The following is a 230,686-nucleotide window of genomic DNA, read 5'->3' on the forward strand; positions in this document are numbered from 1 at the left end:
TATAAATTAAACAGTAAATCAATAATTTTTTTCAAATAAAACCAATAAAATACAGCTTTATAGCGATTAATCATTGATTTAACAGTATTTTCAAGCTCCAAAATTATAATGGTAAAATTACTACACAATGTTAATTATACAATAAATAACATTCATTAAAATGTATGTTTCCTACAACTTTTATATAAATCCCCATTTTATTATATTTGAGTAGCATCATTTCCTTTTTCTACTTTTCTAACATATGCGCTTACTAATAAACCTTAAATTTTTCAGTTAGTAATATACACTCAATCCATTTTTTAGAATTTAATTTAACTTCATAATATAATAAGAAATAGACAAAGGCGTGCCAATTAATGCTACAATAAGAAACATAATTTGGAAGCGTTTTATAAAATGCATTTCATAATTACGATATTTTTACAACTGGAGTGACATAACCATGCAGAAATCAGCAGATAAGAGCCTAAAAGATAGATATTTAGATTTACTTTCACAACAATTTAATACTAAAGAAGAACTTGCAACAGAAATTATTAATTTAGAGTCTATTTTGGAACTCCCTAAAGGTACTGAACATTTTGTGAGTGATTTACACGGTGAATTTCATGCCTTTCAACACGTATTGCGTAATGGTTCAGGCAACGTTCGTTCAAAAATTAATGATATCTTCCAAGATACTTTGACACGCAAAGAAATTAATGAATTTTCTGCGCTTGTATACTATCCTGAAGAAAAACTTAAATTAATTAAAAACAGCTTTAGCTCAAAATCCGAGCTCAATGAGTGGTACATTACAACGATTAATCGTCTGATAAAACTAATCACCTATGCTTCATCCAAATACACGCGCACAAAGTTACGCAAATCTTTACCAAAAAATTACGTCTTTATTATAGAAGAACTGTTATATAAAAGTAATAAATATAATAATAAACATTCTTATTATGAAACATTAATTAATCAAATCATAGAGCTAGAACAATCAGATGATTTGATCATTGGCTTATCTTTCACAGTTCAGCACCTTGTAGTGGATCACCTTCATGTTGTTGGCGATATCTACGACAGAGGACCAGAACCTGATAAAATTATGGAAACACTGATTGATTATCCTTCAGTAGATATTCAATGGGGAAATCATGATGTCCTTTGGATTGGCGCCTATGCAGGTTCCAAAGTTTGCCTTGCAAACCTACTTCGCATTTGTGCACGTTATGATAACTTAGACATTATTGAGGATGCTTATGGTATCAATTTAAGACCCTTATTAACCCTTGCAGAAAAACATTATGATGGAAAAAACAAAGCATTCAGACCTAAAAATGCTGAAGGCTTAACTGAATTAGAACTTGAGCAAATCACAAAAATTCATCAAGCCATCGCCATCATACAATTTAAATTAGAGGCACCAATCATTAAACGTCGCCCTACTTTTGAAATGGAAGAACGATTGGTATTAGAAAGTATTAACTATGAAAAAAATGAAGCAACACTCTATGGAAAAACATATCCATTAGAAAATACTTGTTTCCAAACGATTGACCCAAATGATCCAAACAAACTCACAGACGAAGAGTCAGAAGTGATGGATAAACTATTATTATCTGTCCAACAATCAGAAAAATTGAAACGACATATGACCTTCCTTATGCAAAAAGGCACGCTTTACCTGCCTTATAACGGTAATTTATTGATTCACGGCTGTATTCCAGTAGATGAAAATGGTGAAATGGAATCAATGGTTATCAACGATGTGAAATGCTATGGCAGAGATTTATTAGACCATTTTGAAGATTACGTCAGAGAAGCTTTTAATCACAAAGATATTCAAGACGATTTAGCCACAGATTTAGTATGGTATCTTTGGACTGGTAAATACTCTTCACTATTTGGCAAACGCGCTATGACGACTTTCGAGCGTTACTTTATTAAAGACAAAACAGCGCATAAAGAAACTAAAAACCCTTATTACCATTTGCGTGAGGATGTTAATATGTGTAAAAAAATGCTCAAAGATTTTGGCTTAGACCCTGAACAAGGGCACATTATCAATGGGCATACACCTGTCAAAGAAATTGATGGTGAAGATCCAATTAAAGCTGAAGGAAAAATGATTGTGATTGATGGTGGCTTTTCGAAAGCTTATCAGTCAACAACAGGTATCGCAGGTTATACATTACTTTATAATTCATTTGGTATGCAACTAGTCGCACACCAACATTTTAATTCCAAAAAACATGTTTTACTGAATGGCGCTGATGAACTTTCTATACGTCGTGTCGTCGATAAGGAATTACAACGACAAAAAATAAGACATACAAACACCGGACAAGATATTCAAGAAAAAATCGATATTTTAAAAGAACTTATGCATGATCGTTATGTTAACTAATCAGTATTCATAAAAAACCCCGTTCACACATGATTTTCAATCTGTATGGACGGGGATTTTTTATATATTCGAATGTAAATAAGCATCTTTTAAATAGCCAATCATACCTTCTTCTGAATTTGTAATATTTTGATTATCACGTTTAAATGTGACTTCGTTATTATCATCAATATGATAGAGGACCATGTCATAAGCCGTTAAATTATCCTTACTCGAAACTGGCATTTCTAAAATATTATGTTCGACGATATAGCGATTAAACCAATGCGACGTAAAATTAGAATCAAATAGTATGTGATTTCTAATTGGTCCATCTAAGTTACTTCGCGCATGTTCATCACTAAAAGAAACTGGCATCATGTTGACATTTTTCAAACCAAACTCAGGCACTAATTCATTAAACGCCAAACTATTGAACACAAAAGATTGAGTCATTAATAAACATTTATTGTAACGTGTCATATCGGCATATATACGATCATTACTAGATAATAAATTGCCTTCAAATACTTCAAAATCTAATTCCTGTGCTCGTTTTGATGTGTTATTAAATAAATTAAAAGTCATAACTGGAATGTGATGTTCCCTCAATTTCGCACCTAAATGAAATGAAAATTCACTTTCTCCAACAATAATGACGCCAGGTGGTTCCGTACTTGAAAGGTGCATCATTTTGCTTAACGGTAGAAAACTAAAGCCATAAATGACCACAGTTATAAATACTAATCCAAATGTAACAGGCGTGATGTATTCTGCCATGGGTGTTCCTTTTTCTACAAATAAGCCTCCAAAGAACTGTGCAACAGTAAGTACGACAATACCTCGTGGTGCCATCATTGAAACCATAGCTCTTTCCCGTTTAGAAATCTCAGTATTCATCGTAGATAACAATATAGAAATAGGTCTGACTAATATAATCATGACTGCACAGAATATAAATAGTTTCCACGATATAATACTTTCTAACACATTTAAAGTTAACGAAGACGTAATTAATATAAAGACGGTAGAAACCATAATAGAAGATGCATTTTCAATAAAATGATCTGATTCTTTAAAGATCAAATCATGACGCTTCATACGTGCCATCATTAACCCAAATATGGTTACCGCAAGTAGCCCTGATTCATGCAATATTTCATCACATATTGCAAAAATAAGTAAAATAAATACCAATTGGATAGGTGGCATTAAATTTTGTGGAATGAGATCTCTTTTAATGAGCAACATAAATAAATAAGATGCGCCAAAACCTATAACAATGGCAATAACAAAACGTAAAGCAAAACTTAAAATAATTTGAATCTCAAAACCTTGCTCTACGATTTGAAAAACATAAAATGCACCTAACGCTAACATTGGTCCAATAGGATCAAGAATAATACTTTCCCACCTTAAGATGGAATCTACACTTTTCCTAACTTTCGCTTGTTTTAATAATGGTTGAATCACGGTAGGACCCGTAATTAAAAATAAGCCACCTAATACAAGTGATATCGTTACTGAGAAACCTAATACAAAATGTAAAGCCATGGATCCTAAAATCCAAGCAATCACTGCCCCCATAGTAATGATTCTTATAACTGCTTTAGAGATACCTTTTAACTCACGAAAATCTAAGTTACTGCTACCTTCAAACAAGATGATTGCAACTGCCAACGAAACGAGTGGGCTAAACACCTCTTGACCCAAACTTTCTTGAGGGTTAATCAATCCAAAAATAGGGCCCACAAGCAACCCTACAATAGCCATAACAACGATGGATGGCCATTTTATTTTATCGGCGAACCATTGGCTAAAAATACCCAACGCTAAAAAGATAACAATGAGTAATGTTAGTGGTAAGTTTAATAAAGTCACTTTGTTCCCTCTCTCTTATACAGATTAAATTTCGTTATCTTCCAAATCACTTTAAACATTTATCACATAATAAAAAAACATACTATCAAATTTTTAAATTTAACGCATCCAAAGAACCTTCATCATTTACCCACTTTGATAAACCATTAATCTAAATACGTTTATGTGCGCACTTTTAAGTTCTCTCTAAAAATACAATTGTTCTTATCAAAAATACTTTTTCTTTTCAATTTATTTTATTTTAAGCTAAAATAATAAATTGTGAGTTTATATATATGAATGACATTTATATTATCTACACCATTGAAAGGATTTATATGACTATGACAAGTTTAAAAGAAATTATTATTGTGGCATTTGCTTTTGTTGGTGTGGTTGTAGGCGCTGGATTTGCTACAGGTCAAGAAATATTCCAATTCTTTACCAGTAATGGCAATTACAGTATCTGGGGCGTGATTATAACGGGTTGTATTGTCACTCTAGGTGGCATTTTTGTACTCCAAACTGGCTATAAATTAAATGCACATAATCACACTGGACCTATAAAGTATTATTTACCCAAGCGTATTGCCACTTTATTTGATATCATCTTAACTTTATTTCTACTTGCACTCGCTATGATTATGACGGCAGGTGGGGTTTCAACGATTCATGAAAGTTTTAATATACCATATGCATTGAGTTCTGTACTTTTAATTTCAATTATTTTAATAACATTATTCTTAAAATTTGAACGCCTCATCGCAATTCTAGGTATGGTCACACCTTTTTTAGTTATTATCGTTACTATTATTGCTATGTATTATTTAATGACCGGTTCACTCAGCTTTAGTGATCCCAATCAATACACGAATACCGGGACTCGTTCTGATCAATGGTGGTGGTTCGATGCAATTAACTATGGGAGCTTACAAATTGCAGCAGCGTTCAGCTTTTTATCTGTAATGGGAGGTCGTTTAAAATTTAAATCTTCCTCTGTTTACGGAGGCATGATAGGTGGCTTAATCATTACTTTCTTATTGCTTATGTTAAACTTAGGCATGGTATCGCAATTCTCTCACATAAAAGATGTCGCACTGCCATCACTATTATTAGCAAAAGAAATTTCTCCTATGATTGGTTTATTTATGTCTATCGTTATGATATTAGTTATTTATAATACTGTCGTGGGTCTTATGTATGCATTTGCTTCTAGATTTACAAGACCTTATAGCAAACATTATTATATTATGATTATTTGGATGGCAGTCCTTACCTTTGCTACGACCTTCATTGGGTTTATTGATTTAATAGGAAAAGTATTTCCTGTTATGGGGATCTTTGGTTTTATATTATTATTTCCAATTTTGATAAAAGGTATTTCACGTAAATAACCCCCATTTAAAAATGCTAAACTATTGCTTATTACAATAAAATATCTCTGTAAATGGCAACATCATTAACTTATACGCTATAAGTTAATGATGTTGCCATTATTTTTCTAAAAGCTAGCTTTACATAAGGTTTTGACAGAACTATAATTATTATGAAAAATCTTATAATAAATTAATATGATGTTAAATTTAGTGTGGTAAGCGCTTTAGTTGCGTCTTCTACGCTAGTTTTCTTAAATACGATTTTAATATCATATACTTGTACTATATTTAGTTTTTTATCAAATAAAAGGACAAGAAAGGTGCATCATAATATGAATAGTGACATCCACTACAGAAAATTTATCTTTCCCATATTGATTGGTATCATTATCTGGCTACTTACCCCAATTAGACCAGAAGGCTTAGATGTTGGCGCATGGCATATGTTTGCAATTTTTGTAGCAACAATTATTGGTTGTATTACACAACCACTTCCAATAGGCGCCGTTGCAATGATTGGTTTTACACTCGCGGTATTAACGCAAACCGTTAAGATAGACACGGCAGTTTCTGGATTTGGAAATAGTAGTATTTGGCTTATAGCAATGGCATTTTTTATTTCAAGAGGATTTGTAAAAACAGGTCTAGGCCGACGCATCGCCTTACAATTTGTTAAATTATTTGGTAAGAAAACTTTAGGCTTGGGCTATTCATTGATTGGTGTAGATTTAATCTTAGCACCTGCCACACCAAGTAATACAGCACGTGCTGGTGGTATTATGTTTCCAATCATTAATGCACTTTCCCGTTCATTTGGATCAAAACCTGAAGATGGTACCCAACGTAAAATGGGTGGATTCCTTATCTTTACAGAATTCCACGGCAACCTTATTACAGCTGCCATGTTTCTTACTGCTATGGCAGGCAACCCTTTGGCTCAATCTTTAGCGAAACATCAAGGCGTAGATATTACCTGGATGCAATGGTTTATTGCAGCACTCATCCCTGGTATCATATCGTTAATCCTTGTGCCATTAATTATTTATAAAATGTATCCTCCAGAAATTAAAGAAACTGCTAATGCGAAATCTTGGGCTCAAAACGAGCTTAAAGATATGGGTAAAATGGCGACCAGTGAAAAATTTATGGTTAGCATCTTTCTCGTTGCACTTGCACTTTGGGTATTAGGTAGCACGTTAAATATCAATGCGACATTAACCGCTTTTATCGCACTATCCTTATTACTCATTACCGGTGTCCTTACTTGGAGTGACGTACTCAAAGAAACTGGTGCTTGGAATACATTAGTATGGTTCTCAATATTAGTAATGATGGCTAATCAACTTAATGAACTGGGCTTTATTCCTTGGCTAAGTAAGTCTATCTCAGGTAGTTTAGGAGGTCTTAGTTGGCCAATCGTGTTAGTACTATTAATCTTATTCTACTTCTATTCTCATTATTTATTTGCTAGTTCAACCGCGCATGTAAGTGCTATGTACTCAGCATTATTAGGCGTCGCTATCGCTACTGGTGCACCACCACTTTTCAGTGCGTTAATGTTAGGTTTCTTCGGTAATTTAATGGCATCTACTACACATTATAGTAGTGGTCCTGCACCTATTTTATATTCAGCAGGCTATGTTTCTCAAAATCGATGGTGGACGATGAATGCCGTACTTGCGATATTTTACTTTATTGTATGGTTAGGTATCGGCTCTTTATGGATGAAACTCATCGGCCTTATGTAACTATAAAGCCCTATGTTATGATTTCAACGACATGATTAATGCTAAAGTCATGTAAATGTTTGAAATATAACATAGGGCCTTTATTTTTATTTTAACTGTTACACCATGCTTCTGCTGTTGTCACATCTGCATAACGCGTTAATATTTTGTCGATTAAAAATTGATGTTTTTCTACATCTTGATCGGCCATTGCATCTGATAATAGCGTTAGCTTATAATCTTTGTCTGCCGCTTCAACTGCTGTAGATAATACGACACCGCTTGTACTCACACCTGTAAGTACAAGATGATCAACTTGCAAACCGCGTAATAACACCTCTAAATTACTACCAGTAAACGCACTTAATCGATGCTTCGTTACAAGGGGTTCCTTTGCTTGGCGATTCAACGCTTCAACAATTTGAGTTGATTCATCTTGTTTATTCATAGGCACGCCTTTTGCTTTCATTTGCGAAAACATTTTATTATTTGGTGAAACTTCCATATATTCCCCTGTAAACGCAACACGTACAAAAATGACTGGCATACTATTACGACGTGCAGTCTCAATTACTTTTTGATTATTAGCTATTATATTTTCTTTTTGCTGCAAACCATTTACAATACCATTTTGCATATCCATCACTATCAACGCTTGATGATTCATTATGATCGCCACCTTTTCTATTATCCATATATTATAGTCTAGATTGACTTCATTTTCTAAAATTGAAATCGCCACAAGCCATCTACACTTTGTATCATGTATAACAAATGGTGACTTATATTGGGAAATTATTTAAAAATATTATTTAATAAGTCTCGACCCGCTACCACACCTGCTTGAGTCATTTCGTGACTATTCACCCAAACTTGCGTGACATTTGCACCACGGTTTTCGAATAAATCAATGACATTTTGACTATCTTTGCTTGTAACAATTGGGTCATGTTCACCCATTGAAAGTAATACATGCATACCACTTAAATCTTTATCATTCGCATCATTCACCGGATAAAGTGGTGCATATAACAGTGCTGTTTGAAATGAAATGTCCTGATGTAAAATCATGCTGATTGCAATATTAGAACCGTTTGAAAAACCTACAGGAATTGCTAGCGATAAATCAAAACCATAGCGTTCAGCAGCTTCTTTTAAAAATGCAATGAGTCTATCTGTTCGAAAGTTTAAATCCTCTATATCGTATTGTCCTTCACCGTGACGTTTGAAGAAACGGTTCATTCCATTCTCAGATACTTCACCTCTTATACTTAACACATTATACTTAGGGTTAAGTAGCTGACTTAATGGTAATAAATCACTTTCATCTCCACCTGTCCCGTGTAGTAAAATCAATGTAGGTGCATTTGCTTCACCTTCTCTAAAAATATGTTCCATATCAAGTGTGCCTCCTCTTATATCTATTTTCTATATACGAATAGGTGGTAGCAATTGAAGTATCGTTTCTCTTCTGTCTTCAAATTGAGGTGGTAATACTAAATGCGTACCTAATGTTTCAAATCGTTCATCCACTGTAAAACCAGGGCCTTCTGTCGCAAATTCAAAGATAATGCCACCCTGCTCTTTCATATAAATAGCTTTGAAATAGTTGCGATCTTTAACGTCAGTCACATGATAACCTTTACCAGTCATTTTAACTAACCATTCTCGTTGTACTTTATCAGTTGGAACTGACCAAGCAATGTGATGAACAACACCAACACCCCAACGAACATTCATTTGAGCGCTTTCTTTTTTGATAATCACATGATGTTGCCAATGGCCTTTTGTTTCAACATGTACCACATTGTCATCTTCGTTCACTTTATGAAGACCCATATCGTTTACTAGTGTATTCAACGTTGCCTTAGGATGACTAGATAATAAAGTCACCCCATGAAATCCAATGATACTCTGTGCGTCAGTTTGGTCGTTATCGTCATCTGCTTCAACTAGTGCTAAAGGTAAGTCATGTGTATCGTTAAATTCTAATGTTTCACGATCAAACAATCTAGTTTCTACTACTTCAATTTGATGTGCTTGTAAATGTGCTTTCCAAATATCCCTTGAGTTTTTAGGTATTCTAAAAGCAATGCGTTCGACTTGCCCATTTCCTTTACGACCTTTATGTGCATTTGGCCAATTGAAAAACGTTAAAATCGTACCATTTTCAATATTTCCATTTGAGAAGTAAAGATGATAAGTGGATGGATCATCATAATTAACCGTTTTTTTAATTAATTTTAGATTTAATACATCTCTGTAAAATCGAATATTTTCTTCTGGATTACCTACAATTGCCGAAATATGATGAATATGTTGAATTGCTTCCATAAAATTACCTCCTTAAATATTTGAATTTAAATTTCCCTTTATATCTTATGCTATGGTGGTTTACTCTAACCAAAAGTCCTTTTATCTGCTTGTATCAAACGGACGTATTTCTGATTCAATATAGGCTCTTTGTGGTTCTAGAAATGGTGGTAAAGCTAGACTTTCACCCAATGTTTCATAAGGCTCATCACCCATAAATCCAGGTCCATCTGTAGAAACTTCAATTAATATATGTCCTATTCGTGCATATAACGCTTCAAAATAAAATCGATCTACTAAACCAGAATTACCGATACCTAATGTTTGATATTTTTCTAACCATTGTACGATTGTTGCATGATCTTTTAGTCTAAATGATACATGATGCACCTCACCATAACCTTGTCTTGCTTCAGGTCCATCTGTATCTTTCCTTAAGATAACTTGACCCCCATTACCCCCTTCACCGACTTCTAAAATGGCTACTCCGTCTTCTTTAGTTAAGACTGTCATGCCAAATACATCTTCAAGTATTTTCATAAAATCTTCAAAATAACTCACGGTAATTTCGATAGGACCTAGACCATAGATTGCTTTATCCATTGGTACTGGACCATTTTTCCATGGTTTACCTGGTGCCACACCTTTATTATGCTCATCAGACACCAGTTGGTAACTTTGACCATCTACCTCTTCAAACGGTAATACCTTTGTACCAAAGAGTGATTGTATACCCTCATGTTTAATATTAAATTCGTCAAATCGTTGCTCATAATATTCCAACGCTTCATCGTTTGGCACTCTAAATGAAGGACGTGTAATTGAATTTGTACCTGCTGCCCCTTTAGGAATATTAGGAAAATCAAAGAATGTCATATCCGTTCCAGGCGAGCCTTCGTCATCCGCAAAAAATGTATGATACGTATAAATATCATCTTGATTTACTGTTTTCTTAACGAGTCTCATACCTAATACTTCTGTGAAAAATTGATAGTTTCTTTCCGCATCATCTGTCATTGCTGTGACATGATGAATACCTAATAATTGGTTATTTGTCATAATAAACGCCTCTCTCTTATAATTATCTCGATTTCGAAGTAATTTTTGATAAAAATTTTAAGTGCCCTTTTATTCAATCGGTTGAGCACTTAATTTTTTTAAAGCTGTTTGTAATACCGTTATTTCTTCATCTGTTAGTACTGAAAAAGTAGATTCTAATGTTGATGCATGATCTGGGAATATTTCATCCATCATACTACGTCCCTTATCGGTTAAAGATGCATTCGTCACACGCTTATCTTTCTCATTACGTTGTCTAACTACACAGCCTTTTTCTTCTAATTTATCTACGACATACGTAATACTACTACTTGCTATTAATACACGATTACCGATGCGTTGAATGGGTTGGTCACCTTTATTGTAAAGCAGCTCCATTACAGCAAATTCTGTTACATTTAATCCATAACGTTGCACATCTGTTTTAACGATTTTCATTAGATGATCTAAGGTTCGATTTAAACCAACAAATGTATTTAAAGATATTTGTGTACGATCCACTTTATTCACCTAATCCCTAAATTTATTTCGAATTCGAGATAAATTATAATGGGCTATTCACTTTCTGTCAACATATAAGTATAAAAAATATATCACCCGCTCCAAATTTAGCATTAGTCCGTTTTAAGCACTTTCAGTTGGACATATAAAATAATATATTGAATGTACGTTTCAATGAAAATCAAGCGTTCGGTTTTTCAACATTACTTAAGTGTTATGTATATATTGTGGAGGTGTCACAATTGAATCAATTATTTATAAACAATGAATTTATAGCAAGTAAATCTACTGACACAATGGATGTTATCAACCCTGCAACAAGAGAAAAAAATAGATACGATTACATTTGCAACGGAAGCCGAAGTCAATGATGCTGTAGAAAAATCCAAACAAGCTCAATTAGAATGGGAAAAAACACCAGAGCCTACACGCGCTGATCATGTTAAATTGCTCATTCCATTATTAGAACAAAACAAAGATACATTAGCTGAACTTTATGTTAAAGAGCAAGGTAAAACCTTAGCTTCAGCAAAAGGTGAAATTGATAGAGCTATTCAATTCATTGACTATATGACTGGATTGAGTATGAATAATAAAGGAGAAGTTTTACAAAATAGTCGTGAAAATGAAACCATTTTACTAACGAAAAACCGATTGGAGTAACTGCAGGCATTGTACCTTGGAATGCGCCAATTATGGTCTTGATGAGAAAAGTGATTCCTGCTGTTATTACTGGTTGCTCTGTTGTCATTAAACCAAGTGAAGCAACTTCTTTAATTACATTAAAAATCGCAGAATTACTACGTGCCTCAACGATACCTGCTGGCCTAGTACAAATATTACCAGGTACAGGTGAAACTGTAGGAACGCAACTAGCACAACATCCTGATATCCAACTCATTTCATTAACCGGTAGTATGCGCGCTGGCAAGTCTGTCTATGCTGAAAGTGCCTCTACAGTCAAAAAAGTGAACTTAGAGCTTGGAGGTAACGCGCCAGTTATCGTTACACCAAATTCTGACTTAGATAAAGCCGTTAATTATATTGTTACAGCAAGAATAAATAATGCTGGTCAAGTTTGCACTTGTCCTGAGCGTATTTTTGTCCACCAAGATGTTCACGATACATTTATCGACAAATTGAAAGCTCAAATGGAACAATTAACAGTCGGCGATCCGTTTGATGAATCTACAGATTATGGTGCCATTATTAATCAACAACAACTTGACAGTATAGATGACAAAGTACAAAATGCTGTATAAAATGGTGCTCAATAAATCACTGGTGTTCATAAAATTAAGCGTTCTGGTTTCTTTTATGCTCCTACTATTTTAGATCATATCAATCCCGAAGACAGTGCGTTCAAAGAAGAAATATTCGGTCCTGTTTTACCAATTGTGACATATTCTGAATTTGAACATGCGCTTAACCAAGCCAATGATACGAATGCAGGCTTATCATCATATATCTTTTCTGAAAACTTAAAAGAAATTATGTTAGCTACTGAAAAACTTAAATTTGTTGAAGTTTCTGCCAATTGTGAAGCCGAAGAAGTAGTTAATGGTTTTCATGCTGGTTGGAGAGAATCTGGCTTAGGTGGCGCTGATGGTATTCATGGCTTAGAAGAGTATTATAATACAACTGTTTCTTATATTAGATATGATTAACTAACTTAGACCATGCCTTTTGTTAATACCGACTATTATTTTTATAATATAAGTTCATTAGATTGATACTGACGGAAAAGTGCTCAAAATAAAAAAGGTGCACATAGCTTATTTATGACAGTTCATAAATGGTTATGCGCGCCTTTTTCTAATTAATGATTTAATGCTTTATCCAATGATTTAATATTTTCTTTCATAAGTGATTGATAGGTTATATCTTTATCATTCATTTCTTTTTTAGATAGTGTAGCCATATTGTGCAAGCTAAGCGGTGTTGTGTTAGATTCTTTCTGAATAACATCTGTTACTTTAGAAGAGATGTTTTGTTCATAAAGCACATATGGTTGTTTTGTATCATCAATGCGCTTAACAATAGCCATTAAATCCCTTTGACTAGGTTCTTCATTATTCATACCACTGACACCTTCTTGCTTAAATCCATAACGATTGGCTAAATAACCAATAGAATCATGCGAAATCACTACTGTATCTCGTTTAGGATTTGAAGTAATATCTTTCATTTCATGATTAATATCATCCAAATCAGCAATAAGTTGTTTATAACGTTTTTCATAATATGCTTTATGGCGTGAATCTTTTTTCACTAAGTCATCCTTAATCGCTTTCACCATCTTTTTGTTTAGAACTGGGTCTAGCCAAATATGTGGATCTTTGCTACCCTCTTCGTGATCATGCCCTTCATGTTCATCGTGTTCTTCATGCGCTTCGTGTCCTTCGTGCTCATGGTCATGTTCATGATTTGATAATAAATCAGCTTGCTTTAAATTCGCTGCTACAGGTAATTTTAGATGCTCATTATTGATTGAGCCCGCAATTTTTTTAGCGACAGGATCCATATCTTGATTAGAATAAATAAATAAATCGCTCTTAGCAATATTCACCATTTCTTTTTGTGTTGGCTCAAAAGAATGCATATCTGCGCCAGGCGGATAAATTGATTCAACATCTACATATTTGCCACCAATTTGCTCCGTAAAACTTTGAAAAGCAAAAGCTGTTGTATATATTTTAAGTTTATTATTTGTACTGACGTCTTTTTTCTCACTTTTATTGATGTTACCACACGCACTTAATGTAATCATCATTACACATGTCAGCATGATTATTATACTTTTCTTCAAAAAACGCCCCTCCAAATCGAAATTATTTCGTTAAAACTATAAACTTATTTTTGCAATATTTCAATGCTTTTAACTCAATCTATTACATTTCTTCTCATTTCATTCAATCACAAATTGTTTAATAGTCGCTAAAATGTGATATTTAATAACTATAGACAAAAATTAAGGAGCGATATTATGGCTGAAATTAAACAAGGTACAAACAAATTTTACATTGGTGATGACGAAAATAATCCACAAGCTCAAATTACTTTTAACCAACAAAATGATAATCAAATCGATATTGACCACACTGGTGTACCAGAAGAAATGGGTGGCCAAGGTATTGGTTCTCAGTTAGTTAAAGCTGTTGTTGATTACGCACGTGACAATAATTTAAAAGTATCTGCTACATGTCCATTTGCTAAAAGCGTTATTGAAAAACATGATGAATATCAAGATGTGTATGTCGGTTAATCAAACATTGGACCTATTAATATAGGCATAGGACATCGAGTTTCACACTCGTCATCCTATGCCTATACTTATATTTAAATTAATTATGATAACAGTTTTATCCATTCTGTAATAAATACATATTATGATAAATACCTTTTTGTGCTATCAATTGTGCATGCGTACCACGTTCAACAATTTCCCCTTTATTTAATACAAATATTTGATCAGCATCTTGAATTGTAGATAATCGGTGGGCAATCGCTAATGTCGTACGGCCTTTTCTCATTTTATTCAAAGATTGTTGGATTTGTTCCTCTGTTTCTGAATCTATATTCGCTGTGGCTTCATCTAAAATTAGGATTTTAGGATTTGTTGCAATTGTTCTTGCAAAAGCAATCAACTGTCTTTCACCACTTGAAAATGCGCTACCTTTCTCAATCACTTTATGTTGATATTGATTTGGCAGTTTTTCAATAAAATGATTTGCATGAACAAACTCTGCTGCTGCTTTCACTTGTTCAAATGTCATTGAAGGATGATAAAGTTTAATATTTGAAGCTATCGTGCCATAGAACATAAAGGCATCTTGTAAAACCAAGCCAATTTTTTCTTTCAATTCTGTTTTTGGTATCTTTTTAATTGAATTGCCGTCTATTTTAATATCACCGCGATTGAATTCATAGAAACGCATGAAGAGATTGATGATAGAACTTTTACCAGAACCTGTATGACCGACAAGTGCAATCATTTCTCCTGGTTTCGCGGTCAAACTAATGTTTTTTAACACGTCTGTTTCTCCGTCATAACTAAAGCTCACATTGTCGAACTCGATTTCACCGGTCTCAATAGCATTGTCATTGTTTGCTTCTTGTTGTGGTTCATACGTATCATCATCGATGAGTGCAAACACTCTACTTGCTGAAACCAGCGCTTGTTGCAGTATATTTAAATTTTGACTTACTTGATTGATAGGTTCAAAAAAACGTTCCATATATTGTACAAAAGCAAACACCACACCTGCAGTGATGCCAGTAGTAAAGCTGATTACTCCAAAGTATCCAAGAATCATTACAACCGCAAAAATTGAAATAGAACTGATTGCAGGGCGAAGTAAAAGACTATCTAATTTAACAGTTTTTAACATATATTGATAATGTTCATCATTAATCTTATTAAATTCTTTATTTAATCGGCGTTCTTGATTAAAGGCTTGGATAATTTTCATGCCTTCTATAGATTCCGCTAACTTCGAATTTAAATCAGATAACCGTTGTCTTGACTTTGAAAATAAAAAAGCAGAATACTTTCTATAACTTGCTAATATTATCATTATGATAGGTAAAAAAATGAGCGCAATTAAAGCTAATTTGACATCTAACACAAACATCATGATGTAACTTGAAATCATCATAAAGAATGCCATTATAAATGTGGAAAAAACACCTACAATCATATCAACAATCGTTTCTGTATCATTTGTAAGTCGAGAAACAATGCTACCACCAGGTACTTTATCAAAGTATCTCATACCTAATTTACCCAGCTTATTAAATGCATCAATCCTTAATTGTTGAATTACTTTAAATGCTAAATATTGAAATAAATATTGGCTAAAGTAAAGGGTGATAGCGCCAATCAACTGTATGCTAATAAAAATAACAATCAACCATACCATTGTCTCTTTAGGAAAATGGCGTGGTGTTAAATAATCATCGATGAAAATTTTCACCATATAAGGTGTCATCATACTAGCAATCGTTGATAATATGAGCGTAATAAAGGCCAAAACAATAATCCATTTATAGGGTAAGGTGTATTTAAATAACCTAATGAGTGCGCTACCTTGATCTTTTGCTGTTAGATTAGCATTTTCAGTCATTTTCACCATCCCCTTTCGTTAGACTATCCAAGTTGCGAGACAGTTGCTCTTGTAATGCTTGAGCCTGGTAAGTATCATAATACCAACCTTTTTTACTCATCAGTGTTGCGTGATTACCACGCTCGATGATACGGCCTTCATTCATTACTATAATTAAATCGGCGTGTTTTACAGCACTCATTCTATGTGCCGTTATAATATTGGTCTTACCGCTTCTCAGATGTTCCAAATTTTCTAATATGGCTTCTTCTGTTTGTGCATCTACTGCTGATAATGAATCATCTAAAATGAGTATTTCTGGATTAACGAGTAGCGCACGTGCAATAGAAACACGTTGCTTTTGACCACCTGATAACGATACACCACGTTCGCCTACTACGGTTTGGTAATCTTTAGAAAATTGCATGATATCATCGTGAATGTGACTAAGCTTGCTAGCTTCAAATATTTTCTCATCGTCAATCGTTTCATTACTAAATGCAATATTATTACGTATGGTTGTTGAAAATAAAAAATGTTCTTGTGGCACATAACCAAATTGAGCTCTTAATAACTCAACATTGTAATCACGAATGGGATGTCCACCAAATTCAATATCTTGAGCGTGTTGTGTATCAAATTCTCGTAATAATAACCTAATTAATGCACTCTTACCTGAACCTGTACGACCAACAATACCAACTGTAGAACCTTCTTTAATTGTAAAATGAATATCATAAATACCTTGATCCTCATTACCCGGGAAATGAAACTGATTTATATTAAACCTTATATCCCCTTGAGGACGTTCATCAATGACATATGAAGTATCGATATCATTAGGTAGTTCGCCAATTTCCTCAATACGTTCATATGATGCTTTAGCTCTTTGGACAATATTAAAAAACAGGCCTAGCGCTAGTAAAGGCCATACCAGCATGCCAAGATATGTATTAAATGTGATTAACTGCCCCAAGCTGATATCATTATGAAAAACCATCTGCGCACCGAATGCAATTGATAAGAAATAACTCATACCTATGACTAAAGTAATCGTCGGATCAAAAAGTGCATCTATTTTTGATACTTTCAAATTTTTCGCAACAACATCATCACTTAAATGCTTAAAATCCGCCTGATCACTTGGTTCATAGCCAAATGTTTTAGTTACTTTGATACCTGCCACACTCTCTTGTGTCTTATCATTTAGTTTACTAAACGCAGCTTGTGCTTTTTTAAATCCTTTACTTAGTAGCGAACCATAAATGCTGGTAAGCAATACCATAAATGGAAGTGGAATCATGGCAATTAACGTTAATTTCCAACTGACTGTTGTTGCCATCGTGATAATGACTGTGCCACCAGTTATCAACGAATCTGCAATCATTAAAATACCTGCACCTGCAGCATTTTGAACAGCTCTGATATCATTCGTAGCATGTGCCATCAGATCACCCGTTCTTCTATTTTGGAAAAAGATAGCACTCATTTCTGTATATTTTTTATATAGATAGGTCCTTAATATCTTACCTAATTTTTGACTTGTTCCAAATATAGATAATCTCCATACATATCTGAGAACATAAGTTAATATTGCAGTAATAACAAGTATGAATAAATAAATGGCTAATAATCGAGGCGTTAATCTATTAGAAGTCATCTCATCAATTGTACGACCAATGATTTGAGGCGGTACAATTTCAATTAATGCGATTAACAATAAGGTGCCTAAGCCTATGAGATAACTCGTTTTTTGTTGTTTAAAAAACCAACCTAATTTCAAGAATACTTTCATAACACCACCTCCATACAATCATGATTTAATACCAAATCTATCAATTATTATGGACATCCATGCTTTATATCAGTCCATACAATACGTGTCTCATATTTTACCACAACTTAACATCTGTAAATAGAATGGATATATTACACACTAACTATCCACAGATTTCCATTGAATTTAAAAAATGAACTTGAGACATTTGCCATATCTCAAGTTCTAGCTTTGTATTATGCTATTGTTAACCTAGTTTGCATTTTTACGTTGTTTTTCCTGAAATTCATAAAACACTTGGAACAATAGTATTAACATAGCCGGATGATATGTTTCCGTTTCTATATACACATCGTGCATGGAAGCAAATTTAAATCGCTCTGATTTTGTTTGCATAATTTCTTGATTACGCTCTGTCACCTTTACACTTCTCGAAAAAAATCCTGACTGAAATTTTATTATACCTCCTTGAGTCTCTTCAAAATACATAGTTGGTTTGAGCCCCATTTTTGAACGAAATAGGCCTATGGGTTGATTATTCTTTTCAACTGTCCAGACTGTCTTAAAAGGTGTTTTAATAGCACCCTCTTGCAACACACGATAGGTATCTTGACCATCTGTAATCTCAAAGTTCTGCTTGTTATTACCTAAATATGCCATTGTTAGTTGTACAGCCGACGTATAAAACAGTTCGATGGTAAACACTACATCTTCTTTATCATTATAAATTTCTATCGCTGATCTAGAAGCATTGAAAAAGTTTTCTTTAAAATAATAGTGTGTCATCTATAACATCCTATTCTTTTGGATTTAAAACATTGTGTTATACCCATTTTACAAAAATGAATATTTTAATGCCACCAAATATATTTTTATACTTTCCAAGCTTTGTGTATTGACTCAGTATATTTTTTATACTAGAATTCAACTTGTAATAATTATAAATACATGCAATGAATAAGGAGCTAAATTATGACTTTCCACGATAAAAATGCAACGCAAGTAACAAATATCACATTAAACGTCTCAGATTTGAAAAATATGATTAAATTCTACACACAAATTTTAGGGTTAACTATTAAACACGAAACAAATCATGCCGTTACCTTTAATGTCGGCGCACATGGACATACGCTAACACTAAATGAAATAGAAAACGGACGTCGTCCCTCTATGAGAGAATCAGGACTATTTCATATGGCGCTCTTATTACCTACGCGTCAAGATCTCGGTAATTTCTTATATCATGCTGCAAGTACAGGTGTTCAAGTTGGCGGTGGCGATCACCTTGTCAGTGAGGCGCTTTATTTTGCAGACCCTGAAGGTAATGGGATTGAAATTTATTATGATAGACCTAAAGCAGGTTGGATTTGGAATGACAATAAAGTGAAGATGGACACGCTCGAAGTCGATGCGAATGACTTAGTTGAACAAAGAAGTGAAAATGGATGGCAAGGTATGCCAGATGATGCAAAAATTGGTCACCTACACTTAAAAGCTGCTGATATAGGTCAATCCCGTCATTATTATCTCGACGAACTCGGCTTAGACCACGTTTCTGATTTACCACAGGCTGTATTTATGTCAACTAATCATTACCACCACCACATTGCTTTTAATACTTGGCAATCCAATATATTACGCCAAAACAATAGCCAAAGTTTAGGCTTAACACATATAGAAATATATAAACCAAATGCACAAGAAACACAATTTATTGGACCAGAAGGTTTCGAAATTTTAGTTCATAGCAATACACAACTCGTTGCTGATAAAGACTAATTGATGCTAGGAAGATGTTATGACATTGATTGCAAAAGCAGTGTTCATTCAAGTTGAATGCGCACTGCTTTTTATTGTTTTCAGAAACGATATCGGCGTTTCTTTTTGACTTATGATAAACATCTACTCTATATTAAATATATAATCATTTTTATTACTAAGTTAATAAATAAGGGATGTTATATTTATTATGAAAATTACTAAAATACTGAATAACAATGTGGTTATTTCAAAGATTAACAATGAAGAACGTATCGTCATGGGAAAAGGGATTCCCTGTGGCAAACAAAATGGTCAAGAGCTAGAAAAAGACAAAAGTGATAAAGTTTTTAGACTCACAAGCGAAGAACAAGAACGTATGCTTACGTTACTTAATGAAATCGATCAAAATGTCTTATTAACGACTCAAGATATTATTATCAAAGCCAATCAGCTTTATGAAAAACCTATGTCAGAATCTATTTACCTATCACTAACGGACCACATAGATTACGCTATTAAAAGAACCAGAGAAGGTCACATTATTAAAAATCCATTATTATACGAAATCAACAGACTCTATCCTAAAGAATATGATTTATCAATAAACGCAGTTGAGACCATTAACCGCCGCTTTGATATTCAGTTACCTAAAGATGAGGCTGGATTTATTGCTATGCATATTGTCAACGCAAGTATGGATGAAAATATCGCAAATATATATGAAATCACAAAGATTACCAAAAGTATTTTAGATATTGTGCGCTATCACTTTAATTTACACATTAATGAAGATGCCCTAAGCTACTCCAGATTTATGACTCACCTCAAATTTTTCAGCCAAAGGTTAATTAACCATGAGTCACTAAACGAAGTGACTGATGAATCATTGCTACAAGTATTGCAACAAAAACATGTGAAATCCGATGCATGTGTAGATAAAATATCCTTACTTAGAAGCATCCCATTGGGGCTGGCAAATCGATCCAATCGGACTCAGAATCGTCTTAAATGAATTGTGGGACCGTTATAATAAACCGTTATTCATTGTTGAAAATGGGTTAGGTGCAAAAGACACTATTGAAGATGGCCAAATTCATGATAATTATCGCATTGATTATTTACAAAAACATATTGCTGAAGCAAAAAGAGCCGTTGAAGATGGCGTTGATTTAATGGGTTACCTTGCATGGGGGCCTATTGATTTAGTATCAATGTCAACGAGTGAAATGACTAAACGCTATGGCTTCATTTATGTAGATCAAGATGATTACGGTCAAGGTACTAAAAAACGTATTAAAAAAGATTCTTTTGACTGGTATAAAGCTTTAATTCAATCGAATGCACGTGATTTATAATATAAAAAGCTTGGTGCAACTGCATAAGTAGTTCAGTTTTGGAGTACAAAAAGTGAAAATGTAAACCTAAATGAGTATCAAATTGCAACTGAATTTGATACTCGTTTTTTATTGTTAAATCAACGTTTGTTGTTAATTTACACCACAAAATGTAAGTTAAAATGTATATAAAAATGCGAACGTGAAATAATTATTGTAGGAATGCAAATTGGTGTGTTAAAATGGTTACAATTTACTAAGCAAAAAGGGGTGCATTTTCCTATGCAATTTCTTGAGCCAAAAAATAAGAACGCTAAGTCTGTGGATTGGGAAATATCAGAGCAAGTAAGGGTGATAGTTAAGCAATACGCTGAATATGCAGAGCGTACTGAAAGCGAAGCAGTGGATGAATTCTTATTGAACATTTTAGACGATAAGAAGTTTATTGAATGGATTGCCAACAAGCGAAGTAATAAGCGGATTGTTGAAAAAATGGGTATCAAAGATAGAGTGGGTTGATAGACAATGACCAAGCTTAAAAGATTAGCCACGAAGGAAGATGAAATTGTAGATGTTAAAATTCCGATTTCAAACGAAGAATTAAAAGATAGGGCTAAACAATATGATTTATTAACTCCAAAACGATTTGCAACAAGGTATAACAAAATGTTGTTCTTGCCAACGTCTTTTAAATGGAACGGTTCTGAATATCCCATTCAATATAATTACTGCATCAATCCGTTTTGTTGTAATTTTGGGAAAGAACAGCACAAATTCAAAGATGTAAAAGGGAAACCAAGTCGATATAAAATGACTGGTAGTTCCAAAGATAAAGGTCATAAAGGTATGTACTGCAATGACAATCCTATTGGCAGAGGTGTATCGCAAAACTGTACAGTAACCCCTTTATCTAATTGGTCTGTTGTTGAAGAAATTAAACGCCTTATAGAAATCAATAGCATCCAAGATGTTGAGCCAGATTATCAATTTCATAAAGAAGGCTGCTCGGAAGAAGAATCAACCCCATTCAATGAGCCGAAGCAATTTTACAAAAGGGGGAAAAGTAGGGGCAAATCTCAACGCTATCAATGTAAGGCGTGTAAGAAGTTCACTAATGTTCTACCAAAAAGAGAAGAAACCACTACTTATCACCAACAAAAGAACACCATTCTTCCAATGTTCGCTAAGATGGTTGTTGGAAGGGTTTCAGTCAGTCGTACTTGTGATATTTTAGGAATTGGAGTTGGAACCTACTATCATAAGCTGGAGTGGCTGTATAGGCGTTGTTTGGAGTTTTTAGAACGATATGAGACACAACCCCTTCAAACAAAGAAATTTAACGAGATGTGGCTTAATACGGACAAGATGCACTACTACCTAAATAACGTCCGTAAGAAAGGACAAGGTTCAAAGAAATATACGGGGTTTGAAGACCTTAATATGCAAACGTATATAGTTGTATCTGCTGAGGTCTTATCAAGATATGTGTTCCGTTCTGATGTTGCCTATGATTGGAATATTTCAATGGATGAATTAAATGAAGATACAAGAAAATTCAAAGAAGACCATCTCAATACTTTTAGTCGTAAAAATGATAGGTTAGATTGGTCTTATTATCCACAAGAACCATCCGCTAACGATAGCGAAAATAGGAATGCTTATCTTCACGAATTAGGGAAAATTACTAATAGGAGTAGATTTGTCGATGGTTTAAATGTTGATGCTCCTTATACTACAACTGCTCACTATTGGTTAATTAAACAAATGGTTAATGCCGACGAATGGCGAATGATTAGTGATGATGACTTCTCTATTAGAAACGCCTTTTATAGAGTATTCACGAAAGAATTAAGGTTGAGCGATGCACATCATTTTATTTGCCAAGTTAACAAGACGAAAAGCAGAAAACAATGCTTAAAAGAATTCGGACAAGCAAAAGCAGAACTGCTCGATTGGGGAGATATCAGAGGATTCAAAACAAAGTTTCTACGGACTTTGGCATCTCATTATCTAACTGAATTACTAACAAGTCATCAATTCCACGAAGAGGCTATTAGTAAAGATGGAGAAAGATATCGCAAATATGCCGATAACCCTATCAAACATCCATTAGCCACTAAGGATAAAGGATTTTATTCAGTTGATTGTAGAACGGATTTATCTGCTCTGGAACCAAACGAAATCGCAAAGATGCTATTAAATGTTAATGACCATTCGACCAATAGCTTTATTCAACAGATAAGACGTTATATATCATCTCTTGAAAGACCATTAACAACAGCTCGTGGTGATAAGAAGAGCTATATTTACGCTAACTTCAATCCGAAGTATGCTCAATTTGCGATTACAATTCTAAGAACTTACTACAACTTTTGTCGCCCTTTTAAATCAGCGGATAAAAAGGTTTTGACACCTGCTCAAAGATTAGGGATTACAGATAAACAATTTGATTGGAAAGATATAATTTATTTCAAATGACAAAAAGAGCTTGGAGTAATCCCAAGCTCTTGTGCTTTATCTTTACTGTTCTTCTTCAATTAACGCACCCGTTAACTCAATAAGTTTTTTCTTTCATATACATGAAAATAGTAGTTATACGGATTTTTATCATTCTTTATCCCTTTTTGGGCAAATACCTCATTCCATTCCTCATAATTCACTTCTGGAAAAAAAGTATCTCCTTCGAATTCATGATGTATTTTTGTGATGTACATTTTCTCAACATAAGGGAAAAACAAATTATAAATCTGTTCTCCTCCGAAAATAAAAATTTCTTCTTCGTTTTTACATAACTCAAAAACATCTTCTATTGAATGAACAATTTCACAACCATTAAAGGTAAACCCCTTATCTCTCGTCAGAATAATATTTCTTCTGTCAGGTAAGGCTCTTCCGATTGATTCAAGGTTCTTCCTACCTAATATTATCGGATGTCCCTTTGTAGTATTTTTAACATATTCCCAGTCCTTGGGAATCCTCCAAGGAATGTCATTCTCTTTGCCAATCACTCTATTCTTATCCATCGCAGCAATCAAAGAAACTTTCATTTATAACACAGCCTTTTTAACTAATTTACCATCTAATTTCTTATTTCTATCAAAAAACCTTTTCTCATTATCCTGCCCGTTAGTTGAATAAGCAATTTTTTCTATAAGTTATATTATCATAATACCACAAAATCACAAATTTTCATTCAATTATCATTTTCAATTGCATTTTATAAATCATTTTGTATGTAATTTGGTATGTAAGTTAAAATGAAAAAAGTAGTCCATTTTGAAGTACATTTTGTCATTTTGTACTCCAAAACTGAACTACTTAGCAACTGCACCAAGCTTTTCTTCATTTATTCTAACCATTCTACGATATCATCTTGTGTTTGGCGTACTTTATCTTTCGGTTCCGTTTCTCTATAACCAAAAGCCACCATAACAGATGGCGCAAAATGCGCTTCGTCTATAATGCCTTCATCAGTTAAAAATTGTGTGACCGCATCTAAATCAAAGCCTTCTATTGGACATGAATCGATATTTAATAATGCTGCACTTGTCATCATGTTACCCAGTGCAATATAAGTCTGTTTTCTCGCCCAATCTAATAAAGATTGGTCATTGTCATTAATGTGAAAGTTAGTTTGAAAATCATCAAATTTCTTTTCTGTAGCTGGAATGCTCGCTTCACTATATTTTTTTACATTTCTTATCATATGTTGTACGTAATCTGATTGTGAAGTTACATTTTTGCGTGCTAAAATTAATACAAAATGACTTGCTGTATCAAGTTGCCCTTGTGCACCCCAACTGATTGCTTTAAGTTTATCTCTAATTTCACGATTTTGAATAACTACAAATCTCCAAGGCTCTAAGCCTAGTGAACTGGGTGAAAGTCTCCCCGTTTCTAAAATTGTATTAAAATCACTCTCTGAAATTTTTTTGTTTGCATCAAAGCGTTTTGTTGCATGTCTAAAATTAAAAGCATCTAAAATCGTTTGTTGCATTTGAGTCATCACTTTTTGAAACCTACCTTTCAAATTAATCATTTATATATGTAGTGTAGCAATTTTGAAATTCGTATTAAAACAATATGTTTTATAACACAATCAAATCGGTTTGTTTAATACTTCGGATTCAATCACGCTTAACACACCTTGCTTATCATTCGAGGGTGCCACATGTTTTGCTGCTTCAAACAACGAATGATCTTCACTATTCTCCATCACATAACTATGCTCGGCTAATAGCAACATATCTAAATCATTATTTGCATCACCAAACGCCATTAATTCTGACGCGTCGAGTTGCCATGTGTTCAATAAACGTTTTAATGCGTTCCCTTTTGTTACACCAGGGATAATGATATCAATACTATCATGTCCACTAGATACAAATTCTAACTTACCATTAAAACGCGCTTTAAGATCCTCATCAAGTGTAGGATGCGTCTCACGGTTTATGTTAAATGCTATCTTCACATACTCATCTTCGGGTAAGTGTTGTAAAGAATGAATTTCTTCTAATTGACGATAATAAAAATGTGCATCTTTTTTAAACGACTCAGGATTTTCCTTTAAAATATAGGCACTACTTAATCCGCATACAATTAAGTTATTGATACCTCTTTCAATATTTAAATAATCTACCACTTGCTGATAAAAGTCTCTATCGAATGTTTGATAATCATATAATTTATCCCCTTCATAAATAACCGCACCATTTTCTGCCACAAAGTACATCGCTCGTTCTCCGAAAATTGATTTCAATTTCGCATATTGGTTACCACTAGCAGCTATAAACTTAATCTGCTGCGTTTTTAATTGCTGAAATATACGTTCAAATCGTTCTTCATCGTATGTTTTTTGCGTATTTAAAAATGTACCATCCATATCAACTGCAATTGCTTTTATCATAGTGTCCCCTCAAATCTTTCAATTTATATGTTTATCTATTATTATATCGATATTGTAGTTTGATTCAAAGTAAATCCCTTACATAATAGCTGAATTCATAAAAAAACAGAGTCAAACAGCAATCTCTTTTAATAAGATTTCGCTTGTTCCACCCTGTAGGTATGAAACCATATTATAAATACCTATACTTTACCGCTTCAATTCAATCATGTTAAATATAACCATAAACGAAAAAATTTGTCTTAGATTATCTTTAATTACTTGTTTAATGATTGAATAAAGTTCAAATAATCTTGCGTATTCTCTTCTAATTGACTAGGCGCAATAGTAAATGCACTGTATAGCTTATGCGCACCAACATAGTTTGCAGATACAAATCGTGTCGTTGCAATCATCGGACTCACTAATTCATCAATTGTAAATTTCACATTACCTTCTGGTGTATAGGCTTCTGCTATTGACCCAATAGAAATCGCCAATCCTATATTCTTTCCTTTTAAGGCGTCTCCTTTAGAACCATATGCCCAACCATGTGTAAAGACTTCATCTAAGTACTGTTTCATTAATGGTGGAGAACTATACCAATATAATGGATATTGAAAAATAATATGATCATGCGCTTCTATCAGTTTTTGTTCTTTTTCGATATCAATTTTGCCATGTGGATATTCTGGATAGATTTCATGTACTGTGACAGACTCACCTATCTTAGAAAGTGCATCTCTCCAATGCTTATTCACAGTTGAATTGCTAATATCTGGATGTGCAATAATGACTAATGTAGACATTTGGTCAGTACCTCACTTTTTTAAATTTAATAAGTATATATTAATCGCATATGACTCAAATTGAAATTTTTTTGCCTAATTTAACTAAATCTTTTTAAAATTATTTATTTTTTCATATTTATTTCAAGAAAAAAGTTCATCTACTGTCACATCAAATAACTTCGCGAGTTTAAATGCTAATGACAATGAAGGGTCATATTTATCATTTTCTATAGCATTGATTGTTTGCCTTGATACTCCCAATTTTTCACTCAAATTTTCTTGAGAAACGCCAGTACGTTTTCTATATATTTTAATTTTATTTTTCATTTAATCAATCCTTAAAAGTGTACTTTGAACGCATAGTTAAATAATTAAATAGTAGTAGAAATAGACCAATAACCAAGAATATAATTTCAGGATATGTCGATATTAATGCTCCATCCATATCAAACCAACCAAAGGTTCTTAGTATAAATATAAACAACAAACAGTACACGAGCCAAATAAAACTTTTAGCTAGTATTTCTACAAACATTTTACTTTGTCTTTCATCATATTTCGATCTACCTTTGTGTTGGTTTAAAGTTTCTTTTGGTAAAAATTTATTGGTAAACCAAGTCCAAATAGTAGAATATTCATATTTAACAATCCTAAATGTCAAAGGTTTTTTACATTTTTAATATAACTATCCTACTAGAAAATGTCAAATTTATTTTACATTTTCTATCTTGAGATTCTTCGCATATTTAATTGCTAATTAAAAAATAAATTACAATAAAAAGCTTACCAGTGTGTACTACACTGATAAGCTTTACTTATCTATTTCTTCACATGTATTTTAGAAACGTAATTTGATTTTTCTTTAATATCAAAAATAGTTAAGCCAACAATATCTTTTTTCTTACCAGGTATTACAATACTGATTAGATAAGAGAAGATAAATGCAACTAGGAATGAAATAATGGATACAAAGAATGGCGAATTGCCACCGCCAATACCATTGAAGATATAAGCGAAGATAATACCTAACGCCAAACCGCATATAACGCCTAGGGTATTTGTTCGTTTCGTAAAGATACCTACAGCAAATACACCCGCGAATGGCACACCTACAAGGCCCGTAATTAATAGGAATAAATCCCATAAGTCATTAGAATCTGAAGCAATTAAGTAGATAGACATACCAAATCCAAATAAACCAGAAAGTATAATCATCCATCTAGCAAAAGTAACTTCGTCTTTCTCTTTACCTTTACCGAAAAATCTATGTTTGATATCGACAGATAAACAAGCTGAAATTGAATTTAAGCTTGATGAAATTGTAGATTGTGCAGCTGCAAATATTGCTGCAATAAGTAATCCGGCAATAAATGGTGGCATTTCTATCAGTATGAAATAAGGTACAATCGATGATGTATTAAAACCTTCTGGCAAAGCACTTTCATGTGTGTAGAAGGAATAAAGCATTGTCCCCATATCATAAAATAATGGGGCTGAAATCAATGCCAAAACACCATTCATCCATAATGATTTCTTCGTTTCAGACATGGATTCAGATGCTTGATAACGTTGTACAACATCTTGACTTGCAGTATATTGATGCAAATTATTAAATATATTCCCTAAGAAAATAATAGGAATTGCTGCCGCGGCAGTATTAAACTTCCAATTATTTGCACTGATTAATTTTTTATGATCTAGCGCGTCCGTCACTACAGTTCCCATACCACCTTTGATATGTACAATACCCAAGATAATGATTGCTGCAACACCACCTAATAGGATGACCCCTTGAATGAAGTCACTCCATACCACACCTTCAAAACCACCAAGGAATGTATAAAGAATACACAATATCCCTACTAGACTCGCTACGACATAAGTATTTAAATCAGAAACCGCAGTAATCGCTAGCGTCGTTAAATAAATCACAATAGCTACCCTTCCTAAATGGAACAATACAAATAGCAACGACCCAATCACACGGACACTCGGCCCAAATCGTGCTTCTAAATATTCATAAGCTGATGTCACCTTTAATTTTTTTAAAGAATGGTACATAAAAATAAATTAACAATGGAATAATAGCTACAATAGTGATATTGCCAGCTATGTAAGACCAATCTGTTAAAAATGCTTTTTCTGGTGTCGACATAAATGTAATCGCACTTAATGTCGTTGCATAGATAGAGAACCCAACTGCCCACGAAGGCAAACGGCCACTAGCTGTAAAGAAACTATCTGTGTTTTGACTTGCTCGTTTTGTAAAATACGCACCCACCAATAACATTAATACGAGATAAACTATTACAGCTACCCAGTTCCACGTCCCAAAACCTACTTGTTGCATTTACTTCATCCCCTTACGCGATGTCTTATAAATTATAGTCTTTAATCAGTTTGTCTAATTTACTTCTGTTTGCTTCGTTAAATGGTTTAAATGGACGTTTAGGTACGCCGCCGTCAATACCACGTGATGCTAAAATCTCTTTTAACGTAGAATAAATCCCCATAGATAATACATTTTCGATAATATTATTGGTTTCGTGTTGAATTTCATAAGCTTCCGCAATATTGCCATTTTGCGCTTTTTCAAATATTTGTCTTGCACGCACACCATTGACATTATAGGTTGAACCAATTGCACCATCTACGCCTGATACTGCTGCTTGAACTAACATTTCATCAAATCCTGATAAGATTAATTTATCTGGAAAAGCTTTACGAATTCTTTCTAATAAGAAGAAGTTTGGCGCTGTATACTTCACACCAATGATTTTTTCATGGTTGAAAAGTTCACCAAATTGTTCAATCGAAATATTTACACCCGTTAAATCTGGAATTGCATAAATAATTAAGTTATTTTGTGTAGCTTCAATAAGTTCAAAATAATAGTCTTTAATTTCTTCAAATGAAAATGGATAATAGAATGGTGTGACTGCAGATATCGCATCATACCCAAGTTCTGTAGCATACTTACCAAGTTCAATCGCTTCATTTAAGTCTAATGAGCCAACTTGCGCAATCATTTTCACATCGTCATTGACCGCTTCTTTTGCGACTTTGAAGACTTGTTTCTTTTGTTCTTTACTGAGCAAGAAATTCTCACCTAAACTACCATTAACATATAAGCCATCTAATTTTTCTGTCTCAATCGCATTTTTGGCAATTTGTGCTAACCCTTCTTCTTTCACTTATCCATTTTCATCAAATGGTACTAATAATGCTGCATATAATCCTTTAAATTTATCTTCCATGAAATAATCCTCCGTTTGCTTTTATGAGTATTCTTCTGTTAAAAACCCTGTGTTCCTTTATCCAAGTTGAAAAATGTTTGTTTAATACTATTTACAGTTCGAATTGTAAACGCTACCATAGAGTGTATCAATAGTATTTTGAAAAAATTCATCATTTATACTAAATTTCAATGAAAATATTTTTCAAAGTTATTATAGCTACACTTTTAAATTTAAAAATGATACATATATATTTGAATACATTACAGGAGGCAATATAAATGACGGATTATAAAGTCGCAATTGATATCGGAGGCACTGATATCAAAGCTGCTGTTTTAGATAACGGCTTAAATTTTGTAGATTATCAAAAAATACCCACACCGAATAATATAAATGAATACATCGTTGACAAAGTTTATGACATTGTTAAACATTTTCAAATGACCTATAAACTTTCACCACTGCATGTAGGCATTTCCAGCGCAGGTGTAATAGATGAAACCAATGGCGTGGTTGATTATACTGGCCCTACCATTCCGAATTTTAGGGGCACAAATTTCCCCAAACTGTTAGCATCACTCAATGCGGATGTCAAAATTTACAATGATGTTAATGCGGCTTTATTAGGAGAACTTTATTTTCATCAATATGATGTAGATAACATTTTTTGTCTTACTTTGGGAACTGGTATTGGTGGTGCTTTTTATAATCAAACTTTAGGTTTATACAATGGCACACGTCATCGTGCGAATGAGATTGGCTACCTATTATATCGCTCTGAAGATCAATTAACATTTGAACAACGCGCTTCTACAACAGCACTTAAATCTTTAATGAAATCCAAATCATTTCCTTATAGCGATGATGTGCCAATGCTATTTAAATTGGCGGATCAAGACAATGAACTCGCCTTAGATATTCTAAATGAATGGAGCTTTAATGTTGCAGAAGGCCTAGCACAAATACAAATCATATATGATCCTGGTTTAATTCTGATTGGTGGAGGGATTTCTGCTCAAGATCAAACTTTACTTAAATATATCGTTCCTAAAATTCAGAATTTCCTTCCACCTGAATATGGTCATGCCGAAATTAAAACGACACACACTAAGAATCATGCTTCACTATTTGGTGCAGTTTCACAATTTTAATAATTTAAAAAAAGTGTCGCTATTTGTGTATTGACAAATCTTGAATCATTGATTCTTGATTGATCCGTAGTAATTAATACCAAGTCTGCACATTCCGTCAATGTACTACCTTCGTAATTTGTTATAGCAACCACATAGGCCCCACGCGCGTGTGCCACTTCAGCTGCTGCAATTAACTCAGCAGTTTCCCCACTATTTGAAATGGCAACAAATGTATCAGAAGTTGTTAATAATGATCCAAATATTTTCATTTGATGCGCATCTGTCGATACACTACCTTTTAATCCCATGCGCATCATTCTGTAATAAAACTCTGTCGCAGATAAACCAGAACTACCTAAACCCGCATAAATAATTTGTCTACTTCTCATGATTTGATTTACAAAACTTTGAATTTTTTCATCAGATATAAATTCACCAGTTTGTTGGATAATATCTTGATGATATTTATGAATACGCTGAATCAACGGACTATTTTCTATCACTTTATCCGTCATTTCTTGCTGTAAATTAAATTTTAAATCTTGGAAATTATCATAGTCTAATTTATTACTAAAGCGCGTAATCGTTGCTGGCGATGTTCCAATCGCATGCGCCAATGAATTGATTGTTGAAAATGAATCATCAAAATGATTACTTTGAATATATTCAACAATTTGTTTGTCTGTCTTTGTAAATAAATGATGATAGCGTTGAATGCGATTCTCAAATTTCATATAATCCCCTGCTTCCAAATTTTGATTTCATTATATTATAAATGAAAATATTTTTCATAACAACGAAATGTATCGATTAATATTTTCTTAGTGTTATATTGAAAATACAAATCTAATACAATATAAATATTCAATTAAATCTACTAAAGTTATGGAGAGTGCAATTATGTTACCACAGGGATTAATCGTATCGTGCCAAGCATTACCAGATGAACCATTACATTCATCTTTTATTATGTCTAAAATGGCCTTAGCAGCATATGAAGGTGGCGCCGTTGGTATCAGAGCGAATTCTAAAGCAGACATTATTGAAATCAAAAAAGAAGTCGACTTACCAGTAATTGGAATAGTAAAACGTGATTATGCGCATTCTGACGTTTTCATCACGGCTACTAGTAAAGAGATCGATGAATTAATTGAAAGTAACTGCGAAGTCATCGCATTAGATGCAACCAAACAAACTCGTCCTAAAGAATCATTATCAGAGCTTGTATCCTATATAAGAAATAAAGCACCAAACGTTGAAATTATGGCGGATATTTCTACACTTGAAGAAGCTAAAAATTCAGACGAACTTGGTTTCGACTATGTCGGCACTACGTTACGTGGGTATACGTCATATACAAAAGGTCATATTTTATATGAAAACAACTATCAGTTTTTAAAAGATGTCTTGGCTCATGTAAATGCTAAAGTCATTGCTGAGGGTAATGTAATTACACCTGAAATGTTTAAAGATGTAACAGATTTAGGTGTTCATTGTACTGTTGTAGGTGGCGCGATAACAAGACCGAAAGAAATCACAAAACGTTTTATCAATGCTTTTGATAAATAATACAATAAAAAAGACCTTATCTTAAGAATGATCTGTATCGTGTCATCATTTCTATGATAAGGTCTTTTATTTAAACTTATACCGCTTCAGCTATAAATATTTTACGATCTTCCCAAGTATTTGTTTGTTCATTATAGTTGTCACAAGTAATTAACGTTAATTGTTTTTTACTAGACTTGTGTTCATCTAAAACTTGCACATCTTCAGGTTTGACATCAAATATTTTTGTGATTTTATAGACATTGTTCTTATTGCCTACTTTAAAGCGCACTTCACTGCCTTTTTTCGCTTCTTTTAAATTAGAAAATTGATAATCAGACGATCCGATATTAGTATGACCAGCAATGGCAATATTCTGATCATCTAGCGACTCATCCGCTTCTGCAAAGCTAACACCTCTATCTAACAGCTCAGGCGTTGCCGGTCCTGGATAAACAGGCGTCTTTATTTCTGCATCTGGGACTGTTAAGTATCCCACCATCTCAGATTTATCTTTTGGAATTTCCTGTTTGTTTTCTTTTTTATTTGCAGCATCTTTATCATACGTTTCTATTTTTTCTTCGCTTTCTTTTTCATGTAAATACTGGTCAATATGCGGTTTAGCGAATAAATAAATCGCTGCTAATATGAATAGCATACCAATTAAGGTAATGAGTCGATTCCCCCATTTTTTCATACACGTGTAACTCCTTTTCCAAATCATCTTTTCTTCAAATATTATAAATAAGTATAGCACAACTTATAATGTATGATGTACCTTAATCTAACTATACCAAAAGAAGTATAATGCTACTAAATGTTAACTTTTATAACATACATTTGCTAAATTTTGCGCTGAGGTGTTTAATGATTTTATTATTTAATTTGAAACATAGTAAAAACAAAGGATGGTCATATAATGATAAGACATGCTACTAAAAGTGATTTGCCAAATATTTTAGATATATATAATGATGCAATTTTAAATACAACTGCAGTATACTCGTATAAGCCACAGACCTTAGCATCACGTGAAATTTGGTTTGAAAATAAATCTCAAAATAATGAACCCATTTTTGTTTTCGAAGAACAAGGTGAAGCTGTTGCATTTGCTACTTATGGGTCTTTCCGTGATTGGCCTGCATACCAATACTCAATTGAACATTCTATATACGTAAATGAACATCATAGAGGTAAAGGCATCGCTTCACAACTACTCAAACAACTTATAAATCATGCTCAGGTTGAAGGTTATAAGACACTCGTTGCAGGTATTGATGCTACAAACGATAATAGTATTTATTTGCATAAAAAATTCGATTTCCAACACTCAGGTACGATACAAAATGTTGGTTATAAGTTCGATAAATGGTTAGATCTTGCATTTTATCAACTTGACTTAAGCAAATAAAACACGTCATTACGACATCAACTCACTTCTCCTATGCGTTTTAAAAATGCATGTTAGTGGTGTATAGTACTGTAATGTCAGTATTATCTAATGAAGAACGCGTGAAAATATTATCAGATATCATTGAAATTCAATCCGTAAATGAAAAAGAGTTAGATGTTGCACATTATTTACAAAAACTATTTAAACAATATGATATTAATTCCGAAATATTAGAATTAGAAGATGAATCTTCACGTGCAAACTTGGTGGCTGAAATTGGAAGTGGCAAACCTGTGGTTGGAGTTTCAGGACATATGGATGTCGTTAAAACAGGTGATACAGAGCAATGGAACTATGATCCATTTAAATTAACAGAAGATGATCAGGGTAGATTACACGGGCGTGGTTCTGCTGATATGAAATCAGGGTTGGCAGCACTCGCTATTAGTTTAGTAGAAATTAAAAAAGCAGGTACATTAAATCAAGGTACCATTCGCTTTATGGCAACTGCTGGTGAAGAAGTAACGAGTAATGGAGCTGCTTTATTGCATGAAAAAGGTTATATGGATGACGTTGAAGCATTATTAATTGCTGAGCCTTCGCAAGATGGTATTGTTTATACTCACAAAGGTACGATGGATATCCAAGTGATTTCAAAAGGGAAATCCGCACATAGTTCAATGCCAGAACTTGGATTTAATGCTATTAATCCACTCGTTGATTTTATTCACTATTTAAATGTTGAATATAATAAAGTAGATGTTCGTAGTAAACTTTTAGGTACACCTACAATGAATTCAACGATTATCAATGGTGGCGATCAAGTGAATTCCATTCCTGAATACGCAGAATCATTATTTAATATGCGTACCATTCCTGCATATGATAATAAAAAATTCGAAAGCTTATTCAACAGTATAAAAGAAAAAGTAGAAAAAGAAGATAACGCCGATATTACTGTTAATCCTTATGTTAATCGTGATCCAGTATATACGACTGGTAACAATGAATTCTTAAAATTAGCAAAATCTTTAGGCGATGAATATTTCAACAGAGATTTAGATGTTACGTCTTCTACAGCAACTACTGATGCGTCTTATTTAATGAAAGATAAAGGTGAAGATTTCTCATTTGTTATGTATGGTCCAGGTGAAACAGGACAAGCGCATCAAGTTGACGAATATGTATATAAAGATACGTACTTAACATTCATTGATCTTTACACACAAATGCTTCCACAATATTTGAATGACTTTAAATAATCTAATATATTGTTTTTAATACAAGATGTACTAAAAGAGCTTGGGACACAAATAAGTGGCTCAAGCTCTTTTTCTATTTGGCAATGGGTATAGAGTTTATTTCTTCTTCAGTCAATATTAAATTCACTTATAACAACTATCAACATAAAGTAATCCAAAATTTTCACTAAACTTCAAAATGTTATTTTATTATTTATTCATTTCTAACCATTTAACTAACTTATTAAGATTGCTCACAGTCATCGTAGGAGATTGGCCATTATAATCGAATTGTACTTTGTCACGATTTATCCAAACGGTATCAAAGCCAAAGTTTGCAGCACCTGTAATATCCCATGAATTTGAGGAAACAAATAAAATCTCTTCTCTAGTCAAATGATAATAATTTAATATTAAAGCATAGCTCGCAAGACTTGGTTTATACTGTTTAATTTCGTCCACACTCATGACAGTGTCAATATATTCACTGATTTTCGAATTATCAACTAAAGGCATTAACATGCTATCATTACCATTCGATAGCACACCTATATCTATATTTTTAGCTTTTAAATCCGAAAATACTCTTGGTATTTCTTTAAAATAGTCTAGATCTAAAAAAGCATCAAACAATTGATTAATATCTTCTCTATTATATTGTACTTTGTGTTCATCTAACGTATATCGCAAAGCATCTTTAGTTAAATCATCAAAAGTGATATAACGTTGCATAATTTGTTTTAAAAACATATGTTGTAATTGTGTTTTTCTCCATAATTGTGAGATAGAAGATGCTTGCGCTTCATCAAATTGGTCCATATGCTTTTCAAGTGAAGATATATCAAAAATAGTGCCATACACATCAAAAATAATCGCTTTATACATCATTAACCTCCCCTTCATCCAAAAATCAAACTCACTTACTATTTATCACCAATTTAATCAATCAAAACCGTTTTTACTCAAATTCTATATATAGCTTACTAAACCTAATTAATTAAATTTTTTAATGTCTTCAATCATTCGATTCATATAAACACTTTAATTATAGTTATCATGCTAAATATTAAGAATTTATAAAATTACACTTATGTAGATTATATAATCTTAAAACGGTTATAGCATAGTAAAAAGGAGGCTGGTTGATATGAAAAAACTTTTTCTGGTAGATTTATTAAACTTGTTCTTCATAGCACTGGGTTATTTAATAATCATTGCAATCCTACTATTTTCATTCGACTTACTTGAAATTAAAACAACCGGTTCTGTTTTTCTAATCGCCCTGAGTCAGATTACTTTTGTTAATATTTTTAGTAATTCAGTATTCAATGGATTATTCACTTTATTTTTAATCATTTCTTCTCTAATCTTCATATATAAATCAATCGATTTATATATATAAAGCAAATAAACGTGCACTTAATGATAATGCGACGTCATCATGAATGACTTTATAGCAGTAATTAGTATTTATCGCAATTAAAATCGTTTTATCTTTAAAATGTTTTTGATTTAATATTGTAAAGATACATTATAAGTTATATAATATCCATATAGAATGTGTGTGTTTATATCGAGGCTTGTGATGTGCCGTTAATTATCATAGTTATATTCCATTCCCAGAATTAAACTTTATGCACCCATTTTAATCTATGATATAAAACTACATTCTTAAAATGTGCGCTTAATTGTGTGTGCATTAAAAAGAGAACTAAAGTCACATTCAGGCTGTGACTTTAGTTCTTCTATTTATAATCAATTTATTCAGGTTTACCATTAGGATAAACCATTACTTTTAATGATCCACTCTTATTCGTTCTCGCCTGTTCCATCGCTTCTTTTGCCTCATTTAAATCATAAGCATCCGTGAACATCGTGTTTAAATCTGCTGATGTGGACGCCAACATTTCTAGACCCATATCATACGTATTTGCGTATCTAAAAATACCTACAATATTGATTTCATGATTTGCTATAAAAGGAATGTTTAACTCAATATTTTCTTGTTGAGGTAAACCAACAATAGCTAATGTACCACCATTGTTTAAAGCAGCTAAAGCATTTTGTAGAGCAATTGGGTTACCCGCTGTCTCAAATGCATAATTAACACCTTTACCTTTTGTAATTTCATTAATTCGTGTAGCCACATCTTCTTCTTTAATATTAATTGCATGTGTTGCACCTAATTTTAATGCTTCGTCTAGACGTATTTTTTCAAGATCAGATACAATAATTTTTGTAGCACCAAATGCCTTGGCTGCCACAACTGCCATGAGCCCTACTGGTCCCATTCCCATAATAACCACTGTTGAGCCTGGTTGAACATTGGCTCTTTTACAAGCTTGCACACCTACAGAAAATGGTTCATTAAGGGTTGCCTCTTCGTATGATAATGCTTCTGGTATATGGAATAAAAAGCCCTCAGGATGGCTGATATATTGACTAAATGCACCGTCAACTGGCGGTGTTGCAAGAAATTCTACATCCGGACATAGATTGTATTTCCCTGATTTACAATACTCGCATTCACCACAAGGCACACCAGGTTCAATCGCTACTCTATCCCCGACTTTAAATCTTGTTACATTACTACCTACATCGGTCACTACACCTGAACACTCATGCCCTAGAATGAGAGGTTTTTCAACTACAAATTCACCTACACGTCCGTGCTCATAATAATGTACGTCTGAGCCACATACCCCTACAGCCATAACTTTTACCAAGACATCTGTTGCGCCTATCTTCGGCACTTTAACTTCTTTCATTTCCATATCAAATGGCTTATTTAATAATGAGATATTCATTGTTTCTGGTATATTTTTTTCCATAATTGTACTCCTCCTATATTATTTAATAGTTAATAATTGTTGCGTTAATGTCTGTGTTTGTTCATAAATTTGTCTATAAACGTTATAATACTGTTCATATTTTTTATGGTTTTCCAAGTTTGGATAATACGTTTTATCATATTCAATAAAAGCATCTACACAGTCTTCCATAGATTTAAACCAACCCAATCCATAAGCTGCCAGCATTGCTGCACCCATACCTCGTCCCTCTTCATATTTCAAAGGTGTGACCTCTGCGTTAAAGACGTCAGCTTGAAGCTGTAACCAAAAATTACTTTTAGATCCTCCACCAATCGAAATAACACGATTACTGTTACTGTTCGCTTGCATCATGTATCGATACGATTCATAAAGCGAGTATGTGATCCCTTCAATTGTTGCTCGTGCAAAATCAGCCTTAACTGTATTAATACTTAAACCAATAAAGCTGCCTCTTATATATGCATCACCATGAGGTGTACGTTCACCTTGTAAATATGGGGCAAATAGTAAACCATTGGCACCAATTTGAGATTCGGCAGCCTGTTGCACAATATCATCAAAGGATTCATCATCAAACATTGCACGTTTTAACCAATTCAAGCTATCTCCTGCACTCAAAGTCACCCCCATTGTATATGTCATTTGAGGCAATGCATGATTAAAATAATGTATATTGTTTCCTAATGATTTTTCATTTTCTTGTGAGCAAGTTAATACAACACCAGACGTTCCTATACTGCATAAAGCCTGTGCTTCATTTATAACCCCTGCTCCTAAGGCGCCACAAGCGTTATCAGCTCCGCCAGCAAATACAGCGACATCATTATCAAGCCCTAATGCTGCTTTTACATCTTCTGTTAAATTACCAACAAAATCATGCGAATTAATTAACTTAGGATATATATCACCTATTGCTAATTGTTCACCTACTCGTGTATCCCATTGCTTTGTATCTGTATTCAATAATAACGTACCTGCAGCATCACTATATTCCATTGAAATATCACCAGTCATTTTGTATCTAACATAATCTTTAGGTAGTAAAAACACATCTAATGCTTGCCAATGTGTTGGTTCATTCTCTTGTAGCCACAATAATTTAGGTAAAGTAAATCCTTCTAGTATTGGATTTTTCAGCAATGTTTCTCCAAACTGATTTTTGATTGATTGGCATTGTTGTGTCGTTCTTGTGTCATTCCATAAGATTGCATTTCTAATTGGTTCTCCTTGGTGATTCAGTGCTACTAATCCATGCATCTGTCCGGAGAACGATGCGCCAGATATTTTTTTATTTTTCAACTCATCTAACTTAAGCAGTTCTTTAATGCTTTTCATAACCGCTTCAACCCACGAATCTGGATTTTGTTCATTATAACCAGGTTCAGTTTGAATTAATGTCAATGGTTCACTCATTTGACCAACTACTTGCCCATCTCTATTAACTGCGATTGTTTTAACTGCACTTGTACCTAAATCGATACCTAGAACGACCTCTTCCACTAAAATCATTCCTTTACTAATTAGTTCGTGTTTGTTTATTCATTTCAGTTACTTTACGATCATCTATACCCGGTTGATGTACTTTTATAAAGTAAGTAATCACTGCACCCACGAAATAACAAATTGCAAATGCCCATACGACACCAACTTCATTAAATATTGGTGAGAACAGTGTTGCAATGGCTGGTGCAGCAAAATTACTCAAACCTGCAGCTAAATTATGTGATGATAACGTTGCACCAATATGTTCAGGTTCTAATGCAGTAAAAATTGCAAAAATTGGAACAAATGCTGACTGCGTAATACCAAATAACACTGCACATAAAATAGCAATAGCAAATATATCTCCACTCAATATTGGTAAATAATAGAAAAGTAACGTTGTAATGCCACATCCTATACAACCAAATAACATGACTTGGCGTTTCCATCCAATCTTATCCGCTACAATACCCCATACGACATCTCCTACAATACAAGTAATATGCATCGTTCCCCATGTCCATAGCCATTGTTGCATTGTAAAACCAATCGTATCTGTAAATAAAACAGGGAAAATAACGACTAATCCAAATAGAGAAAGCTGATTAATAATCCTAACTACAAACACTTTAATAATATCTGGATTTTTATAGACAATCCCCACTTCTTTAAGTACTTTTACATATCTTTCTTTAATAGGCTTATCCACATTAGGTTTAATATTTCTCTTGCCAACGACATAGAATGCAATTAATCCACCTACCCCAATCCAGATGACAGACATCCAAAGTGTGCCCATAAATCCTATATGAGGGATAGTAAAGCTTGGTAAATATGTACCAATCACACCCATACCTACTGAGAACATTGCCCAGAACCAACCTATAGCAGTTGCCAACCGCGCTTTATTCGTAATATATGTTACCCACACTAAAAATCCATATAAGAATAAAGGATAACCTAATCCTCTAATACCGTACATGAGCAACATCATACTGTAATTTTCTAAACCAAGCCCAAAAACTAAAAATAATATGTGAAATACTAACCAAATAACTGTTCCTAGAACCATCACTTTTCTCGGACCATAGACATCTGATAAAACTGCCGCTAACCATGAACCGACGACTACCATGACACCATATAACGTGAATACAAGTGATGCTTGTCCGCTTGAAAAACCTAAATCAACAATGTTTTTTGATAAAAATGCTTGTTCGATGCCATCACCTGTCATGAAAATGAATATTGCAATGAGCGCTGCAAATATGATTCTCGGTACTCCCATCCAAGTCTTTTCTCTCACGCTATTACTTGAAGTATCCAAATTAATTCCCCCCCTTTATGATTAACCATCTTTTAACTTAAACGTTTAAGTTAAATTCAATAAAAACCCATATAGTCATGGATTTTTTAAGTTTTATTAAATGAACACGATTCACGGATAATCAATTTTGTCGATAGTTTGATTGACGTTACATCCTTACCTTTAATCAATTTATAAATCATTTTTGCTGCAACCTGACCCATTTCTTTAACTGGTTGAGATATTACTGTAAGTTTAGGTGTATAAATTTCATTCCAATAACTATCATCAAAACCCACGATAATAACATCTTTTTTAATTTCTTTTTCACTTTCTTTTATGGCTTGTAACGCGCCTAACAGTAATAAATGATTCGTAGCAACAATTCCTTTAATCCCTTTACTTAGCAAAGTCTTCGTAGCTTCGTAACCACTATAGATTTGAGCATTTGTCCCTAATTGTTGATCACTATAATGAATTAATGACGGATTAACATTTAAATCAAACTCGGAAATAGCCTTATTATAGCCATTTTTCCTGCCAATTGTAGTGCTAATATTAGGATTCGCAAGTAGTAAGCCCACTTCTTTACATGTACTTTCTAAAACACGTTTTGTTGCAATATAACCCGCTTCTTCATTATCAACGGTTATAGACGGTAGGCTTGTAGATTCAAGCTCTCTATCCAACGTCATTATCGGTATTTTCAACCACTCACGCTTCATATGAAATTTTGATTTCACTGGCACAAGTATAATAGCGCTTACATTTTGTGATACAAATGTTTCTATTAAATCTTGTTGTTTGTCTTCATTTTCTTCTGAAGATGCAACGGCAACATGTAGATGATGTTTTTGACACTCGTGGCTTATCTCAGTTAACACTTCTGTAAAAAATGGATTTTGGTCTGGGACAATAAATGCAATAATATTGGAACGTCCTGTCTTTAATCCCCTAGCAAATTGATTAGGTTCATAGTTCAATGTTTCTATGGCATTTAGCACCTTATCTTTGGTTTTATCACTTAATTCAGAACTTTTATTGTTCAACACGTTTGATACTGTGGCAATGGATACACCGGCCACACGAGCTACGTCATGCAAAGTAGGTTTATTATTTTTCATCTCTCTCACCTTAAACGTTTAAGTTATACTGTAGACTTTTACAAGTCAATATATACATTATAAGAACTAATCTTTGTTTTTGCAAACGCTACCAAACAAATTTTGAATTTCCTCGCTTCAAGTTTTCTTAGACATCTTTTTATTAATCCAACACCCCAACTTTTTAATACCATCTGTACAAAATCTAAAATATAAATAAATTCACCCCTCATTAATTATTTCAAATAGTCTTTATATTAATAAATTTAGATATTCAACATTTTCAAACAATGAAGTTGTACAATAATAATATTATTATCTAAATCAATCGTTATTTATCTAGGCAAAGGTGATATTTGTGATTAGTTCCTTATCAATTAGAAATCATTACACAACTGAATTAAAAAGATGTATAAACAAAGTTATTATACTACTCCCCTTAAATAAACCTTGTAAAATCAATTTAAATGGATCAACGATTACCATTGAAGACGGGATCATCATTAACAACGCTGATCTATTTCAAATGTTCGATGTACAAGATTTAGTAGAACTAAGTTTGCCTTTACCATTATTTTTTGAAAAAGATACCTGTCTTTCAACCTCTTACTTTGATTTCAATCACATCAAACTTGTAGAACAGTTTAGAAATTTAATACTAGAGAATTTGCACTTACCCTTACAAGATGAAAACACTGCAAGTCTTTATATTTCAAATATCATTGACTTTTTAATTAAAGAAGCTAAAGTAACCTTAAATACAGTCTATATTCCACCACTTAATACCAAACATCCGCTATTGCAGCAAATAACTGAATATATACATCACAATATCTATCATAAAATAAGTACGAAGAATGTATCTAAAGCATTTTATATTTCACAATCATATATCTCAATATTATTTTCCAGTATTCTAAATATGAACTTTAAGCATTACACTACTTCATTAAGAATTGCTTTATCATTATTTGATTTAATACAAAATGATCAAAGTATTTATGATGTGGCTATCAAATATCAATTTACAAATGTAAGTACGTATTCAAAACATTTCAAACATTACATTCAGATGCCACCCAAAAAATATATTTATAATTTTAGGCAAGAATACTATAACGAGCCCAAACAAATTGATATAGATCAAGCTAAAACGATTCACTATTTTGCACAAATTCAAAAGTCAGCTAAACGTGTAGACCACATTGCAAAGACACTCAACTTATCAACATTATCTTTTAGCGATACTTTTAATGAACCTCATACATTCATACAATTAGAAAGACTTGATGACTTAGTACACTTTGATGCTATGATTTCAGAACAAAATGATATCCTTGTATTTCCAAAAGTAAATATATCTATATTAGATACGCAAATCATTCATTTAAATGCCTTTAAATTACAACAAGTATTAACATCTATACACCAACTCATTGATAGAAATTATCACATTACGCTTAAAATTACGTCTAAATTTTTAACAAATCAATCTAGTACTTTTTTGCGTAAATTATTGCTTGAATTAAAAAATAACTTAAATCATATTACATTACAGTTAGATTTAACTTTTAATGAAGCTAAGTCGATGACTGAAACGATTAACAATATCAAACAGTCTTACCCACAAATAAAAATTGGTGTGATAATTGATAAGATTATTGAAAACAGTGCTAATATACTACAAATTCGTCGCTTTATGTCATTGTTAGAAACTGATTTATATTTTATTAACTTAGATTTAATATCTTTAGCAGAGTTAATCACACAAAAAATCTCACCTATACAACAGGACCTTGATTTAAAAGCACGTATCGTATTGTTTATTCACAGTTTAGGTTCTAAGCATGCTAAAAAATTGATATTCAATCACCTTACCCATAGTGCAATAAAAAGTTGCTATCACTACTCTAAACAAGAAACACATGTCGCAATAACTCAATTTCTTATTGAATTTAATCAACTTATTGGAGGATTTGGTTATCCTTACTATTCTGATGATTATGATCGCATCATGTTGTTCAATCAATATCAAAGTGCTATGCCAGTGGTTCATATTTACGGTTTGTTATCACCTTATTATAAGCAACCAATTACAACACTGCCTTATGCTATCGTCACAAAAACCAAAACACACTATCATATATTACTTTTTAATAATCTTAGCGAATCAACGATTTCAGTTAATATCAATCATCATTTCATTAAGTCATTTCCAATATTTTCTAGTTTAATCAATAGTGAATATGGTCTGATTAACAATTTAATACCTCAAAATATAAACCAAACCTATATAGATAAATCACTATTAAAACAAATAAACAGAACGAATTATCCACGTTTAAAATTAACAATGCATTATTTTAAAGATCCTTTGATTTTCAAGCTAACAAAATCTGCTTTACTTAACATTATGATTTCTATCAATTAACTCAAAAAAGAACCTGAGACATCCATTTATGCCTCAGGTTCTTTTGCATGCGCACTAGCCCTAATATTCACTTTATATCCTAGTCGTTCATATGCGCTACTTTATCCATACACTCAATAACTTTATATTTCAAAAAATGATTGTAATTTCCCTAAATTTGCATCATTCATTGTATATTGATCTTTAACGTGCCCATTTTCTAAATGTAAGATTTCATCGGCACATGATAGTAATAGTTCATAGTCATGAGTAATCACTATAATGGTATGCCCATTAGTTGCTAAATCGTCGATGATTCCACTAATTTCTCGCATACGCTGACCATCTAAACCACTTGATGGTTCATCAAAAATAAGTATATCACGGCTTGTTTCTACTGCACTTGCAATAGCCAAACGTTGTTTTTCTCCTCCTGATAATGATAAAGGATGCCGTTCAATGTGCTGAGAAATACCATAATATTGTAACTGTTTTTGAATTGTTTCGTCATCTAAATCAGCATGACTTAAACGTAATTCTTCACCAACACTTTCTGCAAAAAGTTGATTATTTACATCTTGAAACACCAAATAGACATTGTTTAATCTATGTCCCCGCTTCAAAGTAACTTCATCATTATCAACTTTCCCTTTGAATTTACGTTCCACACCTGTTAAGCATCGTGCAAATGTAGATTTTCCCGAACCGTTTTGCCCTATAACTGCTGTCACTTTACCTTTATTTAGTTCAACTTTAGGTATATTAATTGATAAAGGTAATCTAGGTTTATATTTAAAATTAAAATCTTTCAACGTTAACGTACCACATGCGACATTGTGATGAACTTTAGGTTTCATTTTATCTAAATGTGTTGTTCTCAATCCTAACTCTGCCAATGTTTCATGACTCAGTTTATTAAATGTATCCTTGTCATATTGTTTACGCATTGTACCTTGTGCCAATATGATAAAGCGATCAACAACATCCATTAAATAATGTAAACGGTGTTCAGCTATAATAATGGTTTTACCTTCTTGCTTCCATATATTTAACATTTTTCGCAGTTTGCTGATTGTTTTGAAATCTAAATTTGATGAAGGTTCATCTAAAATAATGATATCGTGACCACTAACTTGAATCGTCGTACATGCTATTAACTGTTTTTCTCCACCAGAAAGATTAAATATACCTCTATCCAATAAATGTTCAATATTAAATTCATAGGCGCTGTTAGCAATTTGTGTATTAATTTCGTTTGGCTCCACACCAAAATTCTCAGGCTCAAAAGCAAGTTCACTTGTTGTATTTAAGCAGAAAAATTGTGAGCGTGGATTTTGAAAGACTGAGCCACTTACTTGTGAAACCTCATAAATAGATTGTTTAGTAATGTCTTTACCATTCACAATGATACGACCATCTATCTCTCCATGAAAGAAGTGTGGTATCGTCCCATTCAATAATCGTGTTATGGTGGTTTTACCGCAACCTGATGCACCAGTTAAACAAATAACCTCACCATCATTAATAGTAAGGTTTATATCGTTTAAGATTTTTTCGCTATTGTCATAATTAAATGATACATTTTCAAATTGAATCATATTTTAACCTCACACTATATAGTAAGTTATACATAAAAGCAGTGTGCCAACTATGAATAACCAATCAAGCCAACGTATTTTCAACGTCACAATAGAACTTCTTTTATGTGTCAAATTCAATCCACGAGTAATGGATGCGATAGTCAATTCATTCCCTATTTTAATCACACTATTTAATAAAGGTACAATACGATACTCGATATATTGCATTGGTTTTTTAGACGCAAACCGTAAAGAAATCCCTCTCATTTTCATTGCATCCTTAATAGATGCTGATTCCATTCTTATTGTGGGTATAAATCTAAACATAACAGCAATTGGGATAGTTATTTTTCTAGATAACTTCATGCGTTCTAAACCTAAAATAAGCACTTCTACTTGTGTTGTCTTAAATATATAGTAACCCATGGCTAAAGAAGGCAAAAATCTTGTAATAATTCCAGAAGGTACAAACACGAGTAATGTTGCAACTTGGCTTTGTTCAATAGACACAAATGCTTCACCATACCAAGCAGCTACGGTTAGCACAATACAGGCAACGCCAATCTTATATTTCCCTATCACAATCAATAATAAGACGGGAAGCACCATTATAATCAATCTGATAAATATGCCCTGACCCGTTACGCCACCTGTTAGTGAAATGAGTGAAATAATTAGCATGAGTCCAATTTTTATCCTTGGATCAAAGTTAAATATATGATTTTGACTTAATACTTGATTATACATTTTATATAATACCTGCCCGCTTAAAATGCTTTTTCAAAATGCCTTTAGCAATGTATGCACCTATCCAAGCACCAATAATTGTAGTGATAAGAATAATGGGAATCATACCAATAGAAAACAATCCTTCTACTGTCGCTTCATAATCTGTACCATATTTGTCTTGAATAAAAGCTAAATATGAATTTCTCATAAAATAAAACGGTAGTAAATTACCTATTGGCCAAAATGAAAAAATAATATAACCTATACTATTTAATTTCCAACTTTTATATTGGCCCATCGCCATAACCATATCTGCAATCACAATCACTGGCACGCTTAAAATCAAAGCCATCCAAGGATGCCCCATGATTGCTAATAATAAACTTACGACAACACCACAAATCGTTAATGCACCAAATTTCTGCGTTTTGGTAATAAGTAACATCACAGGTATGCCACCTACTAGCCCTATCATTGCAGGAAGTAACAACATAAAGATAGGTATAATACCTAAAATACCCGGTGGTGCTATAAAAATGAAGTATACTGCCGTAAAGAGTCCTATATTAATTAAATCTTTAACATCTATTTTACTTTTTGTCATCGATAACTCCCTCTTCACATGAATCTAAAAGACAATCTATATATAAATTAATTATTATTAAATTAAGATATAAAAATCATTCATTTCAAACATACTATAATTGAAAATCATTATCAATAACATTCGATTAAAAAAATAGTAAGTCAGCTAATATTTCTTTAACTCACTTACTATTATATACCAACTAGTATTTTAAAACTAAATGGGGCGTTTCAATTTTGAAGTTCTTTTTCAGATCTTTATCTTTCACTTTTTCTCCAACAGACAGATGATAAGTAAGTGTGTCTTTTGTAGTCACAGACGTTAAATAACCATACGTAAACATATGAGGTAAGATGACAGCTGTCATCCCTTCAGATAGAATATAGTTAAATTCTAAGCTGCGTAGTTGTATTGTCTGTTTGTCCTTAATTTCAACAGCTAACATTTCATTTAATTTGTTGCTCGTTATATAAAATGATAAATTATCGAAGTCTTTCGTAAAATATGGTGTAAATCGATAATACTGATTGTTGTATTGGGTAATTGTGCTCGTTTCCTTACTATACGGGTACTTAACACGCTTATTGCCAATACGTTTCTCAATGGTCATATTATCCACACGCATCTCTAGATGTGCATCCCAGACTTTTTCTTTTATGAGATAAGGCATCAAATCATTTAAATCTGCCTTAAACTTAAATCTAGTCTGATCATTCATAGTTAAAGGTATATAAATAAATTCTTTTTTATTACGTGATAATAATTTGAGTTGAATCATTGAAGCAACATGGTTGGGATTAATAATAGAACTAATAAATTCTAACTCCAGTTCAAAACCTTGATCGTTAAATTCGAAATGTGACATTCTAACATCAGGCTTCACTAATTTTTTGAAGACAAAATACGGTTCACCTTCATCAAATTGTATTTTTAACGTTCCTTCTTGAGCACTGTAGCTATGAAACTTCCCATTTTTATAACTTTCTTCTACCATTTGGTAATGCTTCATGTCTTTTAGACGAGCGTAATGTAATAACGGTTTGAATGAATCATTCACTAATTCATCTACAGCTGTTGGTACTTTTTGAATAAAATCTCCTAACGCATCCATCCACGCTTCTTTTTTATCATCTGCAATTTTAAGAGAAAAGTTATTTGTTCTAGAGAATGAGAAATGTCTATCTATAAAATATCCTAGCACTTCATTTTTATTTTCTAATGGGCTGTTTAATATTTCTTCAGTAATTAATGACATCACTTTATAAAAATCTTCGGGTGAGACATACGCAGAACTCATATGTTCTCCCTCACGTTTAGTTGCATAATAGTAAGGCTTATCTGCAAGTACAGCGATTCGTTTCGCATTGACATATGCCTTCATTGTAAATAATTGATCTTCTGCACTTCTTAAGTCCTCTGGAAATTCGATTGCGTGATCACGTAATAATGAGGTTCTATAGAACTTAGTTGGGCTAAGTGTATAAATAATTCTAGAATTGGCTAATGTGACTGCATCACTCGTTTCTTTAAACATGGATTTCGGTACACCACGACCATTCACGCCTTCCATTTTCACCAAGACCACATCTGCATGATTTTGATCAACAAATTTCGACACATCTTTTAATGTATCTTTATTAATGTAATCATCTGAATCTACGAAAAATACATATTCACCTTGCGCTAATTGTAAAGCCGTATTTCTAGGTTTACCTGGTCCGCCTGAATTTGTATCAAGTTGTTTTATTATCAAATTTAATTTATTTTTATAAGCTTCTACCACATTTAAAGTATTATCTGATGAACAATCATCTACCAAAATAACTTCAAAATCTTTTTTATCATAACTTTGATTTTGTAAACTGTTTAAAAGTTCTGCTATATATTTTTCTGAATTGTAACTTGGTACTATAATTGAAAATTTCATTATACTCCACCTTGTAAAAATGAGTTAAGTACAAATCAATATCAGCCGTTCGGCAATCTCAATTACAGGATCCCGTTCTATATCTAACGCTGAATATATATTTTTGTAGTTAACTCATTATGTTTTAATTGGTATTTCTATTCACTTAATTTAGCTGCCAAAAACATTTCTTACTAAACGTTCACTTGAACGTCCATCTTGATATTTAAAATGTTTATCTAAAAATGGCTCAACTTTTTCAACGTCAAAATCTTTTTGATCCAATGCTACAATTAAATCGTTAAACGATTCAACGATTTTACCAGGTACAAATGTTTCATATGGTTCATAAAAATCACGTGATGTGATGTAATCTTCTAAATCAAATGCATAAAATAACATTGGTCGTTTAAATACAGCAAATTCATATACAAGTGATGAATAATCACTAATTAAGATATCCGTAATAAACAAAATATCATTCACTTCTCTAAAATCAGATACATCTACAAAGTATTCTTGATATTCTCTAGGAATATTCAATTTATTTTTAACAAACGGATGCATCTTGAATAGCACAATTGCATTATTCTCACGGCAATAACGTGCAAATCTTGCAAAATCAATTTTGAAAAACGGATAATGCGCAGTATGATGGCCACTCCCTCTAAATGTCGGTGCAAATAATATCACTTGCTTTCCTTTAACAATTGGAAGTGCTTCTTCCATATCTGCAACAATGGCTTTTTCATAGTCTTGATCAAATAATATATCCGTTCTTGGTACGCCAGTTGGAATAATATTTTGTTCTTTTATACCAAACGCCTCACCATAAAATGGAATATCCGTTTCTGATGATACAAATGCTTTGGTGTAATTCCTATGGTTTACTGAGTTAAAAAATGGTCCCCCTTTTTTACCAGTACGGCTATAGCCTACTGTTTTAAATGCGCCTACTGCATGCCATACTTGAATAATTTCCTGACTCTTTCTAAATTTCACAGTATAAAGTAATGGATGGAAATCATCTACAAATATGTAGTCTGCTTTACCTAATAAATACGGAAATTTAAATTTATCAATAAAATTACGTCGTACAGATATATTAGATTTAAACAATGCATGTATTTTATATTTTTCATCTAAATTTTGACGTAACATTTCATTGTAAACATACTCAAAATTACCTGACATTTCCGCTCTAGAATCAGAAGTGAAAAGTACTGTATTCCCCTTTTTCAGATGGAAAAATTTAGTAATCTTGAAAATAGACTGAAAGATGAAGTTACGGACATTAAATGAATATTTATTATATTTTAGTTTAAGGTCTGTAATCCTTTTCTTAACTGGATTCATTTTAGGCATAGGTGCTTTAAATATAATATTCAATACAAATTCGTTCACTTCACTCGAAATCATAGGCTTTACAGTATATTCTGTTTTAGATGATTTACCTCCCTTTTTAAAGGTAAATGTAAAGTGGTCTAATAATAAATTATTTTTGCCATTTTGAGTCATTTCATCGCTATATTGTTCGAGTGCTGTTTCTTCTAATTCATAATTATTGGGATCTAACAATGTTTCATTTATATTGGCAATATAATCAAAATCGCCTTTATAAACAATTAAGTACTCACCTGATGGTAGATAATTACCGTCATCTAATATGGCAACATTAAAACGTGCCTTAAATTGGTTGCCTTCTACTTTCACATCGTTTGCTTTTAGTTCTTTGGTTTCAGTCAAATTTCTCAATACAAAGTTTTTCTTATTAAGCTTTATATCTTCAACATGACCTTCAATAAATAATTGAATTCTTTCCCAATATATATTATCAATTATTATTTTAAATTTACTCAATTTTAAAAAATCCTCTCTTCATTCAAGTTGATAGGTTTTTATTACTAATTAAAAAAGCGAAAATGCCTTACAAATTTACATTGTCCATTTGATAACCGTTTTACCCCATGAAGTGGATAAATCTGTTTCAAATGCATTGACCGCATCGTTGATTGTTTTGACATCAAACTCATTACCTTTAAGGAGCGCTAATTTTTCTACAACATCTGGATTATTTTTATAAAATTCAGCAATTTCTCTAAAGTCTTGTGCGCCACTTCTACTACTACCAAACATCGTCAAACCTTTTTCAAGTACTAAACGTGTATTGACTTCAATTGGATATTCACTGACACCAAGTAAACTAATCGTTCCTTCAGGTGATACTAAGTCAATAATCTGGTTAACTGCGGATTGGCTACCTTTGCCACCCACGCACTCAAAAGCATGATCAAACGTGACATCTGCAGGTACTTCGTCAATATGATAGATGTGCTCCACAAACGAAAAATGACTTAATTTATAATCTGTTTTACCAAACACATAAATTTTAGCTTGAGGATACAATTTACTTAACAAAATAGCTGTAATATAACCTAAATTCCCATCTCCCCATACACCAAAACTATTTTTATTGGAAATTGATTTACGTTCAAATCTTTGTAATGCGTGCCAACTTACACTCACTAACTCTGAATAAGCAATCGTACTTAAATCTTCAATACTGCCGTCTATTTCAACGACGCGATCGTGATCCATAAAAACGTAATCTTGCATAAATCCATCGAAGCCACTAGATCTAAATTTACTACTAGGTAAATAGTTTTCTGCTATAACATCATCTTTTTCAACTGGTGTATTAGGAACCATAATGACCCTTGTACCAATTTCATATTCACCTTTACTGTCATAGACGACTTCGCCAACACCTTCATGAATTAAGGACATAGGTAATTTCTTTTTCAAAACTTTTTCATTTCTACTACCTGTATAATATCTTTGATCAGCAGCACAGATAGACAAATACAACGGTCTGACAATCACTTTGTTACTTTTAATATCTTCATTATTATAGGTTACTTCAAATTGTCTTGGCGCAACGAGTTGATAAACTTGATTAATCACTCAACATCCCACCTTTTATGATTGAGTTTGCCACTTTAAGATCATAAGGTGTCGTTATTTTAATGTTATATAATTCTCCCATTACCAATTTCACTTGTTTACCTGCTACAACTAAAATCTTACATGCATCTGTCATGATTTGTTTATCTTCATCAGATAAATCATTGTAGCTATTTCTCAATAGATTTACATTGAAAGATTGCGGCGTTTGTCCTTGATACATCTCACTTCTCACCGGTATCGATTGAATTGAATCACCATCTGCCGATGTGATAATCGTATCAGTTGCTGTAATAACAGTATCTACTGCGCCATATTTCAGAACACTTTCAATATTTTCTTTAATTATTCTGCGTGTTAAAAATGGTCGTACCGCATCATGCGTTATAATAACATCATCATCAGAAATACCATTTTCTTTTTCTGCTGCACTAATAATATTCATAATTGTTTCATTACGATCAGAACCACCTTGAACAACTTCAACTCTGTCATCTGTAATGTGATGCTTACGTAATGTATCCTTTGTGTGAGAAATCCATTTTTGAGGTGTCGCGATAAATATCTTATCGAATTCACTTGTCAATAAAAACTTCTCAACCGTATGTACTAAGATAGGTTTTCCATCTAAATCTAAAAATTGTTTTGGTAGTGGTACATTGCCCATTCTTGAACCAATGCCACCCGCTAATATACCTGCATAAATCATATACATTCCTCCATTAAAGTTCTAACTCATACTGTTGTTCAACTTCGTTACTATTTATTTTCATGTTTAATTAACGCTATATATATTTCCTGAATTTTGTTATAGATAAAAATATTATTTTATAAGAACAATATTACCAATTATCCCTCACTTTTTCTACTTATTACATTTTTCACAGTGTCCAACCATTTCTCAAATCAATGCTATTTATTAGATACAATATTTTCAGGATTAATTTCATCCACAGAATATTTGTGTCAAATTACACATAATGAGCGTTATTCAATTTTAATTTTTCAGAATATATTTACAATTCTAAATTTTCTTAGTATATTCATACGTATCAACGATTATTTGGGAGATGTCATAATGCATGCACTGTGGCGTATAGTAATCATTTCTATTTAGAAATACACTAGCAATTAATAGAGTGCCAATCACTATTTTCAATCCAAATCTGCATCAATCATGCGCACTATCTTATTTTCAATCATTGGGAGGCACAAATTATGAACAAATCAGAGCAACTTATAAATGAGGACAGTCAATACTTCGCAAAACCAGGACGCATCAAATATTATCCTTTAGCAATTTCTCATGGATATGGTGCGACACTTGTTGATGTTGAGGGCAATACATATATTGATTTATTATCAAGTGCAAGTTCACAGAATGTTGGACATGCACCTGAACAAGTTACTGAAGCAATTAAGGCACAAGTAGACCAGTTCATTCACTATACCCCTGCTTACATGTATCATGAACCCTTAGTTAAATTAGCAAAAAAATTATGTGAAATTTCACCCGGCCAATATGAAAAACGTGTCTTATTTGGACTATCTGGATCAGATGCCAATGATGGTATTATCAAATTAGCACGTGCTTACACCGGCAGACCTTATATCATCAGCTTTGTAAATGCATACCATGGTTCAACCTATGGTTCACTTTCAATGTCTGCTATTAGCTTAAATATGCGTAAACATTATGGTCCAATGTTGCCTGGTTTTTATCATATTCCTTTTCCAGACAATTATCGTGGCATGTTTGGCAGCAACCAGCCCAATACCGTTTCCGAATATCTAGCACCACTTAAAGAAATGTTTGAAAAATATGTACCTGCAGAAGAAGTGGCCTGCATCATGATTGAAACAATACAAGGAGATGGTGGTTTGCTCGAACCAGTAGATGGCTATTTCGAAGCCTTACAAGACTTATGTAAAGAACACGGTATCTTACTTGCTGTTGACGATATTCAACAAGGATTAGGACGCACAGGTAGCTGGAGTTCTGTCTCACATTACAATATTGAACCTGATTTGATTACATTCGGTAAATCATTAGCAGGCGGTTTACCAATGTCTGCAATCGTAGGGCGTTCAGAAATCATGGATTATTTAGAAGCACCTGCACATCTCTTTACCACGGGGGCTAATCCAGTGAGTTGTGAAGCAGCATTAGCAACCATCGCCATGATTGAAGACCAGAATTTATTACAAGCAAGTACAGATAAAGGTAATTATGTGCGCAAACGTATTGATGCTTGGACAGAACAATTCAATACTGTGGGTAACGTTAGAGGAAAAGGATTATCCATTGGTATTGATATCGTTTCTGATAAAATTAATAAAACACGCGCATCAGAAGCAGCACTAAAAATTTGTAACCGTTGCTTTGATAATGGTGTTGTCATTATTGCAGTAGCAGGCAATGTACTACGCTTTCAACCACCACTTGTCATTACCTATGAGCAACTGGACACTGCGCTTAACGTTTTGGAAGCAGCGATATCAGATTTTGAATCGGGTAAACTAGATAACTACGACACTGCAGGTCAGGGTTGGTAATAAATGAGTAAACTATGACAACCTTCTTGAATTTAAATAAACAACAAAAGTTAGATTTTAAAACTACAGTATAATTAAAAAAAACAAGAGTCTGGGACATAAATAGATGTCTCAGACTCTTGTTCATTTGTGAAGTAGATGATTGCGTTGAATAAGGATGGGACTACGAAATCGCAATTGGAAAATTTGATTTCTGTCCCGCTTCCTTGTTTTGAATTATATATTACGTTTCATACCCCTTTGTATGAAGATATATGGATTATCTATTACCAACATCTTGTCCTATTTCTACTGTTTTATCATTTTTATTGTAAAGTGCAGCTTGGACACTACCAAAGTTTGGATCATTGCGTTTTTCTTCAATTTCGAATCCTAAACTTTTGAATATATCTACATCTTGTTTACTAGTTGCATTTTCATAGAATATTTTTCCCCCATCGTTGTAAAAGCGTGGTTTATCTATAGACTCTTGTAACGTGCCATCGCCTCTTAAATAATCTACCAGTACTTCATTCAGTGTTGTTGGTATTTTATTACCACCCGGTGTTCCTATACCCATATAATAATCAGGGCCTACAACAATACTTGGTGCAGTAAATGATCTCGGTTCTTTGTGTTTACCACCATAGTTAGGACTGGCTGGATTCGATGAGAAGTTACTTAAAGAGTTATTCATATAGAATCCCTCTTTCATGAATTTACCAGATCCAAAGAAACTCGCGAGTGTATTGGTAGTACTTGTTAATTTTCCATCTTTATCTATGACAACAAAATGCGTTGTGCTCGTATTATCAACATTATTCGTATTAAAGTTACTATTAAAGTTAACCTCGTTTAGTCTACCGAGTAAATAATCTTGTGATAAATATTCATCATAATCTTCATCTTGTCCATTGATAATATCTCTATTTCTATACATCAATGCTCTAGATTTTAAGATACCTGTTATGTAATCTAGACGATTATCTGGTGCTGCTTGGTTATCAGTAGCTTCATCTATTTCCAATCCTTGAAGCATTAATGTACCACCAAGTGGGTTAGACGCAGAGTAAACTTTATTATTCAAATAATCTGTACCTACAGGTTCTTTCTTCTCTGTTTTATAACTTTCAAAATCTTTCTCATTAATTTCATCATCTACTTGTTTAGAAACACTTTCACCAATTTTATCATAGAAATAATCTGATCCTTTGTCTCTAATCCCTTTGATAGTAGAAGCTAGAGCTGGTTGTTTAACAACATCGCCTTCTCTTTTCGTTTGTTTTCCATCAAAAAACGGTGAATTTCTATCGATGTCTGAACCGTATAATTTTAGACTTCGCTCGAGTTCTGAATCTACTTCAAAACCATCTTCAGCTAAAGGAATAACGTAATTCAGGATTTTCTTTTCATCCATTTTCCCTGCTTCTTTATGTGCATCATGTATGCCTCGAACAAAACCAGGTGTACCGATTTCATCCTTTTGTTTAAAGTTAAATGACGAAATATCTTTATATTGCCATTGTTTTGGTGCAACGTTCTCTTGACCATCATAAGATAACATTGCACCTCCACCACCTAAACCGGATGAATGCGGTTCTGTTATAGCTAAAGCATAAGAAACACCCATGGATGCATCTACGGCGTTACCACCATCTTTTAATATTTTTTCACCAACGCGCGTAGCAATTGGGTTATTTGAAGCGACACCGTAATTTTTATCTGACTTATCTTGGTTATGATCAGCTATTTTATTCTCATATAAATCATCTTTATCGTAATTATCTTTTTTTGTAATCATAAAAAAGATAAACGAAATAATGATTGTTAGGAGTAATATTACGATGAGCGATTTCTTATTGTAAATACTCATACTTAAGCTCCTTTAGACAAATATTGGTGATGAGAAGTCTCCAGTTCATTTTTTTCATATTGATCTAAGCCTTCATTCGCTCTAGCAAATACAATTAAAAGAAAAATAACCAATACGATTGAAATGATTGTAATACTTACCCAATGTTGTTTAATGTTCATAAACGTAGCCTCCATTCTCTTTTTTAAGATCCAAGTTTTTACCTTCTATATTGTTCAATAACTTTCTCTCTTCTACTACATTTGGTGATGACTTCGTCACTTTACCACCTTGCGATTTAATTGGTGTAATCATAAATTTAGATTGTTTACCATTCCAAGTTTGCTGAACTGCTAGACCTTGTTTATTTTTTGATAAGAAATCTTCGGATGTCGTATTGCCTAAGCTGTAAAAAATATCTGTATTTTTATATTTTTCAATTTCTTGAACAACCGAATTATGGCCAATAATCACATCAGCACCAGCTTTAGATAATGAATGTGCATACTCTCGTTGTCTAGTCGTCACTGAACGTTCATCGGTAATCCCCCAATCAACATTCACGACGACATAATCGTTATTCTCTTTTAATTTTTTAATTAATGGCATATAAATACTGGGTTCTAAACTAACTGATGTTGTATTTTTCAATGTATCCGTGTAATTTGACTCAACATCTGTAAATGAAACATTGGCAATTTTTTTACCCTTTATAGTTTGTTGTACCGTCTTACTATTTATCGGATTTGAACCATTTCCAGTTAGATAATTATATCCAGTTTGAGCTTCTACTGATTTCATAAAATCACGCGCCGTAATATTATCGGTAACTTGATTGATCACATTCAAACTTTTTAAATTGAGTCCCTTTAAGAACAATACATTTTCCAAGTTTTTGGATATATTCGTTTTCCTGTCATCTGAGAACTTCGTCATTTCTAAACTCGCAGTAGAATAATCACTTCCCTTTAAGATTTCTTTAATGGATGCAAAAGCATCATTAAGATTGTTCTTTCTGATATGATTATTTAATTCAATGTTTCCTAGATATGTCATACTTATCTCATTTGGTGCTTTTCCTATTGCTTTTACTGGTTCTATTTTTTGTGAAGTCATGGCAAATACTAAAAGTATCAATGCTACAACGAAGATAATACCGGTGTATATTGAATTCCTTTTTTTATGCCGCTTCGTCCACTTTAGTATGCGTTCTTCCATTGAAAATTTTTTAGAATTCTTCATAATCCAAGCTCCTTACTAGTTGATAAAGCTGTAAAAGAATAAGATGACATATGTAATACATGTGAGTAACATACAAGTTGACAAAGTAATTATGACACCTTGTTTTTGAATCGTATTAGCTATGATGCCCGGTATTACAACACCAATGCCTGACATCTCTACCATTTGAAATGGACTTAACGGATAAATTAAATCAAAAACAAATTTCAACACCATACCGGTTAGTATCATCGCCGCAAATTTTCTACGTCCATATAAAATAACGATACGACTAATACCATGGTTAACGATGAAGTATGTAATACAACTAATAATCAGTACGGATAATAACATGATCGGCTGATCAAATATTAAAGCTAAATATCCTGGTACTACTAAACCAGCAGGACTGATACCAAATTTTTCGGCAAATATTAAACTTAATACGATGCCTACAAATAATGAAAAATATAACTCTGAACCTATCATATTATTTGATCCCTTCTATATACTCTGCTATTTGTTTACCTGGTCCGTGAATATTCCCTACACAGAACATCAAGGCATTTTGAGATTCATTATAAACTGCGCGTTCAACCTCTTTTATGTCTTTACCTTCAAAGTTTAAATATTTCTTCTCGGGCAATCCTTTCATTACGTCCGTTACCATCTGTGTACTCTTTCCTGTACATATCAATGTATCGAATTCAACATCCGTAATAAAGTCTTCACAGAACTGTCTCGTTCTATCAATTCTGTCTGAACGACAATTTAATATAAGAACAATTTTATTGTAAGGGTAATTATACGTTTCAACCTTATTTAAAATTGATTTTGTAGACTGCGGTTCATTGGCAGCAAATGCATTTACATAAACATTTGTTGAATTATTCGCATTATAGTATTTCACTTCTACTGCGCCGACATCTGGTGGTGCATTTAACATGCCTTGTAACGCAACGTCTCTGTTGATGCCAAGTGCTTCAGCCACACCCATTGCAATTGCAACATTATCTGGAAACACGATATACCCAAATTTCCTTAAGAATGATTCAGGCACTTCTTCTTTATTAACGACAATTAATTTAGTCTTACGTCTTTTGGCTACTTTAGCAAAAAAGTCGGTGTAATCATCCTTCATTACAATAAGATGACCTTTGTAAGGAATTGTCGCTGTAAATGCTTCAGCTACCTCGTCTAAAGTAGGTCCTAAGACATCCATGTGATCTTCCATGACATTAACGATAACGCCAATATTAGCTTTAACCAATTCTTTTTGAAAGGTTATCTGATAATCAGGATTCACTGCCATACACTCATTTACAAGCGCGTTCGCCTTTTGTTTAACAACCTTCTTTATAATGTCGCGTTGTTCACCAATATTAGCGCCTTGAGGCTTTCTATAAACTGGATACTCTCTCGGTGTAAACCAATACATCATACGAGCGTCTGTACCTGTTGTCTTGCCTATTACACGATATTGATCTTCGCGTAAAATACTATAAATCAATCTTGTAATTGTTGATTTACCTCTAATACCATTTATATTGATGCGTATAGGAATTTTTTCTAATCTATCAGAATGCTGTCTTTTCTCAACAATTCCTAACCATAGAATCAAACCTACACAAATAATGATTAGTAGCAAATTTTGTCCCTCTTTTCACTTCAGACTATTAAATTTTATGTATAAATGCTTAAAGGCAAAGCACATGAGTCAACCACACTATACATACGATGTTTGAGACTATGTATATTCTTCACCATTCAATAAAGCCATCCTAACACGGAGTTATTGATTTAATATAAACACTTTGAACTAAGTGTTAATCAAATGTAAATTCGCATTTACAATACATGTAAAAAAGAATTTTTTTCAATCAACAAATCCTATCACAACAATGTTTTAATTTTTTTAAAAGCAAATATTTTTTTGATTATTTTTTAAAAATATTTTTACTCATCTCAAACAATTTTCAAAAAACAAAAATATAATATTTACTTCAACTTTACATGATATTAAAAATCAAATGTTATCTTGTATGTATTAAGACATATACGAATAAATGATAAGGAGGCAGTTTATGAGTAAGTCAGTTAAATTAGTAGTTTCAATTTATCTTGCAGTAGTTGTAATTATTTGTTGTAGCTATCTAATTATGATTCTAGTTGGTAGTTTTCAAGGAAATGATATGAGAGGTTCTGTGCTAGATACGGATAACACAAAAAATATTGAAAATGTAGACTATATTAACAATACTTTAAAATCATCAGAATCAAATGCATCTCCTTCAGATAGTGTTCCAAAAAATTCACAATCTAGTATCGATACAACTTCAAATAAACTGTCTTCTATACAAGACGCTCATCATACATGGTCTTTAGATAATTCAATTTCTAAAAACCATGTATGATTTTTTTATTTCTATATATAACAATGATTGAAAGCCCTTTTTGATTTAATACGTCATGATATCCAATATTCAAGTTGAACATTCAAATGCAAATACCTTCCCTTTCTGAATTTATGCGATGCCATCTTTAATATATTCGATATAATTAAAATAACTCACATAAATTGTTTATTTATTGAAAAGGGGTTTTTAATTATGAGTAAATTTACAGAAGCTGAAAAAGTTCAAATTCTAGAAGATTTAGTTGCGATTAAATCAGTTAATGACAATGAAATGGAAGTTTGTATGTATTTAAAAGACTTACTATCGCAACATAATATTGATGCTAAGATTGTTAAAATCAATGACACGCGTGCCAATCTAGTTGCTGAAATTGGTGAATCAGGACCAGTCTTAGGTATTTCAGGACATATGGATGTTGTGTCAGAAGGCGATATTAAAAAATGGACATATGATCCATTCAAATTAACTGAAGTTGACGGCAAATTACACGGTCGTGGTGCTGCAGATATGAAATCAGGTTTAGCCGCTTTAGTATTGAGCCTTATTGATATTCATGATCAAGGTTTATTAGAATATGGTAGAATCCGTTTACTCGCCACTGCAGGTGAAGAGATTGTTGGCGAAGGGGCTAAAGCTTTCCAAGAACAAGGTTACATGACAGATGTAGAAGCACTTGTCATCGCTGAACCTTCACAAGACCGCATCATCTATGCACATAAGGGTTCGATGGATATCCGTGTTATTTCCAGAGGTAAAGCATCACATAGTTCAATGCCACAACTTGGTTTCAATGCCATTTCACCACTCGTAAAATTTGTTTACAAAGCGGATGAAGGCTTTAAAAGTTTCAATAAACGTAACGATTTATTAGGTGATGTACTAATGAACGCGACTATTTTCAATGGTGGTAATCAAGTGAATTCAATTCCAGAGCATGCCGAATCTGAATTCAATATACGTACGATTCCAGAACATGATAATGACCAATTCATCACTTATTTTAATGAAATTTTAAAGCAAGTTGAAACCGATAAAACAGATATAGAAATTGACACTTATATGTCTAGACCTCCTGTATATACGACAGGTGAAAATAAATTAGCTTCATTAGCGCATGATTTGGGTAAAAATATTTAAATTCCGATTTACCTCTTGAAGCATCACCTGGCGTAACCGATGCATCCGATTTATTAGTTGATAAAGATGAAGACTTTTCATTCATTATGTATGGACCTGGATTAATACATCAAGCACACCAAGTTGATGAATATGTTGAAAAAGATGTTTATCTTACATTTATAGATTTGTATACAGAATTTTTCCCTACTTATTTAAAAAACATGAAATAATTTATTAACAAGTAATCCAATTACTCAACTTTTATAATACACTTTATAAAAACGACACTTCTGCAAAAGTCGTAACAGCAATATACGCGCTACAAATTTTCACTTATCAGTGTCTATTTTGTAGCGCGTATATTATTTATGTAAATATTTTCTGTTTGCATATTTGATGCGGTTAATTTGTATGATGATATTTTTGGTATTGCTTTGGCGTCATACCGTAGCGTGCTTTAAATACTTTTATAAAATAACTCGTAGTTGAGAATCCACAAGCCATAGCTATTTCTGTAATAGTAGATAAACTATCTTTATCGAGGATAGATTTACTTTGTTCTAGTCTGTATCTCAACAGATATTCAAATGGCGTTTGTTTTACATATTTTTTAAATAATCTTATCGCTTCAGCTTCGCTTAAATAAATATTTTGACTCAGAGGTCCTAGAGTGATTTTATCTTGAAAATGTTTATGTATATAAGACATCATTTGCTTTACTCTATAATCAAAATGGTATGTTAATTCCGTAGGTTGTTGTTTCATATATTGCATGAGCCATTTCACTATCTTATAAAAATAGGTCATGATATCCAGCTGAAAATATGCCTCTTGTTTCTGATATATTGTACCAACGCTTTCAATACATGCTAGTAATGCATGATGACTCAAATTTTTGTGAGATAAATATGTAAGGTACAATTTCAGCTTGTTGTGATATATAACTTAAATATTTATACTCCATATAACTCGAAATATTTGGTATTTCAATATTCCAACAATAAAACTCACTTATATGTTCAAGCCCCTGTATCTCGTGCACAACATTCGAATTAATAAATATGCCATCACCTGTATTTAACACGATGTTTTTGTCACTAATGCGAATAGTCAATTTACCACGTAATACAAATACAAATTGCAATGCACTGTGCCAGCGTATGGGTATCTGTTCCATAAACGCTTGATCTAACCTTGTTTTCAACACAATATGTCACCAATATTCATCAGGGTATTGAATGCGCTCTTCTCCATTATCTTCAATAATTATCCCTTTATACATAGCCTATCACCTCAATATATTGATAATTTTAAACCATTTATTTGTATTATATCAATATTAAGTGCGTTATATTTTAATATATTAATACATCGTAGGTGATAAAATGAAACAACAATCTCGTTTTCTCGGCATTATATTGGCAATATTAGGCGCATCTTTTTGGGGTTTAGGTGGCACAGTTTCTGATTATTTATTTAAACAGCAAAATATCGACATTAACTGGTACGTTACTGCACGACTCTTAATCAGTGGCTTTCTACTGTTAACAATATTTAAAATACTTAACCCTAGGCAGTCCATATTTATAGTATTTCGTAATGTAACCAATACAATACAGTTACTTATATTTTCAACTTTAGGTATGCTACTTGTTCAATATGCTTACATGGCATCAATTAACTATGGTAATGCTGCCATTGCTACCTTATTACAATACATTGCACCTGTTTATATTATTTTGTGGTTTATCATACGCAAAAAAGAAACCTTTAAATTATTTGATGTTATTGCAATATTATTAACACTCACAGGAACATTCTTATTATTAACCAATGGTTCCCTTGACAGTTTAATGGTTTCAAGCTCGAGTATGATTTGGGGTATCATCTCTGGTTTATCGTTAGCCTTCTATACTATTTATGCCAGTAATCTATTATCCAAATTTCCAGCAATACTCGTCGTTGGTTGGGCAATGCTCATTTCTGGTATCTTAATGAATTTCAAAGCACCTATTTGGCAATTCACTATATCTCAAATAGATATAAGTGTGATTTTGTATTTAGCCTTTGGCATTATTTTAGGTACCGCAATGGCATTTTTCTTCTTTATTAAAAGTTTAAATTATTTATCTGCCAAAGAAACTACACTTTTTGGGACAATAGAACCTGTAATGGCAATTGTTGCGAGCGCACTTTGGTTAAAAGTTGTTTTCCTACCATTTCAACTATTAGGTATCGTGCTCATTATTATTCTGATATTAGCACTTTCTTTAAAAAAGGATAAAGAACGATAAATATGTATTGTACATCAATGTAAAACATTAAAACACAACTACTCAATCTTATACTAAAGAGGACTCATCCATCATATACGGACGAGTCCTCTTTAGTTGAGGCAATCATACGATTTTGAAGGTGCATGCTTGCTTAGAACCTAGAGCATAACTTGAGTTGTCAATCTCTTACTCATACTCATACAATGCTCCCTCGGTGACAACAGATTATGAAGTCAGTGACACTACCTCTATCATGTATATTTAATGTTGTTTAATAATTTTGTTGATCTTAGCGATAAATTGTTCTTTTTCTGGTATTGGGAAAATAGGATGTATATGAAATAAATTATATCCTGGCATAAAATCATGTTGAATATTTCGAGCATTCAACATATTTGATAATTTCACTGCGTCTGGATATAACGTTTCTTTCGTCCCTATTGAAATTGTTATATGGCCCAGCCCTTCAATATCACCAAATATAGGAGATACGCGCCAGTCTGTCAAATCAAGGCCATTCGCCCATAATTTTATAAAATATTTACTTCCGTCGATTGCAAGCATTGGGTCTATTTTTTCATAAATTTTTGCTTCCGGATTTGAAAATGTTGCGTCAAGCACTGGAGATATTAAAACGATGTTACTTGGTTGTGCTAAGTTTAACGTTTTAATATATTGTGCAAATGATAAGGCTATTTGGCCTCCTGCAGAGTCACCCATTATTGTGAGTTGATGAGTATTTTCGACTTGTTTCAGTAATTGTGTATATAATGTTTCCAACAATGTGAACGTCTCTTTATAGGTTGCATGTGGTACTTTAGGATATATAGGCATGATTACTTTAGCACCTAGTTCGCCAGCCAGTGAATCTATAAAATCAAAGTGATATTTTAATGGATTTTGGAACCAAGCACCACCATGAATATACAAGACAACTGGTTGTTGTCTATCTTTGTTGTCATTCACAATATATACTGTAGACTCTTGAACTGTAGTCGTTTGGACATTGTGATTGAAATAATAATCCGTACCTTCATATAATGCTTTCGTTTCATCTTTAACCTTCTCTAATGCTTGTTGCGCATTTTCCACATTTAAAAATGAACTTTTCATTTTTGTTGCTCTAATAATGATTTCTTCTAAAAAACTTTTGTAGCTACGTTTTTCTTTAACTTTTGCATATACGTATGATGTGGCAACACCTATACCAACAATAGTGGCTATTTTTCTAATCACGTTAATTATCCTCCTCGCACTTTCTTATACATATATTTTATAACAAATTGAGCAATCATTTTAAATAAAAGGTACTATCTTTATAGTAGATTATAAAGTATATACGCAATTTCCTGTTTATAGAAAATTCTAATGCATCATGCTCAGATTTGTTAAGCGTTAAATTTTAATCTTGGTTTAGCATCATTGCCATATATAATTCATCAAAATAATGTTCTTCCATAAAAACAGATTCATGCTTAATTCCCTCAATTTTAAAACCTAACTTTTCATAAAAGTTAACTGCTGGTTTATTCGAAGTAATCACCGTTAATTCTAGCCTCCTTAATCCTTTGCGTTGTGCCCATTTGATTGTTTCATTAAACATTTGCGTCGCTAAGCCTTGTTGATGTAAGTCATTGATTAAGCCAGTCACAATATATCCAATTTGTCTAACTTTAGCTAACATACTGATATGGACAGATAAATAACCTAATATTTGATTATCGTCCGTTTTAACACCTATGTAAAAATTCCTTTTTATATCTTCACTCAGTTTATCTTTATCAAAACTTCTTTCATCAGGCAAATAAAGCATATATTGCGTTTTTTAATCTATCTTTTTCATACAATTATAAAGTGCTTCTGCTTCATTTGGACAGATACTTTCGATACGCATAAACATCCCCTTTAATGCTATAAATTAACTTTATCATACATTACTTTTTATAATTGAGATATAATTTATCTGATTTTTCTTGTTTCAATTTAACACAACTTTTTTAATTAAAAATAAAAGCATGGAAGTGTGACAGAAATCAAATTTTTTAATAGATATTTCGCAGCCCCAACTATGCAATCAAAGCAAAGATGACGAGGATAAAGGTTTACTTGAGCTAAAGCTCATGCATAAGTCTCACTAGCATTTTTACGTGGCATACATAGGCTTTTGCAAAAGAACAAGTGAGACTTAATATTTTCAATTCAGTCATCTACTGCCTAAACGAAAAAGAGTCTGAGACAACTATTTATGTCCCAGACTCATGCTTCGTTATATCAACGTGATGGTTGTATACATTTTTTATATATAGTTAATACAAATCTTTCTGTTATACCATGCTTTTATACATCAAAGTCAGTTGATGTTCAAATTGTTGCATATCAATAAATCGACCTTGACGATGCATTTCTTTACCATTAAAGTAAATTAAATCTACAGGCACAGTAAAGATAGATAATTCTCCTGCAATCTCCTCTAATTCACTTTGATTAATCACACCTAATGGAACATCAGGAAACTCATTCACTATACCCGCAATTTGAGGTAATACAGCATGACATACGCTACAATGATCTCTCATGATATGAATGACTACAAGCCTATGCTCTGCAATAAATTCATGAAACGCTTCTATCGATGTTAATGTTTTTGGCATTTTGAACACCACCTCTACAACATAAATTGAATATCATTATGTACTGTATTGCTTTGGACAATCAATTATTTTGCTCACTGTAATATCATATTTACACTTTTTCACATATTATGATTAGCTTAAAATCGTTTGAAATACTTCCGGCAATCTCGTTACTTTTTTCTTTTGTAAATCAAAAAATGTCCCACTTTGTTTGCCTATACAATGCACTGCATCCTCTGATTCAATTTCAAACTCAAATTCCCAACGTAGTTTACTTGCTTTTACTAAATAACAACGTCCTACGGGTTTATCATGTATGGTAATGGGTGTTTTGTATTCTGCTTCTGTATTCATTAGAATAGGCGATATTTGTTGATTCATCATATCAGAATATGGCATATATTGATTAATAAAGTCAGTTCGTAAATCTTCAAACCATCTTATATATACAATATTACTTACTATGCCCATCGCATCAATATCATATCCATTTACTTCAAAGTTTCTTTCAGCCACTAATTTTCTTTCAGTCATAATCCTATTCGCTCCTCAAACAACCTTTAATTTATCTATCCTCTATATTATAAGTATATAACTAGCAAATTGCATTTGTTTGAGTTTATTGTTAAAAATGCGATTATTCTTTGTAAAAGTTAAATTTACTTTAATAATGAAAGATCTATTTTATGCAACATCGTTTGCAAACGTAAACGTTTCTCTTGCGTATAGCCTTGTAGTCCACCCGTATGTATAAATAGAATGTTGTCTTGATTATCATACGCACCGGATTTTATTTCATGAACTAAACCTCTAAAAGCTTTTCCAGTATATGTTGGATCTAGTATAATGCCTTCTTTTTGTGCAATATCGATATAAAATTGTAATTCTTCGTCAGTTGCTTTACCATATCCCAGTCCAATATAAGCATCGTTTATCGTAATTGTCTCGTATGATTGAATTGTTTCATCTAATTGCTTTATTATCTCTATCACTTTATTTTTGAATGCATGTGCATTTTGGTCTACTGCATAACCTATAATTTGCGTAGTTTCACAGTTAATCATTTGCCCATACCAAAGACCAGCATACGTACCACCAGAACCAACAGCAACATTGATTAAATCAAAATGTACTTTCAGCTCATCCTGTTGCTTTATGATTTCATTATACGCATTAACGTAACCATGTGTTCCTATCCAATCCGAAGCACCCACTGGAATTAAAAATGGTGTTTTCCCTTGTCCTTCTAATGTCTTATATAGCTTATCCATCGCATCTTCCCGAGAACTTGTTGGTTCGATGATATGTATATGCGCACCTAACATTGCATCTAAAAATAGATTCCCTTCATATTCTGCCATCTCTCCTCTTAGAACAAGATGACATGATACATTACACTTAGCACACAAGGCAGCTGTAGCACGTGCGTGATTCGATGTAATTGCTCCGGTTGTTATAATAGTGTCATATCCATGATCTAATACATATTGCATTGTATACTCGAGTTTACGCACCTTATTACCTGATATTTCTGATCCAGTGTAATCATCTCTCTTAATATAAATATTTTTTCCTAATGCATCACTTAACTGATCTAATTTTTGAATTGGTGTATTTAAATTGGCAATATCTAATTTATTATGTAACATCCTTTAATCTCCTTCATACGTGTCAAATCGCTAACGCTTTATTTTCCGGAAAATATTTTTCATGCTTTTCGTTCCGCTTCGATAATATATTTTTACTTAAGTAATCATCTGTAATTATTATGCATTGATTTTAAAAGAAGTAGTTCTACCTGCGCTTAAAAATCTCTTTTCAACAGTACATAGCGATTCATATCTCTAAAGCGTTCACCATTAAACACATCTTCATAATCTGTTGCAACAAATTTAAAGCCCGCTTTTTCTGCTACTTTACAACTCGCTATATTGTTAACATCCGCCATAATAGTTAATTTATTCAGTGATAATGTTTCAAAAGCGTAATGGCATAACTGTTTAACGCATTTTGTAACAATTTGCTTCCCTGTATAGCCTTCTGCTATCCAATATACAACCTCTGCTTTGTAATTAGCTTGATCAATATGATGTAAATCTATCGTACCAATCATCGTTTCCTCGTAGTAAATCATAAATAACCTAGCCTTATTTTCTGCATGCTGCTGTATCATCATTTTCAAATATGCTTTTTCATCTTCAACGGTTACATCTTCCTTAATAAAATCTAAAAATGGAGATAAATGTGAAAAATTACTTTTAATCAAATCATATAAAGTTTCCGCCATATTTAACTCTGGCGGTATTAGCGAAACATTGGGCATTACATTCATTTCTGGTCTATAATTCATACGTTCACCTGCGATCATTTATTTGTTATCTCTCATGATATTTATATTTTCAGAATATTTCAATACTTTAGACAAAATAAAATAGGAGTAGCTTTGAAATCTATGATGAGATCTCAAAATTCTACTCCTATACTATATGGATGAACTCAAGTGTTTCATCCTAGTTTACAACATTTATTTGTCATCTATCACTTTAATGATTAATTGTTCTGCTGTTACATCTTTGACGTCTTCTACAGATAATTGTCTATCCTCTAAATTAGTAATAATTAATGGCGTAACCGTACTTGGTGCATGGGCTGTTATATAATCTAAATCAATTTGCATCAGTACTTGTCCTTTATGGACTCTATCATCTGTTTCTACAAAACTTTCAAAACCTTCCCCATTCAACTTAACCGTATCTATGCCTATGTGTATTAATAATTCAAGACCTTGATCTGATTCTAATCCAATGGCATGCTTTGTCGGAAAAATGGTTTTCACTGTACCATCGAATGGCGCAACAATTTTACCGTCAGCTGGTATAAACCCAACACCATCGCCCATCATTTTTTGCGCAAAGACTTGGTCTGGCACTTCAGACAACGGTATAACTTGACCATTTCCTGGCGCATAAATGTTTACTTCAGACGCACGTTCGATATGAACTACTTCTTCACTTTCTTCTTCCGTAACTGTCGTCTCTTGAGGTTTTGTAATTTCACCTTTCATTATCAAGGACATGTCGTGTTTAATTTGATCTGATTTAGGACCAAAAATGGCTTGCATATTGTTTCCTACTTCAAGCACACCTGATGCGCCTAATGCATTCAATCCTGCTACATCAACTTTATCTTTTTCTTTTACTTCCACACGTAATCTTGTAATACATGCATCTAAATGCTTAATATTTTCTTCTCCACCCATTGCTTTCAATACATTAAATGGAAGTTCGCTTGCTGATGAATTTGTAAATTGTGCTTGTTTATCTTCGCGTCCCGGTGTTTTATACTTGAATTTTAAAATTAAGAATCGGAAGACAAAGTAATAAATAAAGGCGTACACAATACCTACAGGAATCACTAACCACCATTGTGTCTTGTTTGGTAATACACCTAGTAAGACGTAGTCTATAAATCCTCCTGAGAAGGTATATCCCAAATGTACATTTAATAAATATAAAATTAAGAATGATAAACCATCCAATATTGCATGCACAAAGAATAATACTGGCGCTACAAATAAAAATGAAAATTCTAATGGTTCTGTAATCCCTGTTAAGAAAGAAGTTAATGCAGCTGATCCCATTAAGCCAGCTACGACTTTTTTATTTTCAGGTTTTGCTGTATGATAAATGGCTAAAGCTGCTGCAGGGAGACCAAACATCATCACTGGAAATTCACCTTGCATAAATTTACCTGCAGTTAATTTACTACCTTCACGTATTTGTTCAATGAAGATACGTTGATCCCCATGAATCATTTCTCCAGCTGCATTTTTCCATGCACCAAATTCAAACCAGAATGGTGCGTGGAAGATATGATGTAACCCAAACGGTATCAATAATCGTTTAATAAATCCAAAGAGAAATACGGCTAATCCAGTATTCGAGTCAAGTAAACCTTCACTAAATGCATTTAAGCCTGTTTGAATACTCGGCCATATCCATGCCATTGGAAACGCTAATATGAATGATGTTGTTGCCATCATAATAGGTACAAAACGTTTACCTGCAAAGAAACCTAAGTAAGACGGTAACGAAATATTATAGAATTTGTTATAACACCAGGCTGCTAGTGCACCAATAATAATACCGCCAAATACACCTGTTTGTAATGTTGGGATACCTAACACACTTGCGTAGCCACTCGCTGCATCATTTACATTATCAGGAGATACATGTAAAAATGCACCCATTGTTTTGTTCATTACAAGATAACCTACAAATGCTGCAATAGCTGCAACTCCATCACTACTTGCTAACCCAATTGCGACACCCATCGCAAAAATCATAGGTAAATTATCAAATATAATACCTCCGCCACCGGTCATCATTTCTGCGACACTTTGAACCCCCCCATTTTGAATAAATGGTAAGTAGTGTTGTAACGATTCACCTTGCATCGCAGTACCAATTGCTAATAATAGCCCGGCAGCGGGTAAAATAGCGACTGGTAACATTAATGCTTTACCAATACGCTGTAGCTGTCCAAATAGCTTTTTAAACATATAAAAACATCCCTTCAAAAATTTAAAATTTTATCAAAACCACCAAAAAGCGCACAAAAAAAGACATGAACAAACAGACTATCTCAGATAGTCATTATGTTTGCTCATGCCTGCCTAACCAGTAACACGCAATTTGACGATTATTTTTTTATATTATATAACGCTTTCATTAAAGATACAATAACTAATTGCAAATTTATTTTGTTTTTTTGATCTCAATCTAAATACCCTTGTGATTAGTAACCTACAATTAATGCAATCGACATACCAATACAACAGATAAGTACCCAAGTTAAAATAATCTTCCAAGCAAACTTCAACCATTGTGTATACGTGATTTTACCGACCGCTAAAGCGCCCATTAAAATAGCCGACGTAGGAAATAATACATTACTTATTGCATCACCATATTGAAATGCTAATACAGTGATTTGACGATTAATATCTAATAAATCCGATATCGGTACCATAAGCGGCATGGTCGTCAACGCTTGTCCCGATCCAGATGGAATAAAGAAATTTAACATGAATTGTAAAATGAACATTCCGATGATGACTAATGCTGATGGAACACCATTTAATAATGTCGTCATACCATAGACAATACTGTCTATGACTTGTCCGTTTTCCAAAATAACAATAATCCCCTTAGCAAATCCTACAATCATTGCCCCAAACAAAATATCTTTCATACCATCAATCATTGCATCAAATGTACCATTTAAACCAAGTCCACCAATAAATCCAGCAAGTAAACCTGCCAATATAAAATTCGCACTCATTTCATTGAATGACCAACCATATGAAAAAATACCGTATACATTTAAGATAATTGCTAGAACGATTAAACCTAAACCACATGCTTGTCTTTTGGTAAAGCGAGCTATATGCATGGACGTAACCGTATGTCCTTCAGATTGTTCTAATTCATAAACATAACTTTTTGTTTTATCATGCTTAACTTTACGCGCATATAACATCACTGTAGTGATAGCGGCAATTAAAATGAAAATATAGATGATGGAACGTAGACCCCATCCTGAAAACATCGGTAATTCTGCTACTGTTTGAGCAACACCTACAGTAAACGGATTTAACATACCACCCATAAAACCACTCGCTGCGCCTAATATAACCATAGCAGCACCAGTAAGCGCATCATAACCTAAAGTACGTGCAATGATGATCCCAATAGGTACAAAAATAATTGTTTCTTCTGCTAAACCAATTGAAAAACCTAAGATTGAAAAAATCGTCATCGTCAATGGAATCATCAGCACTTTATATTTTCCTAATGATTGCATTGCTTTATTTACACCATTTTCAAATGCACCCGTTTTATGTACAATGCCAAACGCGCCACCTACAAGAAAGATATAAAATACAATTTCGCCACCACTCATCAATCCTTCTGGAATTGCACGAAAAATATCGAAAAATGAAACACCGTGCTGTTGTACTTGTTCATACGAATCTGGAACGACAAGCGTCTGCCCATCTTTTTTCTCCCTGGCATATTCTCCAGCAGGAATTAAATATGTTAATATGCTAGAAATAATGATGATCATGAGTAACAGTGCATATGTATGTGGTGTTTTTATACGTAAATGCCTAAAGCTATGTTTCCCCATATTTTAACTTCCTCTCCCAACTATAAGTACGCTTTAAAATGTTCATTTATTTAAAATTTGTATAAGTCTTATTTTTATATTATGCCATTTACATATATAATTATCAGAATATTGCGCTTACTCTATTATCCCATAGTCCTAATTTTAATCAATACTAAAGCGACAAAAAACGAAAACAAAATACAAATAGCAGGCCGAGATATTATTAAACATCTTGGCCTGCTATTCTAATAGAAAATCAATAACTAAATTATTAAATTATAGCAACCTAGTTATCCATTTTTAAATATTATTTTAGTCAAATAAACACGTTGCTACGTTCCGTTTTAACTATTAGAAGAAACGTTTAACGGCAGTTGACATTGGAGGGATTTCATCTAAATCTAGTTTTTTATCTTCTGTAATAGATCTGTATGCCCATTTACCATAATTAATTGCTTCATCTTTAACAATTTTACCAGGTAATGGTGCAGCATTTGGATCAACATAAACATTTACTATTGTTGGTTTATCTTGAGACATTGCTTCTTCCACTACTTCGTCAATTCTATTTGGATCTTTCAATGTATAACCAACACCGCCACAGCTTTCAGCAAATTTTGCTAAATCCATATCTGTGAAATTAATTGCATATTCTAATTCGCCCGCTGCTTGTTGTTCATATTTAATGAATGATAATTCTTGGTTATTTAATACAAAAATTGTCATTGGTAAATCATATTGAACGGCAGTTGCAAAATCTTGCATAACCATTTCGAAAGCACCGTCACCAGCAATACCGACAACTTGGCGATTTGGGTAAGCGCGTTTTGCTGCAATAGCACCAGGTAATGCACAACCCATTGTACCTAACCAACTTGAAACGATAAATTTGTTATTTACAGTTAAGTTTAAATAACGCGTAGACCAAACAGTTGAAGTACCAACATCAATAGAGAAGATGGCATCATCTGTTCTAACTTGATTGATAGCATCCATGAGACGTTCAGGGCGGATAGGCGAACTGCTGTCTGCCATATCTTTTGCCATCCATGAATCCCAAGTCGCTTTTCTTTCAAGTGTTTTATTTAAGAAATCACGATTTTTAACGTGTTTTGCTGAATCAGTTAGTTGTTGTAACGCTAATTTACTATCACCAATGATACCAGCATTTACATCGAAACGGTGTCCAATATTTTCAGGATTTGTATCGACTTGAATTGCTTTAATATTTTTCTTAGGTAAATAATCTACATAAGGGTAGTTCGTACCTACCATAATCAATAAGTCTGCATCTTGAATTGTTTGATAAGATACTTTCGTACCAATCTTACCTAAATTACCTAAGTTATAAGGGTGGTCATCTGCAAGAATCCCTTTCGCAGGTAACGTAACAATTGTTGGGATTTTAAATGCTTCGATAAATTCACGTACTTCATCTTTAGCGTGTTTCGCACCTGTACCAAGTAACATCACTGGACGTTTACTTTTATTTATTAATTTAGTTGCTTTTTTAACACTACGAGGTTTTGGCGCAACTCTTGCTGGAGGTGCAGTATCTACACCTTTGCTTGTAGTATCTTTAACTTTATTATTTAATAAGTTGTTTGGAAGAATTAACACCGCAACACCTTTTTTCTCATAAGCTGTGCGAATCGCTTCATTCACGATACCAAATACGTCTTTATCATTTTCAGAAATTTGATGTTTATATACAGCAACATCATCAACCATGTTACTAATATCAGTTTCTTGGAAAGCTTTTGTACCTAAAGCAGTACTATCTGTTTGTCCTGCTAAAATAAGTTGCGGTACGTTATCCATTTTGGCGTCATACATACCATTAAGTAAATGTACAACACCTGGACCACCAATACTTAATGCGACACCAATTTTACCTGTTAGTTTAGTATAACTTGCAGCAGCTAAACTTCCGACTTCTTCATGACGCACATGTACAAACTCAATATTATCTCTTTCCGTTCTTAATCTATCAACTACTGCATCTATTGAGTCACCTGGAATACCATAAATATGATCAATATCCCATGCTTGTAATGCTTTTACTAATGCTTCATTTGCTTTAATCTTGCCCATTATTAAAAACTCCCTTCATTTTTTAAATCGACTTCAATCGAATTTTTAAAGCTAATTTTAAGATAGATGTGGAACAGTAAGCTGATTTTCTAATATCTTTTTTTAAATAAAGGAGTAGTTCTTTAAAATATTTACATTAATTTCATTTAACTCCAGCTCACTGATACCACATCATTACTTAAATGTACAAATTGATTATAACGCATACCTATTTAGTATAAAAATAGTATGAGTATAGGTAAAACAATTGAACTTAGAACTGCTGTTAAAATCATACCAATTGAACTATAAGCACCAGTTTCTGAATCAATATCAAGTGCTTGAGCAGTACCAAAGGCATGTGATGCGTTACCATAAGTCATTCCTTTAGCAATTGAAGATCTAAATCTTCCTAATCTTAATAAATAAGCGCCTAAAATGCTACCAATCAAACCTGTCGTTATAATAAACATAACCGTAATTGTATCAATGCCACCTAGTTGATGTGACACTTCAATACCTACTGCAGCCGTCATTGATCTTGGTAACATCGTTACAATAGTTTCTTTAGAATAGCCAAATAATTTTAATATACTAAATACAAATACAAAATTTAACATGACCGCCATCAATACACTACTAAAAATAACACGCGCATACTTTAAAATTTTATGACGGTTTTGATAAAGTGGGAAAGCTAAACAAACCACCGTACAATTCAATAAATAATTAATCCATTTTCCACCGAGCATGTAAGTCTTGTAATCTAGTCTAAATAATAATAGAACAATAATAATACCAATAGATGCTATAAGTGCAGGATTCAAAAATGGAGTTTGAAATTTTTGTTGTAGCTTTTTCGCGCCAATATACATTGCTATTGTTAAAATAATCATTATTATCGCTTCTAAAATCAACATCTAATTAACTCCATTCCCGTCTTGTTTATTTTTAACCATTTTTTCAGCTATAAAGCCTGAAATTAAAGCTACGCAACATGTACCAAGAAGAATCATTGAGAAGAATAAAATGAAATTCAAATTAATCATTGGTACAACATCCATGATTCCTACTACTGAAGGTACAAAGAAAAATACCATTGTCGTTAGGAAAAAATTTGACCCTTCATTTACCCATTTTGCTGGAATTACTTTAAATTGTAATAATAAGAAAAATAATAATAATCCTACGATACTGCCTGCAATGGGTATATGCATATAACGTTGAATTACATTACCTAAATAAGTAATCCCCATAATCACTAATACTTGAATCAACACTGTTATTATCTTTTTAAATTGTTGCAATAGTATCATTCCTTAATTGCATTTTTTTCTACTTGCTTTCCTGATTACAATTACTAGTATAGAATGATTATTCTTATAATAAAAATATTGAATTTTTATATGACCTATTATGATTATGAATGAAAGCGGTTTGATTAATCATTTCAGATAATAAATCCTCTTATTCTAATGAATTACGCATAAAAACCGAAAAGAAATCTTATTTAATGTAAGATTTCTTTTCGGCTTTTATTAAGTGTATACATGTTTATCTTTATAATCTTTCTTTCATAAAATCAATCCACTGTTTCGTTGCATGACTTAGGTACTTATCTTTTTTCCAAATCACACCTAATTCCCAACGCATACTTGGATCTTCTAATGTTTTGTTACTAAAACTACTATCTAATAAATGTACAATATTTTCGGGTAATATGCTGACTCCTAAATGGGCGTTCAATAAGTTTTCGATAAAATTCCACTGTGAAATTTTAGAAATCGTATTAGGAATAAATCCGGCATTTTTCGCCGCTTCAATAATTTTGTCGTTCAAATAAAAATCTTCATTAAATAAAATGAAGTCTTCATCTTTTAACATACTCATATCAACATGCGCTTCATTCGCTAAATGATGTTCTTTATTTAATACTAATTTTAAATCTTCTTGATATAACGTCACAGAATGAAAAATGGACTGATCAACCGGTAATGTTGTGATGCCTATATCGATTTCATCATTAATTAATTGTGTTTCTATCATTTTCCCGCCATTTTCGACAAGACTATAGGTAACATTAGGATATTTTTGATGAAATTCACCTAAAATATTAATAAATTGGTTCATGTTCATCACAGCAGACAATCCTATACTGATATGCCCGGTTTCCAATCCTAAAAGGCTATTGATTTCTTTCGGCACATCATTATATAACGTTAAGATTTCCTTACATTTTTTATAAAAAATCGAACCCGCATCGGTTAAGACAAGTTGTCGCTTACTGCGATCAAACAATGTCATATCTAATTCTTGTTCTAAATCTTTAATCGCTTTACTTATTGTCGGTTGAGCGATAAATAAATGTTTTGAAGCATTCGTCATACCTTTGTGGTCAACAACTTCAACAAAATATTTCATATGTTTAATGTCCATGTATTCACTCCTTTGCATATATTTATTTAATATTATTCAGTATACGTTGAAATTTCAATAATTCAATAATATCGTAGGACTGAAACCTAAGTTACTATTAGGCTTACATCCCACTTTAGACATTTCAACTAAAAAAATGAATACAGAACATATATTCAATACATTTTATAAACTATCATAACACGTACAAAATAAAATTATTTTCTTTTATTTATTAAATTCGTTTCAGTTTTAAGCATTATTCGCATCATTTGTTTGTGTTAATTTATTTGGTTGATTAGTTATTTCATTATCTTGATTGCTAAGTTTAACAATTTTAAATCCAATATAACCAAATATTATTGAGATGATAGGGACTGTATAATTCAATATCGCATAGGGTGCATATTCTATTACTGAAACACCTAAGGTAGATGCAATAAATACGCCGCATGTATTCCAAGGTACAAATACAGAACTTAATGTACCGCCATCTTCCAGTGCTCTCGAAAGGTTTTTAGGATGCAATTCCTTCTCCTTAAAGGCATTAATATACATGCGAGAAGGTACGATGATTGATATGTATTGCTCTGAACAAGTAATATTTGTGCCGATACATGATACGATGACCGATGCTATTAATGTACCTGTAGACTTTGCAATTTTAAGTATCTGAGTGATTAAAGCCTTTAGCATACCTGAGTACTCTAATACGCCACCAAATGTCATCGCTACTAATGTTAAAGAAATTGTGTAGAACATAGATTCTAATCCACCACGGTTGAATAATTCATCTACAAGTTTATTACCTGAATCAATCGTATACCCTGTTTGTAGCGCGGTTAATGCTTCTGTAATCGTACCACCTTGTACAAAGATTTGTGCAAAAAATCCAAGAACAATCCCCATACAGATGGCTGGAATCGCCGGTACTTTTAATACAACTAGAGCTATGACGATTAAAGGAATTAATAATAACCATGGCGTAATTAAAAAGTGATTTTGCATGGTTTCTAGAATGGCATTAATGTTTTTTGCATCAAAGTTTTTCGTCCCAAAACGGTGACCAATAATAAAGAATGCAACCAGTGAAATGATTAAAGCTGGAATCGTTGTATAGAACATATGTTTAATGTGCTCAAATAAATCAACGCCTGTTAAGCCAGAAGCCAAGTTCGTGGTATCAAAAAGCGGGCTCATTTTATCACCAAAATATGCACCACAAATGACCGCACCAGCAACCATACCAGCTGAAATCCCCATACTGATTCCAATGCCCATTGATGCTACTCCCACCGTTGCCATCGTTGACCAACTACTGCCAATCGCTAACGCAACAATACCGCACAAAATAATAACTACAACCAAGAAATATCTTGGATCTATCAATTGCAACCCATAATAAATCATAGTCGCAACCACACCACTACCAATCCATGAGCCGATTACTAAACCAACTAATATAATGATGACAATCGCTGGTAAAGCATGTCGTATGCCCTTATACATCATTTCTTCTACTTCACTGAATTCATAACCATGTATTAAGGTAACTAAAATAGCCACTGCTGTACCAATTAATAATGGGATGTGTGGTTCTTTTTCAAGCACAGCCACTGTTATAAGCATTGCTACAATCATGGTAATTAAAGTAAATAGCGCTGCACTGAAACCTAAAGTCTTTTTCGCTTTGCGTCTACTGCTATTATTGTTCGTTTTTCTACTAAAAATAATAGCCACCTCCTTTGTTAATAAAATCATACTCGAAAACGGAAACGCTTACAACACTTTACTTATTATTTAATTATATAATTAATTTTTATTTTTTTAATGATAGTTGGACAATTAATGATATTGATTTGTGATATTGACTTTTAAATATGCACTTATTCAGATGTCATATTACAATTGTGTGGCATATATTTCTTCCTTGTTAAAGTTATTTGTAATAATTGTTTATATTATTGTACTTTTTATTTCTCAACCTTATTATAAAAATACAATTTTAAAAATGACTGGAGATATGTATGAATATTAAAAAGAAATTAGTAAATGTATTTATTGCAACTACGCTATTAATGACAGGGACAGTCACTTTTCAAGCGATTAATGAATCACAAACTACAAATGCTGCTGTTAACTATTACTATAAAAACCAATGTACTTGGTATGTATTTAAAAAACGTGCGAGTGTCGGTAAAGCTGTACCAAATGGTTGGGGTAATGCAAAGTACTGGTACAGTAAAGCTAAAAAAGCCGGATATCGTTTAGGAAAAAAACCAGCAAAACGTGCTGTCATGCAATCTACTAGTGGCACATACGGTCATGTAGCATATGTAGAAACCGTTTATAATAATGGTAGTATTAAAGTCTCTGAATATAATTACAATCGACCTTTAGCCTATGGAACAAGAGTGTTAAGCAAATCCTCTGCAGCGAAGTACAATTACATTTATTAGTTTCTATTTAGACTAAATAGATGCAAATCATAATTGCCATAGAAATCTTTCTAGATTAGCCAGCGTTTTATATAACTGTTACAAGTACGCCATAGATGACGTCTTGCTGTTTAATTCAAGCCAAAACGCATACCTAAAAAAGTGGTGGCTCAATGTTTTCAGTCATCTGCTGCCAAATAAGAATAAGCGTCCGAGACATCTATTCATGTCTCGGACGCTTATTTTATATATTAATGAAATTGATAACTTTGATGACCTTTAGCAAATGCTTTAACAGTGTATATCCATGATCCCCCATCATTTTCGATGTCATTTGCACAAATGATAAGTTGGTCTGTACCTGGTATAAACGCTGGATGTGTCGATCTTAACATGTGACCTTGATCGCGCCCTGGCATTAATATCTGACCAATAGGCGAACCTTTTTTATTAAAAACGAGAACTTTTCCTTGACCATACATGGCAACATACAAATTATCATCGCTATCAATACAGCACGAGTCTGGACCCTCATGACCTGTAAAATAATATGGAATGGAAGCACCAAATGGCGCAATTGTCACCCCATCCTCTAATAAATCGATACGGTGTAAACGATTGGCATTCGTTTCTGTTACCCACAATGTTTTTTCATCTGTGCTTAAAGCTACACCGTTAGCAACTGCAAGATTTTGTATGACTGGTGTAATTGATTTAAAATCTGGCGATACATAATAAACGCCACCTTTGAGATTAGTAGAATAACCACGGAAATCAGTAAAATAAAACCCACCTTTACTATCAAAGACAAGATCATCAATACAGTATTCAGTTCCAATATCTGAAACGATATCTTGCGCGTCATTACCGTCAGCATCTACCATGAAGATTCCTCCAGTGCTCTCAAAATCCCCTAAATAGCAGACAAATAGTCTGCCATCTTTATGAATTTTGACGGCTGCTGGGTTTTGTTTATGCGATTTAAATAGTTCAGTGACTTTTTTATCTGATAAATTCACATGAAAAATCGTACCACCAAACACTTCACAAAGTAATAAGTTACCTTGTCTATCAAAGCATAATCCTTCTAACTGTAATCCTTGTTTAGATATTTCTAGCCAAGGTTCGGCAGTGACTGTAGGTAATTGTTGCTCATGTGCAGGTATTGGTGCGACACTATTTTCTCCATCTTTATAAGCTAGTACTGGCAATTCATTTGAATCCATAAAGCTCCACCCCTTTTTTAATTACTCATCTTCTTAATTATATCCAAAGCCTTTCATAAAATAAAATAATTTCATTTCCTGAATCGTGCGTATATATCTAACGCTTATAATAAAAACCCCTTTTAATGAGAAATTAAAAGGGGTTAAATAATTAATAAATGACTCTATTATAATCATTCGTATTGTACTTATTGTTTTTGTAATCTTAATTCGTCTAATAATTGTTGGGCAACAGCTGTATTCGCTCTTGGTTGTGTTTTTAACATATCCGCAATTTGTGCTATTTCCTCACCTTGCGCACCAACAACGATTGCTAAAGATTTATATTGTAAGCTCATATGTCCTTGTTGAATACCCTCAGATACAAGCGCACGACAAGCTGCAAAGTTTTGTGCTAAACCAACTGCCGCAACAACATGACCAAGTTCTTGCGCAGAATCTACTTTCATTAAATCCAGAGATGCTTTTGCAATAGGTAACACTTTCGTGCCTCCACCTACCGTTGCAAGTGTCATTGGTACTTCAATTGTTCCCACTAAAGTTTGTCTTTCTTCATCATATTTCCATGTTGCTAAACCACGATATTGACCATCTTTACTTGCATAAGCATGCGCTGTAGCTTCTGCACCTCTAGTATCATTGCCTGTTGCGAGTACAACTGCATGTATGCCATTCATGACACCTTTATTATGTGTAGCTGCACGATGGATATCAACTTGAGCTAATACAGAAGCCCGTTCCATTCGCTTAGCAACTGCTTCGCCATCTCGATCACCTTTAGATAACGCATCAACTGTAATTTCACCTTGTACCTTTACTACAGAAGCTGTGGCATGATTCGACAAGATACTCATTAATATATCAACATCTTTTAATTCATTTTTAAGATACGCTGTTATACCTTCTAATATGGTATTTAACATATTCGCACCCATTGCATCTTTGGTATCTACGGATACTTTTAATGATAATAACCCTTCATTTGGAAAAGTATCAATATCTATTTTACGATAGCCGCCACCTCTTTCTATAATAGAAGGATACACTTCATCCGCAATTTGTTTAATTTGCGTTTCGAGATTATATATCTGTTGTGATAGTATCTCAGTATCGGATACTCCATCAAAAACGATTTGACCAATCATTAGACGTTCACTAGAAATAACTTTAAATCCACCTGTCTGATTGACAAGTTTTGCACCGTAACTTGCCGCTGCTACTACAGATGGTTCTTCAACCATCATCGGTACCACGTAAGATTTATCATCTACTATAATTTCTGGCAATAAACCGACAGGTAATGTTCCTTGCCCAATGACATTTTCAATTAAACTATTCGCAATTTCTTCAGGGATTAAAGGATTATTTAACAAAGTATTTTTATTTTCCTCATTTAACCAACCTTTTTGAACTAACGTGTTTAACTTGTCTTCAATTGATAAATGACGAAATGATTTGTCTAATGCTTCCATTATTAAACCTCTCTTTCTATAGCAATAGCGATACCTAAACCGCCACCAATACAAGCAGTAGCAATGCCTGTTTGTTTATCTTCTTGTGTTAAAATATTTACAAGTGTTGTAACTAAACGCGTACCACTTGCACCTATAGGGTGTCCCAAGGCAATCGCTCCACCATATAAATTGAGTTGTTCTTCAGCTATACCTAGATTTTTACTTACTGGTATACTCTGCGCCGCAAAAGCTTCTGTCATTTCAACCACATCAAAGTCTTCTATCGCTTTATCAGCTTGGTTTAATAATTTTGTAACTGCATGATATGGTGCATAACCCATTAACTCTGGATCACAGCCTATTTCTGCATGTGCTCCAACAAATGCTAATATTTCAAAACCATTTTCTTTGGCATAAACTTCATCCATCAAGATAATTGTTGATGCCCCATCATTAATGCTTGAAGCATTGCCACCTGTCACAGTACCGTCTTCTTTAAAGATTGTTTTTAGTGTACTTAATTTTTCAACACTACTATTGCCACGAATACCTTCATCTGTCGTCATCCACTCTCCGTTTACATCTTCTAAAGGTACAATTTCATTTTCAAATTTCTTAGCTTGTGTGGCTTGATGTGCTTTCAGTTGTGATTCATTAGCAAATGCATCTTGCGCTTCACGTGTCACATCATATTTTTCAGCAATTTTTTCCGCTGTAATACCCATAGGTACATTCATAAAGGCATCAGTAAGACCATCATGCATAAAGCTATCAACAGGTGTTTCACTGTCATTTAAAATGAGTTGAGGCGCATTCGTCATACTTTCAACACCGCCAACTGCTACGACTTTGGCTTCACCTAATTGTATTAATTGTTTTCCTAAAATAATGGATTTCAATCCTGAACCACAGACTTCATTTATTGTCATAGCTGGTGTTGTATTAGGCACGCCAGCATTAATAGCGATTTGACGTGCTGGATTTTGTCCATTGCCAGCTTGTAGTACATTACCATATATGACTTGCTCAATATTTTGTGAATCTAAATTTATAGCTTTTATAGCAGCTTCCAATGTTTTAGTGCCAAGTTCTACTGCTGAATAATGACTTAACTTTCCTTTAAATCTCCCTATCGGTGTACGCTTAGCACTTACAATTGCGATTTTATTCATGTTCATTCTCCTTTATATCTCTTTTTCAAATCATTGTATTTTATTGTCACGATTTGGTATGATACAATTGCTTATTTATATATAGAAAGGTGTCGATACGCTTTATGACAGTTGGTATTGATCAAATTAATTTTTATGTTCCAAGATTTTATGTAGACATGGCTAAGCTTGCCGAATCCCGTCAAGTAGACCCAAACAAATATTTATTAGGTATTGGCCAAACTGAAATGTCAGTAAGTCCAATGAGCCAAGACATCGTTTCAATGGGTGCAAATGCTGCCAAAGCGATTGTTACAGATGAAGATAAAAAACAAATTAGTATGGTTATTGTTGCAACTGAATCTGCCATTGATTCAGCTAAAGCATCTGCAGTACAAATACATAACTTGCTAGGCATTCAACCATTTGCTCGTTGTATTGAAATGAAAGAAGCTTGCTATGCAGCTACACCTGCCATTCAATTAGCTAAAGATTATTTAGCACAACGTCCAGATGAAAAAGTGCTTGTTATCGCTAGTGATACAGCGCGTTATGGTTTACATTCTGGCGGCGAACCAACACAAGGTGCTGGTGCAGTAGCTATGATGATTTCACAAAATCCACGCATTCTTGAACTAAATGACGATGCCGTTGCATTTACAGAAGATGTCTATGATTTTTGGCGTCCAAGTGGACAAGCTTATCCACTTGTAGATGGTGCTTTATCTAAAGATGCTTATATTCGTTCATTCCAAGAAAGTTGGCAAGAATATGCACGTCGCTACAACAAATCATTAGCTGATTTTAAATCTTTATGTTTCCATGTACCATTTACTAAAATGGGCAAAAAAGCACTTGATTCTATTTTAACAGATGACATTGATGCTGAAACAAAAGAACGTTTAACTTCAGGTTACGATGCAGCCACTTATTATAATCGTTATGTAGGTAATATTTATACTGGCTCACTTTACTTGAGTTTGATTTCTTTACTTGAAACACATGATTTATCTGCAAACGATACGATTGGCTTATTTAGTTATGGTTCAGGATCTGTTGGCGAATTCTTCAGTGGTAAAATCGTAGATGGCTACCAAGATGTACTTGATATTCAAGGACATAAAGATTTATTAAATAACCGCGAAGAAATTTCAGTCGAAACTTATGAATCATTCTTTAACCGTTTCGACAATTTAGAATTTGATCATGAAACTGAGTTAGAAAATGAAAAAAATACTATCTTCTACCTTGAAAGTATTAATGATCATATCCGTAATTATAATACCTTAAATTAGATTTTAAATCACTAAATCTTATCACCTACGAACGACATCCTTTAAATTGTCTTATTTATTGTATACATTTTAATCAAATGTCCGTTGTTCGTTATAAATTCAAGTTCAAAATTATTAATTAATAATGAGCGCTTTCATACTTCAGTTTCACTGATGTAATGAAAAGCGCTTTTTATATTCAATAAACAAATCCACCTCAAAAATTGTTTGAATTCTTTGAGGCGGATATAGGTTTAACCGTAATAACAACAAATGTTATTCGTATCTTTTTCTATTTTCTTCTTCAATCAATTTTGTATATGTTTCACTTCGTTTTTCATTTATTTTTAATGTTAATCCCAAGGCTTTTCTCTCACTATTAGCATCCTTATAGAAGGAAACCATCATTAGAAAAACAACAACACTAAATGGAAGTGCTGAAATAATGGCAGCTGATTGTAAAGCGCTTAGTCCAGTATCTCCACCTGCTAACAATAATACATAGGCAATAGCTGCTAAAGCCAAACCCCAAACAATTTTTATAAAACCTGAAGGATTTAATGTTCCATATGCAGTTTGCATTCCCAGTACATATGTCGCAGAGTCGGCAGAGGTAATAAAGAAAGAAGCTATCAACGCTAATGCTACAATTGATAATATAAATCCAAATGGCAATTCATTAAAGATGCCAAACAGTTGCGTTTCTGGTGGCATTTTTAAAATGCTTGAATGCGATTGGCCCACTGTAATACCTGTAGCACCAAAAGCACTAAACCAAATAATACTTATAACAACTGGAACACCCAAGACTGCAATGATGAATTCTCTAATACTTCTCCCTTTGGAGATTCTAGCAATGAACGTACCAACAAACGGACTCCAGCTCATCCACCAACCCCAATAATAAATAGTCCAAGATTGAAGCCACTTACTTTTCTGTTCGTTCAACGGCGCTACGTCTAAACTATTAAATACAAGTGAGTTTAAATAATCACCTGTACCACTCGTCATCATGTTGAGGATAAGTAATGTTGGACCAACGACAAATATGACAATTAACAATATCGCTGCTAGAACCATATTCAAATTACTTAAGTACTGTATGCCTTTACTTAATCCACTCCATGCGCTGTATAAAAACAATACGGTAACGATTGCAATAATAATACCTTGTACAACTGAATTACTTGGTACACCAAATAAATAATGCAAGCCACCATTAATTTGAATCGCACCGACACCTAAAGAAACAGCAACACCAATCACTGTTGCAAATACAGCGAGTATATCAACGATGTTACCAATTGGCCCATCTACTTTATCACCTAATATAGGTCTCAATGTTCTTGAAATAAGACCATTTTCACCTTTACGAAACTGAGAATAAGCAAGACCTAAGGCAACAATACCGTATACTGCCCATGGATGAAATCCATAGTCAATAAATGACGACTTAAAAGCTTCAGCCATAGCCGCTTTTGTTTCTGGATCTGCTGTTGGCGGTGCCATATAGTGGGATATTGGCTCAGAAGCACCGTAAAATACTAAACCGATACCCATACCAGCACTAAATAGCATAGCAAGCCAGGAAACTGTTTTAAATTCTGGTTTATCTTTTGGTTTTCCTAACTTTAACTTTCCTATTGGACTGAATAATAAGAAAATACAAAATCCTAATATAGCAGTATAAAGTAGCATATAGTACCAACCAAACGTCTCAGAGACCCATGTTGATATATTGCCACTAACTGTTCCGAATTGTTGTGGAAAAATTGCACCCACAATCACTAGCAAGCCAATTACTGCTGTAGAATATAAAAATACACTTGAAAATCCCTTTTTTTCCTTTAACAGAACACTCACCATCCCTAAATAATTAAATAAAGACGGTTATCACGATATCATACTGAGCTAATTAATCAACTCTATTTAGAAAAACTTTACAATCAGTAAATAGAAAGTGCAAAGCTCAATACATGTGGGTGTTCATTAGACTGCATCAAGGTTTCGTACTGTGCTTGGGTCTATAAAATACATTCATGTCTAGACCCTCTAATTTTAACAATTCTATTTTGGTATCTATGCCACCACCATAACCAGTCAAGCTTCCATCTTTTCCTACAACTCTGTGACAAGGAATGATAATAGAAATCGGATTACTACCAACTGCGCCACCAACAGCTTGAGATGACATCTTAGCTTCACCTCTTTTCTCAGCAATTTTTTGAGCAATTTCTCCATAGGTCCATGTTTCACCCTGTGGTATTTCCAAAAGTATTTGCCATACTTGTTCCTTAAATGATGTTCCAGTTGCTTTTAAAGGAAAATCTATTTTAGGATTATTTCCTGAGAAATACGCATCCAACCAACGTTTTGCTTTATCAAAAATTGGCAAATCAGCTGTCATTAATTCATCTTTATACTGTGTTTCAAAGTCTTTATGATTAGGTAGCCATAAACCCGTTATATTTTCCCCATCTGAAGTGAGTGCGATTTGACCAATTGGCGATTGATAATTACTTTTATAATGCATGGTATCCCCTCTTTTCCTTACTCATTTATTGGTTATAATCTTAATGCTTTCATCATTTCGTGTAAACTCGTAAGATGATATATTATAATATTTTCATTACTTACTAAAGGAGGACTGTACATGTCTAAATTCAAACAATCATCTAAACACTTAAATTTAAGTTTCCATCAAATCCAAGCATCTGACCGCATAACAGCCATTTACAAAGCACTTTACCAATTCAATGATGTCGTACTCGGCTTAGTTTTTCTAATTGGTAGTATTCTATTTTTTAATAGTTCAACTGTAACAAATGGTACGATATTATTTGTTATTGGTAGTATTCAAATGACTATAAGACCATTAATTGCCTTCGTACATGATTTACATCTTGCTTTTAAACGAAAGCAATAATGAATCTTGTTAAAGGATTTCCTAAGTTAAAACACAATTCCAAGATAAACCTGGCCAAACCATCTAATTATGCAGCGACCAGGTTTTTTATTTTCATTATCCTTCTGTCACTTGCCCCTTTTCGCCTTGTCTCACTTTTCGCGTTGGAATAACCAGTGCACTTGCACATACGCCGCCTATAACCAAACATGTTCCAACTACAAACCCAATACTAGCAGCTGTATCAACTGTTTGTCCGCTTTGTGAAACTCCAGTAAATATGGGCGTCATAATCGCTATACCAAAGGCTCCACCAAGCGTTGAGCCCATTTTAAAAATACCAGATGCTACCCCAACTTTTTCTGCAGGAGTTGTTGAAACTGCGGTGCTTAAAGCCGGTGTAGCAAACAAGCCAGTACCTCCACCAAAGAAAACCGCAGCAATTAATGCGACTACTACATAAATTGAAGTATTAAAGAAAGTTAAACTAAATAACAATATACCTGTCGCTGTAAAAATAGGTCCAACAACCATTGCGCGTTTTGCACCAAAGCGCTTGATACTTTTTCTCCTAATCGAACTACAAGTAATAATGTAATTAAATAGGGTAGCGTTAACAAACCAGCTTGAAAAGCACTGAATTTCAAGCCACCTTGTGCATATATATTAAATAAAGCAATAACGCCTACACCAGTATTCAACAAAAAGTTAGCAATGACTGCACCAATAAAAGGTTTGTTTTTAAATAACTCTAAATCAATAAACGGTGATTGCTTTGCTTTTTCTACTTTATAAGAAATAAAAATACAGATAATAAATACGGCACTCAATATTAGCGTTGCTGAACTTAACCATCCTAATTTATATCCTTGTGTAATTACAAAACTGATACTAGCAATCATAATTACAAAGATAGTTAGACCAATATAATCAAAATGGTTAGATTGTGCTTTGACTTGTTTGCTTTCTGGCAGGTTTTTTACCAACAGCAATGCAACCAAGGACAAAAGTATAGAGAGTACAAAGATGGATTGCCACGATATAAACGTAGCCATTGCACCTGCAAAGAATGATGATAGGCCGGTCCCTCCAAATGCACCTATAGACCAAAAACTTAATGCTTTTTGTCTATCATCCCCTTCAAAGAAATCATTAACGATAGAAATGGTTGCTGGCATAATAATCGCTGCTGAAAAACCTTGTACAATTCTTCCCAAGAGCAACAAAGTGACATTACCAGAAATAATAAGCATCAATGATCCAATAATACTCAAAATTAGAGCAATACGCGTCATCTTAACCTTCCCAATTCTATCTGAAATGTTACCTGCTACAACCATAAAGACGCCAGTAACAAATGATGTCAAACTTACTGAAATGTTAACAATATCTGTTCTTGCTCCAAAAGTTGCCTGTATCTTAGGTCCAATATTTTAAAAAGATTGTGCAAATAGCCAATAAGTTAAAATAGATAAGACAATTCCTACCAATAACTTATTGTCTGAAATTTTAGTAGTACCTTCTGTCATAAAAAAACATCCCCTATGTTTAAACTAATACGAAAATTCAGCTTAATATTTTTAAAATCATATATCCAACTTACTGCCCAAAACGTCATTTTACACATTATGGCTAAGAGCGGTATATTTAAAAATGATTTACACTTTGAATTTTAGCATTTTTTAACATAAAAAGGATGAATCCACTTATTTTTTGCGAATTTTCTGACAATAGTCGTATTTCTTTTATCTGTCGCTACTTAAAATAATTTATTGATTGCTCTATTAAAATATTTCTTAAAATAATATTGGCGGTGCAGCCCTTTTCTATTTGTATCAAAATAAAATACGGATGTCTGTGATACTAGCAGTTCATTCAAAATATCTACTGCTGCCTCTGTTTGTGGCACCATATATTGGTTTAAGTGATTACTTTGTTTCCCTTCAAGTTGGCCGACATACCAGTAAATATGATGTGTTGAAATAATAATCGGTTGGGATTTCATAAACTTAACAAAGTCAGGGTACCAAACTGAAGGTGAAATTAATATATAATGCCCAAACGTATCTGCGTGTTTAAACAACGCATATAGCGATACGAGCCCACCGAATGAGGCACCTGCAATACCGATGTCTTTTCTATCCTGAGAAATACGGAAACATTTTCTTAAATACGGTATTACCGCATCAGCCACCCAAGTGATATACGCATCCGCTTGACCACCATATTCAATATCACCAACAACACTTTTCCAGGGTGTATAATCTTTTTTTCGATTATTCGGCACGATACCAACAAATATAACGTCTTTTTTTACATCTTTAAATAAGTAGTCTCCATCTTGAACTATAACTAAAGGATAAGACTTACCGTTTGTCTTAAAATAATTCTTCGGTAATTTAATTTTTATTTCTTGGTGATGAAAAGATAGACTGAGTTCTCTTATACTCATAACGATCACCTCTTTCTATAACCAACTTAAAATGAACTGTTTTTATAAGAAATTATAAAGGTTAATATCGTTTTCTTTAGCATACTCTAAAGCTAATATTTCCAATATATTAATCATTGATGGATTGCCTTTAACTTTAATAAATTGAAATTTTAATCCATAATTTTCAGCTTTAATTTCTTTTGTTTCAGCTTCATCTAAGCTATTTTGTTCGGCAAATACTCTTCTGAATCTTGCAGTACCAGAGTCTGATTTCACATTAAATTGGCCTAATTTATCGTTTAAATCTTTTTGTGTTATTTTATAACCCGTCATATAAGCGCCTGCTTGGCCTACAAAGATAGGTTGCTTATTATTAAAAATAACAAAAATCCCTTTTTGACCTTCAACCTTGCTTCTGCTCTCTTTATCAAAAGCACATGCATTTGATTTATCATATTTAAAAAGCTTTTTTAGTGGTTTTTTATAATTATCAAGCAGTTCACTTATTTTTTTGTCACCGTTCATTTTAATCATCCTTTATCATTTTATTATCACTCTTTATATACACTATATCGTACTTTCATAAACTTACGGTAACATATATGTTTTTTGATTAATTTTATACAATACAAATAGAAACAGAATGATGATAAGCTACTTTATATAGCTATCTCATTCTGTTTCTATGTTTACAATAAAAATAAATGAACTTTATCAAAATGAATACTAGCATATATCTCTATTCTTCATAAGGTACAAATGCTTTTCAATCATTGGGCTTATATTTTATTTTAAATAATTCATGACTGTAACACCTACAGCCTCTGCTGAGACACGTAAGGCTTTTTCACTGATATTGAATTTAGGATGGTGATGTGGATAGATGTTACCATCTTCTGGAGCAGCACCCGCATATATAAACGTACTAGGCAGCGCTTTTGCATAATACGCAAAATCTTCTGATGGTGGCTGAGCTTCACATCTTTCTACTTTTTGAACGGCATCCGTATCAGCACTTTGAATTGAGTCGACCACAAATTGCGTAAACTCTGGATCATTGTACAACGCTGGATAATCGTCATGATAATCTAATTCACATGTTACACCAAACGTAGCTTCTAAACCTTCTGTTAAACGTTGTATTTCTTTCTTAATCGTATGTTTCGTGTCATCTGTCAGTGCGCGAACGTCTCCTTCTATTTCGATACTGTCTTTAATAACATTAAATTGTCCTTTACCATCAAATGAGCCGATAGTAACAACACCTGTTTCAAATGGATTTAATCTTCTTGAAACAATTGTTTGAACTGCATTGACGAAATATGCGCCAGCAACAATACTATCATTGGCTGTATGTGGTGAGGAACCATGTCCACCTTGGCCATTCACTTTCAATTTAAAGAAATCCCTACCAGTTTGAACATACCCTTCACGATAATAAATATTACCTGCTGGCATGTGACTCATAACATGTACGCCTAATACATGATCAACGCCATTTAATACACCATCTTGAATCATTGCTTGTGCACCACCAGGTGGTACTTCTTCGGCTGGTTGGTGAATGATGACTACTTTCCCTTTGAATTGTGATTTTAATTCAATTAACGTTTCTGCAAGTATGAGCATATATGCTGTATGCGTATCATGACCACATGCATGCATGACACCATCATTTTTAGATGAAAAAGATAAACCTGTATCTTCTTCGATTGGTAAAGCATCAAAATCTGCACGAATTGCAATTGTTTTACCCGGTTTTCCACTATCAATCGTTACTTTCAAACCATTTGGTCCAACATTTGTCTCAACTTCACAGTCTTTATCTTTATAAAATGCTTCAATATATTTAGGTGTTTCTTCTTCGTGAAATGATAGTTCTGGATGCTCATGTAAATATCTACGTATTTCAATCATACGTGACTCTTTGTTTTTTAATATATCTATTAATTGTTTAACCATTATTATTCCTCCTAATAATCCTTTGTTTAATAACATGATACACTTTCTAGTTTCTCTATATGTGTTAAAACATTTATAATTGTTTTATTTTAACCCTTCGCTTTTGTTTTAGTAGCTGGCACCATAAACATGATAATGATTAAAGATAATAGTGCCATAATGACATTTAACCAAAGACCTGCGAATGCACCAATTTGAACATTTGTTGCACTTGCTATAACACCAAAAAGCGCGCCTGATAATGCAATACCAAATGCACCGCCAAGTGATGATGCCATTTTATATATACCTGAGGCAACGCCCACTTTATCTTCTGGAGAATTAGAAATTGCCATATCTGTAGACGGTGTCGCATAGAATCCTAAGCCTAAACCATATAATAAATAACCAATAATACAAACTACTACATAAATAACACTAGGTAAGAATGTCAGCGATATGAGCATAATACCTACCATATTAAAAAGTGTCCCTAATAGCATCGGCTTTTTAGCGCCCACCTTTTGCAATACTTTCTCACCTACACGGATCATTAATAACACAGTTATTAAGTAAGTAATGGATAACAGTCCTGTTTGAAATGCATTAAATCCTAGTCCTTGTTGTACAAATGTATTAGCAACTAAAAGTGCACCTGCAACACCATTCAATAGGAAATTAGATAATGTGGCACCTGTATATGCTTTATTATTAAATAATTTAAAATCAATTAATGGATTACCCACCCTGTTTTCAATTTTTAAGAATATGATTGTTGCTACTATAAATACAATAATAAGACCTAAAATCAATGGCGACTTGATACCGAATGTTCCACTTTGCGTTATAACAACGTTAATACTCAACATCATAATCACAAATAATATCAGTCCACTATAATCAAAACGTTGCTTCAGTGTGCTTTCTGATTTTGTTTCGGGTGTTCCTTTGATTAAATACATTGCTAATAATGCAATGATAATAGATAAAATATATATCCAGCGCCATCCCACAAAAGTAGCAACCATACCTCCAAATAATGATGCTAGTCCTGAACCTCCCCAAGATCCTATAGACCAGTAACTTAACCCACGTTGTCTCTCTTTTCCTTCAAAATAAGTTTTCATAATTGCTAATGTTGATGGCATAATAGCAGCCGCAGACAATCCTTGAATAACCCTTCCGACAATTAATAATAGTGGTAAATTACTGATAATGATTAATAATGACCCAATAATACTGAGCCATAAACCAATATAAGTAATTCTTACGCGTCCCACTTTATCAGCAAGACTCCCCGCACCTACAACAAACATACCTGAAAACAAAGCTGTAATACTAACTGCAATGCTAATTGTTCCAATATTACTATCAAAAGATTGTTGTAACGTTGGGACCACATTAAGTAAAGATTGTGCAAATAACCAAAACGTAACAACGCCTAACACAATACCTAATATGAGTTTATTATCCCCTTTATAATTTTGTGTATTTCCCTGTTGTGTCATTATACTTCCTCCTCTATCCAATTTAACTAATGACCATTAGGGAAGATAAGCTTTCATTGTAAATGCCCTTCATAGTAACATTTTCAACTCTATTAATTCGCTATCCTCTCTATCTCAAGTGTAGTGATTATCAATTAATAGCAATATATATTATTTGCTATTTTAACTATCTATTTATTGCATATGTATTATTTCTTCGACTGACCACAAAAATAGATGTATCATTTTTGTCTTTTTAACAACATACCTTTCAAATTTTGATAAATAGAAAGAGGCTATTACAACAAAAGGTGCCTCCCCTTCGTTGTAATAGCCAATTCAACATAGATATTTTTTAAACTCTATAATTTGGACAGCATTCGTTAGCAATTTCAAGTGATATGTGATTGTATCATTGACTTTCACTTCACTAATGTCCATTTTCGGATATGAGATGCGATTAACATAAGCAATGGTTTCTTCATCCATACCATATCGCGTATTATAATCTTGCCAAACTGTATATAATGCCCCGTTATTTTTATCTAAGGTCATATGCTTAATTTTGTATGTTCCAGGATGTGCATTGATGATATTAATCTGATATTCCTTATGATTTAAATATTGTGCATGATGATTCAATATATAATATGGATTATAATGTTCTGCATCCCACATGACAATTTGAAAATGGTCAGTCGATCCAACAACCATACAATTTTCACTTTGATATAACACTTGATCGAACAGTTTTCTATAAAAGGCACTTGTAAAAAAGGCCGGCCTTTTTCCATCAAATTGATGATATAACTCAATACCAGTGAGTTGTGCACTTGAATCTTTTAATTTAAATTGTTCATGCAGCTCATAATTCAGCCAATAACCGATCATTTGAATTCTGTCATTCATTTCAATTAACTGTTCAAATATGATACCCGCTCTAAAATACTCTCCATTCGTTAAATGTGTATCTCCAGTCAACGTATTCCAATTTAATAATATAAACGAGATAGAACTTTGCTGAAGCTCTAATGTTTCAACAACCTTATTAAATTGTTCGTAAATATGTCGTTTCGCTAATTCATATTGCTGACTTTCTATAGATTGAAAATCAATCATATCATTCTGATTGGCTGAAAAAGCAATGCGATCAACAATACTGTCTGATTGTTCTAAAATTCGTTTCGCTTTATGAGGCGCTTCTAATTTCCCTATGTCCACATTCAGCACAATTTCCACATTTGTAAAATAATATTTAAAAAGAGCAACCAGCTGATTAAATATTGAATCTTGCTTACAATCAATATAAACTACAAATTTCAATAAATTATTATTTGGTAAGCCATTAAAAATATGTTCTAAAAGGTAAGTCAATTCTTGATAATATTGGGTGAAATTAATCGTACTTCTAGGTGGCGTAAGTTCGATGCCTAAACCAATTTGATGTTTTATTAAAAAATTAATTGATTCATCCACTTGCATGTAAGGATGTATATTGGGAATCATTTCATCACTCTCAATTTCCGAATGATTGATATGTCCCTGTTGAATGGGATCTTTGATAAGTATATGGTCTAATCCTAACATGGTCTTCACTTCAATTAACTGTCTCCTAACGCGATGTGTCAGGATTGTTTCGAGATAACCAACTTGAATAACGTGTTGATAGCGGGAAATGGATTTCCCGTCATTTTGTAATGTGATATCAATTACTTTTTGTGCATCGGGTGATTGAACAATATCTCCTATATTTTGATCAATCAATAAAGATAAATAATATAAATAAGATTGATACGTTGTTGTGGTAGGACAATCATCTACTTTTATATGTTGTTCTTTCATTTGAAATTTAAGTCGGTAGTTCGATGGCGTGTATGTTGTTTCAGCTTTAAAGTACTTTAATAATGCGTTAGAGTTACTAAAGCCATTTTTATAGGCGATTTGTGTAATGGGTTCATTCGTGTAAATTAAATCATTTTTACACTGTTCAAGGCGCACATGATTCACATATTGATTAAATCCAACGCCCTTTTTTTGCTTAAACAATTTAGATAAATAAGCATCGCTAAGTCCAACCATGTCTGCCATTTCAGTAAGTTTAATCGATTCAGTATAATGTTTATCAATATATTCGCAAATATATGCTAACCTGTCATCTGCTACCAATGGCATTTGTGCTTGTATATTGGTAGTTGGTAAATACCGCATCATGATAAATATTAAATCTATGAGTTGTTGTTCGATATATAAACGGTAGAATTCACCTTTTCTAATATAGACAATGCCTATTTTGGCAACTGCATTCACAATTTGTTGGTAAATGACTTCTTGCAAAGTATTTTTATTTAAAATAAATGCTTTATCTTTATAATCATTCATATACTGTTTTAAGTATGATTCCGTTAAATGAATTGAAAGATATAATGTATCTTTATGAGTTGAAAATCGACATGACGCTCTATGATTAATCAGAAATACTTCGCCTTTTTGATAGGTTGTCACAGAGTCTCCATTAATCACTTTCATCATACCGTTTAGTACGAGCACAATGCGTAACCCTTCTTCTAAATCTGTAAGGCTATTAAAATTTTTATTAAATTCCACATTATATAGTTCTCTCATGTTGCACCTCTTATTAACTTATACTTCGTGTACGAGGACTAATTAATACTTTCATTTTAGCAAGATTAGCAAATTTTTGACAGTGACGCTTACGCAATCACGAAACAATTTGGTATATAAAAAAACGTAGGTATCACAGCCTAATGGCTATGTACCTACGCTTAATTCAACAATCGAATCTATTATTTTTTAACAAGTTTTTCTATCAATGCATTTAATTCACTGATATTGTCACTTTGTTTTGATAAGAGTGACATCAATGCTTTATCTTGTAGCTCTGAATCTTCATTTAATTTAGAAGTTGCTTCATGACATCTATCAGCATCATTATCTGCCTTACCTTGATAAGCTTTTAATGCTTCATATAAGAAATGTTGATTCGTAGACTGTTGAGCAATTTGATTATATAAAGCTTTTGTTTGTGCGTCAGTAGTAATCACATTTTTGTTGTCACGGTTATCATTTGAAGTTGCAATACTAAATGAACGATCATACTGTTCTTTCGATGCATTTTGATTTTGTTTCGCTTCTGGTTTTGAAGGCATTTTATCTTGTAATGCATGTCCTTCAATATCAACATGCGGTAAGATTCTATTTAACCAACCAGGAATGTACCAAGATGCTTTACCAAACAATTGTGTTAATGCTGGTATTAATAATAAACGGACGACAAATGCATCAAATAATACACCAAATCCAAGTGCAATACCCATGGATTTAATCATCACGTCATCTTGGAATACAAAGGCGATAAACACACTGAACATAATTAATGCGGCAGCGACAACAACTGGGCCACTTTCTTTAATACCAACTTTAATTGAGTGTTCATTATTGCGTGTCTTACTGTATTCTTCATGGATACGTGACATTAAGAACACTTCATAGTCCATTGCTAAACCAAATAACAGACCTATAGTTATAACAGGTAAGAATGCAAGTAATGGTCCAGTCGTATCCACACCGAATAAGCCTGACATAAATCCTTCTTGCATAATTAAAGTTGTAAAGCCTAGTGTTGCAACTAATGAAAGTACAAAGCCTAATACCGCTTTAAGTGGAATAATAATTGAACGGAATACAATCATTAACAAGATAAACGCTAATGCTACGATAACACCTGCAAATAACGGAATCGCTTCATTTAATTTTTGAGACATGTCTATATTGATGACACTTTGTCCTGACACTTCTGTCTTGAAACCATATTTATCTTTAGCATCATCATTATAATCTCTTAAATCATGAACTAAATCATTTGTAGATTCTGCGTTAGGTCCTTTTTCTGGAATTACCGCAATTAAGGCATAATCTTTGTTTTTACTCAATTGTGGTGGTGTCACCATATCAACATTATCTTTTTTATCGATATCTTTCGTCATATCTTGTAAATCTTTTTGTAATGCTTGTGGGTTATCATTCTCATCTTTAACATTCACAAGCATGGCAATTTGACCGTTATAGCCTTCGCCAAATTTATCAGATACAATATCATACGCTTTCTTCTGCGTACTATCTGCTGGTTTCATACCATCATCTGGAATACCCAATCTCATGTTACTAATTGGTATTGCAGCTACGACTAATATAATAAGTCCTATAAGTACAGCAGCTAATGGTTTACCGACGACAAATTTAGACCATTTTGTGTCTACATCGTTGTCAAATTCTGATTTCGTTTTTTTCGGTTTGATTTGTTTATGGAAAATACTGATTAAAGCTGGTAACAATGTCAACGCACTAATAACCGCTACAAGCACACTGATTGAGGAGGCATAACCCATGATAGCTAGGAAATCAATGCCAACTAACGATAAACCACAAACAGCTATAATTACAGTTACCCCAGCAAAGATAACGGCACTTCCTGCAGTACCTACTGCTAAACCAACTGCTTTAATATGATTCGATTCCGTCTTAACAATCTGACGGTATCTAAATAATATAAATAAAGCGTAATCTATACCTACAGCTAAGCCAATCATTACCGCTAATGTTAATGTTACATTAGGGATATCGAAAGCATATGTAAGTAACGAAATAATACCTACACCTGTACCTAAGCCAAGTAATGCACTAATAATTGGCATACCAGCCGCAATAAATGACCCAAATGTAATGAGAAGCACAACAAACGCTACGATAATTCCGATTAATTCAGAAGAACCGCCAATTTCTGTGTTTTCCATACCTGTACCCATCAATTCAACTTGCACATTATGGTCATCTTCTAATTTATCGACTTTATCTTGCACATTATCCTTGCCATCTTGTGTCATAGACGTCGCAGAGATATCATAATTAATATCTGCAAATGCTGTCGTTTTATCTTTACTTATTTGTCTATTTTCGTATGGATCGGTAATGTTTTTAATATCTTTGTCATCATCTTTGATGTCTTTCAATGTATCCTTGATATCTTTTGTCATATCTTGTTTAACGATGCCATTATCGGCATCGCTTTTAAATACAACCCTTATTTGAGCCTTCTCGCTGTCTTGATTAAATTCATCTTCAATTTTATCGTTAGTATCAAGTGATTGCAAACCATTCATTGTGATATCATTATCAAATTTAGGTGCACTTACTGTAAGCGGGATAATAATTGCAGCAAGTATAATAACCCACGCAACGATACTCCACCATTTATGTTTGGCCACAAATGATCCTAACTTGTATAAAAACTTTGCCAATCTATTGCCTCCTCAGATAATCAACGTTATAGTTTAATTGTATAGTGTAGATTATTTATATTAACACAATAAACGCTGTGTACAATTAATAAAAGAATTAAAAACTGTAATATGCCTATTTAAACTACAGATTAGGAGAAATGTAGAATGAATGAAAAAGATTTACGAGTCATTAAAACCAAACGCGCTTTATCCACAAGCCTATATGTCTTGCTTGAGAAACATGCATTTTCAAACATCACGGTAAACCAAATTTGTAATGAAGCACTCACACATCGAACGACATTCTATAAACACTTCTATGATAAATACGATTTGCTTATTTATTTAATTACAGAAATCACAAAAGATTATTTTTCTATGGATATTAAAGATCGTATCAATAATCCCTTTAGTGTTATGGAAAGAACTTTAAATGATATTAACGAGTTGAAACGTGTTGGTGATAAACAATGCGATGATAAAGAATTCGAGCGTACAATCAGTAATTATTTCATCAAAATATTGCAAAATGATATTAAGGAAAATGAACATGGCATTTCAGTAGACGCAAGCGTTCCAACAGAATTGATATTTTATATTTATGGAACGAGTTTATATGGTTTTATGAAATGGATACGAGATAATGATATTAAACTAAGCGCACATGAAATCGACGTACTCTTCCAAAAATTAATCAATATCAAAGTTGAAGATGTTTAATCATTGTTGAAGTATTTTATATGATATGTCATTTCCATAATCTTAATTATAATGCCCTTTTTCAATGACATTAAAACTTATTACACTACAAAAAGGCGACGCCATTTTACTGGCATCGCCTTTTTCAATTTAAAGATCGTGTTATATTGATATGCTTTTAATAAATCACTTTATGCGATTTAAAACATTTCTGAAACTACTTTTTGTTCTAAGAAGTTTAATAAGTAGTCTGGACTTCCTGTTTTAGCATCTGTACCTGACATTTTGAAACCACCGAATGGGTGATATCCAACAACTGCAGATGTACAACCACGGTTCAGATATAAGTTACCAACATCGTATGATTCAACGGCTTCTATCCAGTTTTCGCGATTATTTGTAATCACAGCACCTGTTAAACCATAATCTGTATCATTCGCAATTTCTAATAATTCTTCAAAGTCTTTACCTTTAACAAAACCTACAACCGGGCCAAAGATTTCTTCTTGCATAATTTGGTCGCTCGATTTAAGGTCTGCTATAATAGTAGGCTCTACAAAGTATCCAGTAGCATCATCTGTACCGCCACCTTGTTTTAACTTGCCTTCTTTACTACCAATTTCAATATAATTTTTAATTTTATCGAATTGTTTTTGATTAATAACTGGTCCCATATACGTGTTATTTTCCGTATTGCCTACAGTTAAGTTTTTAGTTAATGCAACAGCTTTTTCTAAAACTTCATCATATACATCTTTGTGTACAATGGCACGTGAACAAGCTGAACATTTTTGACCAGAGAAACCAAAAGCAGACGATACGATTGATTCTGCAGCTAAATCTGTATCAATGTCTTTATCCACTACAATAGCATCTTTACCACCCATTTCAGCAATCACGCGTTTTAAGAATTGCTGTCCGTCTTGTACTTTGGCTGCTCTCTCAAAAATTCTAGTACCTGTTGCACGAGAACCTGTAAATGTAACGAAATGCGTGTGTACACTATCAACAAGATAATCGCCAATTTCTTTAGGATCACCTGGTACAAAATTCACAACACCTTTTGGTAATCCAGCTTCTTCTAAAATTTCCATTAATTTATATGCCGTTAATGGTGTATCTTCCGCTGGTTTTAAAAGTACTGTATTCCCTGCAACTACAGGTGCTAATGTTGTTCCTGCCATAATTGCAAACGGGAAATTCCATGGTGGGATAGTTACGCCTGTACCGATAGGTTTGTAGAAATATTTATTATGTTCTCCTTCTCTATCTAATACTGGTTTACCATCAGCAAGCTCCATCATTGATCTTGCATAATATTCAATGAAGTCAATACCTTCTGCAGCATCGCCGACCGCTTCATCCCATGGTTTACCTGCTTCATAAACCATTACTGCTGAGATTTCTTCTTTACGACGTCTAATAATAGCTGCAACTCTAATTAAAAATTCAGCACGGTCTTTGTGTGACCATCGTTTCCAAGATTTATAAGCTTCATTAGCTGCTTCAAATGCGTCATCCACATCTTTTTGAGTTGCTTTTGAAACTTCTGCAATCACTTCAGTTGTATTTGCAGGATTGATAGACTGATACGTATCTTTTGTGAATTTCTCTTCTCCATTAATAACTAAAGGAATTTTTTGATTTAATTCACCTTTAACTTTCTTTAATGCTTCTTTAAATGATTCAACATTCTTACTATCTGTAAAATCTATGCCTGGTTCATTGTGATAATTGACTACCATTTTTCTACCCCCATGTGAGTTTGTAAATAGAAAACTAAATGGAATCTTCCATTCTTAATGTCATTGTATATGTATCACACAATAAATGCAATCGCTTACATAAACTTTCCTAAAATTGAGTCGCTTCGAATCTATTTCCGTTCATTTTGCCACACTTTATATTATATTCGATATTTTTAATTGTGTAATGTTTATATTTTGTATTTTAAATTTAATAATTTGTTACTTAAAATTCGTGATTAGGTTATATTCTTATGTTATTATTTTAAATTATAAAACATTCGCTTTTATAATTATATTAAATTTTAAATTAAATGAACAATCGAGAGGTAAGCTATATATGAAAACATATACGTCAGTTATATTTTGGATGCGCACGATAGCTTGTTTAAGTATTGTTCTCATTCATTCTATTACAACTACATTTAGCAAAATGGATTTTGTAGGTCATGGAACTGCAATCAGAGTATTTCAATTAATGCTTATGTTCAGTACCCCATTATTTGTATTTATTTCTGAATTCTTATTAGCTAAAAATTATCACGTCAAAACAAAACCAGGATTTTTTAAGAATAAATTAATTTATTTAGGTATCCCCTATATAATCATTAACATTGGTATTGCACTATTCTATTTTGAATCCAAAACATTCGATCAATTCATGACACATCTGGGAGACACAATGTTCCATGGTGGTGCAGTGACATATTTCATTGTTATTATTTTCCAATTCTATATATTACATATACTTTTTGCAAAATATCTCATTAAATGGAAACCTGTCCCAGTGATTATTGGTGCCGTTATCTTTGCTACAATTTATTGGGCATTTAGACAATATGCACCACAGTCAGAACATCCAATCCTTGGTCTATTCTGGGAAAGAGAAGGCTGGATGCTCTTTTTAGGATGGATTAGTTACTTCTTACTTGGCTTTTACACTGGTATCTACTATGAAACTTTCATGAAGAAGATTAAAAAATATACTTGGCCAATTATTATTGGCGCAATAATAGCAACTTCTATATTAGTCGGTAACTATTTGTTTGGCATAAGCACGTGGGTAGAATCAAAACGCTTTGATATTCCTTTTTATGTAACGATGGTTATCCTAGTCTTTTTCTTATTCGCTTCATATGTTAAATATGTACCAAAATCCATATTATTTATAAGTAACTATTCCTTCTGTATCTACTTAATACATTACTTCTTCGTCCATGACTTAGGTTTGTTAAGAGCAGATAGTTCACTTAGAAATATTGCTTTCAATTTCATTATCACGTTAACCGTGTCCATTTGTTTAGCCTATATATTCAATTTGTCAAAATATGGTAAGTTTATCGTTGGTGGTATTGGCCATATAAAATATGACAAAGTATACGAAAGTTATAAACACGGTAAAATGGATTAAGCTGAAATGTTAATGTACGTCAATGCGCATTTACTACTTTCATTCAGTCATCTACGCTCTAAATTGGAAATAGCCTGAGACATCTATGTATGTCTCAGGCTATTTTATTCGCTATTTTTTATAACGTGATTTCCTACTTAATTGTGTTGGTGCTTTATCTTGTTCTTCTGATTTATAATCATCCACTTCATGATATGTAGTTTTAGTATTACGTTTTTGATTGTTATGATGATGCTTTGCTTGTTCTTTTTTTCTATTTCCTTTAGCTGGTTGATAGCGATCATAAGATTTTTGTTTTTTTCTTACTAATAATAATATACCTGCTACTAACCAAAGTATAGCTGTTATCCAATTGAGTGTAAGAACTGTCACAAGTCCCAGTAAAATAAATATAATACCAACAAATTTTGGAAGTTTATTTGTTAATATTGCAAATATAATGGCAATCACTGTACAAACAATAACAACAATTAAAGCTAAAATAAATAGATTACTCACTAAGTCTACTATATTAGCTGGATCCATCTGTGATGCATTTTGATTATAAATATTACTCTGGTTTATTACTTCTATTAACTCATTTTTCACACTGACATCATTAAAAAATGGTGCAACGATAGCCATTAAAAAAATTAAAATAAATTGTAGAATAATACCAATCCATATGAGTATTTTTTCAGCATTCCTTTTCATATGTCTCCTCCTAACATCATCTATGTTGTTTTCATACCCTGCTTTTCAATAACTTATGCACTGGTCTGTATGCCATTCAGTGACACGCGTTCAAGTAAATTACTTTAAAAGTATTTAATCCCTATTTGATTACATTTTTTGTTAAAATAGTAATAATACATAGTTAAGGGGTGGTTTGATTGAACCTACAAGATGCGCAACCTAGCACTTTAAGAGAAATGATTACACAAGGGAAACTAACTGGTCACACAAGCGGGATGGCAAAAGGCTATGTACAAGCTAACGTAGTCATACTTCCATCTAAATATGCTTATGATTTTTTACTATTCTGTTTTAGAAATCCCAAAACATGTCCACTCTTGGACGTATCTGAAAAAGGAAATAAATCATTTACAAAATATGGTGTAAATGCAGACATTAGTACTGAAGTAGCTGCTTACCTTATTTATCAATATGGTGAACTCATTGAAACACGTGCCAATGTGGACGATTTATATACTGATGATATGGTTAGCTTTTTAATAGGCTGTAGTTTTACATTCGAACATGCTTTATTGGAAGCAGGCATACCGATTCGACATTTAGAAGAAAATCACAATGTCCCTATGTATGTAACTAATATACCTGCTAATCCAAGTGGGCAATTTAAAGGTAACATTACAGTGAGTATGAGACCCATGACCATGACACAAGCAATTAAAGCTACAGAAATTACGACGCGTTTTAAAAATGTCCACGGGACACCTATTCACATTGGTAATCCTACAGAGATAGGTATCACAGACCTTGCTCTACCAGATTTCGGTGAATCCGTTACTATTAATGAAAATGAAGTTCCTGTATTTTGGGGATGTGGTGTAACGCCTCAGTCAGTTGCACTGGATGCTAAACCCGATTTAATGATTACACATGCACCAGGTCATATGTTTATTACAGATATACCAGATAGTCAATTAATCGATTAGTCAAAAACACTTCGATGCCTTAACTTTTTAGCATCGAAGTGTTTTACTATCTTGTTTCTATATCCTCTTTTGAGACAATTGGATAGTTTTTAAATAACACTGAACAAACATAACCAACTATTAAACCTATTAATCCAATAATCGCACCATAGATAAATATTTTTATAGGATCATTAAAACCGAACATAACCAAGAACCCTGCCAATGGTGTCGCAGTACCTGTAGCATCATTTATCATACCTGATGATGCAATCACAGCACCTGCCAATGCACCTCCAATAAAATTAGCTGTGTATATTGGTACCGGGTTCGCTGATACAACATCAGCCTGAGACAAAGGTTCAATACAAACTGCAATTCTAGATTTACGATCTCCCAATTTTAATTTATTGAACATTGTGCCATTGATAAATGATGATGCAAAGGACACCATCGCTGCAATGGCCATTGGCATACCAGTTAAACCGAGTAGCGCTGTTAAAGCCATTGAACTTAACGGTGCAGTACCTACTACTGTAATGACACCACCTAAGATAATACCCATAATAATTGGATTGACCTCAGTAGAACTTTGGATAATATCACCGATTTTTAATAATGAATTATTGACTAATGGTGTAACACCTACGGCTACTAACCTCGCTAAGGGTGCAATAATTAAAATACCAACTATTAAATCAACACCATCTGGTACTTTACGTTCTGCATATTTCATTAAATAACCAATAACATAACCAGCAACAAAACCAGGTATTAAATCTAGTCCACCACATGAAGCAGCAATCGCTAATGCATAGACCGGAGATACACCAATTGCAAGTGCAACTAAACCAGCAGCTGCAACGCCACCGAGACCTCCGGCTGCATCACCAAGATCTCCCAAAAATGAAATGCCTAATAAATCTCCACCGACATATTTGTGAAATGCCTCAACCAAAAAAGTCGCAATCGCTGCATTTGCTAAGGCACCCATAGCTCTCATACCCATAGGTGCTCGATATGTAAATAGTGTAAAAAGTGCTAACACTACAATTAAAAACAATGTTCCAATCAAAATATCCATTTTTTCGAATTCCTCATTCCTATTCTAGAAGTAGTTAAATTAAGTACGGAAATAATTTTTCAACCATTTGCTAAGCAGTATAGACAAACATTTTATTAATTATTACTCCTACTATTTCACTCATATTTTATATTAACACAAATTCGTTTTATATTCCGAACAATTTTATTAATTTTTATTTAAGCTCCGCGGAACATTTTGATAAATGGTTTTAATTATTTTTAATATATTACACAATTTTATATTAATTTTCTTTCAAAAAGCCTGAATATTTGTTTTGTATATTTTATATGTTTAACTTTTACTGTACTAAAAAAACGAGTATACAAATCTAAAAAACAACTTTAGCATTTGCACACTCGTCTTTCGGAGCATTATTATATTCTTCTATATAAAACAAGAAACACCTTGTAAATTACTTATAGCTAAGCAGCATGTCAACATACGATTAGCTTAAATTTATTGATTTTTGATATCGCTGACCGGTTTGGCTGGTGTACCTAACGCTAGCACATTCGGCGGTATATCTTTAGCCACAGTACTACCAGCGCCTATTACTGAACCTTCACCAATTGTTACTCCAGGTAAGACAACGACATTGGCACCTAACCAGACATTAGACTCAATTCGAATTGGTAGTGCTTGTTCTAACCCAATATTACGTTCCTTATATTCTAAGGGATGCACTGCTGTATATAAGCCACAACTTGGCCCGATGAACACATCATCACCAATAAATATCTTGCCACCATCCATAAAATAGCAGTCATGATTAATAAAAATTCTTTCACCTAAAAAGATATTATATCCATAATCTGTTTGGAATGGACTTAACAACTCTAATGCTTTCGGTTCATAATTTAATAATTTTGTAAGTATTGTATGACGCGATTCTTTATCACTAGGTTTGATATGATTTAATTCAAAGCACAAATCCTTAGCCTTCATTCTCTCAGCATCTAATGATTCGTCAAAATTAGCATCATACCAATCACCTGCTAACATTTTTTCTTTTTCACTCATCGTAAATGCACCTCCATATTTTTTATATTCACCCTAAATAAGTTAAAAGTTGATACATTAACGTTCCTGCATAATTTCCAATAACATAACCTAATGTGCCAATGATAAGTATAGGGCCAACCACCTTCGTCCAACCTTTGCCAATTCCTAATGCGGCAGCAGTTGTTGGCCCACCAGCAGTTGCGTTACTTGCAAGTAAAATTTCTTCTATTTTAAAGCCAAAAATTTTACCAAAGATTAAGCTTAGCCCTAGATTAAAGACAAGGATAATTATAACAAAGATAAACAATAAAGGCGCCGTTGTTATTATCGTAGCAAATGAGGCAGGTGTCCCAATAACCACAAAGAAAATATAAATTAGAAATGTACCAATTTCTGAAGCACCTGCTAAACTTTCAAAGAAGTCTCCCCAAACTGCAACTACAATTAAAGTTAAAGTGGTTAACAATAAATAAGGATCTCCCAAAAAAGAAACAATCAATGTAAGAACTACATTGTGTTGCGGCATCCATTGTTGAATGAGATCAGCACCTTTGAAACTGACTGCTACAAGCGTCACAGCACTTGCAATCGAAAAAGCAATATCTAATAATTGTATTTTTTTTGGCTCCCAATACGCTTGTTGAGATTCTGGAGTACTTTTTGATTCATAGTCACTTTTAAATTGTTTTTTAATTAAAGGCAATGAAGGTAGTGCGATTAATAGCATAAAATAAAGTGCCATGACGCTATTATCTGCTACTACAGTAGATGAAATCATTTCACTTGGTGTCTCAAGTTTGGAACTCAATGCCGCAAAGTTAACGCCTCCTCCAATGTAACTTCCAGTCATCATGGCTCCTATTTTATTTAAATATGGAATCCATTGATTTAAGATCATAAATCCTACCGTTGTACCAATCATAGTACCTATAGAGGCTACAAAAAATATCACTAATAATCTTCTACTTTCTTTCCAAATCTTCAATATATTAGAACTAAAAAGAAGTAATGGAATAGATAAGGGCACAATATAATCCCACACAGTGTCATATACTGGTGCGCTCATTGGAATCACTTTGAAATTCGATAGTAACATTGCCCCAACAAGTGCAATAATCGCACCCGAAATGGTACTCGCCCATCGATAACGTTGTTCTAAAAATAAACTCACCGTTGCCCAAACAATAATGATTGCCCATAATAACCATGTATCATCTTTAGCTACTATTGCACCTATTAGCATAAATAATCCCCCTTCGACAATCTACAATTTGTTAAATTCATTCTACCAGTTACCTCGGATTATTTTTACAATTTTCTGAAAAATGAATTGTTTATAAAGTTTTAAATTGATATTCTTACTGGTACAGGGGTTATAAACAAGGGGGATTTACATTTATGAAACAAAAAATCGGATTGATTTTAGGACCATTACTTTTTATTATCTTTTATTTTATACCTGCCATTACAGGTTTAGCAGACGCACCTAGAGCTGTGTTAGCAGTTACATTATTCGTAGCAACATGGTGGATTACAGAAGCGATTCCAATTCCTGCGACTTCATTAATTCCACTTATTCTCCTACCACTTACAGGTGGTACAGATGAAGTGATTGCAGCAAGTGCCTATGCGGATCCCATTGTTTTTATGTACATGGGCGGATTTATTATTGCGCTAGCGATTGAAAAATGGAATTTACATAAGCGGATTGCGATGACAATCATTTCCATGATGGGCACAAGCAGTAACCGCATTATATTAGGAACAATGATCGCCACTGCCTTTATATCTATGTGGATATCAAATGCTGCGACAGCACTGATGATGTTACCGATTGCCTTAGCACTTATTCAAGAAATTAAGGATGCACAATTTCTCAAACCAGCATCTGCAAGTAAGTTTAGTAAAGCGCTCTTACTTACCGTTGCTTATTCCGCTTCTATTGGTGGACTAGCTACACTCATTGGTTCAGTACCCAATGCAGTCTTTGCTGCCGTTGCATCATCAAGTCTTGATCGAAAAGTATCATTCGCGCAATGGATGATTTTCGCAGTGCCATTAACAGTTATTTTATTAGCAATTCTCTACTTCCTCTTAACAAAATGGCTATTTAAAATTGAAGACGCTGACCAAATATCCTCAGATTTTGCCAAGAAAGCTTTGCATGATTTAGGTCCGATGTCTAAAGAAGAAAAATTAACAGGCATTGTCTTTTTACTCGTTAGTTTATTATGGATTTTCGGAGGGCTTTTACCTGAAACATTGCACATCACAGATACGATTATAGCAATGTTTGGCGCTGTGTTGTTATTCCTTATTCCAGCCAAAAATGCTAAAGGCGGATTACTGGTATGGGACGATATGAATAAGTTACCCTGGGGAATATTACTACTATTTGGTGGCGGTTTGTCTTTAGCTGCAGCATTTGAAGATTCAGGGTTAACAAAATGGTTTGGTGGTATGTTAGGTATTGTGAAGCCACTGCCATTCATACTCATTGTAATTGTATTAACAACGGCCATCTTATTCCTAACAGAAGTGATGTCAAATACTGCCGTTTCAAATATGTTAATGCCTATCAGTATTGGATTTGCAGCAGCTATCAGCCAAGATCCCTTTATCATTATGGGTATCGTTGCCTTATCTTCTACTTGTGCATTTATGTTGCCTATATCCACGCCACCGAATGCAGCCGTATTTAGTTCCGATGAGTTAGAAATGAAAGATATGGTCAAGGCTGGCTTTGTACTTGATATTTTTGCAATTATTGTTATTTCACTCTTTGCGTATTTCTGGCTACCTATCGCATTCGGTTTATAGCTGGATGCTTCACAATAAACGATCGATACGTGCTATACTGCTAAGGTATGACACAACATCTATACTAAGGACGCATGTTAAATTGAGCGAAACAGTATAAACTAGGTATATAAACTTATAAAAGGAGTCAATAATTATGAAATTTTTAATTAAGGGAGCAATTGCCGTGGTCATTATACTTGGTGTCGTGAAGACTTTTGAAGATCATGATGTAACTGCCGAGGCAACAAATTACTATAACCAAGTTAAAAACGGTGAAATACTACAAAGCATTGAAAACCTAAATTTTGACGGTATAAAAAATTTGGATTTCGAAAAGTTGATTCCTTCTGATTTCTTTTAAAGTTTATAACCTCATCAAGACATGACACATAAGTATTTAACATATGCTATACGTTATCTTGAGGTAACGCTATGCATATACAAATTGGATTTACTGTATCGGAATAACGCAATTGCAACAAATAGATTTTCTAAGACAACCTTCAGACTGAAGCAACGGACCGCTTATTTAAAAGCGCCGTTGCTTTTTTGTCGTGAATTTTATTTTCCCTATAGATTATAGTGAAATATTATAAATAATTATTTATAATATAATTAAATTATAAAAAGGAGGTTTTCTTATGAAGAAATTCATTGTAAGTTCATTGTTGCTTGTCTCATTTTCCTTAAGCACTAGCCCTATACTCAAAGCCGCTACTGTTTATACTCAAGGTGCCGTTTGGAATTAAAGTATAGGTAGTATTGTCGTTATTAGAAAGTACTCATTTCATTAAAATAAAGGAGCTATCATCATGAAAAAAAACCTTACTCATTATCGTTATCCTTTTCGTACTATTGACAGTTGCCTTCTTCTCATTTGATAAATTTGACAGATTTAACCCATTATTAAAAAAAGAAACCTCTTATGCCATCGTTAAATTAAACACGCAATACTATCAAGATTTATCCATTTATTCTAAACAAGGAGAAAAACGCAGTTATAAAGTGTCATTTAATGGGTATAACCCTTCTGAACAATATGTAAAACTAAAACATAAAGGTACATACGTTGAACATATAGAATATATCAGCAAACAATCTTTCCCATCATTAAAATGATTAAAAATAATATTTCCAATAAAATATTTAACTTTAACAAAAGGTACTTCTCCACAGTTTTATCAATTAAATATAAGTTTCCAATAACATTAAGCAATCAAAATGAGTCAGAAATCAGATTTTCTAATATAGATTTTTTAGTCCCATCCTGCGAACGATGACTAGAAAATGAAAAAGAGTCTGAAACATTTATGTTTGTCCCAGACTCATTGTCTTATTTTTTCCATTTCTATATTTATGAAGTAATATAATCTCCACCATTAACATGAATCACTTGGCCAGTGATATACGAACTATCCGCATAGGAAGCTAAAAATACATAAGAAGGCGCAAGTTCTGCTGGCTGTCCTCTTCTTTCCATTGGTGTTTCTCCACCTTGATTTTCCACTTTATCTTCAGAAAATGTAGCTGGTATCAGTGGTGTATAAATAGGACCTGGTGCCACAGCATTGACTCGTATGCCTTTGCTCATTAAAGTTGTCGCTAGTGAACGCGTAAATGCAACAATTGCCCCTTTAGTAGCTGAATAATCAATTAGGTGTGCAGATCCTCTATAAGCTGTAACACTCGTCGTGTTAATGATTGCGTCACCTTCTTTTAAATGTGGTACCGCTGCTTGAGATAAAAACATCATTCCAAATATATTTGTTTCAAAAGTTTCTTTGATTTGTTCAGGTGCGATATCTTCAAAATGATCTTGTGGAAATTGAACACCACCGTTGTTTACTAAAATATTCAATTCTCCGAAATCAGCAACGACCTTTTCAATTAATTTTTGTGAATCTTCGACTTTTTTTAAATCATGGGCGTACGCTTTTGCAGTAACACCTAAAGATGATATTTGTTCAACGACCGCTTCAGCATCTTCATGCTCATCATAGTATCCAATCGCTACATTAGCACCCTCTTTTGCATAAAGCACTGCGATAGCACGTCCTATACCAGAGTCACCACCCGTTATTAATGCAACTTTACCTTTTAACTTGCCACCACTTTTATAACTTTCCATTTCCGTTATTGGTTGTGGGTTCATATCTTTCTGTATACCTGGCTGTCTATCTTGTGTGTATCCTTTTATTTGCTTATGAAATTCTAATAAATTCATTAATTATACACCTCTCTGTTATAATCTCTATCCATTGATAGATACCACTTTATTCTTATGACAAACATGAATGGCACAACATAAATTCTAGACAGACTATGTGCGTTATACAAAAAACACTGTAACGATATACGCTACAGTGTTCTAAATAAAAACCAATGCTATTATATTTAAATTGAATGTCTGACGATACGGCTTGAATGTACAAAAGCCATTACTGCAAAAATACCATAAACAATTGAATAGGCAATCATGACGATATAAATAGGAGTCATCGTTGAACCACCCATAAGAAACATAAAGGCTTTTGCTGCAAAGTAAGCATGTAATAATGAAACAATGAGTGGTAGACCAAAGTTGAATATCACTTTAAGTCCAAGCCCTTTCAGCATATCTTGATGTGTATAACCAATCTTACGTAGAATACGGAAGTTAGGAATTTCATCTTCGGTTTCATCCATTTGTTTGATATAAATGATACATCCTGCCGCCACTAAAAATGCTAATCCTAAAAATGCAGTAACAAATAGTAGAATTCCTACAGAATCATTCATATCTTGTCGCTGTGTTTTTTGAGATTGTATGTCTGGATTAATGGATTTAGCAATTTTATTTGCCGCTTTCCAATCACTTTGTTTTTCCAAATTATATCCATATTGATGTTTGGTTTCTACAGCACTTTGTTTCAATTGATTATATTTATCTTCACTAACAATAAGTACCGGTCCAGCATAGCTCACTTCACTACTGAAATGGACATCTTCATTACTGTCTATAACCTTAATTGATTGATCCGGTTTACTTTTCAGTTTAATAATACCTTGATCATTATGTTGTGCAAATCCACCTGCAGCTGCTAAATTAGTTATCTTAGCTTTGTTTCCAGTAATGTCTTTATCTTTAAAATATTGATTACTCGTAATAAACATTTCAGTTGGCATCATATTGCCAGTGCCTCCACTTTCCTTGAAAAAGCTATCCTTCATCACTTTCACTCTCTCTAATTCTTTATATTGTTCATCGTAACCAATATGCGCCTTATCTAATTTATTTTCGAACGCTTCTGCTTGTTTTTGTTCTGTGAAATTAAAATCTTGTGGAGAACTCAACTTCACATTGTCATCAATCGTTGCTTTGCTAATTGCACCAAAGCATAATACTGTCACTGTCACTGCAGATATTGTGGCAATAATTGTTAAAGATAACGCATTCTTTTTCATTCTATGCATAATTGAAGAAGTAAATACAACATCTGTAATGGACACTTTACCATGTTTAGCATTTTTGATTGTTTTAAAAATAACTGATACTGAACTTCTGAAGAATAGATATGCGCCTACAACTGTTAAGAACAGAATGATAAATGGTGTGAACATCATACCACTTGCAAATTTACCAAACATTTCTGTAGACATATAGTAACCAAAGATAATCATAGCGATACCCAAAATACCAGATATGACTTCAGCAATTGAAATATTATTTTTAGTTGCTTCTGATTTTGAACTATCGTTCATCATTGATAAAATACTGCGTTTTCGTAAAAAGATAAAACTTTGTATCATAATTAAGCACATTGCTACAATAACGAGTAATACAGTTTGTGTAACTGCTGGAAATTGGAATGTTAATGATACGCTTGTACTAATATCCAATATTTTAAGTACAATCATCAGTAGAATTTTCGATCCAAAAACACCTACGATAATACCGATTACACTTGTCACTAAGAACATAGCGATTTGTTCAATCAAAATCATGCGTAAAATATTAGATCTCGTAAGCCCAATGAGTTGGTATAATGCAAATTCACGTGTACGTCTTTTAACAAATAACTGATTTGCGTACATTAAAAAGACGATAATAATAACGAATAAAAAATATGAACCAACGACAGAGCCTTTTTTAATGATGCCTATAGAATTCGCGTTATTGATACTATCTGTATATTTTAATGTAACAAAGCTAAAATATAATACAATACTCACAATGAGCGAAAATATATACATCGCATAGTGACGTAAATTTTGTCTTAAATTTTTAAGAACAATTTGATTAAAGCTCATGTGCCACACCACCTAAGGCTGTTTGCATATGAATGATATTTTTATAAAATGCTTGATTCGTATCTTCACCTTGGTAGACTTCTGAATGAATATTGCCATCTTTCAGCATGATTACTCTATTTGAGTAACTCGCTGCAACAGGGTCATGTGTCACCATAACGATTGTCGCATTCATGTTTTTATTAAGATCTTCAAGTCTATGCAATAAGTCTTGCGCACTTTTAGAGTCTAACGCCCCTGTAGGTTCATCCGCGAAGATAATTGCTGGTTTATGGACTGATGCACGCGCTGCAGCAGTACGTTGTTGTTGACCACCAGAAATTTCATTAGGATATTTATCTCCAAGTTCTTGAATACCTAATGCTTCTGTCACTTCTTTATAATTTTTTTCTTTTTCTTCTTTTGACATTTTTTGAATTGATAGAGGCAACATAATATTTTCTTTAACTGTCAGTGTATTTAAGACACTATAATTTTGGAAAATAAAACCGACTTCTTTTTTTCTAAAGTCTGCCAATGCTTTATTACTCATTTCATTCAATTTGTGACCATTGATTTCAACTGTTCCACTGGTAATATAATCAATAGAACTCAATACATTTAACAAAGTTGTCTTTCCTGATCCAGACGGTCCCATAATAGAAACAAATTCACCTTTTTCTATTGAGAATTCAATCCCTTTTAATACTTCTTGTTGACGATGTCTGTTTCCGTAACTTTTCGTTAGTCCTTCTACTTTCAATATAGACAAGCCGCTCACTCCTTAATTACTGTATAGTCATAGCTTAACGAATCTCAATTCTTTTTTCGTTTGTTTCAACTAACAAATATTTCCATTTAAATGACAAACCTGTCACATATATAAAAAGTATTTTATTCAAATCTTAAAATGCTCAATTATATCTTATGATATAATAGCTAAGTTCAATTTTAAATAAGGAGTACAAGAGATGTTAAATAAATTAAAAAGTGAATGGCTAACTGCACCAGGCACCAATGTTTTAGCTGGTATTGTTGTTGCATTAGCGCTCATTCCAGAGGCCATTTCGTTCTCAATTATTGCTGGTGTAGATCCCATGGTCGGTTTATATTCTTCATTTATTATAGCAGTGGTCATTTCCTTTGTAGGGGGCAGACCAGCTATGATATCTGCTGCTACCGGTTCTGTCGCATTAGTAATTGTTCCTTTAGTCAAAGATCATGGCGTCCAATATTTGCTTGCTGCGACAATACTAATGGGTATCATACAAATCATTTTCGGTATTTTAAAAATAGGAAGATTAATGAAATTCATTCCAAATTCTGTCATGATTGGATTCGTTAATGCACTAGCTATTATGATTTTCATGACCCAAATCAAACATATCTTTGGTATTTCTATCCCAACTTATTTATTTGTTATCTCTACCCTACTTATTATTTACTTGCTACCACGCGTATTTAATAAAGTACCCGCACCACTTGTTGCAATTATACTACTAACCATAACGTATTTAATTACCGGTGCAAAAGTTGAGACTGTGGGTGATTTAGGTGCAATTAATCGTTCATTGCCACAATTCTTTATTCCGGATGTACCATTCAACTTACAGACATTACAAATCATTTTTCCATACTCATTATCTATGGCGATTGTCGGTCTGGTAGAAAGTTTATTGACTGCTAGAATTGTGGATCAAGCAACAGATACATATAGTAGTAAAAATCAAGAATCACGTGGCCAAGGTATTGCTAATGTAGTAACTGGTTTCTTTGGCGCAATGGGTGGTTGTGCGATGATTGGTCAATCTGTCATTAATGTTCGATCAGGTGCAACGACAAGATTATCTACTTTTACTGCCGGTATATTTTTAATCATTTTGATTATCATCTTTGGCGACTGGGTTGTTCAAATTCCAATGCCTATTCTCGCTGCAATTATGGTTATGGTTTCAATTGGTACATTTGATTGGAGATCTTTTAAATTTATTAAAAAGGCACCTCGCACTGATGCATTTGTCATGATTTTAACAGTTGCGATTGTGCTAATCTCTAATAACCTAGCTCTAGGTGTTATCGTCGGTGTCGTTGTGAGTGCACTTTGTTTTGCAACAAAGATTTCAAACGTGGTTGTTACCTACGAAGAAGAGGACGACACCATTCATTATTATATTACTGGACAAATTTTCTTCGTATCTATTGATTCATTAATGAACCAACTTGATTTAGAATTAAGACATAAAACAATTTACTTAAATTTTAAAGATGCACATTTATGGGATGATTCTGCAGTAAATGCCATAGATACTTTAATAGATAATTATCATAAAAAAAACAATACAATTTACGTTCAGTATCTAAATAAAGATAGCCGTAAAATCGTAAATGAATTAAGTAAAGTGAATCAACAACATCTTTTATAAATATTTTCCAAGACTGAAGCATGATATACCTTAATTGGCATACGATGCTTCAGTCTTTTTTTAAACATTGTGTTTGACTTGTATACCTACTAGGGGTATATTATAAATATAAAACAAATGACTTAATCGTATATATCCAGCCATTTTATTTTAACTATAAGGAGGTCACAGCATATGACTGAACAGAAAAAGACGACCATTGGCATTACTGGAATGACATGTGCTGCCTGTGCCAATCGCATTGAGAAAAACTTAAATAAATTAGATGATGTAGAAGCAAATGTGAATGTTACAACTGAAAAAGCTACAATATCTTACAACCCAGAATCAACATCCGCAGATGATTTAACAAAAACCATAGAAAAAACAGGTTATGGTGTGTTAAATGAAACAGCTGAGTTAGATGTTATTGGCATGACGTGTGCAGCATGTTCTAATCGAATTGAAAAAGTATTGAATCGTACAGATGGTGTAGATCAAGCAACAGTCAATTTAACAACTGAAAATGCTACGATTTCCTATAATCCTAGTGCAACGTCTGTTGATGCATTAATTAAAAAAATACAAAAAATAGGTTACGATGCACAACCCAAAAAAGAGGTGGCCGAAAAAAGTTCACAAAAAGAATTAGAATTAAGAAGCAAATTAGTTAAATTAATCATTTCTGCAGTGTTGGCCGCGCCACTCTTGCTAACAATGCTTGTACATCTTTTCGGTATACAAATTCCATCTATTTTTATGAATCCTTGGTTCCAATTTATATTGGCAACACCGGTTCAATTTATTATCGGATGGCAATTTTATGTTGGAGCTTACAAAAACTTAAGAAATGGCTCAGCAAATATGGACGTACTCGTTGCATTAGGTACAAGTGCCGCCTATTTCTACAGTTTATACGAAATGGTCAAATGGCTATTTAATGCTAATGTGATGCCTCATTTATATTTCGAAACAAGTGCCGTATTAATTACACTTATTTTATTTGGTAAATATTTAGAAACTCGTGCAAAAACACAAACGACAAATGCATTAAGTGAATTATTGAATCTTCAAGCCAAAGAAGCGCGCGTTTTGCGGGACAATAAAGAACAGATGATACCGCTAAACGATGTGGTTGAAGGCGATTATTTAATTATTAAACCTGGTGAAAAAATACCTGTAGACGGTAAAATCATTAAAGGAAAAACGTCTATTGATGAATCGATGCTAACTGGTGAATCCATGCCAGTTGAAAAAGTGCAAGATGATAACGTTATCGGTTCAACTATGAATAAAAATGGTTCTATCACTGTTAAAGCTACGAAGGTAGGAAAAGATACTGCCCTCGCGTCTATTATTAAAGTTGTTGAAGAAGCACAAGGTTCGAAAGCACCGATACAACGTCTAGCCGATGTTATTTCAGGTTACTTTGTACCTATCGTCGTTGGTATCGCAGTACTCACTTTTATTATATGGATTGCATTCGTTCAACAAGGTCAATTTGAACCCGCATTAGTTGCCGCAATTGCAGTACTCGTCATTGCGTGTCCTTGTGCACTTGGTTTAGCAACACCTACATCAATCATGGTAGGAACTGGAAAAGCTGCAGAAAACGGTATTTTATTTAAAGGTGGCGAACACATTGAACGTACCCATCAAATCGATACCGTCGTACTTGATAAAACAGGTACGATAACCAATGGGAAACCAGTAGTCACTGACTTTGATGGTGATGAAGAAGCTTTGCAATTATTAGCTAGCGCAGAAAAAGGTTCAGAACATCCTTTAGCAGATGCCATTGTAAATTATGCCCAAACGATGAATATTAAATTATTAGATACAACTGATTTCGAAGCGGTACCTGGGCGCGGTATTAAAGCAAATATATCTGGCAAAAATTTAATTGTTGGTAACCGTCAATTTATGAACGACGAAAATGTCGATATAAAAGATTCAGAAGACATCATGACTCAATTTGAAAAATCTGGTAAAACAGCAATGTTAATTGCAATCAATCAAGAATATAGAGGGATGGTTGCCGTTGCAGATACAGTCAAAGACTCAACTGCTGCTGCAATTAAACAATTACATGATCTCAATATTAAAGTCGTCATGTTAACCGGTGACAATGAACGTACAGCACAAGCTATTGCCAATGAAGTTGGTATCGATACAATCATTGCCCAAGTATTACCAGAAGAAAAAGCAGCAAAAATCAAATCACTCCAAACCCAAGATAAAACCATTGCGATGGTGGGTGACGGCGTTAACGATGCACCAGCACTCGTACAAGCCGATATTGGTATTGCTATTGGTACTGGCACAGAAGTCGCTATTGAAGCCGCAGATGTTACAATTCTAGGCGGTGACTTATTATTAATACCTAAAGCCATTAAGGCAAGTAAAGCAACCATACGCAATATTCGCCAAAACTTATTCTGGGCATTTGGTTATAATGTTGCAGGTATACCTATCGCCGCACTTGGTTTGCTCGCACCATGGATTGCTGGTGCAGCCATGGCTCTAAGTTCTGTTAGTGTAGTAACAAATGCGTTAAGATTAAAACGTATGAAATTATAAATGATATATAATACAATCATACGACTTTATGAGGAGGTGATTTATATGGCTACAGAAACAATTCAAGTAGAAGGCATGAGCTGTGACCATTGCAAACATGCTGTAGAAACTGCATTAACTGAGCTTGATGGTGTATCAACAGCTGACGTTAGTCTAGAAGCCGGTAATGTTAAAGTAGATTTTGACGATGACAAAGTTACAATGCCTCAAATGAAAGACGCAATAGAAGACCAAGGTTACGATGTTAAATAAATATAAAAGAAGGGACGCTTAGTCATTTAAGCGCCCCTTCTTTTATATATTTAATTTACTCTTAAACGCGTGTCACCTGTTTTTATGACTTCCATCGTTGCATCTAATGCATCAACAATTAAATTTTCGACAGCGGCATCTGTATAAAATGCAATGTGTGGTGAAACAATGACATCTGGTCGTTCAATCAATTGCTTTAACATATCATCATTAAATGCTGTATGACGTTGATCACTAGGGAACAAGCCTTTTTCACCTTCATACGTATCTAATGCTGCACCTTTTATCAAACCTCGATCTAAAGCATCGATTAATGCACTTGTTTTCACAATTGTACCTCGAGCACAATTAATAAATACAGAACCTGGTTTAAATTCATTGAATAAAGTTTCATCAAACAAATAATCATTTTCCTTACTAGCTGGAATATGTACTGTTACGATATCTGCATTTTGGATTGCTTCATTGATGGTACTTGCATAAGTTAAAAAGCTTCTATAATCATCATTAGGTGCAATGTCATAAGCCGTTACTTCAGCGTCAAATCCTTGCGCAAATATCTTAGCAACAATTGAACCAATGCGACCTGTTCCAATGACAGCAACTTTCAAGTCTCTAATAGAACGTGATAATATATCCGGTTGCCACCTAAAATCATATTCAGCAGTTTTTTGTTGAATGTCATTATAATTACGAACTAGATTGAGTGCTTGTGACACAGTATATTCCGCAATTGAATGTGGTGAATAAGAAGGTACATTACTAATAATCAAATTATATTTTTCCGCCAATTCAAAATCATAAATATCAAAGCCAGCACTACGTTGAGCAATTTGTTTAATCCCAAAATCATGTAATTGCTTATAAATGGTTTCGTCCAATGGTATTTGTTGCGAAATAGACACACCATCAAATCCTTTTACACGTGAGACAGTTTCACATGTTAATAAATCTTCATCTAAATCGACTTCTACTTTATGCTTATTAGACCAAGCTTCAATGAAAGCTTTATCCTCATTTCTAACGCCAAAAAGTTTTATACGCGTCATGTTAGCATCCCCTTTAAAATTAATGTTATTCATACAGATGTCTCAGAGATTGGATTCTCTCGGCAGCTACTTTCAATTGCTCATCATCAAGCGCTAATGATATACGCACATAGTTTTTACCATGTTCACCAAACGGAATACCCGGTGCAACAAGTATGGATTGCTCTTGTAATAAATAGTCAACAAATGATTCCCCATCAAAATTTGGCGGCGTTTTTAGCCACAAGAATATACCACCTTTCATCGGTTCAAATTGAATATTTTCTTCCTTTAACTTCGCTTCAAAAGTATCCCTACGTTGTTTGAAAATATTACTTTGTTCGTCCAAGAAATCATCATAGTGATTCAATGCATAGGTCGCTGCATCTTGTAACGCACCAAACATACCCGCATGCGTGTGTGTGTGATATTTTTTCAACGCTTGAATCATATCTTTATTGCCTACTGCAAATCCAACTCTAAAACCGGACATATTATATCCTTTAGATAATGAAAATACTTCAATCGCTAAATCTTTTGCACCTTCTGTTTGTAAAATACTCGGATTTTTATGATCAAACCCAAATGCACTGTACGCAAAATCATGAACTATTTTAGTCTTTGTACCTTTAAATTGCGCTACAGCCTCATCAAATACAGCTTGTGTAGCTACTGATCCAGTAGGATTATTTGGATACGTTAAATAGACTAATCGCGTATTTTTCAATATATCCCTATCCACTTTATCCCATTGAGGCAAGTAATATGGTGGTTCTAATACGAGCGGTTGTGGATGTGCATCAGCTAATAAGACACCCGCCTTATAATCTGTATAACCTGGATCTGGTAGTAGTACATTTTCACCAGGATTAACAATACAAGATGGTAAAGCTACCAAACCATTTTTAGTTCCGTACAAAATACAGACTTCATCGTCTTTATCTAACACGACATCATATTGCCTTTGATAAAAATCTACAATCGCTTGTTTAAAAGTCTCTTTACCATGAAATGCTACATACTTTTGATTATTTGGCTCTCGCAATGCATCTGTAAAACAATCAATAATCCCTGTTGGTGTTTCTCCATCTGGTATACCTACCGCCATATTAATTAAAGGTAACGGCCCATGTTCAACAGGCTGCCCCATCGTTTTTGCAAAATAACTATCTGGTACTTGTGCTAATCTATCCGAAATCACCATCAAAGTCCTCCTAATAAAAAACTATATACCTACGAAAGTGGCATATAGTTTACATGTCACCTATCTTTCAAGTAGTGTTACTTGTTGGACGAAGCACAGTACTTCTTTACAAAGTCTGTTGCTGAAGCTTCACAGGGCCAATTCCCTCAACTTCTCTGGATAAGTTTTGCTTTTAAATTACTATTAATTTTATCAGAATATTCAAACATGTCAATGCAAAAAAAGGGAGTAGGACAGAAATCAAATTTTCTAATAGAGATTTCGTAGTCCTACCCCGGCAAGGATGACTAGGATTGAAAAAAGCTTGATATAAGTGTATTTTCAATCCAGTCATCTACTGCCTAATTGAAAAAGAACCTAAGACATTAATTTATGTCTCAGGCTCTTATATTTATACCACCAAACCGCGTGTTCAGTGCTATAAATCCTACCACCAACCGTGTGAAGCACGGAAAGATAACGCTGCGTCTACTGAACCATAACGTTGTTTAGCGTAGTTTAACATACCTTTAGTTTGATCAGCTACTGAACCAGTACCCCATGATTCTTTAGTTTGACCTAAACCTCTGTATCCAGCTGAGTTAACAGCGTTTGGATTACCACTTGATTCAGGTAAAACGATTGAATTCCACATAGCTTCTGAACCACCAGCAGCTAAGAATTGAGCTTTAACTGATCCACCAGTTGAAGCAGCTGAAGTTTGAGCAGCTTTATAAGTTTTTACTGCAGCACTTGTTTGTGCAGTTTGAACGTTTGTGTTAGATGAAGCTTTAGGCGCTTCAACAGCTGCTACTTCAGTGTTGCTTGATTGTTGTTGTGTACGAACTTCGTTAGCTGAAGTTTCGTTAGTGTGTGTAGTTGCTTGAGCAGTTACATCTTGGATAGTGTTAGAAGATGCACTTTGAGCACCTGCAGTTGTATAATTCCATGACCAAGTTTGGCCATCAGAAGTGAAAGTATATTCGTTTCCACCTAATACGAAATCATAGTTATACGCACCAGCGTGTAATGGTTTTTCATTTAATTGCTCTGGGTTGTTTTGAGCTAAGTCAGCTAAATGCGCTTGGTCGATATTTTCTTCTGATGCATGCGCTTGATTGTGATCAGCTGTTGCTGCATATCCTGTTACACCTAATGCTACTGCTAATGATGATGCTAAAATTGTTTTCTTCATAATAAAAAAATCCTCCAATTAATTTCTTTTTAAGTTAAATTATATTTTCGTTAAATTATTTATCGTATGTGCTGAAATCTTTTAAATTTAATGTCTTATCTTTTCGCCACAAATAATATACCATAAATTTCGTTCAGTTATATTACACTTCCTTAACAAAACGTTACAAATCAAATTCCACTTTGTAACATTACGACATATTTGTTTTATTTTGTAATGCTAAATAACTATTGATAGATAAAAGGATATTATATGAGTATATGATATAAAGCGATTAAATAAATTTACATTTAAGAAAATCATATATTCTGAAATATTACAAATCACACTTTTGTTACATAACTGTAAAATAACAAAAAGACAAAAAAATTATATTTTGGAGTAAAACTTGCAAATTTTTTTGTTTAAATTAAAAAAAGACCACTGATGGGTGGCCTTTTTTAATCATTTTATATTTTTTTATGTAACGACAACCTTATGCTTTATTACAAAATATGACACACATTTTAAGCAAATTGTGTAACCTTACGCTAAGAACTTGAAGATTTCTCTATCATATATTTTCAATATCTTCATATATAACGTATTAATTAAATACCCCATAACAAATGGTACGACAAAAAATGCAATAAACACAAAAACTAAATTCAATATTATTGAATGTTCCATAAATCTAAAAGCACTGATCGGTCCAACTAGTCCGATAATACCAAAACCAGCTGATTCCTTTGTACCTCCAATACCAATTAACCCACCAACTAAACCTGTAATAAGCGCATTGGTAAAAATAGGTAACAATATAATAGGATGTCTGACCATATTCGGAATCATCATTTTGACGCCACCTAAGAATATCGTAAGTGGTACACCCGCTCTATTTATTTTAAGTGTGCCTGCTACTAATGCACCTTCACACGCAACAATACCTAGTGAAGCTGAACCTGCAGCTAAGCCATTGATACCAATAGCTAAAGCAGTCGCAACTGTGGAAATTGGTGAAATAATAATAAAGCTAAACACTAATGCAATGAGCATTGACATAAGGACTGGCTGCAACTCAGTAAAAGAATTTACTAAGTTCCCAATACCTGTTGTAATCATTTGGATATATGGTAAGGTAAATACACCAATTACACTTGCGATGACCCCCACAATGGTAGGTAAAATAATTAATGTCAGACTGCCAAATTTTTCTCCTACTAATAATATTAAAAATACTGCAATCGCTGCAGTAAGCATTGTATTAATTAAATCTCCAACTCCAACTAATAACCACACGCCATCTTTGAATTGTGCTGCGCCGCTTCCTACAAATGCAGAGCTAGCTACGACTGCAGTTGCTAATGGGCTTAGTTTGAAACGCATGGCAATTAAGGCACCTACTAATAAAGGAACTGTAAATTGAATACTTTCCACAACTTGCAATAAAGTTGTAAATACTGAAGATTTTGGTGCAAAAAGTTTAAATAATTCTCCCAAGATCGCATTAGGAATTAAACCTGCAACAATAGCAATTGCTACACCTGACAGAACATTATATAGAAATTGTTTTGGACTTACTTTAATCATAGAAGTTCCCCCCTAAGCTGAAATAGAATACTACCATATCATATTTTCTTAATTTTCAGAATATTTATTTTGTATTATTTTTCACTTTTACTAAATTCATCACAGGGGTGATTTCATTTAGTAGCAAACACAAAACATTGGAGGAACTCGACTTTCTAAAAATCGCATCTTATATCAAATCAATTTTAACGATATTCTAAAATGAGATATATCAAAATAAAGAGTCTAGGACATAAATAGTGGTCCTAAACTCGCTTACATTTAGGCATTAGCAGATAGTTGAATTGAAAATATGAAGTCTCACTTATTTAAAGAAAGTATTTTTTTCCATATTTATGGAAACGAGTCGTTCTGATGCATAAGCTTTAACTCAGGTAAACCATTATCTTAATCAGCCTTGCCTTAATTGCATCGGTAGAACTAAGAAATCTCTATTAGAAATTTTGATTTCTGTTCTACTCACACTTTTTATATCGTCATTTTCATTTATCCATTAATTCTGTTGTTAACACTAACCCCTGTGTATCCGTTTCAAAAAATTCTAGCTTTTGTAATGAATTATTTTCAGGTAAGTGTTTATTAAATTGATGCCAAATCCAAATCGCAATATTTTCTGCTGTTGTATTCATCTCTGGCAATGTTTCATTCACAAGTTGACCATCAATATAAGGCGCTATTTCTCTTTCATACAGTTTATCTACTTCATTAAAATCCATAGCTAGACCATATGCATCAATGCTAGATAATATTTCTATGTTGAACTTATATGTTTGGTTTTCTAAATCTTTATGCACAGTTTGAGTAAAATAAATTCTATTATCACATGTAAATTCATAATAATTTTTTATTAACACTTCACCCTCTTTATATCGAAAATGGTCAGGTGGTTGAATATGATCAAATTTAGACATTATCATCACTCCTATTTCCCTTTTTATTTATATACCCATTCCTGTTCCTTCTATAATATAACTATGTTTTCAAATTTCATTTAACGGTAATAATATGATTGATACTAAATGATTTTCAGGGAGGCAGTAGCATGACAATTCAAATACAACGCATTTATGAAAATAATCAGAGCGAAGGTACGCGTATACTTGTAGATCGTGTTTGGCCTAGAGGCATATCAAAAGAAGACGCAAATTTAGATTTTTGGTTAAAAGAGCTAGCGCCAACTACCGAATTAAGAAAATGGTTCAATCACGATCCCAAATTATATGCTGCTTTCAAAGAAAAATATGCCAAAGAATTACGTGACAATGAATCACAAAAAGAAGCCTTTGAAAAATTAAAATCTATCATTTCTAATACTAAGCATGATGTCATATTATTATTTGCAGCAAAAGATGAACAGCACAATCAAGCAGTTGTGCTTCAAGACTTATTAAATTAAGAGGTAATTTATGAATACATGGCAAATTTCCGTTCAAGATGCATGCGTACAAACGCTAATTAAACAAGATGCCACACTTGCGCATTTAATTAACCAGATAGGAGATTTACAGATCCAGACGCGCCCAGACCCGTTAAAATCCCTTATCCGGTCTATCATTGGACAGCAAATTACAGTAGCTGTAGCGCAGTCTATTTTCCAAAAATTATCCATCGCCATTGACGATCACTGGACGGTAAATCAATTATCACAACTAAGAGAATCCGAAATGAAAGCGTTAGGTTTATCTCAATCAAAAATAAACTATATCCAAAATGTACTATTTGCAGTGCGCAATGGACAATTGAATTTTGAACAACTCTACAAAATGGACGACAATAGTGTTATTAACGCACTGACTCAAATTAAAGGGATTGGTAGATGGACTGCCGAAGTTTTTCTTCTATTTACATTACAGCGCAAAAATATATTACCTATATACGATGTTGGATTGCAACGTGCTGCTCAATGGTTATATCAAACAACCAAAGCCGAAAGAAAGAAACAACTCACTATCTGTAAGGAACAATGGCAGGGTTGTGCTTCAATTGGTGCATTCTATTTATGGGAAGCAATTCATCAAGATTTATTACAATACGATTCTATCTATGATATACCAAAAGACCATAAAAATTAGGGCGAGGCAATGAAATCAAACATTATCATTTGAATTCATCGTCTCGCCCTATTCACGTTATCTCAAAAGCTATTATTTTTTCATAAACCCCATTTTTCATTACTTCTTGTGTTATTTGGTATTAATAGTATGAAAAACTCTAACTTCTAGAATCTCTTTTATTTAATATAGCGATTTACTCTACTTCAAATAAACTTTCTTCTCCATTTGGCAAATCTTCAACATAATCTTTAGGGTCTATCGCATAATCGTTACCAACGCCACCTTCCATACGTTGAAAATGCAAGTGTGCGCCAGTCGTTTGTTCACCGGTATTACCTGACAGTGCAATCGTATCACCTGCTTTAACGTCATCTCCTACTTCCACTTTAAATTCATTAAGATGCATATACCACTGATGATATTCACCATTTGACTCTGCTATCTGAATTACTTTACCACCTAAATCATCATCGAATGTTCGCGTCACTTTGCCATCAGCAGCCGCTTTGATTGGCGTATCTTCAGGCAAATGATAATCGATGCCGTAGTGTTTACCATCAAATTCACTAAATTTATATTCCCCAAAATTTTCTGTTTCCCTACTGCCATCGAAAAACTTACTAAAAGAACCTTCACTTTCACCTTGGTCTGCGTCCTGATTTTGTGTAGTAAATGTTTCATTCATATTTTCTTTTATATCATTTATATTCAGTATTAACCACGTTAGTGGAACAATAATAAGCATTAGTAAGACAATCCACTTCATTATATTTTTCACTATTTGATTCACCTTTTAATCATTTTAAGTATTGGCTTTTCAGTATACTTTTTATAGTGATAAATCTCTAATAATTCGCTTGAATTAGCGCTCATACTTTAGTTGTAGCAAAAAAGGAGCAGCACTATGAAATCTTTATAGTAAAATCAGATTTCTGTACCACTCCCGCTTATAAATGTCTGCTTGTTAATGTGTATGCTTCTCATAACTTGCTAACATATTTTCCATTAATGTCCATACACTCGCTACATCGACCGCTGTAGCAAAATAGGCATTTTTCTCTTTATTCATAATATCATTTAAATCTACTGACATCGTGCCATATGTCAATGGACTCTGGTGCTCTATATCGATATGTGTATGTTGCATTGTAAATAAATCAGGTTGCATCAAATAAAGTACCGTACAAGCATCATGTATTGGACCACCATCCATGTCAAAGTGCGTTTTATACGTAGATTTGAAAAATTCTAGAAGTTCTACAACAAAGTTTGCAATTGGATTCTTAATCTGTTTAAATCTATCGATAACATGATCTGTGGCTAATACTTGATGCGTCACATCTAAACCAAACACATTGATACACACACCACATTCAAAGACGCGCTTAGCCGCTTCTGCATCAACCCAAATATTAAATTCTGCAGTAGGAGTCCAGTTCCCGAAGGTGCCACCGCCCATAATTGTAATAGATTCAATATGTTGTGTGATATTTGGTTCCTTAATCAGCGCCGTAGCAATGTTGGTTAATGGACCCGTTGCAACAAGCGTGACTGGTTCCTTGCTTTGCTTCAATGTTTCGATAATAACATCGACTGCTTGTTTTTGCGTTGGTTTTAGTGCTGGGACTTCAGGCAGTTTCGGACCATCTAACCCACTATCGCCGTGTATTTGTGAAGCAAAGGATGCTGGCTTAATAAGTGGACGCGTAGCACCAACAGAGACACTAATATCATCTCTTCCCATCACTTCTAATACATTTAAAGCGTTTTTGGTATTTTTTTCTACCGATTGATTCCCTGCTACCGTTGTCACAGCTAATATATCTAATGGACTGTTTTGTGCTCCTGCTAAAATTAATGCGATTGCATCATCATGACCCGGGTCACAATCCATAATTATTTTTTTACTCATTTTAATCACTCCAATATAAAAATTCACAACCTATGCGTATTCATGTTAAAAGCACGCATTACTCAGCTGTATGCTTTTTGTATTGTCTATACATTAAAGCAAGTACAATCAACCATAAAGGTGCTAAAATAACCCCAATACGTGTTTCTGGGTTAACAAATAATACCCCGAAAATAAATACGAAAAATGCAATAATACAAATCGACATAATTTTTCCGCCTGGCATTTTATATCTACTTTGTTTATGTAAGTCCGGACGTGCTTTGGTGTACCTTACATAGGCAATCATAATAATTGTCCAAATAAAGATATTTAATACTGTAGAAACTGTACTGATATACACAAATACAGTCGTCGCATTTGGAATAAAATAATTCAATAATACTGCAAATAACAATAATGCACACGTTACAAGAATTGCGACAACTGGTACGCCTTTACGGTTTGTTGCTTGAAACTTCGGTGGTGCTTGTTTTCTATCTGATAATCCGAATAGTGTTCTACTATTAGCAAATATCCCACTGTTACACGCTGACGCTGCAGCTGTTAACACAACAAAATTAATCATGCCTGCAGCAAATGGTATCCCCACTAATGCAAACACTTTCACAAAAGGACTGCCTTCTGGATCTAGTTCATTCCAAGGTATAATAGAAATGATGACTGCTAACGCACCAATGTAAAACAATAAAATCCTAAGCGGCACATTATTAATCGCCTGAGGAATTGTCTTATGAGGATTTTTTGTTTCTCCGGCTGTGATACCAATCATCTCAATGCCGACAAATGAAAAGATTGCCATTTGAAACGACATTAAGAAACCAGACATACCATTAGGGAACACCCCACCATGACGATAGATATTTGATACGCTAGCATGACCAAATGGCGTTTTATAAGCCATGATAATCATTACAATGCCGACAATAATCAATGCCACAATAGTTACTACTTTGATTATTGCAAACCAAAATTCTAATTCGCCAAATAATTTCGTACTTAATAAATTAAACGACATAAGTAACAATACACATGCCAGTGCTGTTAACCAGTTTGGAATATCTGGATACCAAAAGGATACATATTTAGCTACTGCTGTCACTTCTGCCATCCCTGAAATAATCCATGTTAACCAATATGTCCATCCCGTTATAAATCCAGCTAACGGCCCTACATATTCATGCGTGATATCCGCAAAAGAATTAAATTCAGTGTTTGACAATAACATTTCTCCCATTGCCCTCATGAACATAAACAACACAAATCCAACAATAATATAGGTGAGTAAAATGGATGGTCCAGCTAAGTGAATAGATTGTCCAGCACCTAAAAACAATCCGGTTCCAATGGCTCCTCCAATCGCAATTAACTGTATATGCCGATTACTGAGTTCTCTCTTTAATTTATCTGCCATTATTTCTACCCCTTATTCGAAATATTTGCACATTTTTATCATACTACTTTTTCATGATAAGTATCAAAATACTTTTAACACAAATGAAATCATATTGCTTTACGCTTATTATTGCCTATAAATATATTTACAAACTTACTAGCTTTGCTAATTTTTAAATAAATGTTAAATTAAAAATATTAATTATTTTCAATTACAGTGTTAAAGGGTGAATCGTATGCGTGCAATATTAATTGGTATTCTTGGTGCATTATTTTTTTCTGTAACATTTATCTTGAATCATGCAATGGCTAAAGATGAAGGCAATTGGCTATTTAGTGCTTCATTACGCTTTTTATTTATGTTCCCCATACTTTTTATAATTATATACATTAAAAAGAACCTAACTAAAGTACATCATCATATTAAAACGCATTTTGTTCCATGGATGATTTGGAGTACCCTAGGATTTGTATTTTTTTATATGCCAATTACATTTGTCGCTAATTACAGTCCCGGATGGCTTATCTCTGCAACATGGCAATTAACAATCATTTGTGGTCTACTCCTCGCGCCATTTTTTATGAATATGTGCAAATAAATCATCAACAAATAAAAGTAAGAGAGCGTATTTCTTGGCGCTCTGTAGGTACCTCTAGCATTATGGTCTTGGGTGTGGTACTTGTCCAAATACCTCAAGTTTCTCATATTGAAATACAAGTTTTTATCATGTCGGTACTTCCTTTAATTATAGGTGCCTTTTGCTATCCTTTAGGTAATCGTAAGATGATGATTCTTGTGGATAATCAATTAAATACACTTGAACGTATTTATGGTATGACGCTCGTCACACTACCTATATGGGTGGTTATATTTATATGTGGTGTATTGAGGTCCGGTCCGCCTTCTTCTAATCAACTTTTACAGACATTTATCGTAGCCGTATTCTCTGGGATAATAGCTACGACACTCTTTTTCTATGCAACCAATATGGTAAAACATAACCAAGCAAAACTTGCAGCAGTCGAATCGACACAAGCGACTGAAATCATTTTTACATTAATTGGTGAAATGCTCCTTTTGGGCTTACCGCTTCCAAGCACAGTTAGTATGATAGGGATCATCATAATTACATTAGGTATTTTCATCTATAGTTTCATGAACAGCATAATTAAGGAAAACAATAACATGACACTGTAATTCAAATCACAAAATATTTTGGGACAAAGTTTTATAGTAAGGTTTTTAAACGTATTCCTTAATTTGTAATATATGCAGTTCAAATCATTCACATTGACATCTCGTTATGAAAGCAAGATAATTTGTTTGAATACATAATCGTTTTATAAATTAGAGGAGGTATGAGGTCAATGACTACAACACATGTTGACCCAAGAGTAACCAGAACTAAAAAGTTGTTGATGGACGCCTTTCGTGAAATTGCTAAAGAAAAAAAATTACAAACTATAACAATTAAAGACATTACGGAACGTGCAACGGTAAATCGCGCTACGTTTTATGCTCATTTTTATGATAAATATGACATTATGGATTATACGCTCTCAGAAACTGTATTAAAAAATTTAAATGATGCATTAGATGTTTCTTCAGAACTTAACGAAACGACATTATCTTCCAGCTTCATTACAATTACGAGTTATATTCAAGAAACACATAATGAATGTAAATTAAATAGCGAAGCCTATGGACAAGTTGTTGAAAAAAGAGTCAAAGAAGAGTTAGAGGATATCTTTTTAACATTGCTTGTCCAACAACATCCAAATGAAACAAGAGAATCTCTTGCGGCAAGTGCGAGATTTCTTTCATGGGGGTTATACGGTACAGCTAAGCATTGGTTTCATAGTAGTCAATTATCAGCAAATGATTACATTGAGGGTGCACTACCCTTTCTAATGAAACAGATTTTAAAATAAAAATCCACGTCAGGACTTATTAGGTCTCTGTCGTGGATTTTATGCTTGTACCTTTTATTAACTTTTATTCTTATTAATAAAGCTCAATACATCATCTGTCATAGCTACGGCACTATTACTTTCCCCTTCAATACCACCTTGGTGTATACCAATCACTTCATTATTTTCGTTAAATACAGGAGAGCCAGAATTACCTCCGAATGTACTCGCATTATATTCAAATTCAGTAGTGTTCGTATTCAGTATTTGGCCCTTACTCTCCCACATTGTAGCCAAGGACTTATCTCCTGGATAACCCGTTACGGTAATCGACATATCTTTTGTTACCGCTGAGGCATCTTTTAAAGTCGCCGGTTGAACTACATCTCCAACTGATTGGCCATCTTTATTTTTATTTAAATGTATAAGCGCTAAATCTTCATTTCCTGGGTACACTTCAATTTCTTTTTCAGAAAATGTACCATAAGACATCGTATTTTCATTTTGGGCAGCTGGTGAAAAAGTCATATTCCCTTCAGAAAGGTTGGCAACGTGTTTATTAGTTAACACTGTATTTTTATCAATCACAACACCCGTCGCAATATTATCTCCAATACTAATATAGCCAACAGATTGATAATGACCATTTGTTGTATTTTCTATTTGTGTTCTATCGTCATTAGGTAAGACGACTCTTGTCTTAATTTGATTGGTACCGACTTTAGCGTCTTCAGACTGAGCTGACTGATCAGTCGATTGATGTGTTTGCGTTACAGCATATGTATTTCCATTTATCGAGATCACAGTACATAATAAAGCTATTATGAATATGAGACCACCTCGTAGTTTTCTTTTAAGCATAAACAACCTCCATCAAAATTTGTTCTATTTCAATTTAATGAATTTTCGGATAATAATCAAATAATTGTATTATCGTTTTAGAAATTTAGCTTTTAAAATAATAAATATCATTTAAATTCAACTGACTTTTTTAGTGAATAAACAACACAATTTCATTTTTGTTGTTTAGACAATATATGCATAAACATGTTGTTTGCATTAGTTAACAAATCAGTATACAATGCATTTATACAACAAGTGTTAGTTAGTTATCAAGTGTTGTAAATACAAGTTAAGGAGGGATAGACGTGACAACAATTCAAAAACACAATGGTTTCAAACGGACTTTTCAACAAGGCCATTTAACTTTGGGTTTAATGCTGCCTTTTGATAATTCTGAAAACATCGCATTGTCGTTTGAAAATCAAGTTGATTTAGCACAGTATGCTGAAAATCTTGGATTTACAAGCCTTTTTGTGAGAGATAATCCACTTTATAGTCCACATTTAGGTAATGTAACGACAAACTACGATCCGTTTGTATTTTTATCTTATTTAAGCGCTAAAACATCGAAAATCGCTCTCGGAACATCTAGTATTGTTGCTACATTGCGTCATCCAATTCATACAGCTAAAGCTGCAACTTCTCTTGACTTGATATCAGACGAGCGATTTTTATTAGGTTTAGCAACAGGAGATCGTCCATTTGAGTTTCCAGCTTTCAAGATAAAAGAAACGCAATTATCAAAGCAATTCCAGGATGCGATCTATGCAATGAATGATTTGTGGCAATCACATTCGCCAAAAATATCAAATTCAATATTTGAATTATATGAAGATTCAGGTCTTCAAATATTGCCAAAACACAATCATATACCCATGTTTGCTACAGGATATTCGCGACAGGAACTCTCCTGGATTAAGAAAAATATGGATGGCCTTATGTTTTATCCACAACCATTTCAAAAACAAAAAGCTTTATTAAAAGAATGGCATAACAATGATGTATTCAAACCATTTATGCATCCATTAGTTATCGACTTATCTTTAAATCCTAATGAACTCGTTAAACCAATTAAAGGTGGCTACCGTTTAGGTAGAAATACTTTATTAAACATTTTAAAATCATATGAAAAAATCGGTACAAATCATATAATGTTGCATTTAACATCTAATGATAGACCATATAAATCACTATTAACTGAGGTCGGCGATTATATTATTCCACACTTCCCACCTCATTTATCACAGGAGGAAAAAAACAATGACATTACTAGACAGAATTAATGAACTTGCAAATAAAGAAAAAATAGAAACGTTAAGCATTGAAGAAAAAGAAGAACAACAAACTTTGAGACAAGAATATTTGAAAATGATACGTGGACAAGTAATCCATACATTTTCAACGTTAAAAGTAGTCGATCCTTTAGGTGAAGACGTGACACCAGACAAAGTTTACCAATTAAGAGAAGAAATGGGTACACTTGATATAGATTAATTTAAATGAATCATCTAGAGATACTTGATTGTTATGAATAAGAGCCTGAGACATAATTAGATGCCTCAGGCTCTTTTTCGTTTAGGCAGTAGATGACTGAATTGAAAATGTAACGTCTCACTTGTTTAAAGAAACGATGTTTTCATTTTTATGGACACAAATCATTCTGATGTATCAGCTGAAACTTAGCTATGCCACATAAAAATGCTAGTGAGATTGATGTATGAACGTTAGCTCATGCAAACCTTTATCCGAGTCATCCTTGCCTTGATTGCATAGATAGGCATACGAAATCTCTATTAGAAAATTTGATTTCTATCCCACTTCCTTATTTTATTGATTTAATATTTTTTGCATTGAACGATCAACACTACCTGCATACATTTCACCAAATTTAACTAGATGTACCATTAAAAGATACAATCTATAAAATTCTAAGCGCACATCTGCTCCCTCACTCAGTGGATAGTGCTTATGATAAGCGTCATAAAATGCTTGCGTAAATCCTCCAAACACTGAAGTAATGCCTATATCAAATTCTCTATCCCCATATAATGGTGCAGGATCGAATAGCGCTGGTGAACCATCTGTTAAAAACATGTAATTACCGCCCCATAAGTCGCCATGTAATAACGAAGGTTTGCTATTATGACTTTCTAATTCATTTACAATCACACGACGTACTGCCTGATATTGAGTGACATCTGCGTCTCCCCATAATCCTTGTTGCACCAATCTATCTTTGAGCTTATCTAAGCGTTTTTCTACAAACAAGGTAATCCAACTATCCGTCCAACTATTATCAAATGAAATATCGCCACCTTCATAAGGTAAATCAAAACCAAATTGATTATCTGCTTGTTGCTCGCTATGCATACGCGCCACAAGTTGTCCTAATGCTTCTTGGCTACCTGACACGCCTTCATCTAAATAAGTTAATAGTAAATAAGCGTCATCTTCAATTTCTCCACTATCAATGACTCTCGGTGCAGTAATACCGACTTTTTCAAATAAATTGAGCCCTGCAATTTCGGCATCAAAAAAAGTTGACTTTCTCTTACGTTGTACTAGTAGAAAATAATCTTCCTGATCCGTTTCAATACGAAATGCATCATTAACATCTCCACCACTTACAGGAACGATATTTTTAATATGACTTAAAGGCAATTGTGATTGCCACGCTTGATTCATGAATCATCCCTCCACTAATCTCTTAAAATTAAGTTATATATGATTATTTCCTTTTTCTCATCTACTTAATCATACAAACCTACCCAATGATTTCTGTGAAACTTCTATTAATTATTTTTATTTGGTCTAGGCATATATTCCGTAAAATGCTAGTCTATTAAAGACATCATTTTCAATTCAGCTTTTTTACATATTGAACTTAAGATACATAAATATTTTTAATTAAATTTGATAAATGGAGCGATCACTATATGTATAAACTCATCAAACCAATGTTATTTCAATTCGATCCTGAAAAAGCGCATGGAATGACGATAGACGCGCTTAAATTTGTTCAAAACCATCCAAAATTATTACCTGTAATTAAAAAAATCTTTCATTACGAAAACGACTCATTAAACCAAAACCTCAAAGGCATTCACTTTGCGAATCCTATTGGTTTAGCAGCCGGCTTCGACAAATCTTGTGAAGTTCCTAAAGCTTTAGAAAATGCAGGATTTGGATCAATTGAACTTGGTGGTATAACGCCTAAACCACAACCAGGTAATCCAAAACCGCGTATGTATCGTTTAGTTGAAGATCAAGCACTCATTAACCGCATGGGATTTAACAATTTAGGTATGAATAAAGCTTTAAGTTATTTACGCAAGCATCGTTATCAAATTCCAGTCGGTTTAAATGTTGGTGTAAATAAATCCACACCTTATGAAGCGCGTTATGAAGACTACATCAAAGTGATTGATACGTTTAAAAACGACGTCACATTCTTTACTGTCAACATCAGCTCACCTAATACAGAAAATTTACAAAGCTTCCATGATAAAGATGAATTCTCGCAATTATGCGAAGCTATTCAGACATATAAACATAAAGAAAGCCTTAATGTTCCTATTTTCATAAAATTAACTTCTGATTTATCTTTAGATGGTCTTGGTGCAATGTTAACACCAATTACGCAAACTTTTGATGGCATTATACTAGCCAACACAACACAACAACGTGAAGCACTGCATTCAAATCATCGTGAAGAAACTGGCGGTTTAAGTGGCAAACCACTATTCGAGCGTAATCTTAAACTCATTTCTTATGCTTATAAACAAACAGATGGCCAATTTTTAATTATCGGAACTGGTGGTATTTTCAACGCAGAAGATGTCATAAAAATGATGCGCCAAGGTGCATCACTAGTTCAAATTTATAGTGCTTTAGTATTTGAAGGTCCAGGACTAACTCAGAAATTGAATAAACAATTAGCACATTATCTTAAATCAAATGGCTACAACAATGTTAACGAAATTATCGGTTTAGATGTAAAATAACGCTATGCTAACAAGCGTCATCCTATTTATTTAAGCAATCACTTAATCATCAATATTAAATTATTACTTTATTTTTAATAGGGTATATGAATAAAAAGGAGGCGCTATCATGTATAAGAAAATATTATTAGCTTACGACTTTGATAATTCGTTCAATAACGTCCCTAAAGAATTGGAAAATTTAACCAATGGCGTTGAAAATGCTGAAGTTACAGTATTTAATGTTATTCCAGAAGGTGAACTTGAAACGTCGGTACGTTACGATAATAAGCATTTTGAAGATTTAGCAAACGAGAAGAACGAAGTGCTCTCACCTTTCATTCAACAATTAGAAGCACTCGATTTAACTGTCACGGTTAAATTTAGCGCAGGTTATGTTAAACAAGCGATTTTGACTGAAGTGAAGGAAAATGCATATGACATTATCGTAATGAGTAATACGCGTGAAAAATCTGATATCAAGAATATACTTGGTAACGTTACACACAAAATTGCAAGTAATGTTGACATACCTGTATTAATTGTAAATTAGCAAATAAAAACTCAATTTCAGTTATAATTCGCCTCTATTCATTGGCAGGTATAACTGAAATTGAGTTTTATTATTAAATGCCCTATTGTTGAAGATATCGTTCAATCACTTGTAAAACACCTGATTCATCGTTAGACGGTGCCCGATGTTTTGCAATCGCTGCTAATTCATCACTGCAATTTGCCATAGCATAACTATGTATGGTTAAACCGAGCATTTCTAAATCATTATTGGCATCACCAAACGCGAGTAATTCGTCCTGCTGTATGTCCCATTCTTTTAACAATTCTTTGATTGCAACGCCTTTATTCACACTAGGTAAGATTAAATCCACACTGTCATTTCCACTTGTCACTGCACGTATCTTCCCTTTATAACGTTGTTCTATTTCGTTAGTCACTTGCTTAACCAAGTCTTCATCTTTAATCCGTAAAGCTATTTTTACAAAGTGATCCTCTGTGATTTCATTAAATGAAGCTACTTTTTTGATATCATAGTAATAATTTCGTATAAAATTTAGGAATTCGTCGCTACTCTCATCACTTACATATGCTGAATGTATACCACTTAAAACAACATCACTGATATGATACGTTTGATGAATCATTTCTAAAACTTCAAATATGAGTTGTTGGTCAAAATAATGTGCTGTCAACAATGCATCATTTTGATAAGTTACCGCGCCATTTTCTGCTACAAAAGTGATATTATCTACCTTGTCAGGAAAAAATGAGCGTAACTGTGCATATTGATTACCACTAGCTACGATAAATTTTATATTTTGCTGTACAATTTTTTGATATAAACGATCAAAATATGCTTTGTCATAGGTATGGTCAGATTTAAGAAATGTACCATCTTTATCTACCGCAATTGCTTTTATCATACTGATACTCCCTTCAATACTGTATATAAATGTTTACGTTATAGTTTAAATTACATTGCGATAATATTAAATAAGTGTCCATCAATATCGCTAAATAGACCACCATAAAAGCCTTCATGTTTTGTACCACGTTGAAGTACTTTTCCACCTGCTGTTTCAACAAGATTTAATAAGTCATCTACCTCTGCTGCCTCTTTTACAGAAACTGAAACCAATGCTTCATGTCTACCTATATCAGATTGTTGCGCCACTTTTTCAAATTGACCTTGCTCAATTAACATAATGATTTTATGATCTGCTGTTTCAATACCTCTCATTTTGTCTAAAACAGCTTCATTCTTTTTAATCGTAAACCCAATATTTTCAAAGAAAGTCGCACTCGCTTTTAAATCTTTTACTGGTAAATTAAGCCATGATGATTGTATATTCATCATAAATCCCCCCTATTTCATTCAATCTCAAATTTAATATTAGCTTACCATTTGCACTTGAATAAAACTATAAATCACTGTTTTTAATATAAATAAAAATACATCCTTTAAGTTAAGACCATGTGCCTAACTTTCGGGATGTATAAATTATTTTTCATCAGAGCATTCTATTATAATGAGGCTAAATAAAAATACTTTTTGAAAATATTAATGCGCTGCTAAAAGTATGTGTTAATTAGCTTTATTATCACTTTTCTAAAAATTTCTAGGTAATTATCTACTGGTATTAAACACTGCTTAACAAAGGTTCACATAAAAGTGGTATTTTGTGTATATTTACACATATTTTTATAATATTTTTCTGAATATTTAGATATATATGTGCTATGATATACATTATCATAAATTAGTTATTAAGTTTTACGATATAGTATTCATTGGGAGAGGTTCATTATGAAAGGTTTTTTTAATAAGATTTTAAAAAGAGAAGATCCTTCCGTCTATCAAGTGAAGGATGCACATTTAAATAGAACATTACGTGTAAAAGATTTCCTTGCTTTAGGTGTTGGTACCATTGTTTCAACTTCTATTTTTACATTACCAGGTGTAGTCGCAGCACAGCATACTGGGCCAGCAGTTGCACTTTCGTTCTTATTAGCTGCAGTTGTAGCGGGTCTCGTATCTTTTGCTTATGCTGAAATGTCATCGGCAATGCCGTTTGCTGGTTCAGCATATTCTTGGATTAATGTCGTATTTGGGGAGGTATTCGGTTGGGTTGCCGGTTGGGCATTGTTAGCTGAATACTTTATAGCCGTCGCCTTTGTTGCCTCTGGTTTTTCGGCAAATTTACGTGGTCTCGTCTCACCATTAGGGATTGAATTACCCAAATCATTATCCAATACATTAGGGACAGATGGAGGCATCATTGATATCGTTGCCGCTGTGGTCATTTTACTTACTGCTTGTCTCTTGTCATATGGTGTTTCGGCAGCAGCACGTATTGAAAATATACTCGTTGTAATTAAAGTTTTAGCTGTTTTACTATTTATCGTAGTAGGTTTAACCGCTATTGATTTAAGCAATTATGTACCATTTATACCTGAACATAAAGTAACTGAAACAGGTTCCTTTGGTGGTTGGCAAGGTATTTATGCAGGTGTATCAATGATATTCTTAGCATATATTGGTTTTGATTCAATTGCAGCAAATTCGGCTGAAGCAATTAATCCACAAAAAACAATGCCTCGCGGTATCTTAGGGTCATTAGCAATAGCTGTCATTCTATTTGTCGCAGTATCACTTGTCCTTGTAGGTATGTTTACTTATTCAGCTTATGCTGATAATGCTGAACCTGTTGGTTGGGCCTTAAGACAAAGTGGTTTTGGTGTTGTGGCAGCTATTGTGCAAGCAATTTCTGTTATTGGTATGTTCACAGCCCTTATTGGAATGATGTTAGCTGGCTCACGTCTACTATATTCCTTTGGTCGTGATGGTTTATTACCTTCTTGGTTAGGTAAACTAAACAAGAAAAATTTACCTAATCGTTCATTAATTATTTTAACCATGATTGCAGTTATCATTGGCTCTATGTTCCCATTCGCCTTCCTTGCGCAGTTAATTTCTGCAGGAACCTTGGTCGCATTTATGTTTGTTTCCATTGGCATTTTTGGGTTACGCCCAAGAGAAGGAAAAGATATTCCGATGCCAGCTTTTAAAATGCCATTCTACCCTGTTATGCCAATCATCACGTTTGTCAGTGTCGTTGTTGTATTCTGGGGCTTAGGTGCTGAAGCAAAATTATACACACTCATCTGGTTTATTATTGGGTTGCTCATTTACCTTCTATATGGTGTGAAGCATTCTAAAAAACGTCAATCTTAATAATACGAATAAAAAGGGCTAAAACATGCATACGTGTTTTAGCCCTTTTATTTATAAAACACTCGTTTTATCATTCAACCAAATATTTATACTGCTGTTTATTTATCAACACAGCTATCGTTATAGCTTACATACACCATTAATCTATACTATCTATTTGAGAAAGCTTACGAATATTAGAAAAGCTCACTTTTGAGATCAGACTTTCATACGTGTTCAAAGCTTTTTCAGTAATGTCCTGCCCTTCCTCAGTTAAATAAATATACATCGCCCGGTGATCTTCAAGACATTCTTGTCTCACTACTAATGCTTTCGTTGGCTTTTCTATTCTTACAATTAAACGTGACATTGCACTTTGGCTTAAATCTACAATTTTAATCAAATCATTAATTTTATATTTTTTCCCTTTAGCTTTGTAAATCTCATACAACACATAAAACTCTTTTAAACTCAAATTGTATTCTTGCTTCAATTTTTTCTCAATCATCGTATCGATATAGTTTACATATTTCGTGAGCTGTACCCAATTATCAATTTTCTGTTGTTTTTTCATCGTATCCTCCCAAAGATATAAGCATCGTTTTAATACAATGTGATTTTATTTATGTAAATGATAACATTTATTTAATTAATTCTATAAATACATTTTTTGTCTTAATATAGGATGTCACCTTATAATGTTTAGCTCAAAAACTATGACATATGCATCTTTCTTTATCATCTTAGCGCTGTTACCAAAATAATGACCATTGATACACATTGACATACTCAATCAAATAGAAAAACTGCCGCAAAGTTTAACAACTTTGGCGACAGTTTTAAGTTTACTTCACTAACTAATTTGTTTTAAATGACTAATGATTTAATAATTTTTCTTTTAAGTCTTTACGTTCATAGTCTAATGAATATGGATCATTTAACCAGTAGATACCTTCATCCACTTTAAATGTTTTACCATTTTTAACCGCTTCTGTATTTTTCCAAATATCTTTATTTTCGAATGATAAATCTGCACCTTTGGCAACTGGTGTAACAACATAATCTCCTAACATTTCAGGAATTTGTTCTTCAGATATATCAGCTAAATCATTTTTCTTAGTCGCTTTTTCTACTTTTTCAGGCATTTTCAAACCAAATGAATCATATAGAATTTCACTACCGTGACCATATGTTTTACCTAATGCATAGATTTTTTTGTCGAAATCTTTAATGATAGATACAGTTGTATCTTCACCGATGGCATCTTTAATTTCATTACCATCATCTTTTGTTTTTTCTTCCCAGTCTTTAATCCAATCTTCTGCTTTATCTTCTTTACCTACGATTTTACCTAACTCTTTATGCTGTTCTTTATAATCATGTTTCATATAATCAAAAGCAATAGTTGGTGCAACTTTATTTAATTTTTTCAAATTCTTGTCAGTGTTGTATGTAATAATCAAATCTGGTTTAAGTTTCGCTACACTTTCAACATTTTCAGCATCTACTTTATCAACATCTTTAAATTTGTCTTTTAACACTTTACTATCATCTACAATGTTTGCGACACCCACGATATTTGCATCAAGTTCTTTCAATCCACCTGCATATGTTGCACCTAACACTACGATACGTTTAGGGTCTTTAGGTATCTTTACTTTTTTACCTGAATCTTGTGTATACGTCTTTTCTTCTTTATCCTTTTTCGAAGCGTCATCACTTGAATTATTGCCACACGCCGCTAGTATTAACATCAGTGCTAGCAACGGAAATATTAATTTTTTCATTTATCTTTCCCCTTTTCTCATCTTATTCTCAATTATACATTATTATATATTAATCTCAATCATATATCACGCATTATTTTTGAAATTTAAATATATTTTATTATCGAAATTTAAATATATTTTATTATCGAAATTTAAATATATTTTATTATCGAAATTTAAAAAAATACTACTTTCTAATAAATAGAAAGTAGTGTTTTAGTATATTCATGACGCGTAACATTAAATAAATCTTTAGTTTCAAAATCATCTACAATTTCACCATTTTTCATTACAATGAATCGATTAACAATTTGATTTAGAAACGCAAGATCATGTGATATTAATATCATGCCTTTATGTGTTGTTTTATAATAATGCCTTATTATATCAATCATACGTTGTTCTGCAATGACATCTAAGCTTGCTGTAATTTCGTCACAAATAAGTATGTCAGGTTCTAACATTAATGTACGTATCGTATTAAAACGCTGCAATTGGCCACCACTTAACTCTTCAGGCAATCGATCCATCAATTTTGTATCTAATTGCATATAGACCATTAAATCAGACAAGCGTTGCGCCGCCTTTTGTGATTCCCCTCTACGTTGATACTTTATTGGCTCTTCCATAGATTTTCTAATTTTAAATTTAGGATTAAAGCTATCTACAGCATGTTGAAATATTGGTAAAACGCGTTCCTTATGCGTGATAACTTCACCATGTGTTGGTTGAAGTAATCCGAGCATTATTTTTGCTAGTGTCGTCTTACCAGAACCACTTTCACCAACGATTCCGACAATCTCGTCGGCTTGTATGGATAATTGAATCTTTTTTAAAATAGCTTCATGTTTATAGCTAAAGCTAACGTCTGTTAAATTAAGCATGGTAATCCCCTTTCTTTAATCGACTACGGGAATTAAATAATTTTAAACTATACGGTTTAACATCATTATTTTTAAAAGCATCAATATGATTGGACTCTACCATTTCACCATTTTTAATGACATGAATCCAGTCACTAAAATCTAATACATGCGATAGATTATGTGTTATTAACAGCAAAGTCACTTTGTGTGCTTCAGCCAAATGTTTAATCAAATTCATAATACTCACGCCTGTAACAGCATCTAATGAAGCTATTGGTTCATCGGCAATAATGACCTTAGGATTGAGCATTAATACGCTAGCAATTTGAACTCGAGCTAATTGCCCTCCAGAAAGACTGAAACGGTACTTTGACATCATTTGAGAAGGATTTAATTCGACCCATGATAGTGCTTGTTCCACAATTTTTTGCGCACCTTTTTTATCTGTATTGTAATGTTGTCTATATATAGAAATCAATTGTTTCCCAAGTTTCGTATGATCGTTAAAGCTGTGTGTATAGTTTTGAGAAATAAAACCAATTTCTTTACCTAAAAGATTGTGCATATCAGACATCTCACTATGTTCATAAGTCATGCAATCGTATTGCATATCTAGTGTGTTCGGTATCTGTTGGACCATTGCTCTAGCTGTTAAACTTTTGCCAGAACCACTCTCACCAATTAAGACATTCACTTTACTTTTTTTAAGACCTAAATCCACGTGTTGAATCAGCTTATTACCAAAACGATCTGCTATAGATAAATTTGTTATTTCTAGTATATTAGTCATTCACATCACGTTGTCCTTTCAAGAACCTGTCTCTCAGCGCGTCGCCTGCTAAGTTAAATAATAAAATCGTAACAGTAATTAAACAGGCTGGCACAATAATCAGTAACGGGTAGGAACTAATATAATCTCTGCCTGCATTAAGCATCGCGCCCCATTCAGGAGATGGTGGTTGTGCACCTAATCCTAAAAATGAAAGTGAAGAAATATATAATATAATTTTCCCAAAATCTACAGTCATTAATACAATAATAGATGGCATCACTTGCGGCATAAAATGTTTAAAAATAATGACATGTGTCGGTACATGAAATAATCTTGCCATCTGTATATATGGTTTATTGATTTCACTACTAACTACTGACCGCGTTAATCTTGTATAGGTCATCCACTTGATAATTGTAATCGCAATGACAAGGTTCCAAATACTCGGTTTGAAAAAACTAGCTAATGCAATCATTAATACAAACTCAGGAATGCTTAACCCAATATCAATCAAGCGCATAATGAACGTATCTACGATACCTTTCTTATAACCAGCAAGCAGACCTAATGGCACACCAATGATAACTGTAATAAACAGCGTAATTAAACTTATGATTAATGTATATCTAGCACCGATAATCACTCTTGAAAATAAATCACGTCCGTAATCATCCGTACCTAACCAATGTGTTAAATTTGGCGTTTCCAAACTACTGCCTAAATTGACTTCGTATGCACTATGAGACGATACAAAAAACTGTGCAATGATAAGTACAACAAAATAAACCGCAAATGCATAAAATATCATATTTCGTCGGTTAATCTGCTTCATAATGACTCACCATCCTGACGTTTCATGCGTTCAATATCCGTTGGCTTGTTATATCGTCGCTTGGGATCAATCCATAATAACAGTAAATCACTCATTGTATTTGCTAATACAACAAAGAAACCAATCATGATAACAGCACCTTGAACAACAGGGTAATCACGTGCTCGAATACTATCTACAAGAAAATGACCAATCCCTGGTATACCAAATAAATTTTCTATCACAACAGTACCACCGATTAGACTGCCCACAGACATACCTAACACCGTAATGATTGGAATAATTGCTGGTTTAAATAAATCTTGCCATAATATATAACGTTCAGACATCCCTCTTAATCTTGCTGCTTCCACTTCTTTTGATTGGTAGAGTTCGACTAAATTTGAACGCATTAACCTTACGTAATATGCACTCATACCAACGCTTAATGCAATGACTGGTAATATATAGCCTGCCATTGTATCAAGACCAGAGGACGGGAGTAGATTCCACTTTTGCGCAAACACATAAATCAATATCGTACCCAAGAAGAAGGACGGTATACTTACTGTAAAAGATGTCACACTTCTTATTAAACTGTCTAACCATGTATGATAGTACTTTGCTGCAATCATGCCTAATGGTATGGCTACGACAAACACGACAACTATTGTCATCACTGCGATAAATAATGTTGGCGGTGTATAGTAAATTAATTCTTTGATAACGGGTTCACCTGTTTGATAACTGGTCCCAAAATTTAATTGGATAATTTGCCCGAGCCATTGCACATACTGAATGATTACGGGTTGGTCTAGCCCCAGTTTTGCTTTAGTCGCTTCTATTTGATCACTTGAAACATTTGCTACATCCAAATGTAATATTTTATCTATAGGATCTCCTGGCGTAAGTTTCATTAAAATAAAAGTAATAGTAGAAAGGACAAACAATACAATGATCATTTGTCCAATTCTAGAAAGTATATTTTTTAATATCATTTCGCTTTATCAACCTTATAATCAATGAGATAAATGCCTTCAGGCGTTGCTTTTAAGTTTTTAACTTTTTTATTCATACCGACAATATTATCCATATAAGTAAGATAACTATTGGCTTTATCTTTATCTGTAATATCGATAATTTCATTAGTTAGTCGATTACGTTCAGTTTTATCAACTGTTTTATTGAATTGATCAATCAGTTTGGTTACTTTCGCATTGTCATATCCACCTGCATTGATTGCACCCTCAGGCTTATACGCTTGATTAAAGAAATAACCCGTATCACCTCTAGGAATCGTTCCAAAGCTATACATTGATGCATCCCATTGGCTCTTGTCTTTAAGATAACCCTCTATATCATCTACGTTACGAATCGTAATATCAATATTTGCTTTTTTAGCATCTGATTGAAGTACTTGAGCCATTTTTGGAAGCTCTGGACGTCCGTTATATGTTGATACCGTTAGTTTTAAAGGATGTGCTTTCGTGTAGCCTTGCGCTGCCATTATTTTTTTAGCTTCATCAATATCTTGCTTTTGTACCTGTTGTTTATCAATAAAATCTAATTTTGTATTAAATGGCCCAGTGGCAGGTGTCGCATGATTCTTGGAGACATTTTTAGCAATGCTTTCTCTATCCACAACTTTGTCAAGGGCTTCACGCACCGGTTTCGTCATTTTTTTACTTGTGTGGTTATACATGATCAAGGACGTTCTAAATCCAGAAACTGAAGATGTTGTCGTTTTATCACCTTGATTTAATGTTTTTTCTTTTTCGACTGGCACATCTGTGATGACATCGGCTTTGCCTGAACTTAGATCACTTGAACGCGCATTACCATCTTCTTGATATGTAACATTTACATGGTCTAATTTTGGTTTACCTTGCCAATAATCCTTAAATTGATCTAGTTTAATATTTTGAGATTGTTTGTAATCTTTAATTTGGTATGGTCCCGTACCAACAGGCGCTTTCGTTACATCACTATCCGCTTTTGTATCGTAAATAGCCGAAAATGGACTAGCCAATTCAGATACTAATTCAGGATAAGCCTCTTTGGTAGTGATACTTACATTTTGGCCATCTACTTTAATTTCTTTAATTGGTAATGAGCCTTTAACGAGATCACTTTTTTTTATACTTTCCTCAAGACTCGCCTTTACAGCTTGGCCCGTTACTTTTTTACCATTTTGAAATTTAATGTCATCTTTTAATTTCAAATCTAATTGCGTTGGTGATTTCTGGTTATACGTATCTACTAAAAGTTTTTGTACTTTACCATTCGCACCTGCTTTAAATAGTGATTCTGCTGAGCCTATCTTAACAGGTACATCTGTTTCGTAAGGTGCTATAGAAGTTGTCTTTAGTGGCAATTCGACATTCAATGTTTTACCTTTTGATTCATTACCTGATCCACTGCAACCTGCCAACACAATCGCTGTTGTTGCTAATAGTGCGACCATTTTTTTCATTCATATTCCTTCTTTCTAATAAATTATTAATCACTTAGAAAATATACTTATGACTTTATCTTGCATAACATTCATTATTAATAACCTATGATTATATTTCTTGCGCTTTCATTTGATTACCCGCAAATAGCATTATCCACGTTGCGATAATAAACGGCAGTGTAAAGACAGGGAGTCCATAGGGTGTTAATAATGTCGTCATACCTGCATGGATGACCACAGTCAGCAATATACCTAAAACGATACTAATTGGTCGTTGTATTCTAGTTCGAAACGCTATGCCTAGCGCTAACACAGTGAGTATCACATTATAGCCGAATAAACCTTCATTAATTTGATCATGATTTGCACCTAATACAATCACTGCTAAAAATCCTATTAAATTGGCTACTATCGCATAAACACCCGCTTTTCTAGATGCTATAAAAATGCCGATTAATATTAACGTGCCCGCTAACACACTTTTCAATAAAAATATTTCACTAAATCCGGATAAAAAAGCATTGATAAATTGAATATGATGACCCGAAAATTGAATTTCCTGTATCGCATTGGGAAGAATATTTACATCAGCATTTACGAATTTAAATTGAAATGACATGAGTAAAATGAGCCAACTTACGAACACATAAGGCATCGTTAACATAGGTACACCAAAAGGTTTAAAGAACTCTCTAAATGCAGAACCGATTGGCATCGTAATGATGATTGCAACTAAAATAATAATTAAGCTGTACCATTGTGGTACTAAAAATAATGTCAATGCAATTGCTGTTAATACTGGATTAAAACCTGATAATCCTGTATTGATTTCTTCTTCTGAATAATTAGTCCTTTTTGCTAGTAACAATGCAATGACGCTCGCTATGAGTGCCATCACACCCACCTTCCAGCTACCTATAAATAGCCCTAGCAAAATCAACAATCCCGTCCATGCATTATTTAGCAGTAGTACTTGTGAGATATTCTTCAATACAATTCGAATCGCATCCACATTGTCACCTGATTTCTATATATTCTGACTTAAACAATAATATATGAGAAATACAAAAAATTAAAGCAATATATATCATGATTTTATTTAAATATTTTTGAATTTTGTAAAATGTAATGGGTTATTCTTGTAGTTCTAAATTAATCGTCTTATTATTAAGGTGCACATATAATTTTTTATGTACACAATTCAATTTGTCGAAAGGTAGTGAGATTGTGCATTTTACACAACGTGAACAAGATAAACTGATGTTGGTCATCGCAGCAGATTTAGCTCGCAGACGTCAACAACGAGGTTTGAAATTAAATTATCCGGAAGCTGTAGCTATTATCAGTTTCGAGTTACTCGAAGGCGCTAGAGACGGAAAAACAGTTGCCGAACTCATGAGCTATGGTAAACAAATATTAAATGAAGATGACGTGATGGAAGGCGTTGCAGATATGTTAACTGAAATGGAAATCGAAGCAACGTTCCCAGATGGTACGAAACTCATTACTGTCCATCACCCAATCGTTTAGAGGAGGATTAAAATTATGAAACCTGGTGAAATTATAGTCAAACGTACAGAAATCGAAGTGAATCAAGGGCATAATGCAACAATCCTTAATGTTAAAAATACAGGCGATCGCCCTATCCAAGTTGGTTCACACTATCACTTTTTCGAAGCTAACCCAGCGTTACAATTCGATCATGAAAAAGCCTATGGCAAACGTCTAGATATACCAGCAGGCGCGGCTGTTCGTTTTGAACCTGGTGATGAAAAAGAAGTACAACTCGTAGAATACAGTGGTAAACGTAAAATCTACGGTTTTCATGGTGACGTAAATGGTTCCATCGATGAGTCACGTGTTTATAAACCGGAAGATGATGGTACTGCAACAGAAGTCATTGCAGAACAAGACAAAACGAGTAAAAATGCTAACAAAGGAAGAGGGTAAAAAGTATGAGCTTTAAAATGACGCAATCCCAATATACAAGTCTGTATGGACCCACTGTTGGTGATTCTGTAAGATTAGGCGATACAAACTTATTTGCTCGCGTAGAACGTGATTACGCTACATATGGAGATGAAGCTGCATTCGGCGGTGGTAAGTCTATCCGTGATGGTATGGCACAAAATCCAAATGTCACACGTGATGACAAGCAAGTTGCTGATTTAGTCATCACAAATGCGATGATTATTGATTACGATAAGATTGTCAAAGCCGACATCGGCGTTAAAAATGGCTATATCATGAAAATTGGTAAAGCTGGCAATCCAGATATTATGGATAACGTAGATATTATTATTGGTGCTACAACAGACATTATTTCTGCTGAAGGTAAAATCGTAACTGCGGGTGGCATAGATACACATGTCCATTTCATTAACCCTGAACAATCGCAAGTTGCATTAGAAAGTGGTATCACAACACATATCGGTGGCGGTACAGGCGCGTCTGAGGGTACGAAGGCGACAACTGTCACACCTGGACCATGGCACTTACATCGTATGTTACTCGCAGCAGAGTCATTACCGTTGAATATTGGCTTTACTGGTAAAGGGCAAGCTGTAAACCACACAGCTTTAGTCGAACAAATTCACGCTGGTGCAATCGGCTTAAAAGTACATGAAGACTGGGGTGCAACGCCTTCAGCACTTGATCATGCTTTACAAGTCGCAGATGACTATGACGTACAAATCGCGTTGCACGCAGATACGTTAAATGAAGCTGGTTTCATGGAAGAAACAATGGCTGCAGTAAAAGATCGCGTATTGCATATGTATCATACAGAAGGTGCTGGGGGTGGTCATGCGCCCGATTTAATTAAATCTGCTGCGTATGCTAACATTTTACCTTCTTCAACAAATCCGACGTTACCTTATACTGTAAATACAATCGATGAACATTTAGATATGGTTATGATTACCCACCATTTAAATGCATCTATCCCTGAAGATATTGCGTTTGCGGATTCACGTATTCGTAAAGAAACCATTGCAGCTGAAGATGTACTTCAAGATATGGGCGTATTTAGTATGGTAAGTTCTGATTCACAAGCAATGGGACGTGTCGGAGAAGTAATTACCCGTACTTGGCAAGTTGCTCACCGTATGAAAGAACAACGTGGATTATTAGATGGCGACAGTGAATACAATGACAATAATCGTATTAAACGCTATATAGCTAAATATACGATTAACCCAGCCATTACACATGGTATCTCTGACTATGTAGGTTCAATTGATGAAGGTAAATTAGCCGACATCATTCTTTGGGAACCAGCATTCTTTGGCGTTAAACCTGATGTCATCGTTAAAGGCGGTTTAATCAATGCTGCAATCAACGGTGATGCGAATGGCTCTATCCCTACTTCAGAACCTTTAAAATATCGTAAAATGTATGGTCAATTAGGTGGAAATCTCCAAAGTACATCGATGACTTTTGTTTCTACAACTGCTTATGAAAACGATATTGGTAAACTTTTAGGCTTAAAACGCAAATTAAGACCTGTGCACAATATCCGTAAATTAAGTAAAAAAGATATGAAAAACAATAATGCAACACCAGATTTAGACGTTGACCCACAAACATATGAAGTTTTTGTTGATGGAGAGAAAATTACAAGCGAACCTGCTACAGAATTACCATTAACACAACGCTATTTCTTATTCTAGGAGGTAAATCATGATTATCGAAGAAATTGTAGGTAATATCGCTAATCTTTCAGATAGTGAAAAAGGTAAACATATGGAAAAGGTATACCTAGAAAATTCAGATTTAGTAAAAAGAATTCAACGCGTTACAACAGATCATGGTAATGAAATAGGTATCCGTTTAAAACAGCCTATTGATTTACAATACGGCGATATATTATATAAAGATGATAAAAATATGATTGTTGTTGATGTAAATTCTGAAAATTTACTGGTAATCAAACCACGTACATTACAAGAAATGGGAGATATCGCTCATCAACTTGGTAACAGACATTTACCAGCACAATTCACAGAAACTGAAATGCTCGTTCAATATGACTACTTAGTGGAATCTTTATTAAAAGACCTAGGTATTCCTTATGAACATGAAGACCGCAAAGTTAACAAAGCATTCAGACACATAGGACATTCACATGATTGATCATGCACACCTACGCCTGTTTCAATTTTGCGATTCGCAATTCCCAACAGGCGCATTCAGTCATTCATTTGGACTTGAGACATATATCCAGCGTGATACTGTCCATGACGAAGAAAGTTTCCAACAATGGCTTGTGTTATTTTTAAATGAGCAATTAACATATGCAGATGGTTTAACAATGCGTTTAGTGTATGATGCCCTAAATGAAAATGATACAAAAGCAATATTGAAATTAGATCGTATTCTTTTTGTTCAAAACTTACCAAAAGAAACGAGACAAGGTTCAAAACAAATGGGAAATCGCATGGTTAAACTTGCGTCTGAATTATATGATAGCGATTGGATTAATTGGTATCATGCCCAAATGAAAGATAAAAAAGCATCCTTGCATCCTGCAATTTGCTTTACAATGCTTGGTCACCATCTCGGTGTCGATATCGAAACCATCATTGACTATTATCTATATCAAAATGTGTCCAGTCTCACTCAAAATGCCGTTCGTGCAATTCCATTAGGACAAACTGCCGGACAGCGTATTGTTCATAAGATGATTCCAATCATGAAAGAAACAAGAGACCATATCATGACAATTCCTGCGTCACAGCTCGGTATTACAGCACCAGGTTTGGAAATCAATCAAATGGAACATGAAAACGTAAATGTAAGAATTTTTATATCTTAGGAGGACAAGCTTTATGACAGATACAATTAAAATAGGTGTCGGCGGCCCTGTTGGTGCAGGGAAAACGCAACTTATCGAAAAAATTGTCAAACGCTTAGCGAAAGACATGAGTATCGGTGTAATTACAAATGATATCTATACTAAAGAGGATGAGAAAATATTAGTGAATTCAGGTGTCTTACCCGAAGATAGAATCATCGGTGTAGAGACAGGTGGTTGCCCTCATACAGCAATTCGTGAAGATGCGTCAATGAACTTTGCAGCGATTGATGAATTAAAAGAGCGCAATGATGATATTGAACTTATCTTTATAGAATCAGGTGGCGATAACTTAGCTGCTACATTCAGTCCTGAACTTGTCGACTTTTCAATCTATATTATCGATGTTGCCCAAGGGGAAAAAATCCCACGTAAAGGTGGCCAGGGTATGATTAAGTCCGACTTTTTCGTCATTAACAAAACAGATTTAGCACCTTACGTTGGCGCATCATTAGATCGTATGGCAGAAGACACGAAAGTCTTCCGTGGGAAACGACCATTTACTTTTACAAATCTTAAAACAGACGAAGGCTTGGATGAAGTCATACAATGGATTGAACAAGATGTATTTCTTAAAGGATTAGCCTAAATGTCTAACAACAAACAAGCTTGGACAGGACAATTAGATTTATCCGTTTTTAACAATGGTAAAAAATCTGTTGCTAGAGATGTCTTTTTTGAAAAAGCCTTAAAAGTCATGCGTCCAGTCTATCTAAATCAATCTGATATCCCCACCTTCTATATCGTCAACGTAGGTGGCGGATACTTAGATGGTGACCGCTATACGATGAATTTTAATATTGATTCTGATGCTAAAGTTATATTAACTTCACAAGGTGCCACAAAAATTTATAAAACATTGAATGATCATGTCGAGCAATACCAAACCTTTAATATAAAAAATAATGGTTATGCTGAATATGTTGGTGATCCCATTATAGCCTTTGAAAACGCTAAATTTTATCAACACAATGTATTCAATTTGGAATCAACTGCTTCCCTATTCTATACAGATATTCTTACGCCAGGCTATTCCAAATCAGACAAACGCTTTAGTTATACGTATATGCACTTACTAAACGAAATATATGTAGATGATGCATTGGTAACGTTTGATAATATGTTACTCGATCCACAGAAACAAAATGTAGATGGTCTAGGTTATATGGAAGATTATACGCACCTTGGTTCTTGTTATTTCATCCACCCTAGCGTAAATCAAAAATTTATTGAACAAGTTTATGAGGAAATTAAACACTTCCAACATAAATATGACTGTCGTTTTGGTATCACACATTTACCAACTCACGGTTTCAGCCTTCGTATCTTATCTAATAAAACACAAGTGATTGAAAGTATCATAACTGCAGTTCAATGTTATGTCGTCAAACAAATCTTTGACCGTGATGTAGATTTTTTAAGAAAGTATTAGTTTTAAAAAAAAGGGCTGGAATCATTTCCAGTCCTTTTTATTATGAATATGCGTTCAGTTATATTATTAACGTTCAAAGTCTATTTCTTAAATCAGGTTAAGTAGCCAAACTAAGCTTGCTACAAATAATACAATGGTAATGAGATAGATGGTTAACTTTTGTCCTTTAGTTAATGCTTTTTCTTCTTTTGTAAACAAACTAAACATGGTACCATCTTTGCCCATTAATAATGTAATAGAATAAATAAGAAAGACAATAGAAATAATGAATAATATTAAGGCAACCAATACCATATATGTCCCCCTTTTCCAGTTGTAAATTTTTCTAGTAAGCTAAATATCATACTATCTTACATTATGGATTTTATAAAGAATTAACTATTTTTAAGCCTCGTAAAACAAATTGTTAACTCTGTTCATACATAATTGATACAATAGTACAGGCTTATAAAAAATAAAGGAGTGATTTTTGTGACAGATGAATATATCTATAAAAATACGGTACAGCCATCTTGGATAGACAATAATAATCATATGCATGATGCGCAATATTATTCCATTTTCAGTGATGCTGTTGTAGGCTTTTTTGAATCTATCGATTTCTCTACAGATTATCGTCATAGTCAAGATGTGACAATGTTCAGCATAGAAGCGCATATTTCATTTTTAAAAGAACTTTTACTCGATGAATCCTTCTATATTAAAGTACATATTTACGATTACGATGCCAAAAGAGTACATTTATTCTTAACAATGTATAATAGCAACGATGAACGCAATGCAACATATGAAGCCATTATGATGGGTGTTGGCAATGAAACAAGACGAAGCATGGACTTTCCTAAACCCATCCAAGAAAAAATCAAACACTATTTTGATCAACAAAACACTTTCGACGTACCTAAACAACTCGGACATGTCATCGGCATTCCAAAGAAATAGCTACGCTTAGTTACGACAACTAAATCATGCAAATATCATTCGACGCTATTAGTAAAGCTCAATACACTTTATAATCAGATAAGTGTATTGAGCTTTACGCTTTTTTTGACATTCTCATTGTGCGTTGCTAGAATTAAATAGAATGACCATTCTACTTTGAAAGTGTGAGATATATGTCACAAAAGAAACAAGATATCTTGAGTGTAGCAGAACGCCTATTTTATGAATATGGTTTTAAAGGTGTAGGTTTGAAGCAAATTATACAAGAAGCTAATGTCGCAACGATGACGCTATATAATCATTTTGAATCTAAAGATAACTTAGTGGCTCAAGTACTGAAACAGCGTGAAACACGTTATTGGCACTATCTAGACAGTCACGTTGAACAACATCCTGAAAAACCTTTTATATCAGCAGTCACGGCGCATTGTCAGTGGTTAAATGATTATTCGTATAAAGGTGATATGTTTATGCGTGCTATTGAGGATTATGCAGACACGGATAATGAGATTGAAAGTACAGCAAGAGGTCACAAAGAAAGACTGTTACATTATTTAGAAAAACTTGCTGATGATGCTGGTATTGAAAATGGTTATGATTTAGCCGTTCAATATACTTTGCTTTTAGAAGGTACAACTTCTATGACTGCTTTATTAGGTTCTAAAGATGCGACTTCGCATGCTATCACAATGGCCAAGTTATTATTAAATGAAGCACATAATCAATAATTCCAAACGAGTTTGAAGTATTTTAATACAAAATGCACTTACTCGTTATCTTTAGCGCAAAAGTAGAATGAACATTCTATATATTTTTTGGTTCTAAGTAGAATGAACATTCTATCTATAAAAGGAGGTTCCTATTAATGAAATTTTCAAAACTTGTATTCCCTGGTATTGCTATGATCGCAACGACCTATGGATTAGGCCGTTTTAGTTTTGGTCTCTTTTTACCAGACATTACTAATGATTTATCTTTATCTGCATCTCAAGCTGGTCTAATTTCGTCTTTATTTTATTTAGCGTATTGTTTTACAATCGTTTATTCAACTTTACAGACAGATACGATTGGTCCAAAACGTATGATTATACTTGCTGGCATCTCTGTAGTCATTGGTTTGATTACTATTGGCGTATCAAGCAATGCAATCATTCTATCTATCGGTGTTATTTTTACAGGTGCAAGCACCGGTCTCGTTTCTCCTCCGTATGGCTATACCATTTCGTTGTGGATTAATCTTCAAGATCAAGGTAAAGCAAATACTTGGATTAATTCAGGAACGAGTATGGGTTTAATGTTTACTGGTATAACAGCAATGCTTGTATTTTTAGATTGGCGTCATACTTATTTAATATATGCTTTAATTGCATTGGTTGTTTTATTTTGGAACTATATCGTCATACCGAAGCTTCAAAAAGATATTAAAATTCATACAGGTAGTCTTAATATTAGAGATATTTCTGCGAGCACACGTATCGTCACTGCCTCTACACTGCTCGGTATATCTACAGCACCATTTTGGACTTTCTCAAAATCCTTTGTCCAATTAACAGGCAATTATTCAGATATAGCACTCTCTATTTTTTGGATTTTAATTGGCATATTTGGTGTAGTTGGTGGTATTTCTGGTTCAATTATCGATAAAAAAGAGATTCATTTCGCGTTTAATTTTGGCGTTATTGCATTAGCATGCGCTAGTGTATTATTAGCATTCACGCCAAGCATTTGGTTACTGCCATTTGTTGCGTCATCACTATTCGGCCTGAGTTATATTTTCTTAACCGGTGTTTTACTGGTTTGGGGAATCAAACTGTTTGTCAAAAATGCTTCTCTTGGCATAGGCATACCTTTTTTACTTCTAGCGGTTGGACAAGTCATAGGTTCATCTATCGCTGGTATTGTAATTGATATACTTAATTATCAATATAGCTTTATCATTTTTGGCATTATCGGACTGATTCCATTACTCATTTATCCTAAAGTAGAGGTTACAGAAAACAAAATACCGAAAGGTCGTTATAGTAAATTACAAAAAACTAACTCAGATATACTTAACGATACTTACGCACAACATCAAACTTCAAACTCAAATAATGATGAATATAACCATATATAAAAAGGGAATAAGCCTGAAATCAATAATTCTAAATTGATTTCAGCTTATTCCCAACTTATGCCTATATGCATATCATTTCTTTTTGAAATTTATACTATTTATCTAATGCGTTTAATGATTGTTCTAGATCCTCGACTAAATCTTTTGTATCTTCAATACCTACTGATAAACGTACTAATCCGTCGGCGATGCCTTCTTTTTCACGAATATCTTTAGGAATTGAAGCATGTGTCATTAATGCAGGTACTGAAATTAAACTTTCAACAGCACCTAAACTCTCAGCTAAAGTGAAATAATGTGATTCACTGATTACTTTTTTAGCACTTTCTATGTCAGCGACTTCAAATGCGACAACACCTGTATGGCCCTCGGATTGTGCTTCATGAATATCATGATTTAAATGATCTGAGATACTTGGATGGAATACCTGTTTCACTGCTGAATGTTGTTGTAACATATCAATGATAGCAAGCGTATTACGTTGGACCTGTTCCATGCGTAATCCAAGCGTTTTTATGCCACGAATCAATAAATAACTATCTTGAGGTCCAAGCACGCCACCAGTTGAGTTCTGAATAAATCCTAAACGTTCAGCTAATTCAGCGTCACTTGTTGCTACTAATCCAGCGACAACATCGCTATGACCACCAATATATTTTGTTGCTGAATGTAAGACAATATCAATACCCAATGTTAATGGATTTTGGAAATATGGTGTCATAAATGTATTATCGACAACCGAAATTAAATGATGCTTTTTAGCAATTTCTGCTGATTTTTTAATATCAGTGACACGTAATAAAGGATTAGACGGCGTTTCAATGTATAACATTTTCGTTTCAGGTTTAATATATTGTTCAACAACTTCTATATTTGTCGTATCGATAAACTCAGCATCAATACCAAATCTATTAAACACTTTTGTTAAAGCTCTATAAGTACCACCATACACATCTGAATTGATGAGTAAATGGTCACCTTTATCTAATAACATAATAACTGCTGAAATAGCTGCCATACCTGAACCAAATGCAAAACCACTTTCACCTTGCTCTAAATCTGCAATCAACCCCTCTAAAGCACTACGTGTTGGATTTGCCGAACGTGAATATTCATATCCCTGTCTCATATCGCCAATACCATCTTGCATATACGTACTTGTTTGATAGATTGGCGTTGTAACTGCACCTGTATACGGATCTGTTGTTTGTCCACCATGAATTAATTGTGTTTTTTTATTCATTTGATTGTCTCCTTATAATTTAAAATTTGTTTTGACATATATCGATCACTGCCATCTGGAAAAATGGTTACAATGACACCTTTATTAATATGTTTTTTAATTTCTAGAGCGCCTTGCAATGCTGCTCCAGAAGAACTACCTACTAAAAGACCTTCTTGTCTTGCTAATAATTTAACATTTTGAAAAGCGGCGTCATCACTCACTTTTATAATATCTGACACCAATGCTCTAGGTAGAAACGATGGCCATTTTTCTGAACCGATTCCTTCAATATCATGACTATGCGCATTACCGCCACTTAAAATAGAGCCTTCTGGTTCTACGATGACACTTTCGGTACGATATGATGCTGCTAAATGTTCAGCAACACCAGCAAAAGTCCCTCCTGAACCAACACCACCTACAAAATAATCAATATCTTTAAGCTTATCTGTTATTTCTTTTCCTATTGTAGATTTATAGGTCTCAGGATTGCGATAAGATTCGAATTGATTTAAATAATACGCACCAGTTTGCAGTTCATAATCACGTGCGGCCTTTTGTGCACCTGCCATGCCTAAAGTTTGATCTGTTCTGATGACTTCAGCACCTAACGCTTTTATAATTGATATCTTTTCTTCAGAAAAACCTTCAGGTGCAAAAATCACAGCACTAACGCCATAATGGTTAGCAGCAATTGCAACGCCAATCCCTGTATTTCCTGCAGACGCCTCTACAACGACATCACCTTTTTGGATTATATTCTCTCTTATTGCTGTTTCGATTAAATGTTTTCCCAATCGATCTTTCACACTACCACCAGGATTATACTGTTCTAACTTGGCATAAATTTGTACATCTTTATTACTAAATGACTCCAACAATACTAATGGCGTATTTCCAATTAAATCAAAAGCAATCATTATTTCCCTCCATAATGCCTTTCTCTCCACAATACCTTACTATACCGATAAGAATTATAAATCCTTTTGTTCTTATTTGCAATCATTTCATTTTCAAGATAATAAAGTATAATAATATAATTCCTACTTTTTTAGTAAGCATACTTGAAATAGCCAATTAGCTCTTGTATAGTTTTAATTATCAGAAAATTTAGAAATTATATGGAGGTTTTATCATATGACTCAAACCCCTTGGCATTTAGATACTTTAGCTATTCATGGCGGGCAAGTAGTAGATGATTTTTCAAAAGCACGTGCTGTACCAATTTATCAGACATCTAGTTATGTCTTTGATAATACTGAACATGCGAGAAAGTTATTTGCTTTAGAGGAAGATGGCAATATTTATACAAGAATTATGAACCCTACACAAAATGTTTTTGAAGAACGGATTGCAGCATTAGAAGGTGGTGTAGGTGCTTTAGCTACATCTTCTGGACAAGCAGCCATACATTTAGCACTTTTAAATATTGTAGAAAGTGGCGATGAAATTGTTGCTTCGTCAAATTTATATGGAGGTACCTATAACCTTTTAAATATCACCTTTAAAAAACTAGGTATTAAAGTCCATTTTGTAGATCCTAGTCATCCAGATAATTTCAAAAATGCAATAACAGATAAAACAAAAGCAGTATATGCTGAAACCATTGGGAACCCACGCATTGATGTGTTAGATATTGAAGCTGTAGCCGATATCGCACACAATCATAACATTCCTTTAATTGTTGATAACACATTCCCAACACCTTACTTATTGCGTCCTTTTGAATTTGGAGCAGATATCATAGTACATTCAGCCACTAAATTCATTGGTGGCCATGGTACTTCCATTGGTGGCGTAATCGTAGATAGTGGAAAATTCAATTGGGATAATGGAAAATTCCCAGGTTTAGTAGAACCCGATGAAAGTTATCATGGTATTTCTTATACTAAAGATGTTGGCGAAGCTGCCTATATTACTAAAGCACGTGTACAGTTGTTACGTGATTTAGGTTCTGCAGTATCACCCTTTAATGTCCATGAATTCTTAATAGGTTTAGAAACACTACACTTACGCTTAGAACGACACTCTGAAAATGCTTTACGTGTCGCACAATATTTAGAACAACATCCAAAAGTAACTTGGGTCAACTATCCAGGTTTAGAAAATAACGCTTATCATCAACTCGCTCAAAAATATTTACCTGATGGCCAAGGTGCTATATTGACCTTTGGCATAGATGGTGCGGTAGACGATATCGCCAAATTTGTTGACGGTTTAAATCTATTTTCCCACTTAGCGAATGTAGGTGATTCAAAATCATTAATCATTCATCCAGCTAGTACTACACATTTACAATTATCACCAGAAGATCAAAAAGCTTCCGGCGTAGTACCAGAACTAGTTAGATTGTCTGTAGGTACCGAAAACATTAATGATATTATTGCTGATCTCGATAACGGTTTTAAAGAATCACTTGGAAATTAATGTTAAAAATTTCCTTAGTGATTCTTATGCAAAAGATTTTCTTTTGTATTCCTTAATTTCACTTGGAAATTAATGTTAAAAATTTCCTTAGTGATTCTTATGCAAAAGATTTTCTTTTGTATTCCTTAATTTCACTTGGAAATTAATGTTAGAAATTTCCTTAGTGATTCTTATGCAAAAGATTTTCTTTTGTATTCCTTAATTTCACTTGGAAATTAATGTTAGAAATTTCTTTAGTGATTCTTATGCAAAAGATTTTTTTTGTATTCATTAATTTCACTTGGAAATTAATGTTACGAATTTCCTTAGTGATTCTTATGCAATATTACTACGTTTATGATGTAACGCTAAAGTGTGACATCACACATACTCATAAAAAAGGCAGGGCCATATCACTATGGCCCTGCCTTTTTTACACGTCTCAGAATACTTACCTCACACAAACCGAAGCCTAACCTCAGTGTAATTTCCTACAACCTTCTATTCATCGCTATATTTAAGTATATTGTAGCCATTACCGGATTGATAAACAGGATAAGCATTTATTTTAAATATAAAAAACACGCATTCAAAAGAAAATATCTAATGAATGCGTGTTTGAATGTTTTAATCGCTATTGTTGTGCTGTATGAATCGTTTGTCTAATATATTCATATGCTTCTTTAAGTTGGCGTTCTTCTTCTTTGTCTAATGTTATCGCAAATCTTTGAACAATACCCTTTTTATCTATTAATGTTGGTAAACTAAATGCACCATCTTCTAAGCCATATTCTGCACTCAGGGAAGTCAATGGTGTAATTGTTCTCTGATCCAATGCAATGGACTGTATCAAAAATGATGTCACTTTTGATATCGCTGCGTTGGTCCACCCTTTTTGATAAAAAACATCCATCGACACTTCGTTGATAATGGACGAGATGTGTGACTTATCAATTGCTGGACGATCACTTAATGCCTCAAATTCCGATAGTTCCATACCATGAATATGCACTTTACTCCATACGGGGATTGCATGTTGACCATGTTCCCCAATGACAAAAGCTTCCACATTATTTGGATCAATTTGATAATGATCGGCTATAATTGTTTTAAATCTTGATGTCTCTAGAGCCGTACCCGTACCAATAATTTTATGGGCTGGGTAATCTATTTGATTTGCAAAGTAAACCATAGAATCTACAGGATTAGATATCAGAATCACAACCGCCTCTTGCGTCACTTCAGCTATTTGGGACATTATGCCCTTAATGATGCCGTGATTTCCTTGCGCTAATAATGTACGGTCACCATTATTTTTATCGGTTGCTTCACTCGCAGCTATGACGATAAAGTCTGCATCCGTTAAGTCTTGATAGACACCGCTACGAATCTTGATATGTGCAGTATTTATCAGTCCTTGCGAGTGACTATGGTCAAGTGCTTCACCACTTGCCACGTCCGCTCTATCATCAATTAAAATAATCTCTGAAAACAAATTCAGTTGCTGTACATCTGTAAGTACTTGCGTACCCACTTTTCCTAAACCAATAATACCTAGCTTAGACATAATCGAATCACCTTCCTCTTCAATCTATATATTACATGATTATTTATTTTTCATACGGAATAACATCTTGTCCATATTTATCAGTTATAAATTTCTTCATCTCTTTAGATTGTAAAACTTTCATAAGTTCTTTGAATTTTTTATCGTTTTTATGTCCTTCTTGTACGGCAACAATATTTGCAAATGGTGATGATTTTCCTTCTATAGCAATTGCATCTTTATGTGGTGTTAGACCATTATCAATCGCATAATTAGAATTCATTATCACTGCTGCGCCTTCTTTACTATTATAAGTTTTAGGTAAGAATTCCGCACCTTGCTTGTTATTAAATTTCAAATCTTTTTTATTTTCTACAATGTCATCAAACTTAGCATCTTCAATACTGACACCTTTTTTAATTTTGATTAAGCCTTTATCAACAAAGAATGACAAGAAACGACCTTCTTCAGCAGGATTGTTTGATACATAAATGGTAGAACCTTTAGGGATATCTTTAATGTCTTTATATTTTTTACTATAAACGCCCATCGGTGTCGTGAACACTTTCCCGGCTTCTTCTATTTTATAATTATGGTCTTTCTTTTCTGCTTTAAGATACGGTGTATGTTGAAATGCATTCGCATCAACATCTCCTTTATCTAATAATTTATTAGGAACCTTATAATCATTAACTGTTTTTATTTTTAAATCATAGCCTTTCTTTTTCATTTCTTCTTTTGCATGTTCAAGTACGACGCCATGGGGGGCTGGCGAAGCAGCAATCGTAATTTCCTTATCCTCTTTTTCACCATTCGATTTACCACATGCTGCTAGTATAATCGTTAACACAAACAATGAACCTAAAATAAACCATTTTCTCATAATACTTTCACTCCTTAAAAATTTGTTTCAACGTACTTATATGTATAAAAAAACTTTCTCTTAATAAATCAAGAGAAAGTTTGCACTTTCTCTCATCTCCAAAAGTTAAATAACTTTTTGTGACTTAGCACCATTTCGAAAAATCGACGGTTGCTGGGTTTCATCGGGCACATCCCTCCACCACTCTTGATAAGAGTCAATCATATGTATGTTTAGTGGTTTAATCCTAGCATTATGCTCAAGATTAGTCAATGAGTTTTTAGAAAATTCTAAACACTAACACGATAAAATATACCTGTCCTTCACAAAGAAGACAGGTATATCACTAAGAATTATGTAAATTACATGATAATCATGAAAATATACGCTAATAAATTATTCAAAGCATGTAACGCAATGGCTACAGCTAAACTACGCTGCGATTTCATATATACATATACAATACCAACTGCTATGGCAAGATACATCACAATTTCTAATGGAGATTTAGCTTCTGTTACATGTAAAGATGCAAACACAATAATTGAAATAACAGACATAACATAGAAATTTAATTTCTTTCCTAATTCGCCAATAATTAAATGTCTAAATAAAAATTCTTCTGTCATTGGTGCAATAATTACAATTGAGAAAAAAGCTAATATGGTTGATACAGGCGTAGCAAACATTTCCTCCACCATTTTGTCATTTTGTGTTTCTTCAAATTTCCAATGTTCTGGTGCGAATGCATTTACTAAATATGGATAAATTTCTTTAAACACTATAATAACGATAAATGTAATGACAATGAGTTTCCAGTGTTGCTTAATATTTTGTAGCCCCTGTTTCCACGATTGTCTAAATGAATGTCTATGGAATAAAATCCATAACGCGAATATAATTATAAAGGCAATCATTTCCATTAATATGCCTGGCGTACCTGAAAAGTTAGCATTAAAGTTAGCGTTATTTTTCCCTTGCGTTTCATTGATTCCGATAATGATTGTTAAGATGACTATAGATAAACAAAAATTACCTATCAAATAAATAAACGGTAGTAGAAAATCTCTCCCTTGTATATCTTTCCACTGATACTTATGATCATTTTTAAACGACATTGGAACCCCTCCATGTTTGTAATTAGTGAACACTTATTACATTGCACAACCTTTATTGATTTCAAACATATATTTAAAAATAAAATATATTGTAACAACTACATCTATTGAATTATTTGAAAATTATTTTCATATGCGTATATGCCCCTCAAATGTGGTATATATACATCAATTAACAAATCAACACACATAGCGTATAAGGAGTTGTATTCAATGCGTATATTAGTATTAGGTGCTGGCGGTATCGGAGGCTATTTTGGAGGCAGATTAGCCGAAAGCGGACAGAACGTGACATTCTTAGTAAGACCCAAACGCAAGTCATTTTTAGAAAGAAATGGATTAGCCATCCACAGTGAGCAGGGAGATTATCATTTCAATCCTCAACTCATTACAAAAGACGATCGCGTAGCGCCTTTCGATGTTATTTTACTTTCTTCTAAATCCTATCATTTAGAGCAAGCCATGACAGATTTGAAGCCATTTGTCGATGGTCATACTGCCATCATTCCATTATTAAACGGTGTCGCACATATTCCACAATTACAATCTATCTTTGGTAGAGACAAAGTTATGGGTGGCTATTGTGTGATAGAAACAACATTAGATAGTATGGGAGAAATCATACAAACAAGCCCTTTTGATAAACTCTTTTTTGGAGAACTAGATGGAAGTAAAAGTGAACGCGCACAAAAAATTGCACAAGCATTTTCTGAAACAAAGGCAGAATTCAAATTAAGCACTTCAATCGAGCAAGGCATGTGGCACAAATATTTAATGATTACTGTGTTATCCAGTATCACAACATTAATGCATGCGCCTATTGGTCCTATTCGAGACAGTGATGGTGGCATTAACTTCGTTCGCTCTTTATACAATGAAGTCGCTTCGATAATGCGTGCACATCGAGCGCCACTCGCAGACGATATTGTATCACAATATATGACATCATTTGATCAGTTATCATACCATTTTAAGACTTCTATGCAACGTGACATGGAAAAAGGATTAAATATTGAAACAGATCACTTACAAGGTTATTTATTAAACTTAGCCGATACGTACCAAATTGACGCCCCATTACTTAAATGCGTCTACCAAAACCATAAAGTCTATAAAGAAATGCTTAAATAATATAAACAGATCACACATCTGAAATACAACAGCGCATGTCATCTTTATTATGAGATGACATGCGCTGTTTAAAGTTAAGTCGATAAATGCAATATTATTTTAGTTTTGACATATATTGATAAGCTGTTACGCCATATCGATATTTAAATACCTTATTTAAATGCGCTAAATCTACGAAAGCACATTCTGCTATAGCAAGATATACATCTTTACTCTTTTCTATGATATGCTTAGCAACTTCAGCTTTATAATTTATATAGTACTGATACGGTGTTATCCCTGTTTGTTGCTTAAAAAATCTTATAAATTGATACTTTGATAAATTTAATTCGCTACAGATGAAATCTAATTTAAACGAAGTTGAAACATTATTTTTAATAATGTCTTTTGCTAATTTTAATTTAACATTATCAACATTAAATTCATCATAATAAGTATCTATTTTCAAACCATCCACAAGGTTTTGAAAATGTTCATAACAAATTACATCATCTGATCCATTAAAAATAGAATTAGCTAATTGCAATATGTTTTGTGCTATTTTGTTATTATAAACAATCGGCTCTTTAAATTGAACCATATGTTTTTGATTTGTAGCTTCTAATAATTGTTCTGGTTTGATATAGAGCATGATATACTCCAAGCCTTGTACACCATTAGACATACCATCGTGGTTTTCTTCTGGATTAAAAAACATAACCCCATTTTGATAGGACTGTTTTCGTTCTCCTTTTAAATGATATCCTTGAATGCCTTTTAAGGTCACACCTATGCTATATTCTTGATGTGAATGCTTTTTATAGGTGAAATCATCCATTTTGACCTCTAAGGCCGTTATGCCAATTGCATTTTTAAAATTAAATTCATTCATCTAAACACTTCCTAAACATCATACCCACACTATAATAGCTGCATATAATAAAAATAGTGCCATGGTTATATTAACAATCATTTCATGTTTCTGTATAAAAGTCTTAAGCAAAGTTCCAAAAAATATCCAAAAACTAAATGAAATTAGCGCAATGATTGAAGTCATAATAACATAAATTGAAATCATTAGCGTGGACGGCTGATTCACTAATACAAAGGTGGGAATGACAGTCATTGTAAATGTCACCACTTTGGGATTTAAAAATTGTAAAGCAAAGCCTGAATAAAATGTTCCAATATCATTTTCCACTTTATTTTCGCTATGCTTTCTGAAAAGCGTATAAATCAAATATAACATATAGATACTACCGATTAATTTCATAAATAATAAAAAGCTAGGCATCTTTTCTGATAAAAAAATGTTCACAACAGTAGATATGATGAGTAAAAAGACGAATGCCGTAATAGCACCATAGGTATATTGAATGCCACCTTTCAACCCTTTATTTCTAATCGTATTCAAAATATCTATATTAGTTGGACCTGGAGTCATTGTTATCAAAAAAGTATACATAATGAAAGGTAATAAATTCATTACTAAACGCACCTCACTAAACTAATTATGCATACCATTATATTGATGCTTCAGGTTACAGATATAGTACATTATTGCAATAAGCATATGCATTATGGTTACTTACACTTTAAATTCCAATTATCTTTGCCTTATCGTTGAACTGCATTGATTGCATCTATCAGTGCATGTCTAAACCCATTTTTTTCTAATGCAGCTACTGCCTTATTGGCTCAATTGCAGCAAGATGACATTGATTTAGTCATAGGTGAACAAACAGAACTTCAAGAAGGCATCTGCTATGAATATTGGTTTGACGAACCATTCGAACTAGTATTTTCAAAAAATCACCCTCTAGCTCAATCAGAAACAATCAATTTGAATGATTTGTAGCAACAACATTTTTATCTATTAGAACCTCCAGGTGATACATTTGATTTTAAAAAGAACCAAATTGACCCAAAACAAATGGATTTGTCCTATGTTAAAGATAGAGAGTCTATCATGAACTTTATTGCAACAAGTGATAGTGTGGCCATTTGCCCACAATCCTATATGAAAAAAGTTAACAGTGATATTTATACACACATTCAATTACCTAACGCCTCGCGCACCATTGGTATCTATGCCAAAAAGCAATATCATATTGATAATTTTTTTAATATCCTTCAAATTTCTAAATAAAATATGATGTAAACGCTTTAATTATAGGGTATAGCATTACATGAGCTTAAATAATTGGAGGAATTGATAATGTCATCTAAACATAATTTTGATAAAGCGACAGAACTCACAATACAATCCTCAGGTGTTTATCGTGGGCAAACATCTGAGTCTTACGCCAATATGGTTGGACCTTTTGGTGGTGTCATTGCTTCTACATTATTACGTGCTGTATTAGATCATGATGAAAGATTAGGAGATCCTATTTCATTAACAATCAACTATGCTGCCCCAGTAGCGAATGGCGACTTTAAAATCGTTGCCACACCGAGCAGAACCAATCGCTCAACACAACATTGGTATATTGAACTTACACAAAATGAACAAATCATAATTACTGGTACTGCAGTTACAGCAAACAGACGTGATACATGGTCTTCTACAGAGTTATCCTTTCCAGACGTTCCAAATCCAGATCAAATTGAACCAACACCTTTAGATAGTGCACCGCCATGGGCATAAAATTATGAAATTAGAATGATTAAAGGCGCACCACTTGCAATAGCGACAACGGATTATCCTGATTCAATTACCTTACAATGGATACGAGATAACCCTAACAGAGACTTAGATTTTTTATCTCTAGCTGCAATTTGTGATGCTTTTTTCCCAAGAATTTATGTATGTCGCAAAGAACTCGTCCCAATAGGCACCATCTCACTGACAATTTATTTCCATGCCGACGCAGAAACACTCTTAGCCAACGGAAGCCGCTCAGTACTTGGACATACACGTTCACTTAAATTCTTTAATGGCTATTTCGATCAAACTGGTGAAATATGGAGCCAGGACCATAATTTATTAGCAACCACAAGTCAAATCGTATATTATAAATCATAATAATTAAGGGGTGAATGAATAGATGAAACCTATGTCAGACATCACTGTATCCACTTTATGTTTCATAGATGATGGGACAATACCGAATAATCCCACCTTACCTGTTTTGATTTATCACCATGTATTAGGTTCACATGAACATTTGGAAAAAACCATTACCTCTAATCAATGGGGCAATACTTGGACTGGTGGTGTATTTTCGTATCATCATTATCACAGTAACGCGCATGAAACACTCTTAGCGATCAGAGGAGAGGCCAACTTGCTTATTGGCGGGCGCAATGGTTCAACAATTAACGTCACAGCTGGCGATGTGCTGATATTACCGGCTGGTACTGGGCACAAATTATTAAATGCCAGTCATGACTTTATCGTAATGGGTGCATATCCTAACGGTCAGTCTTTCGACATTTGTACTGGAGATAAAAATAACAGAACGCAAGATATCATGAATATCGAAAATGTGCCATTACCTGAAACAGACCCACTATGGGGTGAACAAGGCCCATTACTATTGCATTGGCATTAAATGATGACAAAATAAGCGCCCAAAGCAACTATTACTGCATTGGGCGCTTAATCTATTTCATTTTGAAGTGATTGTGTTGTTATTTATTGCTCTTTTACTTCTTTAGCAACTGTTCTTTTTTGTAAAATAATGGCGAATGCAGCTACAACGATCACTAAAATAATGATACCGATTAATCCAAGGAACTTCGCAACATTACCAAAAACAATACCTACGACTAAGAAATCCGTATCTGAGAATGTTGTTGCCGCGCCCCCTAAGTCTCCTAAAAATGGTAAGAATAACAATGGTAAGAGCGTGATTAAGATACCATTCAATGCGGAGCCAGCTACAGCACCTTTAATACCACCTCTTGCATTACCAAAGACGCCTGCGGTAGCACCGAGGAAGAAGTGAGCGACAACGCCAGGAAGTATAACCACTCCTCCGAATAAGAATAAGACAAACATGCCAATGACGCCTACAATAAAGCTAACAAAAAATCCAATGAGTACAGCATTTTGTGCATATGGGAAGACAATCGGACAGTCTAATGCAGGTTTCGTATTGGGTACGAGTTTTTCTGAAATACCTTTAAATGCTGGCACAATTTCAGCTAAGATTAAACGTACCCCTGTCAAAATGATAAACACACCCGCAGCGAACGTGACACCTTGTATGAGAGAAAATACAATAAAGTTCTGACCGTTACTAATTTCACTATGTACATAGTGTGGCCCTGCAAACAGTGCAGCTACAAAATATAATAAGGTCATCGTTAACGAAATACTAATCGTACTTTCTCTTAAAAAACTTAACCCTTTTGGGAAATTAATTTCTTCTGTTGATTTTGATTTACCTTTAAATAGCTTTCCTACTTCACCTGCTGCCCAATAACTTATCGTACCAAAGTGTCCTAAAGCAACTTGGTTATTACCCGTTATTTTTTTCATTGTTGGATGCGCTAATGCAGGTAGTATCGCCATAATCAGCCCCAAAATAATCGCACCGATGACAACAGTTAGCGTTCCAGTAATATGACCGACTGATAATAATATAGCTAAAAAAGCAGCCATATAAAATGTATGATGACCCGTTAAAAATATATATTTCAAATTAGTAATACGCGCTATGATGATATTAACTATCATGCCAAACACCATAATTAATGCAGCTATTGTTCCATACTGTTCCAATGCTATTGAAATAATTGCTTCATTGTTGGGCACGACACCTTGCACGCCAAACGCGTGTTGAAATATTTTCCCAAATGGTTCAAGTGATTGCGTTACTACATTCGCCCCAGCACTTAATACTAAAAATCCCAGTATCGTTTTGATCGTACCTGAAGTGATATCTGTTGCTGATTTTTTCTGCATGATCAATCCTATAAATGCGATTAAAGCAACTAGTATTGCAGGTTGGCTTAAAATATCAACGATAAAGTCTAAAATCGGTTTCATTTTATTACCTCCTTAGGCGTTATTTATAAAAGATTCAACTCACTTAATTTTTCACTTAATTTATTTTGAAGTTCTTCTTTATCTAAAATATTATCTAATACAATGACGTCGCCTAAATTTTTAGTATTTTCTTCTAAATCTCTCCCACAAATGAATAAGTCTGCCATATCAGGGCTTGCACTCATTACATCGCTGTGTTCTACTTTTATATCAGATGGTGCATTTAAATTTTTCAAAGCTTCCTGAGCATTCATTTCTACCATAAAGCTACTACCTAACCCGTGACCACATACAACTAAGATTTTCATTTTCATCATTCTCCTTTAAATATATTTAATATGTCCTTAACTTCTTGTGCTTTCAATAATTGATTGACCACTTCTTGATCCCCTAGCGTTGTTGCCAAATGCCTTAGGATCTCAAGATGTCCTTCATTGTCTACTGCACTAAGTACAAATATAAGTGACGCATAGTGACCTTCTTCTGAAAAATTAATGTGTTGATTTAATTTCAGTAAACTCAGTCCTATCTTGTTTACTTCATCATTGGGTCTCGCATGTGCAATTGCGATTTCTGGCGCAATAACAATGTACGGTCCTAATTTCTTTACACTGTCAATCATTGATGTAATATAACTTTGTTCAAAGTAATCTTGGTTTAATAATGGTTGCGCAGCTAAAGCAATGCCTTGTTCCCAATTATCAACCTGTTCCTTTATTTGAACTTTGTCAGCTGACAGAATTTCTAAACTCATTTAAAAGCACCTCCTTATTCCTGACTTACCTTACTAATAGCTTGCATTATTGCTTGTAAATCTCCAGAAAACATGGTTGCTCTATATGTCTCATCCATGATTAACTCGCTAAACTGACGTAACGCATTTAAATGTATTTGAGGATGTTCTGTTGCTAATGTAATTATTATAAAAACAGGATCATACCCATCGTGCGAAAAATGAATACCTTCTTTATAATGTATAAGACTAAAGCCTACCGATTGTTTAACATGTTCATGTTGAGCGTGAATGAGTGCAATATGAGGACTAACCACCATATAAGGTCCAAACGTGTCTAACTGCTTGATAATATCTGTAGCATAAGCTGGTTCCACTACACCATCCTCGACAAGTAGTGCCACACTCTGCTTGATTGCTTCATCTCTATTTCGCGATGCTTGCTGTGTTTTAACTCTGGATTGTGGCAAGACTTGTTCTAACGTTGGACCTAATCCACGCAACTGAATTACATATTTTTCTCTAGATTGATTGATTATTCTATTTAACTGCTCCCGATCATGTTTATCTAAAAATGGAGAAACCTGAATAACTGGGACGACAGTTTCCTTAAAAGGCACCGTAGAGATAATGTAATCGACCCCTTCATGTTTCAATATCGTTTCATCCACTTCATATATTGAATAGGCATCCATAATTTCTAACTCTGGGTAAATGTGCCTTATTTTACTTTTTAATAATTGTGACGTTCCAATACCCGATCCACATAGTAATACGACTTTAATTTTATTTGTCTTAATCGTTGATATTCTTTCAATAGCAGATGCAAAATGTAATATCATATAGGTCAATTCGTCATTGTTAAATACAATTTGATAATTTTCCTCAATAATCCAAACATGCTTTTTAATTTCATCTATTAATTGAGGATATTGGCTTATAATTTCATCTTTCAATGGATTTTCGTGTGTCATATCAAATTTCAATCTATGAATTGCTGGTCTCAAATGTACAATTAAGCCATTGCGTAATTTAATATCTGTCACCAAATCAAGTCCTAGCGCGCCACTCATACGTTCAATCAATTGCTCCGTCAGAAGTTCTAACGTATCAATTTCTTCATTTAACTGATTCTTTTCTGAAGTTTTAGCTCCGAGTAAATGCAATGTTATGAATGCCGCTTCACTTTTTGGAAAATGAATCTGGAAATTGCCTTCAAGCCTTTCTTGAATTTGTAGCGCAATTTGAAACTGCTCTGTTTCCTTCAATTTCAAATATGCATCATCTGGAATTTTAAAAATAAAATCTTCATTTATTAGATGCATCGCGATGAGTATATGATAAATCAAACCGTCTATTGCACTTTGTACTAATTGATAATTTTTATTTCTCAGCACAGTTGTAACACTTGAACGAATGCGCTCTAATTCATGATTTGAAAATAAGTCATGCCCCATCTCATGCGTATACATTTTAAAATATTCACGCACCATTTCTGCGTAAGCTTTGCGATATGCATTTTCTGGGCCTTGAATGACAAATCCTTTATTTTTCTTATATTCAAGCCTTAAGTCATGCTGCTCTAACCAATTTTGAACGCTTTTCAAATCTTCCACAATCGTTCGTCTTGAAACAGATACGGTGGTCGCAAGCACTTGTGATGATGTCGGCGTATTGGCTTCAAGTAATTTTAACGTTATATATAACAAGCGCTCTTCTTTTGCATAATGTATTGTATGCGTTGTCGATTTAGGTGCAAAGCGCTTTAACTGTTCTGGTGTTGTGGTTATTTTGACCCCCTCTTGCTTAGTCCTTTGAATATTTAAACCTAGGTTACTTGCCATATCTTCAATGTATTCAAGATCGTACTGTATCGTTCTTTCTGTAACATTAAAGTGCGTTGCTAAATGATGAATTTGCACAAAAGTTTCACATTCAAGTATGAACGTTAAAATATGATACTGTCGCTTACTTAACATATTAGCAACCTCCTCGCCTCTTTATTGTAAACGCTTTCTAAAGATAATAGATGTGTAATCTCTTTCGTCTTTAAATGCGAAAAGTTGCACATCAAATAAAAAATCATTATATTTTTAAATTATAAAGTTCAAAGTGCATATATGATATCGTTTTATAAAAAAAAGCCCGGACATAACTAAATGTCTCGGACTCACCTTATTTAGGCAATCATATATTCTATTGAAAATACATCGCTATCACTTTTTAAAATGCTATTCTTCAGACTGCCTAATCATCCTTGTCAGTATATATAACAAGGCAATCGTTTTATCATAATACTTTCGCTAAATTTTCTTTCAACATTAAACTTCACGAATCATATTTAAAAATCTTTGTAGTTCAGCGCTTTGTGGATGATTAAAGATTTGCTCTGGAGGCCCAGATTCTCCAATTACACCATCATGTATAAATACAATCTTGTTAGATACTTCTTTAGCAAATCGCATTTCATGCGTCACGATAATCATTGTCATACCTTCATTAGCTAGGTCCTTGATGACACGAAGCACATCATTAACGAGTTCTGGATCTAACGCAGACGTAGGTTCATCAAACAGCATTACTTTTGGATTCATGGCTAAAGCTCGAGCAATTGCTACACGTTGCTGTTGCCCTCCAGATAAAGCATTCGGTCTTTGATCTTTTACAGCAGTTAAATCTACTTTTTCCAATAAAGCTAATGCTTGTTGCTTTGCTTCATCTTTTTTCGTTTTTTTAACAGTAATCAGACCTTCCATTACATTTTCTAATGCCGTTTTATGTGGGAATAAGTTATAACTTTGAAATACCATGCCCGACTGTTTACGGACTTTTATCTGTGATTTCTTATCTGCATTGCTATAAGTCTCTCCATTAACATACACAGCACCTTCTGTAGGCAACTCTAAAGCATTAATCATTCTCAACAAAGTCGTCTTACCTGAACCTGATCGTCCAATAAATGTCACAACTTCTCCTTGATTAACGTTTAAATCAATCCCTTTGATAACTTCTTTATCATCAAATGATTTTTTTATATTTTTTAATTCAATCATGAGCGATACCCTCTTTCAAGATAAGATTCATAGAAGTTTTGTGCAATTGAAATGATAAAGCAAACCACCCAGTACATAAGTGCTACAAGTAGATAAATAGTTAAATACTCATATGTCGTCGAAGCGACTTCTTGTGCTTTTCTAAACATCTCAGCTACTAATATAAATCCTAAAAGTGATGTATCTTTAATTAAACTTAAAAATGTATTACCTAATGCTGGTACGGATACTCTAATCGCTTGTGGCAAGATAATACGTTGAATCGTTTGTCGATAATTCATACCGATTGAATAGGCCGCTTCTGTTTGACCCTTAGGTATAGACATAATACCTCCACGAATAATTTCAGAAGCATATGCCCCTACATTTAATGATAAACCAATAATTGCTGCGATAACTGGTGCTAACGTCCATTGATTTTCAGAGTTATTTGTCAATAATCTGCCGAGTTCAGGGATCCCGTAAAAGATAATGAATAATTGTACAATCATCGGTGTGCCTCGGATGATTGAAATATAAAAACGAGCAATCCCTCTTAAAATACGGCTTGTTGAAATGCGCATTAACGCAGTGAGTAACGCAATCACTAAACCTAACACAAAGGTTACTAATGTAATAGGTATAGAAAATTTCACTAATCCTTCAAGCATCGGTGCAAATGCTTGACCAGCTGCGTCTAATGCATGTTGCTGTTCAGTATTAAGATTTAGAAACATCTTCGCCGAACCATTTTTTACTTATTTTTGCTAATTCACCATTATCTTTTAATTTTTTCATTGCTTTATTTACTTTTTCAATTGTTGCATCGTCTTCTTTTTTACTAAATGTTAATGCAGATTGACTCTTCTCAGCATTACCTTCAATAATTTTCACATCTGCATTAGGTTTTTGTTTTTTATAATCTAAGTATGAAATATTGTCATTAAATGTACCTTCAACTCTATTAGATTGTAATAAATCCATAGCCTGATTGAAGCCATCTACTTTCGTTAATTCTGCACCTTTAGATTTAGCCAATTTACCATAATTTGAAGTAAACGTTTGAGCCAATTTCTTACCTTTAACATCGTCAAATGATTTTATATCTTTGTTGTTTTTATTAACGACTAATACTGCTTCTGAATACGTATATGGTTCTGAGAATTTATATTTTTCTTTACGTTCATCATTAATACCTACTTGGTTCGCTATCACATTAAATCTACCAGAGTCTAATCCAGCAAACATAGAATCCCATTGTGTTTCTTTAAATTTAACTTTGTAACCCATTTTTTTAGCTACTGCTTTCATTACATCAATATCATAACCTGTTAGTTTATCTTGTTTATCATGATATGAGAAAGGTGCATAGGTCCCTTCCGTACCTACAACAAATGTTTTATTTTCACTTGCAGTTTTATTTTTGTTATCATTGTCTTTTTTGTCAGAAGTACCACAAGCTGCGAGTCCCACAACTAAAAGTAACGTCAGTATACCTAATAATATTTTTTTCATTTCGCGCCCTCTATTCTTATTATTCTTATCGGAATAAAAATATTCTATGCCTAACCCTTCATTAAGTCAATAACTTTTTTATCCAAACATACATTTATTTTTTAATTCCAATTAATTAACATATAACACAATTAAGTTGATTCCCTTGTTTACTCCTTTTTTTACAATAATGAACAAAAAAGTACATCTTCAAATCTTTTGAAAATGTACTTTTTCAATGATACTTAATATATTTATGCTTTCGAATCCATCTTTTTATATAAATCGATCATTTCTGCTGCCATATCTTTGAACGTAATAGCTGTCATTAAATGGTCCTGACTGTGAATGGTTAACAGCGACATTTTTATCTCATCACCTTGCGCTTCTTTGGTTAACATATTTGTTTGAATATGATGTGCCTCTAATAATGAAACTTCTGCAAGTTTTAATTTCTTTTCAGCTTCTTCAAAAGCATTTTTCTTTGCCGCATAGATGGCTTCCATTGCATGACTTTTGGCGTCACCACTGTATGCAATAAGTGACATGGCAAACTCTAAACTATTTTCCGCTTCTGACATTGAACCACCTCTATTTTGTCATCAATTGTTCAGCTGTATTTAATACATTTTCTCCATTCATCGTTCCATAATCTCTCATTTCAATGACCGCTACAGGTATGTCTTTCTCAGAGCATTTTTTAGTATATTCATCTTTTTTAAAGCGAACTTGTGGTCCTAGTAGCAATACATCTATATTGTCACTTTCAATTTTTTGATCTGCTTCTGAAGTGGAAACGGCAAAAATATCTCTATCAAGCTTTTGCTTTTCAGCTTCTTTTTGCATTTTTTGTACCAACATACTTGTACTCATTCCCGCTGCACATACCAACATGATTGTTTTTTCTGCCATAAAAAATTCCTCCTGATTAAAAGCGTAGTTTCATCATTTAACGTTGAATCGATCTAGCTATCATGGATACTGTATGTCTTTCCCCTCTGATTGCCTTACTTAATTCAAAAATATTATTGACTGGTGCAAGACCGCAATAACCAGCATCACCAATGTGTTGAATATCAACACCACAGATTTTATTACGTATCGCAAAATCCCTAATGGTACTTGGATCAGAACTTTCTTGGCTTGTTCCTATTGCAGACATAACTAAACCTTCACGACGGTGTACTGCTTTAACAATATTTTTCAATTGTTCCTCATCAAATCCTGGTACCGTGCCAATTGATGGTACAAGAATAATATCTGCCCCAGCGTCTATAAATTGATCTACATACGTTTCCGTTATTACAGGTTCATCTACACCAGCGCTATGCATTTTCCCCGCTATAATAAGTCCTGTAAAATGCTTTCGTGTCTCTGAAATAGCGTTGACAATTTTATCATTCGTTACACCTGTCCCAGGATTCCCTGTCATACATATAAAATTAATACCTAATTTTTCTAATGCCTTTACCGTTTTCGAACTTGCTTGTCGACCTTCTACAATATTTAGTTTTTCTTCTGACATCGTTGCGGTTTCATCTACTGGTTCTAAATTGACACCAATCGGTCTACAAACAAGACGTCTCAATTCATTGATAACCTGTTTATCTTCATCTACATTAACAACTTTAGGATCAAAGGCATCTAAACCATTTAATAAAATTAAATCTGCGCCAAATGCACGAGCAAGTTCAGCATTTGTAATATCTGGAATGACTGGAGTACGTGTGACCACATTTTCAGATAATACAACACGACCATCGCTTGCTTTAATACTTTGTTTTAATTCTGTGGCTGTCATTTCAACGATTTCAGATGCATTCGCACTTAATAATCTTTTTACCATGAGACAAATCCCCTTTGTTTAGATTTCTTTTGTTTCATCTGCTTCTTTTTGCTCTAGTTGCAAATTATATTTTTCCATCGTTCTGTAAAATGGGTAATACAATAAGATATCAACAATGATACAAACCATTTGTACCAATGAACCACTAACATGACCCGTAGCTAAAAACCCACTAATAATAGGTGGGATTGTCCAAGGCATCGCAGTACCATTAGTTAAATGAACAAGCCCGCTTGCCATGGAAAAATAAGTAATCGTCGCATTGATCATCGGCGCCAATATAAAGGGTACAATCAGCCTAACATTGAGAACGACTGGCAAACCAAACAAGGTCGGTTCATTAATATTAAAAATACCAGGCATCAATGTCAGTGGTGCCATTGTTTTCGTAATTTTACTAGAACGCTTTTTAAAGGCTAAAATGGCAATGACAATCACTAAGCCAATGGTTGACCCACCGCCCCCCATAAATACAAAATTATCTATAAAAGGTTGCGTGATGATATGTGGCAAATCGCCATGAGGATTAGCTTGATATGCAATACGGTTTTCATCTATGTTCTTAAGCCATATTGGCTGCATAACCGCATTTACTACATTTGCACCATGAATACCTACAAACCAAAAGGCACTATTTAGTCCTACTAATATAATCGTACCTATTAAAGTACCTCCCATTAAACTTAATGGCACACCTAATGTATTAACAATAAGGTCATGTATGTTTCCAAAAGGAAGGTTATCTAATGCTATATAGATCATAAGCCACAATAAAATAATGACAGCTCCAGGTATTAATGCGCTAAAGCTTTTCGCTACTGCAGGTGGAACTTGATCGGGCATTTTAATCCTTATATTTCTATTAATAAACCATTGAAATATCAATCCGGAAAAGATCCCTATAATTAATGCTACAAAAAGTCCCTGACTTCCCATATACATTTGAGGTATAGCTTCTTCTGGTGTTTTGCCACCAGTCATAACATTAGGTGTTACAACTAAAAATGCAGCCATGGAAATAATTCCTGCTGAAACACCATCCGTATCATACTGTCGAGCAATACTATGTGCCACACCAAAACTTGCAACTAATCCCATCAATCCAAATGTGCCATTTACTGCTTTCATTAAATAGGGTTGTATGCCTTGTGCTTCCAACCATTCAATCCATCCCGGTATGGCTATACCACTAATGACAAGAAATAGTGATCCAATGATAACCAATGGCATCGCAACGATAATACCATCTCTCAATGAAATTAAAATTTTATTCGATCCCAATTTAGACGCGACTGGTAACAAATACTTTTCTAATGTGTCATTAAAACGACTCATATGAACACCCCTAATCCATTTTCACTACTAAACGTGCCGCTTCACCTCGCGCCAAGCGGTCAAACCCTTCATTAATATGTTCTAAAGGTAATGTATCTGTTAAAAGTTCATTTACTGGTAAACGACCTTGATGATATAAGTTGATGAAACGTGGTATATCACGGTCAGGAACACAACTTCCCACATATGAACCTTTTATCGTACGCTCTTCAGCAGCGAGCGTTACTTGTGGAAATGAAAATTGGTGTTTGGGATCCGGTAAACCTGTTGTCGTTGTCATTCCACCTCGACGTGTGATTTGATATGCGACATCCATGGCAGGTACTACGCCCGCCGTTTCAAAAGCATAATCCACACCACCTTGCGTATATTGTTTAATATCTTCTATTGTATGTGCTTCACCTGAATTAAATACTGCTGTTGCTCCAAGTGATTTAGCCAATGCAAATTTTTCTTCATTAATATCTAGTGCAATAATTTCACTTGCACCTGCGAGGCGTGCACCAAGAATTGCGTTAAGACCAATGCCACCAAGCCCAACAACCGCAACAGTACTCCCTGCATTAATGCGAGCTGTATTAATGACTGCACCTATGCCCGTAATGACTGCACAACCAAAAATCGCCACCTTTTCAAATGGAATCTTTTTATCTACTTTGACAATTGAATTTGTAGATACCACTGCATAATCTGCAAAACCTGATACACCTAAATGATGATGCATTACCTCATCACGGTCAGATTCATAACGAAAGCCACCTTCTAACATTTCTCCTTTTTCATTTGCCGCTGCACCATTTTCACATAAGGCAGGTCTGCCTTCACGACACGGAATACAATGTCCACAACTTGGTATAAATGTACATACGATATGATCACCCACTTCAAATTCCGAAACGTTTTCACCTACTTCGATAATTTCTCCAGCTGCTTCATGCCCTAACACCATTGGCATTGGACGTGGTCTACTGCCATTAATTACAGATAAATCAGAGTGACACAAACCCACTGCGCCTATTTTTATAAGTACTTCATTTGATTGAGGCCCTTGAAGTTCTAAAGTTTCTATTGTTAAAGGATGACTTTCTGTATATGGTGCATCTTTACCCATCTCACGCAATACTGCCGCTCTTGTTTTCATAACATACACTCCTCATTCACTGTAGTGATTTAAAGATACTTTGATAAAATAGCAATTATTCATAATAACCTTCCGTTGATTTTCTAAATCCTTCGAATTGTTCGCCATCATGTCCAAACCAAATTTGAGCATTTTTTTCTTTTGCTAATCTTTGAATTTTCTCCACAGATTTCGTCCATCCAATAGAATCATATAAAATACCTGGTGGCTTCAATGTATCTTCTATACTTTCCTTGGTGTATATTGCGTCCGATGCTAATATAATCGTTCCTAATTCAGCACTCTCAATCTCTAGACCAATGATGCCCCATGCATGACCACTACCATAATTTAAAATTCGAACCCCATCTACTAGTTTCAAATTATCTTCTTCTTTTTTAATCGTTCTCCATTTCAGATTATTTTTCACCCAAGCATCTATATCTGCCCAAATATAAGCCCCTTCTTGTTGGTTTCGTGCATATGTTTTCATTGCACCACTTAATTCATCATCATGGACAATTATAGTTGCATTCGTAAAATATTCTAAACACCCTGCATGATCCAAATGTAAATGTGAAGCAATAACAAAATCGACTTCTTTAGGATCTACATTAATTTGCTCAAGTCTATTAGGTAAATGACAAGCTTCATGAGCAAAGTACGGAAAAGCTTTTTGTGTTGCACTTATCCATCTCCCACTATCTCCCATAGCGTTCGGATTACAAGCTGTATCAAAAAGGATTTTAGCATCTGGGTGATCTATAAACACAGTATATATAGGGAATTCATGCATCTCGTTATTGGCGTTAGGGTCATCTAATGTTGCTTGATTGGAATTAGCAATCATCAAATTCTTATCCATCTTCATGCGTCCGTTATCCAAAACATAGACTTTCATACGTTCTTTTTTCACATTAACCATAACTACACACCCCTTTTAAAATTGTATAATTACATTATAATTGCAAACGTTTACAAAAATCAATTTTTAAATTATTATTTCATTTAAGATTTATACTTTATGTATTTCATTAAAAACGATACAGACTCATTTTTGATTCATTAAAAATAGTATTTAATTATTACAAGACATAAAAATGCGCCCTCCAAAGTTGTCATTTTTAGAATGTCTACTTTGAAGGACGCATATGATTATTTATATCTCACTTACAATGTTCCATCTTCTATGAGTGAAGTAAAAATTTCATCATCAATAATAACTTCTACATTAGGATGTTTGTGCAAAATAGAAGCTGGCAATGCTTCTGACACTTCGCCTTCTAACAAAGCTTTTATTGCTTGCAGTTTATTTTTACCAAATGCTAACAATATGATCCGTTTTGCTTTCATAATAGACGACAATCCCATAGAAATCGCTTGCTTAGGTACGTCTTCTATATTTTCAAAATGTTGACTATTCGCATTAATGGTTGAAGGTGTTAAATCAACAACTCTCGTTACACTTTCAAAAGATGAATATGGCTCATTGAAGCCAATATGCCCATTTTCACCAATGCCTAATATTTGGATATCAGCTGAACCGATTTCACCTAAACGCTGTTCATAAAGTTCACTTTCTAATTCAATATTAGGCGCATCACCTACAGGCAAATAAATATTTTTATTATTCCATGTTTGATTATGATTAAATAAGTGCGCATTCATATAAACATGATAGCTTTGATTATGTTCTGCAGATAAACCTACATATTCATCTAAATTAAACGTTACGACATTGGATAGATCTATTTGATTCACATTTAATAACGCTGCTAATGTTTTATAAACTTCGATCATGGTATTACCAGTGGCTAAACCTAATACAGCATTAGGTTTGGAGATAACCTGTTTCAGTATTTCTGTTGCTACGTATTGGCTTCCAATCGTACGATTTTTTAAGTTGATTACATTCATCATCTCACCAAAACTTTCTTTAATCTTTTAATCATCCTCTAATTGAATACCTTACTTATCATTTTCTAAAAGTTCTTCTACTTCGTTTTTAATGGTAGTAACATGTGGCCCATAGATAACTTGTACACCGTTCCCTTTTTGAATCACGCCACGTGCTTCTGTAGAAGTTAGCATTGTTTTATCGACAGCTTTATCACTGTTTAACGTTACTCTCAATCTAGTTGCACAACAATCAACGACATCGATATTTTCTTTTTCACCCAGCGCTTGAATAATCATTTTAGCACGATCAGTTGCTTCAACTGTTTCTGTTACACCTTCGTCTTCACGACCAGGCGTTTTAAAATTAAATTTCGTAATGAGGTATCTAAATATGACGTAATATAGCACAAACCAAACGATGCCAATTGGAATGACCCATAAGAAATTCGTCTTTTCATTACCTTGTAGTACACCAAACAATAAATAATCAATGAAACCGCCACTAAATGTTTGTCCCACAGTGATATTGAAAATGTCAGCCATCATAAATGCTAGTCCATCTGAAACGGCATGGATTACGTATAGCATTGGTGCAACAAATAAGAAACTGAATTCTAAAGGCTCTGTAATACCTGTTAAGAACGATGTTAATGCTGCAGATAACATTAAAACATCGACTACTTTTTTACGTTCAGGCTTCGCCGTGTGATAAATTGCTAATGCTGAACCGCAAAGTCCAAACATCATTGTGATAAATCTTCCAGACATATAACGTGAAACACCTGAGAAATATTTAGTTACATCAGGATCACCTAGCTGTGCAAAAATATATTTTGCGTTCCTTGAACCATGTGCCCTTTAACTTCTAAAGAACCTCCCAGTGCGGTTTGCCAAAACGGTAAGTAGAAAATATGATGCAAACCAAATGGTCCTAATAACCTCAATATAAAACCAAAGAAAAACGTACCAATAACCCCTGTTTTATCTACTAGACCACCGACACCAAATATCCATCCTTGTACCGTTGGCCAAATAAAGAACATAACCACACCTAGCACTATTGAAGAAACTGCAATGATGATAGGTACAAAGCGTGACCCACCGAAGAAACCTAAATACGCAGGCAGTGATATTTTATGAAATTTATTATGTAACAAAGCTGTCATAATACCGGTGATAATACCTCCAAATACACCTGTTTCTACAGTTTGTATTCCCAATACCATACTTTGACCTTCTTCTGCCAAGTTGCCTTTCGCCAATGTATCTGTGATCGTCAACAAACCATTCATTGATGCATTCATAATTAAAAACCCAAGCATTGCTGCTAGACCAGCCGTGCCTTTTATCACTTTTTGCTAAACCTAATACCACACCCACCGCGAAAATAACCGGTAAATTTTGAAAAACGATATTTCCTGCTGCTGACATTAAAATAAATATATTTTGCAAGAGCGCAATATCCAATACTGGATAGGCTTTGATTGTATTCGGATTACTCAACGCACCACCAATACCTAACAATAAACCAGCTGCTGGTAAAATAGCTATTGGTAACATAAATGATTTCCCAAATTGTTGTGCTTTTTCAAACAACTTACTCATATGCTATAACCTCCTAATTAACATCAATATACAGTCAAAGAAAATATTAATCAATACAATAGAACAATATGAAAAATATTTTCATAAAGTGTTATCATTATCTATTATATGCATCTATTAAGTTATCCAGATGTTGTCCAAATTCATTTTAGATATATACTTTTAACTTCCTTCATTTCAACGAAAGTCACACCTTAATTTCATTTTTAAATTTGAAGATAAAAAAACAACCAACAAATTAAATTTGTTGATTGTTTACAAGTAGAAACGTCGATCTATTTCATAATAAAATGCTAACACTATCTATGCATTAAATTAAGTGGGCCTTGACATGTTCAATTCAGTCATCTACTGACTAATCGTAGGAAAAGAGTGTAAGACATTTCTTTTTGTCCCAGGCTCCATCCTTTTTATAGTAGCATTACAAAATCTCTTCATAATACTTAACATCTAATTTAAAAAATATCACCCAGTGTTACAGCCATAATTGCTTTAATAGAGTGTAATCTATTTTCTGATTGGTCAAAAATGACAGCATGTTCACCTTTAAATACGTCATCTGAAATTTCCATTTCAGTTAAGCCGTACGTTTCGTAAATTTGTTGTCCTACTTGTGTATTTACATCATGAAATGCAGGTAAGCAATGTAATACGATAACATCTGGATTCATTGTGTTGATCAGCATCTCTTTGTTCACTTGATAAGGTAATAATTGATTGATACGCGGTTCTAATACCGATTGATCTTCACCCATTGAAAACCAAACATCTGTGTATATTGCATCTGTTTGATAGATCGCTTGTTGAATATCATCTGTAATCAATATATCGCTCGATGATTCAGCAGCATATTTTTGTGCCATAACTTGAATATCTTCATCCGGTTGTAACGCTTTTGGTGCGGCTACATGTATGTTCACACCTAAAATTGCACCCGTAATAAGTAAATCATGAGCTACGTTATTTCTAGCATCACCGACATAAGTCAATGTTTTACCTTGTAATGTCCCCCAGTGTTCTTTTAATGTGAAAAAATCTGCAATCATTTGAGTTGGGTGCCATTCATTAGTGAGCCCATTCCATACTGGTACACCTGCATTTTTAGCAAGTGCTTCTACATCTTTCTGATGATGACCTCTAAATTCAATACCATCATACATTCTACCTAGAACTTTGGCAGTATCTTCTGCGGATTCTTTAACTCCTAAATGAATATCACCTTGCCCAAAGTATTCAGGATAAGCGCCTAAATCATATGCTGCTACACTAAATGCTGAACGCGTTCTAGTAGAAGGTTTTTCAAATAAGAATGCCAAATTTTTCCCTTTTAAATACGGGTGTGGAATACCACGCTTTTTCTTTTCTTTTAATTCACCAGTAAAATCAATTAAAGTATGTAACTCATCTGCTGAAAAATCACATGTCTTCAAAAAGTCTTTACCCTTGAATAATGCTAGCTTGTTTAATGCTGTTGTGTACGCCCCATTTTCATCACTCCAATGTTTTATAAGATTTATATACATAATAAAGGTATTTAAATGATATTTCAAGTATATTTATACTAAAAAATGAATATTATTTAATTTTATGTACATTGACAGCTTTTTCCAATTTTAAAAAAAGTTAAAGTCTCTTAAACAATAACGTCGAAAATCTCGTCATTTAAGCATTGAAAATATCTGAAAATAAACAGTTGTGAACTTTAAATTTCAAGTTATGCGTTACATATCTTTTATTATCAAAATGGTTGTATATTGGGAATGTAATCATTTATCTCACGGAGGTGAATTATTATGTTTAAAGATATTGTAGCTGTAATTAAACAAATCGTAGCACAATTTGTTTCAGGCGGTTTCCAAGAAAAATAAAGCCTTCATTTCCACTTCACTTCAAAAAATTCCATAATCACCCTTTTAATCAGAAATGAATTTTCGAATCAGTCGTTGATCGTCAATTTCATTCAAAGCCTATGAGATACCCCCTTATATTTCATAGGCTTTTTTATAAATTTCGTTATATTTCAATATCTATTCAATTTATTTAATTATTACCTATGAAAAAAGACCATGACATCTATAGATATCACGGCCTTCTTCATTATATGTTATCCATCGTATTTTAAGTTGCTTCTTTTTCGTTCAAAATACCACGCTCTTCTGGTGTTTTTAAAAAACGAGTCATAATCGCACTTGCTACATAAAGTCCAAATATAAGATACATCATACCTTGTACGCCAATACTATCGTAGAATAAAGCGACTAATCCAGGTCCAGCAAATACACACAAACCTGCTCCTAAGTTCAATATAGCCATTGCCGGACCTTTATCACCATCATGCACTAGTGAAGGCACAAGTGCTGATATAGGAACGAATCCAGCTAAACACATTCCCCATAAAAATCCTACTGTTCCGATAATGAACACATTCCCTGTAAATATTTCAGGTATAAAATACAAGCCTAAAGTAAATACAGCACAACCAACGCCTCCGATATAAGATATTGTATTTTTCCAACCAATCTTGTCGCTTAATGCGCCAAATATAAGATTGAAAATAATATTTGCAATAAAAATCGTACCCCAAATATTTAACCACGTCGTCGTTGCGATACCTTTCGTAGATAAATATATTGGAAGGAACAACGGAAATGCATATTGTGCAGCTTGATTAATAATTCTTACAATACAAGCAACCGCTACGCGAGGTTCTCGTTTTAAAATTGTAATACCAGCGCCCATCTCTTTCAAATGGTTTTTAAAACCATTCCCTTTACTCTCTATTTCAAATTTATCACGATTTACAAATACTGCTAAAAATGTTCCAACAATCACCCATAAAATCGCAGTCCATAAGGTGAATATATGACCAAATATTTGAATCGCCATCGAAGAATAAAATGAACCCAGTACACTCAAACCTCCTGTAAATACAAACCAAAACCATCCTACTGCTGCACCTAAACGTTTCTGTGGAGAACGATATGCTACCCAAACTAAAAATGAATAGGCAAATAATGGATACCCAAAACCTCTAATCGCATACGATGGTATCATTAGTCCATAATTCATGGATGGAAGTGCTAAGCCTACAAATATCATGTGACCAATAATATACAATAGCGTTCCCAATAACATTACTTTTCGTGGACCAATAATCTCTACTAATACACCTGAAAACCAAGATCCAATAGCAATCGTTACACCATAACAAGTAGTTAATATAGCAGTTTGATGTACAGATAGGCCATGATCATGTAAGTATGGACTAATCCAGGCTAGCTCCAAGCCATCCCCCATCATAAAAATGAGTACACCAATATATCCCCATAATAGTGTCGGTGGCATGCCCATTTTAGCTAACTTTTTATTCATTCATAACACCCCTATATCTATAAATTTTCATTCCTATGTTATTTCAAATAATATGCGCTTTCTTTAAAACCCTATGCATTCATTTATTCCAATCAAAAGAAAACGCTTTCATTTATTTCTATTATCTTATTTCATTTTTTCTATTATCGCAAATTTATTTTCGTTTCTTTTCGTTTCTTTGTTTTAATTACTATTAAAAACTGTGTTTACAATTTTAAATTTCCTACAAACGTTTTCACTCTTAAAGTATGTTTTTAAAAATAAATGTCATTTTTAAATGAAATAATTTATTTGTTGGAATTTGAATTTTTACATGAATGCGTTTACAATAAATAATATTTAATCATCATATGACTAGATGATTGTTATTTTTACTTAGGGGGATTTTTTAAATGATGTTATTTGTTGCTTTTAGTGCTGTCATTGTGCCTTTTATTTTTTTAGTATTACTACGTATGTCTGCACTAAAGGGTATGATCATTAGTGCGTTCATTGTCACATTCTTGGGCATCTTTGTTTGGGGAATGCAAGGGCATGTCATATTGGCCTCACTGCTTCAAGGTACTCATAAAACTCTTACCATTCTCTATATTTTATTTGGTGCGCTTGTGTTACTTAATACTTTGCGACAAACTGGTGCAGTCACACGTATTAATGAAGGATTCAAAAAAATATCAGGAGATATGCGTGTTCAAGTTATTATTGTGGCTTTTTTATTTGGCTCATTGATTGAAGGTGCATCTGGATTTGGCACACCTGCAATGGTCACAGCACCACTCATGGTAGCACTAGGTTTCAGACCGATGATAGCTGTTGTTACCGCTTTGATTGCTGATAGCGTTGCTGTTTCATTTGGTGCCGTGGGAACACCTGTATTAGTCGGTTTAAGTACATTAAATGACGCAGATAGTTCACTGTTTCAAGCTACAGCTGAACGTATTACAACATTAGATTTACTAAGTGGTATTTTTATACCTATTATATTAATTGCTACTTTGATTATTTTCTTTAGCAAAACAAACAAACTCAAATCTATTGTTGAAATGATTCCATGGCTAGCCTGTATTGGTTTCATTTATGTCGCTTCTTCATTTGCCTATGCCTTTCTATTCGGTCCTGAATTCGTTGCAATTCTCGGTTCACTCACAGGACTTATCGTAGCCGTAGTCACAGCAAGTAAAGGTTGGCTACTCCCTAAAAATGAATGGAAAGACGGTTTTGATGACAGTTATGCACCCACAAAATCAGAACATGACATGCCATTATTAACTGCTTGGGCACCCTATTTAATGGTCGTTATATTATTATTACTGACAAGAACTGTACCACTGATTAAAGATTTCACTACACAAGTGTTAGATTTATCTTGGAATCAAATTCTAGGCTTTGAAACAATTTCATCTGATTGGGAATTTCTTTATTCACCAGGCACTATCTTACTGCTTTCTGCTTTATTTGCCATCCTAATACAGAGAAAATCGTTCAAAGATCTATCGCAAGCAAGCGTAGAATCGCTAAATACGATTAAAACCACTGGAATAACATTAGTAGCTACACTTGTGATGGTGCATGTGTTTATCAATTCTGGAATCAATACAAGTGATTTAATCAGCATGCCAGAATATATTGCTGAGAATATGTCTAAATACTTAGGACCTATTTGGCTATTCGTAGCACCTTTCTTAGGCGCATTAGGCTCCTTTATTACAGGAAGTGCAACCGTTTCTACATTGACATTTTCACCTATTCAATTAAATATTGCTCAATCCATTGGCGCAGAACCTTATACCGTCTTGGCTGCACAAATTATTGGTGCAGCAGCTGGTAACATGATTTGCGTACACAATGTCGTAGCTGTATGTGCTGTAGTGAATATGCCAGGAAAAGAAGGCAGTGTAATTAGAAAAACACTCGGCCCAGCATTACTATACTGTCTCTTAGTTGGTTTAAGTGCTTATATCATTACCTCAATATTCTTTTAATCTATAAATGTATTTTTAAAAGGACTAAACCCTTACTGTTGGGCTTAGTCCTTTTATTTAACTTCATAAATACTTTATTATAATTTAATAATTACTTTTGATGATAATTTAGAATCTGCAGCAATTTCAAAACATTTAGGTTATATAAATTCTTAATATTATCATCTTTATTATTATTTTGATAAAGTACTATTAAAATACTTTTTAAAATATGGTTACTACGTGGGGATGGGATATACATATGAAATTTGAAAGTATAACGTTATGTACTTCAGAATTAGAAGAAACGCTACAATTTTATGAGGAAACTTTGGAATGTCCTGTAGAAGTTATTAATCAAGATACTTTCATTGTTCAAATTGGTGAAACACAATTGCAATTTTGTAGGTCTGAAGAAGTTGTTCAACCTTATTATCACTTTGCAATTGATATTCCATACAATCATTTTTATGACATGAAAGAGCATTATCAAAATATATTATTTTTATTAATGGAAGACGGGCACCATACAACTTATTTTGAATCATTTGTCGCACACGCTGTATACTTTAATGATCCATCTGGAAACATCGTGGAATTGATTGCAAGAGTATCCAACATTACAGATGAACCTGAATTTTCTAGAATCAGTGAAATCGGCTTTGTATGTAATGAGACAAATGCTATTTACCAAGCTTTATCGGATTATAAAATCGAAACATTTGAACACGCTCATTTTGAACCTTATGCGTTAAACTTTTTAGGCGATACATCCGATGAAAGCTATATACTACTCACACCTGAAGATAGACGCTGGTCATTTTCTGAGAAACATTCCATTGCGTATCCAATTGATATTAAGACGGAAACATTCCACTTATCGTATGATACGCGTCATCAATGGCACTTAAAGCCATCTTAAATTATTCAAAAATAGTAAATATAAACGTGGAACAGAAATCCAATTTTCTCTAAAAATTAAATTTCTGTTCCACTATTTTTATATCATCCGTTATACTTTATACTTTTTTAGGTTTCGGCCAAATAAAGTAGCTCAGTGTGATTAATAAATCAATCCCTAATATAACTGTCCAAATTTTAATAACATGATAAAGCGCTGCTACACTATCGCCTTGTCCTACAATATTTATAATTAACCACAATAGACCTGTTCCAATCAAATAGGCTAAAACATGTCTTAACCAACTTACAAAATAAGCTTTTGCATAAGCAATACCCGTTTTCTTTTCAGGTAAATTTCCTTCCTTTAAAACATAGTATTTAAAACGTTCGTCTGCCCATTGAATCATTTGTTTTCCAAATGCAATTGAAACGCCAATATATACTGCTGCTATGCCATGAGGAACCGTTGCTTTGGCACCATTTAATAAATCTACACTCATCGTAATAATTAAAATCAAATCAATTACAGGCGTCATTGCAAGTAAAATCAAACCAACTTGTTTCATGCGTAAGACATATCTTGAAATCAAACCTAAAATAATGACAATCCAAAATAATAATTCAGCTGCAATAAGTATCATTAATACCCCGTTCATTATATTACCTCCTTAACCAGGATTTCACTTCGCTCTCTATTAAATGTTCAATATCTTCATTTATCATCTGCTCGGGATTTAACAATTTATGTAATGCTAATCCATCCAATAATGCATGCATTTTCATTATTGCTACATATTGATTTAACGATGTGTCGAGTAAGTCATGTTCTTCTAAAAATGACATCGATGCTTTTACTAAAGTAAAGATTTCATTCCCCATGGAATCTTTACCTACTTCATGTAACTCATATTGAAAGGCCAACCAGACCTCCATATCCGCATATCGTTCTTCATCAAGCGGCATAGCTTTCAACATCGCCTGTATGACTTTATCAAGCGGGCTTAGACTTCCGTCGTTATATACCGCTTTAATTCTTCCTCTAACTTTACTATCTACTTCGACCGATACTGCTTTTAACAAATCATGATGGTTTGGATAATAATAACGTATTTGTCCTGGTGTCATTCGTGCTAACTTTGCAATATTTCTAACTGTAGCACCCTTAGCGCCATTGCTTACGATAGATTGCCATGCATACTGTATAATTTGCTGCTTCTTTTTCTCGTGATCTACTACTTTGGGCATATATCAGAACTCCCTTTTTAATACAATTTTATTAATTAAAAACTAAAAAAATAGCCTTTAAAACTTATTTTATTTACTTTAACATATTTTAATACACCTGTGTTAAAAAAAGCATTTTTAAAGACGTATCGCAATTATTTAGATACGCCTTTAAATCAATATCTTTTATTCTATTACTTGCGCTTTATCACTGACAAACTTTTTTAAAGTTTTATTTAAGCCATCTTTCGCTTCTTGATCATAACCATAAGTACCGTCTTCATTAGATGTAATATGTTTGTCTAAAATAAATCTACCTTTATGAATTGTATCTGCACCCAATTCTTTTATAACTGGATCTAAGCTATATTGAATCGCTAATACATGTGCAAATGTACCACCTAATGCGAGCGGGAGGACTGTTTTACCTGTAAATGCGCCACGTGGCAGTAAATCTAAATATGTCTTCACGATGCCTGAATACGCTGCTTTAAATACAGGTGAAACGATAATTATCCCATCAGCTTCTTCAATTTTTTTATGTGTTTCATTAATTGATTCATTTGAAAAGTCAGCGGTAATCAATGCTTCAGCGTCTAATTGATGTACATGTATGACATCTGTCTCAATGCCTTCATCATTTAAATATTTTTCAGCATATTTTACTACACCTGTTAACCTAGACTGAATCTTATTACCACCTGCGATAATTGCTACACTTGCCATACTTATTGTCCCCTTTCATTGTTAAACACGATATATCTATATGAAGCACTTTAGGGTCATTGTTCGACTCGCAACTTTTCCCCTAAACAACCCACGTTTAATTAATAATTAAGCTTTAATCTTGCCACTTTATAATCTTTCTACACTCTCTACCGTATCATCAATTATAAATGCTGTCATAGTATACGTCTTAAATACCTTATCTTTTTACTCGTATTTATAAACACATATCAAGATTGAGGTATATTTTCTGTAATGACAACCTGATTTTCCTTGTCTATATAGGCACATGTGCCAGCGATAATATCAATATGCCACTTATAAATGCCCGCTCGTGCCATTTCATCGCAAAACTTTGGAAAATCCGTTTCACCTGATTGATGACGCTGCAATATATCTTTTACCAACGCAAGGTGTGTCTGTTGTGCAATGGGTACAGCTACTTTAACACTTTCATCCGTAATTTCAGCTCCATCCTGATGAATATAAGATGTTTCACCTTGTTCTATATTCACTGTATTAACAATGATTCCCATATCTTTAAAAGCTTTAAACAATTTCGGAAAATCTACGCCTGTATATTGTTGGTGTGCTTGATGAATTTTATTTAATGATAACGTCATAATCGTACCTCTTTTACGCTTATTTGCTTACTCTATATCATAGCTTTAAAACTTGTATACAACAAGTTTATTAATCAATTAATCGTACTATTGTAATTATACACAATATATATTTTAAAATTATAAAGTTTTTATTAAAAGTCTTTTCACTTATCAAAATAATTTGCCAGATGTATACTTGTTATAGTCTTTCTAAAGGAGTGGTATGTTATGAGTACATTTTCTGTAGAAGAAAAAGTACAAATATTATCTGATATTGTAGCAATGAATACAGTAAATGATAATGAAATCGAGGTATGTCAATACTTCCAAAATTTATTTGAACAACACGGTATTAAATCAACCATTGATAAAGTTGATGAACGACGCGCTAACTTAATTGCCGACATTGGTGAAGGCAGTCCAGTCATCGGTGTATCTGGACATATGGATGTCGTATCAGAAGGTAATCGTGAACAATGGTCATATGACCCTTTTAAACTTACCGAAGACAATGGTTATTTATATGGTCGTGGTGCTGCTGATATGAAATCTGGACTCGCTGCACTCGCTATTGTTCTTATCGAAATGCACGATGCACAATTATTAACAAAAGGACGCATTAAATTCTTAGCTACTTCAGGTGAAGAGATGGAACAACTTGGTTCACAAAATCTCTACGAAAAAGGTTACATGGATGATGTTGACGCACTCATCATAGCCGAGCCTTGTCAAGATATGATGGTCTACGCACATAAAGGGTCTATGGACTATCGTATTAAATCACAAGGTACTTCTGCACATAGTTCTATGCCTATCCTCGGTGTAAACGCAATTAAACCTTTAATTGAATTTATTCAAGATATCGATAACGCATATCAAAAAATATCTAAAGAAATTAAAGGTGAATCTTTAGACTTCACTCATTTGATCGATCGAATGAAACCTTCTCTACCAGCTACATTTGCTGTTGAAGAAATTGAATCCGCATTACAAGGGCTTGTCATCACTAACACATTAATCAAGGGTGGCGTTCAAGTGAATTCTGTCCCTGAAGACGCTGATGCTGATTTCAATATTCGTACAATCCCAGAATACAATAATGACCAAGTTAAAAATTTATTTAATAATACAATTGAAAAACATAATGCAAATGGCTCAAATTTAGAAAGTGAATTATATCTTGACTTAGATCCTGTACTTACTACTGGTCAAAATAGCCTAATTGACACTGCTAAAACGATTGGCAAAACAGCATTTAATAAAGATTTTGTCGCTGCCCCAATTGGTGGTGTGACGGATGCTTCTAATTTACTACGCGGTAAAGATGAATCTTTCCCATTCTTAGTATTTGGTCCAGGTGAAAAACCACACCAAGTAGATGAACGTGTAGAAAAAGCAATGTACCTTAAATTCATTGATTTCTATAAAGAACTATTAATCACTTATTCAAAAAATTATTAATGGCCTGATTAGCACTAAGCACGATATCCAAGCCATTTATAAAAAAACAACGCATATGCGTCATTCCAGCATATGCGTTGTTTTTTTATTTTCAAATTAACCATTACACTATCACGCCAATTCAATCCTACAATGTAAATAGCAGATGAAAAACACTAACTAATTGCGTTACTTTAATATGTACCACATCGTCTAAAAACAGCGCTATTTCAAGCATCTACCAATTTTGTTTATACTATGACAAAGTCTTTTTTAAATTTTTAATATAGTGATACTTTGATTTAACGATTTCCCAGGAAATTGCTATTATATTATGCTCACAACACAATCGTTGTCCCAATACCTTGCCCAGTTCTTATCCTTTCCACGACATGCGCTTCGTTACCTGCTGCGATAACTACTTTTTGACAACCATATTCAATGGCACTGATCGCATCTTGTACTTTAGGAATCATCCCCCCATATATTTGCTCTTGTTCAATATAATTTTTAATATGCTCTGAATTCAATGTGGCCTTTACTTTATTATCTATCATGACACCTGGTATATCACTCAATAAATAGATAGGTGCGTTTAATGTCTGCGCTATTTTGTACGCCAACGTATCTGCGTTAATATTATATAAATGTCTAGAGGTTTTATGTCTGCCGATAGACGCAATAACAGGTATATATGCTTCTGTAAGATGATCTATGACTGCTGTATTAATGTTGATTGGTTCGCCTACATATCCATATTTTTCGTTTAATGGTTCAACGTCAAATAGCTTGGCATCTATTCCATTTAACCCAATACTTTGAATATTTTCATCATTCATTTTACTTACAAGCTGCGGATTCACCTTTCCGATTAATATCTGACTTGTAATTGACATTACTTCATCTGTAGTAACCCTCAATCCATCTTCAAATAATGAATCGACGCCTTGCTGCTCTAACGCTTGATTGATAAAAGGCCCTCCACCATGAATAATAATCGGATGCAAACCCTGTTGCTTTAACTGTGCAATATCATCAATGGTAGTTTCATGTAATTCGGTCAAGGTACTACCACCAATTTTGATAACTATATAATTCATTGCAGTCACTCCTTAAGTTCTGTACGACGCGTTGATACGTACATATTCATATGATAAATCACAACCATATGCTGCCGCTTCTCCTTCCCCGTTTCCAACAGTCGCTTCAATTAAAATATTATCTGATGCTAATTCTTCTTTTAAACGCTGTTCATCAAAATCTACAGCCATACCTTTTTCCAACACACTCACTTGGCATAACGAAACATGGGTTGCGCTAGGTTCTATATATCGCGATGCGTATCCTATAGCAGTGACAATTCTTCCGAAATTCGCATCTTCACCATGGATAGCGGTTTTCACTAAATTCGAGGAGACAATGCTCTTTGCAATTTTTCTTGCTTCAACAACATCGTGAGCGCCCTTGACCTTTACAGTAACCAATTTAGTTGCCCCTTCACCATCTTTAGCGATGCTCTTGGCAAGATAGTGGCATACAAAATTCAATGCATACACAAACTTATGCCATTCGGGATGTAATGCATCAATTTGTGTATGTTGCGCTTGACCATTTGCCATGCATAGCACCATATCATTTGTACTTGAATCACCATCCACCGTAATCATATTAAACGATTGATCGATTGATTGTTTTAGGCAATAATCCAACGTATTCGCATCAATATTGGCATCAGTAGTTATAAATCCTAGCATTGTTGCCATATTGGGATGTATCATGCCTGATCCTTTTGCAGTGCCACCTATCGTTACTGTGGTACCATCGATTTCAACCTTTACTGACAGATGTTTCGTCATCGTATCAGTTGTTAAAATAGCTTGATTGAATGCTTCACTTTTATTATATTGTTCTTTTAAAACGTGCTGCGTTGCATATTGTATTTTATCCATTGGCAAAAACGATCCAATAACACCTGTAGAGGCAACACCAACAAGATGTTGCTCGATATTTAATTGTTCAGCAATCCAAGCTTGTGTATCCAACGCATCTTGCATACCTTTTTCTCCTGTACACGCATTCGCAATAGCCGAATTCACAATAATGGCTTGTAGTGCTTTATCCTTATTAATACTATCTTCAGTTAGTTTTAATGGCGCAGCTTTAAATTGATTCAATGTATAAACACCTGTTGCTGTAGCTGGCGTCGTTGAATAAATCCAACCAAAGTCCACTTTCTTTCTTCTCAAACCGCAATGTAAACCACCAGCAATAAAACCTAATGGTGAACTCACGTCGCCTTCTAAATCTATATTTAATTGGTTTAATGTATCAATTGTTTCAATGTCTCTCATTTCTTCTCTCCTTTCATCCTACTTTATGGATAAACTGGTGATTGTAGCAATCCAGTGTTTTCTTTCCATCCATACATTAAGTTCAAATTCTGAATCGCTTGACCACTTGCACCTTTAACTAAGTTATCAATCACAGACACGAGAATCGCTGTTTGATTCTCTTCATCAACATAAATACCGATATCACAATAATTGCTACCGTAAACTTCCTTAGTTTTTGGAAATTGGCCTAATGATCTAATTCTTACAAATGGTTTATCTTCATAATAATCTTTAAACAGATTATGTAAGTCTTCATTAGTAAAAGCATGGTTTAGTTTGATATAAATGGTTGATAAAATACCTCGAGTCATAGGTACGAGATGCGGTGTAAATGTTACTTTTACTTCTTGTTGGGCTAATAATGATAAATATTGTTCAATTTCAGGTTTATGCTTATGCTTTCCTATCGCATAGGCGCTTAAATTTTCATTCATCTCCGCGAAATGAACATGTTGTGCCAAAGACCTACCGGCACCGGATACACCCGTCTTCGCATCGATGATAATGTTATCTTGCTTTACAATATCTTTATCTATTAGCGGATGTAGTGCTAACAATGTAGCTGTTGGAAAACATCCAGGGTTCGCAATTAATTGCGTTGTTTGAGCATTTACATTTGACCATTCTGCAATGCTATAATTTGCTTCATTCAAATATTCTTGAGAAGCTGCCGTTTCTCCATAATACGTTTCATAAGTAGCTCGATTAGTTAATCTAAAATCACCCGACAAATCAATGATTTTAATCCTCTTGCTAAGCAACTGAGGAACAATGTGTTTACTCACATTTGAAGGTGTCGCAAAAAATATCACGTCGCATTCAATTCCTTCACTATTTAACGTTTCATAGTGATATGTGAGCTGTTCCAAATGTGGAAATGTTTCCTTTATAGGTTGATCCTGTTTAGAATGCGAAAAGATATATTTTATATTTACATTAGGATGCTGAATTAATAATCGAATTAATTCAATGGCTCCATATCCACTACCGCCAACGATACCAACTTCAATCATTCACTTCATTCCTTTCTGAATATTCGGAAATTTTATATTAAATTTTACTTTTCCAAAACTTCTGTTATGACACGAATTACTTCATCGATTTCATCTTTATCAATAACAAGTGGTGGTGCAATCCTTATAATATTGCCCTGTGTTTCTTTACAAAGCACACCTTTATTTATCATTTGTTCACAATAGTCCTGTGCTGCTACATTTAATTCTATACCTATAAACAATCCCCTACCTCTCACTTCCACGATCAGTTCACTTTCAATTTGTTGCAGGTGCTTTAATAATCTATCGCCTAAGTCTAATGCATTTTGTACTAAATGCTCTTCATTCAGCACGTCTAATGCTGCCATTGATACAGCGCAAGCTAGTGGATTACCACCAAATGTGGAACCATGCGTGCCTGGGGTGAGGACACTCATCACATCTTGGTTCGCTAACACTGCGGATATCGGATATAACCCTCCACCTAGTGATTTACCTAATAAATATATATCTGGCTCTGTATTTTCCCATTCCATTGCGAACATCTTACCCGTTCTTCCAAGCCCCACTTGTATCTCGTCTGCAATTAATAACACATTATATTCGTTACAGAGTTGACGTACTTCTTGTATAAAATGTGTTGGGGGAATATTTACGCCTCCCTCACCTTGTATTGGTTCCAGAATAATTGCAGTTGTTTGATTATTAATTAATTTTTTTAATTGTTCTATATCTCCAAAATCTGCGTAGTGTATATTGTTTAATAACGGTCCAAAACCTTTTTTATAACTATCTTGTGATGATAATGATAATGAACCTAACGTACGGCCATGAAAGTTTCCATTCATAGCAATGATTTCTGATGATGATTCATCAATATTTTTAATATCAGCGCCCCATTTACGAGCCATTTTTATGGCTGTTTCCACAGCCTCTGTGCCAGTATTCATTGGTAAAACATTTTCTTTATTTGCAAGTTTACAAATCTTTTCTTCCCATTTACCTAAATTATCACTATATAAAGCACGAGAAACCATTGTTATTCTTTGGCTCTGCTCTTGAAATGCCTTTATGATTTTAGGATGACAATGGCCTTGATTAACTACCGAAAATCCAGAAATACAATCTATATAACAATTGTCTTCAATATCCCAGACTTTTGCACCACGTCCTTTAGCTAAAGCTAATTTTAATGGACTATAATTTTTAGAACTATATTTGTCTGTGTGTTCATATAAATCAAGCATCAAAACCCTCATTTCATAATATTTATTCTCAAAAATGAATTAATATTCATAAATAATACACTTGTCAGATTAATTAGTCAAAGGTTATTTTGAATTTTTACACTTTAAACGAATTGAAAATGTTGTTTTAATGGGGATAAAAAACATTGTTAAATAATTTATTTTAATGAAATTTACTTTTCCATAGAATATCCCATGCATTTATTTTGCATAAAATGTTGTCCACTGCAATATTGCATACGCTTATTGTCTAAGTACAGTCGCATTATTATAGTCATTTTCTATACATAAAAAAGATGAAGCAGAAATCAAATTGTCTCAAAAAGATTTCAGGCTCCCACTCCATTTAAGCATGATCATTCAAATGATTAACTATGTCGCTATTTATATGAAAAAAGCGTCTGGGAGATTTAACAATGTCCCAGACGCTATATATATTTCTACTCACAGAATTAAATTATTCTTCACTAATGTGTTCTGATTTACGTTTTTCACGTAAATCCGCACGCATATCTTTATTAATCTTTTTAGCACGTTTAAAGTAAACACTTTCAAAGTAACTAGACGTACCTATTTTGTAGAAGATTAATGCAATAATGATAATAACAATAAAATCATAAGGGTAATGAATCCAGTTCATACCTTTAAATTCTTTACTACCGATAAATGATAAGAAGGCAAGCACAATAAGATATAAGATAATCCACAAGCTACCGCCAATTTGTTTTTTGGTATTTTTCCAATTCATTTTATATTCATAGAAGAAGTAAATTGGTAATCCTAGAATAATAATTAAAATAACTTCGGCTGTTGTTGGCCACATCGCCCAATATATCGCTAATGAAGCCATCACAAATGAAAATGGTGCCATAAATTTTAATAAGTTTGCTCTAAACGGTCTATGCATTTTAGGTGCCATTTTACGTAGTGAAATCACTGTCGTTGGTCCTGTTAAATATGCCACTAACGTAGCTGTTGATATTACACTTGCTAAAGTACCCCAATCACGGAATAGCGATACCATGACCATACTTATAATTGCATTAAATATAATGGCTACACGAGGAATCATATATTTTTCATTCATTTTCCCTAAAAATTTAGGAATATGACCATTTTGTTCCATAGCGCGTAAAACACGTCCAGTAACAGCTACAAATGATACACCTGTACCAAATGGTGAAACAACTGCTTCCATATATAGTAATATAGCTAACCAATTTAATCCTAATAGAATAGCCATATCAGCAAATGGTGAGTTAAAGTTAATACCACTCCAACCATTTTCATGCAGCATTTCAGTAGGCATTGACGTAATAAATGTACTTTGTAGTACTATGTACAGGATTGCACTTAAAGTCAGTGAAATAGCTATACCACGTGCAATGTTTTTTTCAGGTTTTTGAATTTCAGATCCCATATTAATAATTGTCTGGAATGCGTTGAATGAAAAAATAATACCTGATGCTGTTGTTGCAGCAAATATAGGTGCTGAACCGTAAGGCATAAATGTTCCAACTGAATGACCATAGTTCCCAGTGTCAAAACCAGAAATAATTAACATGATAATCGTTAATAAAGGCACACCTAATTTAAATACTGAAATTAAACTTGTAAATGACGTCAATAATTTTACTGACCAATAGTTTAATAATGAGAAGATAATAATAATCACAAATACTGCAAATAAACCTGCGTTACTTATTGTAGATCCATCCATTAAACCAGACGTAAATTTCGCCCATTCCCAAGGCCATGAACTCATATATTGTACAGCTGATACTGCTTCAATAGGAATGATAGTTACCAGCGATACCCAGTTTGCCCAGGCAGCAATGAATCCAAGTAACGAACCATGTGTATATTGCGCATAATTACTCATACCACCTGATTGTGGAAACATCGTTCCTATTTCAATATAGTTATAAGCAATTGAACCTATAACTACAAAACCAATAATCCAAGAAATAATTGCGGCTGGTCCTGCAATAGAAGATGCCTCCCATGCGCCAAATAACCAACCAGATCCAATTAATGAACCTAATCCTAGCAATACGAGCTGTGGTAAATTAATTTTACTACTTTCATCTTTTTGTCCCATAATTACTCCTAATATTTTCTCTTTTATATTCATATCAAGAATAAGTGGCTTTTATACACCTTCTTGTATATGGTGTTATTATACTCGTATAACAATTCTAGTCAAATCAACTTTTCACTACCAATAATTGTATATTTTTGTGTTTTTATTCATAATATTAGCATATTACTGTATAAAAACATCGCACAACATAAGTCACTCAAGATAGTGTCATTAATACGCTGAAAGTAGATTTATTCATGTTACTTATTTATTCACATAAAGTATAATACCCAAAACCTTCTAATTTATAATACATATGCTACAAATACCTTTACATCAGTAATCACAAGACTTTGAATCGATGCATTTAAAAATATTTGTAACTTTTGTAACGGTTTTGTGTATTTATACTAAAATAAAGCATTATTCACAAAAATATCTTTAAATACTTTGCAAATAATGCTTTTTATGATGTTACACAAATATGAATCATTGTTATTTTACTTTATTATTTTAAATAAATAGATCCAGAATTAAGACAACCATTAATCCTGTTACAGATGTCGTTAATAACAACGCACCCCATGTCTTAAATGTATCCTTAATAGAAATATTAAAATATTCTTTGAATAACCAAAATGATGCATCATTAACATGAGTAATGATATTACTACCTACAGCTGTAGCTAATACCATAAGCACAGGGCTGACATCAAAAGTGGGTATCAACGGACCAACGATACCTGCAGCAGTAATTGCTGAAACAACACCTTGACCCGTCGCAATACGGATCAGCGCTGTAATTAACCAATCCATAATAAGTGGAGAGATATTGTTACCTTTCATGATATCTGCAATATAATCTCCAACATGTGCTTCTAAAATGATTTCCTTAAAAGCGCCACCCGCTCCGACAATGAATATAATAGTTGCAACACCTTTTAGACCTGTTTCAAATGATTTCATCATTGTATCCATATCTTTACCTTTTCTAAGTCCAAACATAACAATCGCAGTAATAATAGCAATGATAAGACTGATTTCCACACTTCCAATAAATGATACGATTTCATGTAATATCGTGTCTTCGGTAATAAATAAACTGAGTATGGTTGATATTGAAATTAGAATAGCTGGTATTAATGGTACAAATAAACTCAAACCAAAACTAGGCATTTCACTGTCTGCAAAATTTTTTCTTTTTTGTAATAATGGTGGTATAGGATAATCTATGCGCTTCATGAATCTCGGCAATATAATACCCGCAATAATCACACTAGGAATAAAGACGATCATCCCCAAAATATAAACCATTCCCATATCCGCATTGTAAGCATCTACGAGTGCTGTGGGCCCTGCTTGTGGCGGGAAAATACTGTGTGATAAAGTTGTCGCTGCAACCATTGTAATCGCCAATTTCATAAATGGTGTCTTAGCTTCAACAGCAATACTGATGACTAACGGTGCTAAAATCATAAATGCTACTTCATAAAATACAGAAATACCAAATACAGCACCGATGATGATTAAAGCCCATTGAACATATTTAGCACCAAATCTTTCTATAAGTGTTGAAGCGATACGTTGTGCTGCGCCAGAATCTACCATTAATTTACCAAGCACTGCACCAAACCCAATAATTAATGCGAGACTCCCTAATGTAGATCCTAATCCTTCCTTAATTGTATCTAAAATTGCTAACGGCTTCATGCCATTCATAAATACTACAAGCACCGCTGCGAATATGAGCGATAGGATACTATTAATCTTCAATTTAATGTTTAAAAATAGTAATACTCCTACACCAATAACAAACGATATGAGCGGCAAATGTTCCCCTAAAAATGACAAATTCGTGTTCCCCCAATCCCTTAAAAATAATGAAAGCTAATTCACAATTACTCATTATAAATTATTTATCACAAAATAACAACGTTGTTATTATTGTATTAATTTATGTTTCTTCTTTTTCACCTCATTATATACAAAATAATTAAAACCACATCCATCATCACGGAGTTCTCCATGAATGGATGTGGTTCATCGTCTCTATTTATTATTATATACTTCGAATGGCCAATGCTTATCTTCAAGAAGTTCCCTATAGAATGGATCATTACCAATTACTTTAATTTGATCCGCTAATGCTTCAACTTCATCTAAGTGGTGTGTCGTTAATATAATGAGTCGTTCCCTCTTCATTGTATTCAAAAGGTTATGAATATCAAATCTGGATTTTAAATCTATACCTACTGTAGGTTCATCTAAAATTAATATTTGCGGATTACTTAATAAACCGATTAGAACATTTACCTTTCGTTTCGTACCACCAGACAAATTAGAAATTGTCATGGTTCTCTCATTTAAATTGAGTTGACGTGCATACTCGTCTATCAATACATTGGATAACGGTGCTTTGCATAGCGCCTTAAAACATCGAATATTTTCATTAACTGTCATATGTTCAAATAGTGCAATATCCTGTGGTACATAACCGATTTTATCTTGTCTTTGCTTTTTTGACAGTTGTTCTCCAAAATAACGTATTTCACCTTTAGTCAATTGTTCTAAACCGGCAATCATTCTTAATAATGTGGATTTACCAGCGCCGTTTTCACCTAATAAAACGGTTAATTGCAAATTTTCAAATGTCATATCTAGGGACTCAAAGATGCATTTTTTACGATAGTGCTTGCTTAAATTTTTTAATTCTATCATCTTATCACTCCTATAATTGTATAAAGATATATAACACTGCCATCAATAAGGCAAATATGACTGCCATAAAGAGCCTATGACTGAGTGTATTTATTTTGAAAAGTAACCATGAAACTCCTAGTTCATAAACAATAATAATCACTAATGATTTCGCAAAGAACGTAAATGAAAGTTGTTGTTGAAATATGAATGTTGTTATGCCAAGTACAAGCATTAAAATGAGTGTATGAATCAAAATATAAGTTGTGAAAAGTATCAACTTACTGTATTGAAATATAAAAAGTCTTGTTAACGGACCATTTTGTTTCAGCCTTTGATGCAACACGATTTGAACACTACTAACGAATAAGATAATGCCAAACACTAGGCTGATTGATATAGACGTCTCAGAATTGGTATTTACGACATGGTGAACAATGGCTGATTTGGGCGTGTGTTGATTTAATGTATCGGACACCTTTTCTAAGGACGTCTCTTGACCGTCATCATCTAAATGTTTTTTTACAATATACGGAATTTGTTGTTCATATAATGAACGACTAATCATTTCAAATGTAATATCACCAATAAAATCATCTCTTGCATAAAGTGTAAGTGCCAATTTTAATTGATTATTTTTCAATTTATCACTGTAATCTTTAGGGATATGCATCGCTGCAACCGCTTCTTTCTTGCTAACACTTTCATCCAGATATATTGCTTCTTGGTCCAACTTTTCAACTTTAACAAAGTCGTTCTTCTCAATACTTTGAATTAATGTATGTGAAGCTTGGGATTGATCCTGATCTTGAACTGCGACTGGAATTTTAAAAGATTGATTCAGCGATGAATAAGCTGCCCATATCAATAACAACGTACACGTTAAAATAGTAAAAAAAATCACTAATTGCTTCCACTGTTTTAATATAATGATAAATATAAAGGACTGTATCATCGGCGATACCTCCAAACAATGATTACCAATAATATAATAGCTGTTATCACAAAGCTCATATAGAAAGTAATGGGTGTATCTAAGATATAATTATTTAATATAATCTCTAACATTTGATTAGTGACAAAACTAAATGGCTGCACATTAAACATGCCATTCAATAAATGTTTGAAATATATCGTTGGTATAATTTGACCAGAAAATAGAATAACCATAAGTGCAAGCATGATTTTCAGTACGATATTGAACCAACGGAAATTGATCAAATCAATAATGGTTAACCAACCTATAATCATTAGAATATAATAAACTAATTGAATAACTACAGTTGGCCAATTATAAGGCTCAAAAGTATTGGGCAATATCTGTATCATGCATAAGCATCCTAACAAGGTCCACACGCCAGTATAAAATAGCGTAAATAAACTTCTAATTAATGTTAGCTTTTCAAATGAAAAATGGTACATATGTAATCTGGATTTTAATGCCTTAGCTTGGTTCATTTTTAAAATTGAAAATAGTGATAGTGCAAAAATAAATATGGAGGCTAAATAACCTGTCACTACATAATAGCTCGATGTATCAAATATTTGTATCGATTGATAATCAAATCCGCCTGTCCGATTTAAACCGGTAAATAATAAATCCGTCAATAATTGTAATTTATCGTCCTTATTGGCCTCTGGTGATAATGTCGTGTAGGTTAACCCTCCACCCATCGATAACATGAGGCGACTATAAACTGAATCAGTTAACTGATTAATAACTAAACTTTTAGTTGACGTTTGATCATATGTATTAACAGCTATAGGTAAATTACCATGTTTATAAAATGTTTTTGTCATACCTTTTTCAAAAACATAATATCCCTCTAATTTTTGTGCTTTCAATAATTTTTGCGCTTGATTTTGATTGTAACGCTGAATACGAATATCTTTACCTAGATGTGTTCCATTTCCCATTGAATTGAGTATGAGCTGTGTCTCCGCGGAATTATCGTGATCAACAATACCTATTCTAAACTTTGCATCATCTTGATTAACGTACTGAACGACTAGTAAGGCAGTTAAAAAAGCACACATCATCAAAATCAAATAGAAAAAAAGATGCCATTTTTTTAATAGAAAAGAGTGGTAAATGCGAAACAATTGAATTGTTTTCATTTAACCACTCCTCTCTCCATTAATATATTACCTTTTTAAATGAGTTATCTTTATTTTTTATCTTTAATATCTTTTGCGATATCTTTTACAATATCTTCAGTGTTGTTAGATATTTCTCGTTGTAGTTTTCTAAAGTCACTATCAGACATTGTATTTAAATCTTGTGCATTTGCTTTTTTAAATTTAATGTCTTCTTTAAGTTTTGTGTCACCTTTAATATTAATCACGACCGTCTCATTATCGATATCTGTTGATAATGAAAGTTCTTGTTTTTGTGTATTATTTTTAGTGTCTGTGTCTAATTTATTATTGAAATCAATCGTTGTTTTATCGTAGTTAGCATTGATTTCAATCTGACCTTTGTCGTTACGTTTATCCCCATCTTGTGATTCTGTATTTGTTAAAGTTGCATCAGACTTACGGTAACCATTATCAAAAGTTACTTTGTAGTTATCTTTATACTGATCGTCTTTTTTAGTCGACTTACCTTTCAGTGCTACTTCTTGGTCATCATCTGTTGTTAATTTATAATCAATCATTAAGTTATCATCATCAACTTGACTTGTCCCATTTAATTTCACTGTTGAACCGTCTTCATCTTTCATCGTTAAATTACGTTTAAGAATCTGATTATCGTCTTCCCATATAACTGATTTCACACTTGGAAATTCTGCTTTATCTGTATCTTTTACTTCTTTTAATATATCATCTAATTGTTTTTTATAGTCTTTCGCATTAAATTGATCTTCTGCAATCGCTTTAATATCTTTGTCTTTTTTAGCTTTTTCTAAAATGTCTGTTAAAATGGCTTTTGTTTCACCTTTACTTACATTCATTGTTACTTTTTTAACATCTTTATCCTCACCATTGACCTTAATTGTTACATCGTCTTTTTCAAAATTATCATCGTCTAATTTATCTGTAATCACTTCACTATATTTCTTGCTAATTTCATCAATTTTATCTTGAGATATTTGTGTACCAGATAACAACGAATTTAAATTTAATGAGTCATTTGTAATGCCATTATTTGTCCCTTCAACACTCGATGTTTCCCCAGTGATTTTTTTATACACATCGACAAGTTCATTATTCTTCGCTTTGTAAACATCATCTAAAATTGGAGCTGCATAATATTGATTTTGCTTATCGGCAGCCCATTGAAATTCCCCAATTTCATTATCTGCAACTGTAGGTGTTAAAGCTATAACTGAATGCTCTTTATCCGGATCATGTCCCAATTTAAATCCTAACTTCGAAGCATCTGCAACAGATTTTGGTATATCCGATGATTTGAGTAGTGCTTCTGGTACATCTGCACTTGCATTTAAATTAATTAAATACGACTCATCTTTCATCTTATCTTGAAATTCAAATTCATTTTCAAACCTGTCTTCACCATACGCTTTCATTTGCTTTGCTGTTTCCTGTTCACTTAGTAAATACGTATTTTTAGGTGTGTTCTTTGTGAAATAATACGCTGCTGCTCCCCCAATGCCACAAATCAGTAGTACCCCAATAACGACTGCTATAACAATCTTCACTGTCTTAGACATATCGTTCTACCTCCCCTTAAGTTTTAATTTCTTTTATAATAGCACAATATATATATATAATTAATTAACTAATTCTAAAATTCTAACAATTTATACATCTTTTTTAATAATAAATATTATATTTATTATTTGTATAAAAATATAATTATACTCAATGTAGTCCTTCACAGTAGGTTGAGCTTAAATTTTTCAAAAATAAAAAGTAGTTGCCATTTTTGATAATGACAACTACTTAAATATATTTAATCTTTTCTAACTTCATCTTCCCACCATAAAGCATCTTTAGGATTTTTCACTACATGATCATAATCCTCTTGCGTTTCGACATTTGGATAAGAACCTCTGAGTGATTTGTTAGAGGTAGATTTAAACATTGTTATGAAGATAATGAGTCCAACGACATTAATAAACATCAAGTAATAAGATGGTGCAATTTGTTGTCCTGTCGTTTCTACTAAAGTTGAAAGTATAAATGGCGTTAAACCACCAAATACCGCAGCACCAATATTATAAACAAGTGATAATGTACGTAACCTAACCTTTGTATGGAACATACTTGGTAATAAGGATGGCATAACACCTTCAAATGTTGACATAAATAATGCAATGATAAACAATCCAAGTATTACAAATGGAATCATTGGAATACTCATTAACCAAAATGCAAGCACCGAGAATAAACTAAATCCTGCTAAACCAAATATAATGGTACGTTTGTTACCAACTTTATCACTATACCAACCAAAGAAAAATACTGCTGGTATCATAACTAACATGGTTATGGTGCTCAATATGGATCCCATAGTTCCACCTAAGTTGATTGTTGAATTCAAGAATGATGGCATATAGGAAAGTACCATATAGTTGGCAACATTTAAGAAAGCTACGCCTGTAAAACAAACGACGACGTCTTTCCAATAATATTTGAAAATATCTAAATATGAATATTCTAATTCTTCTTGTTCTGCTAATGTAGATTCATAAGCTGGGCTTTCATCTAAACTTGAACGTAAGATAATACCAATAATACCTAATGGTGCAGCAAGGATGAATGGAATTCTCCAGCCCCAATCAGCCATTTGTTGATCACTTAATAATGAATACATCAGCCCCGCTAAAATAGCAGCCATAATATTTCCAGCAAGTGTACCAATTTCTAATCCACTGCCTAATTTACCGCGTGTCTTATCAGGAGCTGTTTCTGCAATATAAGTCATTGCACCTGCGTATTCCCCACCTGTTGAAAATGACTGAATCATACGAACAACAAGTAATAATATAGGTGCCCAAATACCAATTTGATCTTGTGTAGGTAACAGCCCGAGCATCAATGTCGATGCTGCCATAAGTAATATCGTTGTCGATAATACAATTTTCCGTCCATATTTGTCCCCTAAGTGACTGAAAAATATACCACCGATTGGTCTCACTATAAAAGCAAAGGCAAATACTGCAAATGTTGAAACAATTTGCATCTCTTGAGGTAAATTCCCAAAGAAATTTGCACTTAATATCACAGCTAATTGTGCATATAAACCAAAATCAAACCATTCTATTGCATTACCAATCCCTGTGGCTACAACACCTTTTTTGGCTTGATCAGAATCTACTCTGTTAACTTTCTCTTTTTTAAATTTCACAAATAAAAACACCCCTTAAATTGTTTCTATTTATATAACATAACCTATGTATTAACTTATAAACACTTATAAGTTATAATTTATTATTTTTTAATTTTCAAAATCAATAAATTTTAAAATGATTTCGCGAATTTATTAAATGCCATTTTAATTATAGACATTCATCTAATGCCGTATCGTAAACACACACTTCAATCTTTTAGTATTTATATAAGTATTTAAGGCAATAAGTTCCAACATGATATCTCAAAGACGCCGCTTCTTTCTCAACACGATATGACTCTGATTCACTTTTGATATAATAGATTTACAAAATGAAACGGAGGATATTTTATGAAACAAATATATTTTAACCATGACGGTGGCGTCGATGATTTAATTTCTCTATTTCTGTTACTACAAATGGAGGATGTATCACTCATTGGTGTGAGTGCAATTGGTGCTGATAGCTATGTTGAACCTGCAGCAAGTGCATCTCAAAAAATCATTAATCGCTTTAGCAAGCAACCGATTCATGTCGCCGCTTCGAAACAACGCGGAAAAAATCCATTCCCTAAAGATTGGCGTATGCATGCATTTTTTATGGACGCTTTACCTATTTTAAACGAAGCTAATCAAAGCCATTCAAATTTACTTGAACACGATGCTTATGAAGATATTATTGAAAAATTACAAAAGAGTCATGCTCCAGTGACTTTATTATTTACTGGCCCATTAACGGATTTAGCTAAAGCCGTAACAGTTGAGCCTACAATTATTAATAAAATTGAACGTTTAGTATGGATGGGTGGTACATTTTTAGAAAAAGGAAATGTCGAAGAACCTGAACACGATGGTACTGCAGAATGGAATGCTTTTTGGGATCCAGAATCTGTTAAAACCGTCTTTGATACAAATATAAAAATAGACATAGTCGCATTAGAAAGTACAAATCGTGTACCACTGACATGGGATATTAGACAAACTTGGGCAAACGAACGACATTATCCAGGTGTTGATTTCTTAGGAGTCAGTTATGCTGCTGTACCTCCATTAACACATTTCCAAACGAATTCTACTTATTTCTTATGGGATGTACTAACAACTGCATATGTAGGTAAACCTGAATTGGTACAGCAACATTCGGTCAATGCTAGTGTTTATACAGAAGGGCCTAGTCAGGGGCAAACGTATATAGATGATGTACGTGGCAGAACAATTTCAGTCGTCGATGATGTCGAACACGATGCCTTCTTTAAATACATTACAGATTTAGCAAAAAAAGTTGAACAATAACGTGTTAAAAATCGCCCTTTCGTTGTTACACTTCAATACTGTGTAGTAACGAGAGGGCGCTTTTGCACTTTTATATATTTATTTACGCAACATACTAGTAACTCTTTTCATCCAGATATTGTTTATCAATTACATCTTTCGTAATATCTACAAGTCTCTGACGTGATACTTGCATGCCTTTTTTATCATTTAAAGCATGATATTGTGCCTGCTCATCTTTATAATGATCTAATTTATACATTTTAAAATTTTGAGGAGTTGCCTTTAAATAAGGTTCCCCATTTTCATAATGTGTCACCAATGATTTCCATTTAATATTTTTGATTTGTACGCCTTTAGGATTTTTTTCTAAATTAAAACGTATGTTACCACCTAATATATTCTTTTCAGTTCCTGTAGCTTGTCCATTTAGAAAATTTCCCAGGGAATAAGCAACGAGTGTTTTATGATTATCTTTCCCTTTCACCCATTTAACTGGCTGTATCACATGTGGATGTGTGCCTAATACGACATCTGCACCCGCATCAGCAAACACTTTGGCATACTGTTGTTGCGTCTCATTGGGTTTAGTCTTACCTTCATTACCCCAATGTGCGGAGACGATAACTGCATCACTTTTTTCTTTTGCGCTTGCGATATCTTTTTTGATTTGTGCCTTATCAAAATAATTGATTTGATATGGTTTTTCTCTAGGAATATCATTTGTTCCATATGTATAACTCAGCATTGCCATTTTAATTCCATTTTTCTCAATTACAGGAATCGTATCATGTTGCTTTGGCGAATCAAACGTTCCGAAATAAAACACGGACTTAAATTGCTTCCAAACGCGGATTTCATTTTCTAAACCAGCAGTTCCTTGATCTAAAGCATGATTATTAGCTCCATTAACCACATTAAATCCAGTATGTACTATGTTTTGTGCGATTGCCTCTGGCGTATTAAATTGTTTAAATCCTGACAAACCGCGTTCATCACCACCAAGTGGCGACTCTTGATTGATGTATGATACATCTGTTGATTGAACTTCATCTTTTAAATTGTCATACATTGACTCAAAATTGAATTGTCCATTATCTTGCAAAGCATCCTGATAAACGACTGGATGGATTAAATTATCGCCTACTGCATAAAAAGATAACGTTTGCGTTAATTTATCTTTTTCATTTAAACAACCTACACATAAAATTAAAAAACACGAAAACAAAAAACACAAAATAATCCCATATTTCCACATATTTCATAACCCCTATCAATACTCATTAAATTTTATTTTAAATTTGATAAGTCAATATATCAATAGAGTTGTAAAATCGAATACTATTTTTATAAAGAAATAAAAAAGACATTTTTCAATATTAAAAAATGTCTTTCACTATATATTAAACGTATTTAGTCACTGTTTCTGTTGGTAATCTATAAGAACCATGGGCTGGATTTTTAGCTTTACCAATCGCAACAATTACTACGGGTACATAGCGTTCTGAATCTATACCAAATGCATCTGCGATTTGATCACTTTCAAATCCGCCAATTGGATTTGTATCATATCCATGGGCTTTCGCAACAAGCATAAATTGCATTGCGGCTAAACTACTATCAATCTTCACAATGTCATTCATTTGTTCTTTTGTTGCATTATCATATAATGGTATGACTTTTTCTAACATTTCTTGTTTTACTTCTTCCGGCATTAAATCATGTTTAACTGCATTACCATAAATTTCTTCGGCATTTGTTTGACTCTTCATATCACCAAAAATAACGACCATAGCCGCTGATGAATCATTTTGACGTGTGTTAAAACGAATGAGCGGACGTAATGTGTCTTTACCTTCATCACTTTCGACTACTAAGAATCTCCACGGTTGCATATTAACTGATGATGGTGCTGTCGTTGCTTTTTTAATCATTTCGTCCATTTCTGCTTTCGGTATTTTCACTTGTTCATCAAATACTTTTACAGACTTTCTATTCATTAAAATTTCTTCAAAATTATTATTTATCATTTGTTATTTCTCCTTAATCATTTTTTACAAAATCAAATTATACTCAATTTAACTATAATTACAAATCATTTGTTTATAATTAGGAACAAAAAATATTTTACCTCAAACGCCCCACACTATTTACTTTGAGTAAAAACAAAAAAAAGCGAGTATAAATGAACCTCATATTAAAATGATGGTCATTTATACTCGTAGCTTTATTTTATAAGTAATACTTCTTTAAAGCATTCGGAATATATCCATGTAACTTACATAAATTTGATTTATGAAGTTGGTTTCATTTTTTTAATACCTGGTTTAACAAAGCACATCGCAATAATACCGATGACTGCCGCTACTACTGCAGATATAAACATTGATGAATATCCATATGATGTTACAAGTATACCTGTTAACGTTGGCGCTATAATCGTTGCAGAGTTAACAAAGAAATGTGTAATACCGCCATACGTCCCAGTTTTCTTCGGTGCTGTATCAATAATGACAGACCAATAAACAGCATTTGGCAAGAATATACAGGCATTACCTAGCATCATTAGGAACATTATCCAGCCAATTTGATTGGTTGTTGGGATAATTAAAAAACAAATCGCTGCCAAAGTCATTCCAAATATCGCTAAACCTGATCGTGCAATTCTTAGACTGCCTGTTTTCACACGTAACCAATCTGATAATCTTCCACCGAAATATGCTGTAAAACAAGCACCTATCCAGGGAATCATACCAAGATACCACAATGAGTGAATCTCAAAATGATACTCGTCTTGTAAATACTTTGGTGTCCAAGTTAAAATCAAAAAGTTTATGTATTGAAAACCAAAATAACCAACCATATTAAAGATAAGTGTCGGACTTTTGAAAAAGTGATACCATTTTTCATGTGCATTGTGCTCAGTTTCAACTGTTTTTTCACCATGAACCGTTTCTTCTGTGGATCGAATACTTTCAATTTCTTCCTGAGAAACATGTTTATTATCTTCAGGATAATCGGTAAATACTTTATACCAAATAATAATCCATACGAGACCTAATAAACCTAAAATTACAAAAAGCACGCGCCAAGTTGAAATAACTAAGAAACCAGAAACAATCGGTGCTGTGATTATCGCACCCAGTGGTACACCAATTAAACCTAAAGCTGATAATAAACCGCGTTCTCTCGGTGCTGCCCAGTTTGCATTGGTCTTACTGATTGTCGAAAATATTGGACCTTCAGATACACCAAATAGTACTCTTAATAAGCCAAACCCAGCTAATGCAGAACCGCCAAATAAAGCCATGCCTATCTCACCAGCAAATGCCATACCTATTTCAAATAATGACCAAAGTGTACCAGCAATTAACCAAACAAATTTTGGCCCCTTTTTATCTGCTGTAACCCCTCCAAACAATGAACCAAGCATATAACCATATCCAAAATAACCTAATATTGATCCCCAAGCGATATTATCGAAACCAAATTCGTTAATAATATCTTCTTGAGCATAGGAAATAGCGCCACGATCGACATAGTTGATCATTGTCATAATAATAATCATCGTAATGATAAAATAACGATAGTTTTTCATTTTTTAATTTCCCCCACTTGTTTACAACATTGGTAAATATAGAAAAACTTAACGCTAAATGAAAACGCTGTCAAAAATATTTTTGATTATTAAATTTACCTTTATTACTAATAATGTCTAAAACCCTTGCTATTAAAAGAAAAATAAAGTTTTTAAAAATAGCAAATATTCAAAAAAATTATTCTACTACTTTCATAGACATTGTAATATTTCTCTCTTGAAAACCAACTTTTTCATATAATAATCTAGCTTTATTCTGTACATTTACATTTAACCTAACTTCACCAATATGCTGGCTTTTAAAAAAGTCATTAACAAAATATATTAACTTTTTAGCAACACCCTGTCTTCTATAACCTTCAAAGACATATAACTCATAGATAAAACCATAATCTTGTTGTTCAAGGTAATCTGTTTTTTTATCAATAAGCACAAACCCTTTGCATATGTTTTCTTCAATCAACACATAATATTTTGCACCTTGCAATAGCAATTGATTTGACATATCCCGCAATGACGCATCTGATAAATCAAAATTCACCATCATCGCTTCTTTGAATAACTTTGGTATAACTTTGTTAATGAGTTTCAATTCATTATCTTTAGCACATCTTATTGTCATGATAATCATCCCCTGTCTTTAATATTTTTATATACATTTCCAAAACTACTAACTATGCTTTAATATAATAAAAGTAAATAATGTATTTTACCTATAAGTTGAAGTCTTTTGCTTTTCTTTATACTACATAACCATGCTACAATATATGCTTTAGAAATAATATATGCTTATAAATAATAATATATTATTATTCGTACGTTTTATGCACATAATAATCAAAAAAATTTGATTTCAAAGTTGAAAAGATAAAACAAAGTTTGTTAATATTTTACCTTATATAGAAGATAGTGAGAAAATTTAAGTAAAAAGAGGGAACACAATGAAGTCTATATCAGTCATAGTGACTTATTACAATTCAGAAGATTATATCGAAAGATGTTTAATAAGCCTTAAAAAACAAAGATTCCAAGATTTTGAACTCATCTTAGTAAATGACGGTTCAACAGATCAATCGAAACCACTTGCAACACAAATACTTAAAGATTGGGATATTCCAATTAAAGCAATTGATTTACCAGAAAATACAGGACATGCGCATGCTAGAAACATGGGCTTGAAAGAAGTTGAATCTCCTTACTTTATCTTTATTGATTCTGATGATTATTTGGCATCCTATGCATTATCATTTTATATGAAGAAACTAAATCAATTCGATGCGTTAATTGCGCCTATCCATGGGTTCACGTTGGATATACCTCAATACGTTGACCAAAATTTAGTGCGTACTCAATATTTAAATACTAAAACACATTCTAATCAATTTTTAAGAAAGCAAACTGCATGTAATATTGTTTTCAAAACTGCAATTGCACGTGGCCATAACTTACAATTTAATGAAGACTTGAACGTCTTTGTAGATTGGTCCTTTATTTTAGAATTTATTAAATATGCCAATGGATTCGTGCGTGTCAGTCGCTTTCCTTTCTATATTAAAGGGGAAATCTATGACCCGTTTGTGAAACCAGCACTGTCTAAACAAGATTTTGGCATTACGTTCAACGATTATGTATATAGTTTCTCTGATTCTGTTCAACGTGCGCCTTTAAAAGAAAATAAAGTTTTCATAAAAAATAAAATGAAAAATATTTACAAACATTCATTCGAACCATCATCAAGAAAAACCCCTGAGCGTTATAAACATAACAGTGAATTGCTTCCAAAAGTGACAAGAGAATTAATTCCGACGCTTTTCAAAAATGAGAAACCACTCTTTATATTAGAGTCATTGATGCTCATGGTGAATAAACGTAAATCCGCTTTTAAAATAAATAAACTTAGAAAAAAAGCACGTTTAGTAAAAAGTATCTTGTTACGTAGAAAAAATAAAAATCGTGCATTATACCAATTAACAGATAGTGAAGATAAAGTGAGTCCAAATACGATTGTATTTGAAGCATTTGCTGGTAAAAATTACAGTGATAGCCCGAAATATATTTACGAATATATGATGAAACGCCATCCGAATTATGAATTTATATGGGTCTTTAAAAACCCTTCTAAAGTACAAATTCCTGGCTCAGCTAAAAAAGTTAAAAAAGGCTCTAAAGCTTACTATGAAGCATATTCAAAAGCTAAATACTGGGTGTCTAACGCGAGATTACCGCTTTATCTGAATAAAAAACCAAACCAAGTTTATATACAAAATTGGCACGGCACACCATTAAAACGATTAGCAAATGATATGAAAGTCATTCGTATGCCAGGAACTACAACGGATAACTATAAACGTAATTTCAGAGAAGAAACAAGCCGTTGGGATTATTTAGTGTCACCAAATAGATATTCTTCTAAAATTTTCGAGACTGCATTTTGGATGAAACCTGAACAACTACTTGAAATTGGTTATCCTAGAAATGATGTATTAGTTAACCATGCAAATGACAAATCATATATCCAAGAAATTAAAGAAAATTTAAACTTACCTGCAGATAAAAAAGTCATCATGTATGCGCCAACTTGGAGAGATGATGAATTTGTGAAAAAAGGTAAATATTTATTTAATCTACAAATTGATTTAGATAATTTACAAGCACAACTTGGCGATGACTATGTTGTACTATTGAGAATGCATTATCTCATTTCTAATGCCTTAGATTTACGTGGTTATGAAGATTTTGCCATTGATGTTTCAAACTACAGTGATATCTCTGAATTATATTTAATTTCAGATTGCCTTATCACAGACTATTCATCCGTCATGTTTGATTACGGTGTATTGAAACGTCCTCAATTCTTCTTTGCTTATGATTTAGATAAATACGGTCAAGATTTACGCGGATTCTATTTAGACTATCACAATGATTTACCTGGACCTATTCACCAAGATCCATACCAATTAACAGAAGATCTAAAAAATCTAGATCAAGTTTCAATAGATTACAAGGACAAAATCAATCAGTTTTATGATGACTTTTGTTCATTAGAAAATGGACAAGCGTCTAAAGCAATTTCCGATTTAATTACTAAAAATAACAACTAGCCTATTAAATTAGAAATAATTAGTAACAAAAATACTCATTCTGAAAATAAAGCGTCTGGGTCATAAATCCCCAATCTCAAAAAAGAGGACTAATCCTTAGTATGGATTGGTCCTCTTTATATTTAAATTCTAACACTTTCGGGTGTTTGTATTCTACTTTTCTTCCATACTAAAACACAATGTGTGTAAAGTTCTGGTTTAAATGGAATAAAAGCTAAATTATCTAAATTTCTATTCGATGTTACACCTTCAATCACAACAGCTGAACCGACATTATTTCTTACCAATGAAAAAATATTAAATATTAAGTTATACGTTCCAATCACTTGCAAGTCATTGACTGCTATTTGACTCCATTCTGAAATCATTTTTTGATTTTCTGGTCTTCTAGACATTAATAATTTTGTTTTTTCAAATCTCCAGGATGCATTGAGGATTGCCCTCTAAATGGAGAATCTTCAGAAACAAGCAAACCCCAACGCTCTGGTCTCGGTAAAGGTACTTGCTCATATTTTTCCATTGCAATGGGTTCTATTAAAATCGCAATATCCAATAATCCATTATCAAGACGCTCACTGATTTCACTGCCTATACCACTTACGATATGAAAAGTGATTAAAGGATGTTCTCTCACCATCTCTTCTAATATCATGGCAAGCGTGTCAGAATTATCCGCTTCTACACATCCTATCGTAATATGTCCACTCAACGCTTGTTGTTTTTTATTTTCAAATTCTTGTTGCGTCTGATTCGTTAATGACAATATCTCTTCTGCTCTATTTTTTAAAAATATGCCTTCTTCTGTAAGCATAATACCTTTATTTTCTCGATAAAAAGAGCTCTACCCCTAGTTCTAATTCTAAGTCATGCATTTGTCTACTTAATGTAGGTTGCGTAATGTTTAGTACCGTTGCCGCTTTTGAAATCGCATGTTCTTCAGCAACTGTACAAAAATATCTAAGTGTTCTCAATTCCATTGGGTATCCCTACTTTGTTTATGGTTTATTTTACTCGTTATAACAAAATTAAATGATACTTCCTTGTAATATTTGTGGTGTATAAAAGTCATTCATTCAACCACCATAGATTTAACCAAGTCTCCCCGATAAATAATATCTCTCATATTACGTAACAGCGCGTTATGCGTGCGTCTGTCGAAAATGAACTCGTAAAAGCTTTAAGTATCAAAAAAGGCAATGTTAGTCGGACGTGCACAAAAAAACTGCCAACAAAGTCTAAGCCTTTGTCGGCAGTCAGAGATAATAACAAATACATGCCTTACCTCTATATCTATTTCATTTATTTTAAAATATCATAATCAAACATTACTTTATAGTACCCGCATCTTTATCATGTACACCATGACGATAGAAATCAATATATTCTGGATCTAATGGTTTTTTACCACGAATGATGTCTGATGCTTTCTCAGCCATCATTAATACAGGTGAATGAATGTTACCATTTGTTGTACGTGGCATAACAGATGCGTCTACAACACGTAGATTTTCCATGCCATGTACTTTGAACGTTTCTGGATCTACGACTGACATTTCATCTGAAGCTGGTCCCATTCTACAGCTACAAGATGGATGCAATGCTGTTTCACCATCGCGTTTTACCCATTCAATAATTTCTTCATCTGTTTGCACTTCAGGTCCAGGAGAGATTTCTCCTCCATTATAAGGGTCTAATGCTTTTTGGCCTAAGATATTTCTAGCTACTTTAATTGCTTCCACCCATTCACGTTTATCTTCTTCTGTAGATAAGTAGTTAAACACAAAATCTGGCTTAACAAATGGATCTTTTGATTTGATTTTTAAATGTCCACGAGAATTTGAGTACATTGGTCCTACATGCACTTGATAACCATGTGCAGCTGGCGCTTTCGTACCATCGTATCTTACCGCAATTGGTAAGAAGTGGAACATTAAGTTTGGATAATCTACATCTTCATTTGAACGTACAAAGCCACCACCTTCGAAATGGTTTGATGCTGCAGCACCTTTACGTCCGAAAATCCATTGTAATCCTATAAATGGCATTTTTAATTTATTTAAACTTGGTTGCATTGAAACAGGTTCTTTACATGCATGTTGCACATAAACTTCTAAATGGTCTTCAAAATTTTCACCAACACCTGGTAAGTGAATACGTGGTTCAATACCTAATGAACGTAAATGTTCTGAATCACCGATACCTGATAATTGTAGTAATTGCGGGGAGTTAATTGCACCACCTGATAGGATAACCTCTTTCGCATTTACTGTATGTTCTCTACCATTTTTCTTAAATGTAACACCCGTTACTTTGTTACCTTCAAAATTTAATTTCGTCACAAATGCACGTGTTTGCACTTCTAAATTCTTACGTTTCATCGCTGGATGTAAATATGCTCTAGATGCAGAAACACGACGACCATTATGTACTTGACTATCAAATGGTCCAAATCCTTCTTGACGGAATCCATTTACATCTGGTGTTTTATTATAACCTGCTTCAACACCTGCATCGAAGAAAGCCTGAAATAACGGATTATCAGCTGGACCTCTTCTTAGTTTAATTGGTCCGTGATGTCCACGGAATTGATCATCTTTTGTTGCACCGAATGTTTTTTCTAAGCGTTTAAAATACGGTAAACAATGTGCGTAATCCCATGAATCCATGCCTTCAGGCTTCGCCCATTTTTCATAGTCCATTGGGTTACCTCTTTGATAAATCATACCGTTAATCGAACTTGAACCACCTAGAACTTTACCACGTGCATGACCGACTTTACGTCCATCCATATGTGGCTCAGGTGTCGTTTCATAAATCCAATCGTATAATTTATTTCCAGCTGGATACATTAATGCTGCAGGCATCTGTATTAATAAGTCCCATGGATAATCACTACGTCCAGCTTCCAATACAAGTACGTTATTCGATACATCTTCACTTATACGGCTACCAAGTACTGACCCAGCACTTCCACCACCTATAATGATATAATCGTATGATTGCTTCATTGTGATACTGCCTCCTCTAATTTATATACGTTCATTCTCTTATTTAAAAATCTATATTATGCTTTACCAAACCAATTAACTGGTTCTGGGTTTGTATTACGTAATATATGTTTCTCTACTTGATATTCAGCTAGACCTTCTTTACCAAGCTCTCTACCAATACCGGATTGTTTATAGCCGCCCCAAGGTGCTTGAGCAAAGTATGGATGGAAATCATTAATCCAAACTGTTCCCATCTTCAATTTATTAACGACGCGTTCAGCTTTGCCTATATCTTGTGTAAAGACACCGCCAGCCAGACCGTAAATGGAATCGTTCGCAAGTTCTATGGCTTCTGCTTCAGTTGAAAAACCTTCAATTGTTACAACTGGTCCAAATACTTCCTCTTGAACAATTCTCATAGAAGTATCACAGTTTGTAATTACAGTTGGTTCAAAGAAGAACCCATCTTGTAGGTCTTCACGTTCAGGACGTTTACCACCAATAGCAATCGTTGCATTTTCAGCTTTTGCAATTTCCATATAATTTTCAATTTTTTCTCTATGTTCAGCTGAAATCACAGGTCCCATTTCCGTTTCTGAGTCAAAACCATTACCTAATTTAATATTTTTAACTCTTTCAATAAGGGCTGCTTCGAATTTTTCTTTAATATCGTTATGCACGATAATTCTTGCGCCAGCAGAGCATACTTGACCTGCATGGAAGAATCCGCCATTTAATGCTTGATCTACTGCTAAGTCAAAATCGGCATCGTCAAAAATGACATTTGGGTTTTTACCGCCAAGTTCTAACGCTACATCTGTAACATGATCTGCTGCTTGTTTCATAATGTGTTTACCAGTTTTTATGCCACCAGTAAATGACACTAAATCCACTTCTTTATGTGCAGATAACGGTTCACCAACTTCAGATCCTTTTCCTAATACTAAATTAATCACACCTTTAGGGAAGCCAACTTCTTCCATTAATTCAAATACACGAATTGTTGTTAACGGCGTGATTTCACTTGGTTTCATAACAAGCGAACAACCTGTTGCCAATGCAGGTGCAAGTTTCCATGAAGCTTGCAGTAAAGGATAATTCCATGGCGTAATTTGAGTTACAACTCCAATCGGTTCTTTTATTACTTTGCTTTCTGTATTTGGGATTGGAGAATCTATCAATTCTCCACCATCTTTATCTGCCAAACCTGCAAAATAGTTAAATACGTTCGCAATATCATCCATATCTGCGTAAGATTCTTCTAATGTTTTACCTGTATCTAATGTTTCAAGTCTCGCTAATTCTTCACGATGTGTCACAATTAAATCGGCAATAGCACGTACTTTTTTGCCTCTATTTTCACTTGTTTCTAATGACCATTCACCTTTTTCAAAAGCACGACGTGCAGCTAATATCGCACGTTCACTATCCTCATCAGTACCTTCTGCTACTTCAAATATGACTTCTTGGTTAAATGGATTAATAATTTTTCTTGTTGCTTGATTCGAGCTATCTACCCACTCACCATCAATGTATTGACGACGAGACAATTGATTTACAAGTTCCATTAAAATTACCTCCGTTAAGTTTGTTAAATTTTTATTTAACGAATTTTATAGAGTTTATGTTAGCATAGTAAACGAAAGCGTGTCAAACCAGTTCAAATTTCAATTGGCTCATAACTTCAGAAACAAAGCGCTACTTAAATTCTGTTCGTTAACCTGCTATAATTTGAATTCACAATAAAATATTTGGTCGGAGGTGTACTACATGGCACATTCAAACAACCCTGAACATCAATTAGACGAAGCAAAAGATATTGTTATCAATGCGATTGGTGAAACAATGGATTTATATGGTATCAACAGAAGTGTTGGTAATTTATTTGGTACTATGCTCTTCGAAGATAGCATGACACTCGATGAGATGCGTGAACAATTACAAATGAGTAAACCAAGCATGAGTGCTGGGGTCAAAAGACTCCAAGAATTTGATATCGTTAAGCAACAATTTACACGCGGTAGTAGAAAACAACATTTTATTGCAGAAAAAGATTTCTTTAACTTCTTTAGCAATTTCTTTACACGCAAATGGAGTCGGGAAATCGTAATTAATGCCGAAGCTGTCCATGATGCCGTTGCGATACTAAACAAAATTATTAATGACGAAAGTACAGATGCCGCTATTAAAACTGAGGCAAACGAAACGAAACAGCAACTCATCGACACGTTACCTTATTACGAATGGTTAGATCATTTAAGTGATGCATTGGAAAGCGGAGAAATATTTAAATACTTCCCAATACCTGAAAATAATTACAAAGAAGATTAAATATGTGTAAGATAGTTAGCCCAAAATCAACAGAATTTCAAAAAGCGTCCGTGTGAATTTAAATTTCAAACGGTCGCTTTTTTATTTAACAAATAAGCATGACAATTCAACCTTAAGTTAAAGCATAAAAAGGCTGAGACATCGTACTTGTCTCAGCTTTTATTTAAAATTACAAATTATCATCTTCTTTTTGTTCTCTAACTTGTGTGATACGCAATGAACGTCGCTCGACCTCTCTATACTTGTCTGCCCGACTTTCTAGTTTAAGTCGGTCCTCATTAAGTGTCCGCATAAATGCGACCATCATCATAACAAAGACTACAAGTACTGGCACACTCGCCAATAAGGCTGCTGTTTTCAGTACTTCTAACGCTCTCTCGCCACCGACTAACATAAGCGCAAATGGTAATAAACATAACGCAAACGCCCAATAAAGACGGTTTACTTTTAATGGTTCACCAATTACTTTTTTCTGAGATGCTGCTGCTAAGATATATGATCCAGAATCAAATGTTGTCGCTAAGAACAGCAATGCCGAAAGCATAAATAATACAATGATAATATTATGGAACGGTAATTGATGCAATACCTCTATGATTGTAGCTTCCGTACCATGTGTATTCAGATTTTGGATCACATCAAATTGTCCACTAATTTGTAAAAACACAGCATAGTTACCAAAAATACCGAAGAACAACATACATCCTAATGTACCATAGATAATTGTACCTAAAACTACTTCTTTTAACGTACGACCTTTGGAAATACGTGCGATAAACAATCCAATAAATGGTGCATAAACAATCCACCATGACCAATAGAATATTGTCCACTGTTGTGGGAAGTTCGTTTCTTTACGGCCACCAATACCGCCAAATGGTTCTAGCCAAGTAGCCATTTCGAAAAAGTTCTTAATCATATTACCCATACTTGTAATTGTCGTTTCCATAATAAATACCGTTGGTCCAACAATTAACACAAATCCAAGTAATACAAATGACAAAATAACGTTCCAATCACTTAATACTTTTATACCTTTTTTCAATCCAGAATATGAACTATAAGCAAAGATAGCAGTTACTAAAAACAGTATCGCACCACGCATTAACATGTTATCACCATCGATACCAGTCAAGCGCTCTATCCCTGCTGTAATCATTGGTACACCAAGTGCTAATGATGTAGCTGCACCACCTAATAATCCAAAAATGAATATAATATCGACAATCTTACCTACAAGACCATCTGTTTGCCCTTTTAATATTGGACGTAACGTTTGGCTTACTTTATAAATAGGTTTCTTCTTCACGAATAATAAGTAACCAATACACAGCGCTGGTAGTACAAAGGTCGCCCATGCAATTGGTCCCCAATGGAACATACCATACATCGTTGCATAATTAAGCGCACTATCTGTCATACCTTTACCACCATGTGGCGGATTTTGATAATAGAATGCCCACTCGATAATACCCCAATATAGAATATCAGACGCAATACCGGCACAAAACAGCATGGCAGCCCAACTAAAATTATTAAACTCGGGCTTATCTGTCGCTTTACCTAAAGTTACATTACCGTACTTACCAAAGGCTATGTATAAAACAAATATTAAAATAGCGAGTCCGATAAGCAAATAAACTGAACCTAATGTACTAGAAACGGCATCGTTCATTTTAGTAATCACTTCTTGACTTGCTTTAGGAAAGACCATCATAGGAATTACTGCAATCAGTAAAATAACCGATGATCCTATAAAGGTCGTCCAATCCATAACTTTATTTTTCTTCATTATTGAACACCCCTGTATTTATTTTTATAACTATGTAAAAGTCGCTAAAAATAGATAAACATTAGCAAAAATATATATTAATTCACAAATATGAGCCTAACGAACTTTAAATAATAATGCAAATTGCATTCAATATTCTGAAATTAATTATATGAATATTTATATAAAACAGAGAATTAATTTCGGATTATAAATCGCTATAATCACAGTGTTAAGTTTAAACTTAATGAAATTAATGAATCTTACAAACTTTATAATATGTATCTTTATTCATTATTTACGTATAAATATTTGTTTTTATTTTTTTGTATTTTCAGAGAAAAAGACTGTTTTTTTATAAAATATCGCATAAATGTTGTTCGATACATAATTAAATGTATGTCGTTTTTTGTGTGTTTTTAAATAGTCATCACAAACTTTTATACTTAAATATTCTATAATAGTGTAAACAGCAAAATAATTGTAATAAGCGGAGTGAATTTAAATGGAAAAATCAAAGATCATTAATTATTGGGATAAACGTGCTGAATCCTTTAGTAAAAATAAGCTAGCAGAATTAGAAAGTACGCATGCTCAAAAATGGATAGAAGAAATTAATAACATAAACCCGATACAACCTGGTATGAAAATCTTAGATATTGGTACTGGCGCGGGTTTTTTAGCTATTTTATGTGGAAAACTAGGTAGCGATGTCACAGGGATAGATCTTTCTCCTGAAATGATCCAATCAGCAAAACAGAATGCCGAAAGTCATCATCAAGATATTCACTTTCAAGTAATGGATGCTGAATCACTACAATTCAATGATGAAACTTTTGATATGGTTATTTCTCGCAATGTAACGTGGCTACTTCCTAATACAAAGGCAGCTTATCAAGAATGGTTACGTGTATTAAAACCTAACGGTAAACTGATTAATATTGATGCCAATTATGGTAACGATTCATTCACTGACTATAAATCCCTGAATACTGAACATGCACACCACACACTCGGCAAAGATATGCTGGCTGAAAGTGAGGCAATCAAACAAAATATACCCATTAATCACCAACCCAGACCTCAAACAGATATGGATATCTTAAAATCATTAGGATTTGATCATATCCATTTAGACACTGAAATTTATTTACGTATGTACTCAGAACAAGATGAATTTTATAACCCAACGCCCATATTTTTAATTTCAGTTACTAAATCATATTAGCTACAGAAAAAATTTTTTATTAAAGACACAATTTCCAATATATTTTATCGTAAAAAGAGCCTACAGCTTGCGTTATTTTTTAATTTTTATCATACTATAAGAGAATATAGTAAAAGGAGTGGTAAGAATGAATCAAGAACAATTTGACAAAGTAAAAAATGGAAAAGGCTTCATTGCTGCATTAGACCAAAGTGGTGGTAGTACACCTAAAGCGTTACGTGACTACGGCGTTACAGAAGATCAATATGACAGTGAAGACGAAATGTTCAAACTCGTTCATGACATGCGTACACGTATCGTGTCATCACCATCATTTAGTTCAGATAAAATTGTAGGTGCGATTCTGTTCGAACAAACAATGGACCGCGAAGTAGAAGGCAAACATACAGCGGACTATCTAGCTGATAAAGGTGTTGTACCTTTCTTAAAAATAGATAAAGGTTTAGATGAACAAAAAGATGGCGTTCAATTAATGAAACCTATGCCTGAGCTAGATGACTTACTAAATCGTGCAAATAAACATAAAATTTTCGGTACTAAAATGCGTTCTAATATCTTAGAACTAAATAAAGACGGTATTGATTTAGTTGTTAAACAACAGTTTGATATAGCTAAACAAATTATTGCAGCTGGTTTAGTTCCAATTATTGAACCTGAAGTTAACATTAATGCTGAAAACAAAGAAGAGATTGAAGCATACTTAACTGATTCAATTTTAGAAGAACTAAACAAACTCAACGATGATCAACTTGTAATGCTTAAAGTAACTATCCCTACAAAAGCAAATCAATATCAATCATTAATCAACCATCCAAACGTTGTACGTGTCGTTGCGTTATCTGGTGGCTATAGCAGAGAACATGCAAATGAAGTACTTAAACAAAATAAAGATTTAATCGCTAGCTTCTCTCGTGCATTAATCAATGATTTAAATGTGAACCAATCTGATGAAGAATTCGACAAAATTTTAGGCGAAACAGTTGAATCTATCTATGATGCTTCTGTAAACAAAAATTAATCTATCCTAATACATTTAAATACAATTACAACACTGTCAGTGCGTTTCGATACGCACTGGCAGTTTTTATTTTATGATTGTGAAAAAAATCCCAATATAGTCTAGCCAACTTCACTAACTATCTATATACTAATATTAATTTATGAAATAATTTAATTAAAAAACAAGGAGATTACTTAATGAAAAATCATTTGCATAGGTGGGTTATTGAAGCATTAAGTTTTATGGCTTTGGGTTTGTTTGGCTCTTTAATTATTGGACTTATCTTAGAAACTATTGGCAATCAAACACTCATTCCACAAATAGATTTATCGTTTTTATCAGAAATTGGTAAGGTCGCAATGTCAGTTACCGGTGCTGCTATTGGGGTAGCAATTGCTTATGGATTAGGCGCTAAACCTCTAGTTATTTTTTCGTGTGTTATCGTTGGCACACTAGGTTATACGACGTTTGGAGGCGGTGCAGTTGGTGCCTATATTGCTACACTCATCGTCGTAGAATTAAGTAGATTTTATGCAAGCAAGACTAAAATCGATATCATTGTTACGCCCTTACTTACGATTGTTATCGGGGGCGCTATCGCAAAACTTTTTGGACCTGCGTTAAATGAGTTTATGACTGGGTTAGGTAAAGTTATCATTGTCGCAACTGAACAACAACCGTTGATAATGGGAATTTTAGTATCTGTCATCTTTGGTTTAGCACTTACTGCGCCAATTTCAAGTGCAGCACTTGCACTCATGCTTGATTTAAGTGGTTTAGCTGCTGGTGCAGCAACGATAGGCTGTGCGGCGCAAATGGTAGGCTTTGCTGTAAATGGCTATAAGGATAATGGTTGGAGTGGTATTTTATCTATTGGTATTGGTACAAGTATGCTACAAGTCCCAAATATCATTAAACATCCCATGATCTTAGTACCTCCAACAATAGCAAGTGCAGTTGTTGCTCCAGTTATGACAACTCTATTTCCTATGACAAATAATGCCGCTGGTGCAGGTATGGGTACAAGTGGTTTAATTGGCCAAATTATGACGATTAATACCATGGGTGGTTCACTTCAAACCTGGCTATTAATTATAATCTTCCATATTATATTGCCTGCAGTCATTAGCTTTGCTTTATATAAGTATTTCTTTAAAAAACAGTGGATTATGCCAGGCGATCAACTTATCCATGTCGCTAACTAGTTCAATAACATAACTATTTTCATTAAAAACAGCCGTGCCAGTTAAATTAAACTGACACGGCTGTTTTATATAAAGTGTTACTGATAATCTGATTGCTTGTCTCCTTGTATTGATACATAGGCATCTTCTGTTGTCTTTCTTTTTTGAGTTAAATAAAGTACACCTGCAATCAAATACCAAACTAATACAATTAACCACTCTGATGGCCAAGCTAACGATGACGGCATACCCGGTAAATAAATCACGATAAACAATATGCTCAAAATAACCGCAATGATACCAACAATTTGTCCGTTTTTAATACGGTAAGGACGTTCTAAATTAGGATGCGTTTTGCGTAACTTAAGAAATGAAATTGCAACCAGTAAATAACCTAGAACAACACCAATACCGCCTGCATTAACAATCCACGAAAGTGCTGGTCTTCCTAACAGCGGTGCTACAAAAGCGAGTACACCTAGAAATAAAATACCGTGCGTAGGCGTTTTAAATTTCGGGTGGATATAGGCAAACCATTGTGGAATCATTTTATTTTTAGCCATTGCATACAATATTCTACTTCCACCAATAATAAATGCATTCCAACTGGTGATAATTCCGGCGACACCACCGAGTACAAGTAACACACCAAATCCACTATGACCGAACAGATTAACCATTGCATCCGCCGTTGCTAAACTACTCGTGTTCAGTGCTGAAAGTGAAAGTCCTGTGGCTACCCCAAATACAATCAATAAATAAAATATAACAGAAGCAATGATTGATAATATTAAAATGCCACCAATCTTTTTAGAAGGTGCTTTCACCTCTTCAGCAATTTGTGGAATGACATCAAATCCTACAAATAAAAATGGAATCATCATCAATACGGACATGGTTCCGCCAACACCATTCTCGAAAGGTTTTAAATTACTAAAGTTGCCATTGAATCCAGCACCAAATACAAGCAACAAGCCCACTGCTACAATAAAGATAGTGAACACAGTCTGCATGATGGCTGCTGGTTTTACGCCGAAATAATTCAGTGATGTTAATACAATACTACCAATTGAACCAATTAATACCCATGTTAAATAGACATCCCAACCAGCGATATTCCACATAAAACCATGATGTTTAAAAGGAATGACGTAATCGATGACTGTGGGCAAAGCAACCGCTTCAAATGTAATTACGGATACATATCCAAAAAGTACGGACCAACCAGAAATGAATGCAATACCAGGAGAAAAAGCCTTTTTAACAAATACAAATCCTCCGCCAGTTTCCGGAATAGCTGATGCAAGCTCTGCGTATGTAAGGCCTATAACAATAACTAATAATCCACCAATTAAAAAAGCGACAATACTTCCGATAAATCCAGCTGCTGATACCCATTCTCCTGACAAGACTACCCATCCCCATCCAAGCATGGCACCAATAGCTAGAAATAAAACATCAACTATATTCATTGATTTATTAAATTGTGATTTTTGTGATTTCATTGAACATACCCCATAACATTTTCAATAACGTCAATTAAAGTTGAGAAGCGCGCAGCGTAGCGTTGTATTTATTTCACTTTAATAAACGGCGCCCTATCATATGTGATTAACCAATCGCTTTCCCAATCTTTAATTGACTGATTTTATATTTTCTTTAAGATTTGGTTTATCCTAATGCATTTTTATTCTTGTATAGAAAGATACTTCGTTTCTAAATAAGGTTCTATGCCTTCTACGCCACCTTCTCTACCATAACCACTTTCTTTCAAACCACCAAATGGTGCATGTGCAGCAGATGGTCCACCATCGTTCCAACCAATCACACCATATTCCAGTTCATTAAAGAGTTTTAATCCAGTTCGATAATCATTCGTGAAGAAATATGAAGCTAAGCCAAATTCTGTGTCATTTGCTATGTTAATCACTTCATCTAAATCACTATATGTCATCACTGGCGCAACTGGTCCAAACGTTTCTTCATGCATTGCTTTCATATCTAAATTTGCATTCGTAATGACTACCGGTTTTAAGAAATTACCGCCCAATGCTTGAATATCTTCAATACTACGTGATAGTTGCCCACCTTTTTCTTGCGCATCTTTGATGTGTGTTAACACTTTTTCTACAGCTTGATTGTCAATGAGTGGTCCAATTTTAACCTCTTCTTTCAAGCCATCACCTACAGATAATGCATGCACTTTTTCTATTAATTTTTCGTTATATGCCTCGGCGATATCTTCGTGAACATAGATTCTGTTTGCACATATACAAGTTTGTCCTGCATTTCTAAACTTCGAAGCAATCGTACCGTCTACTGCCGCTTCAATGTCTGCATCATTATGAACGATAAGCGGTGCTAAGCCACCTAGCTCCATCGTCACATTTTTAACTTGTTGCGCAGATGATTCAATTAATGATTTACCAACAGCAGTCGATCCAGTGAATGTCACTTTACTAATCAAACTATGATTTGTGAAAATGTCCCCTGCGTCTTTACCTGAAGCAATAATGTAGGAGATAGCATCTTTTGGAAAACCCGCTTGATGTGCAAGTTCCACAAGTTTAATCGTTGTCAGTGGCGTTTTAACTGCTGGTTTACAAATGATTGTACATCCTGCTGCCAATGCTGGTGCCATCTTACGCGTAATCATTGCTGCTGGGAAGTTCCACGGTGTAATCGCGCCTACGACACCTACTGGAAATTTATCTATAACAATTTTTTTCGAAGGTGAATTAGCTGGTATCGTACGACCATATACACGTTTTGCTTCTTCGGCATACCATTTGACGTATGAGTTCGCATAAGCTACTTCACCTTTTGCCTCTGCCAGTGGCTTACCTCCTTCTAATGTAATCAGACGTGCAAGTTCGTCTTGATGATCATCAATTAATTGAGCCCATTGCGCTAATTTCGCTGAACGTTCGTGCGCATCGACCTTCTTCCAGTTTTGAAATGCTTGATGTGCTTGTTTAATTTGATGATTAATTTGTTCATGCGTAGCATAATCTAAACGCTCTAAAACTTCATTAGTAGCTGGATTAATTACTTCTAACTTTGTCATGGTAACGACCCCTTTTTAAATATAATTATAAAATCCCTTTCATTTATCCATACCCTTTTCGCTTATAAAATATAAATGCTTCTTATTCATTAATTCGTTTGCTTTTCAATGGCCTTTTCAAATACTTCTGTTAATATATTTAGACCTTTGTTTAATTCTTGATCTGTAATAACTAATGGTGGTAAGAAACGAATCACATTGCCTTTAATACCAGCCGATAATAATAATAAGCCTTTTTCGTTTGCAGTTTTAATAATCTTAGCTGTTAACGCTTTGTCAGGTTCACCAGTTTCTGGATCAACGACTTCAAATGCAACCATAGCCCCTAAACGACGAATAGCTTTAACTTGCTCATAATCTTGACTCAATGCTATTAAATATGTTTCTAGTTGATGACCGAGTTGTTCCGCTTTTCCATTTAAATCTTCATTTTCTATGATTTCAATCACTTTAAGTGCAGCTTCACATGCTAATGGATTTCCAGCATACGTACCGCCCAATTCTCCTGGTGATGCGCTATCAACGATTTCTTTTCTACCAACGACACCACTTAAAGGGAATCCAGCAGCCAATGATTTAGAAACCGTAATTAAATCTGGTTCAACATCAAAGTGTTCTATCGCAAATGTTTTACCTGTTCTAGCAAAGCCACTTTGAATTTCATCTGCTACAAAGACAATGCCATTATCTTCACAAATTTGTTTAACGGCTTTTACAAACTGGATATCAGGTATGATAAAACCGCCTTCTCCTTGAACAGGTTCCATGACGATACATGCTACTTCACTCGGATCCACCGTTTCGATAAAGAAATCATGTAACTTATTGATTATATGTTGTGTGTAAAGTTCATCTGATAAGTCTTCAGATTTTTCAGAAATATTAGGGTATGGTGCTTGATAAACTTCCGGAGCGAATGGTCCAAAACCTAATTTATATGGTTTCACCTTACTCGTCATAGACATGGTTAGATTCGTTCTACCATGGAATCCTCTTACAAATGAGACTACGGCTTGTCTTCCCGTATATTTTCTTGCAATTTTAACGGCATTTTCTACAGCTTCTGCACCTGAGTTAAGCAAAATTGATTTTTTGTCAAAATGACCAGGTGTAATTTCCGTTAATTTTTGCGCTAAATTTAAATAACTTTCATACATAATGACATTAAAACCGGGATGTATAAATTTATCCAATTGTGCTTTCAAGTGTTTCGTAATTTCTGGGTGGGAATGTCCGACATTCAAAGTACCAATGGCACCAGCAAAATCAATGAACACATTACCTTCGACGTCTTTAACGGTTGCACTTTGTGCCTCTTCCGCTACATGTAAATTTCCGTTTCCTACTCCACGAGCTACATATTTTTCACGTTGCGTTTTATAATATTCATATTTCTCCGACATAATGAAACCTCCTAGTTTTAAACATTTTCATTGATTGTCTAGAAATTTAAAATATTATTGGTCTTCTGTAAAGTACCAGTTATTAGTTTTTAATGGTACCAGTTTATTCAATAAGTACACTTTTTAAACGTTGAACTGCCTCTGGTATGTGATTTTGTTCTATTTTTGAAAATCCAATAATCAATATTTTAGGGTCATTATTTTTTTGAAGCGCTTTCACTTTAAATCTATTAATAGTATAAAGTTCCAATTTTTGTTCTTTCGCACGTGTTTCAATTTCTTCATATGAATACGGAGAATTCACTTCAATAATAAAATGCAATCCTGCTTGTGTATCTTTGATTTGGATATGTTCGCCGAAAGCCATACTCAAATATGCTATAAGGTTCTCTCTTTTTTTACCGTATAACTGATGCATTTTCTTTATATACTTTTCATAATGCCCTTCTTTTATCATCAAATTTAACGTTAAAGCGTTTAGCATGGAATAATCTGGAATTGTGTTTTGATTTTGTAGTTCAAATTGTCTAACTAATTTTGTTGGTAAAATCATATAACTCATTCTTATACTAGGCATCAGTGTTTTTGAAAATGTCCCTAAGTAAATAACACTCTCATTTTTGTCAAAACTAAATAAAGACGGGATATTATCTGTTTCATATTTAAATTCACTATCATAATCATCTTCAATAATATAGCTATGTGTTTTACTAGCCCAATTTAATAAATCTATACGTCTTGAAACGGGCATAATTGTCCCAATTGGAAATTGATGCGATGGCGTCACAATCACTGCATTAGGTTGAATATCTTTAATGCCCTCTAACGAAATCCCTTTACGATCCAATGCGATTGGCTCCATATGTATACGCGTTTGTTCTAGCAATGTTCTGAAACGAGAATAGCCAGGATCTTCAACTGCAATGGTTATATTTTTAGTCATGAGCTCAATTAATTTGGTTAATAATGCATTGGTGCCTGATCCTATGACAATTTGCTCAGGATAGCAATGGATACCGCGTTGATAGGAAATTAGTTTCGCAATCGATTGTCTAAGTTCCATAGGACCCTTTACTTCAGGAATAGATGATAGATAGTGATCATAATTTTGAAAAAC

204 protein-coding genes, 8 pseudogenes and 2 riboswitches (1 of these 214 running past the window's edge) are annotated in these 230,686 nt (G+C 33.6%); of the genes and pseudogenes, 67 read left to right on the plus strand and 145 right to left on the minus strand.

What is annotated here, in order from left to right; genetic code table 11:
- Positions 1 to 445 precede the first annotated feature (445 nt).
- Positions 446 to 2,398 (plus strand): fructose-bisphosphatase class III, encoded by a 1,953-nt coding sequence (locus tag ACM595_RS07565; RefSeq protein ID WP_069826153.1) that lies wholly within the window; start codon positions 446 to 448, stop codon positions 2,396 to 2,398.
- Between the two features lie 60 nt (positions 2,399 to 2,458).
- Here ACM595_RS07565 and ACM595_RS07570 read toward each other — a convergent pair whose 3' ends face one another.
- Complete coding sequence (locus ACM595_RS07570) at positions 2,459 to 4,258, minus strand: cation:proton antiporter (RefSeq protein ID WP_041079300.1); 1,800 nt, start codon at positions 4,256 to 4,258, stop codon at positions 2,459 to 2,461.
- Positions 4,259 to 4,581: 323 nt separating this feature from the next.
- Here ACM595_RS07570 and ACM595_RS07575 point away from each other — a divergent pair, with 323 nt between their 5' ends.
- Together ACM595_RS07575 and ACM595_RS07580 are read left to right on the plus strand one after the other, a co-directional pair.
- Entirely contained in the window at positions 4,582 to 5,631 is a 1,050-nt protein-coding gene (locus tag ACM595_RS07575) for a hypothetical protein (RefSeq protein ID WP_115338388.1), read from the plus strand.
- Positions 5,632 to 5,945: 314 nt separating this feature from the next.
- The gene (locus tag ACM595_RS07580) at positions 5,946 to 7,361 is read left to right on the plus strand and encodes an anion permease (RefSeq protein WP_047504574.1); all 1,416 of its coding nucleotides are present in this window, start codon (positions 5,946 to 5,948) and stop codon (positions 7,359 to 7,361) included.
- A 91-nt stretch (positions 7,362 to 7,452) separates the two neighbouring features.
- On the opposite strand, the gene ACM595_RS07585 is transcribed toward ACM595_RS07580, so the two are convergent.
- The 5 genes from ACM595_RS07585 to ACM595_RS07605 form a co-directional block, all read right to left on the minus strand.
- Positions 7,453 to 8,007 carry a cysteine hydrolase family protein gene (locus tag ACM595_RS07585; RefSeq protein ID WP_129531105.1) on the minus strand — a complete coding sequence of 185 codons (555 nt, stop codon included), beginning with the start codon at positions 8,005 to 8,007 and terminating at the stop codon, positions 7,453 to 7,455.
- Between the two features lie 128 nt (positions 8,008 to 8,135).
- Complete coding sequence (gene mhqD, locus ACM595_RS07590; protein ID WP_069826151.1) at positions 8,136 to 8,738, minus strand: methylhydroquinone degradation carboxylesterase MhqD; 603 nt, start codon at positions 8,736 to 8,738, stop codon at positions 8,136 to 8,138.
- A gap of 30 nt (positions 8,739 to 8,768) precedes the next feature.
- Entirely contained in the window at positions 8,769 to 9,674 is a 906-nt protein-coding gene (locus ACM595_RS07595; RefSeq protein ID WP_011302366.1) for a VOC family protein, read from the minus strand.
- An 81-nt stretch (positions 9,675 to 9,755) separates the two neighbouring features.
- Positions 9,756 to 10,712, minus strand: coding sequence for a ring-cleaving dioxygenase MhqE (gene mhqE / locus ACM595_RS07600; RefSeq protein ID WP_041079308.1), 957 nt, complete (start codon positions 10,710 to 10,712; stop codon positions 9,756 to 9,758).
- 69 nt (positions 10,713 to 10,781) lie between these two features.
- Entirely contained in the window at positions 10,782 to 11,213 is a 432-nt protein-coding gene (locus ACM595_RS07605) for a MarR family winged helix-turn-helix transcriptional regulator (RefSeq protein WP_037537676.1), read from the minus strand.
- A 296-nt stretch (positions 11,214 to 11,509) separates the two neighbouring features.
- Here ACM595_RS07605 and ACM595_RS07610 point away from each other — a divergent pair.
- Positions 11,510 to 12,880: pseudogene (locus ACM595_RS07610) on the plus strand (aldehyde dehydrogenase family protein).
- A gap of 152 nt (positions 12,881 to 13,032) precedes the next feature.
- Here ACM595_RS07610 and ACM595_RS07615 read toward each other — a convergent pair.
- Entirely contained in the window at positions 13,033 to 14,022 is a 990-nt protein-coding gene (locus tag ACM595_RS07615) for a metal ABC transporter solute-binding protein, Zn/Mn family (RefSeq protein WP_075339882.1), read from the minus strand.
- 174 nt (positions 14,023 to 14,196) lie between these two features.
- Between ACM595_RS07615 and ACM595_RS07620 the strand changes: the two genes are divergently transcribed.
- Complete coding sequence (locus ACM595_RS07620) at positions 14,197 to 14,478, plus strand: GNAT family N-acetyltransferase (RefSeq protein WP_172439371.1); 282 nt, start codon at positions 14,197 to 14,199, stop codon at positions 14,476 to 14,478.
- Between the two features lie 97 nt (positions 14,479 to 14,575).
- Here the strand turns inward: ACM595_RS07620 and ACM595_RS07625 are convergent, their stop codons facing one another.
- The 3 genes from ACM595_RS07625 to ACM595_RS07635 all read right to left on the minus strand — a co-directional run bounded on the left by ACM595_RS07625 (position 14,576) and on the right by ACM595_RS07635 (position 18,881).
- Complete coding sequence (locus tag ACM595_RS07625; protein WP_041079312.1) at positions 14,576 to 16,339, minus strand: ABC transporter ATP-binding protein; 1,764 nt, start codon at positions 16,337 to 16,339, stop codon at positions 14,576 to 14,578.
- A complete protein-coding gene (locus ACM595_RS07630; RefSeq protein WP_041079314.1) occupies positions 16,332 to 18,113 on the minus strand; it encodes an ABC transporter ATP-binding protein in 1,782 nt (593 codons plus the stop codon). Before ACM595_RS07630 ends, ACM595_RS07625 begins: the two co-directional genes overlap by 8 nt.
- 234 nt (positions 18,114 to 18,347) lie before the next feature.
- Positions 18,348 to 18,881 carry a hypothetical protein gene (locus ACM595_RS07635; RefSeq protein ID WP_174543803.1) on the minus strand — a complete coding sequence of 178 codons (534 nt, stop codon included), beginning with the start codon at positions 18,879 to 18,881 and terminating at the stop codon, positions 18,348 to 18,350.
- A gap of 186 nt (positions 18,882 to 19,067) precedes the next feature.
- Between ACM595_RS07635 and ACM595_RS07640 the strand changes: the two genes are divergently transcribed.
- The 5 genes and pseudogenes from ACM595_RS07640 to ACM595_RS07660 all read left to right on the plus strand — a co-directional run bounded on the left by ACM595_RS07640 (position 19,068) and on the right by ACM595_RS07660 (position 23,671).
- Positions 19,068 to 19,877, plus strand: coding sequence for a VOC family protein (locus ACM595_RS07640; RefSeq protein ID WP_002482342.1), 810 nt, complete (start codon positions 19,068 to 19,070; stop codon positions 19,875 to 19,877).
- 190 nt (positions 19,878 to 20,067) lie between these two features.
- The gene (locus ACM595_RS07645) at positions 20,068 to 20,871 is read left to right on the plus strand and encodes a PRD domain-containing protein (protein WP_419744240.1); all 804 of its coding nucleotides are present in this window, start codon (positions 20,068 to 20,070) and stop codon (positions 20,869 to 20,871) included.
- Positions 20,795 to 21,214, plus strand: a pseudogene (locus ACM595_RS07650) (family 1 glycosylhydrolase); the annotation flags it as partial. The gene ACM595_RS07645 and the pseudogene ACM595_RS07650, both read left to right, overlap by 77 nt.
- 261 nt (positions 21,215 to 21,475) lie before the next feature.
- Positions 21,476 to 21,712 (plus strand): hypothetical protein, encoded by a 237-nt coding sequence (locus ACM595_RS07655; protein WP_001159903.1) that lies wholly within the window; start codon positions 21,476 to 21,478, stop codon positions 21,710 to 21,712.
- A gap of 6 nt (positions 21,713 to 21,718) precedes the next feature.
- On the plus strand, positions 21,719 to 23,671 hold the full coding sequence (locus tag ACM595_RS07660; RefSeq protein WP_000163792.1) for a hypothetical protein: 1,953 nt from the start codon (positions 21,719 to 21,721) through the stop codon (positions 23,669 to 23,671).
- Between the two features lie 71 nt (positions 23,672 to 23,742).
- Here the strand turns inward: ACM595_RS07660 and dfrG are convergent, their stop codons facing one another.
- The 7 genes and pseudogenes from dfrG to ACM595_RS07695 all read right to left on the minus strand — a co-directional run bounded on the left by dfrG (position 23,743) and on the right by ACM595_RS07695 (position 30,126).
- Positions 23,743 to 24,240, minus strand: a complete 498-nt coding sequence (dfrG, locus tag ACM595_RS07665; protein ID WP_000868795.1) for a trimethoprim-resistant dihydrofolate reductase DfrG — start codon at positions 24,238 to 24,240, stop codon at positions 23,743 to 23,745.
- Between the two features lie 299 nt (positions 24,241 to 24,539).
- Entirely contained in the window at positions 24,540 to 25,199 is a 660-nt protein-coding gene (locus ACM595_RS07670) for an NAD(P)H-dependent oxidoreductase (protein ID WP_037537761.1), read from the minus strand.
- 93 nt (positions 25,200 to 25,292) lie between these two features.
- Positions 25,293 to 26,099, minus strand: coding sequence for a Cof-type HAD-IIB family hydrolase (locus ACM595_RS07675; RefSeq protein WP_002482337.1), 807 nt, complete (start codon positions 26,097 to 26,099; stop codon positions 25,293 to 25,295).
- 257 nt (positions 26,100 to 26,356) lie between these two features.
- Positions 26,357 to 26,887, minus strand: a complete 531-nt coding sequence (locus ACM595_RS07680; protein WP_011302353.1) for an NAD(P)H-dependent oxidoreductase — start codon at positions 26,885 to 26,887, stop codon at positions 26,357 to 26,359.
- 123 nt (positions 26,888 to 27,010) lie between these two features.
- A complete protein-coding gene (locus tag ACM595_RS07685) occupies positions 27,011 to 27,196 on the minus strand; it encodes a helix-turn-helix transcriptional regulator (RefSeq protein ID WP_069826146.1) in 186 nt (61 codons plus the stop codon).
- 492 nt (positions 27,197 to 27,688) lie between these two features.
- Positions 27,689 to 29,219: pseudogene (locus ACM595_RS07690) on the minus strand (sodium:solute symporter).
- 25 nt (positions 29,220 to 29,244) lie between these two features.
- A pseudogene (locus ACM595_RS07695) lies at positions 29,245 to 30,126 on the minus strand (N-acetylneuraminate lyase).
- 260 nt (positions 30,127 to 30,386) lie between these two features.
- Here ACM595_RS07695 and ACM595_RS07700 point away from each other — a divergent pair.
- Positions 30,387 to 31,259 carry an ROK family protein gene (locus tag ACM595_RS07700; protein ID WP_041079322.1) on the plus strand — a complete coding sequence of 291 codons (873 nt, stop codon included), beginning with the start codon at positions 30,387 to 30,389 and terminating at the stop codon, positions 31,257 to 31,259.
- 5 nt (positions 31,260 to 31,264) lie between these two features.
- Here ACM595_RS07700 and ACM595_RS07705 read toward each other — a convergent pair.
- Positions 31,265 to 31,975: pseudogene (locus tag ACM595_RS07705) on the minus strand (MurR/RpiR family transcriptional regulator); the annotation flags it as partial.
- Positions 31,976 to 32,141: 166 nt separating this feature from the next.
- Between ACM595_RS07705 and ACM595_RS07710 the strand changes: the two are divergent.
- A complete protein-coding gene (locus ACM595_RS07710) occupies positions 32,142 to 32,810 on the plus strand; it encodes an N-acetylmannosamine-6-phosphate 2-epimerase (protein ID WP_037537658.1) in 669 nt (222 codons plus the stop codon).
- A gap of 76 nt (positions 32,811 to 32,886) precedes the next feature.
- Here the strand turns inward: ACM595_RS07710 and srtA are convergent, their stop codons facing one another.
- Complete coding sequence (gene srtA, locus ACM595_RS07715; RefSeq protein WP_002482327.1) at positions 32,887 to 33,486, minus strand: class A sortase SrtA; 600 nt, start codon at positions 33,484 to 33,486, stop codon at positions 32,887 to 32,889.
- A gap of 222 nt (positions 33,487 to 33,708) precedes the next feature.
- On the opposite strand from srtA, the gene ACM595_RS07720 reads away from it, so the two are divergent.
- Both ACM595_RS07720 and ACM595_RS07725 read left to right on the plus strand, forming a co-directional pair.
- Positions 33,709 to 34,200, plus strand: coding sequence for a GNAT family N-acetyltransferase (locus ACM595_RS07720; RefSeq protein ID WP_011302346.1), 492 nt, complete (start codon positions 33,709 to 33,711; stop codon positions 34,198 to 34,200).
- Positions 34,201 to 34,274: 74 nt separating this feature from the next.
- The gene (locus ACM595_RS07725) at positions 34,275 to 35,444 is read left to right on the plus strand and encodes an ArgE/DapE family deacylase (protein ID WP_419744241.1); all 1,170 of its coding nucleotides are present in this window, start codon (positions 34,275 to 34,277) and stop codon (positions 35,442 to 35,444) included.
- 189 nt (positions 35,445 to 35,633) lie between these two features.
- Here the strand turns inward: ACM595_RS07725 and ACM595_RS07730 are convergent, their stop codons facing one another.
- The 5 genes from ACM595_RS07730 to ACM595_RS07750 all read right to left on the minus strand — a co-directional run bounded on the left by ACM595_RS07730 (position 35,634) and on the right by ACM595_RS07750 (position 42,169).
- A complete protein-coding gene (locus ACM595_RS07730; RefSeq protein WP_419744242.1) occupies positions 35,634 to 36,308 on the minus strand; it encodes a haloacid dehalogenase type II in 675 nt (224 codons plus the stop codon).
- An 875-nt stretch (positions 36,309 to 37,183) separates the two neighbouring features.
- Entirely contained in the window at positions 37,184 to 38,254 is a 1,071-nt protein-coding gene (locus ACM595_RS07735) for an NAD(P)-dependent alcohol dehydrogenase (protein ID WP_041079326.1), read from the minus strand.
- Positions 38,255 to 38,272: 18 nt separating this feature from the next.
- A complete protein-coding gene (gene xylB / locus ACM595_RS07740; RefSeq protein WP_419744243.1) occupies positions 38,273 to 39,766 on the minus strand; it encodes a xylulokinase in 1,494 nt (497 codons plus the stop codon).
- A gap of 7 nt (positions 39,767 to 39,773) precedes the next feature.
- Positions 39,774 to 41,066, minus strand: coding sequence for an MFS transporter (locus ACM595_RS07745; protein ID WP_419744244.1), 1,293 nt, complete (start codon positions 41,064 to 41,066; stop codon positions 39,774 to 39,776).
- An 86-nt stretch (positions 41,067 to 41,152) separates the two neighbouring features.
- Positions 41,153 to 42,169 (minus strand): LacI family DNA-binding transcriptional regulator, encoded by a 1,017-nt coding sequence (locus tag ACM595_RS07750; RefSeq protein WP_002482320.1) that lies wholly within the window; start codon positions 42,167 to 42,169, stop codon positions 41,153 to 41,155.
- Between the two features lie 337 nt (positions 42,170 to 42,506).
- Between ACM595_RS07750 and ACM595_RS07755 the strand changes: the two genes are divergently transcribed.
- Entirely contained in the window at positions 42,507 to 44,579 is a 2,073-nt protein-coding gene (locus ACM595_RS07755) for a helix-turn-helix domain-containing protein (protein ID WP_041079329.1), read from the plus strand.
- A gap of 122 nt (positions 44,580 to 44,701) precedes the next feature.
- Here ACM595_RS07755 and ACM595_RS07760 read toward each other — a convergent pair whose 3' ends face one another.
- From ACM595_RS07760 to ACM595_RS07790, 7 genes are all read right to left on the minus strand, one after another.
- Positions 44,702 to 46,156, minus strand: a complete 1,455-nt coding sequence (locus tag ACM595_RS07760; RefSeq protein WP_002482318.1) for an ABC transporter ATP-binding protein — start codon at positions 46,154 to 46,156, stop codon at positions 44,702 to 44,704.
- Positions 46,157 to 46,165: 9 nt separating this feature from the next.
- The gene (locus tag ACM595_RS07765; protein WP_419744245.1) at positions 46,166 to 46,885 is read right to left on the minus strand and encodes an energy-coupling factor transporter transmembrane component T; all 720 of its coding nucleotides are present in this window, start codon (positions 46,883 to 46,885) and stop codon (positions 46,166 to 46,168) included.
- A 1-nt stretch (position 46,886) separates the two neighbouring features.
- Entirely contained in the window at positions 46,887 to 47,471 is a 585-nt protein-coding gene (locus tag ACM595_RS07770; protein WP_002482316.1) for an MptD family putative ECF transporter S component, read from the minus strand.
- Positions 47,472 to 47,655: 184 nt separating this feature from the next.
- The gene (locus ACM595_RS07775; RefSeq protein WP_115338376.1) at positions 47,656 to 49,380 is read right to left on the minus strand and encodes a glycosyltransferase family 2 protein; all 1,725 of its coding nucleotides are present in this window, start codon (positions 49,378 to 49,380) and stop codon (positions 47,656 to 47,658) included.
- 150 nt (positions 49,381 to 49,530) lie between these two features.
- Positions 49,531 to 51,219 carry a teichoic acid ribitol-phosphate polymerase TarL gene (gene tarL / locus ACM595_RS07780; protein ID WP_419744246.1) on the minus strand — a complete coding sequence of 563 codons (1,689 nt, stop codon included), beginning with the start codon at positions 51,217 to 51,219 and terminating at the stop codon, positions 49,531 to 49,533.
- A gap of 75 nt (positions 51,220 to 51,294) precedes the next feature.
- Positions 51,295 to 52,323 (minus strand): alcohol dehydrogenase catalytic domain-containing protein, encoded by a 1,029-nt coding sequence (locus ACM595_RS07785; protein WP_419744247.1) that lies wholly within the window; start codon positions 52,321 to 52,323, stop codon positions 51,295 to 51,297.
- The gene (locus ACM595_RS07790; protein ID WP_419744248.1) at positions 52,316 to 53,032 is read right to left on the minus strand and encodes a D-ribitol-5-phosphate cytidylyltransferase; all 717 of its coding nucleotides are present in this window, start codon (positions 53,030 to 53,032) and stop codon (positions 52,316 to 52,318) included. The genes ACM595_RS07785 and ACM595_RS07790 overlap by 8 nt, the downstream gene beginning before the upstream one ends.
- Positions 53,033 to 53,541: 509 nt before the next feature.
- Between ACM595_RS07790 and ACM595_RS07795 the strand changes: the two genes are divergently transcribed.
- The gene (locus tag ACM595_RS07795; RefSeq protein WP_041079340.1) at positions 53,542 to 54,879 is read left to right on the plus strand and encodes an aspartate aminotransferase family protein; all 1,338 of its coding nucleotides are present in this window, start codon (positions 53,542 to 53,544) and stop codon (positions 54,877 to 54,879) included.
- Between the two features lie 259 nt (positions 54,880 to 55,138).
- Here the strand turns inward: ACM595_RS07795 and ACM595_RS07800 are convergent, their stop codons facing one another.
- The 5 genes from ACM595_RS07800 to pgsB are packed head-to-tail and all read right to left on the minus strand — an operon-like array spanning position 55,139 to position 59,579.
- Positions 55,139 to 56,731 (minus strand): gamma-glutamyltransferase, encoded by a 1,593-nt coding sequence (locus ACM595_RS07800; RefSeq protein ID WP_419744249.1) that lies wholly within the window; start codon positions 56,729 to 56,731, stop codon positions 55,139 to 55,141.
- Between the two features lie 2 nt (positions 56,732 to 56,733).
- Positions 56,734 to 56,892, minus strand: a complete 159-nt coding sequence (locus ACM595_RS07805) for a hypothetical protein (RefSeq protein WP_100217371.1) — start codon at positions 56,890 to 56,892, stop codon at positions 56,734 to 56,736.
- Positions 56,882 to 57,952 (minus strand): CapA family protein, encoded by a 1,071-nt coding sequence (locus ACM595_RS07810; RefSeq protein ID WP_002482308.1) that lies wholly within the window; start codon positions 57,950 to 57,952, stop codon positions 56,882 to 56,884. Before ACM595_RS07810 ends, ACM595_RS07805 begins: the two co-directional genes overlap by 11 nt.
- Before the next feature lie 15 nt (positions 57,953 to 57,967).
- The gene (pgsC, locus tag ACM595_RS07815) at positions 57,968 to 58,420 is read right to left on the minus strand and encodes a poly-gamma-glutamate biosynthesis protein PgsC (RefSeq protein ID WP_002482307.1); all 453 of its coding nucleotides are present in this window, start codon (positions 58,418 to 58,420) and stop codon (positions 57,968 to 57,970) included.
- A 1-nt stretch (position 58,421) separates the two neighbouring features.
- Positions 58,422 to 59,579 carry a poly-gamma-glutamate synthase PgsB gene (pgsB, locus tag ACM595_RS07820; protein WP_037537645.1) on the minus strand — a complete coding sequence of 386 codons (1,158 nt, stop codon included), beginning with the start codon at positions 59,577 to 59,579 and terminating at the stop codon, positions 58,422 to 58,424.
- A gap of 436 nt (positions 59,580 to 60,015) precedes the next feature.
- Between pgsB and ACM595_RS07825 the strand changes: the two genes are divergently transcribed.
- Positions 60,016 to 60,345 carry a hypothetical protein gene (locus tag ACM595_RS07825; protein WP_041079344.1) on the plus strand — a complete coding sequence of 110 codons (330 nt, stop codon included), beginning with the start codon at positions 60,016 to 60,018 and terminating at the stop codon, positions 60,343 to 60,345.
- A 195-nt stretch (positions 60,346 to 60,540) separates the two neighbouring features.
- Positions 60,541 to 61,697, plus strand: a pseudogene (locus tag ACM595_RS07830) (ArgE/DapE family deacylase).
- A 172-nt stretch (positions 61,698 to 61,869) separates the two neighbouring features.
- On the opposite strand, the gene ACM595_RS07835 reads toward ACM595_RS07830, so the two are convergent.
- Both ACM595_RS07835 and ACM595_RS07840 read right to left on the minus strand, forming a co-directional pair.
- On the minus strand, positions 61,870 to 62,232 hold the full coding sequence (locus ACM595_RS07835; RefSeq protein WP_419744250.1) for a helix-turn-helix transcriptional regulator: 363 nt from the start codon (positions 62,230 to 62,232) through the stop codon (positions 61,870 to 61,872).
- A 94-nt stretch (positions 62,233 to 62,326) separates the two neighbouring features.
- Complete coding sequence (locus ACM595_RS07840; protein ID WP_228481116.1) at positions 62,327 to 62,644, minus strand: cupin domain-containing protein; 318 nt, start codon at positions 62,642 to 62,644, stop codon at positions 62,327 to 62,329.
- Positions 62,645 to 62,852: 208 nt separating this feature from the next.
- Between ACM595_RS07840 and ACM595_RS07845 the strand changes: the two genes are divergently transcribed.
- On the plus strand, positions 62,853 to 63,761 hold the full coding sequence (locus ACM595_RS07845; RefSeq protein WP_313637773.1) for a DMT family transporter: 909 nt from the start codon (positions 62,853 to 62,855) through the stop codon (positions 63,759 to 63,761).
- A gap of 243 nt (positions 63,762 to 64,004) precedes the next feature.
- Here the strand turns inward: ACM595_RS07845 and ACM595_RS07850 are convergent, their stop codons facing one another.
- The 13 genes from ACM595_RS07850 to nhaC all read right to left on the minus strand — a co-directional run bounded on the left by ACM595_RS07850 (position 64,005) and on the right by nhaC (position 78,679).
- Positions 64,005 to 64,979, minus strand: a complete 975-nt coding sequence (locus tag ACM595_RS07850) for an alpha/beta hydrolase fold domain-containing protein (RefSeq protein WP_002482301.1) — start codon at positions 64,977 to 64,979, stop codon at positions 64,005 to 64,007.
- A 166-nt stretch (positions 64,980 to 65,145) separates the two neighbouring features.
- Positions 65,146 to 65,547, minus strand: coding sequence for a GNAT family N-acetyltransferase (locus ACM595_RS07855; RefSeq protein WP_228481097.1), 402 nt, complete (start codon positions 65,545 to 65,547; stop codon positions 65,146 to 65,148).
- Positions 65,548 to 66,067: 520 nt separating this feature from the next.
- Entirely contained in the window at positions 66,068 to 66,394 is a 327-nt protein-coding gene (locus tag ACM595_RS07860; protein WP_011302318.1) for a thioredoxin family protein, read from the minus strand.
- 114 nt (positions 66,395 to 66,508) lie between these two features.
- Positions 66,509 to 66,913 carry an acyl-CoA thioesterase gene (locus tag ACM595_RS07865; RefSeq protein ID WP_172439370.1) on the minus strand — a complete coding sequence of 135 codons (405 nt, stop codon included), beginning with the start codon at positions 66,911 to 66,913 and terminating at the stop codon, positions 66,509 to 66,511.
- Between the two features lie 122 nt (positions 66,914 to 67,035).
- On the minus strand, positions 67,036 to 68,025 hold the full coding sequence (locus ACM595_RS07870; RefSeq protein WP_419744251.1) for a D-cysteine desulfhydrase family protein: 990 nt from the start codon (positions 68,023 to 68,025) through the stop codon (positions 67,036 to 67,038).
- A 155-nt stretch (positions 68,026 to 68,180) separates the two neighbouring features.
- Positions 68,181 to 68,744, minus strand: coding sequence for a GNAT family N-acetyltransferase (locus ACM595_RS07875; RefSeq protein WP_256113319.1), 564 nt, complete (start codon positions 68,742 to 68,744; stop codon positions 68,181 to 68,183).
- A 156-nt stretch (positions 68,745 to 68,900) separates the two neighbouring features.
- Entirely contained in the window at positions 68,901 to 70,937 is a 2,037-nt protein-coding gene (ptsG, locus tag ACM595_RS07880) for a glucose-specific PTS transporter subunit IIBC (protein ID WP_419744252.1), read from the minus strand.
- A gap of 236 nt (positions 70,938 to 71,173) precedes the next feature.
- Positions 71,174 to 72,568, minus strand: a complete 1,395-nt coding sequence (locus ACM595_RS07885) for a YfcC family protein (RefSeq protein WP_069826136.1) — start codon at positions 72,566 to 72,568, stop codon at positions 71,174 to 71,176.
- 333 nt (positions 72,569 to 72,901) lie between these two features.
- Positions 72,902 to 74,644 carry a pyruvate oxidase gene (locus tag ACM595_RS07890; protein WP_002482289.1) on the minus strand — a complete coding sequence of 581 codons (1,743 nt, stop codon included), beginning with the start codon at positions 74,642 to 74,644 and terminating at the stop codon, positions 72,902 to 72,904.
- 212 nt (positions 74,645 to 74,856) lie between these two features.
- Positions 74,857 to 75,543, minus strand: a complete 687-nt coding sequence (locus ACM595_RS07895; RefSeq protein ID WP_069826135.1) for an LrgB family protein — start codon at positions 75,541 to 75,543, stop codon at positions 74,857 to 74,859.
- Positions 75,544 to 75,939 (minus strand): CidA/LrgA family protein, encoded by a 396-nt coding sequence (locus tag ACM595_RS07900; RefSeq protein ID WP_309500803.1) that lies wholly within the window; start codon positions 75,937 to 75,939, stop codon positions 75,544 to 75,546.
- Positions 75,940 to 76,183: 244 nt separating this feature from the next.
- Complete coding sequence (gene cidR, locus ACM595_RS07905) at positions 76,184 to 77,059, minus strand: cidABC operon transcriptional activator CidR (RefSeq protein ID WP_419744253.1); 876 nt, start codon at positions 77,057 to 77,059, stop codon at positions 76,184 to 76,186.
- A 231-nt stretch (positions 77,060 to 77,290) separates the two neighbouring features.
- On the minus strand, positions 77,291 to 78,679 hold the full coding sequence (nhaC, locus tag ACM595_RS07910) for a Na+/H+ antiporter NhaC (RefSeq protein WP_419744490.1): 1,389 nt from the start codon (positions 78,677 to 78,679) through the stop codon (positions 77,291 to 77,293).
- A gap of 386 nt (positions 78,680 to 79,065) precedes the next feature.
- Between nhaC and ACM595_RS07915 the strand changes: the two genes are divergently transcribed.
- Positions 79,066 to 79,497: a CHAP domain-containing protein gene (locus ACM595_RS07915; RefSeq protein ID WP_115343705.1), complete on the plus strand. Its 432-nt coding sequence runs from the start codon at positions 79,066 to 79,068 to the stop codon at positions 79,495 to 79,497.
- 230 nt (positions 79,498 to 79,727) lie between these two features.
- Here ACM595_RS07915 and ACM595_RS07920 read toward each other — a convergent pair whose 3' ends face one another.
- From ACM595_RS07920 to ACM595_RS07930, 3 genes are all read right to left on the minus strand, one after another.
- Positions 79,728 to 80,702: an SMP-30/gluconolactonase/LRE family protein gene (locus ACM595_RS07920; protein WP_002482283.1), complete on the minus strand. Its 975-nt coding sequence runs from the start codon at positions 80,700 to 80,702 to the stop codon at positions 79,728 to 79,730.
- A 188-nt stretch (positions 80,703 to 80,890) separates the two neighbouring features.
- The gene (locus ACM595_RS07925; RefSeq protein WP_069821608.1) at positions 80,891 to 82,174 is read right to left on the minus strand and encodes a hydroxymethylglutaryl-CoA reductase, degradative; all 1,284 of its coding nucleotides are present in this window, start codon (positions 82,172 to 82,174) and stop codon (positions 80,891 to 80,893) included.
- A 2-nt stretch (positions 82,175 to 82,176) separates the two neighbouring features.
- A complete protein-coding gene (locus tag ACM595_RS07930) occupies positions 82,177 to 83,328 on the minus strand; it encodes a thiolase family protein (RefSeq protein WP_069821609.1) in 1,152 nt (383 codons plus the stop codon).
- 104 nt (positions 83,329 to 83,432) lie between these two features.
- Between ACM595_RS07930 and ACM595_RS07935 the strand changes: the two genes are divergently transcribed.
- Entirely contained in the window at positions 83,433 to 84,602 is a 1,170-nt protein-coding gene (locus ACM595_RS07935; RefSeq protein WP_041079364.1) for a hydroxymethylglutaryl-CoA synthase, read from the plus strand.
- Between the two features lie 255 nt (positions 84,603 to 84,857).
- Here ACM595_RS07935 and ACM595_RS07940 read toward each other — a convergent pair whose 3' ends face one another.
- Positions 84,858 to 86,447: a BCCT family transporter gene (locus ACM595_RS07940; RefSeq protein ID WP_174543799.1), complete on the minus strand. Its 1,590-nt coding sequence runs from the start codon at positions 86,445 to 86,447 to the stop codon at positions 84,858 to 84,860.
- Between the two features lie 133 nt (positions 86,448 to 86,580).
- Positions 86,581 to 87,114, minus strand: coding sequence for a methylated-DNA--[protein]-cysteine S-methyltransferase (locus tag ACM595_RS07945; RefSeq protein WP_369080417.1), 534 nt, complete (start codon positions 87,112 to 87,114; stop codon positions 86,581 to 86,583).
- A gap of 120 nt (positions 87,115 to 87,234) precedes the next feature.
- Here ACM595_RS07945 and ACM595_RS07950 point away from each other — a divergent pair, with 120 nt between their 5' ends.
- On the plus strand, positions 87,235 to 87,507 hold the full coding sequence (locus ACM595_RS07950; RefSeq protein WP_002482277.1) for a YrhK family protein: 273 nt from the start codon (positions 87,235 to 87,237) through the stop codon (positions 87,505 to 87,507).
- Between the two features lie 96 nt (positions 87,508 to 87,603).
- Here ACM595_RS07950 and ACM595_RS07955 read toward each other — a convergent pair.
- The 7 genes and pseudogenes from ACM595_RS07955 to ACM595_RS07985 all read right to left on the minus strand — a co-directional run bounded on the left by ACM595_RS07955 (position 87,604) and on the right by ACM595_RS07985 (position 98,663).
- Positions 87,604 to 89,015 (minus strand): annotated as a pseudogene (locus ACM595_RS07955) (MFS transporter).
- A 230-nt stretch (positions 89,016 to 89,245) separates the two neighbouring features.
- Positions 89,246 to 89,938 carry an alpha/beta hydrolase gene (locus tag ACM595_RS07960; protein ID WP_115343703.1) on the minus strand — a complete coding sequence of 231 codons (693 nt, stop codon included), beginning with the start codon at positions 89,936 to 89,938 and terminating at the stop codon, positions 89,246 to 89,248.
- A 42-nt stretch (positions 89,939 to 89,980) separates the two neighbouring features.
- Complete coding sequence (locus tag ACM595_RS07965) at positions 89,981 to 90,445, minus strand: hypothetical protein (protein ID WP_037537604.1); 465 nt, start codon at positions 90,443 to 90,445, stop codon at positions 89,981 to 89,983.
- A gap of 261 nt (positions 90,446 to 90,706) precedes the next feature.
- On the minus strand, positions 90,707 to 91,882 hold the full coding sequence (locus tag ACM595_RS07970; protein ID WP_419744254.1) for a M20 family metallopeptidase: 1,176 nt from the start codon (positions 91,880 to 91,882) through the stop codon (positions 90,707 to 90,709).
- Between the two features lie 89 nt (positions 91,883 to 91,971).
- A complete protein-coding gene (locus ACM595_RS07975; RefSeq protein WP_419744255.1) occupies positions 91,972 to 93,369 on the minus strand; it encodes an MFS transporter in 1,398 nt (465 codons plus the stop codon).
- Between the two features lie 318 nt (positions 93,370 to 93,687).
- Positions 93,688 to 95,970: a transcriptional regulator AryK gene (gene aryK, locus ACM595_RS07980; RefSeq protein WP_115340457.1), complete on the minus strand. Its 2,283-nt coding sequence runs from the start codon at positions 95,968 to 95,970 to the stop codon at positions 93,688 to 93,690.
- Positions 95,971 to 96,152: 182 nt separating this feature from the next.
- Positions 96,153 to 98,663, minus strand: a complete 2,511-nt coding sequence (locus ACM595_RS07985) for an MMPL family transporter (protein ID WP_069821616.1) — start codon at positions 98,661 to 98,663, stop codon at positions 96,153 to 96,155.
- A 147-nt stretch (positions 98,664 to 98,810) separates the two neighbouring features.
- On the opposite strand from ACM595_RS07985, the gene ACM595_RS07990 reads away from it, so the two are divergent.
- Complete coding sequence (locus ACM595_RS07990; protein ID WP_419744256.1) at positions 98,811 to 99,365, plus strand: TetR/AcrR family transcriptional regulator; 555 nt, start codon at positions 98,811 to 98,813, stop codon at positions 99,363 to 99,365.
- A 179-nt stretch (positions 99,366 to 99,544) separates the two neighbouring features.
- Here ACM595_RS07990 and pruA read toward each other — a convergent pair whose 3' ends face one another.
- Positions 99,545 to 101,089 carry an L-glutamate gamma-semialdehyde dehydrogenase gene (pruA, locus tag ACM595_RS07995; RefSeq protein ID WP_041079377.1) on the minus strand — a complete coding sequence of 515 codons (1,545 nt, stop codon included), beginning with the start codon at positions 101,087 to 101,089 and terminating at the stop codon, positions 99,545 to 99,547.
- A 340-nt stretch (positions 101,090 to 101,429) separates the two neighbouring features.
- Here pruA and ACM595_RS08000 point away from each other — a divergent pair, with 340 nt between their 5' ends.
- Positions 101,430 to 102,500, plus strand: a complete 1,071-nt coding sequence (locus tag ACM595_RS08000; protein WP_002482266.1) for an acyltransferase family protein — start codon at positions 101,430 to 101,432, stop codon at positions 102,498 to 102,500.
- Positions 102,501 to 102,611: 111 nt separating this feature from the next.
- Here the strand turns inward: ACM595_RS08000 and ACM595_RS08005 are convergent, their stop codons facing one another.
- Entirely contained in the window at positions 102,612 to 103,193 is a 582-nt protein-coding gene (locus tag ACM595_RS08005) for a DUF4064 domain-containing protein (RefSeq protein ID WP_115338363.1), read from the minus strand.
- A 218-nt stretch (positions 103,194 to 103,411) separates the two neighbouring features.
- On the opposite strand from ACM595_RS08005, the gene ACM595_RS08010 reads away from it, so the two are divergent.
- On the plus strand, positions 103,412 to 104,158 hold the full coding sequence (locus tag ACM595_RS08010; protein WP_373995833.1) for a putative hydro-lyase: 747 nt from the start codon (positions 103,412 to 103,414) through the stop codon (positions 104,156 to 104,158).
- Between the two features lie 46 nt (positions 104,159 to 104,204).
- Here ACM595_RS08010 and ACM595_RS08015 read toward each other — a convergent pair whose 3' ends face one another.
- The 3 genes from ACM595_RS08015 to ACM595_RS08025 all read right to left on the minus strand — a co-directional run bounded on the left by ACM595_RS08015 (position 104,205) and on the right by ACM595_RS08025 (position 107,469).
- Complete coding sequence (locus tag ACM595_RS08015) at positions 104,205 to 105,221, minus strand: PTS sugar transporter subunit IIC (protein WP_041079381.1); 1,017 nt, start codon at positions 105,219 to 105,221, stop codon at positions 104,205 to 104,207.
- A gap of 459 nt (positions 105,222 to 105,680) precedes the next feature.
- The gene (locus ACM595_RS08020) at positions 105,681 to 106,244 is read right to left on the minus strand and encodes a sugar O-acetyltransferase (RefSeq protein WP_002482261.1); all 564 of its coding nucleotides are present in this window, start codon (positions 106,242 to 106,244) and stop codon (positions 105,681 to 105,683) included.
- Positions 106,245 to 106,272: 28 nt separating this feature from the next.
- Entirely contained in the window at positions 106,273 to 107,469 is a 1,197-nt protein-coding gene (locus ACM595_RS08025; protein ID WP_069821619.1) for a DUF819 domain-containing protein, read from the minus strand.
- 155 nt (positions 107,470 to 107,624) lie between these two features.
- Between ACM595_RS08025 and ACM595_RS08030 the strand changes: the two genes are divergently transcribed.
- From ACM595_RS08030 to ACM595_RS08040, 3 genes are all read left to right on the plus strand, one after another.
- Positions 107,625 to 109,046 (plus strand): SLC13 family permease, encoded by a 1,422-nt coding sequence (locus tag ACM595_RS08030; RefSeq protein ID WP_041079383.1) that lies wholly within the window; start codon positions 107,625 to 107,627, stop codon positions 109,044 to 109,046.
- A gap of 136 nt (positions 109,047 to 109,182) precedes the next feature.
- Complete coding sequence (locus tag ACM595_RS08035) at positions 109,183 to 109,389, plus strand: hypothetical protein (RefSeq protein ID WP_041079384.1); 207 nt, start codon at positions 109,183 to 109,185, stop codon at positions 109,387 to 109,389.
- A gap of 494 nt (positions 109,390 to 109,883) precedes the next feature.
- A complete protein-coding gene (locus tag ACM595_RS08040; RefSeq protein ID WP_156676081.1) occupies positions 109,884 to 110,147 on the plus strand; it encodes a YxeA family protein in 264 nt (87 codons plus the stop codon).
- Positions 110,148 to 110,382: 235 nt separating this feature from the next.
- Here the strand turns inward: ACM595_RS08040 and ACM595_RS08045 are convergent, their stop codons facing one another.
- The 3 genes from ACM595_RS08045 to ACM595_RS08055 all read right to left on the minus strand — a co-directional run bounded on the left by ACM595_RS08045 (position 110,383) and on the right by ACM595_RS08055 (position 114,069).
- Complete coding sequence (locus ACM595_RS08045; protein ID WP_011302285.1) at positions 110,383 to 111,252, minus strand: SDR family oxidoreductase; 870 nt, start codon at positions 111,250 to 111,252, stop codon at positions 110,383 to 110,385.
- 170 nt (positions 111,253 to 111,422) lie between these two features.
- Entirely contained in the window at positions 111,423 to 113,318 is a 1,896-nt protein-coding gene (locus ACM595_RS08050) for an FtsX-like permease family protein (protein WP_115340456.1), read from the minus strand.
- Positions 113,308 to 114,069, minus strand: a complete 762-nt coding sequence (locus tag ACM595_RS08055; protein WP_011302283.1) for an ABC transporter ATP-binding protein — start codon at positions 114,067 to 114,069, stop codon at positions 113,308 to 113,310. The genes ACM595_RS08050 and ACM595_RS08055 overlap by 11 nt, the downstream gene beginning before the upstream one ends.
- 199 nt (positions 114,070 to 114,268) lie before the next feature.
- Here ACM595_RS08055 and ACM595_RS08060 point away from each other — a divergent pair, with 199 nt between their 5' ends.
- From ACM595_RS08060 to copZ, 3 genes are all read left to right on the plus strand, one after another.
- The gene (locus tag ACM595_RS08060) at positions 114,269 to 115,720 is read left to right on the plus strand and encodes a SulP family inorganic anion transporter (protein WP_011302282.1); all 1,452 of its coding nucleotides are present in this window, start codon (positions 114,269 to 114,271) and stop codon (positions 115,718 to 115,720) included.
- A gap of 174 nt (positions 115,721 to 115,894) precedes the next feature.
- The gene (locus ACM595_RS08065) at positions 115,895 to 118,279 is read left to right on the plus strand and encodes a heavy metal translocating P-type ATPase (protein ID WP_048787389.1); all 2,385 of its coding nucleotides are present in this window, start codon (positions 115,895 to 115,897) and stop codon (positions 118,277 to 118,279) included.
- A 45-nt stretch (positions 118,280 to 118,324) separates the two neighbouring features.
- A complete protein-coding gene (copZ, locus tag ACM595_RS08070; protein WP_011302280.1) occupies positions 118,325 to 118,531 on the plus strand; it encodes a copper chaperone CopZ in 207 nt (68 codons plus the stop codon).
- Positions 118,532 to 118,581: 50 nt separating this feature from the next.
- On the opposite strand, the gene ACM595_RS08075 is transcribed toward copZ, so the two are convergent.
- From ACM595_RS08075 to ACM595_RS08095, 5 genes are all read right to left on the minus strand, one after another.
- The gene (locus tag ACM595_RS08075; RefSeq protein WP_011302279.1) at positions 118,582 to 119,580 is read right to left on the minus strand and encodes a D-lactate dehydrogenase; all 999 of its coding nucleotides are present in this window, start codon (positions 119,578 to 119,580) and stop codon (positions 118,582 to 118,584) included.
- Between the two features lie 25 nt (positions 119,581 to 119,605).
- Positions 119,606 to 120,763: an aminotransferase class I/II-fold pyridoxal phosphate-dependent enzyme gene (locus tag ACM595_RS08080; protein WP_419744257.1), complete on the minus strand. Its 1,158-nt coding sequence runs from the start codon at positions 120,761 to 120,763 to the stop codon at positions 119,606 to 119,608.
- Between the two features lie 57 nt (positions 120,764 to 120,820).
- Positions 120,821 to 120,929, minus strand: a riboswitch (SAM riboswitch).
- A 261-nt stretch (positions 120,930 to 121,190) separates the two neighbouring features.
- On the minus strand, positions 121,191 to 121,937 hold the full coding sequence (locus ACM595_RS08085; RefSeq protein ID WP_041079396.1) for a hypothetical protein: 747 nt from the start codon (positions 121,935 to 121,937) through the stop codon (positions 121,191 to 121,193).
- A 525-nt stretch (positions 121,938 to 122,462) separates the two neighbouring features.
- The gene (locus ACM595_RS08090) at positions 122,463 to 123,506 is read right to left on the minus strand and encodes a PTS transporter subunit IIC (protein ID WP_011302276.1); all 1,044 of its coding nucleotides are present in this window, start codon (positions 123,504 to 123,506) and stop codon (positions 122,463 to 122,465) included.
- Between the two features lie 482 nt (positions 123,507 to 123,988).
- Positions 123,989 to 124,417, minus strand: a complete 429-nt coding sequence (locus ACM595_RS08095; protein ID WP_011302275.1) for a 6-pyruvoyl trahydropterin synthase family protein — start codon at positions 124,415 to 124,417, stop codon at positions 123,989 to 123,991.
- A 131-nt stretch (positions 124,418 to 124,548) separates the two neighbouring features.
- Between ACM595_RS08095 and ACM595_RS08100 the strand changes: the two genes are divergently transcribed.
- On the plus strand, positions 124,549 to 124,902 hold the full coding sequence (locus ACM595_RS08100) for a DUF488 domain-containing protein (RefSeq protein ID WP_041079401.1): 354 nt from the start codon (positions 124,549 to 124,551) through the stop codon (positions 124,900 to 124,902).
- A gap of 10 nt (positions 124,903 to 124,912) precedes the next feature.
- A complete protein-coding gene (locus ACM595_RS08105; RefSeq protein WP_002482244.1) occupies positions 124,913 to 125,578 on the plus strand; it encodes a DNA-3-methyladenine glycosylase family protein in 666 nt (221 codons plus the stop codon).
- 175 nt (positions 125,579 to 125,753) lie between these two features.
- Here ACM595_RS08105 and ACM595_RS08110 read toward each other — a convergent pair whose 3' ends face one another.
- The 3 genes from ACM595_RS08110 to ACM595_RS08120 all read right to left on the minus strand — a co-directional run bounded on the left by ACM595_RS08110 (position 125,754) and on the right by ACM595_RS08120 (position 128,886).
- Positions 125,754 to 126,338: a M23 family metallopeptidase gene (locus ACM595_RS08110; protein WP_115340455.1), complete on the minus strand. Its 585-nt coding sequence runs from the start codon at positions 126,336 to 126,338 to the stop codon at positions 125,754 to 125,756.
- A gap of 186 nt (positions 126,339 to 126,524) precedes the next feature.
- Entirely contained in the window at positions 126,525 to 127,472 is a 948-nt protein-coding gene (locus ACM595_RS08115) for a nucleoside hydrolase (protein WP_041079403.1), read from the minus strand.
- A 58-nt stretch (positions 127,473 to 127,530) separates the two neighbouring features.
- Entirely contained in the window at positions 127,531 to 128,886 is a 1,356-nt protein-coding gene (locus ACM595_RS08120; protein WP_115340454.1) for an amino acid permease, read from the minus strand.
- A 217-nt stretch (positions 128,887 to 129,103) separates the two neighbouring features.
- Between ACM595_RS08120 and ACM595_RS08125 the strand changes: the two genes are divergently transcribed.
- The 3 genes from ACM595_RS08125 (at position 129,104) to ACM595_RS08135 (ending at position 130,799) form a co-directional block, all read left to right on the plus strand.
- The gene (locus ACM595_RS08125; protein ID WP_267237949.1) at positions 129,104 to 129,466 is read left to right on the plus strand and encodes a multidrug resistance efflux transporter family protein; all 363 of its coding nucleotides are present in this window, start codon (positions 129,104 to 129,106) and stop codon (positions 129,464 to 129,466) included.
- Positions 129,403 to 130,065 carry a multidrug resistance efflux transporter family protein gene (locus ACM595_RS08130; protein WP_419744258.1) on the plus strand — a complete coding sequence of 221 codons (663 nt, stop codon included), beginning with the start codon at positions 129,403 to 129,405 and terminating at the stop codon, positions 130,063 to 130,065. Before ACM595_RS08125 ends, ACM595_RS08130 begins: the two co-directional genes overlap by 64 nt.
- A gap of 170 nt (positions 130,066 to 130,235) precedes the next feature.
- On the plus strand, positions 130,236 to 130,799 hold the full coding sequence (locus ACM595_RS08135) for a TetR/AcrR family transcriptional regulator (protein WP_011302267.1): 564 nt from the start codon (positions 130,236 to 130,238) through the stop codon (positions 130,797 to 130,799).
- A gap of 57 nt (positions 130,800 to 130,856) precedes the next feature.
- On the opposite strand, the gene ACM595_RS08140 is transcribed toward ACM595_RS08135, so the two are convergent.
- Complete coding sequence (locus ACM595_RS08140; protein ID WP_419744259.1) at positions 130,857 to 131,639, minus strand: trypsin-like serine peptidase; 783 nt, start codon at positions 131,637 to 131,639, stop codon at positions 130,857 to 130,859.
- A 287-nt stretch (positions 131,640 to 131,926) separates the two neighbouring features.
- Between ACM595_RS08140 and ACM595_RS08145 the strand changes: the two genes are divergently transcribed.
- Positions 131,927 to 132,904 (plus strand): LLM class oxidoreductase, encoded by a 978-nt coding sequence (locus tag ACM595_RS08145; protein ID WP_002482237.1) that lies wholly within the window; start codon positions 131,927 to 131,929, stop codon positions 132,902 to 132,904.
- On the plus strand, positions 132,882 to 133,115 hold the full coding sequence (locus ACM595_RS08150) for a DUF896 domain-containing protein (protein ID WP_002482236.1): 234 nt from the start codon (positions 132,882 to 132,884) through the stop codon (positions 133,113 to 133,115). Before ACM595_RS08145 ends, ACM595_RS08150 begins: the two co-directional genes overlap by 23 nt.
- A 333-nt stretch (positions 133,116 to 133,448) precedes the next feature.
- On the opposite strand, the gene ACM595_RS08155 is transcribed toward ACM595_RS08150, so the two are convergent.
- The gene (locus ACM595_RS08155) at positions 133,449 to 134,306 is read right to left on the minus strand and encodes a fructosamine kinase family protein (RefSeq protein WP_002482235.1); all 858 of its coding nucleotides are present in this window, start codon (positions 134,304 to 134,306) and stop codon (positions 133,449 to 133,451) included.
- Positions 134,307 to 134,557: 251 nt separating this feature from the next.
- Between ACM595_RS08155 and ACM595_RS08160 the strand changes: the two genes are divergently transcribed.
- Both ACM595_RS08160 and ACM595_RS08165 read left to right on the plus strand, forming a co-directional pair.
- On the plus strand, positions 134,558 to 135,625 hold the full coding sequence (locus ACM595_RS08160; protein WP_041079408.1) for a quinone-dependent dihydroorotate dehydrogenase: 1,068 nt from the start codon (positions 134,558 to 134,560) through the stop codon (positions 135,623 to 135,625).
- Positions 135,626 to 135,734: 109 nt separating this feature from the next.
- On the plus strand, positions 135,735 to 136,157 hold the full coding sequence (locus ACM595_RS08165; RefSeq protein ID WP_002482233.1) for a universal stress protein: 423 nt from the start codon (positions 135,735 to 135,737) through the stop codon (positions 136,155 to 136,157).
- A gap of 82 nt (positions 136,158 to 136,239) precedes the next feature.
- On the opposite strand, the gene ACM595_RS08170 is transcribed toward ACM595_RS08165, so the two are convergent.
- Positions 136,240 to 137,043: a Cof-type HAD-IIB family hydrolase gene (locus tag ACM595_RS08170; protein WP_002482232.1), complete on the minus strand. Its 804-nt coding sequence runs from the start codon at positions 137,041 to 137,043 to the stop codon at positions 136,240 to 136,242.
- Positions 137,044 to 137,093: 50 nt separating this feature from the next.
- Positions 137,094 to 137,474 (minus strand): VOC family protein, encoded by a 381-nt coding sequence (locus ACM595_RS08175; RefSeq protein WP_037537570.1) that lies wholly within the window; start codon positions 137,472 to 137,474, stop codon positions 137,094 to 137,096.
- Positions 137,475 to 137,927: 453 nt separating this feature from the next.
- Here ACM595_RS08175 and ACM595_RS08180 point away from each other — a divergent pair, with 453 nt between their 5' ends.
- Positions 137,928 to 139,355: an APC family permease gene (locus tag ACM595_RS08180; protein ID WP_069821627.1), complete on the plus strand. Its 1,428-nt coding sequence runs from the start codon at positions 137,928 to 137,930 to the stop codon at positions 139,353 to 139,355.
- Between the two features lie 139 nt (positions 139,356 to 139,494).
- Here the strand turns inward: ACM595_RS08180 and ACM595_RS08185 are convergent, their stop codons facing one another.
- From ACM595_RS08185 to yut, 8 genes are all read right to left on the minus strand, one after another.
- On the minus strand, positions 139,495 to 139,908 hold the full coding sequence (locus ACM595_RS08185) for a MarR family winged helix-turn-helix transcriptional regulator (RefSeq protein WP_002482229.1): 414 nt from the start codon (positions 139,906 to 139,908) through the stop codon (positions 139,495 to 139,497).
- 301 nt (positions 139,909 to 140,209) lie between these two features.
- Positions 140,210 to 141,121 (minus strand): ABC transporter substrate-binding protein, encoded by a 912-nt coding sequence (locus tag ACM595_RS08190; RefSeq protein ID WP_325993961.1) that lies wholly within the window; start codon positions 141,119 to 141,121, stop codon positions 140,210 to 140,212.
- 176 nt (positions 141,122 to 141,297) lie between these two features.
- Positions 141,298 to 141,987, minus strand: a complete 690-nt coding sequence (locus ACM595_RS08195; RefSeq protein WP_419744260.1) for an ABC transporter ATP-binding protein — start codon at positions 141,985 to 141,987, stop codon at positions 141,298 to 141,300.
- Complete coding sequence (locus ACM595_RS08200; protein ID WP_369078915.1) at positions 141,980 to 142,759, minus strand: ATP-binding cassette domain-containing protein; 780 nt, start codon at positions 142,757 to 142,759, stop codon at positions 141,980 to 141,982. Before ACM595_RS08200 ends, ACM595_RS08195 begins: the two co-directional genes overlap by 8 nt.
- The gene (gene nikC, locus ACM595_RS08205; RefSeq protein ID WP_194440825.1) at positions 142,752 to 143,573 is read right to left on the minus strand and encodes a nickel transporter permease; all 822 of its coding nucleotides are present in this window, start codon (positions 143,571 to 143,573) and stop codon (positions 142,752 to 142,754) included. The genes ACM595_RS08200 and nikC overlap by 8 nt, the downstream gene beginning before the upstream one ends.
- The gene (gene nikB, locus ACM595_RS08210; protein ID WP_370490318.1) at positions 143,570 to 144,547 is read right to left on the minus strand and encodes a nickel ABC transporter permease; all 978 of its coding nucleotides are present in this window, start codon (positions 144,545 to 144,547) and stop codon (positions 143,570 to 143,572) included. The genes nikC and nikB overlap by 4 nt, the downstream gene beginning before the upstream one ends.
- Positions 144,547 to 146,025, minus strand: coding sequence for a nickel ABC transporter substrate-binding protein (gene nikA / locus ACM595_RS08215; RefSeq protein ID WP_011302253.1), 1,479 nt, complete (start codon positions 146,023 to 146,025; stop codon positions 144,547 to 144,549). The genes nikB and nikA overlap by 1 nt, the downstream gene beginning before the upstream one ends.
- A gap of 91 nt (positions 146,026 to 146,116) precedes the next feature.
- Positions 146,117 to 147,019: an urea transporter gene (yut, locus tag ACM595_RS08220; protein ID WP_115340452.1), complete on the minus strand. Its 903-nt coding sequence runs from the start codon at positions 147,017 to 147,019 to the stop codon at positions 146,117 to 146,119.
- A gap of 215 nt (positions 147,020 to 147,234) precedes the next feature.
- Here yut and ACM595_RS08225 point away from each other — a divergent pair, with 215 nt between their 5' ends.
- The 7 genes from ACM595_RS08225 to ACM595_RS08255 are packed head-to-tail and all read left to right on the plus strand — an operon-like array spanning position 147,235 to position 152,294.
- Entirely contained in the window at positions 147,235 to 147,537 is a 303-nt protein-coding gene (locus ACM595_RS08225; RefSeq protein WP_011302251.1) for an urease subunit gamma, read from the plus strand.
- Positions 147,538 to 147,552: 15 nt separating this feature from the next.
- Positions 147,553 to 147,957 (plus strand): urease subunit beta, encoded by a 405-nt coding sequence (locus ACM595_RS08230; protein ID WP_002482219.1) that lies wholly within the window; start codon positions 147,553 to 147,555, stop codon positions 147,955 to 147,957.
- Positions 147,958 to 147,962: 5 nt separating this feature from the next.
- Positions 147,963 to 149,678 (plus strand): urease subunit alpha, encoded by a 1,716-nt coding sequence (ureC, locus tag ACM595_RS08235; RefSeq protein WP_002482218.1) that lies wholly within the window; start codon positions 147,963 to 147,965, stop codon positions 149,676 to 149,678.
- A gap of 10 nt (positions 149,679 to 149,688) precedes the next feature.
- Complete coding sequence (gene ureE, locus ACM595_RS08240; RefSeq protein ID WP_369078913.1) at positions 149,689 to 150,141, plus strand: urease accessory protein UreE; 453 nt, start codon at positions 149,689 to 149,691, stop codon at positions 150,139 to 150,141.
- Entirely contained in the window at positions 150,134 to 150,823 is a 690-nt protein-coding gene (locus ACM595_RS08245) for an urease accessory protein UreF (protein WP_011302248.1), read from the plus strand. The genes ureE and ACM595_RS08245 overlap by 8 nt, the downstream gene beginning before the upstream one ends.
- Positions 150,824 to 150,836: 13 nt before the next feature.
- On the plus strand, positions 150,837 to 151,451 hold the full coding sequence (gene ureG, locus ACM595_RS08250; RefSeq protein WP_002482215.1) for an urease accessory protein UreG: 615 nt from the start codon (positions 150,837 to 150,839) through the stop codon (positions 151,449 to 151,451).
- Complete coding sequence (locus ACM595_RS08255; RefSeq protein ID WP_002482214.1) at positions 151,452 to 152,294, plus strand: urease accessory protein UreD; 843 nt, start codon at positions 151,452 to 151,454, stop codon at positions 152,292 to 152,294.
- Positions 152,295 to 152,381: 87 nt separating this feature from the next.
- On the opposite strand, the gene ACM595_RS08260 is transcribed toward ACM595_RS08255, so the two are convergent.
- The gene (locus tag ACM595_RS08260; protein ID WP_011302246.1) at positions 152,382 to 152,588 is read right to left on the minus strand and encodes a hypothetical protein; all 207 of its coding nucleotides are present in this window, start codon (positions 152,586 to 152,588) and stop codon (positions 152,382 to 152,384) included.
- A 177-nt stretch (positions 152,589 to 152,765) separates the two neighbouring features.
- Between ACM595_RS08260 and ACM595_RS08265 the strand changes: the two genes are divergently transcribed.
- The 3 genes from ACM595_RS08265 to ACM595_RS08275 all read left to right on the plus strand — a co-directional run bounded on the left by ACM595_RS08265 (position 152,766) and on the right by ACM595_RS08275 (position 155,352).
- The gene (locus tag ACM595_RS08265) at positions 152,766 to 153,236 is read left to right on the plus strand and encodes a thioesterase family protein (RefSeq protein ID WP_037537560.1); all 471 of its coding nucleotides are present in this window, start codon (positions 152,766 to 152,768) and stop codon (positions 153,234 to 153,236) included.
- A gap of 173 nt (positions 153,237 to 153,409) precedes the next feature.
- Positions 153,410 to 153,964 carry a TetR/AcrR family transcriptional regulator gene (locus ACM595_RS08270; RefSeq protein ID WP_002482211.1) on the plus strand — a complete coding sequence of 185 codons (555 nt, stop codon included), beginning with the start codon at positions 153,410 to 153,412 and terminating at the stop codon, positions 153,962 to 153,964.
- A gap of 137 nt (positions 153,965 to 154,101) precedes the next feature.
- Positions 154,102 to 155,352, plus strand: a complete 1,251-nt coding sequence (locus tag ACM595_RS08275) for an MFS transporter (RefSeq protein WP_069821629.1) — start codon at positions 154,102 to 154,104, stop codon at positions 155,350 to 155,352.
- A 94-nt stretch (positions 155,353 to 155,446) separates the two neighbouring features.
- On the opposite strand, the gene ACM595_RS08280 is transcribed toward ACM595_RS08275, so the two are convergent.
- Positions 155,447 to 156,595: a bifunctional cystathionine gamma-lyase/homocysteine desulfhydrase gene (locus ACM595_RS08280; RefSeq protein ID WP_041079437.1), complete on the minus strand. Its 1,149-nt coding sequence runs from the start codon at positions 156,593 to 156,595 to the stop codon at positions 155,447 to 155,449.
- Positions 156,592 to 157,497, minus strand: a complete 906-nt coding sequence (locus ACM595_RS08285) for a PLP-dependent cysteine synthase family protein (protein ID WP_069821631.1) — start codon at positions 157,495 to 157,497, stop codon at positions 156,592 to 156,594. Before ACM595_RS08285 ends, ACM595_RS08280 begins: the two co-directional genes overlap by 4 nt.
- 217 nt (positions 157,498 to 157,714) lie before the next feature.
- Here ACM595_RS08285 and ACM595_RS08290 point away from each other — a divergent pair, with 217 nt between their 5' ends.
- Positions 157,715 to 159,004: a homocysteine synthase gene (locus tag ACM595_RS08290; protein ID WP_069821632.1), complete on the plus strand. Its 1,290-nt coding sequence runs from the start codon at positions 157,715 to 157,717 to the stop codon at positions 159,002 to 159,004.
- 613 nt (positions 159,005 to 159,617) lie between these two features.
- Here the strand turns inward: ACM595_RS08290 and ACM595_RS08295 are convergent.
- The 3 genes from ACM595_RS08295 to ACM595_RS08305 form a co-directional block, all read right to left on the minus strand.
- Positions 159,618 to 160,550, minus strand: coding sequence for a lactate/malate family dehydrogenase (locus ACM595_RS08295; RefSeq protein ID WP_368912773.1), 933 nt, complete (start codon positions 160,548 to 160,550; stop codon positions 159,618 to 159,620).
- 43 nt (positions 160,551 to 160,593) lie between these two features.
- Complete coding sequence (locus tag ACM595_RS08300; protein ID WP_011302237.1) at positions 160,594 to 161,412, minus strand: MetQ/NlpA family ABC transporter substrate-binding protein; 819 nt, start codon at positions 161,410 to 161,412, stop codon at positions 160,594 to 160,596.
- Between the two features lie 89 nt (positions 161,413 to 161,501).
- Positions 161,502 to 161,608, minus strand: a riboswitch (SAM riboswitch).
- Positions 161,609 to 161,753: 145 nt separating this feature from the next.
- On the minus strand, positions 161,754 to 162,509 hold the full coding sequence (locus tag ACM595_RS08305) for a CPBP family intramembrane glutamic endopeptidase (protein WP_194440829.1): 756 nt from the start codon (positions 162,507 to 162,509) through the stop codon (positions 161,754 to 161,756).
- A 213-nt stretch (positions 162,510 to 162,722) separates the two neighbouring features.
- Between ACM595_RS08305 and panE the strand changes: the two genes are divergently transcribed.
- Positions 162,723 to 163,640 (plus strand): 2-dehydropantoate 2-reductase, encoded by a 918-nt coding sequence (gene panE / locus ACM595_RS08310; RefSeq protein WP_069821375.1) that lies wholly within the window; start codon positions 162,723 to 162,725, stop codon positions 163,638 to 163,640.
- A 94-nt stretch (positions 163,641 to 163,734) separates the two neighbouring features.
- On the opposite strand, the gene ACM595_RS08315 is transcribed toward panE, so the two are convergent.
- On the minus strand, positions 163,735 to 164,511 hold the full coding sequence (locus ACM595_RS08315; protein ID WP_069826126.1) for an AraC family transcriptional regulator: 777 nt from the start codon (positions 164,509 to 164,511) through the stop codon (positions 163,735 to 163,737).
- A gap of 18 nt (positions 164,512 to 164,529) precedes the next feature.
- Entirely contained in the window at positions 164,530 to 165,105 is a 576-nt protein-coding gene (locus tag ACM595_RS08320; RefSeq protein WP_115352825.1) for a LysE family translocator, read from the minus strand.
- A gap of 147 nt (positions 165,106 to 165,252) precedes the next feature.
- On the opposite strand from ACM595_RS08320, the gene ACM595_RS08325 reads away from it, so the two are divergent.
- The 5 genes from ACM595_RS08325 to ACM595_RS08345 all read left to right on the plus strand — a co-directional run bounded on the left by ACM595_RS08325 (position 165,253) and on the right by ACM595_RS08345 (position 167,176).
- Positions 165,253 to 165,477 carry a LysR family transcriptional regulator substrate-binding protein gene (locus ACM595_RS08325; RefSeq protein ID WP_069821635.1) on the plus strand — a complete coding sequence of 75 codons (225 nt, stop codon included), beginning with the start codon at positions 165,253 to 165,255 and terminating at the stop codon, positions 165,475 to 165,477.
- Between the two features lie 75 nt (positions 165,478 to 165,552).
- Positions 165,553 to 165,768, plus strand: a complete 216-nt coding sequence (locus tag ACM595_RS08330; protein ID WP_002482197.1) for a hypothetical protein — start codon at positions 165,553 to 165,555, stop codon at positions 165,766 to 165,768.
- A 69-nt stretch (positions 165,769 to 165,837) separates the two neighbouring features.
- Entirely contained in the window at positions 165,838 to 166,269 is a 432-nt protein-coding gene (locus tag ACM595_RS08335) for an acyl-CoA thioesterase (RefSeq protein ID WP_419744261.1), read from the plus strand.
- 15 nt (positions 166,270 to 166,284) lie between these two features.
- Entirely contained in the window at positions 166,285 to 166,647 is a 363-nt protein-coding gene (locus ACM595_RS08340) for a hypothetical protein (protein ID WP_369078910.1), read from the plus strand.
- A 22-nt stretch (positions 166,648 to 166,669) separates the two neighbouring features.
- Positions 166,670 to 167,176: a cupin domain-containing protein gene (locus ACM595_RS08345; protein WP_181877796.1), complete on the plus strand. Its 507-nt coding sequence runs from the start codon at positions 166,670 to 166,672 to the stop codon at positions 167,174 to 167,176.
- A gap of 83 nt (positions 167,177 to 167,259) precedes the next feature.
- On the opposite strand, the gene ACM595_RS08350 is transcribed toward ACM595_RS08345, so the two are convergent.
- From ACM595_RS08350 to ACM595_RS08430, 17 genes and pseudogenes are all read right to left on the minus strand, one after another.
- Positions 167,260 to 168,618 (minus strand): PTS ascorbate transporter subunit IIC, encoded by a 1,359-nt coding sequence (locus ACM595_RS08350; protein ID WP_419744262.1) that lies wholly within the window; start codon positions 168,616 to 168,618, stop codon positions 167,260 to 167,262.
- Positions 168,619 to 168,641: 23 nt separating this feature from the next.
- Complete coding sequence (locus ACM595_RS08355; protein WP_037537550.1) at positions 168,642 to 168,926, minus strand: PTS sugar transporter subunit IIB; 285 nt, start codon at positions 168,924 to 168,926, stop codon at positions 168,642 to 168,644.
- 5 nt (positions 168,927 to 168,931) lie between these two features.
- On the minus strand, positions 168,932 to 169,372 hold the full coding sequence (locus ACM595_RS08360) for a PTS sugar transporter subunit IIA (RefSeq protein ID WP_002482192.1): 441 nt from the start codon (positions 169,370 to 169,372) through the stop codon (positions 168,932 to 168,934).
- A gap of 14 nt (positions 169,373 to 169,386) precedes the next feature.
- Positions 169,387 to 171,330, minus strand: coding sequence for a BglG family transcription antiterminator (locus ACM595_RS08365; protein WP_419744263.1), 1,944 nt, complete (start codon positions 171,328 to 171,330; stop codon positions 169,387 to 169,389).
- Between the two features lie 342 nt (positions 171,331 to 171,672).
- On the minus strand, positions 171,673 to 172,404 hold the full coding sequence (locus tag ACM595_RS08370) for an amino acid ABC transporter ATP-binding protein (RefSeq protein WP_002482190.1): 732 nt from the start codon (positions 172,402 to 172,404) through the stop codon (positions 171,673 to 171,675).
- The gene (locus ACM595_RS08375) at positions 172,401 to 173,120 is read right to left on the minus strand and encodes an amino acid ABC transporter permease (protein WP_041079455.1); all 720 of its coding nucleotides are present in this window, start codon (positions 173,118 to 173,120) and stop codon (positions 172,401 to 172,403) included. The genes ACM595_RS08370 and ACM595_RS08375 overlap by 4 nt, the downstream gene beginning before the upstream one ends.
- Entirely contained in the window at positions 173,104 to 173,898 is a 795-nt protein-coding gene (locus ACM595_RS08380; protein WP_419744264.1) for an amino acid ABC transporter substrate-binding protein, read from the minus strand. Before ACM595_RS08380 ends, ACM595_RS08375 begins: the two co-directional genes overlap by 17 nt.
- Before the next feature lie 233 nt (positions 173,899 to 174,131).
- Complete coding sequence (locus ACM595_RS08385; RefSeq protein ID WP_011302231.1) at positions 174,132 to 174,458, minus strand: PTS lactose/cellobiose transporter subunit IIA; 327 nt, start codon at positions 174,456 to 174,458, stop codon at positions 174,132 to 174,134.
- A gap of 10 nt (positions 174,459 to 174,468) precedes the next feature.
- A complete protein-coding gene (locus ACM595_RS08390; RefSeq protein ID WP_002482186.1) occupies positions 174,469 to 174,789 on the minus strand; it encodes a PTS sugar transporter subunit IIB in 321 nt (106 codons plus the stop codon).
- Between the two features lie 37 nt (positions 174,790 to 174,826).
- A complete protein-coding gene (locus tag ACM595_RS08395; protein ID WP_041079457.1) occupies positions 174,827 to 175,723 on the minus strand; it encodes a hypothetical protein in 897 nt (298 codons plus the stop codon).
- 18 nt (positions 175,724 to 175,741) lie between these two features.
- Positions 175,742 to 177,058, minus strand: coding sequence for a PTS sugar transporter subunit IIC (locus tag ACM595_RS08400; RefSeq protein ID WP_419744265.1), 1,317 nt, complete (start codon positions 177,056 to 177,058; stop codon positions 175,742 to 175,744).
- 10 nt (positions 177,059 to 177,068) lie between these two features.
- Complete coding sequence (locus ACM595_RS08405; RefSeq protein ID WP_002482183.1) at positions 177,069 to 178,199, minus strand: zinc-dependent alcohol dehydrogenase family protein; 1,131 nt, start codon at positions 178,197 to 178,199, stop codon at positions 177,069 to 177,071.
- A gap of 55 nt (positions 178,200 to 178,254) precedes the next feature.
- Positions 178,255 to 179,103 (minus strand): AhlS family quorum-quenching N-acyl homoserine lactonase, encoded by an 849-nt coding sequence (gene ahlS / locus ACM595_RS08410; protein ID WP_210144083.1) that lies wholly within the window; start codon positions 179,101 to 179,103, stop codon positions 178,255 to 178,257.
- Between the two features lie 245 nt (positions 179,104 to 179,348).
- Positions 179,349 to 180,095, minus strand: coding sequence for a glucosamine-6-phosphate deaminase (gene nagB / locus ACM595_RS08415; protein WP_181875524.1), 747 nt, complete (start codon positions 180,093 to 180,095; stop codon positions 179,349 to 179,351).
- Between the two features lie 51 nt (positions 180,096 to 180,146).
- Positions 180,147 to 181,682, minus strand: a pseudogene (locus ACM595_RS08420) (PTS transporter subunit EIIC).
- A 455-nt stretch (positions 181,683 to 182,137) separates the two neighbouring features.
- Positions 182,138 to 183,205, minus strand: coding sequence for an ornithine carbamoyltransferase (argF, locus tag ACM595_RS08425; protein WP_175268005.1), 1,068 nt, complete (start codon positions 183,203 to 183,205; stop codon positions 182,138 to 182,140).
- A 595-nt stretch (positions 183,206 to 183,800) separates the two neighbouring features.
- Positions 183,801 to 185,054, minus strand: a complete 1,254-nt coding sequence (locus tag ACM595_RS08430; protein ID WP_206236989.1) for an MFS transporter — start codon at positions 185,052 to 185,054, stop codon at positions 183,801 to 183,803.
- A 392-nt stretch (positions 185,055 to 185,446) separates the two neighbouring features.
- On the opposite strand from ACM595_RS08430, the gene ACM595_RS08435 reads away from it, so the two are divergent.
- Together ACM595_RS08435 and ACM595_RS08440 are read left to right on the plus strand one after the other, a co-directional pair.
- Positions 185,447 to 187,036 carry an L-lactate permease gene (locus tag ACM595_RS08435; protein ID WP_075340004.1) on the plus strand — a complete coding sequence of 530 codons (1,590 nt, stop codon included), beginning with the start codon at positions 185,447 to 185,449 and terminating at the stop codon, positions 187,034 to 187,036.
- A gap of 241 nt (positions 187,037 to 187,277) precedes the next feature.
- The gene (locus tag ACM595_RS08440; RefSeq protein ID WP_037537545.1) at positions 187,278 to 187,937 is read left to right on the plus strand and encodes a glyoxalase/bleomycin resistance/dioxygenase family protein; all 660 of its coding nucleotides are present in this window, start codon (positions 187,278 to 187,280) and stop codon (positions 187,935 to 187,937) included.
- A 97-nt stretch (positions 187,938 to 188,034) separates the two neighbouring features.
- On the opposite strand, the gene ACM595_RS08445 is transcribed toward ACM595_RS08440, so the two are convergent.
- The 4 genes from ACM595_RS08445 to ACM595_RS08460 form a co-directional block, all read right to left on the minus strand.
- Positions 188,035 to 188,574 carry a hypothetical protein gene (locus ACM595_RS08445; RefSeq protein WP_069821641.1) on the minus strand — a complete coding sequence of 180 codons (540 nt, stop codon included), beginning with the start codon at positions 188,572 to 188,574 and terminating at the stop codon, positions 188,035 to 188,037.
- 4 nt (positions 188,575 to 188,578) lie between these two features.
- Positions 188,579 to 189,163, minus strand: coding sequence for a TetR/AcrR family transcriptional regulator (locus tag ACM595_RS08450; RefSeq protein ID WP_041079474.1), 585 nt, complete (start codon positions 189,161 to 189,163; stop codon positions 188,579 to 188,581).
- A 165-nt stretch (positions 189,164 to 189,328) separates the two neighbouring features.
- Positions 189,329 to 189,868 carry an NADPH-dependent FMN reductase gene (ssuE, locus tag ACM595_RS08455; protein ID WP_041079476.1) on the minus strand — a complete coding sequence of 180 codons (540 nt, stop codon included), beginning with the start codon at positions 189,866 to 189,868 and terminating at the stop codon, positions 189,329 to 189,331.
- A 230-nt stretch (positions 189,869 to 190,098) separates the two neighbouring features.
- On the minus strand, positions 190,099 to 190,491 hold the full coding sequence (locus ACM595_RS08460; protein WP_041079478.1) for a DUF1398 family protein: 393 nt from the start codon (positions 190,489 to 190,491) through the stop codon (positions 190,099 to 190,101).
- 210 nt (positions 190,492 to 190,701) lie between these two features.
- Between ACM595_RS08460 and ACM595_RS08465 the strand changes: the two genes are divergently transcribed.
- Positions 190,702 to 191,934, plus strand: a complete 1,233-nt coding sequence (locus tag ACM595_RS08465) for an ArgE/DapE family deacylase (RefSeq protein WP_002482170.1) — start codon at positions 190,702 to 190,704, stop codon at positions 191,932 to 191,934.
- 317 nt (positions 191,935 to 192,251) lie between these two features.
- Here ACM595_RS08465 and argB read toward each other — a convergent pair whose 3' ends face one another.
- The 11 genes from argB to ACM595_RS08520 form a co-directional block, all read right to left on the minus strand.
- Positions 192,252 to 193,013, minus strand: coding sequence for an acetylglutamate kinase (gene argB, locus ACM595_RS08470; RefSeq protein ID WP_041079480.1), 762 nt, complete (start codon positions 193,011 to 193,013; stop codon positions 192,252 to 192,254).
- A gap of 12 nt (positions 193,014 to 193,025) precedes the next feature.
- Positions 193,026 to 194,264 (minus strand): bifunctional glutamate N-acetyltransferase/amino-acid acetyltransferase ArgJ, encoded by a 1,239-nt coding sequence (gene argJ / locus ACM595_RS08475; protein WP_002482168.1) that lies wholly within the window; start codon positions 194,262 to 194,264, stop codon positions 193,026 to 193,028.
- A gap of 23 nt (positions 194,265 to 194,287) precedes the next feature.
- Positions 194,288 to 195,319 carry an N-acetyl-gamma-glutamyl-phosphate reductase gene (gene argC, locus ACM595_RS08480; protein WP_002482167.1) on the minus strand — a complete coding sequence of 344 codons (1,032 nt, stop codon included), beginning with the start codon at positions 195,317 to 195,319 and terminating at the stop codon, positions 194,288 to 194,290.
- 44 nt (positions 195,320 to 195,363) lie between these two features.
- Positions 195,364 to 196,548, minus strand: coding sequence for an ornithine--oxo-acid transaminase (gene rocD / locus ACM595_RS08485; protein WP_069794865.1), 1,185 nt, complete (start codon positions 196,546 to 196,548; stop codon positions 195,364 to 195,366).
- A 457-nt stretch (positions 196,549 to 197,005) separates the two neighbouring features.
- A complete protein-coding gene (locus tag ACM595_RS08490; RefSeq protein ID WP_048787089.1) occupies positions 197,006 to 198,649 on the minus strand; it encodes an APC family permease in 1,644 nt (547 codons plus the stop codon).
- 495 nt (positions 198,650 to 199,144) lie between these two features.
- Positions 199,145 to 200,482 carry a gluconate:H+ symporter gene (locus ACM595_RS08495; protein WP_075340006.1) on the minus strand — a complete coding sequence of 446 codons (1,338 nt, stop codon included), beginning with the start codon at positions 200,480 to 200,482 and terminating at the stop codon, positions 199,145 to 199,147.
- Between the two features lie 198 nt (positions 200,483 to 200,680).
- Positions 200,681 to 201,349: an ABC transporter ATP-binding protein gene (locus ACM595_RS08500; protein ID WP_037537536.1), complete on the minus strand. Its 669-nt coding sequence runs from the start codon at positions 201,347 to 201,349 to the stop codon at positions 200,681 to 200,683.
- A gap of 10 nt (positions 201,350 to 201,359) precedes the next feature.
- Positions 201,360 to 202,283 carry an ABC transporter permease gene (locus tag ACM595_RS08505; protein ID WP_011302206.1) on the minus strand — a complete coding sequence of 308 codons (924 nt, stop codon included), beginning with the start codon at positions 202,281 to 202,283 and terminating at the stop codon, positions 201,360 to 201,362.
- A complete protein-coding gene (locus tag ACM595_RS08510; protein ID WP_041079491.1) occupies positions 202,280 to 203,446 on the minus strand; it encodes an ABC transporter permease in 1,167 nt (388 codons plus the stop codon). Before ACM595_RS08510 ends, ACM595_RS08505 begins: the two co-directional genes overlap by 4 nt.
- A gap of 50 nt (positions 203,447 to 203,496) precedes the next feature.
- Positions 203,497 to 205,002 (minus strand): DUF6583 family protein, encoded by a 1,506-nt coding sequence (locus tag ACM595_RS08515; protein WP_011302204.1) that lies wholly within the window; start codon positions 205,000 to 205,002, stop codon positions 203,497 to 203,499.
- Between the two features lie 242 nt (positions 205,003 to 205,244).
- Complete coding sequence (locus tag ACM595_RS08520; RefSeq protein WP_002482159.1) at positions 205,245 to 206,642, minus strand: MFS transporter; 1,398 nt, start codon at positions 206,640 to 206,642, stop codon at positions 205,245 to 205,247.
- 333 nt (positions 206,643 to 206,975) lie between these two features.
- Here ACM595_RS08520 and ACM595_RS08525 point away from each other — a divergent pair, with 333 nt between their 5' ends.
- Positions 206,976 to 207,917: a nucleoside hydrolase gene (locus tag ACM595_RS08525; RefSeq protein ID WP_069822094.1), complete on the plus strand. Its 942-nt coding sequence runs from the start codon at positions 206,976 to 206,978 to the stop codon at positions 207,915 to 207,917.
- 94 nt (positions 207,918 to 208,011) lie between these two features.
- Here the strand turns inward: ACM595_RS08525 and ACM595_RS08530 are convergent, their stop codons facing one another.
- The 4 genes from ACM595_RS08530 to ACM595_RS08545 form a co-directional block, all read right to left on the minus strand.
- Positions 208,012 to 209,154, minus strand: a complete 1,143-nt coding sequence (locus tag ACM595_RS08530; protein ID WP_129531100.1) for a CapA family protein — start codon at positions 209,152 to 209,154, stop codon at positions 208,012 to 208,014.
- Between the two features lie 145 nt (positions 209,155 to 209,299).
- Positions 209,300 to 209,926, minus strand: coding sequence for a nitroreductase family protein (locus ACM595_RS08535; protein ID WP_002482155.1), 627 nt, complete (start codon positions 209,924 to 209,926; stop codon positions 209,300 to 209,302).
- A gap of 263 nt (positions 209,927 to 210,189) precedes the next feature.
- Positions 210,190 to 211,494 (minus strand): MFS transporter, encoded by a 1,305-nt coding sequence (locus ACM595_RS08540; protein WP_002482154.1) that lies wholly within the window; start codon positions 211,492 to 211,494, stop codon positions 210,190 to 210,192.
- A gap of 178 nt (positions 211,495 to 211,672) precedes the next feature.
- On the minus strand, positions 211,673 to 212,116 hold the full coding sequence (locus ACM595_RS08545; protein ID WP_129531099.1) for a GNAT family N-acetyltransferase: 444 nt from the start codon (positions 212,114 to 212,116) through the stop codon (positions 211,673 to 211,675).
- Positions 212,117 to 212,435: 319 nt separating this feature from the next.
- Between ACM595_RS08545 and ACM595_RS08550 the strand changes: the two genes are divergently transcribed.
- The gene (locus ACM595_RS08550; protein WP_069838072.1) at positions 212,436 to 214,595 is read left to right on the plus strand and encodes a bifunctional glycosyltransferase/CDP-glycerol:glycerophosphate glycerophosphotransferase; all 2,160 of its coding nucleotides are present in this window, start codon (positions 212,436 to 212,438) and stop codon (positions 214,593 to 214,595) included.
- A 122-nt stretch (positions 214,596 to 214,717) separates the two neighbouring features.
- Here the strand turns inward: ACM595_RS08550 and ACM595_RS08555 are convergent, their stop codons facing one another.
- From ACM595_RS08555 to betB, 5 genes are all read right to left on the minus strand, one after another.
- Positions 214,718 to 214,990, minus strand: coding sequence for a hypothetical protein (locus tag ACM595_RS08555; RefSeq protein ID WP_002482151.1), 273 nt, complete (start codon positions 214,988 to 214,990; stop codon positions 214,718 to 214,720).
- Positions 214,990 to 215,406 (minus strand): LysR family transcriptional regulator, encoded by a 417-nt coding sequence (locus ACM595_RS08560; RefSeq protein WP_277419689.1) that lies wholly within the window; start codon positions 215,404 to 215,406, stop codon positions 214,990 to 214,992. Before ACM595_RS08560 ends, ACM595_RS08555 begins: the two co-directional genes overlap by 1 nt.
- A gap of 7 nt (positions 215,407 to 215,413) precedes the next feature.
- On the minus strand, positions 215,414 to 215,572 hold the full coding sequence (locus ACM595_RS08565; protein ID WP_277419688.1) for a LysR family transcriptional regulator: 159 nt from the start codon (positions 215,570 to 215,572) through the stop codon (positions 215,414 to 215,416).
- Between the two features lie 348 nt (positions 215,573 to 215,920).
- Entirely contained in the window at positions 215,921 to 217,603 is a 1,683-nt protein-coding gene (gene betA / locus ACM595_RS08570; protein ID WP_041079912.1) for a choline dehydrogenase, read from the minus strand.
- A 56-nt stretch (positions 217,604 to 217,659) separates the two neighbouring features.
- Positions 217,660 to 219,153 (minus strand): betaine-aldehyde dehydrogenase, encoded by a 1,494-nt coding sequence (betB, locus tag ACM595_RS08575; RefSeq protein WP_069822090.1) that lies wholly within the window; start codon positions 219,151 to 219,153, stop codon positions 217,660 to 217,662.
- A gap of 202 nt (positions 219,154 to 219,355) precedes the next feature.
- Between betB and cudC the strand changes: the two genes are divergently transcribed.
- Complete coding sequence (gene cudC, locus ACM595_RS08580; RefSeq protein ID WP_206236987.1) at positions 219,356 to 219,916, plus strand: choline uptake/conversion transcriptional regulator CudC; 561 nt, start codon at positions 219,356 to 219,358, stop codon at positions 219,914 to 219,916.
- A 169-nt stretch (positions 219,917 to 220,085) separates the two neighbouring features.
- Here the strand turns inward: cudC and ACM595_RS08585 are convergent, their stop codons facing one another.
- The gene (locus ACM595_RS08585; RefSeq protein WP_206236986.1) at positions 220,086 to 221,708 is read right to left on the minus strand and encodes a BCCT family transporter; all 1,623 of its coding nucleotides are present in this window, start codon (positions 221,706 to 221,708) and stop codon (positions 220,086 to 220,088) included.
- 484 nt (positions 221,709 to 222,192) lie between these two features.
- Between ACM595_RS08585 and ACM595_RS08590 the strand changes: the two genes are divergently transcribed.
- The 3 genes from ACM595_RS08590 (at position 222,193) to ACM595_RS08600 (ending at position 225,120) form a co-directional block, all read left to right on the plus strand.
- Positions 222,193 to 222,915, plus strand: a complete 723-nt coding sequence (locus ACM595_RS08590; protein ID WP_041079908.1) for a class I SAM-dependent methyltransferase — start codon at positions 222,193 to 222,195, stop codon at positions 222,913 to 222,915.
- A 127-nt stretch (positions 222,916 to 223,042) separates the two neighbouring features.
- Positions 223,043 to 223,933: a fructose bisphosphate aldolase gene (locus ACM595_RS08595; RefSeq protein ID WP_069822088.1), complete on the plus strand. Its 891-nt coding sequence runs from the start codon at positions 223,043 to 223,045 to the stop codon at positions 223,931 to 223,933.
- Positions 223,934 to 224,112: 179 nt separating this feature from the next.
- Entirely contained in the window at positions 224,113 to 225,120 is a 1,008-nt protein-coding gene (locus tag ACM595_RS08600; RefSeq protein WP_041079906.1) for a PTS transporter subunit IIC, read from the plus strand.
- Between the two features lie 77 nt (positions 225,121 to 225,197).
- On the opposite strand, the gene ACM595_RS08605 is transcribed toward ACM595_RS08600, so the two are convergent.
- The 4 genes from ACM595_RS08605 to ACM595_RS08620 form a co-directional block, all read right to left on the minus strand.
- The gene (locus tag ACM595_RS08605; RefSeq protein ID WP_115340440.1) at positions 225,198 to 226,604 is read right to left on the minus strand and encodes an APC family permease; all 1,407 of its coding nucleotides are present in this window, start codon (positions 226,602 to 226,604) and stop codon (positions 225,198 to 225,200) included.
- A gap of 182 nt (positions 226,605 to 226,786) precedes the next feature.
- On the minus strand, positions 226,787 to 228,166 hold the full coding sequence (locus ACM595_RS08610; protein ID WP_002482140.1) for an NAD-dependent succinate-semialdehyde dehydrogenase: 1,380 nt from the start codon (positions 228,164 to 228,166) through the stop codon (positions 226,787 to 226,789).
- Positions 228,167 to 228,255: 89 nt separating this feature from the next.
- On the minus strand, positions 228,256 to 229,569 hold the full coding sequence (gene gabT / locus ACM595_RS08615; RefSeq protein ID WP_115340438.1) for a 4-aminobutyrate--2-oxoglutarate transaminase: 1,314 nt from the start codon (positions 229,567 to 229,569) through the stop codon (positions 228,256 to 228,258).
- A 103-nt stretch (positions 229,570 to 229,672) separates the two neighbouring features.
- A protein-coding gene (locus ACM595_RS08620) for a PLP-dependent aminotransferase family protein (RefSeq protein WP_002482138.1) crosses the window boundary here: on the minus strand, positions 229,673 to 230,686 show its 3' portion. It continues 372 nt past the right edge of the window; the window shows 1,014 of its 1,386 coding nt (coding positions 373-1,386); its start codon lies off the right edge, out of view; it ends in the stop codon at positions 229,673 to 229,675.

It is taken from the genome of Staphylococcus sp. LKG3-1, from assembly GCF_048568385.1.
GTDB classification, from domain to species: Bacteria; Bacillota; Bacilli; order Staphylococcales; family Staphylococcaceae; genus Staphylococcus; species Staphylococcus saprophyticus.

Bases quoted from the DNA above. Each gene is read 5' to 3' on its own strand.
- ACM595_RS08545 (WP_129531099.1), bottom strand. From the start codon at position 212,116: ATGACAATAAGATGTGCTAAAGATAATGAATTGAAACTCATTAACAAA.
- pruA (WP_041079377.1), bottom strand. From the start codon at position 101,089: ATGGTAGTCAATTATCACAATGAACCAGGCATAGATTTTACAGATAGT.
- ACM595_RS08465 (WP_002482170.1), top strand. From the start codon at position 190,702: ATGAGTACATTTTCTGTAGAAGAAAAAGTACAAATATTATCTGATATT.
- ACM595_RS07970 (WP_419744254.1), bottom strand. From the start codon at position 91,882: ATGGTTAAACAATTAATAGATATATTAAAAAACAAAGAGTCACGTATG.
- ACM595_RS07635 (WP_174543803.1), bottom strand. From the start codon at position 18,881: ATGACACACTATTATTTTAAAGAAAACTTTTTCAATGCTTCTAGATCA.
- ACM595_RS08560 (WP_277419689.1), bottom strand. From the start codon at position 215,406: ATGCTTACAGAAGAAGGCATATTTTTAAAAAATAGAGCAGAAGAGATA.
- ACM595_RS08395 (WP_041079457.1), bottom strand. From the start codon at position 175,723: ATGGTAAAAAGATTATTAAGTGCGAATGCATCTGAAATCGTTGAAATG.
- ACM595_RS08290 (WP_069821632.1), top strand. From the start codon at position 157,715: ATGACTCAAACCCCTTGGCATTTAGATACTTTAGCTATTCATGGCGGG.
- ACM595_RS08020 (WP_002482261.1), bottom strand. From the start codon at position 106,244: ATGAGTGAAAAAGAAAAAATGTTAGCAGGTGATTGGTATGATGCTAAT.
- ACM595_RS07770 (WP_002482316.1), bottom strand. From the start codon at position 47,471: ATGACAAAAAGTAAAATAGATGTTAAAGATTTAATTAATATAGGACTC.
- ACM595_RS08005 (WP_115338363.1), bottom strand. From the start codon at position 103,193: ATGAAAAGGAATGCTGAAAAAATACTCATATGGATTGGTATTATTCTA.
- ACM595_RS07580 (WP_047504574.1), top strand. From the start codon at position 5,946: ATGAATAGTGACATCCACTACAGAAAATTTATCTTTCCCATATTGATT.
- ACM595_RS08365 (WP_419744263.1), bottom strand. From the start codon at position 171,330: ATGTTAAGTAAGCGACAGTATCATATTTTAACGTTCATACTTGAATGT.
- ACM595_RS07795 (WP_041079340.1), top strand. From the start codon at position 53,542: ATGAACAAATCAGAGCAACTTATAAATGAGGACAGTCAATACTTCGCA.
- ACM595_RS08280 (WP_041079437.1), bottom strand. From the start codon at position 156,595: ATGAATAAAAAAACACAATTAATTCATGGTGGACAAACAACAGATCCG.
- ACM595_RS07630 (WP_041079314.1), bottom strand. From the start codon at position 18,113: ATGAAAGTATTCTTGAAATTAGGTTGGTTTTTTAAACAACAAAAAACG.
- ACM595_RS08445 (WP_069821641.1), bottom strand. From the start codon at position 188,574: ATGAACGGGGTATTAATGATACTTATTGCAGCTGAATTATTATTTTGG.
- ACM595_RS08335 (WP_419744261.1), top strand. From the start codon at position 165,838: ATGTCATCTAAACATAATTTTGATAAAGCGACAGAACTCACAATACAA.
- ACM595_RS07790 (WP_419744248.1), bottom strand. From the start codon at position 53,032: ATGATTTATGCAGGTATATTAGCGGGTGGCATTGGTTCAAGAATGGGC.
- ACM595_RS08105 (WP_002482244.1), top strand. From the start codon at position 124,913: ATGAATACATGGCAAATTTCCGTTCAAGATGCATGCGTACAAACGCTA.
- ACM595_RS07710 (WP_037537658.1), top strand. From the start codon at position 32,142: ATGTTACCACAGGGATTAATCGTATCGTGCCAAGCATTACCAGATGAA.
- nagB (WP_181875524.1), bottom strand. From the start codon at position 180,095: ATGAATGTAATCAACTTAAAAAATCGTACGATTGGAAGCCAATACGTA.
- ureG (WP_002482215.1), top strand. From the start codon at position 150,837: ATGACAGATACAATTAAAATAGGTGTCGGCGGCCCTGTTGGTGCAGGG.
- ACM595_RS08185 (WP_002482229.1), bottom strand. From the start codon at position 139,908: ATGAAAAAACAACAGAAAATTGATAATTGGGTACAGCTCACGAAATAT.
- ACM595_RS07730 (WP_419744242.1), bottom strand. From the start codon at position 36,308: ATGTATAAAGCGATTATTTTTGATGTGTATGGCACTATTTTTGATATA.
- ACM595_RS08245 (WP_011302248.1), top strand. From the start codon at position 150,134: ATGATTGATCATGCACACCTACGCCTGTTTCAATTTTGCGATTCGCAA.
- mhqE (WP_041079308.1), bottom strand. From the start codon at position 10,712: ATGACAAATAACCAATTATTAGGTATTCATCATGTCACAGCAATGACA.
- nikC (WP_194440825.1), bottom strand. From the start codon at position 143,573: ATGAAGCAGATTAACCGACGAAATATGATATTTTATGCATTTGCGGTT.
- ACM595_RS08035 (WP_041079384.1), top strand. From the start codon at position 109,183: ATGAAATTTTTAATTAAGGGAGCAATTGCCGTGGTCATTATACTTGGT.
- ACM595_RS07990 (WP_419744256.1), top strand. From the start codon at position 98,811: ATGAATGAAAAAGATTTACGAGTCATTAAAACCAAACGCGCTTTATCC.
- ACM595_RS07725 (WP_419744241.1), top strand. From the start codon at position 34,275: ATGTCAGTATTATCTAATGAAGAACGCGTGAAAATATTATCAGATATC.
- argB (WP_041079480.1), bottom strand. From the start codon at position 193,013: ATGAATTATATAGTTATCAAAATTGGTGGTAGTACCTTGACCGAATTA.
- ACM595_RS07660 (WP_000163792.1), top strand. From the start codon at position 21,719: ATGACCAAGCTTAAAAGATTAGCCACGAAGGAAGATGAAATTGTAGAT.
- ACM595_RS07750 (WP_002482320.1), bottom strand. From the start codon at position 42,169: ATGAAAAATAATAAACCTACTTTGCATGACGTAGCTCGTGTGGCCGGT.
- ACM595_RS08255 (WP_002482214.1), top strand. From the start codon at position 151,452: ATGTCTAACAACAAACAAGCTTGGACAGGACAATTAGATTTATCCGTT.
- ACM595_RS08605 (WP_115340440.1), bottom strand. From the start codon at position 226,604: ATGAAATCACAAAAATCACAATTTAATAAATCAATGAATATAGTTGAT.
- ACM595_RS08380 (WP_419744264.1), bottom strand. From the start codon at position 173,898: ATGAAAAAAATATTATTAGGTATACTGACGTTACTTTTAGTTGTGGGA.
- ACM595_RS08000 (WP_002482266.1), top strand. From the start codon at position 101,430: ATGAAAACATATACGTCAGTTATATTTTGGATGCGCACGATAGCTTGT.
- ureE (WP_369078913.1), top strand. From the start codon at position 149,689: ATGATTATCGAAGAAATTGTAGGTAATATCGCTAATCTTTCAGATAGT.
- ACM595_RS08595 (WP_069822088.1), top strand. From the start codon at position 223,043: ATGAATCAAGAACAATTTGACAAAGTAAAAAATGGAAAAGGCTTCATT.
- ACM595_RS08405 (WP_002482183.1), bottom strand. From the start codon at position 178,199: ATGAAAACAAGAGCGGCAGTATTGCGTGAGATGGGTAAAGATGCACCA.
- ACM595_RS08550 (WP_069838072.1), top strand. From the start codon at position 212,436: ATGAAGTCTATATCAGTCATAGTGACTTATTACAATTCAGAAGATTAT.
- ACM595_RS08090 (WP_011302276.1), bottom strand. From the start codon at position 123,506: ATGATTAAAGTAAGTCCAAAACAATTTCTATATAATGTTCTGTCAGGT.
- ACM595_RS08275 (WP_069821629.1), top strand. From the start codon at position 154,102: ATGAAATTTTCAAAACTTGTATTCCCTGGTATTGCTATGATCGCAACG.
- argF (WP_175268005.1), bottom strand. From the start codon at position 183,205: ATGTATATAAATCTTATAAAACATTGGAGTGATGAAAATGGGGCGTAC.
- ACM595_RS07885 (WP_069826136.1), bottom strand. From the start codon at position 72,568: ATGGGGAAACATAGCTTTAGGCATTTACGTATAAAAACACCACATACA.
- ACM595_RS07965 (WP_037537604.1), bottom strand. From the start codon at position 90,445: ATGAACGGTGACAAAAAAATAAGTGAACTGCTTGATAATTATAAAAAA.
- ACM595_RS07805 (WP_100217371.1), bottom strand. From the start codon at position 56,892: ATGAACATTAAACAACATTGGGTAAGTATTACAATCATTTCAATCGTA.
- aryK (WP_115340457.1), bottom strand. From the start codon at position 95,970: ATGAGAGAACTATATAATGTGGAATTTAATAAAAATTTTAATAGCCTT.
- ACM595_RS07685 (WP_069826146.1), bottom strand. From the start codon at position 27,196: ATGAAAAATAAAATTAAAATATATAGAAAACGTACTGGCGTTTCTCAA.
- ACM595_RS08435 (WP_075340004.1), top strand. From the start codon at position 185,447: ATGATGTTATTTGTTGCTTTTAGTGCTGTCATTGTGCCTTTTATTTTT.
- ACM595_RS07640 (WP_002482342.1), top strand. From the start codon at position 19,068: ATGACTTTCCACGATAAAAATGCAACGCAAGTAACAAATATCACATTA.
- gabT (WP_115340438.1), bottom strand. From the start codon at position 229,569: ATGTCGGAGAAATATGAATATTATAAAACGCAACGTGAAAAATATGTA.
- ACM595_RS07810 (WP_002482308.1), bottom strand. From the start codon at position 57,952: ATGAAGAATTCTAAAAAATTTTCAATGGAAGAACGCATACTAAAGTGG.
- ACM595_RS08125 (WP_267237949.1), top strand. From the start codon at position 129,104: ATGCGTGCAATATTAATTGGTATTCTTGGTGCATTATTTTTTTCTGTA.
- ACM595_RS08025 (WP_069821619.1), bottom strand. From the start codon at position 107,469: ATGCTAATAGGTGCAATAGTAGCTAAAGATGATACATGGTTATTATGG.
- ACM595_RS07915 (WP_115343705.1), top strand. From the start codon at position 79,066: ATGAATATTAAAAAGAAATTAGTAAATGTATTTATTGCAACTACGCTA.
- ACM595_RS08350 (WP_419744262.1), bottom strand. From the start codon at position 168,618: ATGAAACCGATTTTAGACTTTATCGTTGATATTTTAAGCCAACCTGCA.
- ACM595_RS08510 (WP_041079491.1), bottom strand. From the start codon at position 203,446: ATGAAAACAATTCAATTGTTTCGCATTTACCACTCTTTTCTATTAAAA.
- ACM595_RS07860 (WP_011302318.1), bottom strand. From the start codon at position 66,394: ATGCCAAAAACATTAACATCGATAGAAGCGTTTCATGAATTTATTGCA.
- ACM595_RS08525 (WP_069822094.1), top strand. From the start codon at position 206,976: ATGAAACAAATATATTTTAACCATGACGGTGGCGTCGATGATTTAATT.
- ACM595_RS08010 (WP_373995833.1), top strand. From the start codon at position 103,412: ATGATTACACAAGGGAAACTAACTGGTCACACAAGCGGGATGGCAAAA.
- ACM595_RS07945 (WP_369080417.1), bottom strand. From the start codon at position 87,114: ATGCATTATAAAAGTAATTATCAATCGCCAATTGGTCAAATCGCACTC.
- ACM595_RS08095 (WP_011302275.1), bottom strand. From the start codon at position 124,417: ATGTCTAAATTTGATCATATTCAACCACCTGACCATTTTCGATATAAA.
- ACM595_RS07870 (WP_419744251.1), bottom strand. From the start codon at position 68,025: ATGTTACATAATAAATTAGATATTGCCAATTTAAATACACCAATTCAA.
- ACM595_RS07825 (WP_041079344.1), top strand. From the start codon at position 60,016: ATGAGTAAGTCAGTTAAATTAGTAGTTTCAATTTATCTTGCAGTAGTT.
- ACM595_RS08370 (WP_002482190.1), bottom strand. From the start codon at position 172,404: ATGATTGAATTAAAAAATATAAAAAAATCATTTGATGATAAAGAAGTT.
- ACM595_RS07775 (WP_115338376.1), bottom strand. From the start codon at position 49,380: ATGAAATTTTCAATTATAGTACCAAGTTACAATTCAGAAAAATATATA.
- ACM595_RS08320 (WP_115352825.1), bottom strand. From the start codon at position 165,105: ATGAATTTATTACCTTTCATTATGTATACTTTTTTGATAACAATGACT.
- ACM595_RS07800 (WP_419744249.1), bottom strand. From the start codon at position 56,731: ATGAGTATTTACAATAAGAAATCGCTCATCGTAATATTACTCCTAACA.
- ACM595_RS08450 (WP_041079474.1), bottom strand. From the start codon at position 189,163: ATGCCCAAAGTAGTAGATCACGAGAAAAAGAAGCAGCAAATTATACAG.
- ACM595_RS08285 (WP_069821631.1), bottom strand. From the start codon at position 157,497: ATGATTGCTTTTGATTTAATTGGAAATACGCCATTAGTATTGTTGGAG.
- ACM595_RS08565 (WP_277419688.1), bottom strand. From the start codon at position 215,572: ATGGAATTGAGAACACTTAGATATTTTTGTACAGTTGCTGAAGAACAT.
- rocD (WP_069794865.1), bottom strand. From the start codon at position 196,548: ATGCTTGATTTATATGAACACACAGACAAATATAGTTCTAAAAATTAT.
- ACM595_RS08590 (WP_041079908.1), top strand. From the start codon at position 222,193: ATGGAAAAATCAAAGATCATTAATTATTGGGATAAACGTGCTGAATCC.
- argC (WP_002482167.1), bottom strand. From the start codon at position 195,319: ATGATTGAAGTTGGTATCGTTGGCGGTAGTGGATATGGAGCCATTGAA.
- mhqD (WP_069826151.1), bottom strand. From the start codon at position 8,738: ATGGAACATATTTTTAGAGAAGGTGAAGCAAATGCACCTACATTGATT.
- ACM595_RS07840 (WP_228481116.1), bottom strand. From the start codon at position 62,644: ATGGAACAGATACCCATACGCTGGCACAGTGCATTGCAATTTGTATTT.
- ACM595_RS08315 (WP_069826126.1), bottom strand. From the start codon at position 164,511: ATGAATGAATTTAATTTTAAAAATGCAATTGGCATAACGGCCTTAGAG.
- ACM595_RS08500 (WP_037537536.1), bottom strand. From the start codon at position 201,349: ATGATAGAATTAAAAAATTTAAGCAAGCACTATCGTAAAAAATGCATC.
- ACM595_RS08355 (WP_037537550.1), bottom strand. From the start codon at position 168,926: ATGAAAATCTTAGTTGTATGTGGTCACGGGTTAGGTAGTAGCTTTATG.
- nikA (WP_011302253.1), bottom strand. From the start codon at position 146,025: ATGAAAAAAATGGTCGCACTATTAGCAACAACAGCGATTGTGTTGGCA.
- ACM595_RS08085 (WP_041079396.1), bottom strand. From the start codon at position 121,937: ATGAAGAAAACAATTTTAGCATCATCATTAGCAGTAGCATTAGGTGTA.
- ACM595_RS07875 (WP_256113319.1), bottom strand. From the start codon at position 68,744: ATGATCGCAGGTGAACGTATGAATTATAGACCAGAAATGAATGTAATG.
- ACM595_RS08515 (WP_011302204.1), bottom strand. From the start codon at position 205,002: ATGTCTAAGACAGTGAAGATTGTTATAGCAGTCGTTATTGGGGTACTA.
- ACM595_RS08050 (WP_115340456.1), bottom strand. From the start codon at position 113,318: ATGAGCTTTAATCAAATTGTTCTTAAAAATTTAAGACAAAATTTACGT.
- ACM595_RS08195 (WP_419744260.1), bottom strand. From the start codon at position 141,987: ATGCTTAATTTAACAGACGTTAGCTTTAGCTATAAACATGAAGCTATT.
- ACM595_RS08505 (WP_011302206.1), bottom strand. From the start codon at position 202,283: ATGATACAGTCCTTTATATTTATCATTATATTAAAACAGTGGAAGCAA.
- ACM595_RS08015 (WP_041079381.1), bottom strand. From the start codon at position 105,221: ATGGATATTTTGATTGGAACATTGTTTTTAATTGTAGTGTTAGCACTT.
- ACM595_RS07835 (WP_419744250.1), bottom strand. From the start codon at position 62,232: ATGAAACAACAACCTACGGAATTAACATACCATTTTGATTATAGAGTA.
- ACM595_RS08585 (WP_206236986.1), bottom strand. From the start codon at position 221,708: ATGAAGAAAAATAAAGTTATGGATTGGACGACCTTTATAGGATCATCG.
- ACM595_RS08360 (WP_002482192.1), bottom strand. From the start codon at position 169,372: ATGAGTTTAGAAATTCTGTCAGCTGACAAAGTTCAAATAAAGGAACAG.
- ACM595_RS07895 (WP_069826135.1), bottom strand. From the start codon at position 75,543: ATGTTGATTTTAGAAGCGATAATAATGATTATTTTAACAATAGCAATG.
- ACM595_RS07760 (WP_002482318.1), bottom strand. From the start codon at position 46,156: ATGATTCAATTTGAAAATGTATCATTTAATTATGACAATAGCGAAAAA.
- ACM595_RS07845 (WP_313637773.1), top strand. From the start codon at position 62,853: ATGAAACAACAATCTCGTTTTCTCGGCATTATATTGGCAATATTAGGC.
- ACM595_RS07900 (WP_309500803.1), bottom strand. From the start codon at position 75,939: ATGATACTATTGCAACAATTTAAAAAGATAATAACAGTGTTGATTCAA.
- ACM595_RS08535 (WP_002482155.1), bottom strand. From the start codon at position 209,926: ATGATAAATAATAATTTTGAAGAAATTTTAATGAATAGAAAGTCTGTA.
- ACM595_RS08165 (WP_002482233.1), top strand. From the start codon at position 135,735: ATGTATAAGAAAATATTATTAGCTTACGACTTTGATAATTCGTTCAAT.
- ACM595_RS08300 (WP_011302237.1), bottom strand. From the start codon at position 161,412: ATGAGAAAATGGTTTATTTTAGGTTCATTGTTTGTGTTAACGATTATA.
- cudC (WP_206236987.1), top strand. From the start codon at position 219,356: ATGGCACATTCAAACAACCCTGAACATCAATTAGACGAAGCAAAAGAT.
- ACM595_RS08295 (WP_368912773.1), bottom strand. From the start codon at position 160,550: ATGTCTAAGCTAGGTATTATTGGTTTAGGAAAAGTGGGTACGCAAGTA.
- ACM595_RS08140 (WP_419744259.1), bottom strand. From the start codon at position 131,639: ATGCTTAAAAGAAAACTACGAGGTGGTCTCATATTCATAATAGCTTTA.
- argJ (WP_002482168.1), bottom strand. From the start codon at position 194,264: ATGAGAGACATTGAAACAATTGATACATTAAACCAATTAAATATAGAT.
- ACM595_RS07735 (WP_041079326.1), bottom strand. From the start codon at position 38,254: ATGGAAAAAAATATACCAGAAACAATGAATATCTCATTATTAAATAAG.
- ACM595_RS07565 (WP_069826153.1), top strand. From the start codon at position 446: ATGCAGAAATCAGCAGATAAGAGCCTAAAAGATAGATATTTAGATTTA.
- xylB (WP_419744243.1), bottom strand. From the start codon at position 39,766: ATGATTTTAGTGGAAGAGGTCGTTCTAGGTATCGATTTAGGTACAAGT.
- ACM595_RS07675 (WP_002482337.1), bottom strand. From the start codon at position 26,099: ATGATAAAAGCAATTGCAGTTGATATGGATGGTACATTTTTAAATACG.
- ACM595_RS08530 (WP_129531100.1), bottom strand. From the start codon at position 209,154: ATGTGGAAATATGGGATTATTTTGTGTTTTTTGTTTTCGTGTTTTTTA.
- ACM595_RS07975 (WP_419744255.1), bottom strand. From the start codon at position 93,369: ATGACACAACAGGGAAATACACAAAATTATAAAGGGGATAATAAACTC.
- ACM595_RS07700 (WP_041079322.1), top strand. From the start codon at position 30,387: ATGACGGATTATAAAGTCGCAATTGATATCGGAGGCACTGATATCAAA.
- ACM595_RS08330 (WP_002482197.1), top strand. From the start codon at position 165,553: ATGGATTTGTCCTATGTTAAAGATAGAGAGTCTATCATGAACTTTATT.
- ACM595_RS08345 (WP_181877796.1), top strand. From the start codon at position 166,670: ATGAAACCTATGTCAGACATCACTGTATCCACTTTATGTTTCATAGAT.
- ACM595_RS07595 (WP_011302366.1), bottom strand. From the start codon at position 9,674: ATGGAAGCAATTCAACATATTCATCATATTTCGGCAATTGTAGGTAAT.
- ACM595_RS08150 (WP_002482236.1), top strand. From the start codon at position 132,882: ATGACATTACTAGACAGAATTAATGAACTTGCAAATAAAGAAAAAATA.
- ACM595_RS08610 (WP_002482140.1), bottom strand. From the start codon at position 228,166: ATGACAAAGTTAGAAGTAATTAATCCAGCTACTAATGAAGTTTTAGAG.
- ACM595_RS08080 (WP_419744257.1), bottom strand. From the start codon at position 120,763: ATGGTGATTTCGGATAGATTAGCACAAGTACCAGATAGTTATTTTGCA.
- betB (WP_069822090.1), bottom strand. From the start codon at position 219,153: ATGGAACTTGTAAATCAATTGTCTCGTCGTCAATACATTGATGGTGAG.
- ACM595_RS08270 (WP_002482211.1), top strand. From the start codon at position 153,410: ATGTCACAAAAGAAACAAGATATCTTGAGTGTAGCAGAACGCCTATTT.
- ACM595_RS07720 (WP_011302346.1), top strand. From the start codon at position 33,709: ATGATAAGACATGCTACTAAAAGTGATTTGCCAAATATTTTAGATATA.
- ACM595_RS08120 (WP_115340454.1), bottom strand. From the start codon at position 128,886: ATGGCAGATAAATTAAAGAGAGAACTCAGTAATCGGCATATACAGTTA.
- ACM595_RS08400 (WP_419744265.1), bottom strand. From the start codon at position 177,058: ATGAGTCGTTTTAATGACACATTAGAAAAGTATTTGTTACCAGTCGCG.
- nhaC (WP_419744490.1), bottom strand. From the start codon at position 78,679: ATGATTGTAGCAATGCTTATAACAGTGGCTGTGCTTGAAAAAGAACCA.
- ACM595_RS07765 (WP_419744245.1), bottom strand. From the start codon at position 46,885: ATGTATAATCAAGTATTAAGTCAAAATCATATATTTAACTTTGATCCA.
- ACM595_RS07670 (WP_037537761.1), bottom strand. From the start codon at position 25,199: ATGACTCAAATGCAACAAACGATTTTAGATGCTTTTAATTTTAGACAT.
- ACM595_RS07575 (WP_115338388.1), top strand. From the start codon at position 4,582: ATGACAAGTTTAAAAGAAATTATTATTGTGGCATTTGCTTTTGTTGGT.
- ACM595_RS07930 (WP_069821609.1), bottom strand. From the start codon at position 83,328: ATGAATAAAATCGCAATTGTAAGTGCTAAGCGTACACCGATAGGGAGA.
- srtA (WP_002482327.1), bottom strand. From the start codon at position 33,486: ATGAAAAAATGGGGGAATCGACTCATTACCTTAATTGGTATGCTATTC.
- ACM595_RS08490 (WP_048787089.1), bottom strand. From the start codon at position 198,649: ATGGGACAAAAAGATGAAAGTAGTAAAATTAATTTACCACAGCTCGTA.
- ureC (WP_002482218.1), top strand. From the start codon at position 147,963: ATGAGCTTTAAAATGACGCAATCCCAATATACAAGTCTGTATGGACCC.
- ACM595_RS08600 (WP_041079906.1), top strand. From the start codon at position 224,113: ATGAAAAATCATTTGCATAGGTGGGTTATTGAAGCATTAAGTTTTATG.
- ACM595_RS08230 (WP_002482219.1), top strand. From the start codon at position 147,553: ATGAAACCTGGTGAAATTATAGTCAAACGTACAGAAATCGAAGTGAAT.
- ACM595_RS08440 (WP_037537545.1), top strand. From the start codon at position 187,278: ATGAAATTTGAAAGTATAACGTTATGTACTTCAGAATTAGAAGAAACG.
- dfrG (WP_000868795.1), bottom strand. From the start codon at position 24,240: ATGAAAGTTTCTTTGATTGCTGCGATGGATAAGAATAGAGTGATTGGC.
- ACM595_RS08430 (WP_206236989.1), bottom strand. From the start codon at position 185,054: ATGAATAAAAAGTTAGCTAAAATGGGCATGCCACCGACACTATTATGG.
- pgsC (WP_002482307.1), bottom strand. From the start codon at position 58,420: ATGATAGGTTCAGAGTTATATTTTTCATTATTTGTAGGCATCGTATTA.
- ACM595_RS08390 (WP_002482186.1), bottom strand. From the start codon at position 174,789: ATGGCAGAAAAAACAATCATGTTGGTATGTGCAGCGGGAATGAGTACA.
- ACM595_RS08075 (WP_011302279.1), bottom strand. From the start codon at position 119,580: ATGACGCGTATAAAACTTTTTGGCGTTAGAAATGAGGATAAAGCTTTC.
- ACM595_RS07585 (WP_129531105.1), bottom strand. From the start codon at position 8,007: ATGAATCATCAAGCGTTGATAGTGATGGATATGCAAAATGGTATTGTA.
- ACM595_RS08060 (WP_011302282.1), top strand. From the start codon at position 114,269: ATGTTAAATAAATTAAAAAGTGAATGGCTAACTGCACCAGGCACCAAT.
- ACM595_RS08385 (WP_011302231.1), bottom strand. From the start codon at position 174,458: ATGTCAGAAGCGGAAAATAGTTTAGAGTTTGCCATGTCACTTATTGCA.
- ACM595_RS07655 (WP_001159903.1), top strand. From the start codon at position 21,476: ATGCAATTTCTTGAGCCAAAAAATAAGAACGCTAAGTCTGTGGATTGG.
- ACM595_RS08155 (WP_002482235.1), bottom strand. From the start codon at position 134,306: ATGAATCAAGCGTGGCAATCACAATTGCCTTTAAGTCATATTAAAAAT.
- ACM595_RS07680 (WP_011302353.1), bottom strand. From the start codon at position 26,887: ATGTCTACATTAGTCATTATTGCACATCCAGATATTAGCAATTCAACT.
- ACM595_RS08555 (WP_002482151.1), bottom strand. From the start codon at position 214,990: ATGTCTAGAAGACCAGAAAATCAAAAAATGATTTCAGAATGGAGTCAA.
- ACM595_RS07940 (WP_174543799.1), bottom strand. From the start codon at position 86,447: ATGGTGAGTGTTCTGTTAAAGGAAAAAAAGGGATTTTCAAGTGTATTT.
- copZ (WP_011302280.1), top strand. From the start codon at position 118,325: ATGGCTACAGAAACAATTCAAGTAGAAGGCATGAGCTGTGACCATTGC.
- ACM595_RS07960 (WP_115343703.1), bottom strand. From the start codon at position 89,938: ATGAGTATAAGAGAACTCAGTCTATCTTTTCATCACCAAGAAATAAAA.
- cidR (WP_419744253.1), bottom strand. From the start codon at position 77,059: ATGGACATTAAACATATGAAATATTTTGTTGAAGTTGTTGACCACAAA.
- ACM595_RS08135 (WP_011302267.1), top strand. From the start codon at position 130,236: ATGACTACAACACATGTTGACCCAAGAGTAACCAGAACTAAAAAGTTG.
- ACM595_RS08460 (WP_041079478.1), bottom strand. From the start codon at position 190,491: ATGACGTTATCATTAAATAAAATTCATCAAGCACACCAACAATATACA.
- ACM595_RS07935 (WP_041079364.1), top strand. From the start codon at position 83,433: ATGACAGTTGGTATTGATCAAATTAATTTTTATGTTCCAAGATTTTAT.
- ACM595_RS08170 (WP_002482232.1), bottom strand. From the start codon at position 137,043: ATGATAAAAGCAATTGCGGTAGATAAAGATGGTACATTTCTTAAATCT.
- ACM595_RS08540 (WP_002482154.1), bottom strand. From the start codon at position 211,494: ATGAAAAACTATCGTTATTTTATCATTACGATGATTATTATTATGACA.
- ACM595_RS07645 (WP_419744240.1), top strand. From the start codon at position 20,068: ATGAAAATTACTAAAATACTGAATAACAATGTGGTTATTTCAAAGATT.
- ACM595_RS07625 (WP_041079312.1), bottom strand. From the start codon at position 16,339: ATGACTGAAAATGCTAATCTAACAGCAAAAGATCAAGGTAGCGCACTC.
- ACM595_RS07890 (WP_002482289.1), bottom strand. From the start codon at position 74,644: ATGGGCAAGATTAAAGCAAATGAAGCATTAGTAAAAGCATTACAAGCA.
- ACM595_RS08305 (WP_194440829.1), bottom strand. From the start codon at position 162,509: ATGTCGTTTAAAAATGATCATAAGTATCAGTGGAAAGATATACAAGGG.
- ACM595_RS08160 (WP_041079408.1), top strand. From the start codon at position 134,558: ATGTATAAACTCATCAAACCAATGTTATTTCAATTCGATCCTGAAAAA.
- ahlS (WP_210144083.1), bottom strand. From the start codon at position 179,103: ATGGTTAATGTGAAAAAAGAACGTATGAAAGTCTATGTTTTGGATAAC.
- ACM595_RS08045 (WP_011302285.1), bottom strand. From the start codon at position 111,252: ATGAATTTATTAGAATTTCATAAGCAAATAAAAGGATACACACAAGAT.
- ssuE (WP_041079476.1), bottom strand. From the start codon at position 189,868: ATGGCAAGTGTAGCAATTATCGCAGGTGGTAATAAGATTCAGTCTAGG.
- betA (WP_041079912.1), bottom strand. From the start codon at position 217,603: ATGAAGCAATCATACGATTATATCATTATAGGTGGTGGAAGTGCTGGG.
- ACM595_RS08175 (WP_037537570.1), bottom strand. From the start codon at position 137,474: ATGAATATACAATCATCATGGCTTAATTTACCAGTAAAAGATTTAAAA.
- ACM595_RS08375 (WP_041079455.1), bottom strand. From the start codon at position 173,120: ATGTTTCTAAATCTTAATACTGAACAGCAACATGCATTAGACGCAGCT.
- ACM595_RS08030 (WP_041079383.1), top strand. From the start codon at position 107,625: ATGAAACAAAAAATCGGATTGATTTTAGGACCATTACTTTTTATTATC.
- ACM595_RS08180 (WP_069821627.1), top strand. From the start codon at position 137,928: ATGAAAGGTTTTTTTAATAAGATTTTAAAAAGAGAAGATCCTTCCGTC.
- panE (WP_069821375.1), top strand. From the start codon at position 162,723: ATGCGTATATTAGTATTAGGTGCTGGCGGTATCGGAGGCTATTTTGGA.
- ACM595_RS08100 (WP_041079401.1), top strand. From the start codon at position 124,549: ATGACAATTCAAATACAACGCATTTATGAAAATAATCAGAGCGAAGGT.
- ACM595_RS07925 (WP_069821608.1), bottom strand. From the start codon at position 82,174: ATGGAAGCATTAGACAAATCATTTCGTCATTTATCAATTGAAGACAAG.
- ACM595_RS08200 (WP_369078915.1), bottom strand. From the start codon at position 142,759: ATGACTAATATACTAGAAATAACAAATTTATCTATAGCAGATCGTTTT.
- ACM595_RS08260 (WP_011302246.1), bottom strand. From the start codon at position 152,588: ATGGTATTGGTTGCCTTAATATTATTCATTATTTCTATTGTCTTTCTT.
- ptsG (WP_419744252.1), bottom strand. From the start codon at position 70,937: ATGTTTAAAAAGCTATTTGGACAGCTACAGCGTATTGGTAAAGCATTA.
- ACM595_RS08340 (WP_369078910.1), top strand. From the start codon at position 166,285: ATGATTAAAGGCGCACCACTTGCAATAGCGACAACGGATTATCCTGAT.
- ACM595_RS08190 (WP_325993961.1), bottom strand. From the start codon at position 141,121: ATGAAAAAATTAATATTTCCGTTGCTAGCACTGATGTTAATACTAGCG.
- ACM595_RS08130 (WP_419744258.1), top strand. From the start codon at position 129,403: ATGGCAATTAACAATCATTTGTGGTCTACTCCTCGCGCCATTTTTTAT.
- ACM595_RS08065 (WP_048787389.1), top strand. From the start codon at position 115,895: ATGACTGAACAGAAAAAGACGACCATTGGCATTACTGGAATGACATGT.
- ACM595_RS08115 (WP_041079403.1), bottom strand. From the start codon at position 127,472: ATGAGTAAAAAAATAATTATGGATTGTGACCCGGGTCATGATGATGCA.
- ACM595_RS07920 (WP_002482283.1), bottom strand. From the start codon at position 80,702: ATGGATTCAAATGAATTGCCAGTACTAGCTTATAAAGATGGAGAAAAT.
- ACM595_RS07950 (WP_002482277.1), top strand. From the start codon at position 87,235: ATGTCTAAATTCAAACAATCATCTAAACACTTAAATTTAAGTTTCCAT.